Source organism: Alphaproteobacteria bacterium (assembly GCA_039980135.1).
Taxonomy (GTDB): Bacteria; Pseudomonadota; Alphaproteobacteria; order UBA6615; family UBA6615; genus UBA8079.
Map to the genome: position 1 here is coordinate 1 of JBDXCV010000013.1, position 230,686 is coordinate 230,686.

At 61.7% G+C, this 230,686-nt stretch carries 216 protein-coding genes, 7 tRNA genes and 1 pseudogene (1 of these 224 cut by a window edge); 108 read left to right on the plus strand and 116 right to left on the minus strand.

Annotated elements, in window-relative coordinates:
* The 4 genes from ABJ363_15860 to ABJ363_15875 all read left to right on the plus strand — a co-directional run.
* Positions 1-5,011, plus strand: a 5,011-nt coding sequence (locus ABJ363_15860; GenBank protein MEP4380467.1) for a VCBS domain-containing protein, incomplete at its 5' end; no start/stop codon positions are given.
* Positions 5,008-6,063 carry a TIGR03032 family protein gene (locus tag ABJ363_15865; GenBank protein ID MEP4380468.1) on the plus strand — a complete coding sequence of 352 codons (1,056 nt, stop codon included), beginning with the start codon at positions 5,008-5,010 and terminating at the stop codon, positions 6,061-6,063. The genes ABJ363_15860 and ABJ363_15865, both read left to right, overlap by 4 nt.
* On the plus strand, positions 6,038-7,837 hold the full coding sequence (locus ABJ363_15870) for a type I secretion system permease/ATPase (GenBank protein MEP4380469.1): 1,800 nt from the start codon (positions 6,038-6,040) through the stop codon (positions 7,835-7,837). Before ABJ363_15865 ends, ABJ363_15870 begins: the two co-directional genes overlap by 26 nt.
* Positions 7,834-9,252: an HlyD family type I secretion periplasmic adaptor subunit gene (locus ABJ363_15875; protein ID MEP4380470.1), complete on the plus strand. Its 1,419-nt coding sequence runs from the start codon at positions 7,834-7,836 to the stop codon at positions 9,250-9,252. The genes ABJ363_15870 and ABJ363_15875 overlap by 4 nt, the downstream gene beginning before the upstream one ends.
* 7 nt (positions 9,253-9,259) lie before the next feature.
* On the opposite strand, the gene ABJ363_15880 is transcribed toward ABJ363_15875, so the two are convergent.
* Together ABJ363_15880 and ABJ363_15885 are read right to left on the minus strand one after the other, a co-directional pair.
* Positions 9,260-11,452: a TRAP transporter fused permease subunit gene (locus tag ABJ363_15880; GenBank protein MEP4380471.1), complete on the minus strand. Its 2,193-nt coding sequence runs from the start codon at positions 11,450-11,452 to the stop codon at positions 9,260-9,262.
* 93 nt (positions 11,453-11,545) lie between these two features.
* Complete coding sequence (locus ABJ363_15885) at positions 11,546-12,559, minus strand: TAXI family TRAP transporter solute-binding subunit (GenBank protein MEP4380472.1); 1,014 nt, start codon at positions 12,557-12,559, stop codon at positions 11,546-11,548.
* A 230-nt stretch (positions 12,560-12,789) separates the two neighbouring features.
* On the opposite strand from ABJ363_15885, the gene ABJ363_15890 reads away from it, so the two are divergent.
* The 5 genes from ABJ363_15890 (at position 12,790) to ABJ363_15910 (ending at position 15,768) form a co-directional block, all read left to right on the plus strand.
* Positions 12,790-12,866 (plus strand) — tRNA-Pro (locus ABJ363_15890).
* Positions 12,867-12,890: 24 nt separating this feature from the next.
* Positions 12,891-13,196 (plus strand): ETC complex I subunit, encoded by a 306-nt coding sequence (locus tag ABJ363_15895; protein MEP4380473.1) that lies wholly within the window; start codon positions 12,891-12,893, stop codon positions 13,194-13,196.
* Positions 13,197-13,293: 97 nt separating this feature from the next.
* A tRNA-Arg gene (locus tag ABJ363_15900) sits at positions 13,294-13,370 on the plus strand.
* A gap of 150 nt (positions 13,371-13,520) precedes the next feature.
* Positions 13,521-14,786, plus strand: a complete 1,266-nt coding sequence (locus ABJ363_15905) for a SulP family inorganic anion transporter (protein ID MEP4380474.1) — start codon at positions 13,521-13,523, stop codon at positions 14,784-14,786.
* Between the two features lie 85 nt (positions 14,787-14,871).
* Entirely contained in the window at positions 14,872-15,768 is an 897-nt protein-coding gene (locus ABJ363_15910) for an amidohydrolase family protein (GenBank protein MEP4380475.1), read from the plus strand.
* Positions 15,769-15,870: 102 nt separating this feature from the next.
* Here ABJ363_15910 and ABJ363_15915 read toward each other — a convergent pair whose 3' ends face one another.
* From ABJ363_15915 to ABJ363_15940, 6 genes are all read right to left on the minus strand, one after another.
* Positions 15,871-16,629, minus strand: coding sequence for an SDR family NAD(P)-dependent oxidoreductase (locus tag ABJ363_15915; GenBank protein MEP4380476.1), 759 nt, complete (start codon positions 16,627-16,629; stop codon positions 15,871-15,873).
* A gap of 19 nt (positions 16,630-16,648) precedes the next feature.
* Entirely contained in the window at positions 16,649-17,326 is a 678-nt protein-coding gene (locus ABJ363_15920) for a 3-oxoacid CoA-transferase subunit B (GenBank protein ID MEP4380477.1), read from the minus strand.
* Positions 17,323-18,018 (minus strand): 3-oxoacid CoA-transferase subunit A, encoded by a 696-nt coding sequence (locus tag ABJ363_15925; protein ID MEP4380478.1) that lies wholly within the window; start codon positions 18,016-18,018, stop codon positions 17,323-17,325. The genes ABJ363_15920 and ABJ363_15925 overlap by 4 nt, the downstream gene beginning before the upstream one ends.
* A gap of 8 nt (positions 18,019-18,026) precedes the next feature.
* Positions 18,027-18,416: a Zn-ribbon domain-containing OB-fold protein gene (locus ABJ363_15930; protein MEP4380479.1), complete on the minus strand. Its 390-nt coding sequence runs from the start codon at positions 18,414-18,416 to the stop codon at positions 18,027-18,029.
* Positions 18,417-18,420: 4 nt separating this feature from the next.
* The gene (locus ABJ363_15935) at positions 18,421-19,566 is read right to left on the minus strand and encodes an acetyl-CoA acetyltransferase (protein ID MEP4380480.1); all 1,146 of its coding nucleotides are present in this window, start codon (positions 19,564-19,566) and stop codon (positions 18,421-18,423) included.
* 141 nt (positions 19,567-19,707) lie between these two features.
* Positions 19,708-20,778 carry a hypothetical protein gene (locus ABJ363_15940; protein ID MEP4380481.1) on the minus strand — a complete coding sequence of 357 codons (1,071 nt, stop codon included), beginning with the start codon at positions 20,776-20,778 and terminating at the stop codon, positions 19,708-19,710.
* 71 nt (positions 20,779-20,849) lie between these two features.
* On the opposite strand from ABJ363_15940, the gene ABJ363_15945 reads away from it, so the two are divergent.
* On the plus strand, positions 20,850-22,271 hold the full coding sequence (locus ABJ363_15945; GenBank protein MEP4380482.1) for an MBOAT family O-acyltransferase: 1,422 nt from the start codon (positions 20,850-20,852) through the stop codon (positions 22,269-22,271).
* Positions 22,272-22,296: 25 nt separating this feature from the next.
* On the opposite strand, the gene ABJ363_15950 is transcribed toward ABJ363_15945, so the two are convergent.
* Both ABJ363_15950 and ABJ363_15955 read right to left on the minus strand, forming a co-directional pair.
* On the minus strand, positions 22,297-23,256 hold the full coding sequence (locus tag ABJ363_15950; protein MEP4380483.1) for a hypothetical protein: 960 nt from the start codon (positions 23,254-23,256) through the stop codon (positions 22,297-22,299).
* A complete protein-coding gene (locus ABJ363_15955) occupies positions 23,257-24,735 on the minus strand; it encodes an MBOAT family protein (GenBank protein ID MEP4380484.1) in 1,479 nt (492 codons plus the stop codon).
* A 155-nt stretch (positions 24,736-24,890) separates the two neighbouring features.
* On the opposite strand from ABJ363_15955, the gene ABJ363_15960 reads away from it, so the two are divergent.
* Together ABJ363_15960 and ABJ363_15965 are read left to right on the plus strand one after the other, a co-directional pair.
* Positions 24,891-25,859, plus strand: coding sequence for a glutathione S-transferase family protein (locus tag ABJ363_15960; protein ID MEP4380485.1), 969 nt, complete (start codon positions 24,891-24,893; stop codon positions 25,857-25,859).
* A gap of 48 nt (positions 25,860-25,907) precedes the next feature.
* Positions 25,908-27,161 carry a cation:proton antiporter gene (locus ABJ363_15965; GenBank protein ID MEP4380486.1) on the plus strand — a complete coding sequence of 418 codons (1,254 nt, stop codon included), beginning with the start codon at positions 25,908-25,910 and terminating at the stop codon, positions 27,159-27,161.
* Positions 27,162-27,167: 6 nt separating this feature from the next.
* On the opposite strand, the gene ABJ363_15970 is transcribed toward ABJ363_15965, so the two are convergent.
* The 5 genes from ABJ363_15970 to ABJ363_15990 are packed head-to-tail and all read right to left on the minus strand — an operon-like array spanning position 27,168 to position 33,873.
* Positions 27,168-30,071: a phosphoenolpyruvate carboxylase gene (locus tag ABJ363_15970; GenBank protein ID MEP4380487.1), complete on the minus strand. Its 2,904-nt coding sequence runs from the start codon at positions 30,069-30,071 to the stop codon at positions 27,168-27,170.
* Entirely contained in the window at positions 30,068-31,246 is a 1,179-nt protein-coding gene (gene metC / locus ABJ363_15975) for a cystathionine beta-lyase (GenBank protein ID MEP4380488.1), read from the minus strand. The genes ABJ363_15970 and metC overlap by 4 nt, the downstream gene beginning before the upstream one ends.
* Positions 31,243-32,106 carry a 3-mercaptopyruvate sulfurtransferase gene (gene sseA / locus ABJ363_15980; GenBank protein MEP4380489.1) on the minus strand — a complete coding sequence of 288 codons (864 nt, stop codon included), beginning with the start codon at positions 32,104-32,106 and terminating at the stop codon, positions 31,243-31,245. The genes metC and sseA overlap by 4 nt, the downstream gene beginning before the upstream one ends.
* 25 nt (positions 32,107-32,131) lie before the next feature.
* A complete protein-coding gene (locus ABJ363_15985) occupies positions 32,132-32,872 on the minus strand; it encodes an alanyl-tRNA editing protein (protein MEP4380490.1) in 741 nt (246 codons plus the stop codon).
* Positions 32,869-33,873 (minus strand): cysteine synthase A, encoded by a 1,005-nt coding sequence (locus ABJ363_15990; protein ID MEP4380491.1) that lies wholly within the window; start codon positions 33,871-33,873, stop codon positions 32,869-32,871. The genes ABJ363_15985 and ABJ363_15990 overlap by 4 nt, the downstream gene beginning before the upstream one ends.
* A gap of 215 nt (positions 33,874-34,088) precedes the next feature.
* Here ABJ363_15990 and ABJ363_15995 point away from each other — a divergent pair, with 215 nt between their 5' ends.
* Positions 34,089-34,886, plus strand: coding sequence for an SDR family oxidoreductase (locus ABJ363_15995; GenBank protein ID MEP4380492.1), 798 nt, complete (start codon positions 34,089-34,091; stop codon positions 34,884-34,886).
* Positions 34,887-34,894: 8 nt separating this feature from the next.
* Here ABJ363_15995 and ABJ363_16000 read toward each other — a convergent pair whose 3' ends face one another.
* The 3 genes from ABJ363_16000 to ABJ363_16010 form a co-directional block, all read right to left on the minus strand.
* Positions 34,895-36,235 carry a mechanosensitive ion channel domain-containing protein gene (locus tag ABJ363_16000; GenBank protein ID MEP4380493.1) on the minus strand — a complete coding sequence of 447 codons (1,341 nt, stop codon included), beginning with the start codon at positions 36,233-36,235 and terminating at the stop codon, positions 34,895-34,897.
* A gap of 26 nt (positions 36,236-36,261) precedes the next feature.
* Entirely contained in the window at positions 36,262-37,269 is a 1,008-nt protein-coding gene (locus tag ABJ363_16005; protein MEP4380494.1) for a zinc transporter ZntB, read from the minus strand.
* Between the two features lie 108 nt (positions 37,270-37,377).
* The gene (locus ABJ363_16010; GenBank protein MEP4380495.1) at positions 37,378-38,721 is read right to left on the minus strand and encodes a dicarboxylate/amino acid:cation symporter; all 1,344 of its coding nucleotides are present in this window, start codon (positions 38,719-38,721) and stop codon (positions 37,378-37,380) included.
* A gap of 103 nt (positions 38,722-38,824) precedes the next feature.
* Here ABJ363_16010 and ABJ363_16015 point away from each other — a divergent pair, with 103 nt between their 5' ends.
* The gene (locus ABJ363_16015; protein MEP4380496.1) at positions 38,825-40,045 is read left to right on the plus strand and encodes an alpha/beta fold hydrolase; all 1,221 of its coding nucleotides are present in this window, start codon (positions 38,825-38,827) and stop codon (positions 40,043-40,045) included.
* 14 nt (positions 40,046-40,059) lie between these two features.
* On the opposite strand, the gene ABJ363_16020 is transcribed toward ABJ363_16015, so the two are convergent.
* Positions 40,060-40,521 (minus strand): CopD family protein, encoded by a 462-nt coding sequence (locus ABJ363_16020; GenBank protein MEP4380497.1) that lies wholly within the window; start codon positions 40,519-40,521, stop codon positions 40,060-40,062.
* Positions 40,522-40,680: 159 nt separating this feature from the next.
* Between ABJ363_16020 and ABJ363_16025 the strand changes: the two genes are divergently transcribed.
* From ABJ363_16025 to ABJ363_16045, 5 genes are all read left to right on the plus strand, one after another.
* Entirely contained in the window at positions 40,681-42,063 is a 1,383-nt protein-coding gene (locus tag ABJ363_16025; protein ID MEP4380498.1) for a circularly permuted type 2 ATP-grasp protein, read from the plus strand.
* A complete protein-coding gene (locus ABJ363_16030) occupies positions 42,056-42,997 on the plus strand; it encodes an alpha-E domain-containing protein (protein MEP4380499.1) in 942 nt (313 codons plus the stop codon). Before ABJ363_16025 ends, ABJ363_16030 begins: the two co-directional genes overlap by 8 nt.
* Positions 42,998-43,035: 38 nt before the next feature.
* Positions 43,036-43,950, plus strand: coding sequence for a glutaminase (locus ABJ363_16035; protein MEP4380500.1), 915 nt, complete (start codon positions 43,036-43,038; stop codon positions 43,948-43,950).
* Between the two features lie 73 nt (positions 43,951-44,023).
* On the plus strand, positions 44,024-44,923 hold the full coding sequence (locus ABJ363_16040) for a transglutaminase family protein (protein MEP4380501.1): 900 nt from the start codon (positions 44,024-44,026) through the stop codon (positions 44,921-44,923).
* A gap of 74 nt (positions 44,924-44,997) precedes the next feature.
* A complete protein-coding gene (locus ABJ363_16045; GenBank protein ID MEP4380502.1) occupies positions 44,998-45,747 on the plus strand; it encodes a proteasome-type protease in 750 nt (249 codons plus the stop codon).
* Between the two features lie 23 nt (positions 45,748-45,770).
* Here the strand turns inward: ABJ363_16045 and ABJ363_16050 are convergent, their stop codons facing one another.
* The 4 genes from ABJ363_16050 to ABJ363_16065 all read right to left on the minus strand — a co-directional run bounded on the left by ABJ363_16050 (position 45,771) and on the right by ABJ363_16065 (position 52,573).
* Positions 45,771-49,232, minus strand: a complete 3,462-nt coding sequence (locus ABJ363_16050; GenBank protein ID MEP4380503.1) for an error-prone DNA polymerase — start codon at positions 49,230-49,232, stop codon at positions 45,771-45,773.
* 100 nt (positions 49,233-49,332) lie between these two features.
* Positions 49,333-50,976, minus strand: coding sequence for a DNA polymerase Y family protein (locus tag ABJ363_16055; GenBank protein MEP4380504.1), 1,644 nt, complete (start codon positions 50,974-50,976; stop codon positions 49,333-49,335).
* On the minus strand, positions 50,879-51,745 hold the full coding sequence (locus tag ABJ363_16060) for a hypothetical protein (GenBank protein ID MEP4380505.1): 867 nt from the start codon (positions 51,743-51,745) through the stop codon (positions 50,879-50,881). The genes ABJ363_16055 and ABJ363_16060 overlap by 98 nt, the downstream gene beginning before the upstream one ends.
* A 123-nt stretch (positions 51,746-51,868) precedes the next feature.
* A complete protein-coding gene (locus tag ABJ363_16065; protein ID MEP4380506.1) occupies positions 51,869-52,573 on the minus strand; it encodes a hypothetical protein in 705 nt (234 codons plus the stop codon).
* A gap of 123 nt (positions 52,574-52,696) precedes the next feature.
* On the opposite strand from ABJ363_16065, the gene ABJ363_16070 reads away from it, so the two are divergent.
* Complete coding sequence (locus ABJ363_16070) at positions 52,697-53,524, plus strand: hypothetical protein (protein MEP4380507.1); 828 nt, start codon at positions 52,697-52,699, stop codon at positions 53,522-53,524.
* A 107-nt stretch (positions 53,525-53,631) separates the two neighbouring features.
* Positions 53,632-54,810, plus strand: coding sequence for a cobalamin-independent methionine synthase II family protein (locus ABJ363_16075; GenBank protein MEP4380508.1), 1,179 nt, complete (start codon positions 53,632-53,634; stop codon positions 54,808-54,810).
* An 83-nt stretch (positions 54,811-54,893) separates the two neighbouring features.
* On the opposite strand, the gene ABJ363_16080 is transcribed toward ABJ363_16075, so the two are convergent.
* Positions 54,894-55,586 carry a hypothetical protein gene (locus ABJ363_16080; GenBank protein ID MEP4380509.1) on the minus strand — a complete coding sequence of 231 codons (693 nt, stop codon included), beginning with the start codon at positions 55,584-55,586 and terminating at the stop codon, positions 54,894-54,896.
* 260 nt (positions 55,587-55,846) lie between these two features.
* Here ABJ363_16080 and ABJ363_16085 point away from each other — a divergent pair, with 260 nt between their 5' ends.
* A complete protein-coding gene (locus tag ABJ363_16085) occupies positions 55,847-56,758 on the plus strand; it encodes a TauD/TfdA family dioxygenase (GenBank protein MEP4380510.1) in 912 nt (303 codons plus the stop codon).
* A gap of 101 nt (positions 56,759-56,859) precedes the next feature.
* Here the strand turns inward: ABJ363_16085 and ABJ363_16090 are convergent, their stop codons facing one another.
* Together ABJ363_16090 and ABJ363_16095 are read right to left on the minus strand one after the other, a co-directional pair.
* The gene (locus ABJ363_16090; protein ID MEP4380511.1) at positions 56,860-57,603 is read right to left on the minus strand and encodes a dienelactone hydrolase family protein; all 744 of its coding nucleotides are present in this window, start codon (positions 57,601-57,603) and stop codon (positions 56,860-56,862) included.
* 26 nt (positions 57,604-57,629) lie between these two features.
* Positions 57,630-59,063, minus strand: coding sequence for a malonyl-CoA decarboxylase (locus tag ABJ363_16095; GenBank protein ID MEP4380512.1), 1,434 nt, complete (start codon positions 59,061-59,063; stop codon positions 57,630-57,632).
* Between the two features lie 147 nt (positions 59,064-59,210).
* Here ABJ363_16095 and ABJ363_16100 point away from each other — a divergent pair, with 147 nt between their 5' ends.
* Both ABJ363_16100 and ABJ363_16105 read left to right on the plus strand, forming a co-directional pair.
* A complete protein-coding gene (locus ABJ363_16100) occupies positions 59,211-59,915 on the plus strand; it encodes an SDR family NAD(P)-dependent oxidoreductase (GenBank protein MEP4380513.1) in 705 nt (234 codons plus the stop codon).
* Positions 59,916-59,920: 5 nt separating this feature from the next.
* Entirely contained in the window at positions 59,921-60,217 is a 297-nt protein-coding gene (locus ABJ363_16105) for a hypothetical protein (GenBank protein ID MEP4380514.1), read from the plus strand.
* Here the strand turns inward: ABJ363_16105 and ABJ363_16110 are convergent.
* The 4 genes from ABJ363_16110 to ABJ363_16125 form a co-directional block, all read right to left on the minus strand.
* The gene (locus tag ABJ363_16110) at positions 60,214-60,621 is read right to left on the minus strand and encodes a DM13 domain-containing protein (GenBank protein ID MEP4380515.1); all 408 of its coding nucleotides are present in this window, start codon (positions 60,619-60,621) and stop codon (positions 60,214-60,216) included. The genes ABJ363_16105 and ABJ363_16110 overlap by 4 nt on opposite strands.
* A 20-nt stretch (positions 60,622-60,641) precedes the next feature.
* Positions 60,642-61,640 (minus strand): zinc-dependent alcohol dehydrogenase family protein, encoded by a 999-nt coding sequence (locus ABJ363_16115; protein MEP4380516.1) that lies wholly within the window; start codon positions 61,638-61,640, stop codon positions 60,642-60,644.
* 121 nt (positions 61,641-61,761) lie between these two features.
* Entirely contained in the window at positions 61,762-62,082 is a 321-nt protein-coding gene (locus ABJ363_16120; protein ID MEP4380517.1) for a monooxygenase, read from the minus strand.
* A gap of 29 nt (positions 62,083-62,111) precedes the next feature.
* A complete protein-coding gene (locus tag ABJ363_16125) occupies positions 62,112-62,432 on the minus strand; it encodes a YdhR family protein (protein ID MEP4380518.1) in 321 nt (106 codons plus the stop codon).
* Between the two features lie 150 nt (positions 62,433-62,582).
* Here ABJ363_16125 and ABJ363_16130 point away from each other — a divergent pair, with 150 nt between their 5' ends.
* The 3 genes from ABJ363_16130 to ABJ363_16140 are packed head-to-tail and all read left to right on the plus strand — an operon-like array spanning position 62,583 to position 64,971.
* A complete protein-coding gene (locus tag ABJ363_16130; GenBank protein ID MEP4380519.1) occupies positions 62,583-63,431 on the plus strand; it encodes a DMT family transporter in 849 nt (282 codons plus the stop codon).
* Positions 63,431-64,477: a 3-oxoacyl-[acyl-carrier-protein] synthase III C-terminal domain-containing protein gene (locus tag ABJ363_16135; protein MEP4380520.1), complete on the plus strand. Its 1,047-nt coding sequence runs from the start codon at positions 63,431-63,433 to the stop codon at positions 64,475-64,477. Before ABJ363_16130 ends, ABJ363_16135 begins: the two co-directional genes overlap by 1 nt.
* On the plus strand, positions 64,474-64,971 hold the full coding sequence (locus ABJ363_16140; GenBank protein MEP4380521.1) for an isoprenylcysteine carboxylmethyltransferase family protein: 498 nt from the start codon (positions 64,474-64,476) through the stop codon (positions 64,969-64,971). Before ABJ363_16135 ends, ABJ363_16140 begins: the two co-directional genes overlap by 4 nt.
* Before the next feature lie 5 nt (positions 64,972-64,976).
* Here the strand turns inward: ABJ363_16140 and ABJ363_16145 are convergent, their stop codons facing one another.
* On the minus strand, positions 64,977-66,005 hold the full coding sequence (locus ABJ363_16145) for an NADP-dependent oxidoreductase (GenBank protein ID MEP4380522.1): 1,029 nt from the start codon (positions 66,003-66,005) through the stop codon (positions 64,977-64,979).
* A gap of 128 nt (positions 66,006-66,133) precedes the next feature.
* Here ABJ363_16145 and ABJ363_16150 point away from each other — a divergent pair, with 128 nt between their 5' ends.
* Positions 66,134-66,637 carry a paraquat-inducible protein A gene (locus tag ABJ363_16150; protein ID MEP4380523.1) on the plus strand — a complete coding sequence of 168 codons (504 nt, stop codon included), beginning with the start codon at positions 66,134-66,136 and terminating at the stop codon, positions 66,635-66,637.
* Here the strand turns inward: ABJ363_16150 and ABJ363_16155 are convergent, their stop codons facing one another.
* Positions 66,638-67,138, minus strand: a complete 501-nt coding sequence (locus ABJ363_16155) for a hypothetical protein (protein ID MEP4380524.1) — start codon at positions 67,136-67,138, stop codon at positions 66,638-66,640. It lies immediately after the preceding gene.
* Positions 67,139-67,207: 69 nt separating this feature from the next.
* The gene (locus ABJ363_16160; GenBank protein MEP4380525.1) at positions 67,208-67,558 is read right to left on the minus strand and encodes a carboxymuconolactone decarboxylase family protein; all 351 of its coding nucleotides are present in this window, start codon (positions 67,556-67,558) and stop codon (positions 67,208-67,210) included.
* 109 nt (positions 67,559-67,667) lie between these two features.
* On the opposite strand from ABJ363_16160, the gene ABJ363_16165 reads away from it, so the two are divergent.
* Complete coding sequence (locus tag ABJ363_16165) at positions 67,668-68,552, plus strand: DMT family transporter (GenBank protein ID MEP4380526.1); 885 nt, start codon at positions 67,668-67,670, stop codon at positions 68,550-68,552.
* Positions 68,553-68,565: 13 nt separating this feature from the next.
* Here ABJ363_16165 and ABJ363_16170 read toward each other — a convergent pair whose 3' ends face one another.
* The 7 genes from ABJ363_16170 to ABJ363_16200 all read right to left on the minus strand — a co-directional run bounded on the left by ABJ363_16170 (position 68,566) and on the right by ABJ363_16200 (position 75,032).
* Entirely contained in the window at positions 68,566-69,021 is a 456-nt protein-coding gene (locus ABJ363_16170) for a PAS domain-containing protein (protein MEP4380527.1), read from the minus strand.
* 317 nt (positions 69,022-69,338) lie between these two features.
* Positions 69,339-69,414: transfer RNA gene (locus ABJ363_16175), tRNA-Asn, on the minus strand.
* A gap of 55 nt (positions 69,415-69,469) precedes the next feature.
* Positions 69,470-70,426, minus strand: coding sequence for a carbamate kinase (gene arcC / locus ABJ363_16180; GenBank protein MEP4380528.1), 957 nt, complete (start codon positions 70,424-70,426; stop codon positions 69,470-69,472).
* Positions 70,427-70,454: 28 nt separating this feature from the next.
* Positions 70,455-71,858 (minus strand): DUF1116 domain-containing protein, encoded by a 1,404-nt coding sequence (locus ABJ363_16185; protein MEP4380529.1) that lies wholly within the window; start codon positions 71,856-71,858, stop codon positions 70,455-70,457.
* On the minus strand, positions 71,855-73,378 hold the full coding sequence (gene fdrA, locus ABJ363_16190) for an acyl-CoA synthetase FdrA (protein ID MEP4380530.1): 1,524 nt from the start codon (positions 73,376-73,378) through the stop codon (positions 71,855-71,857). Before fdrA ends, ABJ363_16185 begins: the two co-directional genes overlap by 4 nt.
* Complete coding sequence (locus tag ABJ363_16195) at positions 73,375-74,349, minus strand: DUF2877 domain-containing protein (protein ID MEP4380531.1); 975 nt, start codon at positions 74,347-74,349, stop codon at positions 73,375-73,377. The genes fdrA and ABJ363_16195 overlap by 4 nt, the downstream gene beginning before the upstream one ends.
* Positions 74,350-74,351: 2 nt before the next feature.
* Positions 74,352-75,032 carry a cysteine hydrolase gene (locus ABJ363_16200; protein ID MEP4380532.1) on the minus strand — a complete coding sequence of 227 codons (681 nt, stop codon included), beginning with the start codon at positions 75,030-75,032 and terminating at the stop codon, positions 74,352-74,354.
* 214 nt (positions 75,033-75,246) lie between these two features.
* Between ABJ363_16200 and atzF the strand changes: the two genes are divergently transcribed.
* On the plus strand, positions 75,247-77,034 hold the full coding sequence (atzF, locus tag ABJ363_16205; GenBank protein ID MEP4380533.1) for an allophanate hydrolase: 1,788 nt from the start codon (positions 75,247-75,249) through the stop codon (positions 77,032-77,034).
* Positions 77,035-77,047: 13 nt separating this feature from the next.
* Here atzF and ABJ363_16210 read toward each other — a convergent pair whose 3' ends face one another.
* The 7 genes from ABJ363_16210 to ABJ363_16240 form a co-directional block, all read right to left on the minus strand.
* Positions 77,048-78,010, minus strand: coding sequence for a 2-oxoglutarate and iron-dependent oxygenase domain-containing protein (locus ABJ363_16210; GenBank protein ID MEP4380534.1), 963 nt, complete (start codon positions 78,008-78,010; stop codon positions 77,048-77,050).
* Positions 78,007-78,795, minus strand: coding sequence for an aldolase/citrate lyase family protein (locus ABJ363_16215; GenBank protein ID MEP4380535.1), 789 nt, complete (start codon positions 78,793-78,795; stop codon positions 78,007-78,009). The genes ABJ363_16210 and ABJ363_16215 overlap by 4 nt, the downstream gene beginning before the upstream one ends.
* 37 nt (positions 78,796-78,832) lie before the next feature.
* Entirely contained in the window at positions 78,833-79,702 is an 870-nt protein-coding gene (locus ABJ363_16220) for a hypothetical protein (protein ID MEP4380536.1), read from the minus strand.
* Positions 79,703-79,706: 4 nt separating this feature from the next.
* Positions 79,707-80,399 (minus strand): cyclase family protein, encoded by a 693-nt coding sequence (locus tag ABJ363_16225; protein ID MEP4380537.1) that lies wholly within the window; start codon positions 80,397-80,399, stop codon positions 79,707-79,709.
* 80 nt (positions 80,400-80,479) lie between these two features.
* On the minus strand, positions 80,480-82,102 hold the full coding sequence (locus ABJ363_16230) for a GMC family oxidoreductase N-terminal domain-containing protein (GenBank protein ID MEP4380538.1): 1,623 nt from the start codon (positions 82,100-82,102) through the stop codon (positions 80,480-80,482).
* A gap of 34 nt (positions 82,103-82,136) precedes the next feature.
* Positions 82,137-83,297 (minus strand): alpha/beta fold hydrolase, encoded by a 1,161-nt coding sequence (locus tag ABJ363_16235; GenBank protein ID MEP4380539.1) that lies wholly within the window; start codon positions 83,295-83,297, stop codon positions 82,137-82,139.
* A gap of 224 nt (positions 83,298-83,521) precedes the next feature.
* Positions 83,522-83,595, minus strand: a tRNA-Cys gene (locus ABJ363_16240).
* 167 nt (positions 83,596-83,762) lie between these two features.
* Between ABJ363_16240 and ABJ363_16245 the strand changes: the two genes are divergently transcribed.
* The 8 genes from ABJ363_16245 to ABJ363_16280 all read left to right on the plus strand — a co-directional run bounded on the left by ABJ363_16245 (position 83,763) and on the right by ABJ363_16280 (position 93,076).
* Positions 83,763-84,425: a protein-L-isoaspartate O-methyltransferase gene (locus tag ABJ363_16245; protein MEP4380540.1), complete on the plus strand. Its 663-nt coding sequence runs from the start codon at positions 83,763-83,765 to the stop codon at positions 84,423-84,425.
* 105 nt (positions 84,426-84,530) lie between these two features.
* Complete coding sequence (locus tag ABJ363_16250; protein ID MEP4380541.1) at positions 84,531-85,907, plus strand: TolC family outer membrane protein; 1,377 nt, start codon at positions 84,531-84,533, stop codon at positions 85,905-85,907.
* 119 nt (positions 85,908-86,026) lie between these two features.
* The gene (locus ABJ363_16255; GenBank protein ID MEP4380542.1) at positions 86,027-86,596 is read left to right on the plus strand and encodes a DUF2497 domain-containing protein; all 570 of its coding nucleotides are present in this window, start codon (positions 86,027-86,029) and stop codon (positions 86,594-86,596) included.
* A 158-nt stretch (positions 86,597-86,754) separates the two neighbouring features.
* Positions 86,755-89,493, plus strand: a complete 2,739-nt coding sequence (locus ABJ363_16260) for a valine--tRNA ligase (protein MEP4380543.1) — start codon at positions 86,755-86,757, stop codon at positions 89,491-89,493.
* 38 nt (positions 89,494-89,531) lie between these two features.
* On the plus strand, positions 89,532-90,134 hold the full coding sequence (locus tag ABJ363_16265) for a carboxymuconolactone decarboxylase family protein (protein MEP4380544.1): 603 nt from the start codon (positions 89,532-89,534) through the stop codon (positions 90,132-90,134).
* Between the two features lie 99 nt (positions 90,135-90,233).
* On the plus strand, positions 90,234-91,970 hold the full coding sequence (ilvD, locus tag ABJ363_16270) for a dihydroxy-acid dehydratase (protein MEP4380545.1): 1,737 nt from the start codon (positions 90,234-90,236) through the stop codon (positions 91,968-91,970).
* 36 nt (positions 91,971-92,006) lie between these two features.
* The gene (locus tag ABJ363_16275; protein ID MEP4380546.1) at positions 92,007-92,438 is read left to right on the plus strand and encodes a hypothetical protein; all 432 of its coding nucleotides are present in this window, start codon (positions 92,007-92,009) and stop codon (positions 92,436-92,438) included.
* Between the two features lie 101 nt (positions 92,439-92,539).
* A complete protein-coding gene (locus tag ABJ363_16280; protein MEP4380547.1) occupies positions 92,540-93,076 on the plus strand; it encodes a TPM domain-containing protein in 537 nt (178 codons plus the stop codon).
* Between the two features lie 162 nt (positions 93,077-93,238).
* Here ABJ363_16280 and ABJ363_16285 read toward each other — a convergent pair whose 3' ends face one another.
* The 7 genes from ABJ363_16285 to erpA form a co-directional block, all read right to left on the minus strand.
* Positions 93,239-93,562, minus strand: coding sequence for an NIPSNAP family protein (locus tag ABJ363_16285; protein MEP4380548.1), 324 nt, complete (start codon positions 93,560-93,562; stop codon positions 93,239-93,241).
* 101 nt (positions 93,563-93,663) lie between these two features.
* The gene (locus tag ABJ363_16290; protein ID MEP4380549.1) at positions 93,664-94,068 is read right to left on the minus strand and encodes a hypothetical protein; all 405 of its coding nucleotides are present in this window, start codon (positions 94,066-94,068) and stop codon (positions 93,664-93,666) included.
* A gap of 32 nt (positions 94,069-94,100) precedes the next feature.
* Positions 94,101-95,165, minus strand: a complete 1,065-nt coding sequence (locus tag ABJ363_16295; protein ID MEP4380550.1) for a 2-oxoglutarate and iron-dependent oxygenase domain-containing protein — start codon at positions 95,163-95,165, stop codon at positions 94,101-94,103.
* Between the two features lie 88 nt (positions 95,166-95,253).
* Positions 95,254-96,300: a 2-oxoglutarate and iron-dependent oxygenase domain-containing protein gene (locus tag ABJ363_16300; GenBank protein ID MEP4380551.1), complete on the minus strand. Its 1,047-nt coding sequence runs from the start codon at positions 96,298-96,300 to the stop codon at positions 95,254-95,256.
* Positions 96,301-96,331: 31 nt separating this feature from the next.
* Positions 96,332-97,120: an exodeoxyribonuclease III gene (gene xth / locus ABJ363_16305; protein ID MEP4380552.1), complete on the minus strand. Its 789-nt coding sequence runs from the start codon at positions 97,118-97,120 to the stop codon at positions 96,332-96,334.
* 59 nt (positions 97,121-97,179) lie between these two features.
* Positions 97,180-98,028, minus strand: coding sequence for a hypothetical protein (locus ABJ363_16310; GenBank protein MEP4380553.1), 849 nt, complete (start codon positions 98,026-98,028; stop codon positions 97,180-97,182).
* A 73-nt stretch (positions 98,029-98,101) separates the two neighbouring features.
* Positions 98,102-98,470: an iron-sulfur cluster insertion protein ErpA gene (gene erpA / locus ABJ363_16315; GenBank protein ID MEP4380554.1), complete on the minus strand. Its 369-nt coding sequence runs from the start codon at positions 98,468-98,470 to the stop codon at positions 98,102-98,104.
* Positions 98,471-98,569: 99 nt separating this feature from the next.
* Here erpA and ABJ363_16320 point away from each other — a divergent pair, with 99 nt between their 5' ends.
* The 15 genes from ABJ363_16320 to ABJ363_16390 all read left to right on the plus strand — a co-directional run bounded on the left by ABJ363_16320 (position 98,570) and on the right by ABJ363_16390 (position 112,515).
* The gene (locus ABJ363_16320; protein MEP4380555.1) at positions 98,570-99,796 is read left to right on the plus strand and encodes a deoxyguanosinetriphosphate triphosphohydrolase; all 1,227 of its coding nucleotides are present in this window, start codon (positions 98,570-98,572) and stop codon (positions 99,794-99,796) included.
* Complete coding sequence (argS, locus tag ABJ363_16325; GenBank protein MEP4380556.1) at positions 99,796-101,553, plus strand: arginine--tRNA ligase; 1,758 nt, start codon at positions 99,796-99,798, stop codon at positions 101,551-101,553. The genes ABJ363_16320 and argS overlap by 1 nt, the downstream gene beginning before the upstream one ends.
* A 7-nt stretch (positions 101,554-101,560) precedes the next feature.
* Positions 101,561-102,487 carry an SPOR domain-containing protein gene (locus ABJ363_16330; GenBank protein ID MEP4380557.1) on the plus strand — a complete coding sequence of 309 codons (927 nt, stop codon included), beginning with the start codon at positions 101,561-101,563 and terminating at the stop codon, positions 102,485-102,487.
* Between the two features lie 15 nt (positions 102,488-102,502).
* The gene (gene nagZ, locus ABJ363_16335) at positions 102,503-103,522 is read left to right on the plus strand and encodes a beta-N-acetylhexosaminidase (GenBank protein MEP4380558.1); all 1,020 of its coding nucleotides are present in this window, start codon (positions 102,503-102,505) and stop codon (positions 103,520-103,522) included.
* Positions 103,523-103,526: 4 nt separating this feature from the next.
* Positions 103,527-104,210 carry a site-2 protease family protein gene (locus ABJ363_16340; protein ID MEP4380559.1) on the plus strand — a complete coding sequence of 228 codons (684 nt, stop codon included), beginning with the start codon at positions 103,527-103,529 and terminating at the stop codon, positions 104,208-104,210.
* Positions 104,207-105,082 carry a ScpA family protein gene (locus tag ABJ363_16345; protein MEP4380560.1) on the plus strand — a complete coding sequence of 292 codons (876 nt, stop codon included), beginning with the start codon at positions 104,207-104,209 and terminating at the stop codon, positions 105,080-105,082. Before ABJ363_16340 ends, ABJ363_16345 begins: the two co-directional genes overlap by 4 nt.
* Positions 105,066-105,770, plus strand: coding sequence for an SMC-Scp complex subunit ScpB (scpB, locus tag ABJ363_16350; protein MEP4380561.1), 705 nt, complete (start codon positions 105,066-105,068; stop codon positions 105,768-105,770). Before ABJ363_16345 ends, scpB begins: the two co-directional genes overlap by 17 nt.
* 129 nt (positions 105,771-105,899) lie before the next feature.
* Complete coding sequence (locus tag ABJ363_16355) at positions 105,900-106,976, plus strand: ABC transporter ATP-binding protein (protein MEP4380562.1); 1,077 nt, start codon at positions 105,900-105,902, stop codon at positions 106,974-106,976.
* 132 nt (positions 106,977-107,108) lie between these two features.
* On the plus strand, positions 107,109-107,342 hold the full coding sequence (locus ABJ363_16360) for a twin-arginine translocase TatA/TatE family subunit (GenBank protein ID MEP4380563.1): 234 nt from the start codon (positions 107,109-107,111) through the stop codon (positions 107,340-107,342).
* Between the two features lie 56 nt (positions 107,343-107,398).
* A complete protein-coding gene (gene tatB / locus ABJ363_16365) occupies positions 107,399-107,932 on the plus strand; it encodes a Sec-independent protein translocase protein TatB (GenBank protein MEP4380564.1) in 534 nt (177 codons plus the stop codon).
* On the plus strand, positions 107,929-108,765 hold the full coding sequence (tatC, locus tag ABJ363_16370; GenBank protein ID MEP4380565.1) for a twin-arginine translocase subunit TatC: 837 nt from the start codon (positions 107,929-107,931) through the stop codon (positions 108,763-108,765). The genes tatB and tatC overlap by 4 nt, the downstream gene beginning before the upstream one ends.
* Before the next feature lie 70 nt (positions 108,766-108,835).
* On the plus strand, positions 108,836-110,122 hold the full coding sequence (serS, locus tag ABJ363_16375) for a serine--tRNA ligase (GenBank protein ID MEP4380566.1): 1,287 nt from the start codon (positions 108,836-108,838) through the stop codon (positions 110,120-110,122).
* Positions 110,115-110,915: a 5'/3'-nucleotidase SurE gene (gene surE, locus ABJ363_16380; protein MEP4380567.1), complete on the plus strand. Its 801-nt coding sequence runs from the start codon at positions 110,115-110,117 to the stop codon at positions 110,913-110,915. The genes serS and surE overlap by 8 nt, the downstream gene beginning before the upstream one ends.
* Positions 110,912-111,559 (plus strand): protein-L-isoaspartate(D-aspartate) O-methyltransferase, encoded by a 648-nt coding sequence (locus ABJ363_16385; protein MEP4380568.1) that lies wholly within the window; start codon positions 110,912-110,914, stop codon positions 111,557-111,559. The genes surE and ABJ363_16385 overlap by 4 nt, the downstream gene beginning before the upstream one ends.
* A gap of 2 nt (positions 111,560-111,561) precedes the next feature.
* Positions 111,562-112,515, plus strand: coding sequence for a M23 family metallopeptidase (locus ABJ363_16390; GenBank protein ID MEP4380569.1), 954 nt, complete (start codon positions 111,562-111,564; stop codon positions 112,513-112,515).
* 6 nt (positions 112,516-112,521) lie between these two features.
* Here ABJ363_16390 and ABJ363_16395 read toward each other — a convergent pair whose 3' ends face one another.
* Positions 112,522-113,397 carry an ATP-binding protein gene (locus ABJ363_16395; protein ID MEP4380570.1) on the minus strand — a complete coding sequence of 292 codons (876 nt, stop codon included), beginning with the start codon at positions 113,395-113,397 and terminating at the stop codon, positions 112,522-112,524.
* Positions 113,398-113,621: 224 nt separating this feature from the next.
* Between ABJ363_16395 and yajC the strand changes: the two genes are divergently transcribed.
* Genes yajC through ABJ363_16415 form a run of 4 tightly spaced genes read left to right on the plus strand, consistent with a single transcriptional unit; the run spans position 113,622 to position 117,028 of the window.
* The gene (yajC, locus tag ABJ363_16400) at positions 113,622-114,047 is read left to right on the plus strand and encodes a preprotein translocase subunit YajC (protein MEP4380571.1); all 426 of its coding nucleotides are present in this window, start codon (positions 113,622-113,624) and stop codon (positions 114,045-114,047) included.
* A gap of 36 nt (positions 114,048-114,083) precedes the next feature.
* Entirely contained in the window at positions 114,084-115,658 is a 1,575-nt protein-coding gene (secD, locus tag ABJ363_16405) for a protein translocase subunit SecD (protein MEP4380572.1), read from the plus strand.
* A gap of 10 nt (positions 115,659-115,668) precedes the next feature.
* Complete coding sequence (gene secF, locus ABJ363_16410) at positions 115,669-116,637, plus strand: protein translocase subunit SecF (GenBank protein MEP4380573.1); 969 nt, start codon at positions 115,669-115,671, stop codon at positions 116,635-116,637.
* A gap of 1 nt (position 116,638) precedes the next feature.
* Positions 116,639-117,028: an Mth938-like domain-containing protein gene (locus tag ABJ363_16415; protein ID MEP4380574.1), complete on the plus strand. Its 390-nt coding sequence runs from the start codon at positions 116,639-116,641 to the stop codon at positions 117,026-117,028.
* Between the two features lie 100 nt (positions 117,029-117,128).
* Here the strand turns inward: ABJ363_16415 and ABJ363_16420 are convergent.
* Positions 117,129-117,752 (minus strand): annotated as a pseudogene (locus ABJ363_16420) (urate hydroxylase PuuD).
* A 101-nt stretch (positions 117,753-117,853) separates the two neighbouring features.
* Between ABJ363_16420 and ABJ363_16425 the strand changes: the two are divergent.
* Entirely contained in the window at positions 117,854-118,696 is an 843-nt protein-coding gene (locus ABJ363_16425) for a phytoene/squalene synthase family protein (protein ID MEP4380575.1), read from the plus strand.
* A 6-nt stretch (positions 118,697-118,702) separates the two neighbouring features.
* Here the strand turns inward: ABJ363_16425 and ABJ363_16430 are convergent, their stop codons facing one another.
* The 3 genes from ABJ363_16430 to trmFO are packed head-to-tail and all read right to left on the minus strand — an operon-like array spanning position 118,703 to position 121,157.
* Positions 118,703-119,128, minus strand: coding sequence for a VOC family protein (locus tag ABJ363_16430; protein ID MEP4380576.1), 426 nt, complete (start codon positions 119,126-119,128; stop codon positions 118,703-118,705).
* Positions 119,125-119,769, minus strand: coding sequence for a class I SAM-dependent methyltransferase (locus ABJ363_16435; GenBank protein MEP4380577.1), 645 nt, complete (start codon positions 119,767-119,769; stop codon positions 119,125-119,127). The genes ABJ363_16430 and ABJ363_16435 overlap by 4 nt, the downstream gene beginning before the upstream one ends.
* 2 nt (positions 119,770-119,771) lie before the next feature.
* A complete protein-coding gene (gene trmFO, locus ABJ363_16440) occupies positions 119,772-121,157 on the minus strand; it encodes a methylenetetrahydrofolate--tRNA-(uracil(54)-C(5))-methyltransferase (FADH(2)-oxidizing) TrmFO (protein MEP4380578.1) in 1,386 nt (461 codons plus the stop codon).
* A gap of 129 nt (positions 121,158-121,286) precedes the next feature.
* Between trmFO and ABJ363_16445 the strand changes: the two genes are divergently transcribed.
* Both ABJ363_16445 and ABJ363_16450 read left to right on the plus strand, forming a co-directional pair.
* Positions 121,287-122,096 (plus strand): hypothetical protein, encoded by an 810-nt coding sequence (locus tag ABJ363_16445; GenBank protein ID MEP4380579.1) that lies wholly within the window; start codon positions 121,287-121,289, stop codon positions 122,094-122,096.
* A 177-nt stretch (positions 122,097-122,273) separates the two neighbouring features.
* On the plus strand, positions 122,274-123,338 hold the full coding sequence (locus ABJ363_16450; protein ID MEP4380580.1) for an LLM class flavin-dependent oxidoreductase: 1,065 nt from the start codon (positions 122,274-122,276) through the stop codon (positions 123,336-123,338).
* Positions 123,339-123,344: 6 nt separating this feature from the next.
* On the opposite strand, the gene ABJ363_16455 is transcribed toward ABJ363_16450, so the two are convergent.
* A complete protein-coding gene (locus ABJ363_16455; protein ID MEP4380581.1) occupies positions 123,345-123,632 on the minus strand; it encodes a DUF1330 domain-containing protein in 288 nt (95 codons plus the stop codon).
* Positions 123,633-123,758: 126 nt separating this feature from the next.
* Positions 123,759-124,046 carry a DUF1330 domain-containing protein gene (locus ABJ363_16460; protein ID MEP4380582.1) on the minus strand — a complete coding sequence of 96 codons (288 nt, stop codon included), beginning with the start codon at positions 124,044-124,046 and terminating at the stop codon, positions 123,759-123,761.
* A 113-nt stretch (positions 124,047-124,159) separates the two neighbouring features.
* Here ABJ363_16460 and ABJ363_16465 point away from each other — a divergent pair, with 113 nt between their 5' ends.
* Positions 124,160-125,080, plus strand: coding sequence for an amidohydrolase family protein (locus tag ABJ363_16465; GenBank protein MEP4380583.1), 921 nt, complete (start codon positions 124,160-124,162; stop codon positions 125,078-125,080).
* On the opposite strand, the gene uvrA is transcribed toward ABJ363_16465, so the two are convergent.
* Positions 125,077-127,935 (minus strand): excinuclease ABC subunit UvrA, encoded by a 2,859-nt coding sequence (uvrA, locus tag ABJ363_16470; GenBank protein MEP4380584.1) that lies wholly within the window; start codon positions 127,933-127,935, stop codon positions 125,077-125,079. The two genes, ABJ363_16465 and uvrA, sit on opposite strands and share 4 nt — an antisense overlap.
* Before the next feature lie 174 nt (positions 127,936-128,109).
* Positions 128,110-129,096: an amidohydrolase family protein gene (locus ABJ363_16475; protein ID MEP4380585.1), complete on the minus strand. Its 987-nt coding sequence runs from the start codon at positions 129,094-129,096 to the stop codon at positions 128,110-128,112.
* 277 nt (positions 129,097-129,373) lie between these two features.
* Between ABJ363_16475 and ssb the strand changes: the two genes are divergently transcribed.
* The 5 genes from ssb to ABJ363_16500 all read left to right on the plus strand — a co-directional run bounded on the left by ssb (position 129,374) and on the right by ABJ363_16500 (position 134,434).
* Positions 129,374-129,850 (plus strand): single-stranded DNA-binding protein, encoded by a 477-nt coding sequence (ssb, locus tag ABJ363_16480; protein ID MEP4380586.1) that lies wholly within the window; start codon positions 129,374-129,376, stop codon positions 129,848-129,850.
* A gap of 14 nt (positions 129,851-129,864) precedes the next feature.
* The gene (locus ABJ363_16485) at positions 129,865-130,281 is read left to right on the plus strand and encodes a VOC family protein (GenBank protein ID MEP4380587.1); all 417 of its coding nucleotides are present in this window, start codon (positions 129,865-129,867) and stop codon (positions 130,279-130,281) included.
* Positions 130,282-130,446: 165 nt separating this feature from the next.
* Complete coding sequence (gene gyrA, locus ABJ363_16490) at positions 130,447-133,320, plus strand: DNA gyrase subunit A (protein MEP4380588.1); 2,874 nt, start codon at positions 130,447-130,449, stop codon at positions 133,318-133,320.
* Complete coding sequence (coaD, locus tag ABJ363_16495; GenBank protein ID MEP4380589.1) at positions 133,307-133,837, plus strand: pantetheine-phosphate adenylyltransferase; 531 nt, start codon at positions 133,307-133,309, stop codon at positions 133,835-133,837. Before gyrA ends, coaD begins: the two co-directional genes overlap by 14 nt.
* A 9-nt stretch (positions 133,838-133,846) precedes the next feature.
* Positions 133,847-134,434: a peptidylprolyl isomerase gene (locus ABJ363_16500; GenBank protein MEP4380590.1), complete on the plus strand. Its 588-nt coding sequence runs from the start codon at positions 133,847-133,849 to the stop codon at positions 134,432-134,434.
* A 100-nt stretch (positions 134,435-134,534) separates the two neighbouring features.
* Here ABJ363_16500 and ABJ363_16505 read toward each other — a convergent pair whose 3' ends face one another.
* Positions 134,535-134,801: a cupin domain-containing protein gene (locus tag ABJ363_16505; protein MEP4380591.1), complete on the minus strand. Its 267-nt coding sequence runs from the start codon at positions 134,799-134,801 to the stop codon at positions 134,535-134,537.
* A gap of 334 nt (positions 134,802-135,135) precedes the next feature.
* Between ABJ363_16505 and ABJ363_16510 the strand changes: the two genes are divergently transcribed.
* Together ABJ363_16510 and ABJ363_16515 are read left to right on the plus strand one after the other, a co-directional pair.
* Positions 135,136-135,211, plus strand: a tRNA-Lys gene (locus ABJ363_16510).
* Between the two features lie 203 nt (positions 135,212-135,414).
* Positions 135,415-136,659, plus strand: coding sequence for a class I SAM-dependent methyltransferase (locus tag ABJ363_16515; GenBank protein ID MEP4380592.1), 1,245 nt, complete (start codon positions 135,415-135,417; stop codon positions 136,657-136,659).
* Positions 136,660-136,786: 127 nt separating this feature from the next.
* Here the strand turns inward: ABJ363_16515 and ABJ363_16520 are convergent, their stop codons facing one another.
* Positions 136,787-137,818 carry an aminoglycoside phosphotransferase family protein gene (locus ABJ363_16520; GenBank protein MEP4380593.1) on the minus strand — a complete coding sequence of 344 codons (1,032 nt, stop codon included), beginning with the start codon at positions 137,816-137,818 and terminating at the stop codon, positions 136,787-136,789.
* A gap of 304 nt (positions 137,819-138,122) precedes the next feature.
* Here ABJ363_16520 and ABJ363_16525 point away from each other — a divergent pair, with 304 nt between their 5' ends.
* From ABJ363_16525 to ABJ363_16540, 4 genes are all read left to right on the plus strand, one after another.
* Positions 138,123-139,394 carry a DEAD/DEAH box helicase gene (locus tag ABJ363_16525; protein MEP4380594.1) on the plus strand — a complete coding sequence of 424 codons (1,272 nt, stop codon included), beginning with the start codon at positions 138,123-138,125 and terminating at the stop codon, positions 139,392-139,394.
* Between the two features lie 53 nt (positions 139,395-139,447).
* Positions 139,448-139,648: a hypothetical protein gene (locus ABJ363_16530; GenBank protein MEP4380595.1), complete on the plus strand. Its 201-nt coding sequence runs from the start codon at positions 139,448-139,450 to the stop codon at positions 139,646-139,648.
* Positions 139,649-139,777: 129 nt separating this feature from the next.
* The gene (locus ABJ363_16535) at positions 139,778-141,040 is read left to right on the plus strand and encodes an MFS transporter (GenBank protein MEP4380596.1); all 1,263 of its coding nucleotides are present in this window, start codon (positions 139,778-139,780) and stop codon (positions 141,038-141,040) included.
* Positions 141,041-141,128: 88 nt separating this feature from the next.
* Positions 141,129-142,382, plus strand: a complete 1,254-nt coding sequence (locus tag ABJ363_16540; protein MEP4380597.1) for a GAF domain-containing sensor histidine kinase — start codon at positions 141,129-141,131, stop codon at positions 142,380-142,382.
* A gap of 28 nt (positions 142,383-142,410) precedes the next feature.
* Here ABJ363_16540 and ABJ363_16545 read toward each other — a convergent pair whose 3' ends face one another.
* Both ABJ363_16545 and ABJ363_16550 read right to left on the minus strand, forming a co-directional pair.
* Entirely contained in the window at positions 142,411-142,788 is a 378-nt protein-coding gene (locus tag ABJ363_16545; protein ID MEP4380598.1) for a hypothetical protein, read from the minus strand.
* Entirely contained in the window at positions 142,785-143,192 is a 408-nt protein-coding gene (locus ABJ363_16550) for a hypothetical protein (GenBank protein MEP4380599.1), read from the minus strand. The genes ABJ363_16545 and ABJ363_16550 overlap by 4 nt, the downstream gene beginning before the upstream one ends.
* A gap of 89 nt (positions 143,193-143,281) precedes the next feature.
* Between ABJ363_16550 and ABJ363_16555 the strand changes: the two genes are divergently transcribed.
* The gene (locus tag ABJ363_16555; GenBank protein ID MEP4380600.1) at positions 143,282-143,950 is read left to right on the plus strand and encodes a NeuD/PglB/VioB family sugar acetyltransferase; all 669 of its coding nucleotides are present in this window, start codon (positions 143,282-143,284) and stop codon (positions 143,948-143,950) included.
* A gap of 14 nt (positions 143,951-143,964) precedes the next feature.
* Here the strand turns inward: ABJ363_16555 and ABJ363_16560 are convergent, their stop codons facing one another.
* Positions 143,965-144,660, minus strand: a complete 696-nt coding sequence (locus tag ABJ363_16560) for a DUF4126 domain-containing protein (GenBank protein ID MEP4380601.1) — start codon at positions 144,658-144,660, stop codon at positions 143,965-143,967.
* A 113-nt stretch (positions 144,661-144,773) separates the two neighbouring features.
* A complete protein-coding gene (locus ABJ363_16565) occupies positions 144,774-145,544 on the minus strand; it encodes a hypothetical protein (protein ID MEP4380602.1) in 771 nt (256 codons plus the stop codon).
* A gap of 104 nt (positions 145,545-145,648) precedes the next feature.
* Between ABJ363_16565 and ABJ363_16570 the strand changes: the two genes are divergently transcribed.
* Both ABJ363_16570 and ABJ363_16575 read left to right on the plus strand, forming a co-directional pair.
* Positions 145,649-146,500 carry an alpha/beta hydrolase gene (locus ABJ363_16570; GenBank protein MEP4380603.1) on the plus strand — a complete coding sequence of 284 codons (852 nt, stop codon included), beginning with the start codon at positions 145,649-145,651 and terminating at the stop codon, positions 146,498-146,500.
* Between the two features lie 31 nt (positions 146,501-146,531).
* The gene (locus ABJ363_16575; protein ID MEP4380604.1) at positions 146,532-146,903 is read left to right on the plus strand and encodes a hypothetical protein; all 372 of its coding nucleotides are present in this window, start codon (positions 146,532-146,534) and stop codon (positions 146,901-146,903) included.
* Between the two features lie 10 nt (positions 146,904-146,913).
* On the opposite strand, the gene ABJ363_16580 is transcribed toward ABJ363_16575, so the two are convergent.
* Positions 146,914-147,777 carry a universal stress protein gene (locus tag ABJ363_16580; GenBank protein ID MEP4380605.1) on the minus strand — a complete coding sequence of 288 codons (864 nt, stop codon included), beginning with the start codon at positions 147,775-147,777 and terminating at the stop codon, positions 146,914-146,916.
* A 136-nt stretch (positions 147,778-147,913) separates the two neighbouring features.
* Here ABJ363_16580 and ABJ363_16585 point away from each other — a divergent pair.
* Both ABJ363_16585 and ABJ363_16590 read left to right on the plus strand, forming a co-directional pair.
* A tRNA-Leu gene (locus ABJ363_16585) sits at positions 147,914-148,000 on the plus strand.
* Between the two features lie 98 nt (positions 148,001-148,098).
* Positions 148,099-148,911 (plus strand): DUF502 domain-containing protein, encoded by an 813-nt coding sequence (locus ABJ363_16590; GenBank protein ID MEP4380606.1) that lies wholly within the window; start codon positions 148,099-148,101, stop codon positions 148,909-148,911.
* A 27-nt stretch (positions 148,912-148,938) separates the two neighbouring features.
* Here ABJ363_16590 and recG read toward each other — a convergent pair whose 3' ends face one another.
* Positions 148,939-151,047 carry an ATP-dependent DNA helicase RecG gene (gene recG, locus ABJ363_16595; protein MEP4380607.1) on the minus strand — a complete coding sequence of 703 codons (2,109 nt, stop codon included), beginning with the start codon at positions 151,045-151,047 and terminating at the stop codon, positions 148,939-148,941.
* A gap of 107 nt (positions 151,048-151,154) precedes the next feature.
* Here recG and ABJ363_16600 point away from each other — a divergent pair, with 107 nt between their 5' ends.
* Both ABJ363_16600 and mfd read left to right on the plus strand, forming a co-directional pair.
* Complete coding sequence (locus ABJ363_16600) at positions 151,155-151,433, plus strand: succinate dehydrogenase assembly factor 2 (protein MEP4380608.1); 279 nt, start codon at positions 151,155-151,157, stop codon at positions 151,431-151,433.
* 1 nt (position 151,434) lies between these two features.
* On the plus strand, positions 151,435-154,947 hold the full coding sequence (mfd, locus tag ABJ363_16605) for a transcription-repair coupling factor (GenBank protein ID MEP4380609.1): 3,513 nt from the start codon (positions 151,435-151,437) through the stop codon (positions 154,945-154,947).
* 7 nt (positions 154,948-154,954) lie between these two features.
* On the opposite strand, the gene ABJ363_16610 is transcribed toward mfd, so the two are convergent.
* A complete protein-coding gene (locus ABJ363_16610; GenBank protein ID MEP4380610.1) occupies positions 154,955-155,596 on the minus strand; it encodes a DsbA family oxidoreductase in 642 nt (213 codons plus the stop codon).
* 124 nt (positions 155,597-155,720) lie between these two features.
* Here ABJ363_16610 and ABJ363_16615 point away from each other — a divergent pair, with 124 nt between their 5' ends.
* Together ABJ363_16615 and ABJ363_16620 are read left to right on the plus strand one after the other, a co-directional pair.
* Complete coding sequence (locus ABJ363_16615; protein ID MEP4380611.1) at positions 155,721-156,437, plus strand: NIPSNAP family protein; 717 nt, start codon at positions 155,721-155,723, stop codon at positions 156,435-156,437.
* A gap of 84 nt (positions 156,438-156,521) precedes the next feature.
* Entirely contained in the window at positions 156,522-157,022 is a 501-nt protein-coding gene (locus ABJ363_16620) for an arsenate reductase ArsC (protein MEP4380612.1), read from the plus strand.
* Between the two features lie 26 nt (positions 157,023-157,048).
* Here ABJ363_16620 and arsB read toward each other — a convergent pair whose 3' ends face one another.
* Positions 157,049-158,116: an ACR3 family arsenite efflux transporter gene (gene arsB / locus ABJ363_16625; GenBank protein MEP4380613.1), complete on the minus strand. Its 1,068-nt coding sequence runs from the start codon at positions 158,114-158,116 to the stop codon at positions 157,049-157,051.
* Between the two features lie 109 nt (positions 158,117-158,225).
* Entirely contained in the window at positions 158,226-159,197 is a 972-nt protein-coding gene (locus ABJ363_16630; GenBank protein ID MEP4380614.1) for a glucosaminidase domain-containing protein, read from the minus strand.
* 148 nt (positions 159,198-159,345) lie between these two features.
* Between ABJ363_16630 and ABJ363_16635 the strand changes: the two genes are divergently transcribed.
* The 6 genes from ABJ363_16635 (at position 159,346) to ABJ363_16660 (ending at position 169,591) form a co-directional block, all read left to right on the plus strand.
* Positions 159,346-159,738, plus strand: coding sequence for a YciI family protein (locus ABJ363_16635; protein ID MEP4380615.1), 393 nt, complete (start codon positions 159,346-159,348; stop codon positions 159,736-159,738).
* Between the two features lie 169 nt (positions 159,739-159,907).
* Entirely contained in the window at positions 159,908-160,699 is a 792-nt protein-coding gene (locus tag ABJ363_16640) for a hypothetical protein (protein ID MEP4380616.1), read from the plus strand.
* 147 nt (positions 160,700-160,846) lie between these two features.
* Positions 160,847-162,118, plus strand: a complete 1,272-nt coding sequence (locus ABJ363_16645; GenBank protein MEP4380617.1) for a VOC family protein — start codon at positions 160,847-160,849, stop codon at positions 162,116-162,118.
* A 21-nt stretch (positions 162,119-162,139) separates the two neighbouring features.
* Positions 162,140-163,303, plus strand: a complete 1,164-nt coding sequence (locus ABJ363_16650; GenBank protein MEP4380618.1) for a prolyl oligopeptidase family serine peptidase — start codon at positions 162,140-162,142, stop codon at positions 163,301-163,303.
* 45 nt (positions 163,304-163,348) lie between these two features.
* Positions 163,349-165,148, plus strand: coding sequence for a DNA helicase RecQ (recQ, locus tag ABJ363_16655; GenBank protein MEP4380619.1), 1,800 nt, complete (start codon positions 163,349-163,351; stop codon positions 165,146-165,148).
* Positions 165,149-165,280: 132 nt separating this feature from the next.
* Positions 165,281-169,591, plus strand: a complete 4,311-nt coding sequence (locus ABJ363_16660; GenBank protein MEP4380620.1) for an ATP-binding protein — start codon at positions 165,281-165,283, stop codon at positions 169,589-169,591.
* 34 nt (positions 169,592-169,625) lie between these two features.
* Here the strand turns inward: ABJ363_16660 and ABJ363_16665 are convergent.
* The 3 genes from ABJ363_16665 to ABJ363_16675 all read right to left on the minus strand — a co-directional run bounded on the left by ABJ363_16665 (position 169,626) and on the right by ABJ363_16675 (position 171,775).
* Positions 169,626-169,715 (minus strand) — tRNA-Ser (locus ABJ363_16665).
* A gap of 54 nt (positions 169,716-169,769) precedes the next feature.
* Complete coding sequence (locus tag ABJ363_16670) at positions 169,770-170,882, minus strand: HAMP domain-containing protein (GenBank protein ID MEP4380621.1); 1,113 nt, start codon at positions 170,880-170,882, stop codon at positions 169,770-169,772.
* A gap of 8 nt (positions 170,883-170,890) precedes the next feature.
* A complete protein-coding gene (locus tag ABJ363_16675; protein MEP4380622.1) occupies positions 170,891-171,775 on the minus strand; it encodes a phosphate/phosphite/phosphonate ABC transporter substrate-binding protein in 885 nt (294 codons plus the stop codon).
* Between the two features lie 242 nt (positions 171,776-172,017).
* Between ABJ363_16675 and ABJ363_16680 the strand changes: the two genes are divergently transcribed.
* Entirely contained in the window at positions 172,018-172,854 is an 837-nt protein-coding gene (locus ABJ363_16680; GenBank protein MEP4380623.1) for a CmcJ/NvfI family oxidoreductase, read from the plus strand.
* A 37-nt stretch (positions 172,855-172,891) separates the two neighbouring features.
* Here the strand turns inward: ABJ363_16680 and ABJ363_16685 are convergent, their stop codons facing one another.
* Positions 172,892-173,254, minus strand: coding sequence for a hypothetical protein (locus tag ABJ363_16685; GenBank protein ID MEP4380624.1), 363 nt, complete (start codon positions 173,252-173,254; stop codon positions 172,892-172,894).
* Positions 173,255-173,408: 154 nt separating this feature from the next.
* On the opposite strand from ABJ363_16685, the gene ABJ363_16690 reads away from it, so the two are divergent.
* Positions 173,409-174,650, plus strand: coding sequence for an LLM class flavin-dependent oxidoreductase (locus ABJ363_16690; protein MEP4380625.1), 1,242 nt, complete (start codon positions 173,409-173,411; stop codon positions 174,648-174,650).
* 4 nt (positions 174,651-174,654) lie between these two features.
* Here ABJ363_16690 and ABJ363_16695 read toward each other — a convergent pair whose 3' ends face one another.
* Together ABJ363_16695 and ABJ363_16700 are read right to left on the minus strand one after the other, a co-directional pair.
* Positions 174,655-175,626: an acetamidase/formamidase family protein gene (locus tag ABJ363_16695; protein MEP4380626.1), complete on the minus strand. Its 972-nt coding sequence runs from the start codon at positions 175,624-175,626 to the stop codon at positions 174,655-174,657.
* A 65-nt stretch (positions 175,627-175,691) separates the two neighbouring features.
* Positions 175,692-176,450, minus strand: coding sequence for an SDR family oxidoreductase (locus ABJ363_16700; GenBank protein ID MEP4380627.1), 759 nt, complete (start codon positions 176,448-176,450; stop codon positions 175,692-175,694).
* Between the two features lie 51 nt (positions 176,451-176,501).
* On the opposite strand from ABJ363_16700, the gene ABJ363_16705 reads away from it, so the two are divergent.
* Positions 176,502-177,008: a GNAT family N-acetyltransferase gene (locus ABJ363_16705; GenBank protein MEP4380628.1), complete on the plus strand. Its 507-nt coding sequence runs from the start codon at positions 176,502-176,504 to the stop codon at positions 177,006-177,008.
* A gap of 16 nt (positions 177,009-177,024) precedes the next feature.
* On the opposite strand, the gene ABJ363_16710 is transcribed toward ABJ363_16705, so the two are convergent.
* From ABJ363_16710 to ABJ363_16720, 3 genes are all read right to left on the minus strand, one after another.
* Positions 177,025-178,059 carry an MBL fold metallo-hydrolase gene (locus tag ABJ363_16710; protein ID MEP4380629.1) on the minus strand — a complete coding sequence of 345 codons (1,035 nt, stop codon included), beginning with the start codon at positions 178,057-178,059 and terminating at the stop codon, positions 177,025-177,027.
* Positions 178,060-178,148: 89 nt separating this feature from the next.
* Positions 178,149-179,057 (minus strand): amidohydrolase family protein, encoded by a 909-nt coding sequence (locus ABJ363_16715; GenBank protein ID MEP4380630.1) that lies wholly within the window; start codon positions 179,055-179,057, stop codon positions 178,149-178,151.
* A 25-nt stretch (positions 179,058-179,082) separates the two neighbouring features.
* A complete protein-coding gene (locus tag ABJ363_16720) occupies positions 179,083-180,180 on the minus strand; it encodes an LLM class flavin-dependent oxidoreductase (GenBank protein ID MEP4380631.1) in 1,098 nt (365 codons plus the stop codon).
* A 188-nt stretch (positions 180,181-180,368) separates the two neighbouring features.
* On the opposite strand from ABJ363_16720, the gene ABJ363_16725 reads away from it, so the two are divergent.
* From ABJ363_16725 to ABJ363_16775, 11 genes are all read left to right on the plus strand, one after another.
* Positions 180,369-181,280, plus strand: a complete 912-nt coding sequence (locus ABJ363_16725; protein MEP4380632.1) for a LysR family transcriptional regulator — start codon at positions 180,369-180,371, stop codon at positions 181,278-181,280.
* An 84-nt stretch (positions 181,281-181,364) separates the two neighbouring features.
* Positions 181,365-182,351 carry a lytic murein transglycosylase gene (locus ABJ363_16730; protein MEP4380633.1) on the plus strand — a complete coding sequence of 329 codons (987 nt, stop codon included), beginning with the start codon at positions 181,365-181,367 and terminating at the stop codon, positions 182,349-182,351.
* A 53-nt stretch (positions 182,352-182,404) separates the two neighbouring features.
* Positions 182,405-183,367 carry a septal ring lytic transglycosylase RlpA family protein gene (locus ABJ363_16735; GenBank protein MEP4380634.1) on the plus strand — a complete coding sequence of 321 codons (963 nt, stop codon included), beginning with the start codon at positions 182,405-182,407 and terminating at the stop codon, positions 183,365-183,367.
* A 76-nt stretch (positions 183,368-183,443) separates the two neighbouring features.
* Complete coding sequence (locus ABJ363_16740; protein ID MEP4380635.1) at positions 183,444-184,622, plus strand: D-alanyl-D-alanine carboxypeptidase family protein; 1,179 nt, start codon at positions 183,444-183,446, stop codon at positions 184,620-184,622.
* Between the two features lie 32 nt (positions 184,623-184,654).
* Complete coding sequence (gene tmk, locus ABJ363_16745; protein MEP4380636.1) at positions 184,655-185,329, plus strand: dTMP kinase; 675 nt, start codon at positions 184,655-184,657, stop codon at positions 185,327-185,329.
* Complete coding sequence (locus tag ABJ363_16750) at positions 185,326-186,369, plus strand: DNA polymerase III subunit delta' (protein MEP4380637.1); 1,044 nt, start codon at positions 185,326-185,328, stop codon at positions 186,367-186,369. The genes tmk and ABJ363_16750 overlap by 4 nt, the downstream gene beginning before the upstream one ends.
* A gap of 23 nt (positions 186,370-186,392) precedes the next feature.
* Entirely contained in the window at positions 186,393-186,641 is a 249-nt protein-coding gene (locus ABJ363_16755) for a hypothetical protein (GenBank protein ID MEP4380638.1), read from the plus strand.
* A 42-nt stretch (positions 186,642-186,683) separates the two neighbouring features.
* The gene (gene metG / locus ABJ363_16760) at positions 186,684-188,237 is read left to right on the plus strand and encodes a methionine--tRNA ligase (protein MEP4380639.1); all 1,554 of its coding nucleotides are present in this window, start codon (positions 186,684-186,686) and stop codon (positions 188,235-188,237) included.
* 5 nt (positions 188,238-188,242) lie between these two features.
* A complete protein-coding gene (locus ABJ363_16765) occupies positions 188,243-189,043 on the plus strand; it encodes a TatD family hydrolase (GenBank protein MEP4380640.1) in 801 nt (266 codons plus the stop codon).
* Positions 189,040-189,816, plus strand: a complete 777-nt coding sequence (locus tag ABJ363_16770) for an MBL fold metallo-hydrolase (GenBank protein MEP4380641.1) — start codon at positions 189,040-189,042, stop codon at positions 189,814-189,816. Before ABJ363_16765 ends, ABJ363_16770 begins: the two co-directional genes overlap by 4 nt.
* Positions 189,817-189,907: 91 nt before the next feature.
* Positions 189,908-190,603 (plus strand): DsbA family protein, encoded by a 696-nt coding sequence (locus ABJ363_16775; GenBank protein MEP4380642.1) that lies wholly within the window; start codon positions 189,908-189,910, stop codon positions 190,601-190,603.
* An 87-nt stretch (positions 190,604-190,690) separates the two neighbouring features.
* On the opposite strand, the gene ABJ363_16780 is transcribed toward ABJ363_16775, so the two are convergent.
* The 7 genes from ABJ363_16780 to ABJ363_16810 all read right to left on the minus strand — a co-directional run bounded on the left by ABJ363_16780 (position 190,691) and on the right by ABJ363_16810 (position 194,989).
* Positions 190,691-191,158 carry a cytochrome b/b6 domain-containing protein gene (locus ABJ363_16780; protein ID MEP4380643.1) on the minus strand — a complete coding sequence of 156 codons (468 nt, stop codon included), beginning with the start codon at positions 191,156-191,158 and terminating at the stop codon, positions 190,691-190,693.
* A gap of 65 nt (positions 191,159-191,223) precedes the next feature.
* Positions 191,224-191,919 (minus strand): hypothetical protein, encoded by a 696-nt coding sequence (locus ABJ363_16785; protein ID MEP4380644.1) that lies wholly within the window; start codon positions 191,917-191,919, stop codon positions 191,224-191,226.
* 7 nt (positions 191,920-191,926) lie between these two features.
* A complete protein-coding gene (locus ABJ363_16790; protein ID MEP4380645.1) occupies positions 191,927-192,709 on the minus strand; it encodes an SDR family NAD(P)-dependent oxidoreductase in 783 nt (260 codons plus the stop codon).
* A 118-nt stretch (positions 192,710-192,827) separates the two neighbouring features.
* Positions 192,828-193,292: a winged helix DNA-binding protein gene (locus tag ABJ363_16795; GenBank protein MEP4380646.1), complete on the minus strand. Its 465-nt coding sequence runs from the start codon at positions 193,290-193,292 to the stop codon at positions 192,828-192,830.
* Positions 193,293-193,395: 103 nt separating this feature from the next.
* A complete protein-coding gene (locus ABJ363_16800; protein MEP4380647.1) occupies positions 193,396-193,605 on the minus strand; it encodes a hypothetical protein in 210 nt (69 codons plus the stop codon).
* 162 nt (positions 193,606-193,767) lie between these two features.
* Positions 193,768-194,364, minus strand: a complete 597-nt coding sequence (locus ABJ363_16805) for a TadE/TadG family type IV pilus assembly protein (GenBank protein MEP4380648.1) — start codon at positions 194,362-194,364, stop codon at positions 193,768-193,770.
* On the minus strand, positions 194,348-194,989 hold the full coding sequence (locus tag ABJ363_16810; protein MEP4380649.1) for a TadE/TadG family type IV pilus assembly protein: 642 nt from the start codon (positions 194,987-194,989) through the stop codon (positions 194,348-194,350). The genes ABJ363_16805 and ABJ363_16810 overlap by 17 nt, the downstream gene beginning before the upstream one ends.
* Positions 194,990-195,021: 32 nt before the next feature.
* On the opposite strand from ABJ363_16810, the gene ABJ363_16815 reads away from it, so the two are divergent.
* Positions 195,022-195,873 carry a hypothetical protein gene (locus tag ABJ363_16815; protein MEP4380650.1) on the plus strand — a complete coding sequence of 284 codons (852 nt, stop codon included), beginning with the start codon at positions 195,022-195,024 and terminating at the stop codon, positions 195,871-195,873.
* A gap of 32 nt (positions 195,874-195,905) precedes the next feature.
* Here the strand turns inward: ABJ363_16815 and ABJ363_16820 are convergent, their stop codons facing one another.
* The 9 genes from ABJ363_16820 to ABJ363_16860 form a co-directional block, all read right to left on the minus strand.
* Positions 195,906-196,877: a type II secretion system F family protein gene (locus ABJ363_16820; protein ID MEP4380651.1), complete on the minus strand. Its 972-nt coding sequence runs from the start codon at positions 196,875-196,877 to the stop codon at positions 195,906-195,908.
* Positions 196,874-197,881, minus strand: a complete 1,008-nt coding sequence (locus ABJ363_16825) for a type II secretion system F family protein (protein MEP4380652.1) — start codon at positions 197,879-197,881, stop codon at positions 196,874-196,876. The genes ABJ363_16820 and ABJ363_16825 overlap by 4 nt, the downstream gene beginning before the upstream one ends.
* Positions 197,882-197,894: 13 nt before the next feature.
* Positions 197,895-199,628 carry a CpaF family protein gene (locus ABJ363_16830; GenBank protein MEP4380653.1) on the minus strand — a complete coding sequence of 578 codons (1,734 nt, stop codon included), beginning with the start codon at positions 199,626-199,628 and terminating at the stop codon, positions 197,895-197,897.
* Positions 199,625-200,836, minus strand: a complete 1,212-nt coding sequence (locus ABJ363_16835; protein ID MEP4380654.1) for an AAA family ATPase — start codon at positions 200,834-200,836, stop codon at positions 199,625-199,627. Before ABJ363_16835 ends, ABJ363_16830 begins: the two co-directional genes overlap by 4 nt.
* A gap of 2 nt (positions 200,837-200,838) precedes the next feature.
* Complete coding sequence (locus tag ABJ363_16840) at positions 200,839-201,525, minus strand: CpaD family pilus assembly lipoprotein (GenBank protein MEP4380655.1); 687 nt, start codon at positions 201,523-201,525, stop codon at positions 200,839-200,841.
* A gap of 9 nt (positions 201,526-201,534) precedes the next feature.
* Entirely contained in the window at positions 201,535-202,953 is a 1,419-nt protein-coding gene (locus ABJ363_16845) for a type II and III secretion system protein family protein (protein ID MEP4380656.1), read from the minus strand.
* The gene (gene cpaB, locus ABJ363_16850) at positions 202,950-203,936 is read right to left on the minus strand and encodes a Flp pilus assembly protein CpaB (protein ID MEP4380657.1); all 987 of its coding nucleotides are present in this window, start codon (positions 203,934-203,936) and stop codon (positions 202,950-202,952) included. Before cpaB ends, ABJ363_16845 begins: the two co-directional genes overlap by 4 nt.
* The gene (locus ABJ363_16855) at positions 203,936-204,469 is read right to left on the minus strand and encodes a prepilin peptidase (GenBank protein ID MEP4380658.1); all 534 of its coding nucleotides are present in this window, start codon (positions 204,467-204,469) and stop codon (positions 203,936-203,938) included. Before ABJ363_16855 ends, cpaB begins: the two co-directional genes overlap by 1 nt.
* Before the next feature lie 94 nt (positions 204,470-204,563).
* Entirely contained in the window at positions 204,564-204,845 is a 282-nt protein-coding gene (locus ABJ363_16860; protein MEP4380659.1) for a Flp family type IVb pilin, read from the minus strand.
* A 362-nt stretch (positions 204,846-205,207) separates the two neighbouring features.
* Between ABJ363_16860 and ABJ363_16865 the strand changes: the two genes are divergently transcribed.
* The 3 genes from ABJ363_16865 to ABJ363_16875 all read left to right on the plus strand — a co-directional run bounded on the left by ABJ363_16865 (position 205,208) and on the right by ABJ363_16875 (position 209,926).
* Entirely contained in the window at positions 205,208-206,797 is a 1,590-nt protein-coding gene (locus ABJ363_16865) for a TadE/TadG family type IV pilus assembly protein (GenBank protein MEP4380660.1), read from the plus strand.
* 64 nt (positions 206,798-206,861) lie between these two features.
* The gene (gene mazG / locus ABJ363_16870) at positions 206,862-207,665 is read left to right on the plus strand and encodes a nucleoside triphosphate pyrophosphohydrolase (protein ID MEP4380661.1); all 804 of its coding nucleotides are present in this window, start codon (positions 206,862-206,864) and stop codon (positions 207,663-207,665) included.
* A gap of 158 nt (positions 207,666-207,823) precedes the next feature.
* Positions 207,824-209,926 (plus strand): sulfotransferase, encoded by a 2,103-nt coding sequence (locus ABJ363_16875; protein MEP4380662.1) that lies wholly within the window; start codon positions 207,824-207,826, stop codon positions 209,924-209,926.
* Here the strand turns inward: ABJ363_16875 and ABJ363_16880 are convergent.
* From ABJ363_16880 to ccsA, 12 genes are all read right to left on the minus strand, one after another.
* Complete coding sequence (locus ABJ363_16880) at positions 209,923-210,804, minus strand: NAD(P)-dependent oxidoreductase (GenBank protein MEP4380663.1); 882 nt, start codon at positions 210,802-210,804, stop codon at positions 209,923-209,925. The two genes, ABJ363_16875 and ABJ363_16880, sit on opposite strands and share 4 nt — an antisense overlap.
* A gap of 16 nt (positions 210,805-210,820) precedes the next feature.
* Positions 210,821-211,630: an inositol monophosphatase gene (locus ABJ363_16885; protein MEP4380664.1), complete on the minus strand. Its 810-nt coding sequence runs from the start codon at positions 211,628-211,630 to the stop codon at positions 210,821-210,823.
* Positions 211,627-212,970, minus strand: coding sequence for a GTPase HflX (gene hflX, locus ABJ363_16890; protein ID MEP4380665.1), 1,344 nt, complete (start codon positions 212,968-212,970; stop codon positions 211,627-211,629). The genes ABJ363_16885 and hflX overlap by 4 nt, the downstream gene beginning before the upstream one ends.
* 30 nt (positions 212,971-213,000) lie before the next feature.
* On the minus strand, positions 213,001-213,264 hold the full coding sequence (gene hfq, locus ABJ363_16895) for an RNA chaperone Hfq (GenBank protein ID MEP4380666.1): 264 nt from the start codon (positions 213,262-213,264) through the stop codon (positions 213,001-213,003).
* A 162-nt stretch (positions 213,265-213,426) separates the two neighbouring features.
* Positions 213,427-214,299 (minus strand): D-amino-acid transaminase, encoded by an 873-nt coding sequence (locus ABJ363_16900; protein MEP4380667.1) that lies wholly within the window; start codon positions 214,297-214,299, stop codon positions 213,427-213,429.
* 22 nt (positions 214,300-214,321) lie between these two features.
* Positions 214,322-215,698, minus strand: a complete 1,377-nt coding sequence (gene trkA, locus ABJ363_16905) for a Trk system potassium transporter TrkA (protein ID MEP4380668.1) — start codon at positions 215,696-215,698, stop codon at positions 214,322-214,324.
* Positions 215,699-215,758: 60 nt separating this feature from the next.
* Positions 215,759-217,159: a sigma-54 dependent transcriptional regulator gene (locus tag ABJ363_16910; protein MEP4380669.1), complete on the minus strand. Its 1,401-nt coding sequence runs from the start codon at positions 217,157-217,159 to the stop codon at positions 215,759-215,761.
* Between the two features lie 17 nt (positions 217,160-217,176).
* Positions 217,177-219,516, minus strand: coding sequence for a PAS domain-containing sensor histidine kinase (locus ABJ363_16915; GenBank protein ID MEP4380670.1), 2,340 nt, complete (start codon positions 219,514-219,516; stop codon positions 217,177-217,179).
* An 85-nt stretch (positions 219,517-219,601) separates the two neighbouring features.
* Positions 219,602-221,050, minus strand: coding sequence for a nitrogen regulation protein NR(I) (gene ntrC, locus ABJ363_16920; GenBank protein MEP4380671.1), 1,449 nt, complete (start codon positions 221,048-221,050; stop codon positions 219,602-219,604).
* On the minus strand, positions 221,047-222,177 hold the full coding sequence (locus ABJ363_16925) for an ATP-binding protein (protein ID MEP4380672.1): 1,131 nt from the start codon (positions 222,175-222,177) through the stop codon (positions 221,047-221,049). The genes ntrC and ABJ363_16925 overlap by 4 nt, the downstream gene beginning before the upstream one ends.
* Positions 222,177-223,184 carry a tRNA dihydrouridine synthase DusB gene (gene dusB / locus ABJ363_16930; protein ID MEP4380673.1) on the minus strand — a complete coding sequence of 336 codons (1,008 nt, stop codon included), beginning with the start codon at positions 223,182-223,184 and terminating at the stop codon, positions 222,177-222,179. The genes ABJ363_16925 and dusB overlap by 1 nt, the downstream gene beginning before the upstream one ends.
* Positions 223,185-223,266: 82 nt before the next feature.
* Positions 223,267-224,079 carry a cytochrome c biogenesis protein CcsA gene (gene ccsA / locus ABJ363_16935; GenBank protein MEP4380674.1) on the minus strand — a complete coding sequence of 271 codons (813 nt, stop codon included), beginning with the start codon at positions 224,077-224,079 and terminating at the stop codon, positions 223,267-223,269.
* A 182-nt stretch (positions 224,080-224,261) separates the two neighbouring features.
* On the opposite strand from ccsA, the gene ABJ363_16940 reads away from it, so the two are divergent.
* The 3 genes from ABJ363_16940 to ABJ363_16950 are packed head-to-tail and all read left to right on the plus strand — an operon-like array spanning position 224,262 to position 226,447.
* Positions 224,262-225,437: a bifunctional 2-C-methyl-D-erythritol 4-phosphate cytidylyltransferase/2-C-methyl-D-erythritol 2,4-cyclodiphosphate synthase gene (locus tag ABJ363_16940; protein MEP4380675.1), complete on the plus strand. Its 1,176-nt coding sequence runs from the start codon at positions 224,262-224,264 to the stop codon at positions 225,435-225,437.
* Positions 225,434-225,946 (plus strand): phosphatidylglycerophosphatase A, encoded by a 513-nt coding sequence (locus ABJ363_16945; protein MEP4380676.1) that lies wholly within the window; start codon positions 225,434-225,436, stop codon positions 225,944-225,946. The genes ABJ363_16940 and ABJ363_16945 overlap by 4 nt, the downstream gene beginning before the upstream one ends.
* Positions 225,947-225,949: 3 nt before the next feature.
* Complete coding sequence (locus tag ABJ363_16950; protein MEP4380677.1) at positions 225,950-226,447, plus strand: CinA family protein; 498 nt, start codon at positions 225,950-225,952, stop codon at positions 226,445-226,447.
* Between the two features lie 57 nt (positions 226,448-226,504).
* Here ABJ363_16950 and ABJ363_16955 read toward each other — a convergent pair whose 3' ends face one another.
* The 5 genes from ABJ363_16955 to ABJ363_16975 all read right to left on the minus strand — a co-directional run.
* Positions 226,505-226,903: a rhodanese-like domain-containing protein gene (locus ABJ363_16955; GenBank protein ID MEP4380678.1), complete on the minus strand. Its 399-nt coding sequence runs from the start codon at positions 226,901-226,903 to the stop codon at positions 226,505-226,507.
* 85 nt (positions 226,904-226,988) lie between these two features.
* Positions 226,989-227,453 (minus strand): type II toxin-antitoxin system RatA family toxin, encoded by a 465-nt coding sequence (locus ABJ363_16960; GenBank protein ID MEP4380679.1) that lies wholly within the window; start codon positions 227,451-227,453, stop codon positions 226,989-226,991.
* Positions 227,454-227,473: 20 nt separating this feature from the next.
* Positions 227,474-228,442 (minus strand): lipoyl synthase, encoded by a 969-nt coding sequence (gene lipA / locus ABJ363_16965; GenBank protein MEP4380680.1) that lies wholly within the window; start codon positions 228,440-228,442, stop codon positions 227,474-227,476.
* Between the two features lie 3 nt (positions 228,443-228,445).
* A complete protein-coding gene (gene lpdA / locus ABJ363_16970; protein ID MEP4380681.1) occupies positions 228,446-229,858 on the minus strand; it encodes a dihydrolipoyl dehydrogenase in 1,413 nt (470 codons plus the stop codon).
* Between the two features lie 55 nt (positions 229,859-229,913).
* Positions 229,914-230,686 carry the 3' portion of a pyruvate dehydrogenase complex dihydrolipoamide acetyltransferase gene (locus tag ABJ363_16975; GenBank protein MEP4380682.1) on the minus strand. 505 nt of this gene lie beyond the right edge of the window, so the window shows 773 of its 1,278 coding nt (coding positions 506-1,278); its start codon lies beyond the right edge, outside the window — the gene reads right to left on this strand; it ends in the stop codon at positions 229,914-229,916.

A 230,686-nucleotide genomic window follows, 5' to 3' on the forward strand; every position in this document is an offset into this window, starting at 1 on the left:
GGTGTCGAGCGTTGACAACGGTGCGGGCTACATCGGTTCGTTTGCCACGGTCATCAGCGATCCGGCGACGGGTGACGGCACGGGTTCGATCGACTGGACCTTTACCGTCAACGATAGCCTCGTTGATCACCTCGCAGTCGGCGAGACGATCGTTCAATCCTACGACGTGACCGTCGATGACGGGAATGGCGGGACGGATACCGAGACGGTGACCATCACCATCACGGGCACCAATGACGCCCCGATCATCGGCGCCGGCGACACGTCCGGTGCTGTGACCGAGTTGCCGGATGGCGACGCGGGCGAGAACACCGCGGACCTGACCGACACGGGATCGCTGGCCTTTACGGATGTGGACCTGACGGACAGCCACACAGTTTCCAGTGTCGACAATGGCGCGGGTTATCTCGGCACGTTCGGAGCGGTCATCAACGGCGGCGACATCGACTGGACCTTCACGGTTAACGACAGCCTGCTGGACGGCCTAGCCGCCGGCGAGACCGTTGTTCAAAGCTATGACGTGACCGTCGATGACGGAAACGGCGGCACGGACACCGAGACGGTGACGATCACCATCACGGGTACGAATGAAGCCCCGGTCATTACCGGCGGTGATTCGACCGGCGGTGTGACGGAGATCGTGGATCTCGCATCGGGCGAGAATATCGATGACCTGACGGACAGTGGTTCGCTGACCTTCACCGATGAAGACATCGCGGACACGCACACGGTGTCCAGCGTCGACAACGGTATCGGCTACATCGGCAGCTTCGGTGCTGTCGTTGGTGCTGGCTCGGTCGACTGGACCTTCACGGTCAACGACAGCCTGGTGGATTACCTCGCGGTTGGCGAGACCATTGTGCAGAGCTACGACGTGACCGTCGATGACGGTAACGGCGGCACGGACACGGAAACTGTCACCATCACCATCACGGGCACCAACGACGCCCCGGTTATCACCGGCGGCGACACCACGGGTGGCGTCACCGAGATCGCGGATGGCGCGACCGGTGAGAACACCGACAACCTGACGGACTCTGGTTCGCTGGCCTTCACGGATGTAGACCTGATCGACACTCATACGGTGAGCGACGTCGATAATGGCGCAGGTTACATCGGCAGCTTCGATACGGTCATCAATGGCAGCGACGTCGACTGGACCTTCACGGTCAACGACAGCCTGCTGGACGGCCTGGCGGCCGGCGAGACGATCGTTCAGTCCTACGACGTGACCGTTGATGACGGTAACGGCGGGACGGACACCGAAACGGTGACCATTACCATCACGGGCACGAACGACGCGCCGGTGATCGGTGCCGGCGATACAACCGGTTCGGTTACCGAGCTTCCCGACGGCGATGCCGGTGAGAACACGGCCGACCTGACCGATACGGGCACGCTGCCGTTCACGGATGTGGACATCACCGACACCCACACGGTCTCCAGCGTTGAAAATGGTGCTGGCTACCTCGGTTCCTTCGCCGCGGTGATCAACGGTTCGGACATCGACTGGACCTTCACGGTCAACGACAGCGTGCTGGACGGCCTGGCGGCCGGCGAGCAGTTGGTTCAGTCCTACGACGTGACCGTCGACGACGGCAACGGCGGGACGGACACCGAGACGGTGACCATCACCATCACGGGCACGAATGAAGCCCCGGTCATTACCGGTGGCGATGCCACGGGTGATGTGACCGAGATTGCCGACGGCGCCCCGGGCGAGAATGTCGATGATCTGACGGACTCGGGCTCCCTGAGCTTCTCCGACGGCGACGTGAGCGACACCCACACGGCTTCCAGCGTTGCCAACGGCATCGGCTATGTTGGCGCATTCAACGCGGTGATCAACGGCGGCAACATTGACTGGGATTTCTCGGTCAATGACAGCTTGGTAGACCATCTCGGCGATGGCGAGACCATCGTCCAGAGCTACGACGTGACCGTCGACGACGGTAACGGCGGCACGGACACCGAGACGGTGACCATCACCATCACGGGCACGAACGACGCGCCGGTGATCACCGGCGGCGATACGACGGGTGACGTGACCGAATTGCCGGACGGCGATGCGGGCGAGAACACCGATGATCTGACCGACAGCGGCACCCTGAATTTCGCGGATGTCGACCTGACGGACAGCCACACGGTGAGCCAGTCGGCGAACGGCGTGGGTTACCTCGGAACTTTTGCTGCGGTTCTCGGTGCGGGCAACACCATCGACTGGGACTTCTCGGTCAATGACAGCCTTCTCGACAGCCTCGGCGCCGGCGACACGCTGGTCCAGTCCTACGACGTGACCGTCGACGACGGCAACGGCGGTACGGACACAGAGACGGTGACGATCACCATCCAGGGCACGAATGACGGCCCGGTCGCGAACGGAGATAGCTTCGGCGGCATCGAGGACATTCCGGTGATCGGCAATGTTCTCGGCAACGACACCGATGTTGATGCCTCTGACATTCTGAACGTCGTCGAGCCGGTGATCATCTCCGCAAATGGCGGAACGGTGACCATGGCTCCGAACGGGGACTTCACTTACGTGCCGTTCGAGCACTTCTCGGGTGCGGACAGCTTCACCTACACGGTTTCCGACGGGAACGGCGGGACGGACACGGCGACAGTTGACCTGCTGGTCGTCGCGGTCGCCGATCAACCGATCATCGTGGCACTGAATGCCGTCGGTGCGACGGACACGGCGGTTCCTGTGCCGTTGACCATCGATTTCCCGGATGAAGACGGGTCGGAAGTGCACACGATTACGCTTTCGGACGTTCCGGCGAACGCGACGTTCAACAACGGTACCGACAACAATGACGGTACCTGGACCCTGACCAAGGCGGATCTCGTTGGCCTGACGATCAACGTGGCGCCTCCGGGACCGATCTTCGGTTCGACGTTCGACCTGTTCGATCTGACCACGGCCGGTGGCGGCGATGGATCGCTGGGCTTCGTGCTGGACGGTTCGACCGGCCAGGACAATAACGGCTTCGATGTGGCCACGGCGGGCGATGTGAACGGTGACGGCTTTGCCGACATCCTGACCAGCTCCGTTGGCGGCGATTCGTTCGGTCGGACCAACTCGGGCGAAGTCACCCTCTACTTCGGTGGCACGACCCATGCGGCGGAGACCATTATCAGCGCCACAACGCCGGCCCAGTCCTACACCTTCGCCGGCGCGAATGCCGGGGATCGGATGGGCACTTCGGTACGTTCGGCCGGTGATCTGAACAATGACGGCTATGACGACATCATCATCGGTTCGCCCCTGGCGAGCCCGGATGGAAACGTATCCGGCCGGTCCTATGTGGTGTTCGGTTCGGCGGGCAACGCCAACTTCGCGGCGATGGATGCGGACGACGGTACGGTCGATGGTCTTATCGATCTCGCCCAGTTGCAGGCGGCGGACGGCGGTGACGGCTCACGTGGCTTCATCCTGAACGGCTCGCCGGTCGCACCCGCGACGTCGAACGAATTCACCGGTTATTCCACGACCGGCGGTTTCGACTTCAACGGCGATGGCATCGACGACATGGCGATCGGCGCGACGGGCAACGACTTCGAGGATGGAGTGAACCCGGTGGCGCTGGATTATGGTGCTACTTATCTGGTGTTCGGCAAAACGACCGGATTTGCGGCCGAAATCGATGTGCAGGACTTCATGGACCCGTCCAACGGTGCGGCTTCGGCCGGTACGGGGGACGGTTCCGAGGGTGTCGTGATCCGCGGCTTCGGTGTCGGTGACGCCACAGGCCGCCAGATCTCGGGCATGCAGGACATGAACGGTGACGGCAAGGACGAGTTGCTGATCGGCGGCCGTCTTGCGGATCCGAATGGCGGCAGCTCCGGCCAGGCCTATATCGTGTACGGTACGGACACACTGGGAGCCGAGTTCTCCCTGGGTGATCTGGACGGGACCAACGGTTTCATCTTCAACGGCATGGCCTCCAATGACCGGATGGGCCGCTCGATCAACGAGGCTGGTGATATCAACGGTGACGGTATCAACGACATCATCATCGGTTCCTACCGGGCCGACGGGATTAATGGAACCGACTCCGGCGAGGCCTATGTGATCTTCGGTGGCCAGACGAACCTGGCGGCGCTCGATGCGCTCGACGGTACGAGCGATGGCGTCATCGAGACCAGCGAGTTGGCCACGGTCAACGGCGGCGATGGGACCCTCGGGTTCATCATCTCGGGTGCCGAGGCACAGGATCGTGTGGGCCATGTTGTCCGCAATGCCGGTGACCTCAACGGAGACGGGTTCGACGATGTGCTGGTTGGCGCACCGAAGGCCAACCCGGATGGTCAGAATGACGAAGGCGGCGTCTACGTTGTGTTCGGCACGAATACCGGGTTCGCAGCAGAGATCGATATGGGTGACTTCGCCGCGGGCGACGGCACGGTCGGTTTCGAAATCCAGGGCATTAACGGCGGTGACAATGCCGGCTGGTCTGCCGGTGCCGCGGGCGACGTCAACGGTGATGGCTTCGACGACATCGTCATCGGCGCACATTATGCCGATCCGAACGGTGCGAGTTCGGGCGCCACATATGTCATCTTCGGCAAGCAGGACCTGTCGGGCGACGACTTCGTGATCACCGTCGAGGCGACGGCGACCGAGACGTCCAACAGCGACACGGCCTCGTCGGGTACCGGCCTGTTCGTCGATGTCGACGGCTCGGACGAAGATACCATCGAGGGTACGTCTTACGGCGATACGCTGAACGGTGGCGCAGGCAACGACACACTGACCGGCAACGGCGGGGACGATCTGTTCGTCTTCACCGACGGTACGGGCGACGATGTCATCACCGACTTTACGGAAGGTGCGGGCAGCGAAGACGTGATCGACGTCTCCGACTTCGGGTTTACGGACTTCGCCGACCTGCTGACCGCGACCAATGACAGCGGTGCGGACACGGTTATCACCCTCGATGGGGATGACAGCCTGACCCTGATCGGTGTACAGGAGGCCAACCTCCACGAGGACGACTTCCTGATTTGACGGACACCGCAGAGTCCGAGCGTAAACTCGAGATCAACGTATCGCGCCATTTCACGACCTGGATGGCGGAGAACGGAGTTTCGCTCGCGTTCACCACGTACCAGGCCGGCAAGCTCTTTTTCCTGGGGCGGCGCGAAGATGGTCGTATGACCATCTTCGAACGAACCTTCAATCGCTGCATGGGCCTTGCCGCTGCGGGTGAAACGCTCTGGATGAGTTCGCTCTACCAGGTCTGGCGTTTTGAGAATGCGCTGGAGCCGGGCCAACTCCACAATGATCACGACCGGCTTTACGTGCCCCAGGTCGGCTACACGACGGGCGATATCGACACCCACGACATGGGTATCCGCACCGATGGCAGCATCGTCTTCGCCAATACGAAATTCTCCTGTCTGGCGACAACCGACGCGACCCGCAGTTTCCGGCCGGTCTGGGTGCCTGATTTCATTACCCGCCTGGCACCGGAAGACCGTTGTCACCTGAACGGCCTGGCGATGCGGGATGGCGCGCCGGCCTATGTCAGCGCCGTCTCAACCAGCGACGTGGCCGACGGCTGGCGCGACAAGCGTACCGATGGCGGCGTTATCATTGATGTCACCAACAACGAGATCGTGGCGGACGGGCTGTCGATGCCTCATTCACCGCGTTGGCACAACGACAAGCTCTGGATGCTGAATGCCGGCACCGGTGAGCTCGGCTTCATCAACTCGGATAGCGGGTCATTCGAGCCCATCGCGTTTTGCCCTGGTTTCCTGCGCGGGCTGGCCTTTGCCGGCAAATTTGCGATCGTTGGTCTGTCGCTGCCTCGCGAAGCGGGGACTTTTCAGGGCCTGCCGCTCGACGACAAACTCGGGAAAGCGGGGGCAGAGGCCCGCTGTGGCCTGCTTGTGATCGACACGGAAACCGGAGATACGCTGCATTGGCTGCGAATCGAGGGTATCGTCGAAGAGTTATACGACGTTGTCTCGCTTCCAGGAGTAGTGCGCCCCATGGCGATCGGGTTCCAGTCCGACGAAATCAACCGCATTGTCACCATTGGCGATGATGGGTAACGCGCCATCCGGCGCCGGCAATCCGCCGGTCACTGACCTGTTTGCGGACGCGATCTCGACGATCAAGCGCGGTTTTACACCCGTTATTGTTTTCAGCTTCTTCATCAACATGCTGATGCTGACCGTGCCGCTTTACATGCTGCAGGTCTTCGATCGGGTGCTCGGTAGCGGCAATATCGACACGCTGGTCGTCCTCACGACCATCGCGATCGTCAGTCTGCTGACATTGGCGGCCCTGGAGGGGGTGCGCACCTATGTGATGATCGGCCTGTCCAGCTGGATGAGCGGCAAGTTGGGCGGCACGATCCTCGGCAGCAGCGTCACAAGCGCCCTGAACCACACCAATGACCCGTCGGTTCGTGGCCTGCGCGATCTCGAGACCGTGCGGACCTTCCTGACCGGGCCCGGGGTGTTCGCCATACTCGATGCCCCATGGGTGCCGATTTTCCTGGCCGTCATATTCTTCGTGCATCCGAGCCTGGGCTGGATCGCCTCGATCGGCGCGGTCATTTTGTTCGGCCTTGCGCTCGCGAACGAGATGTACACCCGCGATCCGCTGGCGCAGGCAAGCGGCCAGTCCCAACGTGCGACGCATCAGGCTGAAACCGCGGTTCGCAATGCCGACATGATCGCGGCGATGGGCGTGTTGCCAAACCTGATCAGCCGCTGGAACCGCGACAATGGCCGGATGATCGCGTTGCAGGCGCTCGCCAGCCGGCGCGGCGGCATGATCACGGCAATCGCCAAATTCATGCGTTTTGTCATTCAGCTCGGCGTGCTGGGCACAGGTGCGTTCCTCGCAGTCCAGCAGGAAATCACGCCAGGCGCGATGATCGCATCCTCGATCATTATGGGACGCGCGCTGGCGCCGGTCGAACAGGCAATCGGGGCCTGGAAGGGTATGGTCGCCGCCCGCGGTTCCTATGCGCGCCTGAAGGAGCTGATCGGAATCAGCAGCGAACGCGACAGCATCGAGCTGCCGCCACCACAGGGCCGACTGACGGTCGATAGCGTGGTGCTCGGCGTGCCGGGGCGCACGGAGCCGATCATCAACGGTGTGAGCTTCTCTCTGGACCCGGGTGAAGCACTTGGCCTGATCGGGCCGTCGGCGGCCGGGAAGACCACGCTGGCGCGGCTGCTGGTCGGCAGTTGGGCCCCCACGTCAGGCCATGTCCGTCTCGACGGGGTGGAAATGACCAGCTGGAACGACGTCGACCGCCTGACTTACATGGGTTACCTGCCGCAGGATGTGGAATTGCTGGGCGGTACGGTGAAGGAGAATATCGCCCGCATGGGTGAATCCGAGGACGCACATGTGATTGCCGCGGCCAAGCTGGCCGATGTCCACGAGATGATACTTTCACTGCCCGACGGCTACGAGACCCAGATCGGCGAGGCAGGCGGCATTCTCTCCGGCGGACAACGCCAGCGTATCGCCCTGGCGCGCGCGTTGTTCGGTGCGCCGATGCTTCTGGTCCTGGACGAGCCCAATGCAAGCCTCGACCGTGTCGGTGAGCAGGCATTGCTCGATACGATCGATGAGATGCGCCGGCGCGGCGTGACGATTGTGGTCATCGCGCACCGACCGAGCATGCTGGAGCATGTCGACAAGATTCTGGTGCTGCGGGACGGCAAGACCGAAATCTATGGTTCGCGAGACGAGGTCATGGCCAAGCTGACCGGGCGTCCGGAACCGGCGACGGTCACACCGGAACAGGTCACCGGTCAAACCCAGGCGATCAGCGGTGAACAACCGCCGGCGAGTGAGGCATGAGCGACGCATCGCAAAGGCGAGAGCCGGGCGGGGAGAGCATGCAGGTTGCGCCACAGCAGGGCGCGCAGGCGCTCGCGCAGCTGGACCTGACGGCAGGTGGCACGCCGCCGCCCCCGCCGGGCGGGGGCGGCGAACAGTTGGGAACCCGCACACCGATCCTGATAGGTTCGGTGATCATTCTGATTTTCTTCGGTTTTTTCGGTTTCTGGGCTTTCTTAGCACCTCTCGACAGTGCGGCCATCGCCATCGGCACGGTCGGGGTCGAGGGAAATCGCCGGACGATCCAGCATCTCGAGGGCGGGATCGTGAAGGAGATCGTGGTCCGCAATGGCGACAAGGTCAAAGCGGGGCAGGTGCTGATCCGGCTCGACGAGACCCAACCGCGGGCCCAACTGCAGTTGATCACGGGGCAGCGCAATGCCGCGCTCGCCCTGGCAGCGCGCCTGCGGGCCGAACGCGACGGCAGCGAGACCGTCACGTTTCCCGAAATTCTGACGTCTCAGGGGAACGACCCGAGCGTACAGGAAACGATGCAGGGCCAGATCGGCATTTTCGAGGCCCGGCGCAACTCGATCGAGGGCCAGCGGCGAATTCTCAGGCAGCGTATCGGCCAGTTCCGCGAGGAAATCGAGGGTTTGCGCGCCCAGATCAGATCGGCCGATGAACAGCTGGTGTTGATCAACGGCGAAGTCGCCGACCTGCAGACGCTCTTCGACAAGGGCCTGACGCCGAAATCCCGACTGCTGTCTTTGCAGCGGCGGGCAGCCGAGATCGAGGGCGAACGCGGGCAGAACCGCGCGGCCATCGCACGGGCACGCCAGAGCATCGGCGAGTCTGAAATTCGCATCGTTGAACTGCGCACCGAACAGGTGAACGAGGTTGTTGCCGAGCTTCGCGAAGTCGAGAGCCAGCTGCTCGATCTGGCGGAACGTTTCCGTGCTGCGGACGACGTGCTGGACCGGGTCGAAATCGTCAGCCCGATCGACGGCTTTGCCGTTGATTTGCAGGTATTTACGAGCGGTGGTGTCATCCGGCCCGGCGACCGTCTGCTCGACGTGGTGCCCGATAGCGAGAAACTCGTGATCGAGGCCAGAGTGACCCCGACGGACATCGATATCGTGCGCGCGGGGCTCGATGCCCAAGTGCGCCTGTCGGCATTCAACCAGCGCGTGACGCCGACGGTGGATGGCACGGTCACCTGGGTATCGGCGGACCGCCTGACGGATTCGAATTCGGGCGAGGAATATTACACCGCGCGGATCGACCTGAAGGACCAGAATGATCCGCGCCTGAATGGCCTGACGCTGCAGCCGGGCATGCCGGCCGAAGTATTGATCCGCACCGGCGAACGCACCTTGATCCAGTATCTGGTGAGCCCGGTCGAGCAGTCGATTTCCCGCTCGCTGCGGGAATAACGCGCGCCTAGATTGCGTCGACGATCTCGGTCTCGCGCCGCCGCCGTGACGTGAACACGACAACACCCGCGACCAGCACCGCGCCGACGACATTCAACGGCAGATTCAACGGGATGAAGCAAAGCGCGCCGCCGGCGATCAGCACCGGATAGAGCCAGAGCGGCAAAGGCCCTTCGGAATAGCGCTGGATCATCGCGGTCAGTGAATAGATCCCGAACAGGGCGAAGCCGCCGATCTGGATGCTTTCCCAGAAACCTGCGCCGATCAGTGGCGTGAAGGCGAACAACAGCACGATGATGTAGAGCCCCTTGGCGATTTTCCAGGCCTCGACACCCGTTGCCATGGGGGGCGACTTCGCGATTCCGGCGGCGGTGAAGGCAGCGAGGCAGACGGGCGGCGTCACGTTTGAATCCTGGCTCAGCCAGAACACGATCAGATGCGCGGTCAACAGAAACACCGTCAGCGTTTCGGCGTCGATCAGGGCAGGACGGATGACCAATGCGAGTTCGAAGGGCATGCCGCTGACGAGCTCCTTTGCGGCCTCGAGACTCATCCCTTGGGTAACATTCGCTACATGTGGTGAATCGATCAGCGCGAACATGGCCGCCTGGGCCGGGTCGGAGATGCCGTTGACCAGCATGTCCACGAGGATTCCGTCGGCCAGAAGGCCGGCGAGCGCCGGCGCCGACAGGATTGACAGCACGATGTAGGCAGCGGTCACCGGCAGCCCCATGCCCAGAACCAGGGACACGATTGCGATCAGGATGACCGCGATCAGGACCGATCCCTGGGACCATTGGGCGATCATCAGCGCGAAGCCGTTGCCGAGACCCGAAGTGGTTACGGCGTTGTTGATCAGCCCGACCGTGACCAGCAGCACGGCGGTCATGATCGAGGTCTTGATACCGAGGACGAGCGCCCGGGAGATTCTGCGCGGGCCCATGCGGTTGGGCGTGATCCAGCTGACGACGATGAGCGTGCCGATCGCGAAACAGGCCGCGAAGCTGGGCGTTCGCCCGCTCACCAGCATGTAGGTCATAATGCCGAGCGGGAGCACGAAATTGAGCGCGCCACCCCAGAGTTTCGGCCAATCGACGGCGGCGATCTGCTCGGTGCCGATCCGGTGCTTCATGGATTCGACGCGGACCATGAAGCCGACGGACATGAAATACAGGATGGCGGGAATGATCGAAACAATCACGATGGTGCTGTAGGCGATGCCCGTGAACGACACCATGACGAAGGCGCCCGCGCCCATGATCGGCGGCATCATCTGGCCGCCCGTCGAAGCGGAAGCCTCGACCCCGGCGGCGAACTTGGCGCGAAAACCGTTCGCCTTCATCAGCGGGATCGTGATGATCCCCGTAGACGCGGTGTTGGCGACGGCCGATCCGGAGATGGTGCCGGTGAGTGCCGACGAAATGATCGCAACGAAGGCCGCGCCGCCGCGAAAACGTCCGGCGATGATCTTGGACAGCTCGATGACGAAGTCCGATGCGCCCGAAACGACCAGAAAGGCGCCGAAAATCATGAAAAGGGTAATGTTGGCCGACGAGATGGTCGCGATGATCCCGAGCATTCCCTCATCATTGTACAGCGAGCGGAACAGTACGTCGCTCAAGGGCAGGCTGGCGGCGCGGAATACGCCGGGCAGGACCTCTCCGAGGAACAGGATGTAACTCAGCGAGACGATCACCAGCACGGGGATGATCCAGCCGGTCATCCGGCGGGTCAATTCGATGGCCGCGACGATCATGATGATCCCTGCCGCCCAATCGATCGGTGTGAACTGCCATGGCAGGCCGGTTTCTGCCAGAGTGCGCGTATAGAGGCCCGTTTCGGCCCCCGCGATCCACGCCGCGGAGGCGGCGACCAGAATACCGAGGACGAGGTCCAGACCGATCGACCATGGTTTCTCGGCATGGCGTTTGAATGTTGCCGAGGTGACGAAACCGAGAAACCCGAACCCACCATAATGGATGGCGTTCTGCCAAAGGCCGGGCTCGTTCCAGAACAGATTTGTGCCGACATGCCAGAGACCGAATGCACAAATGGCGAGCAGGGTGATCCAGTAGCGGCCGAGATGTGCCAGGGAATAGTCGAGATCGACGACACCATCGCGAAATCCCCGGACCGGTTCTTCCGGCTCGATCTCGATGGCAGCGGCATCAACCATGCCTGGCAAGGGTGTCTGGCTCATGGCAATTTTCCCGGCAGATAGTTCGCGGTGATACGAAAAAAGGGTGGCCGCGACCTGCGACCACCCTCCATTTCGGTCCTGAGCGGGCGTCCGCTACTTCGCCATCAGGTGGGCCGGGATATCGACCCCGACCTCTTTGTAGTAACGCGCCGCACCCGGGTGGAGCGGCACGGGAAGACCGGCCGTCGCTGCCTTGACGTCCATGGCCTTGGTGGCCGGGTGGATCGCCTGCAGGAACGGCAGGTTTTCATAGATGGCCTTGGTCAGCAGGTAGACATGCTCTTCGGGCACATCGGCGTTGACCGCCAGGAAGTTCGGCTGCGCGATCGTCTGCACGTCCTTGTCCTGGCCCGGATAGGTGCCGGCCTTGATGGTGTAGGGGACCCAGAGATTGCGTCCGCTATCCATCTTCTTGGCCTCGTCCGGCGTCACGCTGAGCAGCGTGAACTTGCCCTGGTTGGAGGCAAGCAGCTTGGTGATCGCGCCGGTCGGCGGACCCGCCGGGGCGCCGATGCCTGCGACCTGGCCGTTGGCCAGCGCGTCAGCCGACGGACCATAGCCGCCATGCATCAGCTTGAAGTCTTTCTCCATGTCGAGGCCGAGACCCGCAAGCAGCACACGGTTCGAGCCGATGGTGCCGGAGTTCTGGCGGCCAAAACCCATGGTCATGCCCTTGAGGGGGATGATGTCGGCTACCGTACCGGATTTCACATACTTGTTGTCGAGGACGAACTGCTCGACATTCTGCCAGAGCATCGAGACCGAACGCATGTTCTCCTGCGGTGCGGTCACGGGACCGGTGCCGGTTGCCGCGTAGGAGCCGAACAGGCCCTGGACGATGGCGAACTGGGCGGTGTTGGCGCCGAGCGCCTGCACGTTCGCACCCGAACCGGCGGAGTTGACCGCGGTGAGGCTGAATTTCTGCTTCGGCAGGAGCTTGACCTTCGACAGGGTCGCGATGGCCGTGCCGACCGGATGATAGGTGCCGCCCGTGGAGGCGGTGTTGAGGATGTAATCCTTGTTCTGAGCGAGTGCCGGTGTGGCAGCCAGAACACCGACGGCGGTCACGCCGACGGCCAGAGACTTGAGCATGCGAATAGGTTTCATTGAACCCTCCCGTTTAAACCAGTTGAACTATTTGATATTGTTGATACTTGGCCTATCCATAACGAATTCCGCCGCGGAAGTCCGTCATGCTTTATGTCTATATTTTAGCATGCCTGAATGCCCAAACCCGAGCCTTTCGCGCTGGATGAGCCGCAAACCGGTAGAGTCTGGGCCGATTGGGACCGTTTTCACTTGACGGGTCGGTGGGTAAAGGCAGAGAAAACCGGGGTCGGGGCGTAGCTCAGCCTGGTAGAGCACCTGCTTTGGGAGCAGGGGGTCGCGTGTTCGAATCTCGTCGCCCCGACCAACATTCGAGGGAAATATTTGCATCATGAAGGCACGAATCTTTCAGCCCACGAAGACCGCCATGCAGTCCGGCCGCGCGAAGACCCAGAACTGGGTGCTCGAGTTCGAGCCGACGCGCCGCCAGCAGCTCGATCCGCTAATGGGCTGGCCCGGTGCGGGCGACACCATGCAGCAGGTCCGCATGAACTTCGAAAGCCGCGCCGACGCGGAAGCTCATGCCACGCGCCACGGGCTCGATTATGTGGTGCAGGAACCCAAGGAAAGACAAATCAAGCCAAAGGCTTACGCGGACAACTTCGCGGTCGGACGCAGGATTCCCTGGAGCCACTAACCCCGCCCGTTGGAACGGTCATGTGCGATTCGTGAAATTGAGGTTTCGCGATTACGGTGAATCCGGCGATGGTTAGACCATTCTGAAGCACAGCGCGGCGCCCGTAGCTCAGCTGGATAGAGCATCGGCCTTCTAAGCCGAATGTCGCAGGTTCGAATCCTGCCGGGCGCGCCATTGCTTCGTTCCACGCGGCAGTCGGGCAGTTAGTCGGCTATGGAGGCAATCGTGATCTCCACGCTGGCCCGCGTCCCGGGGCATGGTTTATACCGGCCGGTGACGATAAACGCCGGGCACCGTTTTCACCCAAGACTCCAGTTTCATCAGATGCGCCAACCCAAAATTCTCACGACGATCCAGACCTACAACTGGTCGCTGTTTGTCGCGGATCTGTTGGCCGGTGCCACCGTCGCTATGGTGGCCTTGCCGCTCAGTCTGGCCATCGCCATTGCGTCGGGTGCCGACCCGGCAAAGGGGCTGGTGACGGCAATTGTTGCAGGTTTCCTGATCTCGCTGCTCGGCGGAAGCCGGGTGCAGATCGGGGGGCCGACAGGCGCATTCATCGTCGTCGTTTTCGGTGTAATTGCGGAGCATGGATATGACGGTCTGGTCCTGGCCACGTTCATGGCCGGGTTCATCCTGCTGGTCGCGGGATATTTCCGGGCGGGCAATCTGATTGCATATGTCCCGGAAGCCGTGGTGAATGGCTTCACCATCGGCATCGGCGTGATCATCGCGACGAGCCAGTTGAAGGACTTTCTCGGGCTCGGGGTCGAGAATGTCCCCGCCGCGTTTCTGGAGAAACTGCCGGCGCTATGGGATGCGCGGGAAACCTTCAGTTTGCCGGCATTCGGCATCGCGATCGTGACATTGGTCCTGATCGTCGTCCTGCGCCGGGTGGCGCCACGATTTCCCGGCCTGATCGTGGCCGTCGGGATTGGTTCCGCGCTGGTTTTACTGATGCCGTCCGCTGTGGACACCCTCGGCTCGCGCTTTGGCGACCTGCCCAGCCAGTTGCCGTGGCCGGAGCTGCCGGACATTTCGCCGTCGCGACTGGTGGAGCTTCTGCCTTCGGCGTTCGTCATTGCGTTTCTGGCCGGGGTTGAATCTCTCCTGTCGGCCATGGTCGCGGACAAGATGATCGAGGGTCAGCATCGGCCCAATGCGGAACTGACGGCCCAGGGTGCTGCGAACATAGCCTCGGCGCTCTTCATGGGGCTGCCGGCCACCGGGGCCATCGCGCGCACGGCGACAAACATCAAGGCGGGCGGCAAGACACCCGTGGCGGGCATTATCCATGCCGCCGTCATTCTGCTGGTGATGCTGCTGGCCGCACCTCTGGCCGGATACCTGGCCATGCCGGCGCTGGCGGCGCTGCTCATCCTCACGGCCTGGCATATGACGGAGCCACACAAATGGCGCACCTATGCGCGCGGGCGAACGAGCGATTTGCTGCTGCTGTTGCTCACACTTGTACTGACGGTGCTGGTCGATCTGACCGTTGCCATCGGTGTCGGGGTGTCCGTCGGGCTGGCGCTACGTTTAAGCCGCCGGCGATGGATCAAGAGCGATTGGACACCGCCGGAGCGGTGATGCGTGGACGGTCGGAGCAGCCGGATTTATGTAGGCTGTTCGCATGTTTGCTCCGTTCAACCGAATGGAAGAGAGGAATCCCCGGATGTATTCAGGCCCTATCATCGACAGCCACCATCATCTCTGGCACTGGCAGAAATACCCGTGGCTGGCCGCGCCGATGACCCCCAAGATGTACAAAGTCGACTACAGCGACCTGCGGCAGGACTATATGGTCGAGGACATGCTGGAAGATTTCGGCGAAAACAATGTCGTCAAATCGGTGCATGTGCAGGCCAATTACGATCCGGCCAAACCCGTCGAGGAGACGGCCTGGCTGCAGTCGGAGGCCAACCGAACGGGCTTTCCCCACGCCATCGTCGGCCACGCCATCATGACCGACCCGAATATCGAGGAAGTGCTGGCGGGGCATGCCGAATACGCCAACACCCGCGGCGTGCGTCATCAGCTCCATTTCTGGGAAGGCGATCCGCTGCGCTGCCGCACCGATCGGCCCGACCTGTGCCTGACCGATGCATTCCAGAGTTCGATAGCGCTGCTCAAGAACCACGGCATGACCTTCGAACTTCAGGGCTTCTCTCACCAATTCGTGCATTTCGCCGAACTGGTGCGAAATCACCCGGAGACAAACTTCTGTCTGGTGCATGGCGGGATGCTGACGTCCGACGACGACGCGACCGTCAATGCGTGGAAGGAAGGGCTGGAGTATCTCGTGCCCATGTCAAATGTCTGGATCAAATGTTCGGGCCTGAACTTCTTCACCGCCAAATGCGATGTCGACCATATGCGGATCATGCTGGATCACGTGCTTGATCGTTTCGGGGCGGATCGCTGCTTCTACGGCAGCAACTTCCCGCTGGAGAAGTTGTGGGCGAAGTACGACGATCTGGTGGGCGCCTGTAAGCAGATCCTGGCGCCGCGAAGCGAGGCCGAGCAACGCGCCTTCTTCCACGACACGGCGGCGGGTTTCTTCCGGATATAGGCCATCTTCTTTTCACCGTCATGCGCGGACTTGATCCGCGTATCTCTGGCATCGTCGGGAAAGATACCCGGGTCAAGCCCGGGTATGACGGTTGCGGTTCGGCTAACCCATCCACGCGCCGCCGTTCACGTCGAGCACCGCGCCTGTCGTAAAGGCCGCGCCCGGTGTGCAGAAATACCAGATGGCGTGCGCCAGTTCCTCCGGTGTGCCGAGGCGGCCGGCCGGGGTCGCCTTGCCACGCGCTTCAAGAACCTCCGCCGGGTGGCGCTCGACCCGCGGGGTCCGCACCAGTCCCGGCGCGATCGCGTTCACGGTGATGCCATGGGGCGTGAGTTCCGTCGCCAGGCGGCGGGTCAGGCCGATGATCCCGGCTTCGGTCGTGGCGTACTCAATGGCACCGCCACGCGCCGTGCGACCCGCGAGCGAGGAGATGTTGACGATCCGGCCATACTTGTTGGCCTTCATGGCCGGCGCCAGTTCCCGGGTGATCAGAAATTTTGCGATCACGTTCCAGTCGAAACTGTGATGCATCGCATCCAGGGTGATTTCCTCGAGCGGCGGGACGTTGATGAACCCGCCCGCCGTGTTCACGAGGATATCCGCGCGGCCCCACGTGTCGAGGATTGTCTTGGCGGCGGCCTTGACCTCGCCCTCGTCGGCGCATTCGGCCTTGACGAACATGGCCTCGCCGCCGGCATGGGTGATTCGCTTGACGACGGCATGGCCTTTCTCGCGGGTGCGGCCGATCACGGCGACTTTCGCCCCCTCGGCGCCGAACCGCACGGCGGCGGCTTCGCCCATGCCTGCGGTGCCGCCGGTGACGACGGCGACCTGGCCGGTGATGTCTGTCAGTTCGTTCATGTGACTGCCCCCGTCCGCGCTAGGCGGCGATCGCGATGGTACCAACGGAATTCATGATCAGCGGCGCGTCGGTCACGGCCTGGACCTCGGCGGCGGTGAGCCCCGGTGCGACCTCGTCGAGCACCAGGCCCGCGTCGGTCACGGAAATCACCGCCATATCCGTGAATATCCGCGTCACTACGCTGCCGGCTGTGAGGGGATAGGTTCGCTCGGCGACGATCTTCGCCGCGCCGTCGCGCGCCGTGTGGGTCATCATGGCGAACACCCGCTTGGAACCCGCCGCGATGTCCATGGCACCGCCGACGCTGCCCGAGGTCTGGTTGGGCAGGCGCCAGTTGCAGAGATCGCCGTTCGCGGCCACCTGAAACGCGCCGAGAACCGCGCAATCGAGCCGCCCGCCGCGGGCAATCGCAAAACTATCGGCATGGTGTGTGAAGGCGCCGCCGGGGACCATGGTCACCAACTCCTTGCCGGCGCTGATCAGGTCCTGGTCCGCTTCGCCCTCGGCAGGGGGCGGCCCCATGCCGATCAGGCCGTTCTCGGAATGGAACATCACGTCGCGATCGCCGGGAATGAAAGCGGGGATCATGGTCGGCATGCCGATGCCGAGATTGACCAGCCAGCCGTCTTCCATGTCCTGGGCCGCGCGGGCGGCGATTTGTAGTCGGGTCAGCAGGTTTGTCTGTTCGTCGCTCATGATGCGTTCCGCTCCTTGCCGATCTCGTACCAGCCGGTGACATAGTAGGTATCCACGAAAACCCCGGGTGTCACGATGACCTCCGGGTCGAGATCGTCGATTTCGACATCTTCCTGGACTTCGACGATGGTGTGGGCGGCGGCCATGGCCATGATCGGGTTAAAGTTCCGGCCGGTCTTGCGGTAGATCAGGTTGCCGCGTGGATCGACCCTGTAGGCCTTGATCAACGCGAAATCGCCAACCAGCGGCTTTTCCAGCACGTAATCCTTGCCGTCGACATTCATGGTTTGCTTGCCGTCGGCCAGGTCGGTGCCGACGCCGGTCGGGGTCAGGAATCCGCCGAGACCGGCACCCGCCGTGCGCATGCGTTCGGCCAAAGTGCCCTGGGGTACGATCTCGAGTTCGATCTTGCCGGCGTCGTATAGTTCCTTGAAAACAAAGGACTCCTTGGCCCAGGGGAAGCTGCAGATCAGCTTTGCCACACAGCCTTCCTCGAACAACCGCGCGATGCCGCTGTGGCCGGTGCCGGCGTTGTTGGTGACGATGGTGAGGTCGCGGCGATTGAGGTCGCAGACCCCGTCGATCAGGATTTCGGGCACGCCCGGTTGACCGAAGCCGCCGATGAGCAGGGTCGCGCCGTCGGGTACCCGGCTGACCGCATCTTCGAGGGTTTCGGCTTTCTTGTTTTTCATGGTTCCGACTAGGCAGGAGTGAAATACGGAGCAGGGCGACCGTCGGGGCCTTCCCGGAAGGTTACGGTGACCCGGTCACCCACGGCAACATTTGCATCTCCGGCGAGCCCGCCCATCATCCGGAAACCTTCGTCCAGATCGACGAGCAGGACGGTGTAGGGCGCGTTATCTGCGAAGGCCGGCGGGGCGCGATGCACGGTCGTGCAGGCATAAATGCTACCCGCACCCTTGGACACTGCCCAGGCCGGGTCGGGTGCGCCGCATGCCGGGCAGATGGCGCGAGGATAAAAGATCGACGCCTCGCACGCCCCGCATTTGCGATAGCGGAGCTCACCTTCGGCGGCGCCTGCCCAATAGGGATCGCCGTCTGGATCGATGGGTTGGGTCTCGTTGGCCATATCGCTACTCCACACCCAGAATACAGGTCGAGTTCGAAGACAGGACACCGCCCGTACCGCTGATCAATGCGATCACCGCGTCGGCGACCTGGCGTGCGTCGCATTCGCCACGCAGTTGGCGGACGGCCTCGATAATCAGGAAGATGCCGTATTGCCCCGGATGGCAGTAGGAAAGCCCGCCGCCGTTGGTGTTCAGCGGAAATTCGCCGCCGGGGCCAGTCCGGCCGTTCGCCAGGAACGCGCCACCTTCGCCCGGCTTGCAGAAGCCCAGGGATTCAAGCGTCAGCAGCACCGTAATGGTGAAGCTGTCGTAGATCTCGGTGACGTCAATCTGGTCATGGGTCACGCCGGCCATGGCGAAGGCGCGTTTGCCCGATTTCGCCGCCGGGGTGACCGTGAGGTCCGGCATTTCCGAAATCTGCGCGTGGGACAGGGATTCACCCTGGCCGAGCAGCCAGACCGGCGGTTTGTCGAGAGTTCTGGCGACGTCGGGGCTAACTACCACCACCGCACCGCCGCCGTCGGTAAACAGGCAGCAATCCAGGCGGTGCAGGGGGCTGGCGATCATCCCGGAATCCAGCACCTCGTCACGGGTCAGAGGATCGCGCCGGTAGGCCTTGGGATTAAGACCGGCCCAGGCACGGGTGGAGACGGCGAGATCGGCGAGCTGTTCGGATGTCGTGCCGTACTCGGCGAAGTGCCGCGAGGCTGCCAGCGCGTAGGCACCAACCGGTGTCGGCAGGCCGTAGGGGGCCTCATACTGGTATCCGAGGTCGTTGCGGATCTGGAAGATGTACTTGTCCTGTTTGGAGCGCTGGGTGCTGCCGTAGAGGATCACCGCGACCTTGCAGAGCCCCGCCTGGATCGCCGCGGCGGCATGGCCCAGGTGAAACTCGAAAGAGGCGCCGCCGACCGAGGTGCTGTCGGCATAGCTGGGTTGTACGCCCAAATACTCCGCGATCTGGAGCTGGGGCAGGCGGCCCCACGCGCCCGAGACCAGAATCCCGTCCACATCGGACTTTTCCAGCCCGGCGTCGGCCAGCGCCGCGGCGAAGGCCTCGGCCTGCAGCGTGAGAACGGTGGAATCCGGGACGACGCCGAGGCGGGATTCCGCAACCCCGGCGATGGCGCAGGCTTTCTTCAGGCTCAAATCAAATCCCCCATCGCCGCAGCATATGTTTATTGGTTTTTATGCGTATGCGCTTTGCGACGAATTATGTCCAAGTGCCCGCAGGAGTCCATGCTGATGGGCGCATGGCGAGCACCCGATGGGGTGTGTGGGTGAGTGGTATTAGGCGCCGGCCAGCTTCTGGATGAGCTGTTCTGCGAGCCAGTCGGTGTAAATCTCGGCCCCGGTCCGCAAGACATGCCCGGGATCGTGCCAGTGCTCTTCGGTCAGTTGTTCCGGCAGGTTTGAATCCGAATATTCGATGCATCGGATGGCGGGCGTTCGTTCGCAAATGGCGGCTTGATGGGCGCGCCGGAAGGCGTCGAGGATCGGCGGCGTGAAATACAACGCGTGCTTGATGCCGAGTTTCGGGAGAGCTGCGGCCTGTCGTTCGCGCCAGCGCAGGGTCGCGTCAAGGACATCGGCCTTGGCCACGAGCACCGGGAAATCCTTGCGGGATATGCTTGGGACTTTTTCCGCATCGAATCCGCGGCTCGGCGTATCGAATGGTTGATAAGCGTTTCGCACCCGAAGGGAATCACGGTGTTTGGCGTGGCCGGCGAACCCGATATTGAATATCCGGTAGAAAACGTGGCGGGCATAGGTTTGTAAATCGTGGATCTTGTGGCGCGCGGGGCGGTTCGACTCCATCAAATGTTCGAAGGCCAGCCAGGCATGATCACCATTCATGAAGCGAATCCCGCTGGCCTTGTTTTCCTTGTTTGCACCGAACTCAATCTTGGCTTCTGTCGAAACCTCAAACAGGACGGCAATCGGGATGCGGTCGGTCTCTCGAAGATATTCCTTGAGGAACGCATCATGTTCGAACGCGAAGAAGCCGCCGGCCGCGATAAACCGCACATCGTAGGGGAAGCCGGCCTTTTCCAGTGCCGCTTCGAGCCGATCATCATCGATGGCGTTGGCCGAGCGACTCGAACCGATAATCAGGACGTCGAGCCGTTTCTCCGATGGGTTCCGTCGGAGTTCCGCCGTAACTTCGTCAACATGTGTGGCGCGCACGAGGCCCAGTCCCCAGGCTGTCACGTCCGTGAGGCCTACAAAGACAATGAACCCGACGACGCTCCCCGCCAGGAGCTGAAAGGATTGCGCCTTTGTCGGTAGCCGCGTGCGCAATACCTGAATCGCCACAAGAGTGATGGCGCCGAACAGCAGAATGATCTCTATATTGTTCACGAACTGAATCTCTTTGCGGGTGTGCCTTTAGTCTACCCGATTACACCAATGGATGGATTACGGCGCTCGCGATGCTGTTTACCGATGCCAGATTCGCCGTTTTCTTCATATTCTGTTTTGCAGTCTATTGGCTGTTAGGCCGGACGGACCATCGCCACCATTTCCTGCTGGTGATGAGTTATCTGTTCTATGCCGCGTGGGATTATCGGTTCCTGACGCTGATTATCTATGCGACGGCCGTTGCCTATGTCGCAGCCAAGCTTCTCGCAAAGTCCGAGGGCGCTCAAAGACGACGCAAGATTCTGTTGATAGCCGTCGGTCTCGAGCTCGCAAGCCTGTTCTTCTTCAAGTATTTCGGGTTCGTATTTGAGAGCCTGTCGGCGGTTATAGGGGTTCTGTTTGAAGGCCCGGATTTGCCGATCCCGGACATTCTGCTGCCGGTGGGGATCAGCTTCTTCACATTCCAGGCGATCAGCTACATCGTCGATGTCGGGCGCGGCGACACGCGTATGTCGTCCAACCCGCTCGATGTCGCGCTCTACATTGCATTCTTCCCGCAACTGGTCGCGGGCCCGATCGTCCGGTCCACGGACTTCATGCCTCAGCTTGCCGAAACCAAAACCCTGAATTGGGACGGTTTCATTCATGGTGCGGCGGTCTTCCTGCTGGGCTTTTGCTACAAGGCCGCAATCGCCGACAATCTGGCGCTCGTGGTGGACCCGGTCTATGCGGACCCGGCGGAATGGTCACGGCTTTCGCTTTGGGTCGCGGCATTGGCTTTCCACAGCCAGATCTACTTCGATTTTGCAGGCTATTCCTGGATGGCGATCGGGGTGGCGCTGATGCTGGGGTTCGAGCTACCACGCAACTTCAACTATCCCTACATCGCCCGGAATATCCGCGACTTCTGGCAGCGCTGGCATATTTCGCTCTCCACATGGCTGCGCGATTATCTCTATATCCCCCTCGGTGGGAGCCGGCGTGGCGCATGGCGCTTCGTGTATGCCGCCATGGTCACCATGATCCTCGGCGGCATCTGGCACGGTGCCTCGTGGAATTTCGTCCTGTGGGGTGTCCTCCACGGGGTCGCAATCGTGGGCTTTCGTTTCCGGAAACACATCCCTCTGCTGAGCGGAATAGCGTGGGGCTCGCCTGTTACGCGTCTGGTTCTTGGGCTCGCGATCACGCAGTTATGGGTGTTCTTTCTCTGGATCCCGTTCCGCGCCGATACATTGGCGGATACGACCTTCTTCGTTTCCAAGATGTTCGGATTTGGCATATCGGACGGCGAGCGTGGCTATCCGGTCTGGATGCTCGTCGTGGTCCTGCTGCCGGTGCTGGTCGACACGATGGCCGGCGCGAAGGTCGAAAGGCTGCGCAAGTTGCAGCCGGGGGCACCCTTCGTCTACGGCATGATCGCGGGTGCGGCGTTTGCCTTGATGCTCGTGTTACTGCCGCTTGATAGTTCGCCGTTCATCTACTTTCGGTTCTAGGTATTTCCGTTCGGCACGGTGGTGCCTAATTGCCGAGAACCAGTTCCTTCACCACATGCGCGGTGAATCGCTTGGACCCCAGATGGTTGAGGTGCGACGCATCGTAGAAGTCCTCATCCGTCCAGGTGTCATCGAACGCGTAGGATTTGTAGGTAACGCCGACCCGGGCCGCGATGGCGGCCATCGTGTCGTCGAATTCGCGGATGGCACGCGCGTCGGGGGCGTCCGAGGATTTCGCCGATTCCATGTAGGTGGCCGCGTACGGGCCATGGACCACAATCAGGCGCCCGACACGGTCGCGCAGTTCGGCAAGTGACTGCTCGACCACATCTTTTCGCGGCCCATCAATGCGCCAGTTGGTGTACCAGCGGCCGTCCAGCCTCGGGACCGCCCGGTTGAACTTCCGTTCGACGGCCTTGTAGCGGTCCTCGGTTATGGGCTCGCCGCTCAAGTCGCGCAGCTTGTGTGGCCGTGGCCGACCGGCAGCCTGCAGGCGTATCTGGTCGGCGACATAGTCGAACAGCATCGAAGGGTTGTCGGGTAAAAACTCGATCAGAAGCCGAACCGGGTTTGTCTCGGCCATCATCGCGTATGTGTAATACCCCCCTTGTTTGAGGCCGTTGTTCAGCATGAATGGGGACATGCTGATAATCACAGTGGCGTCGGCAAAATGGTCGGGGTAGGCGAGGACGGTCTGTAGCACTTCGGGCGGATCGCCCGCACCGACACCTATATTACTGGCCTTGCCGACGGGCCAGCCGAGAATTTTCTCGGCCGTCGCCGGGTCGAACCCGCGCTCACTTCGGCTGTCGCCGGCGAAAATGAGTTCCGGATTATGTGCCAGACGGCCCGAGCGTTTGCCCGCATTCGGGTCGAAGAAGGCGTCTCCCAATATGCTCAGCAGCAGCACCATCACCGGAAGAAACGCGACCAGCGGAAGCAGGACGTAAAGGGCCACCCATCGTTGGAAGATCGTAAGGCGCATCTAGAACTCGAAGTAGAGAAATTCAGTGGGTTCGGCGATCGCGAAAATCCCCAGTACCAGCGTGGCGACAAATGCCAAGCCCCACACTAGACTGGGCCGCCACCGCAGCGCGAGAAGCGCGGGTCCCGTTGCGTATCGATTGAAGTTTAGCGCGGGTCGGTATTTCGACATCAATTCTTGCGTGTTCGGCAGACCCAGCGCGATGACGGCGGCCACCCCCAGATAACCGGCCTGTTCCCAGCCGAAGGTAAGTCCGTCCGTCGCGAGCGATGTGGCGGTGTCGACAGCGATCATCGCCGTGACAATCGTAAATGCGCCATCGGTGGTATCGGCGCGGAAAAACACCCAGGCGAAGATCACCGCCAGGAAGCTCAAAGCCCAGCAGGCAAGTCGGCCATATGCCGTCTCCACCGACCGACCGCCACGCAGTTTCCGCCACGCGTGATTGACGATGAGAAAAATGCCGTGCAGGCCGCCCCAAAGAATGAATCCCCAGCCCGCCCCGTGCCAGAGACCGCCGAGCAACATCGTGATGAGCAGGTTGATGTAGCGTCGCGCCGGCCCACGCCGATTCCCGCCGAGCGGAAAATAGAGATAGTCCCGCAGAAATCGCGACAGGGTTATGTGCCAGGTCCGCCAGAATTCGATGATGCTGGTGGCTTTGTAGGGAGACGCGAAATTCAGGGGCAGGCGGACGCCGAACAAGCGGGCAAGTCCGATGGCCATGTCCGAATAACCGGAAAAATCGAAATAGAGCTGAAAAGTGAATGACAACGCGCCGGCCCATGCGGCGAGGAAGGAGATCGGCGCACCCGCATCCGCTGCGGCGAAAACGGGGCCCCCGAAGGAGCCCAGAGGGTCCGCGATAAGCACCTTCTTGCTCAGCCCGATCACAAAGATCGTGGCCCCGATGGCAATGTTCGCCGCGCGCGGTCCGGCCAGCCGCTTGAGTTGGCCCAGCATTTCGCTGTGGTGCACGATGGGGCCGGCGATCAGCTGCGGGAAAAAGGCAACGAACAGCGCATATTCAATGAACCGGTGAGGCTGGACCTGGCCGCGGCGGCTGTCCACGAGATAGGCGATCTGCTGAAACGTGAAAAACGAGATCGCGATCGGCAGTACGATCCGGGTCCATTCAAACGCCGATCCCGTGACCTGCGAGACGTTCTCCAGAAAGAAATTTGCGTATTTGAAATAGGCGATGGTGGCGAGGTTGCCGGCGATTCCAAGGAGCAGCAGTCGGCCGCCGACGCGGGTCGATCCGGCGGCGCGGATGCGCTGCGCCAGGACATAGTTGATGACGATCGATCCGATCAAAAGGATCAGGAAATTCGCGTTCCAATGGGCATAGAAGACGAAGGATGACAGCAGCAGCCACACCAGCAACGCATCGCGCCGCGCAATTCGCGACAGCAACACTGCGCCAGCCAGCACAATCGGCAGGAACACAAAGATGAATAGGTAGGAGTTGAACAGCATCGTTTTGTGTCTACCGCGTGTGCCGGTGTATCGTCATCGTCAATCACCCGCACCTTGCGGAGTACACCCGATTCCAGCGGATGAAATGCCATCATGGCTTGCTGTTCAGGGATTTTCACCTAGTTTACAGAAATACAGATAAAGGGAATTGCACAATGGCGATGCTGGTCGACGGTCAATGGGTTGAAGAGAACGAAACCAAAAACAAGACCGACAAGAGCGGCGCCTTCAAACGCACCGATTCCTCGTTCCGCAACTGGGTAACCGCCGACGGTGCGCCGGGACCGAGCGGCGAGGGCGGCTACGTACCGGAACGCGGTCGCTACCATCTCTACATTGCGATGAACTGTCCCTGGGCGCATCGCACCCTTCTGACGCGTACGTTCAAGGGCCTGGAAGACGTCATCACCCTCGACAAGACCGTCCCGCGCCGAAATGACCAGGGCTGGTACTTCGACGACGACCATGTCGATAACGTGCTCGGCATGTCGGCGCTGCATCAGGTCTATACGGCATCCGACCCGCAGGCCACGACCCGTGTCACGGTCCCGGTGTTGTGGGATCGGGAGAGCGAAAGCATCGTCAGCAATGAATCCGCTGAAATCATCCGGATGTTCAATGGTGCATTCGATGCATTCTCGAACAATGAACGCGACCTGTATCCCGACGCGTTGGCCGACCAGATCGAAGAATGGAACGAGCTGATTTATCAGACGATCAACAATGGCGTATATCGCGCCGGTTTTTCGATCGCCCAGGATGCCTACGAGGGCGCGGTTCGCGATGTTTTCGCGACCATGGACAAGCTCGATGCCCATTTGGCCCATAACCGTTACCTGTGCGGAGATCAGTTTACGGAGGCCGATGTCCGTCTGTTCCCGACGATGATCCGGTTCGACGTTGCCTATTACGGTGCGTTCAAGTGCAATTTGCGGCGCCTGATCGACTATCCGAACCTCTGGGCCTACACGCGCGAGATCTACCAGATGCCGGGGATCGCCGACACGGTCGACCTCGACGTCTACAAACGCGGTTATTACTCGAAGAGCCCGCAGCGCAACCCGAGCGGCGTCGTTCCGCTGGGCCCGGCAATCGACCCGTGCGTGCCGCACGGGCGGGGGTAGAGTCGCGCCGGCGCCGTCAATCATGCGCGGCAATGGAGCGTTGCTGGGGTGAACGGATCCATCGAGAATTTACCGCTGTTGATCCTTTTGATCGGCGCGACCGTGGTCGCGGCGATGATTCTGCGTGGTGTTTGCCGCCGGATCGGTGTGCCGGCGCTGGTCGCCTATATGCTGCTCGGCGTGGCGGTCCGGTTCCTGGATGTGAATGGCGATCTGCTGTCTGGCGAGGTGATCGCCGTCTACGAATTTCTTGGGGGCATCGGAGTCGTCACGTTGTTGTTTCGCGTGGGTCTGGAAGCGGATGCGCGCGACATGCTGCAGCAGTTTCGCCGGGCCGCCTGGGTCTGGATCGGGAATGTCGCCGCCAGCGGGCTGGCGGGGTTTGCCACGGCCTACTATCTGCTCGGGATTCCGCTAATTCCCAGTCTTTTTGCCGGCGTCGCCCTTACGGCCACCAGCCTCGGTATTTGCCTGGGTGTCTGGCGTGAGGCCGGACGCCTGCACACACCGTCGGGCGCATTGCTGACAGATGTCGCCGAGCTGGATGACGTCTCCGGTGTTGTCCTGATGATCCTGTTGATCTCGATCGCGCCGATCCTTTTTTTGGGGAACGGCGACGTCGTTGGTGCACTAGGTCAGGCGGGGTTCGGTGTGCTGGTCAAGATCGCCGGTTTCGCGGCGGTCTGTATCATTTTCGCCTACTATCTGGAGCGGCCGCTTACCGCCTTTTTCGAGCGCCTCGAGCCAAGCCCGAGCCCGATGCTCCCGATTGCGGGTATGGTGCTTGTCATTGCTGCCGTGGCGGGGTGGCTCGGGTTTTCGTTGGCCGTCGGGGCGCTGTTTGCCGGGCTGATCTTCAGCCGCGAGAAGGCCGCGCCACAGGTCGATGAGGCCTTCTCGCCGCTCTATGATTTCTTCTCGCCCTTCTTCTTCGTAAGCATCGGCCTCTTGTTCGAGCCCGGCCTTTTGATCGCCGGGCTGGCAATCGGCGCGCCGCTCCTCGTGGCGGGGGTCTTCGGCAAGGTTGCGGGAACCGTCATACCGGCGCTGTCGATGACGAGCCTGATGGGCGGGCTCATTCTCGGGGTGAGCATGGTGCCGCGCGCAGAAATCGCGTTGGTTATCGCCTTCGAAGGACGCCGATTGGGAGACTGGGCGATGCCGCCCGAATTGTTTGCGGGGATAGTGTTGGTCAGCCTGACGACATCGCTGGTCACGCCGATCGTCGTTGCCCGTCTGCTGTCGGGCTGGACGCCCCGCTTGAAGGGGGAATCCGCGCCCGGGGAGCCGCCGACTCCCTAGACGGGTCTAACCGATCGCACCGCAGGCATGCGTGATGCCCGTGCTGATATTCTGGATCAGCGCATAGGACTCGCGCAGCGGCTTGAAGATCGTGATGTGCTCGTCGATATAGCCTTCGCGGCTAAGCTGCGCGTAGGAGGATGGTTCCCCGTAGTCCTCTGCCGGTCGCTGCGTTGTGGGAATCGGAAAGGCGCGTTCGAGAATGACAAGCGCGTCCGGAATTCCGAGTTGCAGCAATTCGGCAACGATATCGTCGATCGTGACATTCGGTTCCCGGCTGAACCGCGGTACGCGGGTAACAAGACGGAACATGTGACCGATCAACGCCACGCGGATGGCGTGCAACAGATCCAGTGTCGCGTCGGAGTCCGGGGTTGTCGTGTTCGCCGCCCTGTCGCCCAGACCGAGTTCATCGAAGGCCGTCCGGCGCGCAATGCTGTCTTGCAGGAAAAGGCGGAGCATCCGGTTCAGCCGTTCGTGGCGCCGGTTGCGCTGGAGTGTCCCCGCCAGACTTTCCATCGGTTCGCGAAGGCTCGGGTCGCCGCTGGCCTGCGCGCGCAACAGCCATGCCACGGGGTCGAAGAGGCCGACATAGGCACGGAAGGCGTCGAGCGAACCATAGCTGTCGGCCCGGTGGGCGAGGTCCACGAGGCTCCGCAGACGAGATGACTGCTCGTAAACTGCGTGAAACCGTTCCGGATCGATATTGATCGCGCCCCCGAGGCCGCCGACGGAATTTGCGAGATAGCCGAGCTGCTGCAGGATTCCATTGTTGGGGATGGCCCGGATCTGCGAGGGATGTGCGGAATCGGCGGGCCGCTGGCCTTCATGGGCGCGTTTCGTCGGGCGGGATCCGGAGGTGGGGAGCAGATTGGTCGCGAAGGTGCCGAGGAGAGCGGCGTAGTCCGGATCCTCGACCAAACGGTCGTGGAAATTCTTCACCGCGAGGAAAAACTCGAGCGAAAAGTCTGTATCCGCATAGAAACGGTCTTCGGTCGCTTTTGCTGGCCCTCCGGTATCGAACCGCTGTTCAACCAGGCGGCTGAGTGTCGCGAAGGCGATATCCGGATTTACGAAGAAGACATATCCATCGCCGCCCTGAAAACTGAGTTCCTGCTTGGAGTTGAGGCCGGCGTTGGCGAAAACGGACCGGCTGAATGGGGTGTCGACATAGTCGAGGCGGTCGGCGAACGAGGCCGGGTGGGCGCCGCGACCGACGGACTCGCCATGGGTGTCGAAGATGACGACCTCGATATCCGTTAATCCGGCATGGGCGAGCGCGTCCGCGAGCTTGATGCGGAACCTTTCGATGGCCAGCGAGGCCGCGATCTGCCCCATGAAGCGGCCTGCGTCGGAGAATCCGGTCTGTACGCACAGGCGTTTTCGAGACTGGATATAGGTCCGATAATGTTTGTTCTCGACGAGCTCGGCGATCATGTCGTGACCGTGTTCGAGCGCGTGAGGTGTTTCAAACAGGGGGGAGATGTCGAGCCTGTCTTCGATGCCAAACAGGCGCGCGAAGTACAGCGCCGTAAGGACTTCGAACGGTGATTCACATTCGGCGATGAGCAACCGGATGGGGGTCTCGGAATCGATATGCTTGAGGATCTGCGAGGCGATCATGAACAGTCGCCGCGCCGACGCGGATTCCGAAACGACATCGCCGAAGTTGCTGGTGACGGGCGTTGTATCGGCGATCAGTTCGTTAAGTGCGCGCATGTGTGAGCGCCGCGTGGCCGAGACATTCGGTGAATGTTCGAGACCCACATCCCGCCGGATCGCGTTGACCAGCTGGGATGCGTTCAGGCGGAGATGTACGTGTGCGGCGCCGAGACCGCTGGTGGCAACGAGCGCGCGCAGAATGGCGACCGAACCGGACAATGCGTCGGGTGCGATGACCACGGCGCGGTCGAGGGGTGTGAGTAGAGATACCGCGCTCGTCTGGCGTGTTTCGCTCCGCGACGCGATATGGCGGTTGAAGCGCTGGACCGCGTCGCCGTCCATTGCATCCGCGTTGAGGATATCCAGATCGGCGATGATCAGATCGTGCAGTCCGCCAAGGCGTGCTGCCACCAGTTCGATCTGGGCGCGGAATTCGTCACCCGGATCGGCGGAATTCGAGATTTCGTGATTGATGGCGTTGGTCCGGTCGATCAGGAAATCCACCTGGTCGAGCTCGCTTCGAAGACGCGCGGACATGGTATCGGACCACCCGATGTCGGCGCGACCATCGAGGTCATAGCCTACCCAACTGGCGAGGGTCGCGATCTCGGGCACGAGTTCGCGCCATTCGTCGGGATAGGCTGTGCGGGCCACGTCGAGAATAATGGCGTGAATCCGGCCGCGGGCGTGACGGGCGTTCGCGATCGCTCGCGCGGCGAAATCTTCTTCGAGGCGCAAGTCGATGGGTTCGGGCGGGCCGAACAATCCGCCGTCGGACAGTTGCTGGACCGTGTGCTCTTGCGTGTCCCGGTTGCCGGCGAGATCGGCCAGCGCGGACATGGCCTCGCGCGACATGGAAAATGTCGGATGTGCGGTAAAGACGATGCCGAACGTGGCGCGCTCGACACGTTTTCTGAATTCGTCGAACGGGACGGTGCGACCCTCACGATCCCGGACCATCGCCTCGAACAGGGTGTGCAGGCGCGAAGTGTTTTCTTCCGGCTGTATCTCGCCGAGATAGTCACCCAGGCGATCGGCGCGAATTTGAAACGCATCGCGGGTCAGGCTATCGATCGCGGCTCCGATTTCCGAGAGCGTGATGTCGCCGCGGTCCAGCATCCGGGTGATTTCGTCGGAGATTGTCTGAACATGGTTTGCGAGAGGCTCGTCCTTTGCCGCGTGACGGTACGCTCCATAGAGGATGGAGAGTTGGGCGGAGAGATCCTGTGTCGAATGGCCGTCGTTCATCCGGCGGCCGCCGCCAGACGGTCGAGGCCGGCTTCCAGATCCGCAATCAGATCGTCGGGGTGTTCGAGGCCCACATGCAGCCGGAGCAAGGTCCCGGTCGATTCCCATTCGGTTGCAGTCCGGATCGGTTTCGAGGGGAGGATCAGTGACTCATAGCCACCCCAACTGGCGCCCATCGCGAAGAGTTCCATGCCGTCGAGCATGGCCGCCAGTGCCGCATCGTCGTGATGCTTGTCGAGGGTCAGGCCGAACAGGCCACATGCGCCCTCGAAATCCCGCTTCCAGAGTTCGTGGCCAGGGTCGTCGGGCAGGGCCGGGAACAGCACGCGGGTAACTTCCGGACGCGTTTGGAGCCAGTTGGCAACCTTGAGTGCACTCTCTTCATGCTGGCGCAGGCGCACCGCCATGGTGCGCAGGCCGCGCAGCCCGAGATAGCAATCGTCCGGCGCGGCGTGCTGACCCCAGTAGCGGAAGTTCATCAAGATTTTTTCGTAATGTTCCGCCGTCGTGACGATGATGCCGAGCATCGCGTCGGAATGGCCGACGATGTATTTGGTCGCGGCATGCACGGAGACATCGACGCCTTTCTCGAACGAGCGGAAGTTCAGCGGGGTGCCCCAGGTGTTGTCGTTGATGACGACCGCACCGCGTGCATGGGCGGCGGCGGAAATCGCCGGAATATCCTGGACCTCGAATGTCTGGGAGCCGGGGGCTTCGGTCAGCACGACCTTGGTGTTGTCCTGCAACAGGTCGGCGATGCCGGCACCGATGAGTGGATCGTAGTAGGTGGTCTCGACGCCAAATTTCGCCAGGATGTTGTTGCAAAAATTGCGGGTCGGGAAATACGCGCTGTCCGAGACAAGTACATGATCGCCCGCTTCGACAAATGCGGAGATCGCCGTGGTGATGGACGCGAGCCCGGAAGACACGGCAATCGCATGATCGCCACCCTCGACAAGTGCCACGGCCTGCTCGAGCGACTTCTGGGTCGGTGTGCCCATGCGCCCATAGGTGATGTGCTTGGTGAAATCGCGCGCACGCCACTCGGCCAGGGTCGGGCTGGTTACCGTGGAGGCGTGATAGACCGGCGGATTGACGATCCCGTAATTGTTCTCCGGGTCGCGCCCGCCGCTGGCAAGCAGCGTCTCCAGGTGAACATTGTCCTTCTTGGTCATGCGGAGCCCTTTTCCTTTACGGTGTCTTCATTGCTGCCCCATTCGGTCCAGGACCCGTCGTAGAGGGCCCAATTATCCCGGCCGATCAGATGCATGCCGAGGCCCAGGATGCAGGCGGTGACGCCGGACCCGCAGGTCGTCGCCACGGTGCGAGAGCCATCGACGCCAGCCCGGTCGAACGCGGCGCGCAGTGTGTCGGCATCGCGGAAGGTGCCGGCTTCAGCGTCGATAATTTCGGCGTAGGGCAGGTTGGTCGAACCCGGGATGTGGCCGGGTTCGACACCGGGCCGCGCCTCGGGCTGGCTTCCGTCGAACCGATTGGCGGCGCGGGCATCCAGCACGAGGTCTGTTTTGCTGTTGAGATTGGCTTGAATTTGTTCGATCGAGCGAAGGTTCGTTGCATCCAGTTCCGCATTGAAGCTGGCGGTGGCAAATGTCGGAATATCCGTCGTGACGGGGCGCCCATCGGCCTGCCAATTGCGGAATCCACCGGCCATCACGGCGACGTTCTCATGTCCGAAGACCCGGAACATCCACCACACACGCGGCGCACTAAACAGCCCGTCGGCATCGTAGATGATCACCCGCGTATCATTGGAAATGCCCATGGCTCCGACAGCCGCCGCAAAGTCCGCCGCGCTCGGAAACATATGAGGGGAAGGAGTCGGGTTGGGGTCGCATATCGTATCGATGTCGAAATGGAGGGTGCCCGGGATGTGCGCCTCGCGATACTCGGCCTTGCCGTCGCGGCCTGTCGCGGCGAGGTGATAGGAGCCGTCGAGAATTCGCACATTCGGGTCATCCATATGATCGGCGACCCAGGCCGTGTCGACCAATGAATCTGCATTTACATATGTCATAAGAAACTCTCCTTATGTCGCTCTGTTACGAGTCATTCAGTGCGATCGCAACGCGCCGGTTCTGGCGACCCTTGCTTTCGATTTTGGTGACCGTGACGGCACCGATCTCGGACGTGTTCGCGACATGGGTGCCACCGCAGGGTTGCAGGTCCTGGCCCGCAATACGGATCAATCGGACCCGACCCGCGCCGGTCGGTGGCTTGACGCTCATGGTCTTTACCAGATCGGGCTGGGCGGCGAGTTCATCGTCGCTGATCCAGTCCTGCTCAACGCCATGGTTGCCGGCGATCAGTTCATTCAGTTTTGCGGTAATTTCGGCCTTGTCGAGATTGCTCTCCGGAATTGCGAAATCGAGCCGGCCCTTGCCGTCATTCACCTGTCCGCCTGTGACCGGGTATTCGATGACGGCCGACAGCAGGTGCAGGCAAGTGTGCACCCGCATCATGCGATGACGCCGTTCCCAATCAATTTTCGCCGAGACGTGGGTACCCGGTTCCGGCGAGACCTGTCCTTCTGCGGGAACATGCACGATCGCATCCGGGCCGCCGTCCTCGTCGCGGCCTTTCACCGTGGTCGCAATTTTGACGCTCGCACCATTGGCAAGTTTCAAAACCCCGGAATCTCCAGGCTGGCCGCCGCCGGTCGGATAGAACACCGTTCTGTCGAGAATAATGCCGCCCAAATCATTCACGGCGACAATGGTGGCCTCGCATTCTTTGGTGTAGGCGTCGTCACGGAAGACCGTGCCCGTCGCGGTGGTGCTCACTTGTCCAGCCATTCCGGGAACGGCAGACCCTTTTCCTTGAGAAACGCCACGTTGAAGATTTTCGAAGCATAGCGATGGGCACCGTCGCACAGGATGGTGACAATGGTATGGCCGGGTCCGAGTTCCTTGGCCAGGCGGATCGCACCGGCGACATTGATGCCGCTCGAGGTGCCGACGCTAAGCCCTTCCTCGCGGATCAGGTTGTACATGACCGGCAGCGCTTCCTCGTCGGGGACCTGGAACGGGAAATCGACCGGCGCGCCTTCGAGATTGGCGGTAATCCGGCCCTGACCGATACCCTCGGTAATCGATGAACCCTCGGATTTCAGCTCACCATTTGCATAGAAGTTGTAGATCGCGGCCCCCATCGGGTCGGCAAGGCCGATCTTGACGTCTGCATTGCGGCTTTTCAGGTACATCCCGACGCCGGCAAGGGTGCCGCCGGTCCCCACCGCGCAGATGAAGCCGTCGAGCTTGCCTTCGGTCTGGTCCCAGATTTCGGGGCCCGTGGTGTCGAAATGGCCCTGTCGGTTCGCGACATTGTCGAACTGGTTGGCCCAGATCGCGCCGTTTTCTTCCTTGGCGGCGAGCTCGTCGGCCAGGCGTCCCGACTGCTTGATGTAGTTGTTGGGATCCTTGTACGGGACGGCAGGCACCTCGATGAGCTCGGCGCCGGCCTGGCGAAGCGCATCCTTCTTTTCCTGGGTCTGGGTCTCGGGAATGACGATCACTGTCCGGTAGCCGCGGGCGTTGGCGACATGTGCCAGCCCGATGCCGGTGTTGCCGGCCGTTCCTTCGACGATAACACCGCCCGGTTTCAGCAGACCCTTTGCCTCGGCATCCTTCACAATCGCGAGCGCGGCGCGGTCCTTGACGGAGCCAGCGGGGTTCAGAAATTCGGCCTTTCCCAGGATGGTGCAGCCGGTCTCTTCCGAGGCCCGACGCAACTTGATCAGCGGCGTATTGCCGACCGCTTCTATGAAACCGTCGCGAACGTTCATTTCACTGCCTTTTGTGTGTGATTCCAGGGAAAGTACGCTTGGCGGGAATGTAGCTGCCGGCCCTTGACCCTGCAAGCGCCCGGGCGAGAGATTGGCCGGATGTCCGACCAACATGCGGGCTTGATTGTTGGCGCGTGCGGGCGAATAACAGGGTGGGTTCAGGCGCCGGGATCGTCCCGGCGTGGTGCGGCCGCAGATTGTCGTTGGGGGATGAGATGGAGCTGGGACTTTCGGGTAAACGTGCGCTGGTGTCGGGCTCGACCCTGGGGATCGGCCGGGCCATTGCGGAATCGCTGGCAAAGGAAGGCGCGTCGGTGATTGTCAACGGCCGCGATGCGGGCCGTGTCGAGGCGGCAGTGGCCGAGATTTCCCGCCTCGGGTCGGCGGCGGGTTTCGCGGCCGATCTTTCGACGGCAAAGGGCGCGCAGGACCTCGCGACGTTTGCGACCGAGGGCGGCGCGATCGACATTTTGGTGAACAATGCGGGCATGTTCACCGTCAACGAGTTCTTCGATATCGAGGACGCCGACTGGCAGGCAATGTTCGACCTCAATGTGATGAGCGCTGTTCGTCTGTCGCGGGCGCTGATGCCCGCGATGCTGGAGCGCGGTTGGGGGCGGGTGTTGTTCATCGGGTCGGACCAGAGCTCGAAACCCAACCCGTCGATGGCCCATTATGCGATGACCAAGACCGCGCTCGTGTCTATTGCCCGCAGCCTGGCGGAGCGCACACGGGAGACCGGGGTCACGGTCAATACACTGCAGGTTGCCCCGACATGGACAGACGGTGTGGAGGCCTTCATGCAGCAGATGGCCGAGATCGAGGACACGACACCTGAAGAAATGAGCAAGGGTTATTTCGCCGAGGGGGAGGGGCAAACATCGCTACTCCAGCGCTGGGCGCGCCCGGAAGAGATTGCCGCCGTTGCGACGTTCCTGTGTTCACCTCAGGCGTCTGCCATCAACGGCAGTGCGCCCCGCGCCGACGGCGGGATGGTGCGTTCGCTTTTCTAGGGGCCAGATTACGAATTCTGGTCGTCTGCGGTGTCTGCACCCTCGATCAGGGATTTTGCATCCGGTGACACCGAGCGGAGATGCAGGTCGCGCTGCGGGAAGGGAATCTCGATCCCGTGCTCGTGAAACAGGTCCCAGACCCGGAGCAAGACCACGCTCTTGATATTTGATACGCCGGCTTCCGGGTCGCGAATCCAGAAACGTATTTCCAGATCGACGGAACTGTCCCCGAAGCCTTTCAGGAGGCATTTGGGCTCGGGATCGCCGACGATACGTTCCTGGTCTTTCGTCGCTTCGACACAAAGCTCGATCGCCTTGTGAACATCCGAGCCATACGCCACGCCGATGGGCACCCGCAGGCGGACGCGCTTGCCGCTGAATGACCAGTTTTCGACACGCGTGACGATCAGCTCTTCGTTCGGGATCAGGTGTTCGATCCCGTCGCGCGTGACGACCGAGACGTAACGCGCACCCAGGGACTGGATCCAGCCGTAGGTGCCCGCGACGCCGATCGTATCGCCCGGTTTGATGGAGCGGTCCATCAGCAAAATGATTCCACTGATGAAGTTGCTCACGATCTTCTGCAGGCCGAAGCCGATTCCAACGCCGAGCGCGCCGCCGAATACCGCCAATGCCGTGAGGTCGATCCCGACGCTGTTGACGGCAATGAAAATCGCGAAGATGACCAAGAGGATCTTTGCGAGTTTCGTGAACAGCACCTGCATCGACGGCGTGACGTTTGGCAGTTTCTTGATCCGGCGCTCGAGCAGGTTGGCGGCCAGATTTGCCAGCCACAACAGCATGACGAGGTAGAACAGGCCTTCGATCACACCGAGTGCGCTGATCCGGATCTTGCCGATGCTCAGAGAGATGCCGTCGAGCAGGTCGAGGGCGGGCTGGAGAAGGCCCAGGATGTTGAGCGCGGCGATCACCCACACCACAATTGCAATGAACCGCGCCCAGACTTCTTCGCGAACGAACTGGGTGATTAGCCGGATCACGATCCATGCGTTTACAAGACTGACTACGACCGACATCAGCTTGTCGCGGAATTCGAGCTGGTCCGCCACAGCGACCGCAAGCCAGAGAAGAACCACCCAGATAATGGGCGTTACCAGCGGCAGGAGTGTCCGCCAGATCAACGAAATCTTGGCGTCGAAACGGCTTTTCTCGATCTGCGGTTCGAGCCAGGTGCGGAAGGGAATCGCGATGATCCGCGCGGCAAGAAGCGTGACCGCAATCGCGCCGAGTTCCCAGATTGCGGCGAAGGTCAAAATCTCGGCCTCGATCCACATCCGTGCATCGGCGAGCAGTGACTTCAGAGTTTCGGGGTTTAGCAGCCGGTTCATTTTCTATCGGTCACTGAAGCAGGGGTTCATATCCATTTGAGCTTGCGCAACAGGACATATTCAAACACACCGAGCACGAGGATGGCAGCGGCGACGATCCAGAAGGCAGCCGGGCTTTCGACCCCGGGCAACCCACCGACATTGATACCGAGCAGTCCGGTCAGAAGGCTGGGGGGCAAGAGAATGGCGGCGACGACCGTCAGCACATACATCGTACGGTTCATCCGTTCCGACATCTGGTAGTTAAACTCATCCTGTACCGCAGCCGCGCGCTCGCGTGCGGCTTCCAGGTCTTCGACATACCGCGTCGTCCGGTCGGCAATCTCGCGCAGGAATGCGCGGTTGAGATCGGTGAGCCAGGTGAGCTTTTCAGCCTGGAGGCGTGACATGGCGTCGCGTTGGGGCGCCAGATAGCGACGCAGGCCAATCGCGCTCCGGCGGGTGCGGACGAGGCGTGCGCGCAGCCCCTGCGACGCATCTTCCTGAACGGTTTCCTCGATCTCGTCGAGAGTGTCGTCGATCTCCGAGATGACCGGGCCCATTCGATCGATCAGACGATCGGTTAATCGCACCAGAAACTCGCCCTGGTCGGCAGGGCCGTCGCCACGCGCGATCATCTCGCGAATGTCGTTCACCGCCATCAGTCGAACATGGCGCAAGGTGACAATTCGATCAGGTTCGATCCAGCAACGCACCGCCACCATATCCTCGGGGTCGGCGTCGGGATTGAGGTTTACCCCGCGGAGGATAACGAGGAGCCTGTCCTGTTCCACCAGGACACGCGGGCGGGCGTCTTCGGACAGAAGCGGTCGTTTGATGGCACTGGGAATGCCGCTGTGATTCTCGATCCACGTTGATGTGCCAGGATCCTTGCGGTCGAGATGGACCCAGAGCAACCCGTCTTCGGGTTTCCATGCGCGCACGCCGGTCCAGTCGAGCGGCGACCCGCCGCCCTCGCCATCCAGCAGGAAGGCGCAAATCAGGCCATCGACCTCACCCACGATATCGTCACTCTGTTCCACATCTGATTGCATGTGGTGAGTCTAGTCCAATGGCAGGTAGGTGCAAGGAATCGTCTGGCGATACCGAGGGACATGGTATGGCGCTTTTCAGTCGGCGGTTGCCGCCGCGCCGGCACCAGACTATGTGGTGCCGGTCCAGCGATCGATGACCACGCTGGCCGCCATGTCTCCCGCGACATTCACGACCGTCCGGCACATATCCAGCAGACGATCAACGCCGAGAATTATCGCGATGCCCGCAGCGGGGATTCCGACGCTTGTGAGGATCGAGGCGAGAATGACGATGCCCACGCCGGGGGTGCCGGGTGAACCGATGGCGGCACCGGTCGCCATGACCACAATCAGAACCATGCCCGCGATACCGATTTCAACACCGAAAACCTGAGCAAGAAAAAGTGCCGCGACGGCCTGATAAAGCGCGGTGCCCGCCATATTGATGGTCGTGCCAAGGGGAACGACGAAACGCGCGATACTTACGTCCACGCCCAGTTTTTCCTCCGTGGCCGTCAACGTCGCCGGCATGACGGCGGCAGAACTGGATGTCGAGAACGCCAACAGCAGAACGTCGCGCGTGGCGCGCAGAAACGCGATTGGCGATAGGCCTCCGAGAACCCGGACGGCCAGCAAGTAGGCCCGGAACAGGACAAAAAGCCCCGCCACCACCGCGATGACATACATCCCGGTGCCGATGAGAGCCGAGAGGCCGATGCGGGCGCTCAGTTGTGCGAGAAGACCAAAGACCGCAAGAGGTGCGAACCGAAGCACGAAGCCGACGATAACCATGCAGGCGGCCTGGACAGACGCGAGAAGCTCGAGCAGGGGTCGACGTTGGTCGGCGCCGGTCATGACGACGGCGACCCCGAGGATCATGGCGGCAATCACGATCTGCAGCATGTTGCCGCTGGTGAAGGTCGTCAGCGGGTCGGTGGGGAACAGGCCGGTAATAAGGTTCGGTATCTCCGACATGCCGGGCGCACCTGCGGGGCTCGCCACCGGTGCTGCGGTTGCTCCGTCCGGGCCGAGTGCGGCGTCGAGAACCGAGCGCTCGATAAAGCTGCCGGGCCTGAGCAGAAGTGCGCTGCCGATTCCGATCACGACGGCAACGATCGTCGAGATGACGAAGAACAGGCTGGTCTTCAGGCCGAGTGCGCCGAGACCCTGTGTGCCTTGACCGGCCGCGATCCCGCGGATGACCGAGGCGACAACGAGCGGGACGACCACGAACTGTATGGCGAGGAGGAATAGTTTTCCGGGCAGCGCCACCCAGGCGCCAATCACGTCGGCAATATCGGGGGCGATGAGCCCCGATGTCGGGCCGATCAGAATGCCGAACCCGACGCCGGCTGCCATGGCGATCAGGACCTGGAGCCAGAGGCGTTGGCGCACCAGAGGCAACAGCCGGTTGGCGAGATATGGGAGCGAGCGCGGCAATGCGACGGATTGGTGCCATTCATCTCTGTTCATGGTTATGTGTCCGCCTGGTTCAACTGGTATCACAAGGGCACAATCGTACCCGTGCGGCACAAGAAGTCGTTTGATGTGACGCAATCCCGTGGAGCACCGAAAAATGAATACGGAAAAATTCGAATTTCCCGGCCATTCAGGCGAGATGCTGGCCGCCCGAGTAGACGCGCCGGACCAGCCCCCCCGCGCCTATGCGCTGTTTGCCCATTGTTTCACATGCACCAAGGATATCTATGCGGCCTCACGGATCGCCCGCGCGCTGACCGAAACAGGTATTGCGGTCGTCCGGTTCGACTTTACCGGCCTCGGCCATTCCGAAGGCGAGTTCGCAAATACTAATTTTTCCTCCAATGTTGAGGACCTTGTGGCGGCGGCAGATCATATGCGCGACGTGCTGTCCGCACCGGACCTAATCATCGGGCACAGCCTGGGCGGGGCGGCAGTTCTCGCGGCGGCCGGAAAGATCGATGAGGTGAAGGCCGTGGTGACCATCGGTGCGCCTTCGGAACCCGCGCATCTGACACACATGTTTCAGGATTCGGCGGACGAGATCGAAACGGTCGGCGAGGCAAAAATGCTGTTGGCAGGCCGTGAGTTCACCATCAAGAAGCAGTTCCTCGACGATATCCGGGGGCAGTCCCTGACGGAATGTCTGGCAAATCTGGGCCGCGCCCTGCTGGTCATGCACAGCCCGGTCGATAACACCGTCGGGATCGAGAATGCCGCGGCGATCTTTGGGGCGGCGAAGCACCCGAAGAGTTTTGTCTCCCTGGATGACGCCGATCACCTGGTGTCGAGGAAAGCCGATGCGGAATATGCCGCGACCGTGCTGGCGAGCTGGGCCAGCCGCTACCTTCCCGCATACAAGGAATCCGATGACGCAGGGCCGTCTGCGAATGAAGGCGAACTCGTGGTCGCGGAGACCGGAGAAAACCCGTTCGCCCAGGCGATCAGCGCCGGTGTGCACAGTCTGCGCGCGGACGAGCCGCTGAAAATCGGCGGCGGGAACACCGGGCCCACGCCCTATGACTTGCTGCTGGCGGGGCTTGGTGCGTGCACGTCGATGACGATCCGGATGTATGCCGACCGTAAGAAATGGCCGCTTGAGCGCGCTGTCGTGCGTCTCAAGCACGACAAGATCCATGCCGACGATTGCGCCGCGTGTGAAACCACGGAGGGGCGCGTCGACAGGATTGAAAGAATTGTCGAACTCACAGGCGATCTCGGCGATGAACAACGCGCGCGATTGTTGGAGATCGCCGACAAATGCCCGGTTCACCGGACGCTTGAGAGTGAGGTAAAAGTGGAGACCCGGCTTGCGTAGTCAGGGGTCGATATTCACGTCCACCAGCGCCCGCCGGCGCCCATCACCACGACGATCAGGCCGAGCGGCAGGTTCACGGCGATGATCTTGCGAATGCGGTCCAGGTCCTTGCCGGCCTGCGGCCAGTTCTCATCGTCCACCGCCTCGCGAAAATCGGCCCAGGCGCCCCAATAAAGCCAGGCGAAGAGCAGGAACATGATCCAGGCAACACCCTGCATGATGTGTACGTGGGAGCCGGCGAAGGCGAAGCCGCCCTGGACCGTGAACAATACCCAGTACCCCGAGGCGAACAGCGCGATGATCGACAGCCAGACCCAGGGAAAGAACCTTCCAAATACTGTGTACATCAGCTGGAGTCGTTCGGCCGGCTGGGCGAGCGCGACCAGAGCCGGGCGCAGGCAGACATAGATCACAAACATGCCGCCGACCCAGATGACGGCGGCGAGGATGTGAATGGACAGAGCGAGCGTTGTCATGGTGACCTCACAAATAATGCTTCATCGTCACGGGTTTCCCTTTCACTGGATACCGCGCGTCGCTACCCTGTTGTCAGAATGGTCAACGCGCGAACAAGAAAACCCGTGACACCACTTGGTCCGCTCGATGCGTATGACCAGGGCGATTACTTTTGCGAGATGTTCGGTCGAAATGGGTTGTCGCACACCCGACGAATTCGTGAACACCTCGCCTCGATGGACAGCGCGACTCTTCGCCGCCGCTCCAAGGATGCCGAGCGCGAACTGTTCAATCTCGGCATCACCTTCACCGTCTATACCGACCGGGACGCGATCGATCGAATCCTGCCTTTCGACGTTATCCCGCGGGTGCTGTCGAATAAGGACTGGGAGACGATCGAAAGCGGTGTGAAGCAGCGTGTCGCCGCGCTGAACCTGTTCCTGCACGATATCTACCATGACGGAAAGATATTCAAGGACGGCATCATTCCCGAGGAACTTGTTCGTGGGAACAAGAACTATCGCCCCGAGATGGAAGGTGTCTCGCCGCCGCAGGGCACCTATGTGCATATTTGTGGAACGGACCTGGTGCGCGACGAGAAGGGCAAGTTCCGGGTGCTCGAGGACAATGCGCGTACCCCGTCTGGTGTGTCCTATGTGATCGAGAATCGCCACTTGATGATGCGCGCGTTTCCGGATCTCGCCGATGGCGTCCCGATCATGGATGTGGACGATTACGGGCGCCGCCTGATGCGCGCCCTCTCGGCTGTGGCGCCGAAGGGCGTGTCGGATCCGAATGTGGTAATTCTGTCGCCCGGCGTATTCAACTCGGCCTATTTCGAGCATGTATTTCTGGCACGCGAGATGGGCGGCCCCCTTGTGGAGGGGCGGGATCTGCTTGTCGAAAACGACAAGGTCTATATGCGGACAACGCGGGGCAACGAGCCGGTACATGTTATTTATCGCCGGATTGACGATGAGTTTCTCGACCCGCAGGCGTTCAATCCCGACAGCATGCTGGGCGTGCCGGGCCTGTTCGAGGCCTATCGGAAGGGCAATGTCACCCTGGCGAACGCGGTGGGTACCGGCGTGGCGGACGACAAGGCCGTCTATGCCTATATGCCGCGCATTATCCGCTACTATCTCGACGAAGACGCGATCATTCAGAACGTCCCGACGAACATCTGCCGCGAGGCGGACGGGCTGGCGCAGACCCTCGATAATCTCGATCAACTCGTCACCAAGCCGGTCGGTGAATCGGGTGGTTACGGGGTCGTGATCGGGCCGCGCGCGAGCAAGCGCGAACTCTCCCAGTTGCGCGCGAAGCTTGTTGCCGACCCGAATAATTTCATCAGTCAGCCGCTGGTCAGCCTGTCGGTGTCACCGACCCTGATCGGCCGAAATGTCGAGCCGCGTCATGTGGACCTGCGCCCGTTTGCGCTGACGGGTGATAGTACATGGGTACTGCCGGGCGGCCTAACGCGGGTGGCCATGAAACGCGGTTCGCTGATCGTAAACTCGTCGCAGGGCGGCGGATCGAAGGATACCTGGGTCCTTGGCTAGTCTCGTCGCACGCTTCGGCTGGAATGTTTTCTGGATGGGCCGCTATGTCGAGCGGGCAGAGGCGCTCGCGCGGATTCTCGACATCAACGAAACCTATGCGCGCGATAAGCCGGAAGGCCCCGATTGGCTCCGGGTGCTGGATCTCTACGCGGACACGAAACGTTTCACCGAGAGCAACGAGGTGGCGGACGCGGCGTCGGTATCCAATTTTTATATGCTCGATCGCAACAATCCGACGTCGATTGCGTCCTCCGTCGCCTCGGCGCGCGAGAATGCGCGTTCGGTGCGCCATCTGATCAGCACCGAGATGTGGACCCATCTCAATATGTTCCACAATCAGATCGGGGGCCTGACTCAACGCGACATCCGGCTGAACAATCTTTCGCGGGTTTGCGCCGATATCAGGCTCGATTGCCAGAGCTTCGAAGGGATTGCCGAGGGAACGTTCTTCCGTGGCGAGGCCTGGTGTTTCTATCAGATGGGCAAGTATCTCGAACGCGCCGATCAGACCACCCGCATCCTCGATATGGGTTATGACCGAATCACCGACATTGAAGCCGACGGGCGCGATTCGATTCACTGGAGCGTGCTGTTGCGTTCGGTCGCGGGTTATCACGCCTTTCGCAGTCTTTATCCCGCCGGCTCCAGTGCGCGCGATATTGCCGGGTTCCTTCTCTATGATCAGGAATTCCCGCGGGCCGTAGCTCTCTGTGTCGAGCGGGTGACCGCCCGGCTCCACGAGCTTGAAGATCGTCATGACCATCTTCGTCATGCGCGGGTCGAAGAGGCGCGGCGTTCTCTTGCCTTCACGCTCGAAACCGGCCTTGGCCAGCGCGTCACACCCAAACGATTGCACAAGTTCATCGACGATCTGCAGATCGCGCTCGGTGACGTTTCGGCCGAAATTGGCAACGCCTATCTGTTGTCGACTTAGTTTCGGTTCTGCGCAGCTGAACGAAAACTGAGGCGTTCATGAATTTTGGCGAAGTCCTCCAGGAGATCGCGGCTGAGGCGCCTCTGCTGGTTGGGCAGGGCAGGGTTGCAAGCTACATCCCCGCGCTGGCGGAGATATCGCCGCAGAAATTCGGCATGGCAGTCCACACAGTTGACGGGGTCAGGTTTTCCGTCGGTGATGCGACCGAGGCATTCTCGATCCAGAGCATATCCAAGGTGTTCTCGCTGATGCTGGCGATGCGGATCGTCGGCGATGATCTGTGGACGCGGGTCGGCCGTGAACCGTCCGGCAACGCCTTCAATTCCCTTGTGCAGCTTGAATATGAACAAGGAATTCCGCGAAATCCGTTCATCAATGCCGGCGCCCTGGTGGTTATCGACGCGCTTGTGACGAAACTGCATGAGGCAAAGAACTGCTTTCTGGAATTCGCGCGGGGCCTTGCGGACGATCCGGATATTGCCTTCGATGAGGCCGTCGCGCATTCCGAGGACACCCACGGCCATGTGAACAAGGCGCTGGTCAATTTTCTGAAGGCGTATGGCAACATCCACAACGATATCCATTTCGTTCTGGATGCCTATTTTCATCATTGTGCTCTGGCGATGAGCTGCACCCAGTTGGCGCATGCGTTTCTGCCGCTCGCCAACAACGGTATGTCCCAGAGTGCTGAAGATTCAGTGCTGACGGCGCGCCAGGCGCGCCAGGTGAACTCACTGATGCTGACCTGCGGGTTGTACGACGCGGTTGGAAAATTCGCGTATCGTGTTGGCCTGCCTGCAAAAAGCGGTGTCGGGGGCGGCATTGTCGCCGTGGTTCCGGGTGAGATGACCATTGCCGTGTGGGCGCCGGAACTGGATGAGACCGGAAACTCGGTGATGGGGACCCGTGCGCTGGAGCTATTTGCGCAGATCACCCAGAGGTCGATTTTTTAAGTCTTTGGTGAGTCGTGGGTCTATACAACCATCAGCCCAATAATTGGGCACTTGGCGCGGGGGACTTACACAAGTGCAACGACTTACGGTCAATCACGTAACGACCTACCGTTATCTACGCCCGGTGAAGTTTCACGACCATCGAATGATGTTCAGGCCGCGCGACAGTCATGATTTGCGACTGTTCGATGCCTCCCTGACCATTGCACCGGCGGCCGATATTCGCTGGTATCACGATGTCTTCGGCAATTCGGTTGCCGTGGCGGCGTTTACGGAGATGGCGGATACCCTGCATTTCGAGAGCCAGATCGTGCTCGACCGCTATCCGCTCGAAACGCCGGAATTCCCGATCGAGGACTATGCCCGCCAGATTCCATTCAGTTACCCCGCGAGCGAAGTGCCGGATCTTGGGCGCACGATCGAACGCCATTATCCCGATCCCGAACGCCGGGTGACCGAATGGACTCGACGTTTCCTGGGGAATGGGACCGGCGGCATTGATACGGAAGATTTTCTGATTTCGGTGACGCGGGCGATCCAGAGCGAATTCGGCTACGAGGCGCGCTATGAACCGGGTGTGCAGACCCCTGTCGAGACGCTGGAGCGCGGGTCCGGGACCTGCCGTGACTATGCGTTGTTCATGATGGAAGCGGTGCGCAGCGTTGGTCTGGCGGCGCGTTTCGTCAGCGGTTATCTCTACGATCCGAGTATCGATGGCGGAACCGGCGAGGTGACCGGCGCCGGCGCGACCCATGCCTGGGTGCAGGTTTACCTGCCGGGCGCGGGGTGGGTGGAGTTCGATCCGACCAACGGGTCGTATGGCGGCCACAATCTCGTGCCGATTGCCTTCGCCCGGGAACCGCAGCAGGCGATCCCCGTGTCGGGATCATTCGATGGGGCTTCCGAGGATTTTCTGAGCATGTATGTGGACGTGCAGGTGCACGCGCTTCAGGTTTTCGATCAGACGGCCTGATCCGCGACAATTTTCGCTTGCCGCCGAAGACGGACTGACCCAAATTTTCCGACCATGAATTTCAGGATATCGACATGACGTATTGCGTTGGGCTTCGCCTGCAGGATGGTCTGGTCATGCTGTCGGACACGCGCACCAATGCGGGCGTGGACAACATCTCGACCTTCAAGAAGATGCACCTGTTCGCGTCCCCGGGAGAGCGGGTAATCGTGATTATGACGGCCGGTAACCTGGCCATTGCCCAGTCTGTCATTAACCTGCTCGAAGAGGGAATCGAGGACGAGAAGACGGGCAACGTCGAGACCCTGTTGAATGTGCCGACGATGTTTCAGGCAGCCCAACTCGTCGGGACGGCGGTGCGTCAGGCCTATGAGGTGGATCACGAGGCGCTCGAGGCGCAGGACGTGAAGTTCGATGTGTCCCTGTTGCTGGGCGGCCAGATCGCGGATCGGAGTTTGCGGCTTTTTCAGATCTATAGCGCGGGGAACTTCGTCGAGGCGACCGAAGACACGGCGTTCCTGCAGATCGGGGAGCACAAATACGGCAAGCCGATCCTCGACCGCGCCGCGACCTATGATACCGGCCTGTCCGATGCGGCGAAACTGGGTCTGATCTCGATGGATTCCACCCTGCGCAGTAACCTGACCGTCGGCATGCCGGTTGACCTGTTGATCTATCGCAAGGATTCGCTCGAGGTAATGGTCGAGCGCCGGATCCATGAGGACGACGCGTATTTTCAGACGATCCGCAGCGGTTGGTCGACGGCATTGCGCGACGCCTATCAGACATTGCCGCCGCCGCCCTGGACCAACGGCCAGGGTTGACCCGTCTTCGTCGCGGTTTCCGTTTAGTGAAAATTCCGCGACTTGATCGCGATATGGGTATTGCGCGGGTGGCGCCATAGCGAGGGTTTGGCGAGTTTGCGACCGCTCTCCTGTGCCTGACGTGGATCCGGCCGGGTGCCGTACTTGATCTCGTCGGCGCGGGCCCACGCATTGTCGAATTCCCGCGGCTCGCTTGTGCTGCCGTCGCCGAGCGCGTCGAGCCGGTCCGACAGGTCGGTGATGTCTTCGGCAATCAGATGGGTGACGATGCCCTCGCGCTGCAGTTTGCCCCGGATCTTCACCAGCCGTGACGACAGCACCACCTTGCGAAAACGCTCGAAAACGTCCGGCCAGACGATGACGTTGGCCACGCCGGTCTCGTCCTCCAGGGTCAGGAAGATCACGCCCTTGGCGGTGCCGGGCCGCTGGCGGACAAGAATGAGTCCGACCGTGGTCAGGCGCTGATTGTTGGGGCGTTCGCGCAGTTCGCGGGCCGGTACGGCGTGCATGGATGCCAGTTCGTCACGCAAAAGCCCCACCGGGTGGTGCTTCAGGGACATGCGGATCGATGCATAGTCATTGGCGACGACCTCGCCGGCGGTCTCGTCGGGCAGCGTGATCGATGGCTCGGGAATCGCGTCACGTGCCTCGGCTGCGGCGAACAGGGGCAGGGCGGCGGCGGTCTCGCGGCCGTTGTGTCCGAGCGCCCGGATCGCCCACAGGGCCGCGCGCCGCGCCAGCCCGAGCGAGTCAAACCCGCCGGCCTCGGCGAGTGCGACCAGCGCGGCCGTGTTGATGTTGGTGCGGCGCCAGACATCCTCGACCGAGACGTAGCCTTCATCCGGGCGCGCGTCCGCCACTGCCTCGGCGGCCTCGCGGTTAAGGGATTTGATCTGCCGGTAACCGAGGCGGAGCGCGTGGCTGTCTGACTCAGGGCTAACTGGCCCCTCTCCCGTGGGGAGAGGGGTTTGGGGTGAGGGTGGCGACTGTTCCGGTGGCCGCTCGGCGGCATCGTAAACTCTCACCCGGCTCGCATTGCTCGCCACCCTCTCCCTCAGGGATAGGGTTTCTTCTGTCGGCTCCAGCCGGTTGTCCCACAGGGAATGGTTCACGTCGGGGCCGCGCACCTCGACGCCATGCTCGCGCGCGTCGCGCACGATCTGGGCGGGGGCGTAGAAGCCCATGGGCTGGCTGTTGAGCAGGGCGGCGGCGAAGACATCCGGGTAGTGGCATTTGAGCCAGGACGAGATGTAGACCAGCAGCGCGAAGGACGCCGCGTGGCTCTCGGGGAAGCCATACTCGCCGAAGCCCTCGATCTGGCGGAAGCAACGCTCGGCGAAGTCGCGGTCATAGCCCCGTTCGGCCATGCCATCGACCATCTTGGCGTGGAAGGTATGGATGGTGCCGGTCTTGCGGAAGGTCGCCATGGCGCGCCGCAGCTGGTCGGCCTCGCCGGGGGTGAACCCGGCGGCGGTGATGGCGATCTGCATTGCCTGTTCCTGAAACAAGGGAACACCAAGCGTCTTGCCGAGAACGTCTTCAAGTTCCTTGGAGGGGAATTCGACCGTCTCCAGCCCGTCGCGGCGGCGGATATAGGGATGCACCATGTCGCCCTGGATCGGGCCGGGGCGGATGATCGCCACCTCGATCACCAGATCGTAGAAGTTGCGCGGCTTCATGCGCGGCAGGAAGGCCATCTGGGCCCGGCTCTCGACCTGGAACACGCCGAGGGAATCCGCTTGACCCAGCATGTCGTAGACCGCCGGGTCCTCGGGCGGGACGTCCGCCAGCTCGAGCGGACGGTCATAGTGGTCGGCGAGCAGGGTGAAGGCCTTGCGGATGCAGGTCAGCATCCCGAGCGCCAGCACGTCGATCTTGAGGATGCCCAGTGCGTCGAGATCGTCCTTGTCCCATTCGATGACCGTGCGGTCGTCCATCGCCGCGTTCTCGATGGGCACCAGCGCGTCCAGCCGCTCGCGGGTGATGACGAACCCGCCGACATGCTGGGACAGGTGCCGTGGAAAGCCGATCAGCTCGCGGGTCAGGCGCAGCGCCATGCTCAGCCGGTTGTCGGCCGGGTCCAGCCCCAGCGAACGCACCACCTCGTCAGGCACGCCCTCGTTTGACCAGCCCCAGACATGGCCCGACAGGGCGGCGACCGTGTCCTCGGTCAGCCCCAGCGCCTTGCCGACCTCACGCAGGGCCGAGCGCGAACGGTAGCTGATCACCGTGGCGGCCAGCCCGGCGCGGTGACGGCCATATTTGGCGTAGATATACTGGATTACCTCTTCGCGGCGCTCATGCTCGAAATCGACATCGATATCGGGCGGCTCGTTGCGCTCGGCGGAGATGAACCGCTCGAACAGCAGGTCCAGCCGGTCCGGGTCGACCGCGGTGATGCCGAGGCAGAAGCACACGGCAGAATTCGCTGCCGATCCGCGGCCCTGGCACAAAATCTCCTGTGAGCGGGCAAACCGGACGATATCGTGCACCGTCAGGAAGTAGGCGGCGTAGCGCAGCTCGGCGATCAGGGTGAGCTCATGCTCAAGCTGGGCGCGGACTTTCGTGGAAATGCCGTTGGGATAGCGATCTGCGGCACCGCGCCAGGTCAGCCGCGCCAGTTCGGCATCCGGCGTGCGTCCGGCGGCGACCGGCTCGGCAGGGTATTCGTAGCGCAACTCATCGAGGGAAAAGCGGCATTTCGCGGCGATCTCGCCCGTCCGTGCGATGGCATCGGGATAATCGCGGAACAGGCGGGCTATCTCGGTAGCGGGTTTCAGGTGGCGCTCGGCGTTGACCGCCAGGCGGCGGCCCGCATTGTCGATGGTGCAATGTTCGCGGATGCAGGTGACGACGTCGGCGAGCGCGCGCCGTTCGACGGCGTGATAACGCACATCGTTGGTGGCCACGAGGGGTGTGGCGCAGGCGTGCGCGATGGCGGCCAGCCGGGCGAGCCGCCTTGTGTCGTCACCCCGATAAAGATGGCTGGCGGCGAGATAAGTTTCTGATTCAAGTTCGCCCGATAGACGATTCAAAAAGCTGGAAAAAACCTCTGTAGCGGATTCCGTCAGATCGTCGGGCGGGAGCGCGATCAGAATCTGCCCCGCGCCGCATATGAACACCCCGTCAGGGTTGGTCAGGTCGGCGATCGTCAGGTGGCACTGGGCCTTTTCGGCCCGGCGTTTGCCCAGGGTCAGAAGCTGCGAAAGGCGGCTGTAAGCCGCCTTGTCCGTCGGCAGGCAGAGCAGGGACGGGCTCGCGTCCATGAAATCCAGCCGGGTGCCGACGATTGCCCGAATTCGGGCCTGTTTGGCTCCCAGGTGCCCGCGCACCACGCCGGCCAGCGTGTTGCGGTCGGTGATGGCAACCGCAGGATGCCCCAGTTCGGCGGCCCGCGCGGCGAGTTCTTCCGGGTGGGCCGCCCCCTCCAGGAACGAAAAATTGCTCGTCACCTGAAGTTCGACATAGGTGGGAACGTCGGTCACTGGTTTGATTTCCGGGCGGGTTTAAAACCCGCCCCTACAGGCCCGTGATTCTGTGTAGGGGCGGGTCTGCGACCCGCCCGCATGGAAGTGACAGGTTTTCTCATCCGAACAGCCCGTGCAGGAACCAGCGGGGCGGTGTGTCGGCAGAAATCCGGTCATACAGCCCCTCGCGATAGAGCCAGAAACGGCGGCCGTCCGTGTCCTCGACCCGGTAATAGTCGCGGGTGTCCCGGTCGAGGACGTTTGTGTTGCCGCCTGTTTCGGGTTGGCGCCACCATTCGGGCTCGATCCGCTCCGGTCCTTCGGCGCGGGTGATCCGGTGGGTGTGCCCGCGCCAGCGAAACAGGACCGGCGGGTCGTCGGGCACGGGGGCCATGGCCTCGACCTCTTCGGGGCGGGCCAAAAGGCGCGGCGGCCGGGGCTGGGGTGTTTGCCAATTGCCATCCGCGGCGGCGGACGGCGAAGTCAATGCGGACGCACCTTCCTGCACCCGCTCGGGCAGATGGGTCTCGCGGGCCCGGAAGCGCATCACATTGTCGGGCCCGAGACGCCCGGCGAGCCTGTCCACCAGGCGTTCCAGGGCGGCGGGGTCGCTGTCGCGGCCGCCGACCAACCGGGTTTGGGCGGCGCGCAGCGGCTCGGTGACCACCGCAGCGAGGGTGAGGGTCTCGACCATGGCCTCGGCGGCTGCGCTGAGCGGGTCGGGGGCGGACGTCGGCGGTTCGGGCAGGCGTTCAAGCTGTTCGCCCAGGAGACGCATCAGGTGATCGGGGTCGTGGCTCGCCCGGCTGGTGCCGGCCATGATCGTGTCGACCCGCCCGCCGACCCGGTAGAGGCACAGCTCCAGCCGGCGCGCGCCGCGCTCGGCCCGGGCGAGGCGATTACACAGCGCCTCGAGCAGGTTGCGGGCGGCAGCCGCGATATGTTCCTCGCGGCCCAGCGCCTCGGCAAACGCGGTGCGCAGCCGCCAGACCGGGGCGGGTGCGCGGGGGGAAATGGGTTCATCGACCCGCCCCAGGGCCTGATCCAGACGGCGGGCGGGCAATTCCCCGAACCGGCGCGCGAGCCCGGCACGTGGGAGTGCTGCCAGATCACCCACATTGCGCAGCCCGAGGCGCTCCAGCCCGTCGAGGATGTCCGATGGCAGGCGGAGTGCGGCGTTGGGGAAGGGCGCGAGCCGGGCGGCATGTCCGCCTTCGGGAAAGATCACGCAGCGCGCCTTGCCGGGTTTACCGAAACGCGCCGCGGCCCAGGCGGCCCCCACCGTATCGGCGAGGCCGGCGCGCGCGGTGTAGCCGATGGTGGCCAGGCGTTTCGTCATATCCTCGAGCATCGCGGCCTCGCCGCCGAATAGATGCGCGCAGCCGGACACATCCAGCCAGATACCCGCCGCGCCGCCGGTCTCCAGCCCGGAAGGCGCGGTCCAGGGCGTGTAGCGGGTGCACCAGGCGGCGATCCGCTCGAGGGTCGCGCTGTCGCCGTCTGGGTCTGCGTCATGGACGGCGACATCGGGCAGCAGCGCACGGGCGTCGGCGAGGGTCTGGCCCGGAGACAGCCCGGCCTTCTGGGCTGCCAGGGTCACCGCGCTGAGACGAATGGCACCCCCCTCGGGCATCGTCATCACCAATACAGGCTCCGAAACCGGATCAGGCCGTGCGGCGTTGCGCGACTGGCCTTGCATCTGCTGTTTCAGGCTGCGCTGGCAGCGATCGGTCGCGAAGCGGGGGAACCAGAGCGAAACCACCCGACGTTTGGGGTTTATCCTGTCCGTCATCTCTCCATTCCAGTTGCCAGCTTCGGGGTCGTCCGCCCCGGGCGCGCAGCAGGTCCGCCTGCCAGCGCACAGCCCCGGGCAGGTTTGAATATTCAGGCGGGCCACCCGGTAACGCGGCGATCCGCCAGCGACTGACGCTGGCGGTCGGGGGCAGGGCTGCAAGGTCACGACGCAGCAGCAGGCCCATCCCGCCACCGGTTTCGGCGGCGAGCTGCAGGCGGCGGCTGGCGGTGAGGTCCATCGCCTCGATTTCCGCGCAGACCAGTCCGACCGTCGGCGCGCGCAGCGCTTCCTCCATGGCCCAGAGCGCCGTCGCGGCGAAATCACCGCCGGGCGGTACCCGCACCGCAATGAGGTCAGACGGGTCGAGGCCGAACCCGGCGAGCCCCGGCGCGTAGAGGCTCTCTCGCGGGCCGGTGCGAGGCGCGATCCAGACGATTGGCCGCGCGCGGGTATGCTGGGCCTTGCCGGCGAGCGCGGCGGCGAAGGCCGTGACCGCACCGTTCAGCGCGCCGCCGATCTTGGTGGTGCTGTTGGAGGTGGGCGGGTCGCCGTCGAGGAGTTCATGGACCGCCCCCGCCGCAAGCCCGCCCCAGGGCAGATGATCGTCGATCTCGGAGACTCCCAGGGGCAGGCAGTCGTCCGGGCATTCATCATCATGCGGACTCCCGCTGCCGCCGCGCTCGATGGCGGCGATGCGGCTGCGCAGCCGCTGGAGGAGTTGGGGATCCGCCGGCACCGTTGCTGTGCTCCGTTCTCGCAAAACGTTCTTATTTTGTTCTAATTTTCGAGGGCGGGAGAGTCAAAGCGGAGTGCAGGCGTGCACTGAGTCTTTTCAAATGTGCCTAATCCCCACGATTGCCTACGTTTCCGGCTGAGTGGCTATATCCCAAGCATATTGTTCAAACACTGGGTCAGGAATCGCTAAGACAGTCTCATGGGTCAGTATTTGTCGAACTATCGATATCGAGGCTTGAATGGATATCGCAACATGTCCCCAACCAGCGCAATGGACGGCTTCCCCGTCAACAAATTCGAATTCCACGTCGTTGACCGTAATTGTTGAGGAAGTGCCGTGATGAATACCGTTTGCATGCCTTGAGTTTCGAAGAATTGCTGGCAGATAGATGAGTGATTGGCAATCAGCCGGGTTCTCTAAATCGAGGTGCTCAATCAGCGTTTTTGTCGTGTTCCAGAATCCTCGAACCTCATCAAGGTTTAGCTCTGTACGTATTCTTCGGAGCATGTTTTCGACCTGAAACTGAAACTCAGTCAGTACAGCGTGGCGCTCATATTTTTCAATTATGTCGGCTGCATCTTGTGCAGAGCCGCCGGTAAAACCGGTAAGGTTCAAAAAATCGACTGCCGACATACGGTTTTCTTCGCCAGTACAAAGAATATTCAAAATCAGCCCCGACTTAATGAGAGCCACTTTAATATTCGAAAGCCCGACGCCTCTTGCATCTTCATTAGAGACCCCAATCTCGTCCTTTAGATTTTGAACTTCTTGGCCTAATGCGGCCAAAAACTCGGCACAATGTCGATAGGAGTTAGGCATCTGCGTCATGGTGTCCTGCTCGGTTATCTCCATTTTCTTAACTTGGCAAATGAGCGAGTCAACCTAACGGTGCAAGGAGCCCCCACACAAACGTGACTGTGGAGGGTGCGGTGCGCCGCGCATTATGGGGTGATGAGCAGACTTCAAAGATATGCCGGCGCGATGCTGACGGTCGCCTTGCTGCTGGCCGGCGAGGCGGTACACGCGCAAGCGTTCGAATGGGTGCGCATCGGCGACGCCGACGGATTTGGTTTCACCAACACAGCCGCACTTGGCCGCCCCATTCAGGGGGTCGGGCCCGGACCCGCCGACACCAACGCCAACGGAATCCTGGAGCCGGACGAGTTCCTGCCCGACCTGAACCGGGACGGCGGGGTCTGGTACCGGGGCGAGGATAATTTCGACAACCGTTCGGACGCCGAACGCGCCGACGCGGGCCATGCCTGCCGGGGTTGCCTCGCCATCGGCAACAAGACCCGGGGTTCCAACTGGACGGATTTATCCCTGTCACCCACGGCCCCGGCAGACGACTGGCCGGATCTGAACGGCCCGGACATCCCCAACAGCGCCGCGTTCGTGTTCGACTTCACGGTGCATGCCGAGGCCATCGTCCAGGGCACGCAGATGTTCTTCAATCTGGTGTTCGGCGACTACGACATCGACCCGGCGGTGGTGTTCGTGCGGTTCAGGAACGCGCCGCCTCGCGTGTTGCGTATTCCCAACCAGCGAATCCGCAACGTCGATGGGCTGATTCAGGCGCGCACGACGCGGCTGCCCTTCGACGACGTCTTTACCCGCGATGCCGACGACAACTGGCACGGTTTCCTGACGGTGGTCTTTGACGCGCCGATCGATCCGTTCACGGCCTTCGATTATGTGGAGCTGAGCCTGGATGCCGGTTTTTCGGCGCAGCTGAATGCGCCCCAAACAGGTCCGATCCGCCAGACCGATAACGGATAAACCCCAAAAGCGTCATGCCCGGACTTGATCCGGGCATCCATGTTCGGGACAGTGCATGAGATGCGCGGGTCGAGCCCGCGCATGACGATGACAATTCGGGGGAAACCATGTTCGTCGCCACCAAGGACAAGGTGCTGCAGACCACCACCACGGGGGCGCTGCCGCGCCCTTCCTGGTACACCGAAAACCTGCGCGGGGCGCCGCTGTCGACGGGGTTTGCCCATCGCGCGTATCGCGAACAGCATCTCGATTGCCTGGCCTGCCACACCGCGGCCCAGAACCGGGCGGGGATCGACATTCTCGTCGATGGCGACACGCGGCTGGACGACGACGTGGCCGGGCGCAGCTGGGTCAGCTACGCCTATGAGCGCATCGAGGGTTTCGGGCCGCCGGGGGTGGCCGTGCAGCCCTATGCCGCGATGGCCGACAAGGGGCCGGGGGATCTGATCTGGGAGGTCATCGAAACACGGCTCACACCCCATGTGACCGGGCCCGTCGGCAAGACCGACCTGCAGCTCGACCGGGCCTACAAGGCCATGGCGGGGATGACCGACAAGCCGGTGAAGATCGGCTCGATCTCGGCCCAGGTGATCAGCCATATGTGCATCAACGATCATTATGCCGACACCCGTGATCTGCTGATGGCGCTGTCGGATGCGTTCAATGCCGAGTATCACGCGCTGGCCGACGCGGGTGCGCCGCTGCTGCAGGTTGAGGAGCCCTCGATCCATCAGTCGATGCAGGTGCCGGGGCAAGAGGTTTCGGCCGAGCAGTATGTGGAAGCCTTCAACCGCGAGGTCGCGGGTCTGCGCGACAAGACCGAAGTCTGGTGCCACACCTGCTGGGGCTCACCCGCCGCTCAGAAGATGTTCGCCGAACACGCCTCCTACGAACACGCGCTGCCGTATCTCGACCAGCTCGACGTGGATGTGATCACCGTGGAAGGGGCCACCAACAACGGCATGGACCTGGAGCATTTCGGCAAGCTGATCTCGAAGGACAAGAAGATCGCGCTGGGTGTGATCAGCCACCGCACCCTGCAGGTCGAACGGCCCGAAGACGTCGCCGACCTGATCCGCCGCGCGCTCAAGCATATCGAGCCGGAGCGGCTGATCCTGTCGAGCGATTGCGGCTTCGGACGGGGGGCGGCGAGCCGGATGCACGCCTTCTACAAGATGGTCTCGCTTGTGCGCGGCGCCAACATGGTGCGCAAGGAGCTGGGCCTCGATGAGGTCTATGTGCCCGCGACCGACCCGCAGATTTCCATGGTGCCACTGGCGAATTGAACGAGATCGTCGCCTTCCGTTCGCCTACTGCTTGGGGACACAGTTCTCCGGGTTGGGACCCCGATCGTTCTCGGAACCCCTCTTTACTCGATTGCTGAGACAGCCGAGACCACCCGGTTCGCGAGAGAACCGTATTTCGCGCCATTTAAATCAGCGCAGTTGATCCCGCTGCTATTTGTTGCGAATGCTGCCATCAGCCATCCGGGAGAGGCGAAATACTGAACTCTCTCCGCTAATGTTACTTGGTTTGGTCGAAGAGAATAGAACGAGTGCAGTTTTCGAATGTTTATCCCAGCAAAGAAATCAGAACTCTCCTCAAAATTTATTGCAAGATGAGGAAATTCGGGCTGAGAGATCGGCCGTGTTGCTATGCAAAGGTCGTTGTCCTCAAACGATTCGATAATTTTGATTTCGGTAGCCCACGCATTCCCACTTTTGGTCCATTGGTCGTACAGATCGCATGAACCGGCTGGGGTACTCAGCCGTTCGACGACCGTAAATTGGTACAATCCGGCCTTATCATCCAAATAGAATGACATGATTATTCCAACATCAACCTCAAGCGCTCGATATCCTTCGGCAAACTGCGACAAACAGAAGGGGCGACATCGTTCGCCATACAGATATCGCCGTTCGAGTTCGACGGACTGAAATACTGTGTCGCCGGCATCAATCGAGCAAAATCGCCATAGCGCCGCATAAACAGGGCCTTCAGACAACAGCCAAAGAGCCGGCAAAAACCCAAGAGCAGAAAGTATAAAAGCGAACTTTTTCACTATCGACCTGTGGCAGCCAAAAAATCGAATTCACCTAACATTTCGATCATATCTTCTTTCGTGTCGAACGTTGCGACTAGTTCGATGGGCACGACATCGTCACGCGACACATGCACTTGCCTACATGAAGGGTGCTGTGTCGGACCGCGTGTGATCTAGGGAGCGGGCGGGTTTGAAGTCCGCGGGAGATAATACGTAAGATGGGGCGTCGTTATCGCGAACGGTTGAGCGGCGGCACAGGGCAACGTAGGCTTCTGGCTATGGCTAATGTCTATGCAAAGAGCCCGGGTACCCGGCCCGAGGGTAATGTGGGCACCAAGCGCGAGCGGGTGCGCGAACGGCGCAACTATCGCCACATCGAGGTGCGGCCCTATGCCCCCAATCTGGGCGCGGAAGTACGCGGGATCGATCTGGCCGACGGCCTGACCGAAGACCAGTTCGCGGAGGTGTTCCAGGCCCATCTCGACCATCAGGTGCTGTTCTTCAAGGAACAGTCGCCGATCGCGCCCGAGACCCAGATTGCCATCGGCGAAATGTTCGGGGAGCTCCACTACCACCCCGGGAACCCGGGCAAGGATGGCTTCCCCGCGATCATGGAAATCCATGCCCATGCGGGTTCGAAGACGGCCAACGGGGAGTACTGGCATTCCGACGTGTCGTGCGACGCCGAACCGCCGCTGGGCACAATGCTGCAGCTCCACATCCTGCCCGAGAGCGGTGGCGACACCATGTTCGCCGACAGCTATGCGGCGTGGGAGATGTTGTCGGATCCGCTGAAGGCCATGCTCGACGGGATGTGCGCGACCCATGCGGGGGAACATATCTATCGCGGGCGTTACGCGGATTTCGGCGTAGACGACACGGGCAAGGTCTATCCCTCGGCGGTCCATCCGATCGCGCGCACTCATCCGGGGACGGGGCGCAAGGCACTCTATGTCAATCGAGGCTTCACCACGGGGATCGTCGGGCTGGAACCGGACGAGAGCGAGGCAGTGCTCGATTTCCTGCTCGATCATGTCGAGAAGATCGACTTCCAGATCCGCTATCGCTGGGATGTGAACGACCTGGCCTTCTGGGACAATCGCTGCGTGATGCACCGGGCGCTGTGGGACTATTGGCCCGCCGAGCGCAAGGGCCACCGGGTGACGATCAAGGGCGACCGCCCGGTCTAAGTCTCCTCGTCATGCCCGGACTTGATCCGGGCATCCATCTTTCGGATCCGATGATTGTGTGCCGGAGATGCCCGGATCAAGTCCGGGCATGACGGAATACTCTAGGTCAGGTTCCGCCCGTACAGCGCGAACAGCCGTTCCCAATGGCGTTCGGCGGCGGGCTTGTCGTAGATGGGCCGTTGGGGGAACGCGAAGCCGTGATGTGCGCCGGGGTGAATCTCGATCTCGCCGCGCGTGCCCGCTGCGTCGAACAGTTCCTGCAGCTCCGCGACCATCGGCAGGGGTGCGAGATCGTCGATCTCCGCGCAGGAGATGTAGGCCTCGCCCTTGATCTTCGCGAGGTTGAGATGCGGGCTTTCCTCGGCATCGCTGACGATCCAGGTGCCGTAGAAAGAGGCGGCGGCCGCAATCCGGTCCGGGTAACGCGCGGCGGCGGCCAGCGCATACGGCCCGGCCATGCAGTAGCCGTGCACGCCGACGCTGCCCGGGCGCGCCATCCCGGGATGGGCGTCGAGGAAGGCGAACATCGCCGCGACGTCGTCCATCACCGGCGGGATGGTCATCTTGGTGCGGATCGCACGCATGCGGGTCCAGTCGGCGCTTTCCTTGACCAGCACATCGGGGCCGAACTTGGTGTCGCGGCCGGCGCGGTAATAGAGATTGGGCAGCAGCACGCAATAGCCGCTGGTCGCCAGGCGGCGTGCCATGTCGTGTAGTTCTTCGCGGATGCCCGGCGCATCCATCAGGAACAAAACCGGTGGGCAGGGATCACCGCGTTCGGGCCGGCAGATGAAGGTCTCCATCGCGCCGTCATCGGTGGCGATGTCGCGTGTTTCCTCGATCATGTGTGTTTCCCCGTTATGCCTTGCGGCTAGAGCAGATTGCGAACGCCGCTGGACGCCGGAATCTCGCTGCCCGTGACATAGGCCTCGTGGTTCGTCTCGATCCGCGCCTTGTCGTAGAGATAGTTGACCATCGCGCCGGCGGATTGCTGCATGCCGCGCGACGAGACATCGGCCAGCCAGTTGATCCGCTCGACCATGGCACCGTTGCTGAGATGGAAATGGGCGACGGAATCCAGGGCCGTGCCGGTGGATTCACGACGCTGGTAGAGCAGGTAGCCCGCCACCAGATGCATCAAAATCGGCTTGAGAGCCTCGGCGATGTCCTCGTTCCGGTGCCAGCCGGTCTGGTCCAGCAGGTATGGCAGCACGCCGGCGCCCTCGGGCAGGTCACGCGCGACCGCGTTGAGGGCGTCTTCCTGCTCATGATTGAGGAGTTCCGCGCCGTCATCCAGGCGTTTGTCGAGCCAGCGCCGGAATCCGGGAATGGGTGACAGGGTCGCGAACGTCTTGATATTCGGCAACTCGTGAGAGAGGTGATCGACCACCTGCTTGATCAGGAAATCCCCGAAGCTTACGCCCGACAGGCCGGGCTGGGCGTTCGAGATCGAGTAGAAGATCGCCGTATCGGCGTCTTGCGGGTCGGCGATCGGCTGGTTTTCGTCGAGCAGGGTCTGGACGCTGTCGGCGATGCCCTTGACCAGGGCAACTTCAACGAAAATCAGCGGTTCGTCATGCATGGACGGATGGAAGAACGCATAGAAACGACGGTCGGATTCGAGCCGGTTCTTGAGATCGGTCCAGGACTGGATCTCGTGGACGGCCTCATACGCGATCAGCTTCTCGAGCAGGTCTGCCGGCGCGCCCCAGGTGATCCGTCGCAATTCCAGGAAGCCGGCGTCGAACCAGCCCGACAGGAGATACTTCAGTTCGGCGTCCAGGGGGGCGAGCTGCGGATGCTCACGCAGCAGGGCGCGCAGATCCGAACGCATATCCACCAAAAATTTAACACCGTATTCCAAACCATTGAATTGACGCAGTAATTTCATGCGCGGCGAAGACAGTTCGTCACGCAATTTCGCTAGCGCCAGCGCGTAGGATTTCGGATCGTCTGCGGCATTGCGCACCGCATCCATGGCGTCGTTCAGACGCGAGGGCTCGATTCCGTACTCGTCCGTCAGGAGGGTCAGAAAGCGGAGGCGGCCGGCGTCGTTGAGTTCGAGATAGCAGTGGCCGAGGTCCGCGGCATTGCCGCGCGCTGATGCCTCCCCACCACGCCCTGACAGGCTGGCGTCGATCTGCTGTCGCAGTCGGGCGAGATCCTCATCGGGTAGATTGGGCTTCACGCTCAGGCCCGACCGCGCGGTCAGGCTGCTGGCGCTTTCGACGACGTCACGCAGGGCGCGGCGCAGAATGCCGCGGGTGCGGCCGAGAATTCCGGAGGAAACTATGGTATCGGACATGATATTCAGAACTTGGCGCTCGGATGAAGGTTAAGCAAGCCGCGTGATACGAAAAATTTGTGACGCTGGCGTGATTTAGCGGAATGGCAGACCATATTCGAAACGGTCTATGGATGACCTTCGATAAAGGTCAAATTGGGAGAGATTATGATGGCAGACAAGGAAGTAGCGCTGATCGTCGGCGCCGGCGAAGGATTGAGCGCGTCGCTCGCGCGGCTGTGCGCATCCCAGGGCATGGAGGTCGCGCTCGCGGCCCGAAATCCGGGAAAGCTCGACGATCTCTGCGCAGAGACCGGTGCGACGGCCTATGCATGCGACGTGATCGACGGTGCATCCGTGGACTCCCTGTTCGATGCTGTCGTGGCTGAAAAAGGTACTCCAAACCTCGTGGTCTACAACCCGAGTGCACGCGCGCGGGGACCGATCACGGAACTTGATCGGGAAGAGGTGAAAAACGCCGTCCTGATCACCTGTTATGGCGGGTTCGTGGTGGGTCAGAAGGCCGCCGAACTCATGCTCGAGCGCGGTAGCGGCTCGATCCTGTTTACGGGTGCCTCGGCCAGCGTGAAGGGCTATCCCAACTCCTCGTCCTTCGCCATCGGCAAGTTCGGCCTGCGCGGTCTGGCACAATCCATGGCCCGCGAGCTGCACCCCCAGAACATCCACATCGGCCATTTCGTGATCGACGGCGGGATCGTCAAGAAATCGGGCGATGACCGGGCTTCCGCGCGGGGCGACGACGGTATGCTCGATCCCGACGCTATCGCGGAAAGCTATCTCCAGTTCCATCGCCAGCATCGCAGCACATGGGCCTGGGAGCTCGAGGTGCGGCCCTGGGTCGAGAAATTCTAGGGGACATGCCGATCATACTGCTGCGTGGTGCGCGGGCCGTCGTCATGGCCGGTTTCGTCGTCTGCGCAGCTGCGTTCGTGGGGCTGAGCATCTATGCGGCGCTTCAGTTCGGCCTCTGGTGGCCCGGTCTGGTTGGCCTGGAGGGGAGCACCCGCCTGATCCTGGCTGCCGTCACCATGCTGCCGTTTCTGCTGCTGTTTACCAGGCTCAACTGGTCGCGACCGCTCGGATGGCTGTCCCAGCGCTTCAATCGGGTGGTTGAGCCTATCGACCGGGCGATAGCGAAAAGAAGTACGTCCTAGCGTTGCTTTAGTGTCGCGACAGCGAACGCGGTCTCGAAGGTCTCACACCAGACGACAACGCTGCCCCATTCGAAATCGTGTGCCTCGGGCGGAATGGGGTAAGTCTGCGATCCGGTGAGGCTCTTGAGTCTGCCGAGTGAGAAAAACGCCGCTGTTACGTCTTCCGGGAATAGAGGATCCGGCTCCTTGACCAGGTAGACGTGCAAATTGGGCCCGGGAACGACTTCCATCTCGTGCATGTGAAGGGCTGTCTGGATGTCCGGGTGAACGGGTTTTTGAATGACACACCATCCAGAGCCGCGATGGATGGGGTCGCCGTCTCGGAACACACCGATTAACGTATTGGCGAATGCGTAGGCTGCCCCGGGACGTATTGCAGCTGCGAGCGAAACCGCAGGCAGCAACAAAAAAGCCCGCCGGCGCATTATCCGTCCGCGTTCGGTGTGAGGACGACTTTGCCGTTGCGCCCGCCTTTCATGGCGTGGGAGACCGCGTCCTTGATCCGGTCGAGCGGATAGGTGGCCTCGATTTCCGCGTGCATGCGGCCTTCGGCGATATAGCCCGCCAATTCGTCATAGACGGCCTTGCGTTCGGGCAGGGTCGAGTATCTGCTCAGCCAAAGGGAGAGCCAGACCCCCTGTAGCTTGATTTCGCGGAAAATGATGTCGTCCGGCCAAAGCTGGCAGGGTTTCTTCGACAGCAGGCCGTAGTTGGCGATCGTGCCGCCGTCGGCGAGACAGTCGGCCAGATGCTGGGTCGAATCCCCCGCCACCGCGTCGATCGCCAATTTTATGGGCGCACTGCCGGTCGCGGCCTTGACCCGTTCGCCAAGGTCCGGTCCGTCGACGGCACAAACATCCCCCCCGGCGCGGGTAACGAAATGTTCAAGCCCCTCGCGGCGGACGACATTGACGGTCTTCAGCCCGTAAATCCCTGCGAGTTGCATAACATACTGGCCGACGGCGGAGTTGGCCGCGTTCTGGATTACCCAGTCGCCGGCTTCAAGGTCGACGACAGTCTTGAGCAGCAGCCAGGACGTTGGCGGATTGGCCATCAGCATGGCCAGCTGGATCGGATCGCCATGCGCCGGGAACGTCACCAGTATTTTCTCGGCCTTGATCACGACCTGTTGGCGCCAGGAGCCGGAGTAGGGCGGAATCATTACCCGGTCGCCGGGCTTCACGTTGGTGACGTCCGCTCCGACCTCGCGAATGACGCCGGCACCTTCGGCCCCGGGAATGGCCGGCAACTCCGGCTGAATGCCGTACCCGCCCGACAATGTGAGCAAATGGGAGGGGTTGATGGCCGCCGCCTCGACATCGACCAGCGCCTCGTCAGCGCCGACGTCGGCCGTCTGCAGGTCGATGATTTCGACCACGTCGGGAGGATTACCGGTCTCGGTGAACTGGACCGCCTTCTTCATATCACCCACACGAATTCTCCAAACGGGGCCTCGCCCTTCGACAGGCTCAAAACGTGGCCGAACAAGTGACCACCCGCATGCCGAGCGTGTCGAAACATGCGGAAGGAAATGTTTTACATGGTCAGGCGGCTGTCTTGATCTCGCCCGCCTCGTTGTCGACGATCACGGGTGTCTCGAAGATCGTGATATCCGGATCGGCGCCGCTCAGATCGCGGATCGCCTGGCGCCACGGGCCGCCCTCGGCATAGACTTTCTCGGCCGCCTCACGGCTTTCCCATGTGTACACACCGCCGCGAATGCCGCGCGCGCCATCGTACAGGAAGTTCTTGCGGATCAGCCCAGGCATGCCCTCGAACTTGCCCGCCGCAGCCCTTATATGTGCGACGACCTCATCGCGGGAGGCACCTTTCGTCACCTTGAACTGCACGAGTGCCGTAATCATCAGCGGCGTCTCCCGTCTTCCCGTCTTCGCTAGGCGGCCGTCTTGATCTCGCCGACCTCGTTGTCGACGATCACCGGGGTCTCGAAGATGGTGATGTCCGGATCGACGCCGTAGAGGTTACGAATCGCTTCGCGCCAGGGCCCGCCCTCGGCATAGACCTTTTCGGCGGCATCACGGCTTTCCCAAGTGTAGACACCGCCGCCGACGCCGCGGTCACCATCGAAAACAAAATTCTTGCGGATCAGGCCCGCCATGCCCTCGAACTTGGGTGCCACATTCTTCATGTTGGTAAAAACTTCGTCGCGTGTGGTGCCGTCTTTCACTTTGAACTGGACAAGTGCCGTGATCATGGGTGTTGTCTCCTCTGGTTCTCGATAACCGTTTCAAGTCATTTTGCGGCAATCGCCGCGGGCGTACAAGCCGCGCCCATGCCCGGAGCTCACATGTTGACTGGACCGAAACCCGGGAAGCCAATTTGGCTGACCGGAAACCTGCAAGGCATGGGTTGGATGCTGTGCACGGCCATCCTGATCGTGACCATGCACACGATGATCAGGCATCTGGCCGATGAAGGCATGCATCCGTTCGAGATCGGGTTTTTCCGGACGTTTTTCGGTGCCCCGGTTGTCGTGGTCCTGTTGTGGAAATACGGCTGGGGAATCCTGCGGACCGACCAGATCAAGGTGCACGGCATCCGCTCGGTCGGCCATGTGGTTGCGATGATGATGTTTTTCACCGGTCTGACCATGACGCCGTTGGCCACCGCTAACGCGCTGGCGTTTACAGCGCCGTTGTTTGCGGCGGTTCTTGCCGTGGTGATTCTGGGCGAGGTGTTTCGCTGGCAGCGCTGGGCGGCGCTGATGCTCGGGTTCGCGGGTACGCTCGCGATCATCCGGCCGGGGTTTGTCGACGTCGATACCGGCCCGATCATCATTCTGGCATCGTCGGGTATTTGGGGCACGATCCTGATTGTCATCAAGTCGCTCGGGAGGCGGGACGCGACCCCCACCATTGTCACCTACATGGTGTTGTTCATGTCGCCGCTGGCGCTGATTCCCGCATTGTTCGTGTGGGAATGGCCGACCTGGGGGCAGTTGGGCATATTGCTGGTCATGGGCACGATGGGCACCGTGGCACATCTGACCCTGACCCAGGCGTTGCGCGTAGGCGAGGCGGCGGTCGTAATGCCGATGGATTTCTTCAAACTTATCTGGGCCACATTGCTGGGTTTCCTGTTCTTCAGTGAATTGCCGGACATATACACCTGGATCGGCGGCCTGATGATTTTCATCAGTGCGACCTATCTGGCACTGCGTGAGCGCGCCGAAACGAAACCCCGGGGAACTTGATGAATCAGCGCGCCCATATTTCCGCGGTCGCCACGGCCGTGCCTGCGCATGTGCTTGACCAGAACGAGGTTGTTGAACGGTCGCGCGAGATATTCGCGCCGGATGTTCCCGGTTTTGAACGTTTCACGGACGCCTATCGGAACGCCGCAATCGAAACGCGCCATTCCTGTGTTCCGATCGAATGGTATGGGCAGGAACATCCGTTCTCGGAACGCAACGATCTTTACATCGAGCACGCGATCGAGCTCCTGAGCCGGGTCAGCCGGGATCTGTTCGCGCAGGCCGGAATAACCGCTGCCGATGTGGATGCGATCGTCGTCGCCTCGACGACCGGTGTCGCGACACCGAGCCTCGATGCGTTGTTGCTGGAGCGGTTGCCTTTTCGCCGTGACGTACAGCGCCTGCCGATATTCGGCCTCGGCTGTGCCGGCGGTGTCAGCGGGCTGGCCCGGGCTGCTCAGATGGCGATGAGTCGACCCGACAGCTGCGTTCTGTACCTTGTCGTGGAGTTGTGCGGCCTGACCTTCCGGGTCAACGACACGTCGAAGAGCAATATCATCGCCACCGCACTTTTCGGTGACGGCGCCGCGGGCGCGATTTTGGGTTGCAACCGGCCCGGTCCAGCCGTGACGGGCTGGGGTGAGCACAGCTGGAAAAACTCACTCGATGTCATGGGGTGGGAAGTGGGCGACGATGGCCTCGGGGTCCTGTTTTCACGCGACATTCCCCATCTGGTCCGCACGCGCCTGCGCGAACCCGCATATGCTTTCCTCGAAAGCCATGGTTTAGGTCCGCAGGACATCGAGCGACATGCGTGTCATCCCGGCGGCGCGAAAGTGCTCGATGCGCTCGAGGAGGTATACGGCCTGGCGCCGGGCAGCCTCGTTCTGGCCCGTGATGTTTTGCGCCGGTTCGGGAATATGTCTGCGGCGACGGCCATGTTCGTCCTGGCGGAAACCATGCGCGAGGGTGAGCCCGGCAACTGGCTGATGACGGCGATGGGCCCTGGCTTCACGGCGTCCTTCGCACTGCTGGAGGCGTCATGACTGTCTGGTATCTGCTGGTCGGGTTGATCGTCATTCAGCGCCTGATCGAGCTGGCCATTGCCGGGATCAACACACGCCGTTTGCTGGCCGAAGGTGGCGAGGAAGTCGGGGCAGGGCATTACCCGCTGATTGTCTTGTTGCATGCGGCCTGGTTTATCAGCCTGCTTGTTTTCGTCCCCGGTGACAGCTTCATCGACCCGATCCTACTGGGCGTGTTCGTACTGCTGCAACTCGGGCGGGTTTGGGTGCTGACGTCCCTCGGGCGATACTGGACCACCCGGATCATCACGGTGCCCAATGCGCCGTTGGTCCGGCGTGGGCCCTTTCGTTTCGTTCGTCACCCGAATTATCTGATCGTCGAGGCTGAAATCATCATCGTGCCGATGATCGCGGGAGCTTGGGAGATCGCACTCGTCTTCGGGATGGCCAACGCCGCGGTCCTGGCGTTGCGCATCCGTGTCGAAGAGCGCGCACTTGCCGCACGCCGCGCATAGAATTTCTACAGAAACGGATCCGGGCGAACACGGATTAGCTGGCGCCCCTTGTTGCGACCCTCGTAGAGCCCGGCCAGTGCCGCGCCCGCATTTTCCAGACCGTCGACGATATCTTCGCGGTACTTGATCTTCCCGTCACGCACCCATTCAAGCAAATCGACATAGGCATCCGCATACCGGTCGGCGAAGTCGAAACAGATGAACCCCTGCATGCGGATACGATTGACCAGGAGGTTGCGCTCCGGGCGCAGGCCCGTGGGTTGGGGAATCCATGCGTCCGTCGCTGCGGTACCGCAGATCACGACGCGCCCGTGCAGCTTGATTTGCCCGAGCGCGATATCAAGGGTCTCGCCGCCCACATTGTCGTAGTAGACATCTATGCCATCCGGACAGGCTTGCCGGATGGCTCCCTCCAGATCGTCGGTCGCCTTGTAGTCGATGGCCGTGTCGAAACCGAAGACCTCGGTGCACAGCGCGGTTTTCTCGGGGCCGCCGGCGATTCCTATCGTGCGACACCCCTTGATTTTGGCTATTTGTCCCACCGCACTGCCGACCGCACCCGCCGCCGTGGAAACCAGCACTGTTTCTCCCGATTGTGGCTGCCCGACGGCCAGCAGTCCGAAATACGCCGTGTAGCCGCTGAGCCCCAGAATACCCAATGTCGTCGATAGGGGGGAGTCGTTCGGGTCGACCTTTCGAAACATTGGATGTTTCGGGTCGGCGACCGCGTATTCCGCCCAGCCGGTATTGGCGGTCACGACGTCGCCTTCCTTGATGTCGGAATTGTTGGATTCGACCACGACGCCGACACTGAACGAATGCATCGTCGTGCCTGTCTCGACGCTGGCATAGTTCCGTGCCTTGCTGATCCAGCCTTTCATGCCAGGGTCGGCCGTGACGTAGATATTGTTGATCAGAACTTCGCCGTCACCAGGGACGGGCGCGTCTCCCTCAATCAGTTCGAACAGCTCGGGGGTAGGCAGGCCGTTTGCGCGTTCCTTGAGAATGACATGATTGTTGCGATGCTGGGACATTGTCATGCCTTCCTGTTGACGATCGGCGGGGAGCAATCTATGCGGTCGTTGCGTTGCCTATACTGACGATGCGATAGGCTACGGGGCAAACGGATAGTTTGCCGTTCGAACGAGGAAACGCAATCGACATGCGTGCAACGCAGCCAGGCCCACTTTCGAAACGTGCCCAGGGTTTCGATCGCGTATTGGGATTGATCCTGGTGGTCTCGCTCGGTGCGCTGGTCGCCGGCCTTTTGTTGCCGGCTATCACGGTCCGGTCTCTTTTCATCTCCCAGGATTTCTCGCTGGTCGAGAGTGTCCTGGCGTTTCTCGACGACGGCGACTGGTTCCTGTTCGTCATCACCTTCCTGTTCTCTGTCGTGTTTCCGGTGGTGAAAATCGTGACCGGTATCGCGTTGTGGTTCTTCCTCGACGCCACAAGAGGCTATGCCCGCCCGGTTCTCGGCTGGCTCGCGACATTCTCAAAATGGTCGATGCTCGACGTGTTCATCATTGCGCTGATCGTGCTCGTTGCCGACGGTCGTCTGCTGTCGAGCGCGGACATCCAGGTGGGCGCGATTGTCTTCTCGGTTGCGGTGCTGGTATCGACGTGGGCCACGCGGCGCCTGAGCGCGCTCGCCGGCAATACCTGATCAGCGTGCGGGCGTGACCTGAACCGGCGCGTTGCTACCGGCGCCGGGAGTGGCCCCGGACTGGCGCGGGGCAACGGTGATCGTCGCGATACTGCCGCCGAGGGTCCGGCCTTCGATCTGGACGGTTGCGGCGCGTTCGCCCCGCGTGAACGACAACACGCTGATTTCCGCCTGAACACTCATGATCGGCGACCAGCCGAAATTGGGCATTTGCGTTTGATAGAGCGCGAATGTCGGTGTCGCGCCCTGGCCCACATTCAGGACGATCCGCCCGGTCCACCGGTCGAGATCGCCGAGGATGAGAGAGCGCTCCACATTCAGCGACGAGTCCGGGGGGATGGGGATGTCCGTCAGCAGGGAGAAGTTCTTCTCGACGCCCGATGTTCCGTCACCACCCGAGGAGGTGGGCTGCAACCGGGTGCCCTGTGTGCACGCCGCCAAGGCAAACAGTGCCGCGAACACGAGTACATTCGATCTGAGACTTCGGCGCCTGGAAACCATGGGAAATCCGTATCAACGCGTCGTGAGTCGCGCCAATCGCTGCTTGGTGTGAACAGGATCGATTGCCGTTCAACCGCTGAATGCATCAAAGGCGGCAAGCGCGTCTGCGCCGTACACCGTTGCGGGGCCGCCGCCCATCTCGATAGCCACGGCAATCGTATCGCAGATCTCTTCGCGGCTGGCGCCGTGGGCGAGGGCTTGCTTGCTGTGGTAGACGACGCAACCTTCGCATCGCTGCACGATGGCAATGGCCAGCGCCATCATTTCCGTCGTCTTGATGGCCAGGGCGGCGGGGGACTGGGCGGCCTGGGTCACGCTGCGATGCCCCCGCATGATACCGGGTGCGGCGCGAAACAGTTCGGTGGCGCGCGCGTCCTGCGCGTCGGAGATGGCTTGATAATCCTTTGTCGTCGCGGTCATTGCAGGCTCCTGTCGTCTGGCTTACATGCGGGTCGGGTTTGTGCTTTCTGCACCGTGCGCTACTTTGCCGACCCACGTCCAATTTTGCTCCAGAATCGACTGACGACACATGTCCATGACGACCGACCGTCCTACCGACGCGCCGTTTCGCGGTGTCCTGATGATGTGCTTCGCGGTGTTCTGTTTCGCGACGATGAACGGGTTCGTCAAGGAATTGCGGGGCCAGGAACTGCCGCTGATAGAGATCATCTGGGGTCGCTATTTCTTCCACACATTGTTTGTACTGGCGATCTTTCCCCGCAGAATTCCCACGCTCCTGGCCGGCTCAGACAAGGGTCTGCAGGTGGTCCGCTCGATCCTCGTGTTGGCCGCCACCGCCTGCATGTTCACGGCGGTCGGATTGATGCCTTTGGCCGATGCCGTGGCGATCACATTCATTGCCCCGTTGCTGATCACCGCATTGTCCGTGCCGCTGCTCAAGGAGCGGGTGGGCCTGCGGCGCTGGATTGCCGTGTTCGTCGGGTTTCTCGGCATGATCGTGATCATACGGCCGGGCGGCGGGCTGTTTCAGCTTGCCGCGTTGCTGCCGATCACCGTCACGCTGTTCTATGCGATCTACCAGATCATCACGCGGATGATCAGCCACCGGACCGATCCGATCAATTCCGTGTTCTATACCGCGATCGTCGGCGGTGTGGTGATGAGCCTGATCGTGCCCTTTTTCTGGCAAACGCCAACGCTTGAGCAATGGGGCCTGCTTGTCGTTGCGGGCTTCCTTGGCGGACTTGGGCATTGGGCAATCATTCTCGCCTACCAGCGTGCCGAAGCCCCTCTGGTGGCACCGTTCGCCTACAGCGAATTGATTTGGGCGTCCCTGATGGGTATCGCGCTGTTCGGTGACTTTCCCGACGTCTGGACCCTGGTTGGTGCCGGGATCATCGCCATGAGCGGTATCTATATTCTGCGGCGAGAGAGAACGACCAAGGCGCGGTAGTCAGGCGGCGGGGCTAGGCCTTCAGGAAGTGCTCGACGAAGACCAGCAACATATCCGGCGTGGCACCATCGGTTGCCAGCGGCAGGATGACGTCTTCCGCGCGGATATAGTTGTGATGCGGGCCGACATAGGGCGTCTCGCTGCGCGACAGGACACCCGATGATGCGACTTCAACGCAGGAATTGAAGATTCGGCTCGGCGGCGCCATGTGCTCAATCTCGGACATCCAGCTTCCCGTCCAGTCTTCGGAGAGATGATGGACCACGTTGGTACCAATCAGCCGAAAGCGGAAATCCCAGGGATCATTGCGCACGTCCAGAAGAACGACCTGGGGCAGAAGAGAGGGAATGTCGAGGGGATCGATGTCTGATCGTGCAGGCAGACGACCGGCCACGCATTTTGATTTCCAGTAGTTCTCGCCCAGTTCGACGACGCGATTGCGCATCGACGGTGGCACATCCGCGCTCAATGCACTTTTTCTTGGTGCCGTATTCGAACTTGCAGCCATGCTTCCCCGTACGGGTTCTAATCCCGTTCTCGGGTGCAGTTTAACCACAGCTATTCAGCTCTGGAAATTTAACTTTCCCGAAATCGCACCTTTCTTAGCACACAATAAATTGAATGCAATAATACCTGTTGGCCAACGCGATATGTCCTCGCCGTGGCGGACGAAACTGCTGCCGCCAGTGCCACCACCGCGATACTCCCGTCAGCCAGACAGCAGGGATGCTTCGGGAGGCCTGGAAAGCAAAAAGGACCAACCCGGTTGGGGCTGGTCCTTGGAATTGGCTCCGGCGGTAGGACTCGAACCTACGACCTAGCGGTTAACAGCCGCTTGCTCTACCAACTGAGCTACACCGGATCAGAGGCGCGCGGTTATAGCAAACCCTTCGCGATACGCAAAAGGTGAATCGACATTAGTTGTCGCCAACAATCCAGGTGCCTGTCTCCCCGGCGATGGCGCGCCCGAGATTTTCCGGATTGGTGATGATGCCCGTGCTGCCGCCGGCTTCGATAAACTCCACGATGGCATCGATCTTCGGTCCCATGCTTCCCGCGGGAAACTGCCCGTCTGCCTTGTAGGCGCGGGCTTCTGATACGGTCATCCCGTCGAGCCAGTTTTCATCCGGCTTGCCGAAGTTGACCGCGACCTTTTCCACTTCCGTCGTGATCACCAGAAACTCCGCGTTGAGCTCGTGGGCCAGCAGGCTTGAGGCGAGGTCCTTGTCGATGACGGCCTCCAGTCCCTGCAAGTCACCTTTCTCATCGCGGTAAACCGGGATGCCACCGCCGCCGCACGCAATCACGATGTGATTCGCGTCTATCAGGGTCTCGATGGCACCGATATCCACGATCGACTGCGGGCGCGGGGAGGCCACCACCCGACGCCAGCCGCGTTCGCCTTCCTCGCGCACGTGCCAGCCATGCTCGAGGGCGTGGGTCCTGGCGAAATCCTCGCTCATGTGCGAGCCGATGGGCTTGGACGGATTCTTGAAGGCCAAGTCTGCCCGGTCGATCAGCACCTGCGTCACGACGGCGACGGCGTGGCGTTCAATGCCCCGGCGGCGCATCTCGTTCTGCATGGCGCGCTGAAACATCCAGCCGATCGCACCCTGGGTGTCGGCGCCGGCATAATCCATCGGGACCGGCGGCACTTCGGCAATTGCAATTTCGGACCGGCGCAGGATGAAACCGACCTGCGGGCCGTTCCCGTGGGTGAGGACCACATCCCAGCCCTGCTCGATCATGTCCGCGACATGGCCCACGGTGATAGCCGCGGCGGCGTATTGATCGGGGATCGACTTGTGATCGGCGTCGATGATCAGCGAATTTCCGCCGGCGGCGACGACGGCTGTCTTCTGGCGTGGCGGCATGATGCGCCTCCTTCCGAAGCCTCGGAGTTCAGTCTGCAATAGTCTCCGCGAGGGCGGTTACGGCGGCCGAGAAACATGCGAGCGGGGCATGGGTGATGCCGGCACCAACCTGTCCGATACCGGCCTCGCGGTGCGCGATGCCGGTATTGATCACCGGGGCAATCCCGGTATCGACGACCTTTCGGATATCGATACCGGCGGGGGTCGCCATGAAATCCAGTGCCGGCAAGGTGAAGGCGGTATTCCGACCGTAGGTGATGTGGGCCATGCGGCGCGAGTTGGCCAGCGCATCGGACGCGGTGCCACCGACGAATTGGACGATGGCCGGCGATGCCGCCATGGCGAATGCCCCGATCCCGCATGTTTCCGTGATGGAACTGTCCCCCAGGTCGGGGTTGGCATCGGCGGTGCTGTAGCCGGGGAAGAACAGCCCGTCGATGATCGACGCCGGTGCCTCGAACCAGCTGTCGCCCAAGCCGCTGACCCGGATACCGAAATTGACGCCGTTGCGGGCCATGGCCGTCACTAGGCTGGAGCCGGGCACGCCATGTGCGGCGTCGAGCATGGATTTGCAGGCCGCCATCGACAGATTGAGGAAGAAATGGTCGTTCGAGTTGATGAACGTAACCACATCTGAAAGGGTTTTCGGTTCCAGCCCGGCGTCCAGGGCTGCCGGAATCAGTCGCTTGATTAAAAGCGCGGAGGCGGCCCCGTTCCGGTTGTGCACCTCGTCGCCCATGTGAAGCGCCTGGGCCATGATCGGCTTGAGTTCGAGGTCGCCAAGACTTTCGAGTGTCGCGGCCAGCGCCGGGGCGAGCACATCGCGCATCCATTCCAGATGGGCGATGACGTCTGGCGAATTTGCGCCGAACCGCAAGACCTTGCCGAGGCCCTCGTTGAGGTTCGAGAAGGTCGTGTGATTATGTACCGGGTCCTCGATAACCCAGAGCGGCATCGACGGACTGATGATCCCCGCCATCGGTCCGACGGCGCCGAAATGGTGACAGGGCGCGAAAGAAATCTCGCCCGACCCGGCCAGGGTTTCGGCCTCGGCTGGTGTCTCGGCCCAGCCTTCATACACACAAGCGCCGGCGATCGCGCCGCGAACGGGGGCGCACATGTCATCCCAGGTGATCGGCGGCCCCGAATGCAGGATCGTCCGGTCGCCCAGCCCATCGAGTACGTCGCGTGCAAACCCCACGCCCCGGAGCGTCGGCTGGGCGGCGAGATAGCGGCCGAAGGCGGTCTGGTTTGCCGCCTCTATCTCGGGCCGGTTGATCAGGCGGGCGAGTGCGCGTGCGATTTCTTCATCATGCGCCGGCGGCGCCCATTCCACCTCGGCGACGTTTGCGCCGGCATTCCGTATCGGGTCGGCGAACTGGGCCAGCCCGACATTGATGACCGAAAGCGGTGCGCCAAAAAGATCGCTCATTTCGTACCCTCCAGGATCGCGGCGGCCGTACGGACCGCCTGGGCATTGTTATCGGCGAGGCGCACGCCGAGATCGACCATCGCATCGCGCTGACGGGCCAACCCCTGCGGATCGCTGTCGGTGCCGCACACGAACCCGAGCAGGACGGGCCCGCCGTCGTCATGCTTGGGGACGGCCGACAATGCCGGTGCCATAGCCGCGACGGGATCTTCATGGGCGCCGTGACCAAGCACGATATCGAACAGGATCACCCCGGTGCCCGGGTCTTCGCCCTCAGCCATGATCCGGTCATTGCGCAACCGATGGTCGATCATCGGGTGTGGTCGACCGCGGGTGAACAAATCGTCGCCCAGATCCAGGATCGTGTGGCCCGCGCTCGTCCAGGGATCGTTGAGAGTCTGGATGCCGACGCTGGATGTGTTCGAATGCACGCCGTCGAGTGTCGTACCGAGCATCGTCAGCGCCTCATAACAAAAGGTGCCACCGCTATAGAGCGCGCGGAGATAACGGCGATCGTCGTTCAAGCCGGGCAGGGTCGCATCGATCAATCCGCCTGGTGCGCGCGCGTTGGCGCCGGCGGCCGTAACGGCGAGATGCGCCGCTTCCTCAAGCGTATCAGCAAACGTAACGCCGGTTTTACCGGCTTTGTCTCGCAGAAGGCCCAACAGACACGCGATGACGGGTTTACCGGTCGCGACAGCATGCTCAAGGACGTCGTTCGCGACATCAGGCGCGGGCGGCTTCGAGATCAACACAATGACCTTCGTATCCGGGTCGGCCCCGAGCGCCGTGATTGCGCGTTTTGTGGTGATGCCGCCGATCCGGCTGTCCAGATCGCGCCCGCCTGTTCCAATGGCCTGGGACACACCGCACCCGTCGGCATCGATCAGGCAGGAGACCTGCTGCAATCCGGTACCCGAGGCGGCGACGATCCCGATTTCGCCGCGCCGCACCACATTGGCGAAGCCGAGAGGCGCGCCATCGATGATCGCGGTGCCGCAATCAGGCCCCATGACCATGAGTCCGGCCTGTTCTGCCTGGGTTTTGAGCGCAAGTTCGTCATCTATCGAGACGTTGTCGCTGAACATCATGACATTCAGCCCGAGCTGCACCGACTTCATGGCTTCCGCCGCCGCGAATGGGCCAGGCGTTGCAATCAGCGCGAAGTTCGCCTCCACATTCCCGTCGAGGGCCATCTCGATGCTACGCAATGGCTCGGATGTGACGCCGTTTTCGTCCGCGACAATCGGATCGGCCCGGAGTTCAGCCTCGGCGGCATCGAGCGCCGCGGCTAGTGCCGCTTCCGTTTCGGCCTCAACGGCGATGAGTACCTCATTGGGGCGGGCGCCCGGATCTTCGTGAATCAGGCCTGCCTCGCGCAGCAATTCGAGATTAGCCGCCGTCGCCATGATGCACGAGGCCTGCTTGACGCCGTCGAGAAGGGTGACGGACGACGAAATCTTCATCAGGGCCACGGAGTCCCTGTACATGTCGGCAATGATGCGTGTTCCCATATTCATCGGGGTATTTTCTCTTGCAAGTAAGGATTGTCGAGTTTGGTGACGACGTGCGCGCACAGTTCTGGCGCGCCGACGGCGAGTCCGCACAGAATTCCGAATGCGGCATCGCGACCCGAGCTGTGACCCAGCCGGAACACTCCCGCGAGCCGTGCCGGCAAATTGCCCGCGTGGGACATAATGGCTTCAACGAGGGCTGTCAGCGGAACCGAAAACCGACCCGCCCCTGCATGTTCGAGGTACGCGCGCGAGACATCAGTGCTGTTACGCGACCGATTGCGTGCGGCCTGCGTAAGGCCCTGAAGAAACTCGATACGGTCCGGTTTTCGTGAAACCTGCCCGAAGCCCAAAATATATCCGGTCGCGAAATCATCACCGGAAGGTGTCAACCCGGGGCCCATGCCAAGCAATTGCTGCAAACTTGCCCATGCAACTGGAAGGTCTGCGACAACGCTGGCGTGCATCAGTTCGGGGACGTGCGTGCGGACCCGGCGCACGAGTGCGCGATTGAAAGCGCTGCGCTCTTCATCCGCGACCAACGCTGCCGCAAAGCCCGCGGGTTCAGGGGTATAGACGAACGATGACCATGCATCGAACCAGCCGGTGGAGAAACGCTTCTGGTTGTATTGGGGCTTGTCCTGTCCGTCGTTCTGTCCGTCGCGCCACGGCATGGGGGCGGCACCGCGGAAGTCGAAAGTCAGGTCGGCATTTTGAATTCGCAGTATGCCTGCCCGAACAGCCACAGCGCTACCGGGCCGAATACGGCGTGAAAAATCCAGATCCGGCGGTGCGCTTGCCCGCGCCGTGCCCGGGGAAAGCGGTGCCCCGTCGCGTGCGTCGATGGTGGCGACCGAACGCATATCCCGGTCCGTCCCCAGCACCAGATTGATGACCCTGGGAAACACGCTCATCATTTGCCCCGTTGCGATTTGCGCGGGGAAACGCGCCGGCATATCGATGACATTGAGGCGCATCTTCAGGCCCCGGACTGCAGGGCCAGTATGGCGCGCGTTGAATCACTCACCCAACCGAAGATTCCCCCCTGCGCCTTGATCATTTCCAGCCCGAATTTTTGGAACTCGGGAAAATATGATCCCACGCAATCGGAAAGCACCACGCATTCGTAGCCGCGGTCGTTCGCCTCGCGCACCGTCGTGTGAACGCAAACCTCCGTGGTGACACCACATACGATCAACGTCGAGATGCCGCGATTCTTCAGGATCAGATCCAGGTCGGTTTCATAGAATGCACCCTTGCCAGGCTTGTCGATAACGGGTTCGTTTGCGGCGGGCGCCAGCTCGGGAATGATGTCGTGCCCCGGTTCGCCACGAACCAGAATGCGTCCCATAGGGCCCGGGTCGCCGATGCCCACTTCAAGTCCACCGCGCAAAAGTTTGCTTGGCGGTGCGTCCGCCAGGTCGGGCCGATGTCCCTCGCGCGTGTGGATGATCGTCAATCCGGCGATCCGCGCGGCTTCGAGGATTCGGCCGCAAGGTTCGATGGCGGTGCGTAGCAAGGACACATCATTGCCAAGCAACTCCCCGAACCCGCCCGGCTCAAGGAAATCGCGTTGCATGTCGATGATGATCAGGGCCGTCGCCGCCGGATCAAACGGCAGGGGGCAGGGCTCTGCATCGAAAATATGGCTTTTCGTCACCAATTCGGTCCCCTATGGCGTCCGGTCGCTTTATAACGTGTGCTGATGAGCGTGTGCTGAGTAAGCCGCGTCAGGCTGTTGACGATAAAACGCTACACCGCACCATTCCGTGTTGGAAAGGTCCGGGGGTGCCCAATTCGACGGCAGCCTGCCGCTGTCAGTGCAAACCGCTTTGTTCTTGAACGGAAAAACATCAGGCAATTAGTTGATAAACATGAATATTATTAAACTTCGTGAGCGATATCTGAGATCCCCCGGTGACGTGGATAAAGTGGTCGGCGAAACCCTCGCGCGACTGGACGCGGCCGATGACGGCAACATCTGGATCTCGCGTGTGCCCGACGCGCAAGTCCTGGCGGCAGCGAAACGATTGGCCCCTCTGGACCCGGCGGACTTGCCGCTCTTCGGAATTCCATTCGCGGTGAAAGACAATATCGATGTCGCGGGAATGCCGACGACCGCCGGCTGTCCGGAATTTGCCTATACACCCGACACATCTTCACCGGTCGTCGAGCGCCTGATCGCCGCCGGCGCGATCCTGATGGGCAAGACCAACCTGGATCAGTTCGCGGCGGGCCTCGTTGGCACGCGTTCGCCATACGGGGCATGCAGCAATGCCTTCGACCCAGCCTATGTTTCCGGCGGGTCCAGTTCGGGCTCGGCCGTCGCGGTGGCGCGGGGGCTCGTGAGTTTCTCGTTGGGTACGGACACTGCCGGCTCGGGCCGGGTGCCGGCAGCATTCAACAACATCGTCGGCCTCAAACCCTCACGCGGCCTGTTGAGCGCACGGGGGGTGGTGCCGGCATGCCGGACGCTCGATTGTATATCGATCTTCGCCAACTGCGCCGCGGATGCGCAGACGGTCCTCGATGTGGCCGCGGGATTTGACGATCAGGACCCTTATTCACGCGACGAGGCAGAGTTTTCACGAGGTGCGCCGGTCGTTGTCGATGGTGCCCGGGTCGGGGTCCCGAGGGCCGAGAGCCTTGCGTTCTTTGGCGACGATGCCGCCGAGGCGTTGTTTGCTGCGGCCGTGGAGCGCGCGAAAAACCTGGGTGCGGAGATCGTCGAGGTCGATCTGGCGCCGTTCCTTGAAGCTGCGCGCCTGCTGTACGAAGGCCCTTGGGTGGCCGAGCGCTATGTGGGTATCCGAGAATTCTTCGATGCGCATTCGGATGTGGTGCACCCGGTGACGCGCGAAATCGTCGGGGGCGGGGCCAAACCGAGCGCCGCGGACGCCTTCGCGGCGGAATACCGGATGCAGGCATTGCGCCGTGTCGTCGAACCCATCTGGAAAAATATCGACGTCATGATGACGCCGACAGCGGGGACCATCTACACGATCGCAGAGCTCGAGGCGGACCCAATTCAGCTCAACTCGAACCTCGGCTACTACACCAACTACATGAATTTACTGGATTTGTGTGGCACGGCGGTGCCGGCCGGATTCCTCGACAACGGCTTGCCGTTCGGCGTCACGCTTGTCGCGCCGGCCTTCCGCGACCGCGCGATCCTGCCGTTGGCCCATGCCATGCACCGGGCCGCCGATACGGGTATGGGGGCGGCGCGAACGGCGTTGCCTGCCGAAGGGCCGATCTCCACGGATGTCGGCGAAGATATGATGCTGCTCGTCGCGTGTGGTGCCCACATGTCGGGTCTGCCGCTGAACCACCAACTGACCGAGCGCGATGCGGTGCTGTTGCGCACGACAAAGTCGTCATCGAATTACCGGTTCTATGCGCTCGAAGCGTTTGAACCGCCGCGCCCGGGCATGATCCGAACGGAGTCCGGCGGTGTCGCCATCGATGTGGAAGTCTGGGCGATTCCACAGGCAAATTTCGGCAGTTTCATGGCCGGAATTCCCGCGCCGCTCGGCATCGGTACCGTCGAACTCGAAGACGGATCTCTCGTGAAGGGCTTCATCTGCGAGGCCTATGCGGCAGAAGGGGCCCTGGACATCTCCGACCTCGGCAGCTGGCGCCGGTATTTGTCCAGCCGCTAACAGGCGTGAATCCCTAGATATCCTGGCGGAATTCCTGGGTCGCATCGAGGCGCTGGCGCAGATAGTCCGCGCCGGTGGTCGGCGGATATTTCGCCGATTGCCCGTCAGCGACACAGGACGGCAGGACGGTGACATCGGCGTCATCGTTCGGATCGAGGAAAAACGCGATCGAATATCTTTCCTGCTCGGGGATCAGAACCCTGTGCGGGGTCGAGACATACACATCGTTCGTCCAGCGCATCAGGCAATCTCCGATATTGCAGACGAACGCATTCTCGATATACGGCGCATCGATCCAGCGACCATCGCGCGCCCGGACCTGGAGACCGGCGACCCTGTCAGGCATCAGCAAGGTGATATTGCCATAGTCAGTGTGGGCGCCGGCGCCGATCTGTTCGGCGGATTTCGGGATCGAGTTGCCCGGATAGCGCAGCACACGAAGTGTGGCGAGAGGACTGTCGAGCTTGTCGTCGAAGAAGTCGTCGGTCAAGCCGAGGTCCCGGCAAATCGGGCGGTGAAGCTGGCATCCGAGCGCCCACACGGCGTCGAAGTATGCCAGCATCGTCTCTCTGAATCCCGGCAATGCAGGCCACTGGTTCAGTCCGCGAAACGGTTTTCCCGCCAGGACATCCGGGTGGTCCGGTGCCAGTTCGAGACCGATATTGTAGGTCTCCTTGAGATCCCCGGGCTTGTTTTCGTCCAGCTTTTCCCCCTCGAACGGCACATATCCGCGATTGTGCGGCGACTTCGCCATCGAGACATCCATTTTATCGTCCAGCGGCAGGGCGAAGAATGCTTTCGCAATGTCGAAGGTATGCCCAATGAGCGCGGGCTCGATGCCGTGGCCCGTGACATAGAAAAATCCGATACCACGGCATGCGGCGCCCAGTTCCGTCGCCAATGCATCGATGGCATCGGAATCGTCTCCGGCGAGGGCCGATACATCGATGATCGGAATTTCAGTCGTATCGGTCATTTGACATCGTAACCGCGGACCCGATCGACCGTGCTCGCGGCGGCATTGATGAGGAAGCTCAGATCCTGACCCGACAGCACGAAGCGGACGCCCATCGAGATATATTTTTCCTGAAGTTCAGGAACCGGCACACCGCCCATGCCCATCCATTTGCCGTGTTTCTTGCAGGCCGCCGCGACGGTTTTGTAGTTCGCCTCGATTTTTTCGTGGCCGACCTGGCCCGGGATACCCGATGCCGCGGCCAGATCGTTGGTCCCGATCAGGACGATATCGACGCCTTCGACGGCTGCAATTTCGTCGGCCTGCGCGATTGCAGCGGGCGTCTCCAGCATGACGATGACGAGCATGGCTTCGTTCATCGCCTTCATCGCCGACGTCATGTCCTTGTTGGCAAAGCCGAACTGGGGCAAGCCACCCACGACGCCGCGTGAACCTTCGGGGGCGTAATGCAGATGTTCGACGATCTCGCGGGCCTCATCCGGGCTTTCGCATTGCGGCATGATGATGCCCAGCGCGCCGCCATCCAAAGCGCGTGCGGCCATCGCCAACTCGCCGCGCGGCACACGCACCAGCGGCGCGATACCCGCGCTCAGAGCAGCGCATGAAATCTGGGCGGTCTGGTCGAGGCTCAGGGGACCGTGCTCCAGGTCGATGAACAGCCAATCCATGCCGGCGGTTTTCATCATGCTGGCGATGTCGGCGCTGCGCGCCAGGCGAACTCCCATGCCGATCGAGATATCGCCGGCTTCGAGACGTTCGCGTGCAGAGTTGCGTAAATTAGGCATGTTGGGAACCTTTCAAGGAGTTAAGTAAAGAAAACCGTCAGCTGACGCGGAGCGTATCGGCGCCGGGCTGATAGGTTGTGTTTCGTTGCTCGGGATTGCGATTGACCAGAGGGCGCCGATACAGCGGATGACGCAGACTGCGAACCTCATGCTCAACTTCGAAAACGGGTTTGCCGTTGTCTGGATCGACGATGTCCACGAAACGGTATTCATGCTGGTCGGTTTCCATCGTGATCAGCCCGCGTTCGCGCAGGCGCTGATAGGGACCGGAAAAGTCGGCGAAATATACCTGGATATGATGGCCGTCGTACTTGGCCTGACGTCCAGGTTTCTCCCGGAAAACAAGTTCCTGATCCGGGCCGGAGCACACGAACGCGGCCGGCGCACCGTCGAACTTTCCGGTGCGCGCGGGCGCGCCGATAATCTCCGCATAGAATCTCTTGATCGGGTCCGCAGTGCCTTTCGGCACATCGAAACAGACATACGGAATGCCATGCCGCATTTTCCCGAAGCGTTTGCCGGCCGGATAACAGCGGAACTGGTTGCCCCACGGGCAGGTGGCATCAATCCGTCCCCGCTCGCGCTTGAATTTGAACTTGGTTCCCTTGAGAGCTTTGCGCTGGTTCTCAAGCCGGCCGGCGAGACGGTCGAAGTCGTTGATCACAAGGGCCGTGTGCCCGCGCAACACCTGCGTCCCGCGTGTGGGCAGGTGAAATTGTTCGCGCCCGATATTGACCCACATGAGATCGGTGCCGGTCATCAGGTAGGGGTCGCGGGTCAGGCCAAGGCCGCTCACGTAGAATGATGTCGCCAGCGTTTGATCGGGCACGAGCAGGTTGACATGTTCGAGGCTGGCAATATTGCCGACATCTTCTGTCGTGCGGTCGTACATCACTGTCTTGGTCAAGATTCTAATCCTCGAAAATGGCAACGGCGCGAATGGGGCTTGCCGTACCGCCCTTGATTTTTAACGGAAATCCCGCGAACCGGAAACGTCCTTTGCCGACCAGCTGATCCAGGTTCATCAGGCATTCCATATGGGTGATGCCGCGTTCGGCACAGGCCAGATGCGCCAGGTAGTTCGGCTCGCCTTCGGGGGCGGGGCTGACCGTCTCGACACCGAACATCTTGATCTTCCGGTCCGCGAGCCAATGCACCGCCGGAACCGACAGGCCGGGAAAATTATGGACATAGTCCGGCGACCCGAAAAGCCGGTTGTGGATGCCCATATGGATCATCACCGTGTCGCCGGGTTTGATCACTTCGCCCGATGCTGCCAGTGCGGCTTCCATGTCCTCGACGCTTGCCTCGTAATTGTTCGGAACATCACCAAAATCCAGGCAGATAGCTTCGGTATAGAAATCCTCCAGGGGGACTTCATCGATGGACGGTGCGCCGGGCGCCGGATTGAAATGCACCGGCGCGTCCACATGCGTGCAGGAATGGTCGCTCATGGTGATCGACAGGGATTTCGACGTGAATTCGGTGTTGCCGGCGCGTTTGATCTCCGAATGGTCATTCCAGACCGTGATGATCACCGGCGGATGATTTGGATGGGCCGGCGCGCGATGGTGAATCTCACGGCTCAGGTCGATGATGTGCATGGCTGGTTCCCCCTGACGTGACCGCCCGGCATCGAACGGTCATGCTTGTCACACGATTATGACACTTCCAACGCTCGTTCCTAAACAGAAGCGGCGGGCAGGGGCGTTTTCCCTAGAATCATATCGGCGGCCTTCTCCGCGATCATGATCGTCGCGGCATTCGTGTTGGCGGAGTGCGACGTCGGGATGACCGATGCGTCGATGACGCGCAGCCCGTCGATGCCGTGAACCTTGAGTTCGTCTGAGACCACAGCGGCGGGATCATGGGGCGGGCCCATTTTGCATGTTCCCATAAGGTGAAAGATCGTGGTGCCGCGCTGACGGGCGAAGTCGAGAAGCTCGTCATCGCTTTGTGCCGCGTCGCCGGGCGATGTCTCGTGCACATACCATTGCGCCAGTTCGGGGGTCCGGAGCATGCGGCGTGCCAAGCGCATGCCGTCGAGCAGGAGACGCCGGTCCGCCTCGGCATCCAGATAGTTCGGTTGGATCAGCGGCTTGTCGCGGGTGTCGGCACTTTGCGCGCGCACATGGCCGCGGCTTTCCGGGCGCATGGGCCACACCCCGGCTGTCATGCCGGGGAAATCATCGAGCTCATAGACCGCCGTTTCCTTGTAGCTGGCGGGTGCGAAGATGACCTGCAGATCGGGCTGATCCAGTGCCGGGCGGGATTTGCACAGCGCCAGCGCAATGCCGGGCGACTGGGCAAGAACCCCCTTGCGGAGCAGGCCGTATTTGATGGCTTCGACCGCGAGCGACAGGCCACGAGTACTTTCATTGATGGTTTTTACACCCTGCAACTGTGCGGCAATGCGGACGCCGAAGTGATCGGACAGGTTTTCGCCCACGCCCGCCAGCGCACGAACCGGGGCGACGCCGATACGCTGCAAAAGCTCTGCGGGACCCACGCCGGAGACCTGCAGAATCTGCGGCGACGCGATCGCACCTGCGGCCAGGAGTATTTCGCGGTTCGCGCGCATCTCATGATCTTGATCTGCCCGGCGGTACCGGACGGCGGAGGCTCTTCGGCCCTCGAAGAGTATTTCGCGGACTTGTGCATGCGTCACGACGGTCAGGTTTGCTCGGCTGCGTGCAGGTTTCAGAAATGCACGCGCGGCACTCACCCGGCGCCCGTTCAAAATCGTGCGCTGGAAGTATCCGACGCCCTCCTGAACCGCGCCGTTGTAATCGAGCCCACGCGGGATGCCGAGATTGACCACACCCTCGATGAACGCATCCGACACGGGGTCACGTCGGTCCACATCGGTGACTGCGAGTTCGCCGTCACGGCCACGGTATGTGTCGTCGCCTTCGCCGATGCGCCGTTCGCTGCGTTTGAAATAAGGCAGCACATCGGCAAAGCCCCAACCGCGATTACCCAACTGTGCCCAGGTATCGAAATCCATCCGCTGGCCACGGTTGTAGATATGGCCGTTGATTGAGCTGGAGCCGCCCAGGGCCTTGCCACGGGGGGTGACGATGGCGCGCCCGGCGGTACCCGTACTCGGTTCGGTTTCATACAACCAGTTCAGCCGCGGGTTCGAGAGCGTCTTGATAAACCCGGCAGGCATGTGAATGAAGGGATTGCGATCCGGCCCTCCCGCTTCGAGCAGGCAGATGCTGGCACCGGACGCCGACAGCCTGTTGGCCAGGACCGAGCCGGCGGAACCGGCACCAATGATGATGTAGTCGAAATCCTGACGCATTTCTCAATCCCTGTCGCGAGATGGGCGAAACAGCCTACCGGCCTCGCCCAAGATCTTCGATAATCTTGGAGGTGACCAGCCTGGAAATTCGATGGTCGGCATGCGTTTCGTCAATCAAGATGCGGAAATCGCCGCCCTTCGGTGTGTTCGACACGGCGTCGCGGACAATGTCCGCGTAGAGTTGGCTCCGCACACCGTTGAAGCAGCATCGATCATAGCGGTTGAATATTTGCGTCTGACGGCGACCGTCTCCCGACGCACCGAGGACGAACATTTCCAGATGGTTCGCGATCTCAAGGAGCGGCGCGTATGAAGGTGGGCCGTCGGGCATGATCTCTTGTCCCCGACGCATGTAGTTGGGGTAAACGCCCGAGATCACGTAACTGCGCTCGATATCCGAATCGAGCGCGGCCATCAGCATCGCGAAGAACCCGCCCATGGAAAAACCGACGACGTCGACGGATGCGTAACGCGCCCGACCTCGTGCATAGTTCAGGGCACCGAGTATGGGGCGAAGGTGATAGCGCAGTGGCCTGTCAAAATGGGACATCTCATGGAAGATGTTCGATTTCCGGTTCTGCCGGGCATGGGCCAGGATTCCATCCTGATCGGAATCGACGAATGCCAGCGTTCCCCCATGCCCCAGTGCATTCAACGCAATGACGTCAAAACCCGCATCGAGCATCCCGGAAAGAAAATGGGAGACATGATCGATCGGGTCCCCAAACCCGTGGTGATAGACCACCAGCCGCCCGTTGCCATTTGCCGCGCGGACAAAATAGGGGTTCGACGTCAGAGCCAGCCCTAGATCGAAATGCAGGCGGGTGACCGCCGTGCCCGCCGGCAGTTCGCCGAGCACACCGTCATCGCCGATTGTTACGTCGTCGGGCGCCTCGACAACCGGCGTGCCATTGCCACCCCAAATCATCCGCATCAATCGTGCGCGGGTGACATCCGGGGTGCCGACAGTTTCCGGATCGATCATGGCGGCCGCGTCGATCCGTTTCAGGGCGGGATCTATTCTTTCATAGAGGAAGGGATCGGGCGCCTTCAGACGACGATAGACAACACGGGTCGGGTCATAATGGTGGATCGCCACTTCGACCGCGCCGGCCAGCAAGCCGATGGCGAGGATGGTCAGGCCCAATCTGCGCCAGGTCTTTTTCGATCCGAATGCTTGTGGCACGAACGGCACGATATTCTTCTCGGGCAGTGACGCGCCTCGTTCGAATTATTCTCGGCTGTGGTGCAGGGTGCATCGCGAGAATGGAACGGGGCTCAACAGAATCTGCAGAGTCTCGATCTCGTCCGGCAGATACGAAGAACGTAGCATTCCGATTTTCGAAAATGAAACAGGCAGCCGCGACCGGACGAATAGGCTGCTCGGTGGAGGAATCAACGAACCCGAAGCGGGGAAAATGGAGGCCCGGGCCGGAATCGAACCGACGTACAAGGATTTGCAGTCCTCTGCATAACCACTCTGCCACCGGGCCGGTCCGAGAGCGCAATTCAGCGACGGCGCTTCATATCCCAGAATTGCGCATGGATTGGAAGGCCCCAACCGAATATCTGTGGTGGGGTTTGTACGATTGTTTTGCGGCGGACCGGTATTTATAAGTTTCAGGGCCTCAGATGAATGACGAGAACGGGTCTTCCGACGATGAGTGATTTCGAAACAGCACGCCGCAACATGGTGGATGGTCAGCTCCGTCCCACCAAGGTCACGGACATCCGCATTCTCGATGCGATGGGTGCGCTGCCGAGGGAGATGTTCGTGGACAAGTCGCATCAGGGCATTGCCTATGTCGATGAAGATATCGAGATCGCACCGGGCCGCCACATGATGGAACCGGTGGTCCTGGCGCGGCTCGTGCAGGCACTCGATATCCGCGCGACGGATTCGGTGCTCGTGATCGGTGCCGGGACGGGGTACGACACGGCACTGATCGGAATGCTGGCCGGACCCGTGGTCGCTGTGGAGTCCGATCCGGAGCTTGTCGAGACCGCCTCGATGCTGATCAACCATCTCGGGATCGATAATGTGGCCGTCGTCGAAGCGCCACTGGCCGAGGGCTATGCCGCGCAGGCGCCGTATGATCTGGTGTTTGTGGGCGGTTCAATACCGGAAGTGCCGGCGATGATCGCCGAGCAGGTCGCACCCGGCGGGCGTGTTGTCGCGGTTATCGGTGGGGCCGAAAATGGTCTTCTGGGGCGCGCCTGTGTCATGACCCGGATTGATCAGGGTCTTTCGGGGCGTCCTATTTTCGATGCCGGGACCCGTCCGCTCCCGGGCTTCGAGGCCGCTGCGGAATTTGTATTCTAAGTTTGCATTTGGGCGGGCGCTCGGGCACCTTGCCGTTGCATTTTACGCATGTGTGCCAACATGTTGGCGACACCGGACTCTAACATTCGAGAAGAGTTTTCAGGCATGAACCTAAGGTATGGATTGAGCGCCGTCGCGGTACTGGCCTTTCTGGGCGTCGGCGTAACCTCCGCCGACGCGGAAAACCTGCGTGAGGCGCTGGCACAGACCTACGAAACCAATCCCGACCTCGCCTCGGAGCGGGCGGGGCTGCGCGCGACCGACGAAAGTGTGCCACAGGCGCTGTCGAACTGGCGCCCGGAAGTCGAAATCGATTCCTCATACGGGCTGCGCAAGCGCGATCGCGATTTCAACAGCGCGGCGCCCGACCTCGAGAATACGGATCAGGTCCAGTCGATCTCCCTGGGCATTTCGCAAAATCTGTTTCGCGGGTTCCGGACCCTCGCCGAATCCGATTCGGCGCGAAATCGCGTGGCGGCCGGGCGCGCGGGGCTGATCGACACCGAGCAGACAATCCTGCTCGAGGCCGTCACCGCCTATATCAATGTCGTCCGGGACCGGGTGATACTGTCGTTGCGTGAAAACAACGTGCGCGTGCTCGAGCAGGAACGCCAGGCGACGGCAGACCGTTTCGAGGTGGGTGAGTTGACCCGCACGGATGTTGCGCAAGCGGACAGCCGGCTGGCGGATGCCGTCTCTCAGCGCACGCAGGCCCGTGGCGACCTGAACTCTTCGAACGCCGACTATGTCGAAGTCATCGGAACGGTGCCGGGAGATCTCGTGCGCCCGGCATTGCCCGCCGGCCTGCCGTCTTCCGAGGAAGACGCGGTTCAGCAGGCAAAGACGAACAATCCGGCGGTCGTCGCCCAGGACTTCAACGAACGTGCCGACAGGGACCGGGTTGACCTGGTGGCGGGCGAGCTGCTGCCGACACTGTCCCTGGATGGCGAACTCGAGAAGAACAAGGATGTGCTCGGGTCGGACACGGTTACGACTGAACAATCGGTGACCTTGAACCTGACCGTGCCGCTGTATCAGGCCGGGGATGTTTACTCGCGTGTTCGCGAGGCCAAGCAGTCTGCGAACCAATCGCTTCTGGCGCTGGCCGAGGAAGAACGACAGGCACAGGAAGCCGCGCGCCAGAGCTGGGCAGATCTGACCTCGGCATCGTCGCGAATCGTTTCCGGGGAGGCGGAAGTCGCGGCCCAGGAAATCGCCTTCGAGGGAGTTCAGCAGGAAGCCCAGGTCGGCTCCCGGACCGTTCTCGATGTGCTGGATGCGGAGCAGGAACTTCTCGATTCGCGCGTGGATCTCGTCGTCGCACAGCGTGATGAGATTGTCGCGGCGTATCGACTGCTTCAGGCGATAGGTCGGTTGACGGCCGAAGATCTGGATTTGCCCGTTGCGATTTACGACCCGAACCGGAATTTCCGGGATGTCGAGGACAGGCTCTTCGGGTCCGATATCGCGGACGAGGACTGATAATCCAGTCTCAACACGCAATAGCACCACGATGGCTGCGTTTTGACTGGCCCGGACTCGCCCGGGTTTCTAGTGTGCGTTTAGTTGTCATTAACCAATTTCTGCGGTCATAGGCGACCATGAGCGATACAAACGCCGATCAGCAAGAACCGTCGATGGAGGAAATCCTCGCGTCGATCCGTCGAATTATTTCGGAGGATGGCGAAGAGGAAGGTGATGGAGACGTCACCGTTGCCGATTCCGACGATGAAGCGCCGCCTGTCGAGGCGGTAAACGACGACTCCGACGAGGCCGAGGAAATGCCAGAGGACGATATCGATGACGACATCCTCGAGCTGACCGATGTGATCGACGACGGGGAGGCCGCGGAGCCCGAGCCTGAGCCGGAACCCGCGCCGGAGCCAGAACCGGAACCCGAGCCGGAACCCGAACCGGTTGAAGAAATCCTTGTCGCGGACGACAAAATTGTCTCCGACGAGGTCGAGGAGGTCAGCGCGGCGTCCATGTCCGGCCTGACCGCAGCGCTCGCCGCAAATGCGGCCATCGGCGACGGCAACCAAACGCTCGAGCAGCTGGTGAAGGATGTCTTGCGACCGGTCCTGAAGCAGTGGCTCGACGACAATTTGCCCGAGATCGTCGACCGTATCGTCCAGGAAGAAGTTGAGCGTATCGCCAAGCGCGCCAAGTAAGGCTGGCTCCGTTCAGATTTGATTTGTTGTCGTTGGCTGCCCGAAGGGTCTAGCCGCGACGCGTCGGCTTCGCTAAACACCCATCGCTGAACAACAGTGCGGATCGCGCCGTTGCGATCAGCTGCGATCATCCGCGACCGATGCAAAGCCAAGTGACCATGACGAATCTCGAGAAGACATACGCGCCCGCCGAAATTGAGTCGCGTCTCTATGATCAGTGGGAGGCCGCCGGTGCCTTCGCCTGCGGTCGCACGGAGAATGCGACCTACACGATCGTCATACCGCCGCCCAATGTGACGGGCAGCCTGCATATGGGCCATGCCCTCAACAACACGTTACAGGACTTGCTGGTCCGCTGGCGGCGCATGCAGGGCTACGACACGCTGTGGCAACCGGGAACGGACCATGCCGGCATCGCGACCCAGATGCTGGTCGAGCGCCAGCTCGCCGAAGATGGCATCCGGCTCGACCGGGGCCGCGCGCTGGAAGACGCAAACGAAGATCTGATCGGGCGCGAGGAATTCCTCGAAAAGGTCTGGGCGTGGAAGGAAGAGTCCGGCGGCACGATCATCAACCAGCTCATGCGGCTGGGCGCCTCATGCGATTGGTCGCGCGAGCGCTTCACCATGGACGAGGGCCTTTCGAAGGCCGTCCTCAAGGTCTTCGTTGAACTGCACAGCCAGGGGTTGATCTTCAAGGACAAGCGCCTTGTGAACTGGGACCCGAAGCTGCACACAGCCATCTCGGATCTCGAAGTCGTGCAGAAAGAGGTGGACAGCCATCTCTGGTATTTCCGTTATCCGATCGAGGGCGAACCCGACCGTTTCGTGACGGTTGCAACGACGCGTCCGGAAACCATGCTGGGCGATACAGGCGTTGCGGTGCATCCGGACGATGAGCGCTTCCAGGACATCATCGGCAAGAATGCGATCCTGCCGATCGCCGGTCGCAAGATCAAAATCGTCGCCGACAGCTATGCGGACCCGGAGCAGGGCTCGGGCGCAGTGAAAATCACGCCGGCCCATGACTTCAACGATTTCGAGGTCGGCCGCCGCTCCGGGTTGGGCATGATCAATGTGTTCGATGCCTCGGCCATGGTTGCCATCGACACCGACGAGTTCCGCACGGATACAGAAGACTCGGACTGGGGCGATCCGGATGCCGCAATTACCGCCTATAACGGGCTCGATCGGTTCGAGGCGCGCGAGAAGATCGTCGCCGAGATGGAAACACGCGGACTGGTCGCCGAGATCGAGGCGAACCGGCACATGGTGCCGTTTGGTGATCGCTCCGATGTGGTGATCGAGCCCTGGCTGACAGACCAATGGTATGTGGATGCGGAGACTCTCGCAAAGCCGGCCATCGCCGCGGTGGAGAAGGGCGACACGAAGTTTGTGCCGGAGAACTGGTCGAAGACCTATTTCGAGTGGTTGCGAAACATTCAGCCCTGGTGCATCTCGCGCCAGCTCTGGTGGGGCCACCAGATTCCCGCATGGTACGGCCCCGATGACGAAATCTTCGTTGCCGAAAGCGAGGAAGCCGCAATGGCTGCCGCCGAGGCCCATTACGGCAAGGCAGTTCTGCTCACCCGCGACCCGGACGTGCTCGATACCTGGTTCTCGTCGGCGCTCTGGCCGTTCTCCACCATGGGATGGCCCGATGAGACCCCCGAGGTTGCGCGTTATTATCCGACCAGCGTCCTGATCACGGGCTTCGACATCATCTTCTTCTGGGTCGCCCGGATGATGATGTTCGGTCTGCATTTCATGGATGAGGTTCCGTTCGCCGACGTCTATATCCACGCGCTTGTCCGCGACGAGAAGGGTGCGAAGATGTCCAAGTCCAAGGGCAACGTCATGGACCCGCTCGAGGTGATCGACGAGTTCGGGGCGGACGCGCTGCGCTTCACGCTCACGTCGATGGCGGCCATGGGCCGCGACATCAAGCTGGCCAACAACCGGGTTCAGGGCTACCGGAATTTCGGCACCAAGCTCTGGAACGCCGCGCGATTCTGTCAGATGAACGAGTGCGCCGCACCGGGCCCGGACTTCGACCCGGCCAATGTCGAACTGACGCTCAACAAATGGATCACCAGCGGGGTGGCAGAAACGACGGCCGCGGTAACCCAGGCACTCGAGGAGTATCGCTTCGATCAGGCAGCCGGCGCGATCTACCAGTTCACCTGGCACACCTTCTGCGACTGGTATGTCGAGTTCGCCAAGCCAGTCTTCCAGGGTGACGACGAAGCGGCGAAGGCCGAGACCCGTGCGGTGGCCGGATGGACACTGCAGCAGATCCTGCGAATTCTGCACCCGTTCATGCCGTTCATCACCGAGGAGTTGTGGCAGCATTTCGGCGATGATGAAGGCATGCTGATCCACGCCGCATGGCCAGCCAACGACATCGCGCCGGTGGACGCCGATGCCAAGGCCGAGCTCGACTGGGTGGTGCAATTCATCACCGAAGTACGCGCGGTGCGCAACGAAGTGAATGTGCCGGGCGGCGCGAAAATTCCGGCGATCCTGCGCGATGCTTCCGAAGAGACGCTGGCGCGCCTGGGGCGCAACCGCGATCAGATTCTGCGGCTCGCGCGTCTGGAGGATGTCGCGGTCGGCGCGGACCTGCCCGAGGGTGCGGTCCAGATCGTGCTCAACGAGGCGACGCTGGCGTTGCCGCTGGCCGACATCATCGATTTGGGGGCCGAGCGCGCCCGGCTGGCGAGGGAGATCGCCAAGCAGGACAAGGAGATTTCAGGCATCGACAAGAAGCTGGCGAACGAGAAGTTCCTCGCCAATGCACCGGAAGCGGTGGTCGCCGAACAGCATGAGCGCCGCGCCGATGCGGCCGACGCAAAATCCAAGCTCAAAGGCGCTCTCGAACGTTTGAGTGGTGCCTGATACGATCGGATTTTGGTCACTTCACCGGAGCCTGATCGATGCCGCATATACCCGCACTCAAGCGCGAAGACCTGCCGGAGCTTGAAGATTATTTCCTGCGTTCGGACGACCGCATGGGGTTCGTTACGAACGCGCAGCTGACGATGGCCCACCGGCCGCCGATCTTCAAAGCCTTCGTCGAACTGGCCGCTGCGACGTTCCAGGAATACGGCAATGTCACGCCCGGGTTGAAGGCGCTGGTCGGAAACATTGCCAGCAAGACCGCCGGCTGCAGCTACTGCATGTCCCATACGGCGTCGAACGCCATGCGCCCGGGCTACGACACCGACGAGGCCAAGGTTGCGGCGGTCTGGGAATATGAGACCAACCCGATGTTTTCGGACGCGGAGCGCGCCGCGCTGGAATTTGCTCAGTGTGCGGCTTCGGTGCCGAACCTCGTGACGGCGGATCACATTGCGCGGCTGCGCGAACATTTCACGGACGCGGAAATCGTAGAGATCAACGCGGTCGTTGCCTTCTACGGTTTCCTCAACCGCTGGAACGACAGCATGGCCACAGAGCTGGAAGGCGACATGCGCGACATCGGCGAGCGGTTGCTCGGCGACAAGGGCTGGACCGTCGGCAAGCACGCGGCCGAATAACACACCCGCGAATCTGGTCAGGTCCCACCGTCGCGGTTATGCTCCGCGGCGAACTCTCATTTATGGGCATCTGCCCGCATCAGACGAAGGAAACAGGTCATGGACGGCAACACACCCGGCGGCGAGTGGGACAAATCGAAACTGCCGAGCCGCCACGTCTCGGTCGGCAATACCAGCGCACCGCATCGCGCGTTTTATTACGCGATGGGCATGACCGATGAGGAGATCAGGCAGCCCTTCGTCGGCGTCGTGACCACCTGGAACGAAGCAGCACCTTGTAACATCGCCCTGTCGCGTCAGGCCCAGGCGGCCAAGGAAGGCGTGCGCAAGGCGGGCGGCACGCCGCGCGAGTTCACGACCATCACCGTGACCGACGGCATCGCCATGGGCCATGACGGCATGCGCTCGTCGCTGGTCAGCCGCGAGGTGATCGCGGATTCGACCGAGCTGACCGTGCGCGGCCATTCCTATGATGCGCTCGTCGGGCTCGCGGGCTGCGACAAGTCGCTGCCCGGCCTGATGATGGCGATGATCCGGCTCAATGTGCCGTCGGTGTTCATGTATGGCGGCTCCATCCTGCCGGGCAAGTTCAAGGGCAAGGACGTCACCATCATCGACGTGTTCGAGGGTGTTGGGGCGAATGCCGCCGGCGCCATGTCCGACGAAGACCTGCTCGAGCTCGAATGCGCGGCCTGCCCGTCGGCGGGTGCGTGCGGCGGCCAGTTCACGGCCAACACCATGGCCTGCGTATCCGAGGCGATTGGTCTGGCACTGCCCCACTCGGCAGGAGCGCCGGCGGTCTACGAGACGCGCGACGACTATGCGGTCGCCAGCGGCAAGGCCGTGATGGAGTTGATCAAGAACCAGCTTCGCCCGCGCGATATCGTGACGCGCAAGGCGTTCGAGAACGCGGCGGCCATCGTGGCCGCGACCGGCGGATCGACAAATGCCGGCCTGCATTTGCCGGCAATGGCGGCCGAGGCGGGGATCGACTTCGATCTCATGGATGTCTGCGAAATCTTCCGCAAGACGCCCTACATCGCCGACCTCAAGCCGGGCGGGAAGTATGTCGCCAAGGACATGTATGACATCGGCGGCGTTGGCCAGGTCATCAAGCAGCTGCTCGACGGCGGCTACATGCATGGCGACTGCATCACGGTCACGGGCAAGACCCTGGCCGAAAACTACGCCGACGTGGAACTGCCGGAGGGCCAGGACGTCGTGCGGCCGATCACCAACCCGATCTCGACCACCGGCGGTGTTGTCGGCCTGATGGGCAATCTCGCCCCGCAGGGCGCCATCGTGAAGATCGCCGGACTGGAGAAAATCCAGTTCACCGGTCCGGCCCGCGTGTTCGAGCGGGAGGAAGACTGCCTGCAGGCAGTGCTCAACCGTGAATATGAGGAAGGCGACGTGCTGGTCATCCGCAACGAGGGGCCGAAGGGCGGCCCGGGCATGCGCGAGATGCTGTCCACGACGGGCGCGCTCTACGGCCAGGGCATGGGCGACAAGGTGGCACTGATCACCGACGGGCGCTTCTCCGGCGGCACGCGCGGCTTCTGCATCGGCCATGTGGGACCCGAGGCCGCGGTCGGCGGCCCGATCGGGCTGCTCAAGGACGGCGACACGATCATCATCGATGCCGAGGCGGGTACCTTGTTGGTCGATCTGTCGGACGATGAACTGGATTCACGCCGCAAGGACTGGAAGCCCCACGAGAACAACTACCAGGCGGGCACCTTGTGGAAATACGCCCAGACGGTGGGCGATGCGCGATACGGCGCGATCACACATCCGGGAGCGAAGGCCGAAACCCACGTCTATGCCGACCTTTAGGTGTTAGGGTCGCATCGCTAACAGCGGGAGACCGATATGCTGCGCCGTTTGTTCGAAGGCTTGATCATGCTGGTGGTCGTCTGGGCGTTCCTGAACAGAATCGATTCCGGCATCGTTTCGGTCGTGATCTTGGTCGGTGCGGTGATCGCGCTCACTGCGTGGCGTATCCGCAACGTCTGGCAGCGTTACCAGATGCATCTGTTCGTGCAATCGCGCGCCCGTTCGGGCGAAAAACCGGCCGCGAACGCCGCCGTCGAGAACGAGATGCTGGCATTGCGCGGCCAGCAGCACGGCCGCGGTGTCGAACTGACCTTCTGGACCGGTTTCGTCATGGGCGGCGCCATGACCCTCGACGCCCCGAACCCGGCCCATGCGGGTGACATGTACGATCTGGACAGCGTCGGCGGGGCCGACAGCGGCGGTGATATCGGCGGCAGTATCGGCGGCGGCCTCGGCGGAGACATGTAGCCAGCACGGACGTGTTCAAACGAATACGAAATATTGCAGTTGCCGTCGCGCTCATTGGCGTGTGCGCAAATGCGAGTTTCGCACAATCGTCGTTTCCTGAAATGTCCGGTGCGGTCGTGGATGCTGCCGGGTTGCTTTCACCGCGAGACGAAGCAAATCTGACGGCACTTCTGGAACATCATGAAACCGTCACGGGCGGACGGGTGATTGTTACCACGGTGCCCGACCTCGGTGGCCGGTCGATTGAGGCCTATGGCGCCGATCTCGCCCATCACTGGAACATCTCGAAATATCCAAACAGCGCGATCTTGCTTGTCGCTGAAGCGGAGAGGCGTGTGCGACTGGAGTTCGGCCCCCCGGTGCGCGGCACCATGATCGACGTGCGCTCGAGCCAGATGGTCCAGCGGGTGATCCTGCCGGCCTTCCGCGCCGGGCGGTTCGACATCGGGCTGGAGACCGGCCTGGGTGAATTGTTTGTCATGCTGGAGGAGGGGGTCGAGCAGGCGTCCGACGAGGCCCGCCATCTGTCCGAGCTCATTGTCGACAAGCGGATGCTGTTGCCTGCGGGGATGTTGGCGCTGTTGCTGGTCCTATGCGTGCTTGGACGCAGGCCGTGCGGGCGATTGCGTTCACGATAATTACTAGTTACCAACACCGTCATGCCCGCACTTGTTGCGTGCGGGCATCCACGTCTCTAAGCCACGTAAAGCGACCACGTGGATGGCCGGATCGAGTCCGACCATGACGAATTATAAGAGATGTAGGGGCGGGTCTGTGACCCGCCCGCAACCGTTGTGAAACTACTGAACGGAAGATTTCTTGTTCGGCACGATCCGCTGGACCTGGATCTTCTCCCGGTCGATCAGCTTGCCCACGCGCGGCGAGATTTCATTCACCCAGTGAGGGTCTTCGTACACGGCCTTGTAGAGCCGCACGCGTTCCTTCTCGGAGTTGAACCGGCGCATCCAGACGAAAACGGAATCGTCGGTCTCGCCGTGCCATGAGCCGCAGATCACCATGCCCTTGCCGATCTGGAAGGGGGCGATCTCCTCGTCGAAGATCTTCAGCCAGTCCTTCATCTTGTTGCGGCGGATCTTGTATTGCCGGAGTTCGAAAAACGCCATTTGATAGGTCTCCTCGGAGTTGGATTATTCTGTTTATCGTTGCCCGAAACTATAAGCCGAACATGCCGGTGGTCACCACCGCTGCGGCGCGGATCACACCGTCAATTGAACCCGAGTAGCACCGGCCCGGCAAAGGCCTGAATGAAGCTCGCGACCAGCAGCATCACGTAGAACGGCGCCAGCGCGCCGACGATCGTCGGCTCCAGGATCCTGCGGAACTGAGACTTCGGGCGGGTGTCGTCCGTAGTCTGGAAGGCACAATAAATCACCGGATAGGTCATCAGAACCAGGACGAACAATCCGCCGTTGATCAGGACCGCACGCGTGACCTGGAGCGCCATCGACGGGCTGTCGGGCCAGGTCAGGAACAGGAACATGCCGATCGCGAAAACCCAGAAGGCGATCCCGTAGGCGATCAGAGAGGTGCGGTAGCCCCGCCTGCCGAGATACAGGTCGAGAATGAACCGGAGATAGCGATTTGAGGGGTTGATGGGAGTCCGTCTCATGCAGGCAGCGCGTCGTCGAGCATGACGTGCACTCAGGCCGAGACGTTGTTGTCGTCGGAGACCTTGAGCTTGCCGTAATGGGTGTAGGACCGCTTCATGTACCAGTCGAAATATTCCCAATAGGTCATGGGTTCGTATTGCGGCGGGTTGTCGGCGCTCACGCAGGTCGGCAGGCAATCGCCCGGCGTGTCGAAGCCGGGATTGACGAAACAGGCAAACGAATAGCGATCATTCTCCGTCGGTGGCACCACCCGGTGGGGCGTTGCGCGGAACCGGTTGTTGGTCCAGCGTTCGAAGAAGTAGCCCATGTTCACCATCACCGCGTCGTCGGGCAGGTCGGGCCAGAACCAGGTCTCGCCGTCGGCATCGAGAATCTGGATGCCTTCCTCCTTCGCCGGGGGCAGGTAAGTATTGAAACCTGTGTCGCAATGGGCGTTCGAGCCCATTTCGCCGTCGTCCAGATCGTTCTTGGGGCCGTATTTTGCCACCCGGAAATACGTGTAGCTCTGCTCGAAGAACGGGTTGAAGAAGTCGGCCTCCAGCTCCAGCGAACGCGCCCAGACCGGCAGCATGGATTTTCCCAATTCGGTAATCCGCGCCATGTAGTTCTGCGCCGTCGCCTTGAAGCCGGGCACCACGTCTTCCGGCAGCCACGGGCAGGCGCCGTAGAATTTCTTGCCGGCGATCACGTCGGGATGGTCGGCAGGATAATCCGTGGCGAGCACCAGGCACTCGACCGTGTTCAGCTTCTTCGACTGGTGAAACTTCGAATGGGTCGTCAGGCCGCCGCGCGCCGGGACATATCCCTTCTGATCCTGGGTGACCTTTACCTGCATTTTGGTCTCGAGCGGCAGATCGTGGAATTGCCTGGCGGCGTCGTGCATGCCGCCGATCAACTCGGGCTCGAGGCCGTGATTGACGATACACAGGAAGCCCAGGCTCTCCCAGACGTCGCGCCACTGGCCGGCGACTTCCTCGATCGCGGTGGCGTCACCCAAACGCGCCTTGCCCACATCGATGACGGGCAGTGCCTTGCGCGGCACATCGCGCACAGAGCGCGCAAACTCGGATTCGTTGGTGTCTTGGGCGAGTGACATGCGGATCTCCCTTTGGCGGTCAGTATAACGCCGGGCGCCTAAGACGCACCAGACGCCGTCCGTCAGGCCGTGACGATATGGTCGCTGGTCAACTCGAACTTTCCGCAGGTGGAATTAGATACCTGTTTTTTTGGTAGTAGCTGTCGAAGTATTCCCAATGGTTCAACGGCTCATGTCGCGGCGGATTGTCGGGCCCGACGCAGGTCGGCAGCGTCTCGCCAATCGTGTCGAAGCTCGGGCTGACGAAGCAGGCAAGGGAATATCGGTCGTTCTCCGTCGGCGGCACCACCCGGTGCGGTGTGGCGCGGAAGCGTTTGTTGGTCCAGCGCTCGAAGAAGTAGCCCATATTCACGATCACGGCGTCTTCGGGTACTTCGGGCCAGAACCAGGTCTTGTTGTCCGCATCGAGAATCTGGAGTCCCGGTTCCCGGGCCGGCGGCAAGTAGGTGCTGAAGCCCGTGTCGCAATGCGCGTTGGCGCCGAGTTCGCCATCGTCGAGATCAGGTTTGCGCGCATATTTGGCCACGCGGAAGTAGGTGTAGCTGTTTACGAAATAGGGCGCAAAGAAGTCTGCCTCCAGTTCGAGCGATCGCGCCCAGACGGGCAGCATCGATTTGCCGAGTTCCGTGATCCGCGCCATGTAGTTCGTCGCCGTGGCCCGGAATCCGGGGAGCACGTCTTCCGGCAGCCAGGGGTTCGGCCCATAGAACCGCTTGCCTGCGCGTACGTCGGGATGATCGGCGGGATAGTCTGTGGCAAGGACGAGGCACTCGACCGTGGTCGGCGTCTTCGATTTGTGAAATTTCGAAGCGGGCGAGATTGTCGTTTTCGCAGGATTGTAGCCTTTCTGGTCATCGGTGATTCGGACCTGCATCTTGGTCTCGAGCGGCAGGTCGTGGAACCGTTTCGCCGCCTCGGTCATGCCGTCAATCAGTTCCGGCTCGAGGCCGTGATTGACGATCGCGAGGAAACCGAGATTCTCCCAGACATCGCGCCACTGGCCCGCCACGGCCTCGACGGCGTCCAGGTCACTCAGACGCGCCTTGCCCACATCGATGACGGGAATGGGCCTGCGCGGCACGTCGCGGACGGATTTGGCGAATTCAGTTTTGTTGGTGTCTTGGGCGAGTGACATGGTTATCCCCTTGTCGTTTTTGACTATAGCTTCAGGCCGTCAACTCGCACCATACGGGCGTGTGATCCGACGCCTTGGTCTTGCCGCGTGGTCCCTTGTCGATCTCGCAGGCGACCAGCCGGTCGGCGGCCTGGGGCGACAGTAAGAGATGGTCGATGCGAATGCCGTTATCCTTCTGCCAGGCGCCGGCCTGATAATCCCAGAACGAGTAAACATGCTGCTCGTTGTGCAAGGTGCGCCAGGCTTCCGTATATCCGAGATTCAGTAAGGTGCGGAACTTGGCGCGGGTTTCGGGCTTGAACAGCGCGTCTTCGGCCCAGGCGGCGGGGTCGTAGCAATCGCCGTCGGCGGGGATGACGTTGTAGTCGCCACCGAGCACCACGGGCGCCTCATTGTGCAGCAGGGATGCGGCCCGTTGTGCGAGGCGGTCCATCCATTGGAGTTTGTAGGGATACTTGTCCGTGTCGACCGGGTTGCCGTTGGGCAGGTAGATCGACGCGACACGTACGCTGTCGTCGCCAGCCTCGACCCAGGCCTCCACGTAGCGCGCCTGTTCGTCGGCGTCGTCACTGGGCAGGCCGGTTGTCACGTCACTCAGCGGATGTTTCGAGAGGATGGCCACGCCGTTGTAGCTCTTCTGGCCGTGGATGGCGCAATTGTAGCCGCGCTCCTCAATCTCCATGACCGGGAAGTTCTCATCGACGGTCTTGATCTCCTGCAGCAGCGCCACGTCGGGCTTTGCCTCCTCAAGCCAGTCGAGGACGTTGGGCAGGCGCGCCTTGATCGAATTGACGTTCCAGGTGGCAATTTTGAGAGACATGGTGAAGACCGGTTTGGGGAGTGTCGGGCCAGTCTAATGCGTGCCGCCCATGTTGCACATCACCGCTGTGCCGCTTTGCCGATGAATTCGGTGATCAACTCAATGACCAACTCATCCTGACCGCCGAAACCGTGGGGATACTTCCCGATGCAGGCCTTGAGGCCTTTGACGCCGCTGTTTGCGGCCGGACCGCCCGCGACCATGACAAGCTCTTCCAGTGCGCCATTCGTACGGGACAGAATGTCACGCGCCTTTTCCGGCGGTGTGCGGATACACGCATCGCTTTCATGGGCGACGACGAGGAGGGGCCGATGGATGTTGCCGAGGGCCATGTCGAAAACGGTCTGCGCGGCCCAGGCCTTCCGTCCACCCACGAACCCCGACGTGATCGGCGAGAACAGGATGACGCCATCCGGCGCGAATATGCCCGCGAGGTTCGCCGCGGCATTGACGGCGGAGATCGTGCCGCGGCTCGATCCAATGATGAAAACCGGCAGGGCCGTTCGGCCGCGGACGTCCGCGACGATTGCACCCAGGTCGTCGGCGTGATCTTCGGTTGTGCGAAATCCACCCAGACCGTCGCCGGTCAGATGGTCCGACGGCGTATCGACCAGGGCTGTAACAAACCCCGCCTTCCGGAGAGCGGCGACGTTGCGAGTGAGGGTGTTGCCCTCGAGGTATCGCGCACAGCCATTTTCATCGAGATCGAGCGCGCCGCCACCACCGGGCAGGAGCACGAGTGCGGCAATCGGCGTCGCCCCGTTTTCGACGACGCCGTAGCTGTAAGACTGGGCTTTGCCGTCGCGAATATCGACCGTATAGCGCAGGCCACAGGTATCATCGGCCGTTGCCGGTACTGACAAGGACGCCGCAAAGGCGATCGCAAGCGATGCGAAAATAGTTCTCATGAGAACACTATTTCACGATCGCGGCTCGGCGGAAAAGCCGGACCGGACCAATGGAGAAAATCGGAAGAGGGGCCTAGTAGACCGAGAAGGACGAGCCGCAGCCACAGGACGACGTGGCATTCGGGTTCTCCAGGGTGAAGTGGTTGCCGCCCAGGGATTCGACAAAATTGAGCACGCTGCCGTCGATGAACTCGAGCGAGGCATCGTCGACCACGACTTTCACGCCCTCGGTCTCGAAGGTCTTGTCGTCGTCCTTGATCTCGTCGTCAAAATCGAACCCGTAGGTGAACCCGGAGCAACCGCCGCCATTGACGACGATGCGCAGCATCAGCCCGTCGCGCGCCTCGGCCTCGAACAGGCCGGTCAGCTGCGCAATCGCGCTTTCGCTCAGGCCAACGCCTTTCGGCGCGGAGTCGGAGGGTGCTGTTGTCGTGTCGCTCATGTCTGACATTTCATCCTAACGATATCAGCTATTTAGTCATGTCACGGGGTTTGTCAATTTTCCGTTGCAATAAGGGTGCGCACACGTACCTTGCCGAACATGCCCGCAACACCCGCAGACCTGAGGCTCTCGCCCGCCGGACCCGAACATTTCGGCGCCGTGCTGGCGCCCTATGCCTGCGACCCGCTGGCCACGCGCGGGCGCCTGCACGACGAAGCTGAAAGCGGTTATCGCAGCTGCTACCAGCGCGACCGCGACCGGATCATCCATTCGTCAGCCTTCCGACGCCTGAAGCACAAGACCCAAGTCTTCGTCTATCACGAGGGAGACTATTACCGGACCCGGCTGACCCATTCGCTGGAAGTGGCGCAGATTGCGCGCACGGTGGCGCGCGCGCTGGGGCTGAACGAGGATATCGCCGAGGCGCTGGCGCTGGCCCATGATTTCGGCCACACGCCGTTCGGTCATGCCGGCGAAGATGCGCTCGACGCGGCGATGGCGCCGTTCGGCGGGTTCGACCACAACGCCCAGACACTGCGTATCCTGACCAAGCTTGAGGAGCGCTATCCCACCTTCGACGGGCTCAACCTGACCTGGGAGACGCTCGAAGGCGTGGTCAAGCATAACGGACCGCTGACCGGCCACCATGCCGACAGCGACCGGGCGTTGCCGGCCGCCATCCAGGAATACGTTGCCGACCATGATCTCGAACTCGACACCTACGCGGGGGCAGAAGCCCAGGTGGCCGCGATTTCCGACGATATTGCCTACAACAGCCACGATATCGACGACGGGTTGCGGGCCGGGCTGTTCGATCTGGAAGAATTGGCGGATGTTCCTCTGGTCGGGCCGGCGTTCAAGGCGGTGATGGACGAACATGGCGATCTCGACCGGCCACGCCTCATTCATGCGGGCATCAGTCAGATCATCGGCACCATGGTCTCGGATGTGCTGGCCGAGACCCGCCGGCGCATCGGCGATGCCGATCCGGGCTCTCCGGAGGAAGTTAGGGCGCTGGATCACCCGGTGGTCGCGTTTTCCCCGGAAATCCAGGAATCCGATCGCGCGGTGAAATCCTACCTCTACGAGAACATGTACCGGCATCACCGGGTAAACCGCATGACCTCCAAGGCGCGGCGGGTTGTGTCCGAGATGTTCGAGCTGCTGTTCCACGAACCGGAGTTGTTGCCCACCGAATGGCGCGCCCGGGCCGAGGCCAGGGACGAGGCGGGGCGTGCCCGGATGATCGCCGACTACATCGCCGGCATGACCGATCGCTACGCGCTTGAGTTGCACCGAAAATTGTTTGATCCGGAAGTTCTTTGATGAATGTTTTCAGTGCCTTCAAGGCAATTGTTGAATCGGAAATTGATTCTCTCGTGGCCGACGGCACCCTGCCCGAGGGGACCGACGTCGCGCGGGTGAGTGTCGACCCGCCGCGCGATGCAAGCCATGGCGATCTGGCGACCAACGCCGCGATGGTGCTGGCCAAGCCGGCGGGGTTGAAACCGCGCGATCTCGCCGAGACCCTGGCCGAACGGTTGCGGGCCCGGGATTCCATCGAATCCGTCGATGTCGCCGGGCCTGGCTTCATCAATTTGCGGCTGCATGACGAATACTGGCGCGACCTGCTGCGCGATATCCTCGCGGCGGGGGAGGCCTACGGTGCGAGCGAAATGGGGCAGGGGGGCCCGGTCAACATCGAATATGTCTCCGCAAACCCGACCGGCCCGCTGCATGTGGGCCATGCCCGGGGTGCCGTGGTGGGCGACGTGCTGGCGTCCTTGCTCGCCAAGGCCGGATACGCGGTGACCCGTGAATATTACATCAACGATGCGGGCTCCCAGGTCGATGTGCTCGCGCGGTCCGCTTACCTGCGCTATCGCGAGGCGCTCGGCGACGCCATTGGTGAGATACCCGAAGGCCTCTATCCCGGCGACTATCTTGTGCCGGTGGGGCAGGCGATCGCCGAACGCGACGGTGACAAGTGGCACGGCCGTGATGAAAGCGACTGGCTCCCGGAGTTCCGGGCATTTTCCGTTGCGGCGATGATGGACCTGATCCGCGATGACCTGGAGGTTCTGAACATCCGGCACGATGAATTCTCGTCCGAACGCGCGCTCGTCGAGGCGGGCGGCGTGGATGCCGTCATGCAGACGCTCGAAGGCGAGGGGTTGATCTATGAGGGCACGCTCGAGCCCCCCAAGGGCAAGCTGCCGGACGATTGGGAAGAGCGACCCCAGACGCTGTTCCGCGCCAGTGATTTCGGGGACGACACGGACAGGCCGCTGAAGAAGTCAGACGGTTCCTGGACCTATTTTGCCAGTGACCTGGCCTATCATCAGGATAAGTACCGGCGCGGCTTTTCGAACCTGATCGATGTCTGGGGCGCGGACCATGGCGGTTACGTCAAGCGGGTCGGCGCCGGGGTGAAGGCGCTGACCGGCGGTGCGGCCGAAATCGATGTGAAGCTCTGCCAGATGGTTCGGCTGCTCGAAGACGGTGAGCCGGCCAAGATGTCCAAGCGCTCGGGCAATTTCGTCACCCTGCGTGATCTCGCGGACGCCGTAGGCAAGGATGTCATCCGCTTCATCATGCTGACCCGCAAGAATGATGCGCCGCTGGATTTCGACCTGGTCAAGGTACGCGAACAGAGCCGCGACAATCCGGTTTTCTATGTTCAGTACGCCCACGCCCGCACCCATTCCGTCGCGCGAATGGCGGCAGAAGCTTTTCCGGGCGTCGATTTCAGCGTGGAAGCGCTGCGGGACGCCGATCTCGGTCGCTTGACCGACTCAGACGAGCTTGCGTTGATCCGGCTACTGGCGGCATGGCCCCGCACCGTGGAAGGCGCGGCCGAGGCCCATGAGCCACATCGCTTGGCGTTTTACCTCTACGACCTTGCCGCGGCGTTCCACGCACTCTGGAGCAAGGCCCGCGGAGAGCCGGGTCTGCGGTTTGTCGTTGCCGACGATGTGGACGTAACGCGTGCCCGCATGGCGCTGGTTCTGGCTGTCCGGGCCGTGGTCGCGTCGGGACTGGCCGTGATGGGGGTGACCCCGGTCGACGAATTGCGCGAATGAGGCATTGATGAGCGATCCAGAGATTATCGGCCCGGGCGATATTTACATGGAACCGCGGCGTGGCATGGGGCCGCTCGCCAAGATATTCGCCGTCACCGCCATTGCGATCGGTGTGGTCGCGCTCGCGGGCGTCGTCTGGTTTGCCTACAAGCAGGGAATTCGTTCGGGCGCGGAGGACGCAGCACCGGTTATCTCGGCCAGCGAAGACCCCATCAAGCGGGCACCCAAGGACCCTGGCGGCCTCGATATTCCCGATCAGGATAAACTGGTCTTCGGGCGATTGGCCCCTGGCCAAATTCAGGAGCCGGTCGAGCGGCTGTTGCCCCCGCCGGAGGAACCCGCCGAACGCCCGCCGGCGCCTGTCGTTGAAACACCAGTTGTTGAAACACCAGTTGTTGAAACACCGGTTGTCGAAACGCCGGTCGTCGAAACACCGACGGCTGAAACGCAGCCCGGTGAAGCTCCGTCCGCCGAAGCACCGGTCGCAGAAGCGCCGGCCGAAGCACCCGATGTGACGGTTTCGGCAGAACCGGCACCACCTGCGCCGGCGCCACCCGCACCCGCAGCGACGGTCGCACCGCCGCCGCCACCGCCGGTCGTTGCCGCCAACCCGCCCGCGACGCCGCCCGCACCTGCTCCGGAGGCCGCGCCAAAGCCCGCACCCAAGGTCGCGACGACGCCATCCAGTGGCGGTTGGCGCATTCAATTGGCCGCCGTTTCGAGTCAGGATCGCGCGCACACGGAATGGGATCGGATAAAGAACCGCAATACCGACCTGCTCGGTTCGCTCGACCTCAACGTCCAGAGCGTGAAACTCGACCGGGGCACGTTTTTCCGCATTCAGGCGGGACCGCTGTCCGATCGGGCCGCCGCCAGCGGCCTCTGCGGACAGTTGAAGAGCCGCAATCAGGATTGCCTCATCGTTGCGCCCTGAACGGCGTTTGCCCGCATGACGACAGCCAACGCGGTCATCTTCGGCATCTCCGGCACCAGTCTGACGACCGACGAGCGCGCCTTCCTGCGTGATGCCGATCCGCTCGGGTTTATCCTGTTTGCCCGCAATTGCACGGATGCAGCCGAAATCCGCGCGCTGACCGCGGAACTGCGCGAGACAGTTGGACGCGACGATGCGCCGGTCCTGATCGATCAGGAAGGGGGACGGGTCATGCGGCTGCGCCCGCCCGACTGGCCATTCGCACCGGCGGCGCGAGACATCGCGGACCTCTACGAGCGCGATCTGGCGCAGGGCACCATGGCGGCGGAGAATGTCGGGCGGATGTTCGGCGCCGTGCTGGTCGATCTCGGGATCGATGTCGATTGCGCGCCGGTCCTCGACCTCGGTCTGCCCGAGACAACGGCGGCGATCGGAAACCGCGCCTACGCGGCCGTCCCCGAAACGGTCGCCATGCTGGGCGGGGCAATGGCGCGGGGGCTGATGCGCGAAGGCTGTCTGCCGGTGATCAAGCATCTGCCGGGCCACGGCCGGGGCGCGGTCGACAGTCACAAGGAACTGCCGCGGGTCGACGCCGACCTCGCGACGCTGCGCCAGGAGGATTTCGCGGCCTTCCGGTCCCTCAACCATTTACCGCTCGGGATGTCGGCGCATGTTGTGTATTCCGCGATCGACCCCGAACGGGCCGGCACGGTCTCTCCGACGGTGATCGAGACCCTCATACGTGGCGAGATCGGTTTCGACGGGTTTCTGTTTACCGATGATATCTCGATGGAAGCGCTGAGCGGGACCGTGGCAACGCGCGCTGAAGCGGCACTCAGCGCCGGATGTGATGCGGTTCTGCATTGCTCCGGCGTACTTCCCGAGATGATCGAGGTGGCCGGGGCTGTGGACAGCCTGTCACGATCGGCTGATCGGCGCTGGACACGGGCACGGGCCGCGCGTCAGAAAGCCGAAGGTGCGGACGTCCTGGATCTCGCCGAGACCCTCGCCGCGCAATTCGAGAACGGGACCTGATCACGTGAACATCGACGATATCCTGTTCCTGGCGTCCATCTGGGTGATTCCGGTGCTGCTCGCCATCACGCTGCACGAGGCCGCGCACGGCTGGGCCGCATCGAAGCTCGGCGACGACACCGCGCTGCGCATGGGCCGGGTGACCTTCAACCCGCTGGCCCATATCGATCCCTTCGGAACCATCATCCTGCCGGGTATGCTGATCGCCGCCGGCGGCATCCTGTTCGGCTGGGCAAAGCCGGTTCCGGTCAATTTTGGCCGACTCGGCCACCCGCGACGCGACATGGTGCTGGTCGCGGCCGCCGGTCCGGCAATCAATATTGGGCTCGCAATCGCTTCTGCCATCGCACTGCATCTGCTGCCATTCATGGGTCCGACCTTCGGCGAATGGCTTGGGCGGAATCTTATTAATTCCATCAATATCAATCTGTTACTGGCAATATTTAACATGATGCCATTGCCGCCACTCGATGGGGGCCGGGTTGCCGTCGGCATCCTGCCGCGGCCGCTTGCCATCCAGCTCGCGCGTTTGGAACGCTACGGTTTGTTTATTCTCATCGGGCTGATCTTTATCCTGCCGATACTGGGACGGCAGCTCGGGACCGACCTCAACATATTCCGTTGGCTCGTTCTCGGACCGCTTGAGTTCCTGCGTGGGGTGTTACTGCATGGCGTCGGCCTGATATGAGCGAAACCAGCGAATCCAGCGAGAGCTTCGAGCAACCTGTTCCCGACCATATGGCCGCGCGGGCGGTGCAGGATGGTGATGCGTCCGACTATGCGCTCGTGGTCAATCTCGAGGGTTTTGAAGGTCCGCTCGATCTTTTGCTGGCGCTCGCGCGGGACCAAAAGGTCGATCTGACGAAGATTTCGGTTCTGGCGCTCGCCGAGCAGTATCTCGAATTCATCCATTCGGCCCGCAAGTTGCGGCTTGAGATCGCCGCCGACTATCTTGTGATGGCGGCATGGCTCGCTTATCTGAAATCCAGACTGCTGCTGCCCGCCGAAGAGACCGACGAGAACGAGCCGACCGCTGCAGAGATGGCGGCCGCTCTGCAGTATCAACTGCAGCGGATCGAGGCGATGCGCAACGCGGCCGAGACCCTGTTTGCCCGGCCATTACTTGGCCGCGATGTTTTCGACCGCGGTGCTCCGGAAGGCATCCGGGTGATCACACACCCGGTCTATGAGGCGTCTCTGTTCGAGATGCTGGACGCGTATGGCGCGATTAGCCGCCGTGGCAAGGCCGAAACGCTCACGATCCAGCAGTTTGAACTGTTCTCCATGGACGATGCGCTGGGCCGCCTGCGCGGCGTGCTGGGCCACGCGCCGGAATGGGCGACCCTGTTGAGTTTTCTGCCCGAAGGCCTGCACGAAGGATTGCCCAAACGGGCAGCAATCGCCGCAACCTTTGCCGCGAGCCTCGAACTGGTGCGTGATGGACATGCGCAGATCCGCCAGGACAGCCGTTTCGGCCCGATTTTCTTCCGACGCCGGCCCGAGGACGACCACTCCACCCCAGCGAACGAAGGGGACGAATCCCGTGACGATCAATCCTGAACTGGAACCGGACGAACACACCGAGTTGTTGCGTCTGGCCGAAGCCGTTCTCTTCGCGGCGGTCGAGCCTCTCGACGAAGCGTCGATTGCGGCACAGATGCCGAAGGGGACCGATATCCCGGCATTGCTGGATGAATTGCGCCGACTTTATGCCGGCCGTGGTGTAAACCTGATCAGTGTGGCGGGAAAATGGGTGCTCCGCACTGCGCCGGACCTTGCCGACAAGCTCAAAATCGAGCGCGAGTCCCAGCGGCGCCTGTCACGCGCCGCCCATGAAACCCTCGCCGTGATTGCCTATCACCAACCGGTGACCCGGCCCGAAATCGAGGAAATTCGTGGTGTTAGCCTGAGCAAGGGCACAATGGATGCGCTGTTCGAGGCGAACTGGATCAAACCGGGGCGGCGCCGGAATTCACCTGGTCAACCGCTGACATGGGGGACAACAGAGGCATTCCTGTCCCATTTCGGGCTCGAAAGCGTCAAGGACCTGCCGGGTATCCAGGAGCTTAAATCGGCCGGATTGATCGATTCCCGTCCCGCGGTCAGCATCTATGCGTCCTCGGCGCAAAGCGACGAGCTTCCCTTCGATTCCATGACGGGTCAGGACGAAGGCGAGACCGAGATGGACGAACCGCTCGAGGTCGAGAACGAGAGCGATGGCAGGATCGGCGACGAAACCGGCACCTGAAGACATTGGGCGCGAGCACTCGGTTGCGACTGAGAACCGTTTTCAATAGGCTCCTCCGACTTTCGCGAAACCGGTCAATCCGGCCGACACCGGACGCGATCCCTGAAAGCTGGCCCTTGAAATCGGAAAATGGCGCGCGAACTTAACGACCTGGCCCTCGAACATGTAACGCACCGGTTCGACAGCATAATCGCCGTCGATGACGTCGGCCTGACGGTTGGCGCGGGTGAAGTGGTTTGCCTTGTCGGCCCATCGGGTTGCGGCAAGACAACCCTGTTGCGCGTGGCCGCCGGGCTGGAGCCTTTGCAGCAGGGCCGGGTCCTGATCGGTGGTGAGGTCATGGCGGACGGGCGCGTTTCGGTGCCGCCCGAAGACCGCAATGTCGGCCTCGTATTCCAGGACTATGCGTTGTTTCCCCATCTGACGGTTCGCGGAAATATCGCCTTCGGCCTCAAACATCTCTCATCGGCACGCCGCGACGAACAGGTCGCACGCGCCCTTGAGCGGACGGGAATGTCAGGCTATGCCTCGATCTATCCGCATCAACTGTCAGGGGGCCAGCAGCAACGCGTGGCGCTGGCGCGGGCATTGGCACCACGTCCGCGCATCGTCCTGCTCGATGAACCGTTTTCGGGCCTTGATGTGTCGTTGCGGCACCGGGTCCGCGATCAGGCGGCGGAAATCCTGCGGGACGCCGGTATCGCGACGCTGATGGTGACCCATGATCCCGAAGAGGCGATGTACCTGGCGGACAGGATCGCCGTCATGGACCAGGGCAAGCTCCGGCAGGTCGGAACGCCGGACGAAATCTATCTCGAACCGGCAAACGCCTTCGTTGCCGCATTCTTTGGCGATGTGAACCGCTTTGGCGGGCAGGTAACGACGGGACAGGTCCATATTCCGCTCGGGCCGGTGCCCACAAACGGACATGCGGAGGGGCAGGATGTCGAGGTCCTGATCCGGCCAGAGGCCCTGAGCATTTCCATGAACGGAACAAACGAAGCGCCTCAAAGCGTTGCGGGATCGGTCGTTGCGTCCCGTTTTCTGGGCCGCAGCAGCCTGATCGACGTCCGTCTTGGGGATGGCGCAGCGACGACAGTGCGTATTCATATGGCAGGCAGAGTGCTGCCGGAAACGGGTGCCGCCGTGTCCGTGGTGCGCGATGATGCGCAGACCTATGTCTTTGCAACGCCCGAACGCGAATAACACTGCGAACGCAACGCTGTAGGGCGCAAAACCCTGTGACTGCCCATTGCAGGCGGAATCCCTTTCTGCGATAGTCCCGCCAAATGGCCCCGGACGCCCGGGGCTTGGAAATATTCACTGGAGCACATGTATATGGGCACGTTTTCAATCTGGCACTGGCTCATTGTCCTCGTTGTTGTGCTGGTCCTTTTCGGCGGACGCGGCAAGATCCCCAGCCTTATGGGCGACGTCGCCAAAGGCATTAAATCCTTCAAAAGCAATATGAAGGACGAGGGTGCGAATGCTGAATCGAGCAAACTCGAGGATGACTCCACGTCAACGACGACCACAACTGCTGCGCGCGAAGACGAAACGGCCAAGAGCTAGTTCGACGCGTACGCGAATGCCAGACTCAAGTCTGGCTCTGAACGGACCCCGCGATCATGTTTGATATCGGCTGGCCAGAGCTGTTGCTGGTGATGGTCATCGCCTTGATAGTGATCGGCCCCAAGGAACTGCCCAACGCGATACGCACGGTCATGATGGTCGTGCGCAAATTGCGCGGCGCGGCGCGCGAGTTCCAAAGCGGTCTCGACGATATCGCGAGGGAATCCGGCCTCGACGATGTCAAACGGCAGATCGGCGACATCGACTTCCAAGACCCGAATGAAACGCTGAAGAACATCGCGGAATCGGACGAGGATTTGCTTGGTCTGAATGACGACCCCGACTTGCCGGCGGGCCGTCGTGCCGGCAACAGCATTCTCGATAGCGATTCGACCTACACGCCGCCGGAAGACAACGAACCGCCCCATGGTGATGCGGCCGGTCCGTTTGACACGACGTCGGCCACCGCAACAGCCGAAACGAAAGCCGATACGCCGGAACCGGCACCGGCGGAGCAAACATCTGATGTGAGCGCCGATAAGGGTTCGGGCGATGCGGCGAAACCGGCGAAGACCGGCGACACGACATGACGTCAGATGCCCAGGAGCCCCAGGATACCGAGACAGGCGAACACGCGGAAACCGGTCTCGACGACCAGAAGATGTCGCTCATCGAACATCTGACCGAGCTTCGTCGCCGCCTGATGTATGCGGCGATCGCGTTTGTTGCCGTGTTTCTGATCTGCTTCTATTTTTCCGACACCTTCTTCAATTTCCTGGTCGAGCCGCTGGCCTCGGTCTGGAGCGGAAACGACCGGCGGCTGATCTTCACGGCCTTGCACGAGAAGTTCTTCACCAACATCAAGGTCGCGTTCTTCATGGCGGCATTTCTGTCGTTCCCGATTTTCGCTGTGCAGATCTGGATGTTCGTCGCACCCGGTCTCTACAAGAACGAGAAGGGCGCGTTCCTGCCGTTCCTGATCGCGACGCCGTTCCTGTTCTTCGGCGGCGGCGCCTTCGTCTACTACATCGTGATGCCCGTTGCCTGGCAGTTCTTCACGAGTTTCGAACAGTTGGCCACCGGTTCGGGCGGGCTGCCGATCGAGTTGGAACCCAAGGTCAACGAATACCTCTCCCTCGTTATGCGCCTGATCTTCGCATTCGGGTTAAGCTTCGAATTGCCGGTCGTGTTGTCGCTTCTGGCCAAGGTCGGGATCGTCACGGCGGATGGGCTGAAGAAGAAACGCCGCTATGCGATTGTCGTCGCTTTCGTCGCCGCTGCGGTCTTGACGCCGCCGGACCCGCTTAGTCAGCTGGCGCTCGCGATCCCGATCATCGTTCTCTACGAAATTTCGATCTACTGCGCGATCCTGATCGGTCGGCGGAAAGATCGCGATGCGGCAGAAGCCGAAGCCGACGGCTAAGCCCGCAAAACTGGACGCGATTCGCCCGGAGTCCCTATAAGTGCGCGACCTTTAGTTCGGCGGATTTTCCATGTTCGACCTCAGATGGATTCGTGAGCATCCCGATGCCTTCGACGGCAGCCTGATCCGGCGTGGCGATCTGCCATTGTCGGCACAGGTTCTCGATCTCGACGCGCAACGTCGCGACGCGCAAACACGCCTGCAGGAGATGCAGGAGCGGCGCAACGCGGCCTCGAAGTCGATCGGCGCTGCGATGCAGAATGGTCGGAAGGACGAGGCCGAAACGCTCAAGGCCGAGGTCGGGGACATCAAGGGCCGGATGGAGGATGTCGAGGCTGAAGAGAAAGCGGCCGCCGACGCGCTGAACGCGTTGTTGTCGGGAATCCCCAATGTCCTGGACGACGATGTGCCCGAAGGCGCCGACGAAGACGATAACCGGGAAATCCGGACCGTCGGTGAGATTCCGGATCTGGGATTTGAGGCCAGGGAGCATTTCGACATCGGTGAGGCGCTTGGCCTGATGGATTTCGAGACCGCGGCGGAATTGTCGGGGTCGCGGTTTGTCATTCTCAAGGGCGCGCTCGCGCGCATGGAGCGCGCGCTGGCGGATTTCATGCTCGATATCCACACCGACGAATATGGCTACACCGAGATCAGTCCGCCGCTGCTCGTGCGTAATGATGTCCTCTTTGGCACGGGCCAGTTGCCGAAATTTGCCGACGATCTTTTCCGGACCGAAGACGGTCGCTGGCTGATCCCGACGGCGGAGGTACCGCTCACCAACATGGTGGCCGGCAAGATTCTCGAAGAATCGGAATTGCCCGTTCGCGTCACGGCGCACACGTCATGCTTCCGGGCCGAAGCCGGTGCCGCCGGCCGGGACACGCGCGGCATGCTGCGGCAGCACCAGTTCTACAAGGTCGAACTCGTGTCCGTCGTGGCCCCCGGCGAGTCAGAAGCCGAACTCGACCGGATGACCGGTTGCGCGGAGGAAGTCCTGAATCGTCTCGGCCTGCCGTACCGCCTCGTGGTCCTGTGCAGCGGCGACACCGGTTTCGGCGCTGCCAAGACCCATGACATCGAGGTCTGGATGCCGGGGCAGGCGACCTTTCGCGAGATTTCAAGCTGCTCCAACACCCGTGCCTTCCAGGCACGCCGGATGAATGCGCGTTACAGGCCGGCCGGCGAGGGGCAGGGACCTGAACATGTCCACACCCTCAACGGCTCCGGCGTCGCCGTGGGGCGCGCGCTGATCGCCATCCTTGAAAATTACCAGAATGAGGACGGCTCGGTGACGGTGCCCGACGCGCTCCGTCCCTACATGGCCGGACTCGAAGTGATCCGCGCCGATGTTTGAATTCCCCAGGCGGACGGGCAAGCTGCGCATCCTGATTTCGAATGACGACGGGGTTCGTGCACCGGGCATCAAGGTGTTGCACCGTATCGCGCGTGAACTCAGTGACGATGTCTGGATTTGTGCCCCCGCCGAGGAACAGAGCGGCGCGGGACATTCCCTGACCCTGCGCTACCCGATCTGGCTGCGGCGATTGTCGGCCCGGCGCTATGCGGTCGATGGCACGCCGACAGACAGTGTGCTCGTCGGCATTCACCAGACCCTGAAGGACCACAAGCCCGACCTCGTCCTGTCGGGGGTCAATCGCGGTAGCAACATGGGTGAGTTCATCACCTATTCGGGGACCTGTGCAGCGGCCATGGAAGCGACGATTCTCGGTGTACCGGCCATCGCGCTCAGCCAGCAGACCGATTTCGATCGCAGCTTCACCCACTGGTCGACGGCCGAGCAGCATGCGCCGGGCGTGATCCGCAAGCTGTTGCGCACCGGCTGGCCCGAACGAACATTCATCAACATCAACTTCCCCGATTGCCTGCCCGAAGATGTGGCCGGTGTCGAAATCACCGAGCAGGGGACCCGCCCGATGGGGGATTCTCTGGTCGAGAGTCGGCATCCACGCGGCGGGCGATACTTCTGGGTTGGCGCGCTACCCACACATGCAAAGGGCAAGAAGGGTACCGACCTTGCGGCCGTGGAGGCGAAATGCATCTCGGTCACGCCGGTCGATCTGAACTTTACGAACAAACGCGCCATGAAGCCGCTCGCCGAAGCCTTCAAGGGATACCGCAAGCGATGAGTACGCCGGCGCATCGCGCACGCCTCGTTCTGGCACTCCGCAGCGCGGGTATCACCGACACGAAGGCGTTGTCCGCGATCGAGAATGTGCCGCGCGAAATGTTCGTACCCGACGCGTTTCAGGACCGCGCCTACGAGGACACCGCGTTACCCATCGGGTACGGTCAGACCCTGAGCCAGCCGCTCGTGGTGGCGACGATGATCCAGGGGTTGGCACTCGGGGGGCGCGAGAAGTTGCTCGAGGTGGGCACGGGTTCGGGCTACCACGCCGCAATTTTGTCCCATTTGTGTCGCCGGGTGTACACGATCGAGCGCCACAGACCGCTCCTGGCCGAAGCGCAGGCGCGGTTCGAGGCGCTCGGCCTGAGCAACGTGGTAAGCATGGCAGGGGACGGCATGAAGGGATGGCCCGAACAGGCTCCGTTCGATCGGATCAGCGTAACGGCGGCGGGTGATGCGCCGCCACCGCAGCTCCTCGATCAGCTGAAGATCGGCGGCATCATGATCATGCCGGTTGGCGGTCAAAACCGAGTCCAGCACCTTGTCCGTTACCGCCGCACCGAGACAGCCGTCGAAAGCGAAACATTAATGGAGGTGCGGTTCGTACCGCTGTTGCCGGGGGTTGCCGAGGCTGCGGGAGCCTGACCATGTCGCTGGCGAAATCCCGCAACACCAGTTTGCACACGCCCATATGGCTCGTTCTCGCCGCCGCGATACTTGCGGCCTGTGCGGGCCCCGGCGGCAGAGCCGAAATCATCGACCGGAGCTACCAGAACGACAACCGCGGCGCGGCCCCGGCCGGTGCCTATGTCGTGCGGCGCGGGGACACGGTCTACGGGGTCGCTCAACGCAACGGCGTGTCGACCCGGGCCCTGATCGACTGGAACCGGCTGCGTCCGCCCTATCTGCTTGTGCCTGGCCAGGCGCTTCAACTCCCCCAGAGCCGCAACTACACGGTACAGCGCGGCGATTCCGTCTACGCCATCTCCCGTCGTTTCGGGATCGATATGACGACCATCGTCCGGCTCAACAACATCCCGTCGCCCTACACGATTCATGTGGGCCAGCGCCTGCAACTTCCCGCGAACGCGGGCCCGGGAACGCAGGCCGCAAGCGCGCCCGCTGCCGCGTCCGCACCTGCGAATCCATCCGGCGCGAGTCCGTCAGCCAAACCCTTGCCGCCGGCTCAGGTCACAACGGTGCCGCGACCGCCGGCACGCGCCGGCGACGGTTTCGTCTGGCCGGTCGAGGGGCGGGTGATCTCGTCATTCGGGTCCAAAACCGGGGGGCGGCACAATGACGGGGTCAACATAGCCGCACCGTCCGGGGCCCCGGTGCGCGCCGCCGAGAATGGTGTGGTTGCCTATGCGGGCAAGGAAATTCGCGGATTTGGCAATCTGTTGCTGATCAAGCATGACGGCGGATTGATCACCGCCTACGCCCATGCGGATTCGCTGCTGGTCGGGCGCGGCGATGTCGTCACCCGCGGCCAGGTCATTGCCAAGGTCGGCAAGACCGGCGGCGTGGACAATCCGCAGCTTCATTTCGAAGTTCGGCGGGGTACGAAAGCTGTCGACCCCGGACAGTTCCTGCCGAGTTAGGACCGGTCAGTCGCGCAAGTCGATCGGCTTGCCCAGCCGGCCCGCGACTTCCTGCACAAACTGCCATGCGACACGGCCCGAACGCGATCCGCGCGTGACCGACCATTCCTTGGCGTCGGCCCGCAGCTGATCCGGCGCGATGTCGAGGTCGAAATGCTCGCAGTAGGCCAGCACCATTGCGAAGAATGTGTCCTGGTTTATGTTGTGGAAACCCAGCCAGAGCCCGAACCGGTCTGACAGGGAGACTTTCTCCTCGACGGCTTCGGACGGGTTGATGGCGGTCGAACGCTCATTTTCCATCATGTCGCGCGGCAAGAGGTGACGCCGGTTGGACGTCGCATAGAATACGACATTCTCGGGCCGGCCCTCGATACCGCCTTCCAGCACGGCCTTGAGGGATTTGTAGCTGCTGTCGGAATTGTCGAAACTCAGATCGTCGCAGAACAGGATCGCCTGGCGGCCACTCTCGCGCAGTATCGACAACAACGCGGGCAGGGACTGGATGTCTTCGCGATGGATTTCCACCAGCAGCAGGCCGTTTTCGGCCTCGGCATTGATTTCGGCATGGGCCGCCTTCACCAGACTGGACTTGCCGGTACCGCGCGCGCCCCAGAGCAGCGCATTGTTCGCGGGCAGGCCGTTGGCGAAACGCCGGGTGTTCTCGATCAGCGTGTCCGCCTGGTCGTCGATGCCCTTCAAGAGACCCAGCGGCACCCGGTTGACGGCCGGGACCGGCTCCAGATGCCCGCTGTCGGGACCGTCCGCGTGCCAGACATAGGCGTCGGCATCCGACAGGTCGGTCGTCGCTGCCGGGACAGGGGCAATACGGTCCAGCGCGTCGGCTATGCGCGTCAGCAACGGGCCTAAATTCTGTTCTTCCATGGGAATTCGTTCCGTAGTTTTGGGCTCAAACGGTTGGCCACGAAAAGCGGGCGGAACCTAAGCCCCGGCACGATGCCGGTCAACGGCGTTCACATTTTTGGGTTTCATGGGACCGGAGCGGCATTGTGCCGTGATTTCAATGCATTTTGCTGTAAGCCTTCATTGCAATTCGATCCCGCGTCGCTATCATCCGGCGACTTCGAGACAAGCGCCCTGGAGGGGACATGTTCATTACGCCAGCCTATGCACAGGGGCTTGGTGGAGGCGATGCCTTCACATCGTTCCTGCCGATCATCCTGATATTTGTGGTTTTCTATTTTCTGCTCATTCGCCCCCAACAGCGCAAGATGAAGCAACACCGGGCGATGCTCGGCCAGGTCAAACGCGGGGACCGCGTACTGACCGGCGGCGGCATCATTGGTACCGTAACCAAGGTCAAGGACGAGACCGACGAGGTGACGGTCGAAATCTCGGACGGTGTGAAGGTGGAAATCCTTCGCGGCACGATCTCCGACGTCTTCACTTCGACGCCGAACACAGGTGGTGGGCAGACGCCGGGCAAGGGTGGTCCGACGGTCGTCGGTCCTGCGGCCAATGACCAGAAATCCGGTGGCGGCCTTCTCGGCGGCCTCTTCGGCGGTCGCAAGTAAATCACCGCAAGCACCTAACCGGAAGGACCCGCCAGGATGGTCAATTATCCCCGTTGGGCGATTGTCGTGACAATCGTGATCGCGCTGCTCGGCCTCATCTACGCTTCGCCGAACTTCTTTCCGCAAGCGGATGAGGCTGTCGAGGCGTCCGGGGTTCTGCCTTCCCAGCGCATGAATTTGGGGCTCGACCTCCAGGGCGGCTCATCATTGCTGTTGTCGGTGGGCGTGGACACGGCCATTCGCGAAACCCTCGAATCTGTTGAGTCGACGGTCCGCCGTGAACTACGGCAACGGGGGTCGCGCATCGGGTATTCCGGCTTGCGTGTCGAGGGGAAGGCCATCGCGTTTACCTTGCGCGATGCCGCGGACGCCGAGGCAGCCCGTGACCGGCTTCGCAATCTCGAAGACGGATTCGAACTCGAGGTTACCGACGATGTGAACTTTCGTCTCGTGATGTCGGAAGATGCCGAAGCGGCAAGACGTCAAAGCGCGGTCGAACAATCCATCGAGATCGTGCGCCGCCGCGTGGACGAAACCGGTGTGGCGGAACCCGTCATCCAACAACAGGGCCAGGACAGGATTTTGGTTCAGTTGCCGGGTATCAAGGATCCGGAGCGGATCAAGCGTTTGCTTGGCCAAACGGCGAAGCTGAATTTCCATATGCTGGATGAATCCGTTTCCATCCAGGAAGCCGAAAACGGCAATCTGCCGGCGGGGTCGATGCTGCTCTTCAGCCCGGAAGAAGAAGGCCGCATTCCCTATGTCGTCCGGCGAACGGTCGAGGTGGCCGGCGATCGTCTGGTCGACGCGCAACCGACCTTCCAGGACGGGCAACCCATCGTATCCTTCCGGTTCGACGCCGCCGGCGGTCGGCGCTTCGGGGAGTTGACGGCCGAGAATGTCGGCCGGCGTCTCGCCATCGTGCTCGACCGTGAGGTCGTCAGCGCGCCGCGCATTCAGACGGCCATTCTCGGCGGCAGCGGTATCATCACGGGCCGTTTCACGGTGCAGGAGGTCAACGACCTGTCGCTCGTCCTCCGGGCTGGTGCCTTGCCAGCACCGCTCACGGTGCTCGAGGAACGCACGGTCGGGCCGGGCCTCGGTGCGGATTCCATTGAAGCCGGAAAGATCGCCAGCATCATCGGACTGGCCGCCGTGGTGGTCTTCATCATCGTCAGCTACGGGCTGTTCGGCCTGATGGCGGCGATCGCGCTGTTGTTCAACCTGTCGCTGATCGTCGCGTTGCTCTCGGTCCTCCAGGCGACACTCACCTTGCCGGGCATCGCGGGGATCGTGTTGACCATCGGCATGGCGGTCGATGCGAACGTGCTCATACTCGAGCGGATCAAGGAAGAGGTACGCAACGGGCGGACGCCGATCTCGGCAATCGATGCCGGTTACAGGCGCGCGCTGACGACGATCATCGATTCGAACCTCACGACCCTAATCGCGGCGATCTTGCTGTTTCAGTTCGGCACGGGGCCGATCAAGGGGTTTGCGGTGACACTGTCCATCGGGATCATCACGTCCATGTTCACGGCCATGATGCTGACCCGCCTTTTCATTGTCGTCTGGCTTCGTCGCCGGCGACCGCAAACCCTGCCGATCTAGGGGAAGTATCGTGCGTCTAAGTATCGTTCCCGCAAATACCAATTTTGATTTCGTCGGCCGGCGCCGGCTGGCCTACCCGTTGTCGGCCTTGCTGATCATCCTCTCGATCGGGGCGTTTCTGGTCCAGGGCCTGAATTTCGGGATCGATTTCCGCGGCGGCATCCTGGTCGAGATCAAGACCGAAGGTCCGGCCAACGTCGCCGAATTGCGGGCCACGGTCGGTGGTCTCGGGTTGGGAGAGGTGCAGGTTCAGGAATTTGGTGCACCCGACGACGTGCTGATCCGTATTCAGCAGCAGGACGGCGAAGAATCGGAACAACTTCAGGCAATCAATATTCTCAAGGACGCGCTTGGAGAACAGGTCTCGGAATATCGCCGGACCGAATTCGTCGGGCCGACGGTCGGGGCCGAACTCATCAGTTCGGCCATCTGGGCGGTCGTCCTCGCGATCGGCGCTATCCTGATCTACATCTGGTTTCGTTTCGAATGGCAGTTCGGCGTGGGGGCTGTGGTCGCGCTGACCCATGACGTGCTCACCACGATCGGCCTGTTCGCGTTCACCCAACTGGAGTTCAACCTGGCGACCGTGGCCGCGATTCTGACCATCGCCGGTTATTCGATCAACGACACGGTCGTTATCTATGACCGGGTGCGCGAAGAACTGCGCCGCTACAAGAAACTGGACATGCCGGCGGTGCTCAATCTGGCGGTCAACCGCACCCTGTCGCGTACCTTCATGACGAGTATCACGACGCTGATTGCGCTGGTGGCGCTGGCCATTTTCGGCGGATCGATCATCCGAGATTTCGCCTACGCGATGATCTGGGGCGTGATTATCGGCACCTATTCGTCGGTGTTCATCGCGGTACCGGTTCTGCTCGCGCTCAACCTGAGCCGCGAAAGCCTGTCGGCGGGCCTGGACGAGAGCGAAGAGGCGGAACAGGACGCGTCAGCGGAAGACACGCCTGCCGACAAGTAGGATGCCGGCCGAACCGACACCGCCGCCGAGCGCCTATCAGGTCGTCGAACGCTATGGCGCCGGCAAGTTCCGGATTTCGGGACAGGCATACCAAAGCTCGGTTCTGGTATTCCCCGAACGGACGATCGCATGGCCGGTCGCCGATTTTTCTGACATCGACGCCGCCGCGTTGGCGCCGGTCCTGGCCGAATCCCAGGCCTCGGACGGCATCGAATTGCTGCTGCTGGGGTGCGGGCCGCGCATGGCACTGGTGAACCAGGCGTTGCGGGCACCGCTGCGCGCGGCAGGGATTGTCATCGAACCGATGGACACCGGGGCCGCCGCGCGCACGTTCAACCTGCTTTTGTCGGAAGACAGGCGGGTTGCCGCCGCGTTGATCGTGCTGCCGTAGAGCGGGCCTCGCAGGCGTCAGACAGCAGAATCATCATGCGTGAACGCCAACGAAAACGGGGCCCCGAAGGGCCCCGTAAACTTTGACTGTAGTCTATCGATCAGAACGGCGGATTTTGTGCCGCAATCATGCCGTAGAGCATGGGGATCGAAAGCAGTGTGTTGGTGCGTGAGAACAGCATCGCCTTGCGGGCCGACTTCGGCTTCGCTTCGGCCGGTGCATCCACGATGCCCAGCGCGATCTTCTGATTTGGCCAGATCACGAACCAGACATTGAAGGCCATGATGAGGCCGAACCACATCGCAATGCCGATCATCGCGCTGACAAAGCTGCCGTCGGTCAGACCGATGGCGAGCCAGCTGCCCAGCGTGCCCTGCATCCATGCGAGGATGAGGCCAAACAGGACCGTCGATGCCGCGCCCCAGCGAAACCAGAACAGGACCGCCGGCGCAATATGCTTGCCGATGGCCGGTTTCATCTCGTCGGGAATTTTCGGCATGGTCGGCACCTGGACAAAGTTCAGGTACCAGAGAAGCCCGATCCACATGACGCCGCTAATGACGTGCAGCACACGAATCAGATGTAACAGGAAAGGATCGAATTCCATTTTTGTATCTCCCTTCCGCGCCTAACTGGCGATCGCTTGAGCAACGAGCACCATGATGACGGTCAGCACGACCCCCAGCACGACAGTCATATGCAGTGATTCCAATGGGTTTTTCATAGTATCCCCCTCTGCAAGAACCCGAATCGGACTATAGCAAATTCATTGCGCCGATCCTACGCGAGACACGAAATACCCGATCAGCGCGGGTGAGGGTGCCCATGAGCCACACGGCGAGCGAACGATATTGTCTGGATGAGGTGCGCCGGCACGACCATGACCGGTACCTGACGGCGCTGTTTCTGCCGGCGGATCGTCGCGCGGCGGCCCTGGCACTCTATGCGTTCAATCTGGAAATTGCCCGCACCCGGGAGATCGTCAGCGAACCCCTGCTGGGTCAGATCCGGCTGCAATGGTGGCGCGAGACGATCGAGGGAATATTCGAAGGTACGCCGCGCGAGCACCCGGTCGTGGACGCACTGGATGTCGCCATCCGCCTGCATGATCTGCCCCGTGACCGGATCGAGGCGATGATCGACGCCCGCGAGGCCGATCTCGACGATGCGCCGCCAGGCGATCTCCACACACTCGAAACCTATGCCCGGGAAACATCCGGGGCGTTGTCGGCACTCGTCATGCGTTGTCTTGCGGGCAGCAATGATACCGCTCTTGACGCCGCGCGGCTCGCCGGCACCGCGTGGGCGATCATCGGGCTGGCGCGCGCGGTGGGCTTTCATGCCCAGACCCAACGTCTCTACATTCCCGAAGATTTACTCAGCGAATACGAAGTCGAGCGACGGCGGCTGTTCGATCTCAAACCATCGGCGGGGCTGAACCGGGCCATCGAAGTCATGATCATGCGCGCGGATGAACTGTTGCATGAGGCACGTTCATGTTCGGGAGATATTCCGAAAACCGCACGTCGCGGGCTGTTGCTGGGCGTCCTCGGGGACCGGCACATCGCTGCCATTCGAAAGGCCGGGTTTGATCCCTTTGCCATTCCGGCCGCGCACCCCCCGCCGGCGATTCGGCTCGCCTGGGCCGCGTGGCGCGGCAGATACTAGCAATCGCTATGCCGGATCAGGCGGCCCCTTGAGTTCGACGATGTTGCCCTCGGGGTCTTTCAGATAAACGCTCGGCCCGGTGCCTTCGGCACCATAGCGTGGACCTTCCTCGACGATCTCGATGCCATGTTCCGCAATATAGGCGTGCAGTGCGGCATCGTCGAAATGATCGATCTGAATGGCGAAGTGATCGAGATTGCGGCCCTCCACACCCGGCGCCGCGCCGCCTTTCAGGCCCAGTACGCCATCAACGGTGATCAGATCGATCAGATGGCGGCCTGCGCGCAGTTGCAGCAGGTCGGCTTCCTTGTTGTGCCGGTCGACGGTGCAGCCGAGCAGATCGCAATAGAAATGGGTCATGGCATCCAGATCGACACACCGTATAACCAGATGATCGAGACCTATCATCGAGAAGGGGGCGTTCGAGGTCATATGTCACCCTTTCTTCGTGCCCTAAGACGAATAACGACGGCCGGGCCGCCATGGCGTTCACTCGCCGGCAGCTCGGTCTTGAATGTCTCAAGATACTCGATGTCGAGAAGATCATCGAAATCGGCGCGTAGCCCGTCTTCCGTGAACATCATGCGTGTGTCTTTCGGTCCGCCCTTGCCGTAGCCCAGATGATCGGGTGTGAAACCTTCCAGCAACATGAGGCCACCCGGCTTGAGTGTCTGCGCCAACTTGCGATGCACCGCTGTGCTGTCGCCGGGACCGACATGCAGGAATGCGAGCACGACGACGTCGAACTTCTCTGCCGGTACTTCCCAATCACGCAGATCGGCTACTTCCGATTTTATCGTGACACCGCGCGACGCTGCGAGATTCTGTGCTTTCTCGACTCCCACCGGTGAGGCGTCCACACTCGTGACACGGAGGCCGCGTTCGGCCAGCCAGACGCCGTTGCGCCCTTCGCCGTCGCCTGGCAGAAATGCCGCCATCCCCGGTTTCAGGAGTTTGCTGTTTTCTGCAAGCCACTGGTTCGGCTCCTTCCCGAAGACAAGGTCATCGCTGACATAACGCTCGTCCCAGAAATCTCCGGGTCTGTCTCGAGGGTGGGACGGGTCGCGCGCCAAGACTATTCCGCTGCCACGGGTGTGTCGCTGAACCATACTGCGATATCGGATAACGCACGACGCGACATCAGTCGCCGGCGTTCCTTCTTGCGTTCCTTGCGTTTGATATCTGCCAGCGCGCCGTCTTCCAGCGGCGGGATCAATCCGAAGTTCACGTTCATCGGCTGGAACGTTTCGTCATCCGCACCGCCGGTCACATGGGCCAGCAGCGCACCATGGGCGGTCGTGTCCGGCGGCGGTGTGACCGGTTCACCCTGGCGCTCGGCGGCGGCGAAGCGTCCGGCGAGCAGCCCCATGGCCGCGCTCTCCACATAGCCCTCGACGCCGGTGACCTGACCGGCGAAACGCATTCGGGGTTGCGCCTTGAGCCGCAGGGTCCCGTCGAGCAGGCGCGGCGAGTTCATGAAGGTGTTGCGGTGAATGCCGCCAAGCCGCGCGAACTCCGCGTTCTCCAGGCCCGGGATCGTCTTGAATATCTCCTGCTGGGGGCCGTAGCGCAGCTTGGTCTGGAAACCGACCATGTTGAAAAGCGTGCCCAGCGCGTTGTCCTGGCGCAACTGGACCACCGCATGGGCGCGGCCGCCGGTACGCGGGTCGGTGAGCCCGACCGGTTTCATGGGGCCGAAGCGCAATGTGTCGCGCCCGCGCGACGCCATCACCTCGATCGGCAGACAACCCTCGAAATACGGTGTGTTTTTCTCCCATTCATGGAAATCGACCTTGTCGGCGACCAGCAGGGCATCGATGAAGCCCTCGAACTGGGTCTCGTCCATGGGGCAATTGATGTAGTCCTTTCCGGTGCCGCCCGGGCCCGGCTTGTCGTAGCGCGACTGAAACCAGGCGATATCCATATCGATACTGTCGGCATGAACGATCGGCGCGATCGCGTCGAAGAAGGCGAGGTTTTCCTCGCCCGTCAGGTCGATGATCGCCGTACTCAGATCCGGCGAAGTGAGGGGCCCCGTCGCGACGATGACATTGTCCCAATCGGCCGGTGGCAGGCCGGCGACCTCGCCACGTTCCACTTCAATCAACGGATGATCGGCGATGGCCGCGCTGACCTGTGCGGCGAAGGCTTCGCGATCAACGGCAAGCGCGCTGCCGGCGGGTACCCGGTTCGCATCCGCGGCCGCAATGATAAGCGAGCCCATGATACGCATCTCGGCATGCAGGATACCGACCGCGTTTCCTTCGGCATCGTCGGACCGGAACGAGTTGGAGCAGACCAGCTCCGCCAACTGGTCGGTCTGATGGGCATCCGTCGACCGGTCGGGTCGCATTTCATGCAGGATCACGGGCACCTGCGCCCGCGCCAATTGCCATGCGGCCTCGCTGCCCGCGAGGCCGCCGCCCACCACATGTACCGGCGATATGTTCGTATTGCTCATGGGTCAGGACATAGCGATCCGGGCGGGCGAAGGCAATTGCGCCCTGCACACGGCAACCGCATCGTGATTTGACGCCGTGCCCGACCGGTGCAACGGTTTCGGCTCCAACGCACATGCGGGAGACATCCGATGCGTAAACTCGGACTCATGGCAATTTTCGCGGTTCCCTTTCTTGCAGGCGCACTGGCAACGTCACCGTTGCACGCAGACCCGCAAATGCTCGGCGTCATCCAGACGGCGTCGGCCGTCCCGCTGCACTGCGCGGATGGCAAATGCACCGCTGAACTGTCCTCGATCTGCCTCCACGAAGAGCGTGCGACACCGACTTCCGGCCACCCCTATACCGCCTTGAACGCGGAAGCAATCACGGTCACGGGGACCCGCGCCGACGGGAGCCAGATCTCGCTTGACGCGGCCGATGTGCTCAAATTCGCCGCGTCTCGGGGGTTTCACACCGTGCGTGTCGATGTACCCGATAAGGTCCGCCATGCTCATGGGCTCGTCGCGCTCGCGGTGAAGGTCGACGCGCCCCTGACCCTCGTTCCGGAAAAAACCGGTGCCGACAGCGGCGATCCCCTGACTGCAGCCGACATCCAGCTCGGTGCCGGGCCCATGCGCGCGACAGCGGCCGCCATTGTCGACCGGAACGGCGACGCGATGCATGCGGGGCAGATTCTTGCGCGATTGGTCGATGCCCTGCCGCGTCACGGACGCGCCGGGACCGACGCCCGTGCGACCCTCTGGGACACCGCGGCCGTCAACCATATCCCCAGCCATTCCCGGACCGGCGTCCATACGGCGCGCACGGCCTACAACCGTTGTTATCGCCAGACCCGGATTGGTGATAAGAACTTGCGCGGCTGCCTCGCCGAGGCCCATGACGGGATGGTCCTCGACCTGAACGAGAAGTACTGGGACGCGGTGAAGGCCGGCAGTTGATCAAGCCGAGCCGCTTCGAGACGCGCATCTTCAATGCACGCCTCAGCATTATGTTTATGAATGCAGGCACCTGCTCCTGAAATCGGCGATTCTCACCCTGAGGAGCGGGCGAAGCCTGCGTCCCGAAGGAGCCTGGCAACGCTGTCCCGTGCTTCTGTACTTCGCTAGGTTGTTTCCATGAAATTCGGATTATTCATGCTGCCCTGTTACCGCGAGGGCGTCGCTCCGTCTTTGGCTGACTTCTACGACGAGATGTCTGAACTCGTCGCGGTCGCGGATAGCACAGGCTGGGCGCGGCTCTGGATCTCGGAACATCACTTCCATTATTACGGCGGTGCGGCACCAAATCCGGCGGTCCAGCTCGCGGCATGGGCGCGCGAGACCAGCAAAATCCGGCTCGGGCCGGCGATCTCGCTGACCCCGCTGCGCAACCCGTTACATATCGCCGAAGACTACGCTGTCGTCGATCAGCTCTCGGGCGGCCGGCTGGATTTCGGAATCGGGCGTGGCTATCTGCTCCATGAATTCGCGGGGCACAATCTCGACCCCGATGAAGTCAGCGCGATGCGCGAAGAGGGGTTTGAGATCATTCGGCGTGCGTGGTCCGGAGAGACGTTCGAGCATCACGGCGCGCATTACAGTTTTCCCAGACTGAAGGTCCACCCGGTGCCCCTGCAGGAGAATGTGCCGGTCTGGGTGGCCGCGTCGCGTACCCGCGACAGTTTCGAGTGGGCCGGTCGCAACGGCTTCAACGTGATGATGAACCAGTATCCGATCTCGCCCGAGGACGCGCGGGAGCGCTTCGGCTGGTATCTGGATGCCTGGAAAGGCGCCGGACACCCCAAAGGCGGCCACGAAGCGATGATGTCGGTGTTCCTGCACATCGCCGACAGCGAAGAAGAGGCCGTCACGGAGGCCAAACGCGCGGTGCAGGAACACGCCAACCTGTTCCGGCTGCTGTTCTCGGGCGATCAGTGGAACGAAGACTATGCGGGCGACGAGAGCGTCTTCGAATTCCTCGCGCCCGACGGGGATATTAACAAGATGTTCCGCGAACGCACCTGCATCGGCACGCCCGATCAGATCATTGAGCGCATCGAGCGCTACCGCGACTGGGGTTTCACTGAGATGTCGTTCATCGTGCGCACGGGCGAACTCAGTCAGGACAAGGCGCTGCGGACCATGGAACGCTTCAACAACGAGGTGGCGCCGGCGTTTCGCGGAAAGCAGGCTGCGGAGTAGGGCGCCTTACATGCCCTCGACGAAGATCACGCGGTCGTTCGCCGCCTTGAGGCGCAGCGGCAACACAGCCTGATATTCCGGCGAATTGTACCAGGTGCGCGCGGCATCCATGTTCTCGAATTCGAGAATCACGATCCGCTTTGACGCCCAGCCGCCCTCGACGGTGTCGATGGTCGAGGTGGCGGCCAGAAGCTTCGCACCATACTGCTCAAGCGTCGCCGGCACCTTTTCCAGATAATCGTCCATCAGGGACGTGTCGTGGATATCGGCATCGAAGATCGCATAAGCAGACATGGCCCGGTCCTCCATTCCCTTCCGGCTCGTCATGCGCGGACTTGATCCGCGCATCTCTGTTGTTCACCCGCGGCGAAAGAGATGCCCGGGTCGAGCCCGGGCATGACTATACTTTGCTATTGCGGCCTAAAGCCCCGGCACCAGGACGAGGCTGTCGGTCGCGGCGACCTGCCGCAGGGGAATGATCTCCTGATACTCCGGCGAATTGTACCAGCCCTTGGCGGCATCCGCGTCGGGGAACTCGAGAAGCACGACACGTGCGGGATCCCAGGTGCCTTCAAGGCTCTCGGTGTCGGTGCTCGACGCGATAGGTTTGCCGCCATGGGCCTTGAGGGTCGCGCCGACTTTCTCGGCATAGGCCTTGAAGGCCTCGGGGTCATGAACGTTTGCGTCGACGACGATGTATGCAGGCATGTTTCTCTCCAGTTTTGTTATGATTCCCGCGCACCTTAGATGCGCATGGTGAAATCCGCGAATCTTCCCGGAAAGAAATGTTGCGCCAAATGGTCATGACCGAAGGAGCATCCATGATGCAGCACCTCCGTTTCTTTCTGGCTTCGGTCGCCTGCCTCTGGTTCGCAGGCACTGCAGCAGCCGACGACATCCCGATGATCGACGCCCACAGTCAGATTGAATTGGATGTCGATATCGACTTCGTCATCGCGCAAATGGACAAGGCCGGTGTGGCACGAACCATCCTTTCGACCCGCGGACGTTTCCCGCCCAACGTGCTGGCGACGTATGCGCGACGATTCCCCGACCGCATCACGGCCGCCGTCCGCACCAAGGGCAACATATTCACGAATAACTCACCCAAGTTCCGCAAGTTCTTCAACGCGCAAGTTTCCATGCCGGAATACACCGCGATGGCCGAAGTGATCCTCTGGCACGCGAAGAAAGGCCACATGGCGCCCGAGCAGATCACTTCCATAAACACTCCTCAGGCGCAGATGGCACTCCGGACCGCAGTGGAACGCGGCTGGCCGTTCATCTTTCACTATGAGTTCGCAGCGGCGGGCGACGCGCGAGGCACGATCGTCGCGGAGATGGAGGAGACATTACGGGCCCATCCCGATCATCCGTTCGCGCTTATCCATATGGGACAGTTGGACGCCGCGGCCGCCGCGCGCCTGTTGGCCGCCCACGGGAACCTGCATTTCATGGTGTCCCACGCGAACCCCATTGCCTCGGCGGTATCGGGACAACCCTGGACGGAGATGTTCGACGGCGATTCCTTGTCGAAAGAGTGGCGTGAAGTGATCGAGAATCATCCCGACCGTTTCGTCCTCAACTTCGACAACGTCTTTCCCGACCATTGGGGGAATTTCTATCTGAAGCAGGCGGCATTGTGGCAGGGAGTTCTCAACCAACTCCCACCGGAAATCGGTCACGCAATCGGTCACGGCAACGCGGAACGGCTCTGGAAGCTGCCGAAAGTGGGCAGTTAGGCGCGTTTCTTCGTCTTCTTCGCCAGTGACGGCAAGTAGGGGGCGAGGAAGTCGCCCGTGAAGCTGCGTTCGACCGCGCAGATATCTTCCGGCGTTCCGGTCGCGACAATCTCGCCGCCCTTGTCGCCGCCCTCGGGGCCGAGATCGATGATCCAGTCGGCGGTCTTGATGACTTCGAGATTATGCTCGATCACCACCACTGTGTTGCCGGTGTCGACCAGGGCCTGAAGAACCTCGAGCAGCTTGCGCACATCGTGATAGTGGAGGCCGGTGGTCGGCTCATCGAGAATATAGAGCGTCTTGCCCGTGGCCCGGCGTGACAGCTCCTTGGCGAGCTTCACCCGCTGGGCTTCACCGCCCGACAGAGTGGTGGCGGCCTGACCGACCTTGATGTAGCTGAGGCCGACCCGTTCCAGCGTTTCCAGCTTGTCCCTGATCGATGGCACCGCCTTGAAGAATTCGCGGCCTTCCTCGACCGTCATGTCGAGCACGTCGGCGATGGATTTGTCCCGATAGAGGATTTCCAGGGTTTCGCGGTTGTAGCGTTTGCCGTGACACACATCGCACTCGACATACACATCGGGCAGGAAATGCATCTCGATCTTGATGACGCCGTCGCCCTGACACGCCTCGCAGCGCCCGCCCTTCACATTGAACGAGAAGCGACCCGGCTTGTAGCCGCGGGCCTTGGATTCCGGCAGGCCGGTGAACCAGTCCCGGATCGGCGTGAAAGCCCCGGTGTAGGTCGCCGGGTTGGAGCGCGGGGTGCGGCCGATGGGCGACTGGTCGATGTCGATGACCTTGTCGAGAAAATCCAGGCCCTCGATGGCCTTATGGGCACCGGGGGCGGGGCGTGAGCCGTAGATGTGCCGGGCGGCGGCGTTGTACAGCGTGTCGAGTACCAGGGTGGACTTGCCCGAACCCGATACGCCGGTCACGCAAGTGAACGTGCCCAGCGGGATCTCGGCGGTCACATTCTGCAGGTTGTTCGATGTCGCGCCGATAACCTTCAGGAACTGGCCCTTCTTGCCCGGGCGGCGTTCGTTCGGGATGGGGACCTGCTCGATGCCGGTCAGGTACTTGGCTGTCAGGCTCTTGTTGACCTGCTGCATCACCTTTTTCGGTGTACCCTGAGCCACGACCTCGCCGCCATGTACGCCCGCACCGGGGCCCATATCCACCAGATAGTCGGCAGTACGGATCGCATCCTCATCATGCTCGACCACGATGACGGTGTTACCAAGGTCACGCAGGCGCTTGAGGGTCTCGAGCAGGCGGGCATTGTCACGCTGGTGCAGGCCGATGGACGGCTCGTCCAGGACGTAGAGCACGCCCGTCAGCCCCGATCCGATCTGGGAGGCCAGGCGAATCCGCTGGCTCTCGCCCCCCGACAATGTGCCCGATTTGCGGTCGAGGGTCAGATATTCGAGGCCCACATCGTTGAGGAACCCAAGGCGCTCGTTGATCTCACGCAGGATACGGTCGGCGATCTCGCGCTGTTTGGGTGTGAGATGGTTCTCCAGGTCGAGGAACCATGCGCCCGCCGCAGCGATCGACATCTCGGTCGTCTGGCTGACATGCTTGCCGTTGATCCGTACGGCGAGGGCTTCAGGCTTGAGCCGCGCCCCATCGCAGGTCTCGCAGACGGAAGTGATCTGGTATTTGCCGATTTCCTCGCGCGCCCAGCTGCTTTCGGTCTCCCGGTAGCGGCGCTCGAGGTTCATCACCACGCCCTCGAAGGGCTTCTTGGTCTCGTAGGTGCGCAGCCCGTCGTCATATTTCATGGTTATCGACGTCTTGCCGGACCCGAACAGGACCGCGCTCTGCATCTTGTCGGGCAGTTCCGACCACGCATCCGCCGTCGAGACCTTGAAGTGCCGCGCGATCGCATCCAGCGTCTGGGCGTAATAGGGACTCGACGAGTTCGCCCAGGGCGCCACCGCGCCATCGCGCAGGCTCCTGGTCTTGTCGGGGATCACCAGATCGGGGTCGACCACCACCTTGGTGCCCAGCCCATCGCAGGCCGGACACGCGCCGAACGGGTTGTTGAACGAGAACAGCCGGGGCTCGATCTCCTCGATCGTGAACCCGGAGACGGGACAGGCGAACTTGGACGAGAAGATCGTCTGCTCGCCGCCGTCGGCATTCTCCGCGAAGGCCAGCCCGTCGGCCAGTTCCAGCGCCGTCTCTATGGAATCCGCCAGCCGGGTCTCGATTCCGGGGCGCACCACGATCCGGTCCACCACCACGGCGATGTCGTGCTTGAAGTTCTTGTCGAGCGCCGGTGCGTCGGCGATCTCGTACATCTCGCCGTCGATCTTCACCCGCTGGAACCCGCGTTTCTGCAGGCCTGCCAGTTCCTTGCGATACTCACCCTTGCGCCCGCGCACGATGGGAGCCAGCAGGTACAGCCGTGTGCCTTCTTCCATCTCCAGGGTGCGGTCGACCATCTGGCTGACCGACTGCGCCTCGATGGGAAGCCCGGTCTCTGGCGAGTAGGGGATGCCGACCCGGGCGAAAAGCAAGCGCAGGTAGTCGTAGATCTCTGTCACGGTGCCCACGGTCGAGCGCGGGTTGCGGCTGGTCGTTTTCTGCTCGATGGAGATCGCCGGTGACAGGCCCTCGATCGAGTCCACATCCGGCTTCTGCATCAATTCGAGAAACTGGCGCGCATAGGCCGACAGGCTCTCCACATATCGGCGCTGCCCCTCGGCGTAGATCGTGTCGAAGGCCAGCGACGACTTGCCCGAGCCCGACAGTCCGGTGATCACCACAAGGGAATCCCGGGGGAGGGAGACATCGACATTGCGCAAATTATGTTCGCGGGCGCCGCGGACGACGATTTTCTTCTGCATCAGAGCCTTGTACGCGAGGGTTTCAGGCGGTTTTCAGCCGTCGCTGGTGTGATCCAGTACCTGATTGGAATATGGCGCGGTGAGGATCGAAAGGCCAGTGGACAGAGCCGAAGTATGGGTACAACAGTGCCGTTTGTTGTGGGGTCAGGCGATGGGTGTCTCGGATGCAGTTTATCAAAGTCCGAACAGCCTCCGCGCGGTGCCGGCCTTGATGGCCTTCACCTGATCGGCGGGCAGGCGGTCGACGACGGCATAGAGCTTCTCGACGTCGGCGGACATGGGGAGATCGGTACCGAACATCACGTTGCCGGGCCCGGATGTCTCAATGCACAGATCGAGGGCGCCGGGATTGTAGACGACCGAATCAAACCAGATGTCTTCAAGATAGCGGCTCGGCGGACGATCTATGTTTCCCTCGATCAGGGTCTCCCGGTCGAAGAGCATGTCGATGCGGCCCGCGACATAGGGCAGGAAGCCGCCACCATGGGCGGCAATGAGTTTCAGCCGCGTATGGCGATCCAGAAAACCGTCGAGGATCATGCGGGCGATACACAAGGTGGTATCGAACATGAATCCGACACCCGGCATCAGAATTCGCTCGCGCGAAAACTCGGCCTCCTTCGCACCGAACGGTGCCGTCGGATGGACCAGGACCGGCAACGCATGGCGGTCAATCGCATTCCAGACCGGCTCGAAAAGCGGGTCCACCAGATGGCGCCCGCCGATCGTGGCCATCACCATCACGCCGACCGCACCCTGTTTGACGGCGCGGTCGAGTTCGGCGACGGCCAGATCAGGATACTCCCATGGGAGGGTGGCGAGCCAGCGTATCCGGTCCGGGTAGGCCGTCTGGGCGGCGGCCTGGCTGTCATTGACCAGCACCGCGGCCTTGCTGCTGATGGCCTCCCCGCCCCAGAAAACCCCCGGGGAGCTCAGCGAGATAATCGCGAGGTCGATGCCGAATTGATCCATCTGGTGGATTTTGGCCTCGTAGTCGAACGCCTCGGGCCGCAGCGCGACGGCGGGGACGCCTTTTTCGACCAGATATTCCCGACCGTCCGGCATCCGCCGGGTGCCATAGTCGGGCGCACCGCTTTCGCCGAGCAAATCCAGATAGGCTTGGCCGAAGGCATGGGTATGAATGTCGATGACGGTCGCCACGTACTATTCCGCTCTTCCGCTGATTGAGCTTTCGTCGACTTTGCCTCCAATGGGGACTTTTGACGACAATTATTCCCGTTCCCAGGCGCAGTTCAGCGTGAAATACACGGCCTGATGGACATGAGAACAAAACATGAATATCATGGGGATAACTCCCCGTCCAGACCGCTTGTGGGGCAGTTGGCCCCATGCCAGTGTGAGCGTGGATTTGCGCCCCGAGTCGCAGCCTTTTCAGGGCGCATGATGATCGATTCCCAAGTCTCAGGAGACACAACCCATGTCAGGCAGCGTCAACAAAGTCATTCTCGTCGGAAATCTGGGCCGCGACCCGGAAATTCGCTCCATGCAGTCCGGCGACAAGGTGTGCAACCTGTCCGTCGCCACGTCGGAACGCTGGAAGGACCGCAATTCCGGTGAGATGCAGGAAAAGACCGAGTGGCATCGGGTGGTGGTCTTCGATCAGAAGCTGGTCGAGGTGGCCGAGAAGTATCTCCAGAAGGGCGCCAAGGTGTTCCTCGAAGGCCAGCTCCAGACCCGGAAATGGACCGACCAGTCGGGCCAGGACAAGTACACGACCGAGGTGGTGCTGCAGCGCTTTCGCGGCGAGATGGTCATGCTCGACAGCCGTGGTGGTGGCGGTGGTGGTGGCGGATACGATGCCCCGCCACCCCATGAGCAGCAGCCAGCGATGGCCGGCGGCGGCGGTGGCGGCATGGGCGGCGGCGACGACCTGGACGACGAAATCCCGTTCTAGGCCGAGCACACGCCGTGACTGACGACATGCCGAGCATCCTTTCGCACGTTTCGATCGGCACCAACGATTTTGACCGTGCGGTGACATTCTACGATCAGGTCCTGACGACGCTGGGTTGCCGCCGTGTGCTTGAACATGACGGCATGGTTGCCTGGGGCAGGGCGTTCCCGGAGTTTTTCGTGCAGGCGCCCCACGACGGCGCATCCGCGAGTGTCGGCAATGGGACCCATATCGGCTTCATCGCCCCCGACAAGGCGTCGGTGGATGAATTTCATGCGACGGCAATCGCCGCCGGCGCGCAGGACGACGGCACTCCGGGGCCGCGCCCCGCGTATGGAGCGCCTTACTACGGGTGCTTTATCCGCGATCCCGATGGCCACAAGATCGAGGCAACGTTCTGGGACTTGAGCCTCGAATCAGCGGCAGAATAAAGCGGATTCTGTGCGGCGACTCGTCCCGGAAACACGACGTTCAGGAACCCCCGCATTCCTTGCCCGAATCCCCTGTTTCAGGTAGTCTCTGATGATGAAAATGCACCCGATTCGGCTTGCTCGAAATTACATTAATTTCGCGCCGTACAGCGTTGATAAAACATCATGAGTGATCAATCGGCAGAGCTTCCGCCGGACGGTTTCGATATCGCGCCGGTGACCATCGAGGACGAGATGAAGTCCTCGTATCTCGATTATGCCATGAGCGTCATCGTATCCCGTGCGCTGCCCGATGTGCGAGACGGGCTGAAACCGGTTCACAGGCGCATCCTGTATTCGATGAAGGAGTCCGGTTTCGAGTACAACCGGCCCTATCGTAAGTCCGCCCGCATCGTCGGCGAGGTCATGGGTAAATATCACCCCCATGGCGACAGCGCGATCTACGACGCCATGGTGCGCATGGCCCAGGATTTCTCCATGCGCCTGGAACTGATCGACGGCCAGGGCAATTTCGGTTCCATGGACGGCGACCGTGCCGCAGCCATGCGTTACACCGAGGCACGCATGTCGAAGGCGGCGCACTCGCTGATCGAGGATATCGACCGGGAAACCGTCGATTTCCAGCCGAACTACGACGAGACCGTCAACGAACCCGTCGTCCTGCCGGCCCAGTATCCCAATCTGCTGGTCAACGGCGCCGGCGGCATCGCCGTGGGCATGGCAACCAACATCCCGCCCCACAATCTGGGCGAGGTCATCGACGCCTGCTGCATGTATATCGACAACCCGGCGACGACGATCGACGAAATGCTCGAGGTCATGCACGGGCCGGATTTCCCGACCGGCGGCATCATTCTGGGGACCAGCGGCATTCGTGCGGCCTTCAATACCGGGCGTGGATCGGTGGTGATCCGCGCCAGGACGGCGTTTGAAGAGGTCCGCGCCGGGCGGAACGCCATCATCGTCACGGAAATTCCCTATCAGGTGAACAAGTCGCGGATGATCGAGCGGATCGCGGAGGTCGCCCACGAGAAGATCATCGAGGGCATCGCCGACTTGCGCGACGAGAGCGACCGTGACGGGGTTCGGGTCGTGATCGAACTGAAACGCGACGCTGAGCCCGAAGTCGTGCTCAACCAGCTGTTCCGCTACACCCAGCTGCAGACCTCGTTCGGGGTGAACATGCTGGCGCTGAATGGCGGCCGGCCGGAACTCCTCAACGTCAAGGAGATCATCGCCGCCTTCGTTGCCTTCCGCGAAGAGGTCATTACCCGGCGCACGATCTACGAGCTCGGCCGGGCACGGGACAGAGCTCATACGCTGGTCGGCCTGGCCGTCGCGGTGGCCAATCTGGACCCGGTGATCGAGCTGATCCGTGCCGCCAAGGATGCCGCGGATGCCCGCGAACAACTTTGCGCCAGGATGTGGCCGGCCAAAGAAGTCGCACCGCTGATTGCGCTGATCGACGAACCGGGCCGGGAAGTGGACGAGAAGGGCAATTATCAGCTCTCCGAGGAGCAAGCCAAGGCGATCCTCGAACTGCGCCTGCACCGCCTGACGGGACTGGAACGCGACAAGATCGCCAACGACCTGAAGGAGCTGGTCGAACGGATCAAGGAGTATCTCTCGATCCTCGACGACCGCCAGAAACTTTACGGCATCCTGCGTGATGAGCTGATGGCCATGCGCGAGGAATTTGCCGATCCGCGTCGCTCCGAAATCATCGAGGGCGAGTTCGAGCAGGATCTGGAAGCCCTTATTCAGCGCGAGGACATGGTCGTCACCGTGACCCACAACGGCTACATCCAGCGGGTGCCGCTCTCGACTTACCGGGAGCAGAAGCGCGGCGGCAAAGGCCGGGCGGGGATGAAGGCCCGCGATGAGGATTTCGTGGATTCCGTCTTCGTGCTCAACACCCACACGCCGGTGCTGTTCTTCTCGTCCCGCGGCATGGTCTACAAGACCAAGGTCTACAATCTGCCGGTCGGAACGCCCCAGGGCCGCGGCAAGGCGCTGGTCAATGTGCTGCCGCTCGAGGAAGACGAGACCATCACCACTCTGATGCCGCTGCCCGAGGACGAGTCCGAGGCCGAGAACCTGTTCGTGATGTTCGCGACCGTGTCGGGCAACGTGCGGCGCAACCGGCTGTCGGATTTCGTGCAGGTCAAATCCAACGGCAAGATCGCCATGAAGCTCGATGAGGGTGACCAACTCGTCGGCGTACAGCCTTGCGAGGACACCGATCATGTCCTGCTGGCAACGTCCAAAGCGAAGTCGATCCGATTCGAGGCGACCGACGTGCGCGTATTTGCCGGGCGGAACTCGACAGGCGTGCGCGGCATCCGGCTGGGCGAGGGGGACGAAGTGATCTCCATGTCGATCCTGTCCCACGCCGAGTTCTCCGTCGAGGAACGCGAGGCGTATCTCAAGCGCAGCCGCGCGGAACGGGCCGAGGCGGATAGCGACGAGGCCGAGACGGCATCCGGCCCGGCGGCAGCAGCGCAAACGAACGAAGCCGAAACCGCCACCGAAACAGGCGATGCCATCGAATTGTCCGATGAACGCTACGCCGAACTGGCCGAACAGGAGCAGTTTATCCTCTCGGTCACGGCCAATGGCTTCGGCAAGCGCACATCGGCCTATGAATACCGGATCACCAACCGGGGCGGGCAGGGCGTGGTCAATATCACGCTGTCCGACGTCAAGGATAATGCCGTCGTGGCGTCATTCCCGGTCGAGGAGGATACCCAGCTCGTCATGGTTACGGACGGCGGCCAGCTCATCCGCACGGGCGTCGGCGATGTGCGAATCGCCGGGCGCTCGACCCGCGGAGTCACCCTGTTCCGGGTCGCCGACGACGAACGGGTTGTGACCGTCGCCCATTTGCGCGACGATGATGAGGATGAAGACGCCGAAAACGGCGCGGAAACGGGGAGCGGGACGCCAGAGGACGAGAATGTTGCGGAAACGGGCGAAGACAGCCCCGATGCCGACAGCAGCGAAGAGACGGCGCTCGAGGACGAAAATGGCGAAGACTGAACGTGTCGGAGTCTATCCCGGCACATTTGACCCGGCGACCAACGGGCATATGGACATAATCCGACGCGGTGCGCGTGTGCTCGACCGGCTGGTGATCGGCGTGGCCGTGAATGCGGGCAAGGGGCCGCTCTTCTCGCTCGACGAGCGGGTGGAGATGGTGCGCGACGAGGTGGCCGCGCTCGAAGACCCGAAAGTTGGCGTGATCGAGGTCAAACCCTTCGATTCCCTGCTCATGCAATTTGCCGAGGCGGAAAAAGCCGACTGTATTCTGCGCGGCCTGCGTGCGGTCTCGGACTTTGACTATGAGTTCCAGATGGCCGGCATGAATGCCCGCCTTAATGCCGACATAGAAATATTGTTTCTGATGGCTTCGGAGCGACACCAGTTCATCGCCTCGCGTCTCGTCAAGGAAATCGCGGCGCTCGGCGGGGACATCACGAGCTTCGTTTCATCCAACGTTGCCCGGCGCGTGAATGAACGCTTTGGGCGGCTCGACCTGCAGGCCGTCAACGAGTAAACACCCATGATCAAACGACGATTTTTTCTGGCCGCGCTCATTGCAGCGTTCGGCTTCTTCACAATTGACGGGTTCGCGGTGCACGACGGCACCGCTCAGGCCCAAACCCGTGCACAGGAGCGCGACTTGGAAAACACTCTATACATCGACCTCGAAGGCGGCCGCGTGACGATCCAGCTATTGCCGGAAATAGCCCCCAATCATGTCGCACGCATCAAGGAGCTGGCCCGCGAGGGTTTCTATGACGGTATCGTCTTCCATCGTGTCATCGACGGATTCATGGCCCAGACCGGAGACCCGACCGGCACAGGGTCCGGCGGGTCAAAGCTGCCCGATCTGGAGGCCGAATTCTCCGACACAAACCATGGCCGCGGCGCGGTTTCCATGGCCCGTGCCCAGAGCCCGAACAGTGCCAACAGCCAGTTCTTCATCGTCTTCGACGACGCATCCTTCCTCGACGGCCAGTACACCGTCTGGGGCCAGGTGACCGACGGCATGGAACTGGTCGACGCGATCAAGCGGGGCGAGGGCTCCAGCGGCGCCGTCCAGGACCCGGACCGGATGATCAAGGTTCAGGTCGCGGCCGACGCCGAATAGGCGACCGCCTCACGGCCATTCCGGCTTGGCACCGGCGGTCTGCTGAACGTACGCCGCAGGGCCGTGCCGCAACCCGCTGTTTCGTTACGAAACGCGTTCCCTAGGAAGTCTCGGCCAGGCGCCGCTGCAACTCGGCGGCATTCGGCACCTCGGTATAGTCCTCGCTCAACTGTCCGGTCCCGGACGGGCTCTTGCAGGTGAAGAAACGGTAGGGGCTTTCAAGCACCCGCATGCCGTGGACGGTATGCCGTGGAATGTGAACGATGTCCCCGGGACCGACGGAGGTGATCTCGTCGCCGAGCAGCTGGGCCGCCCGGCCTGCGAGCACATACACATACTGCTCGTCATTGGGATGGGAATGGGGCAGCGGCCCTTCCTCGTCCTCTTAGGTGACGATCCCGACCTTGATCATCTCGCCGCCCAACTGGACCATGTTGATTTTCGGGTTCTTGACGTCGGGGGTCATCTGCAGGTCTTGCGTTTTGTAAACGGCCATCGAAATTGCTCCTCTTCCACATCCGGGATTGATCCCTGTTTCCGGTTGCCCGCCAGATTTCGGCACGGACACGGCGTGCCCAAACCCGTCGACCAACCGAAAACGAAACTATGGACGCTTGTACCATTGACCCGAGGCGTGCGCGTTCCTAAAACCACGTTACGCCGAACCGCACGCCCGTTTCCGATGGCCGCGCGTGCCGTGGGGGCACTTAGCTCAGTTGGTAGAGCATTCGACTTTTAATCGAACGGTCGTAGGTTCGAATCCTACAGTGCCCACCACTTTTCCGGACATCCCGCAACCTGATACCGGACCTGTTCGCATTGTCGGGTCGATGCGCGCTGCGCAGGTGGGTTGCAGCCGTGTGCGGCGGCAACATCTTTTGCGACCCTATTGGCAAAGTGCTTGAATAGGACTCCCGAACCAAATGTACCGGTCGCACCCGTTCGGCTTCGGAAAAGCACGAAGAATAGGCTTTGTCTCCATGATAGATGACCATGTTCAGGCACAGTATGAGGCCTATCCCTATCCGGCCCGGAATCCGCAAGACGAAACGAAACGCTTGCGCGTTGTCTCACCAAGTCAGCTGTTTCAGGTCAACCATTTCGCGTTCGGTGGCCGACGCGATTTGAAGCACTCTCTGCGCGTTCTCGTAGCCGGTGGCGGCACCGGAGACGCCGCGATCATGCTGGGTCAGCAAATGACCGACGCCGGTGTCCCGGGAACAGTCGTTCATCTCGATCTCAGTGCCGAAAGCCAGAACATCACACGCCAGCGTACAGAGGTTCGCGGGCTGAAAAATATCGAGTTTGTGCAGGGTTCACTACTCGACGTCGGCGAACTGGGCCTCGACACATTCGACTACATTGATTGCTGCGGCGTACTCCATCACCTCGAAGACCCGTTGGCAGGGCTGCACGCCCTCATGTCGGTGCTGGCCCCGGATGGCGGTCTCGGCATCATGGTGTATGGCGAGCTTGGTCGAACCGGCGTCTACCATCTGCAGGACATGTTGCGGACACTTGCGCCGGTCGATGAAGACCCCTCTGATCGAGTTGATACTGCCAAGCGATTGCTCCAGGCGCTGCCGCCGACCAACTGGTTCGTGCGCAACGGTCAATTGACCGATCACAAAGGGGGCGGCGACGCGGGCATCTTCGATTTGCTGCTGCATTCCCAGGACCGCGCCTATCGTGTGCCCGAACTGGCGGAATTGACGAATGCCGCCGGGTTGCGCATCACGGGATTGCTGCCACTGGCCGACTACGACCCGGCGCGTTTATTGAAATCGCCGGCTCTGCTTGAGAGCGTGCGGAATATGGAACAGATGGAACGTGCGGCGTTCGGCGAATTGCTGGCGGGCAACATAAAAAAACACATTTTCTACGCCGTACGCGCCGACAACCCTGTCGTTCTCCCCACGCCCGACGACCCGGCGGTCATTCCTGTTTTGCTCGATATGACGCCGGAAGACGGCGCCAGCCAGATACCTCCCGGCGGCACGGTCACCCGGTCAAGAAACGGTCTGCAATATTCGCTTTCGGTGCCGCCCCTGGCGCGGGCGATTGTACAACGGTGTGACGGTCAAAAGAGTTTGTCGGATATCTATGACGATATTCTGCGGGTGCGCAGCGACCTCGAATGGTCAAACTTCAAGAACCAGTTCGATGATTTCTACGACACAATGAACGCCATCAACCGCATGGTCTTGCAGGTGCCGACCCCGTAAAGCTGTCAGCTCTGCGTCCACCGCCGCGCCGATGGCAAAATGCAGGATGAAGACGTCCTCAGTCTCGCCCGAGCGTACCGAGAGGTTGGCCCCATACACCCGTCACCCTTAACGTCAGAAATTCCGGCTATGTCTTCAGTTCCGCTTCCCAGGCTGCGCGAACCTCGGCGAGGCGTGAGGGCTGGGCCTGGAGCAGGGCGCGGCCCACGCGGCGCACCCGGTCGCGTTGTGCGTCTTCCGTGACGTATTCGACCGGCGACTTGCCGTCGACACGCGCCAGGAACAGCCCCGGTAGCAGGCTCGCCGTGCGGGCTTCCATCTCGTCGGGTGTCTCCCAGGTCACGCCGGCCAGATAGGCGTCGGTCATCGCCTGAAAACAATCGAGGAAGTCGGGCTTGGCGGACGGGGTCCAGAGGCATTTCAGCAGGAAATGGTTGAGGCAGAAGGCCAGGTCGAACGCCGGATCGCCGATGCAGGCGCATTCCGCATCCAGGAACACCGGGCCATCGGGTCCGATGAGGATGTTCTTGGGGCTGACATCGCCATGAATCATTGCCAGGCGGGTGGCGTGGGTACGCGCGCTCAGCCCGAACAACGCGTCGCGCAGGTCCGGGTGCGGGCCCGCCGTGGCTTCGAGATAGGGTTCGAGCCGGATCGCGTGAAAGATATCGTTGCGTGGAAAAGTCTCCTTCAACGCGTCCCGCCCGGCGGTACCGGCGTGAATGCGGGCAAGCCGGCGCCCGACTTCGGCGGCGACCTCCGGATCGGCGTGACCGTCACGAAGTTCGTCCTTGTAGAGTTTGAAATCGGACGGATCGAGAAACGCCATGGCAAATAACATCGCGTCCGGGTCATGTGTCAGCACCGTCGGCGCAGCGCCGGGCACGAGTTCCGCCGAGATCCGATACCAGTCCACCTCGAAGCGATTTCGCTCGACCGGGACCTGCCACTCAACCTCCACCGCAAGTTGCGGCAGCGCGCGTTTCACGCAGAAGCTGCGTTCAGGGGTGGTGACTTTCCAGATGTCCGACGAGATTCCGCCCGTGAGGCGCACATAGCTGGCCGTGTCCTCGACAAGCCCCGCGGCACGTAATGACGCGATGAGTTCGGCGTCCGGCTGTGGAGACGCGGGTGCAATGACGCTCGCTTCTTCCCCCATGGGTCTCTTCCTTCAGCTCAAGAAAACGCGCGTGTGCGCCCGCCAAATATAACCGAAGCTTCGATATGGTTAAGCATCCGGTAACCTATAAATTTCTGATTTCCTTGACAAATCACCGGCATGCGCCCACATAGCGGCCATCAGTTGTCTCGCGATTGCGCGAAGCGCCGTATCAAACCGGCGCATATCTTGAGAATGACAATCAAGAAATAGAGCCGATCCGGCCGCGCCCGGAAGCGGCAGAACGCCAAGGCGAAACCGAGTCGATCAATCGACCGGGCCTGTGGCGATTAAGGACTTTCAAGTGAACGAAACCAGTTTTACGGATCTCGGCCTCGCCGATCCGATCCTGCGGGCGTTGTCTGACCGCAATCATGACACCCCCACACCGATCCAGGCCCAGGCCATTCCGCGGCTTCTCGAGGACGTGGATCTTCTCGGTGTCGCGCAGACCGGCACCGGCAAGACCGGCGCCTTCGCGCTGCCGATCCTGCACGTGCTCTCGCGCGGCCACGGCGACGGCAAGCGCAGCCACCCGCGCGCGCTCATCCTGGCACCGACCCGCGAACTCGCCATCCAGATCGGCGACGAATTCCATGCCTACGGCAAATATCTGCATCTGCGCCATGTCGTCATCTTCGGCGGTGTTTCGCAGCATGCCCAGGTCACCAAGCTGCGCCGCGGCGTCGACGTGGTCGTCGCCACCCCGGGCCGGCTCCTTGACCTGATGGAACAGGGCCATGTGAACCTGAACCATGTGGAACATCTCGTCCTCGACGAGGCCGACCGCATGCTGGATATGGGATTCATCCGCGATGTGCGAAAGATCCTCGCCAAGTTGCCCGAGGATCGCCAGTCGCTGCTGTTCTCGGCGACCATGCCGGCGGAAGTGGTCAAGCTGTCACACGACATGCTCTATGAGCCCGAACGGATCGACATCGCGCCGAAGACGGTTGCTGTCGAGGCGATCCGCCAGGCGGTGCATTTCGTGAACGCCAAGGAAAAGCAGGCCCTCCTGCGTGAACTTCTGGCCGACAAGGATATGAAGCGGGTGATCGTATTTACCCGCACGAAGCACCGGGCTAACCGGGTCGCCGACAATCTGGTGAAAGCCGGAATCGAGGCCGCCGCCATTCACGGCAACAAGTCCCAGGCCGCCCGGCAGAAGGCGCTCGACGCCTTCCGCAAGGGCAGGGTACGGGTTCTCGTCGCCACTGACATCGCGGCGCGCGGCATCGACGTGAAGGACATCACCCATGTGATCAACTTCGAACTGCCGAATGAAGCCGAGAGCTATGTCCACCGGATCGGCCGCACCGCGCGCGCCGGTTCCGAGGGTGTGGCCCTGTCGTTCTGCGACGATACCGAGTACGGTGAACTCAAGGATATTGAGAAACTGATCGGTCGACCTGTGGATACCGCCAGCGGCGAACGTCCGCTGCATGCCGCCGCGAAGGCGCCCAGAGGCGGTCGCCAAGGCAAGTGGGCCGGCAACAAGGGCGGGCAACAGGGACGTTCGGGAGGTCAGAAACGACGCTCCGGACGCCAGCGCAGGCCGTCACGCCGCGCTGCCTGAACCTAACGAACATTGCCCAACGGGCCATTTCAGGCTCTGGAAGTGAGGTAAGCATGGCACGCAAGACGAATTACAGTTTCGAGAAACGCCAACGCGAACTCCAGAAGAAGGAGAAGAAGGCCGCGAAGGCCGAGGCCAAGCGGGCGGCGGCGGACGAACGACGCGGTGAAGTGGAGCCTGGCGCGCAAGCCTCCGACGCCCTTCCCACCGACATCGGCGGGGACGCGCCGGTTCGGGACGACAAGGCGGAGTAACGCGACATATCGCCGAACCGCGAAACCGCGGTGCCGGTTGAGTTTGGAAGGGCGTCCCCGCTTGGGGGCGCCCTTCGTCCGTTTAACGCCGGATTTCCTGTGGCCGGGTTTTGCTGTACCAGCATGCACATGTCTCGTACCCGCTACATCCTCGCCATGGCGCCCGGACTCGGCCTCGCATTCATCCTGAGCCAGTTTCTGCGCTCGATCCCGGCGGTCATCGCGCCCGATCTGCGCGCCGAGCTCGAATTGACCGCGGGCCAGCTCAGCGCATTGCCTGCGGCACTGTTCTTCGGGTCGGCCGTCATGCAGTTGCCCGCGGGTGTGCTGCTCGACCGGTTCGGTGCGCGCATCACGGTCGCCGCATTTCTGTTCATTACGGCATGCGGGGTTCTCGGCTTTTCGCTCGCAACAACCACCACCGGACTGACGGCGTGGTTGCTCGTTACCGGATGGGGCATCGCGCCGATCTTCATGGGGACGATCGTCCTGTTGTCGCGCTGGGTGCGCCGGGACAGGCTGGCGACCATGACCGCGCTGACCGTCGGCGTGGGCGGGACCGGCATGCTCCTGTCCGCAACCCCTTTCGCCGCCGCCACGGCGGCCTTCGGATGGCGTGACACGCTGACCTCGGTCAGCGCCTTCGCCATCGTGCTGATCGGCGTCATCCTCCTGACAGTGCGGGATCGACCGCCGGACAGCCCGGCCCCGTCAGGTCCCGGCGAAAGCCTGATTCAGGTCATTCGGGGCCTCTCGATCGTGTTTCGCGAACCGAAGCTCTACGCCATCGGCTGCGTCGGCGGCATGGCGGTCGGTTCTTTCCTTACATTCCGGGCGTTGTGGGTCGGTCCGTATCTCAACGACGTGTTCGGCTCCGACCTGATCGCGCGCGGCAATATCATCTTTGCGATCTCGCTTGCCTGGTTGATCAGCGCCATCGTAATCGGCCCCCTCGACCGGGTATTCGACACGCGGCGCATGGTCGTTGCCGCCGGCGCGATACTCATGGCGTTCTGGTTTGCTCTGCTTGCCGTCGCCGACGGGAGTTCGCTGATATTTGCCGTCGGCGCGATGGTCGCGCTGGGACTATGTTCGGGCCTGTCCTCTCCGATATTTGCGCATGCGCGCGCACTGTTTCCCGATCGCTATGTCGGCCGCCTGGTGACGGCGATCAATCTGTTCATCTGGGGCGGCGTTTTTCTCGTCCAGGTTGCGACGGGCCTTTTCATCGATTTATTCCCCACCGACAGTCTCGGCCGGACCCCCGCCGATGCCTATCGCTGGACGTTCGCGATACTCGCGGCGCTGCTGTTCACCACCGTCCTGTTCTACCTGCGCGTCGACGACGTCCCCCCCTCCAAGGACGAAGTCGACCCGCGCAACAAAAACTAGAAAACAGCGGCTTGTTGCGCGCGGTAGTGATCCGTCGTGGATATCTCACGTATCAAGTAAGAGCCCACGAACAAGAGCACATGCCTTGATGTCCACATCGACGAGACAATATCCGGTTCCGTTGCAGGAAGAGGCCCGCCTTCGAGAGTTGCACTCCCTCAGGATACTGGATTCCGAACCAGAGCCGGAATTCGACCGCGTCACTCGGCTCCTTGCGTTGGTCATGAAGACCCCGATTGCCCTCGTCACACTGGTGGATGACGACCGGCAATGGTTTAAATCATGTATCGGCGTGGATATTCAGGAAACGGCGCGCGACAACGCGATCTGCGCTCACGCCATCATGTCCGACGACATCCTCGTCTGCACGAACCTCAGCCAGGACAGCCGATTCTTCGATAACCCCCTGGTTTCCGGCGAGACCCATGTGAGGTTCTATGCCGGCATGCCGCTCGTCACGCGCAACGGTTTTCGGATCGGTACAATCTGCGCGGTCGATACGGAACCGCGGGAATATCCATCCAGCACGACCCTCGACGCCATGCGCGATCTCGCCCAGCTCGCGACCGATGCAATAGAAAGAAGGGCGGACCGGCTGTCCACGGAAGAATCCCGTTCGATCCAGCTCAAGAATGCGGACGACGCGAAGGAAGCCTTTCTGGCGATGCTCAACCATGAAATGCGGACGCCGTTGAACGCGATCATCGGGTTTTCGAGTTTGATCACCATGAATGCCGCCAACGATATATCGGCATCCCGCACTGCGGAATACGCAAAATTGATCGAGCAGGGCGGTTACACGCTGCTGCACCGCATCGAGACGATGCTCAACTGGACACAGGTGCAACGCGGCGAGATCGTTCTGGAGGAGGAATCCGTGCCCGTCGCCGAACTGATCGAACGCGGCACCAGTTCCGTGCCCGAGATTGGCGGCATGAACGACAATCGCCCGGTCGAAATCGTTATTCAGGACGATTGCCCGGAGCTGAAATGCGATCCGGATCAGATGGGATTTGCGCTAGAGAATATCGTTCGCAATGCCCTGCAGGCGACGGCCGGTACCGATCCGGTTCGCATCGATGTGCAGTTCAGCGGGAACCTGGAAATCAGCGTCGTGGATCATGGCCCTGGCATACCGACGGAAGCGATCGAACATGCCATGGCGCCTTTTGGCCATGTCGAGAACAGTCCGGCTCAACCCTGTCGAGGGCTCGGTCTTGGCCTGCCCCTGAGCCGGAAAATTATCGAGATGCATGGTGGTCACCTCGACATCGTGAGCTCGGCCGGATCGGGTACGCGCGTGACATTTCGCTTTCCGGCATATCGAACGGCCGCGAACTAGCCACCCGGAACGGGCTCCGGGCATCTTGTCAGCGGGTGTGCTGGACCGGGAACAGGTGCGCCCACAGACGCAACACCACATAGGCCACGGCGAGCCCCAGAAAGACCCCTGCCGAATTTGAAAGGGCATCGCCCACGCTGGCATTGCGACCGACCCAACTGCCCTGTGCGAACTCCAGAAGTATGCCGACCCCGATCGCAGTGGTGCCGGAAATGATCCGAATGTCCCAGTTGGAGAAACCCAACCCGCCGCAGCCTGCAATCACCCCGTAGGCCAGCAGGTGCAGCGCCTTGTCGGTGCCTTCGGGCACGTCCAGCTCAGGCTGGGGGATCAGCGACAAAATGGTCACGGCCGTGAGGGCGATGACGTATCCCAGAATGAACACCCGATGGGGCAGTGCGATCAAAGCTTTGCACGCGCCGATGCGGACGCGCCGGTGCCTTCGAGGTGCAGGTCGTCGAGATGGCGAAATTCACAGCCGCCCTGGTTGATGATCGTGTCGGCGCCGACCCTGACCGTCTCGACATAACGCGAACCGTCCAGGCGGGCCTCCAGCACCCCCACACCCCCAAACGCGATTCGGACATGGTCACCCGACTGCGTGAGCGGCGAGAGGTCGTAAATCGAGCAGATATGCTGATCGCACCGGCGATAGGCATCCTCGATGAAATCGATCTGGATTTGCGGCTGACGCGGATCGTCGGGCAGGCAATACCATTGCCCTGTCGCGTCGGTGATTGCCGGATCGGCGGCGGCGGTGGCCACCAGCCGGGCCGTTATCAGTACCGAGAGGGCAATCATCGTGCGCATGGACCATTCCTAACACATCCCGGCCTCGTGTTCTGCAAGGCCGGGACAGGGTTAACCGTTTGATAACCGGGCGCGGCGACACTGTGCCGATGTCCGTAAATTCAGCAAACAGGCCGTTGATTATCGCCGGCGCGGGGGGCCATGGCCGCGCATGCGCCGACGTGGCGCGGCGTAGCGGCTGGTCCGTGATCGGCTTTTGCGATCCTGCGTTCGCGGGTGTCTCCGATATTCTCGGTGTTCCGCTGCTGGACCGCCATGAAACCGACCTGTTTGCGAACTGGCCCCGGGACACCGCCCTTTTCATTGCCATCGGCGACAATACAAGGCGTCTGGCACTCGCCGAGGACGCCGGGCGACATGCCATACCCCTGGCGGTGCTGATCGACCCGTCCGCCGTGGTCTCTCCGAGCGCGGCCATCGGCCCCGGCGCGCTGGTCATGCCGAATGCAGCCATCAACGCCGAGGCCGCAATCGGACGCCTGGCCGTGATCAACACCGCTTCCGTGGTGGAACATGGTGCGCGCGTCGACGAAGGCGCCCATGTGGCACCGGGCGCCTGCATGACAGGCGAGGCGGTTCTCGGCGCTCGGGCTCTGCTCGGGGCCCACGCAACACTCCTGCCCGGGGTTCTTGTCGGGCGCGACGCGACGGTTGGTGCGGGCGCGGTCGTGACGTCCGATGTTCCCGCGAGCCACACGGTCGTTGGCATCCCGGCGCGCCCGATACGGAATCTGGAACTGGTCCACGACGCCGGCTGAACCCGGGTGACAGCCTAATCCTTGGCTTTCTCGTCGTTCAGACTGAGCGAGAAACCGGTTTCCGCCGCCGCTGTTCCCGTGGCGCCGGCAGCCGCTTCGGCCGCGGGATCCGGAGGTGCCCCGCCGAACATGGACCGCAGCTTGCGGTACACCGCCCGAATGGCCCGGAAAATCTTCGGCAACAGCCAGATCATCAGCAAGATGAAGAGGCCCAGCAGGATCAGGAACACGATGGGATGATTGAGTGCCGCCCAGAGGCCCGCGATGACCGCGATATCCTCAAGGATTGATGCCGTCCAGTTGGAGACAGGTTCGGGGGAGGTGTTGATGGCGAGCCGGGTCCCGGCCTTTGTGAAATGGGTCGCGCCGGCCAGCGTTCCGCCCGCGATAACAGCGGCGAGTTCCGCTCCCGCACCGACATCACCGACCGCACCGGCCGCCAGAATTGCACCGGCAGGAATCCGGATGAAGGTCTGCAGCGTGTCCCAGCCGGAATCGACGCCGGGGACCTTGTCGGCGAAGAATTCGATGAAAAACATGAACCCGGCCGCCCCGATAACAAGCGGGTTGGACAGGATTTCGAGATCCGGGGGCAAGTCGATGTTGCCGGTGGTACTCATCAGCCCGAGCGTCGCGATGGCGGCGTAGAGATTGACCCCGCTGGCCCAGGCGACTCCCATGGTGAGGGCTATGGTTTCGACAACGCCCATCGGTCACTCCCGCATTCGTGAATACCGTACCCTGCACGTTGGGGTGCGCGCGGTATCTGTCAATGGCCGCGCCTAACGCGCCCCACAAACACCATAATCACAAAATGCCTGATTCAGGCGGGTTTCGGAAGCTTTCGAAGGCCGTTTGCCAGCCAGACCAGCAGCGGCTTGAAGGCGAACTCTGCGCGCGCCTGGGCGCCCATGGTGATCAGACTTTCTTCCATGACCCGGCCGGGAACACGCTCATTGAGTCCGACATCGCACAACCGGTCGAACAGGCCGACGGCAACGTCCCAGTACCGGTTTTCTTCCAGCGGCACGTCGGAAAGCCGCGCACAATCCACCATCGTCACGGCGGCGGCGCTTGCCACGAATTCCGTGCTGCCACGCCCACAGGCGCGCAGCAGGTAACGGAAGTCCGCAAGTCGGCTCCGCTCCATGCCATACTGCCGCCCTATTAGTTGAAGTTCGTTCGACAAATTCTTGAAATCAAAAGAACTATCAATCTCGAGAGGCATCCGGGGAAGGGCCGTAATAACCGATGCAGGCGCGCCGATATCTTCCATCAGATAGGCGAACACCTCGTTCACGCATACCCGTGCGAGAAGCCATGCGCGTTCCGCGTGCCGCCCGTCATTCGTGCCCATGATGCGTGTGGCCAGCAGCTTGAGTGCCTGGCGGGAGTCGCAATCGAGGGTGTCGTTGATCTTGATGGCGTAGGATGCGATCACGGGGCAGGCCGTGACGGGACGGTCCGTGTGGCGTTCGCCGGCCAGAAGCGCCACCAGCGACATCACGCATAACTCACTTTCGCGACGTTCGCCGACCCGCGGCACCAGATCCAGCTGGCGAAAGAGGGTTTCAACTTGTTTATGACCCGGCATAATGCAAACCGTACCCCAAGAATCGAAAACCGTCCATCCTGGCCGGATCACGAGTTCTTGCACCCTGTTCCCGCTTGGCGGGACGACGGCAGAGGAACCATGAAATGACGGCGATCAAGCGAGACACCGTAAAGGCGAACGGCGTGACGCTGCACTACAGGTCGTGCGGCGAGGGGCCGCCCATGGTTTTGCTGCATGGTTGGCCCCAAACATCCTATTCCTGGCGCAAGATGCTGCCGCTTCTGGCGCCGCATTATCGCTGTATCGCGCCGGATTTACGGGGTTTTGCCGATTCCGACAAACCGGTCCACGGCTATGACATGCGGACGGTGGCAAACGACATCCACGCCATGTGCGAGGCGCTCGGACTGGAGAATGTCTATCTCGTCGGCGCCGACTGGGGTGGGCTCGTGGCCCGGCGCTACGCCCTCGACCGGCCGGGCGTGCTCGACCGGCTCTGCGTCGTCGATATCGTGCCGCATGACCAGATATTCGCGAATTTCACGCCCGCCTACGCCCGCGGCGCCTGGCATTACTTCTTCAACGCCATCCCGGACATGCCCGAACAACTCGTCGCCCACGACATCAAACTGTTCCTTCAGGCGATGTTTCGGCCGAAATACCATAATCCCGCGCATATGGATGAATCGATCGACGAATATGTCCGCGCCTATTCCAAGCCGGGCGCGCTGCGTGGCGGGTTCGCCTACTACAAGGCCATGTTCGACGAAAACCCCGCGCTCGATGCGGAGAATCCGGACGCGCGGATTTCTGAACCCGTGCATTGCGTTTGGGGCAACAGCGGCGGCATGGGTGGGCCGTTCGATGTGCTGAAAATGTGGGAGAGTGTGGCGCCGAAGCTGACGGGCAGGGGACTCGACGCGTGTGGGCATTATGTCCACGAAGAACAGCCGGACGCCCTTGCCGAGGAGATTATCGCTTTCGGAAGGGTTTGACCGGTCGTCGAGCAAGGGAGCTCAGGCCAATATGAGCGAGAACGCCATCGAGGATTTGTCCCCCGGCGAACTGGCGACTGTCGTGGAGCTGCAACGGGTAGAATTGAACCGCCTGCTGTCCGACCAGAAACGCCTCAACGCGCGCATCGATTCGCTGCTGCAGTTTCAGGAGCGCGAACAGGTGTTGCGCCAGCAGATGCAGGCGTCGCTCGACCGGTTGGTGGAACAGCGCGGCGCCGCGGACCCGGTAACGAAACCGATGTCGACGCTCGCAATGTCGGAGGACGTGCCGCGGCTCAGTAGTCGCCTGAACAGGGCGGAACGGAGATTCCAGGCGCTGCGCACCGCCGTGGGCCAGCTGGTGCTCGCACTCGAGCGGCAGGGAACGGGGCAGGGCGCCTGAACCCAGCGCCCTAATGGGCCATCAGCACCGGTATTTCAGCATTCGCGAGGATCTGGCTGGTCGCGCCACCGAAGATCATCTGGCGCAAACGACTCTGGGTATAACCGCCCTTGATCAGCAAATCGCCGCCCGCATCCATGGTTTCGGACAGGATGATATTGCCGGCTTCCGCCCCGGAGCGCCGCCCGGACACTTCGCGCACATCGACCGCCACGTCGTCGCGCTGCAGGTTGACCTTCACGTCTTCGGCGCTCGGTCCCGGCACCATGCCGCCCTCGACGGCCAACACGGTGATCCGGTCGGCTTCACGCAGAACGGGTTTCGCGAATGCGATGGCGCGGGCCGTCTCGGTCCCGCCATTCCAGGCAATAACCACATGGCGGCCCATATCCTGCGGGATCGTCGGCGGTGCAATGAGAACCGGCCGGCCTGATTCAAACAGCACCGTCTCCAATGTGTTCATGGCCGGCGTCATCGCGCCGGGCATGGGCCGCCCGACAACCGTCAGGTCGAACACCCGGGCGCGCTGCCCGAATATACCGATCCCCGATGCCTCGTCTTCCACCCAACTGGCACACAGCTTGGTGTAATCGTCCCTCGCCTCGGGAATGTTGTTTTGGGCGACGAACTCCCGGAACTGGGTCTGCAGGCGATCTGCGCGGGTGCGCTGTTCCTGTTCGAACTGTTCCTCCGTGCCCGACAGTGCGGCAGCGCCGCCCTCGAACCCGACCGCGACGGCCCCGGCAAGGGTGGGGCGAATACACAGCCCTTCGATATAACTGTCGTAGCGCTTGGCGAAGACCAGAGCGGTCGCCAGGACGGATGTTAAAATCTCGCTCTCTTCGAGCGGTACCAAAATCGAGCTAAACGCCACAAGTGCCTCCCAACGCGTATGGCTTTTCTTTGATAATGCGCCCAGTCGGTGCGTTCGGGCAAGCCGCTAAGAATTCGAGCCTGCAATGGTTGCCACGCCGGTGGCGTTCGGGTAAGAAATCGCGCTTCCGAACGGAGCGGCAGTGGCGGAATTGGTAGACGCGCAACGTTGAGGGCGTTGTGGGCGCAAGCCCGTGGAGGTTCAAGTCCTCTCTGCCGCACCACCCGATGGCTTAACGGACAAAACGTCCCGTGTTTTCGCCATATTGCATTGGTACCCGCCGTTCACACGACTATATGTGTTGTGCAATGCGGAGCATCCATGGCGAACAAAGACAGAAAACCTGACAGACGCAGGGACCGAGTCGGACTCGGAGGCCGGAAACGGCACGGGATTGTCGCCCGGCTGCGCGGTTATTTCTTCGCCGGCCTGCTGACGGTCGCGCCGATCGGGCTGACCCTCTGGTTATTCTGGGTGCTGCTGAAATTTGTCGATGCGCGCATAACGCCGCTCATCCCGCAGAACTACAATCCAAACACTTATCTGCACGCACTGGTGCCCTTCGAAGTTCCCGGTGTGGGCCTGATTGTGCTGATTGTCGTGCTGATTATCATCGGCGCACTGACCCGCATGTTGCTGGGCCGCACCCTGGTCCGCATGAGCGAGAGCATCGTCAATCGCATGCCCGTGGTCCGCAGCGTCTATGGCGCAACCAAGCAGATCGTCGAGACCGTGCTGAAAAGTCAATCCGACGCCTTTCGCCAAGTCGTGTTGTTCGAATACCCGCGCCGCGGCAGTTGGGCGATCGGGTTCGTCACGGGCGCGACCAAGGGGGAGGTCCAGGCCCTGACGGATGACGAAGTCGTCAACGTCTTCCTGCCGACGACGCCGAACCCGACATCGGGCTATCTGCTGTTCCTGCCGCGTCGCGAACTGATGCCCCTGTCGATGTCCGTGGAGGAGGGAATCAAGATGATTATTTCCGGCGGCATTGTGACACCGATGGACCGGCGGCCCCTGGAAGAACAGAAAATCAAACGAATCGGTGCCGCCAATGGCGACAAGCCGACAATCGTTCCCGGCGACGGTATGGGCGCACTTCGCGACACGTCGAAAACGAACTCTGCGGAGTAAAAAACCCGTCGGCGAAAACGACTGACGTCAACCTGAGCGCGCGTAGCGCACGGCCGCGTCCCTCTCGAACAGGTACAAAAGCGTTCGCAGCGCGTCACCACGCGCGGATTCGAGGCCGGGGTCCCGGTCCATGATCAAACGCGCGTCATCGCGGGCCATCGCCAGCAACTCGCCGTGCGCCTCGAGGCTGACCATCCGGAACTCCGGCAATCCGGACTGTCGGGTTCCCAGGACATCGCCCGCGCCGCGCAACCGCAAATCCTGTTCCGCAATTTCAAACCCGTCGTCGGTATCGCGCAACACACGCAGGCGTTCGCGACCGGTCTGTCCAATTTCATGTCCGTACAGCAGCAGGCAGGCGGCGTCCCGTTCGCCGCGTCCGATCCGGCCCCGCAGCTGATGCAGCTGCGCCAGGCCGAACCGCTCGGCATGTTCGATCACCATCACCGTCGCCTCGGGAACGTCGACACCGACTTCGATCACGGTCGTGGCCACCAGGACATCGATTCCCGGCACGTCGCCACCGGCGAATCGCGCCATCACCACGTCCTTCTCCTTGCCGGGCATCTTGCCGTGAACGAGCCCGACCCGATCGCCGAAGCGTTCGCGCAAGGCCGCATGTCGTGCAGTCGCGGCGGCAACATCGATGGTCTCGGATTCCTCCACCAGCGGGCAGACCCAGAAGACCTTTCCCCCGGTATCGAGTTGACGCTGCACCCCGGCAACCGCATCGTCGAGCCGGTCGATCGAGGCCGTCGTGGTCTTGACCGGCTTGCGTCCCGCTGGCTTCTCGCGCAGCTGTGACTCATCCAGATCGCCATAGGCGGCCAGCATGAGAGTGCGCGGGATTGGCGTCGCGGTCATCAAAAGCACATCGACCGTCGCACCTTTCTCGGCCAGCAAGAGCCTCTGATGCACGCCGAATCGGTGCTGCTCGTCGACGACGGCCACCGCCAGATCATTGAACACAATGTCGCTCTGAAAGAGCGCATGGGTACCCACGACGAGCGGTGTATCGCCCGCGGCCAGTCCCTCCAGGATTTCCGTCCGGGCCTTGCCCTTGTCCCGCCCGGTCAGCAATACGCAAGGCACCCCGGCGGCCTCGGCGAGTGGGGCGATGGTCGCGTAGTGTTGCCGTGCGAGGATTTCCGTCGGCGCCATCAGCGCGGCCTGGCACCCCGCTTCGACGGCCGTCAGCATGGCCATCAGCGCCACCACGGTCTTGCCGCTGCCCACATCGCCCTGCAGTAGCCGGAGCATGCGGTGCGCCGAAGCCATATCCTGTTCGATATCGACGATCGCCGTTTTCTGGCTACCGGTCAGCTCGAAGGGCAGCGCATCGAGAACCCGAGATCGCAACCGCCCGTTGCCCGCGATCGGGCGCCCAGCCTGTTTTCGGACATGGGAGCGCACCAGCATGATCGCCAGCTGGCTCGCCAAGAGTTCGTCATAGGCCAGGCGCATGCGGGCCGGCGCGGCGGGGTCGAGATCGCTCAGTTCGCCCGGCGTATGGGCTGCCGTCAACGCGTCGTGCCAGCACGACCATTCGCGCAGGGCAACGAGGGCCGGGTCGAGCCACTCGACCAAGTCTGGAGCGCGATCCAGTGCGCCGGTGATCGCCTTGCCCAGCACATTCTGGGACAGGCCTTCGGTCAGCGCGTAGACCGGCTGCACCCGCATGACGTTGGCGCGCTCCGATACCTTGGCGACGATGTCCGGGTGGGTCATCTGGAGTTTGCCGTCATAGAACTCGGCCGAGCCGCTGACGAGACGGGTCTCGCCCTCCGGCAATGCGGAAGCAAGGTAGTCCGCCCGACCGTGGAAATAGACCAGGGTGATTTCACCCGTGTCATCCCGGCAATCGATACGGTAAGGAATCCGCCGGTTGGATACCGGCGGGGCGTGATGCCTGGTGATTGTCAGTTCGAGCGTGGCGATGCGGCCCGCTTCCAGATCCACCAGATTGGGGCTGTAACGGCGGTCCACGATCCCGCCCGGCAGGTGCCAGATCAGATCGACGATCTGCGGGCCGACCAGGCGCTCGATATGGGTGCCGATGCGCGGACCGACACCCTTCAAGGCCGTGACCGGCGCGAAAAGCGGGAACAATATTTCTGGGCGGACGCGTTGGGGCACGGCAGGACCGATTATGGGGTTCGCGCGGCTGACAGCAGTTCGCAGGAAGGCTATATCCTAGGGAGCATGGACGCCCGAGTCAGCATCGGGCAGACAGGACCGGCGAGATGACCGCAGAAACGACCAGGCAAACACGCGAGAATCGGATCAAACGCTTGATCTATCGCAGCATCTATACCGGCACCAGGGAGACCGATCTGATCCTCGGCAACTTCGCCAGGCGGAACCTCGACGGTTTTAGCGAACAGCTGCTCGACGAATATGAAGCGCTGATCGAGAACAGCGACCCGGACCTCTACATGTGGATCAGCCGGCGCAAACCCGTACCCGAGGCCTGGAACGGCGAGATCATGCGACGTCTGCAAGACTTCAAGCTCGAAGACTAACTTGTTGCTAAATCATAACTTTAGCTGGGGTGCACCGGGCTCCACGACACGGTTTACCGGTGTGCCGGACGGCTGCGATGCGTTGTTGCTTGCCGAATTGTTGGCGCAGGCCACGCAGCCGTTGTTGCATGTGTCGAGCGACGATCTCGGGATGAATCGGCTCGCCGAATCGATTGCCTTTTTTGCCCCGGACACCCGCATCCTGAAATTCCCGGCCTGGGACTGCCTGCCCTATGACCGGGTGCCGCCTCGCGCCGAACTCGTCGCCGAAAGGATGGCGACCCTCGGCGCACTCGCACAGGAGCCCGCGGCCGCCGCCGAATCAGGCACACAGACCCTGATTCTCACCACCGTCGCCGCGGCCCTTCAGCGGGTGCCGCCGCGCGCGCGCATTCGTGAGACGCATATCGAACTGGTGCCCGGCCGCACGGTGGATTTCGGTGTCGTCACGGCGTTTCTCGCGGCCAACGGCTTCCATCGCACGGAAACGGTCCGCGAACCGGGTGAATTTGCCAGTCGCGGCGACATCATCGATCTGTTCCCCCCCGGCTACCCGGAACCCGTCCGCATCGATTTGTTCGGCGACGAGATCGAGGGTCTGCGACGCTTCGATCCCCTGAGCCAGTTGACCACCCATCCGCTCGATCGGCTGACGCTCCTGCCCGCCAGCGAGATTCTGCTGGACGAAGCCTCAATTGCGCGTTTTCGCTCCTCTTATCGCGCCCGCTTCGGCGCCGTACGCGGGGACGACCCCCTCTATGAGGCGGTCAGCGAAGGGGTCCGCCACCCCGGGATGGAGCATTGGCTGCCGCTGTTCTACGCGGCCCCGGAAACGCTGTTCGACTATATCGACGGACCGGTAATCCTCGGTGCCCAGACCCCCGATGCCATGACCGACCGGTTCGATCAGATCACCGACTATTTCTCGGCCCGGGCGAACGCCCCCGACCGCGCAGAAGGCGAGGCGCCCTACAACCCGCTCCCGCCCGATGCGCTTTATCTCGGCCCCGACGAGTGGGAGGATCTGCGCGAGAGCAGGGCGGCGATTGATTTCGACGTCTTCGAAGCCCCGGTGAGCGGGAGCCAGTCCATCTCCATCGGCGGCCGGCGCACGATCGATTTCGCCGAGGCCCGAAGCCATGCGGATACCAACCTGCTCGATGCCGTGCGCACCCGCATCCTCAATGAGCAGGGCGAAGGTCAGGCGATCGCGATTGCCTGTTACTCCAACGGCTCACGAGACCGGCTGACCCAACTCCTTGTCGATCACGACGTCGACAAGGCAACGCCCGTGTCGAACTGGCGGGGGGTCCTGTCGGCCGGCGGGGATCAAGTGCCGGTTTGCGTGCTGCCCGTGGACAATGGATTTTCGGTACCGGGCCGGACGATCTACAGCGAGCAGGATATTCTCGGAGACCGGCTGGTCCGCCGGCGGCGGGCCGCGAAACCGAGCGAGCATCTCATCTCGGAGATGTCGAGCCTGTCGGTACACGACATCGTGGTACACGCCGACCATGGGATCGGGCGCTATGACGGGCTGGAAACACTCGAGATCGGCGGCGCGCCCCATGATTGTCTGCGGCTGGTCTACGCCGGTGACGATAAGCTGTTCCTGCCCGTGGAGAATCTCGACCTGCTGTCGCGCTACGGGTCCGAAGAAGCGGGCGTACAGCTCGACAAGCTTGGGAATGCCGGCTGGCAGGCACGCCGCGCCCAGGTCAAGAACCGCATCACGGAGATGGCCGACAAGTTAATGGCACTCGCCGCCGAACGCGAGTTGCGCCACGCGCCGAAACTCACGCCGCCGGCCGGGCTTTATGAAGAATTTTGCGCCCGTTTCCCGTTCGCCGAAACCGAAGACCAGAACCGTGCGATCGACGACACGGTCGAAAGCCTGGGTGCGGGCAAGCCGATGGACAGGCTGGTCTGCGGCGATGTCGGCTTCGGCAAGACGGAAGTGGCACTGCGCGCGGCATTTGTAACGGCCCTGAACGGGCGCCAGGTCGCCGTCGTCGTCCCGACGACGTTGCTGGCCCGTCAGCACTACCAGACCTTCAAGGAACGTTTTGCGGGACTGCCGGTCAAGATCGCGCAACTGTCGCGCCTGACGGCGGGCAAGGAGGCGGAGGATGTGCGTACCGGGCTGGAGGCGGGGCAGGTCGATATCGTCATCGGCACGCACGCCCTGTTGTCCCAATCGGTCACATTCCGCGATCTGGGCCTTCTCGTCGTCGATGAAGAACAGCATTTCGGCGTCGCCCAAAAGGAACGCCTCAAGGGTCTCGGCAGCGATGTGCATGTCCTGACTCTGACGGCCACGCCGATCCCGCGAACATTGCAACTGGCCCTGACCGGTGTGCGCGAACTCAGCCTGATCGCCACTCCGCCGGTGGACCGCCTCGCCGTGCGCACGTTCATCCTGCCCTATGACGGCGTGACCATCCGCGAAGCCATCATGCGCGAACATTTCCGCGGCGGGCAGAGTTTCTATGTCTGCCCCCGGCTGGCCGATATCGAGCGGCTGCAGGAGCGTCTGAAGGATCTGGTGCCCGAAGTCACCGTCGGGGTCGCCCACGGCCAGATGCCGGCACGTGCGCTCGAAGACGTGATGACAGCGTTCTACGATCGCAAGTACGAGGTGCTGTTGTGCACCAACATCGTCGAATCCGGGCTCGATGTCCCATCGGCGAACACCATCATCGTTCACCGGTCGGACATGTTCGGCCTGTCCCAGCTCTATCAGCTGCGTGGCCGTGTCGGCCGCTCCAAGGCCCGGGCCTATGCCTACCTGACCTTGCCCACCGACCGTACATTGTCGGAGACAGCCCGGCGACGGCTCGATGTCATGCAGACCCTGGATACGCTCGGGGCCGGATTCAGCCTCGCGAGCCACGACCTCGATATTCGCGGCGCGGGCAACCTGCTCGGCGAGGAACAGTCCGGTCATATCCGGGAAGTCGGTGTCGAGCTGTATCAGCAGATGCTGGAAGACGCGGTCGCGACCGCGCGCGAAGCCGGGTCGGGTGTGTTGCCGACCGACGAGTGGACGCCGGTCATCTCCATTGGCGCGCCGATTCTGATCCCCGACAATTACGTGGCTGACCTCGGGGTCCGGCTGGGCCTTTACCGCCGGATCGCATCATTGGTGAACCCGGAAGAGATCGAGGGATTTGCCGCCGAGTTGATTGACCGGTTCGGACCGATCCCGAATGAAGTCGAGAACCTGCTCGAAGCTATCACCCTGAAAGGGCTATGCCGGGACGCCGGCGTCGAGAAACTCGATGCCGGCCCGAAAGGCGCCGTGGTCACGTTCCGGGACAACAAATTCTCGAATCCCGTGGGACTCGTGGCCTTCATCACCAAGGAATCCGGCACCGTCAAACTGCGCCCGGACCATAAACTGGTTTATCGACGCGACTGGACCGACCCGAACAAGCGTTCCGTGGGCGTGCGCCGCTTCATGCGCAACCTGTCCGCCATCGCGGCCGCCCCGGATGGCAGTGCCGACGGGTAGTCGATGCCTATTCTGCCGCCAGCCCGACGCCGGCGAGGTCGAACAACGGGAAGAAGGCCTCGGGCTCCTGCGCCCCGGATATGGCGTAGTCGCCATTCACCACGTAGTAGGGCACCGCGTTGATACCCATGCGCCGGGCACGCAGGTCCTGGGCAAGCACCGTGTCACGCTCTTCATCGCCGGCGAGAAATGCCGACGTGGCGTCCCGGTCAAGGCCGGCCATGTGGGCGACCCTTAGTAGAGCCAGATCATCGCCGATATCTTCGCCGTCGAAGAAGAACGCCCGGAACAGGGCTTCGACAACGGCGCCCTGCAGCCCGAACCGGTCCGCGTAGCACAACAACCGGTGCGACTGGATGGTGTTCGGCATGCGGGAGATAGCCTCGAAATCGAACGGTATGCGCTCCGCATGGCCTGCGCGCGCGATCGTCGCGTAAACGCCCGCCGCGCGGTCGGGGCCACCGAACTTCGCCGCCAGGTAGCGCTCCCGTTCCATGCCGGAGACCGGCATGTCCGGGTTCAATTGAAATGCATGCCACTTGATGGTCGCCGTGATGTCATCCCGTACCGCCAGCGCACGTTCGAGGCGTCGCTTTCCGATGAAACACCAGGGGCAAACCGTGTCCGAGTAGATGTCGATCTGAACCATCCGCGAAACCTGCGACGCGCACCTTTTCGGGTCAAGCCCCGACGCGAAGGCAGCCTTGCGCAAACGGCCCTTCTCCGGCCGGGGTCGCTTGCGCCATAATCGGACCGAGAGAAGGGGACCCGACATGATTCTGGAACATCGCGCCTACACCATGAAACCGGGCCTGCGGGAGCGATTCTACGAAACCCAGGTTGAGCGGGGATTCGACGCCGTCCGCCCCGTCATCGACCGCGTCATCGGGTATTTTTCAACGGTGAGCGGACCCGCGGACCAGGTCGTCCATATCTACGCGTTCGATTCCCTGGAAGATTGGCGGACCCGTCTGCACGGTCTCTATGATGTGCCCGAGCTGGAGCCGTATTTCCACAAGGTGCGCCCGCTAATGCTGGCCCAGGAGAACCGGCTACTCATGCCCGCCCCGGTTGCCGCGCTGACCCCGCATTTCTCTGCCGAATCCTACTGGACGCCGGGCGACCCGCCGCTGGCGGACCCGGCGACGAACCGAGACCTTCTCGTGGAAGAACAGATCGTCAGCCTGACGCCGGGGTCGTTGGGCAAGTATTGGGAACTCATCGAGCAGTACGCCGTGCCGGCCATGTCGCCGCTCGAGACCAATACGATCGGCAGTTTCCACATGATCGCCGGGCCGTTGCATCAGGTTTACAACTACTGGTTTTTCGATGGGTTCGACGACAGGACGCGCCGCCACAATGCCGTGCGCGTAAACCCGGACTGGATACGGTTTCAGGACGAGATACGCCCCCATGTCGTGAAACAGGAAAGCAAGCTCATGGTCCCCGCACCGGTCCCGGAAATGGTGCCGTTGTTTCGTTCGGTTTAGGTGCCCGGAACTGTCATGCCCGTGAAACAATCCTCGGGTAACCAACTCGCGATGTCCTGACAGGACGCCCAATCGAGCGAGACCATGAATTCAAAAACCTACAACGTGATGTTCATTTGCACCGGCAACTCGGCGCGCAGCATTCTGGCCGAAGCGATCATGAACCGCGTCGGCGCCGGGAAATTCAAGGCGTACAGCGCCGGAAGCCACCCGACGGGCAATGTGAACCCGCATGCCGTGACACTTCTGAAAAGCCTCAATCATTCGACAGACTCGTTCCGGTCAAAAGACTGGCTTGAATTTTCCGGGCCCGATGCGCCTGAGTTCGACTTCGTCTTCACGGTTTGCGATCAGGCCGCCGGCGAAGTCTGTCCGATCTGGCCGGGCCAGCCCATGTCCGCCCATTGGGGCCTGCCGGACCCGGCCGCCGTGAAGGGCACCCAGGCGGAGATCGCCGCCGCCTTCGCGGAGACCTACCGGATGCTGAATAACCGGATCGAGTTCTTCGTCAACCTGCCTCTGGGGTCTCTCGATGCGCTGTCATTGCAGGCCCACCTCAACGCAATCGGCGAAGAACTGGCCTGAGCACGGTCCACATCGGGTCGCGCCCGCTAGGACGCAAATTTCGATCTGCTCCGGTTTGCAAATGCAACGAGTGACAGCATCACCGGCACCTCAACCAATACACCGACAACCGTTGCAAGAGCGGCGCCGCTGCCGATGCCAAACAACCCGATTGCGACCGCGACGGCCAATTCGAAGAAATTGGACGTGCCGATGAGTGCACAGGGTGCCGCCACGTTGAAGGGCAGCTTCCACATATAAGCCGCGCCGTAGGTCACAAAGAATATTGCGTAGCTCTGGATGATGATCGGCACCGCGATAAGCAGGATCAGAACCGGCTGAGAGATGATTGTCTGGGCCTGGAACCCGAACAGGAGGACAACTGTCAAAAGCAGGCCAAGGACGGATATGGGTTTCAACTTCGCCGTGAAATGATCGATCCCGGCTTGTGCACTTCCATGTTTTCTCACCAGGGTGCGACGTGTGATGGCCCCTGCAATCAAGGGTACAACGACATAGAGAAGCACGGAAAGAAGCAGGGTCTCCCATGGCACGTTGATGCTTGTTACGCCCAGCAGGAGCGCCACGATCGGAGCGAAGGCAAAGATCATGATGACGTCGTTCAGCGACACCTGCACGAGCGTGTAGGCGGGATCACCCTTGGTCATCTGCGACCAGACGAACACCATGGCGGTGCACGGGGCGGCCCCCAGCAGGATCAATCCGGCGATATATTGCTCGGCATCATCCGCGGGAATGAAGGGCGCAAAGACAAATTCGAAAAACAGAACCGCCAACGCCGCCATGGTAAACGGCTTCACGAGCCAATTGACCACAACCGTAAGAAAAAGCCCCTTGGGACGGCTTCCGATGGACTTGAGGCTACCGAAATCGACGGAGACCATCATCGGATAGATCATCGCCCATATCAGGACGGCCATGATCAGATTGACCGACGCATATTCAATCTCGGCAATCCCGGCGAAGACGCGCGGCGCAATGTTCCCGAGCGCCAGTCCCACCAGGATGGAAATTCCGACCCAGACAGACAGCCATTTCTCGAATATGCCGAGCCCGGCAGCCGTTGCGTCATTCGTCCCGGAGGTTGCTGTCATGAATATTCTCCGCTGGCGGGGATAATCCGGCGCCAATCCTGGGTGTTTGGGTATGCCAATAAACGACTTCGGTGACAGTTTTACTGCATGCGGCAGCGATCCGCCCGGATCAAAACAGCCCGGCCCGCAATTCGATCGGCGCCGCGTCGGTCAAACGGGCGGTGTCGGTAGGCCCCAGCTTGTTGAAATCGATCAGGCCGCGCACTTCTTCGACATAGGCCTCACGGCGTTCGGAATAGGAAACCAGGCCCTGTACCAGGGCCGGGCCACGAGGTGTTTTTCCGGCCTTGCGCGCGTCCGAACGCAACTTCCGGAACGCCCTGTATGCCGGGTTGGAATTCAGGTTCTGCGCATAACCATGCACGGATTCGAATGGGGTCTTGAAGCTGGCGATCCGGTAATCGCCCAGCGCCTTGCGTTGTTGTTCCGGTTTCAGCCCCTCGCCATAGCGCCATTGCCCGAAAAGTGCATTCCCCTCCACCGCGAAACGCGACAAGGCGTAAGCGCTCTCGATGGCGCCCTGGGCCAATGCGAGCGAAGGCGGGATCACATCGACCCGGACGCTCAAGGTTGCGATCTGCTGGGCTGAAAGCGGCGTCTTGGAATCGACCTTTTCCCGGTCGACCACCCCGTAGCTGGCGGCAAGGTCAAACAGCCATCTGCGATCGGCAGACGGCAGGGCTTCGCCGCCGCCGAGAACCTTGCGAAGTTCCGCAAGGCGTGTCCGATCGGCCCCGATTTCGCGGTTAACCTGCAGGACCAGCGGCAGCAGCGTGCGAAAGAACAGGCTCTTCTTGCGTTCCACGTCCAGTCCGTCCGCCCAGTCTTCCGGCACGGTCGTGATGAAAACCGGTGGTACGCGGGCATTGCCCGCCCGAAGGGCCGCCATGGTGTAGCCCTGCTCGACATAATACTCGTGTAACTGCGCCGGCGACTTGAGCCGAACCGACGCACCGCCCGCAGGGCCGACGGTGAACCACAGCACGGCCGCGATCGTCAGCCCGAGGGCGCCAACGATGACGCGCCGTTGCCATGCGAGCGCGGGAATACAGGCGCCGATTTTTGTGAGTATGCGGCTCACTGGAGGGTCCTTTTCAGGGTACGCAATTCGCCCGGTTGAATGGATTCGGTTTGGCGTTTTCACGCCCGATTGCCTACAGTTCGAACCTCTTTAGTCCGGCGGCTTCTCGTCGTCAAACAACCAGAATTGTCCAATGGGAGGACCCAAAATGGCAGACGGCCCACCAACACGCACACAAATTCTCGAAGCCTGCGGCGACATGCTCAAGTGGCAGGTCTATGTGGTTCATACATTCCCGACCGACGGTCTCGGTCCGGTAATGGAGAATATCGGCCCGCATCTCGCCCATCAGGCGAAGATGGAAGAAGAGGGCATCTACGTCGCAGCCGGGCCGCATTGGGCCGATGACGAAGAAACATGGGAAGGCGAGGGGATGTTCGTCGTTCGCGCGCGGGATCTCGCCCATGCAAATGAGATCGCAGCCTCCGACCCGATGCATTCAAGCGGTGCGCGTTCCTATCGTGTGCGCCCCTGGCTGATCAACGAGGGCACCATTACGGTGAAAGTCGGCTTCGCCTCGGGTGTACGCGAAGTTTTCTAGCGATAACAAAAACTTATGACGTCGAACGACCGCTTTGGAATGTGCTGGTGTTCGTATTTTCACCGCAAAGAGCGGGAAACATGTTCGGATACGCCAACTGGCAGGCTTATTGCGTAGTACGGGGTGAACTTTCCATTCATCACGCAAAACGAGACAAGGCAGGCACATGATGAAGAAAATTTTGATCGGGCTGGGCGTACTGGTGGTCATTGCGGCAGTCGGGATATTCGTATTCCTCGGCAACCTCAACGACATCGTTCGCGCCGCCGTAGAAAAAGTCGGCTCGGACATGACCCAGACCAACGTGGTCCTGAACGAAGTCGACATCGAACTGACGTCGGGCAAGGGCGCGCTGCGCGGGTTCCGGGTAACCAATCCCAGCGGCTTCAGCGATGACGACGCGTTCAAGTTCGACGAAGTCAGCGTTGCAATCGATCTTACCTCGGTACGCAGCGACCCCGTCGTCATCAAGGAAGTCATCATTTCCGGGCCGGAGGTCGTCTATGAATTCGGCGACGATGGAGACAGCAACCTCGACAAACTCAACAAGGCGGTTCAGTCGAAAGCCGGCAGCGGAAAAAAGAGCTCCGGCGGCGGGGATGCCCCGAATATCGTGATCGAAAGCCTGGTGTTGCAGAACGGTAAGGTCGCCGTCGTCGCACCGCTTCTGAACGAGAAGCTTTCGGTCCCGCTGCCAACCATTCGCCTCAAGGACATCGGCAAGGACGGCAAGGGTGCCACGCCTGAGGAGATCGCATCACAGATCATGGACGCAGTCCTGCAGGGCGCACAAAACGCCGTCGCCAATGCGAAGATCGATGTCGACAAACTGACGGGCGCCGCCATGGAGCAGGTCGAGAAGGCCACGGGCGATGCAATGAAACAGATCGAAGACGCCACGGGCGGCGCCGGCGGTGCCGGTGATGCCGTGAAAGGCCTTATCAAGGGCTTCGGCAAATAGCCGCGGATTCCTTCCGACAAAACGAACCCTATGAGGGCGGCCTTCGGGCCGCCCTTTTCGTTTCGGTCGCCCCAAACATGCAATAGCCGATGGACAAACCCGCCAAACGGTTCACTATTCTGATCATGGGAAAAGGGGGCTCGGGCCATGACCACACAATCCGACACCATAAAGTTGGGGCCGCCGGCGCTGATGTTCAGCCATTTCGGCGTGAATTGCGACGACGCCGACAAGCTTGAGGATTTCTATGCCCGCGTCCTCGGGTTCTGCGTCAGCGACCACGGCCTGATTCGTGGCGACAAGGACCGGATCATCTTCATGACCCGCCGCCCGCGCGAACATCACCAGTTCGTCCTCGCCGGCGGACGACCGGCCAGATTTGCACCAACTGTCGGCGAGACGGGCTTCAAGGCGCCTGACCTCGCTGCCTTGCGGCATATGAGAACGCTTCTGGACGCCGAGGACGATGTCGGCGACATCGTTGCCGTCGATCACGGCATCACCTGGACTCTGTATTTCCGCGATCCGGAACTGAACCGTTGTGCGGTTTCGGTGGAGACCGGCCACTATGTCCCCCAGCCGGCGGCCTGGTCACTGGATCTATCCATGGCCGACGCCGAGATCATCGCGCAAACCGAGAGGCGCTGCCAGGGTGCGGCAGGCTATATGCGCCGGGAAGACTGGCAACGCGAGAAAGCGCAGGCCTTTGAAGCCGAAGGGCGGTTGACGGACGAGGGCCCCGAAACCGGCAATGAGAACCCCGCGTTCGAACGTCCGAACGATCCGGATCGAATTCTGCTGCACCCGAAAGCCAACGCCGCGCCGCCGCCGCCGGCAATCGCGCATGCCCATTGTGCCTTCAAGGTCGACGACATGAACGCAATGGTCGCCTTCTATGACGACGTGCTCGGCTATGCCGTGACCGACCGGGGCATCATGCCGCCCATCGGATCCGAGCCGGAACGGGAATACACCTATCTCAGCCGCGACCCGAGCGAGCACCATCAGGTCATCCTGATCTCCGGTCGGGACCTCGATGCACCGACGAGCGTGAACCAGTTGAGTCTGCGCATCATGTCACTGGATGAATTGCGGCGGATGGAACGCGAACTCGAGGCACATCCGGACGTGGGGCCGTTGCGCAAGACATGCCACGGCAACTCGTTCTCGATCTATTTTCCCGACCCCGAGGGAAATATCGTCGAACTCGCGGTCGAATCCGTCTGGTACGTGCCGGCACCACATGGCGCGCCGCTGGACCTTTCATTGGACGACGCCGAATTGATTGGCTGGGCCGAGAATCATTGCCGGCAAACAGAAGGCTTCATGATGCGCGCCGACTGGAAAAGCAGGGCGCGCGAAGAACTCATCGCCAACGGCCACCTCGAGGCCGAGGGGCTCGTCAACGACGTCGCGTGAAGGAATCAAGGAGAGTGGATCATGTTCGAGTATTTTCCGGATAACTATGCATGGAGCCTGACGACGGCGACCCTGTTCGACGAGGTCGGGACCGTCAGCGAGGCCGAGGAGGCGCTGCGTTCGGTCAAGCACCTGGCCGGCGGCGACCCGGCAACGGCCAACGAGGCCTGGTATGAAGCCTTCACGCGTTTGGCGGAGCGCCTCCAGCGCCTGGGGGATACGGACATGGAGGAAGGCCACCCGCTGACCGCGTCCCGCAAATATCACCGTGCCGGGCTCTACCATTTGCGCGCCGAGCGGTTCCTGCACCACAGCGACCCGCGCGAACTCATGGCCTACCAGCGCGGGGTCGATTATTTCCGCAAGGCCCGCGAGGTCGGCCGTGAACCGGTGGAATATGTCGACATCCCGTTCGAGGACGGGTTCATGCCCTGCATGTTCGTGAAGGCCGATGTCGAGGGGCCGGCCCCCTGCATGATCCATATCCAGGGCTTCGATTCCCTGAAGGAACTCCATTACCCGGTCATCAGTGAGGCATACCGCAAACGCGGCATGCACATGCTGATTGTCGATCAGCCCGGAGCAGGGGGCGCACTGCGCCTGCACGGCCTGACCGCCGGCCATGAGACCGAACATTACGTCGCCAAGCTCGTTGATTATGTGGAAGCGCGTGACGATGTCGATGCCGCGCGGATCGGCCTGTCCGGCAACAGTCTCGGCGGTTACTACGCGCCCCGCGCGGCGGCCTTTGAGAAACGCCTGAAATGCTGCATCGCCTGGGGCGCGCTGTGGGATTTCAGCGTCTATTTCGAGCGCGCCTACGCCAAGATCGAGTCTGCGCCGTCCGTGCCGGACATGGTAAGCCACGGCATGTGGGTGATGGGCCAGAAAACACCCGAGGATGCGCTCGAAGTGTCTCGCAAGATGACCCTCGAAGGTGTCATCGACAAAATCACCTGCCCGCTGCTGGTCTGCCACGGCGAGAACGACCGCCAGGTGCCACTGTGGATGGCGGAAAAGACCTACGAAGAGGCCGTCAACAGCCCGAACCGCAAGCTCAAGGTCTTCCGTCTGGACGAGGGCGGGGCCGAGCATTGCCAGATCGACAACCGGCAGCTGATCGGCGACGTCATGTCGGACTGGGCGGCGGAAATATTCGGCCTCGATCCGGCGGGAATCACCTGACCCTGCTGTATTGATCCAGAAATCCGCTCCAACAGTCACGGCGAAATGACCGCTGCCCCTGAACAACTTCTGAATTCGGTCTTCGGGTTCCCCGATTTTCGACCCGGCCAGAAGGAGATCGTCGACCGTCTGCTCGGCGGCACCCACACCCTGTCCGTCATGCCGACGGGAGCGGGGAAATCACTCTGCTATCAGATCCCCGCGCTCATCGCGGAGCAGTTGACCGTGGTGGTCTCGCCGCTGGTCGCCCTGATGGACGATCAGGTCGCGGGCCTGCGCGCCAACGGCGTGGCGGCGGCCTGTATCCATTCCAACCGGTCCCGCGAGGACAACGTGGCAGACTGGCGGCGCGTTCAGGACGGGTCGATCAGGCTTTTGTACCTGTCGCCCGAGCGGCTGATGACCGACCGCATGCTGACGGCACTGCGGGCGCTCGATCCGGCGATGTTCGTCGTCGACGAGGCCCATTGCATCTCTAAATGGGGCTTCAGCTTCCGTCCGGAATATGAAGCGCTTTCCAGCCTGCGTGAGAAATTTCCCGCGGCCACCCTCAGCGCATTTACCGCGACGGCCGACACGGCAACGCAAAAGGACATCGCAACCAAGCTGTTCGGCGGGAAGGGCGACATCGTCGTGCGGGGGTTCGACCGCCCCAATCTGCGGCTGGCGGTTGCGCCCAAGACAGACCGGAACAGCCAACTGCTGGATTTCGTGGAGCCCCGGCGCGACGGGTCGGGGATCGTCTACTGCCTGTCGCGCAGGCTGACGGAGGAGACCGCCAAACTGCTGTGCGAGAAGGGGTACAAGGCGCTGCCCTATCACGCCGGGCTGGCGCAGGAGGTCCGCCGGGAAAACCAGGAAATTTTCATGGCCGAGGACGCGGTGATCATGGTGGCGACGATCGCCTTCGGCATGGGCATCGACAAGCCCGACATCCGCTACGTCTTCCACATGAACCTGCCCGGCAGCATGGAGGCCTACTACCAGGAAATCGGCCGCGCCGGCCGCGACGGGGAACCCGCCGATGTCCACATGCTCTACGGGCTCGACGATATCCGCCTGCGCCGCCAGTTCATCGCCCAGGATGACGGCGACGAGGATCACAAGCGCCGCGAGCACAAGCGGCTGGATTCCCTGCTGGCCTACGGCGAGGCGATCAGTTGCCGACGGGTCGCGCTGCTCAGCTATTTCGGGGAAACCACGCAAGCCTGCGGCAATTGCGATATCTGCCTCGACCCGCCGACGCTGATCGACGGCGCGAAGGAAGCGCACATGCTGCTGGCCGCCGTGGCGCGCACCGGGCAGGCTTTCGGCGCCGCGCATATCGTGGATGTGCTGCGGGGCAGCGGGTCGGAGAAAATCCTCGCCCGCGGTCATGACCGGCTGCCGGTCTACGGGGCCGGAAAGGAACGCCCGAAGAATTTCTGGACGGCCTTCATCCGCCAGGTCGTGGCCTCGGGCTATCTGTCGATCGACGTCGAAGGTTATGGCGGGCTCAAGCTGACCGGGAAAGCCGAGCCGATTCTGAACGGCGAGCAGGGGTATGAGTATCGGGACATCCCGAAGACAAGGGCCACCGGTTCACGCAAGGCCCGCGCGGCCGCAGCCGCCCTCGACGACGCGGACACAGAGATCCTCGCCCGCCTGAAGGCGCTGCGGCGCGACCTGGCCCAGGCGCGCAAGGTGCCCGCCTATGTGATCTTCTCCGACGCGACGCTACACGACATGTGCGTGATGAAGCCGAACGATCTCGACACCCTGGCGCTGGTGAACGGCGTCGGCCCGAAGAAGCTCAAGGATTTCGGCGAGACGTTTTTGGCGGCGCTGCGGGATTTTGACGTCTAGTCTGCGAGCATGAGATGCGAACCTGCCGCCGTTCGAAACGGACCGAGCATGACGGGAATCGAACCTCACCAAGATCAAGCATCTTTGTATATTGCTACTGTAACGTGCGGCTAATGAGGCACCATCGAACATATGATTGAAAGAACTTTTCAACATATTTCCAAAGAAAGTCTCGACGAGGCAGATCAGCAGTCCTTTTTGGAAAGCCTAGGATGGTCAAAATCCACGACTTGGCAAGAGCTACTGCAGTCACGGCGGATTCTGATGATTTCAGAGGCCGGAGCAGGAAAGACATACGAATGCCGAGAACAGGCGCGTCTGCTGTCTGAGTCAGGACAACCCGCATTTTTCGTCGAACTGGCTACCTTAGCTAGAGATAGCATGCGGGACTCGCTTACGACGGAAGAAGAGCAACAGCTTGATACTTGGCTCTTTTCACAATCTGAAACAGCAACGTTTTTCCTCGATTCCGTCGACGAACTAAACCTGAGTTTGGGTTCCTTCGAACATGCCCTAAAGCGATTCAGAAAGACTATCTGTGACCAACTTCATCGAGCTCGGATCGTGATAACTACGCGCCCGATTCCGCTCGACGAACAGTTAGTCCGCCGTGTTCTTCCGGTCCCTCCAACTGTTGCCTCGAAAGCCAACGGGGAAACATTCGCGAAAATCGCGATGCAAAATATTGGCGGGAAGCATGGTGCGGAAGACAAGGCCGCCACGGCGTCCGACTGGCAAATTGTCGGATTGATGCCGCTTTCCGACGAGCAAATTATTGAATTTTCGAGGCTTCAGGGAGTGGACGAGCCAGCTCAACTCTTGATCGACCTAGAGCAACGAAATGCTCAAGAGTTTGCACGTCGACCACAGGATCTAATTGAGCTTTGCGCCGACTGGAGAGATCAAAGGCGAATTCGCACGCATTCTGATCAGGTCGCAACAAACATCCGCATCAAACTCAAACCAAGTGAGGATAGACCAGAACCAGCTGAGCTATCAGTTGAAAAAGCAGAACAAGGTGCCCGCCGAATCGCACTCGCCATGCAGCTGACACGTCTCACGAATATTAAACATAACGCCGCGTCAGATCACCTTACTGACGATTCCGCACTTGACCCCTCGACCATACTGGCGGACTGGAATCAAAATGAAAGAAGGGCTCTGTTAGAGCGTCCTCTGTTCGGGTTTGCGTCCTATGGTCGCGTGCGTTTTCACCACCGTTCTGTCGCTGAGTATCTGGCAGCGGAACGGCTTCTGGAACTTTTTCTCTCGGGACAAATGCCCCTAAGCTCGCTGAAGCGGCTACTTTTCGCAGAAACCAAGGGTGTGACAATAGTCCGCCCTTCGAAAAGACCTATTGCAGCTTGGGTGGCGTTGAGGGCAAAGGAGATATTTGAGCTTTTGCGCGACCATGAACCCACCATTCTACTGAATGAGGGTGACCCTGAATCTCTAACTCCAATACAGCGAAGCCAAGCCCTAGAGGCCTATGCAACTCGATATGGATCAGGAGGGTGGCGTGGGCTGACCGTACCCGACATCCAAATTCATCGCTTTGCTTCTCCCGACCTAGCAAAGACAATCACCGGCATCTGGGGCAGTGACGTCGAGAATCCAGAAGTACGAAAGGTCCTCCTTGATATTATTGGAGCAGGATCCATCACCGAGTGCTCTGATATTCTCTACCACGTCGCATGTGATCCAGAATCGTCGCCGATGGAACGAATGGTTGCGCTCGATGGATTGTTGACGAGTGACCACGCAAGAACACTCGATATCGCTTCCGACATAGCCAATGCTGATCCCAATTGGAGCGAACGAGTCTCCAGAAGCGCAGTCATACGTCTGTTTCCAGAGCACATGTCGATAGAGCAACTGTGCCAAGCGCTGGGACGACTAAAATTTGGGAAGCGGAGTGTTGATGGCCTGACTTGGGAACTACCCCGCAAGATTGCGGCTTCAGAATTTGATTTACCCAAACTAGAAGCACTGCGTGACGGATTGACAGGAGTGATTTCGCCTAGTCTGGCGTGGTCAAAAGAATGGCCGCATTTCGAGAGTGAGCATCAAAGTTTGTGCCATGCATTGGCTGCAACTTGTGTGCTTGGACTGAAAATAAGCAGGAAACTCGAATGGCTCCAGGCCAGCGTTTTGGCTTTGCGTTTGCACACTTCCGACCAACGCTCCGAAGGGGAAATAAAGACACTTCGAGAATTGGTGCTTTCGCTGCCTGCCGAAGATAACTCGCGCCTGTTTTGGGCTGCAGATGCCCTAGTTAGGTCTCTCCACGAAATAGACGACCCATGGATGCGTCTTGCGGAAGTCACGATGCATGACAGCGCTACTGAGTTAAAAGCTGACCGCGACATCGAGTGGATCAAAGCGGCACTGAGCGATCCAAGCCTCGACCAAAGTGATCGAGCGCTGCTCCTGGAAGCTGCGCTACGCATGCCTAGCGACCGGGACGCTTGGAAGCGGAAGCAACATGCGAAGGAATTGGAGTCTTTAGTAGCAGACGTCCCCGATTTGGTTGTGAGGATTAAGGAGTGGATAAAGCCAACACCCGACATGCAAAAAATCCAAGAAATGGAAAGAAAGCATGCCGAACGTAAGGAACAACAGGAACGGGAAAAGGAGAACGACTACGCAAGTTGGAGAAAATTTTGGCAGGAAGTCGTCGATCATCCAGAAAATGTCTTCTCTACCCGAAGAAGAGAGGCGACGGCGTGGAATCTCTGGCGCGCCATGAGCCCCGAGGGTGACAACAGCCGAAAATCTGGCTGGAATCGAACATTCATCGAAGAACAATTCAGCCGAAAAATTGCTGATCAGCTACGTCACACGCTTATGAGCATTTGGCGCAATGACCATCCTACGCTTGCTAGCGAACGTCCTGAGCAAGAGCGCAACGTTTATCAAGTCCGCTGGCAATTGGGGCTAGCCGCAATATATGCCGAAACGGAGGATCCCGAGTGGGCAATCAAACTTGATGAGCATGAAGCGAAATTGGCCATACGATTTGCACTGGTTGAACCCGGCAGCCTTCCTTCTTGGATGGAGGCACTTGTCGAACAACATCCAAACGCAGTTGAAGAAATTTTAGGAAAAGAACTGTCTTGGGAGCTCAATCAGGCACCTGGCCCACACGGAATTTCGAATGTACTCCAAGCGATTGAACATTCCCCACAATCGGTGGCACGAGTTTTTCTGACACGCCTTCAATTATGGCTCGATGCGAAGAATGATTACTTGGAAAAAAGGGGCGACATAGCGGCTTTTGCCCAGCGAGTTCAGCGTGTCTGCAGAATGATCCTTACTCACGGCAATGAGGAAGAACTATCGAGATTGCTTGAAACAACTCAAGCACATCTCGAGATCAAATTGCCGACTGAGTTGCGACAAGTGTGGTTGCCAATTCTGATGAACCTAGACCCCGGCTTGGGTGTGGCTGCTCTAGAAAGACAATTCGAATCGATAGAGCCAGGAGAATGGACAGAAGCTGTTGAATGGCTAGCCAATTTATTTGGGGATCATCACAACACGATTGACTTGAATAACGGTCACTTCACACCCGATCTGCTGCTGAAGTTGGTCCGATTAGCCTACAAGCATGTGCGAACCAAGGACGATGTCTCCCATGACGGCGGGTATACACCCGATATGAGAGATCACGCAGAGCTTGCTCGGTCGAACATTGTAAGAGCGCTACTCAACGTGACAGGTGAAACAGGTTTGGCAGCAAAGCTTGAGATGGCTGACGACCCTCTTTGCGCACACTTTCGAGATCGAATTCTCGCGGTGGCTGACGAAAGTTGGGCGCAAGAGATTGACTCAGATGTACTCAATGAAACGCAGGCAGCGGCTCTTGATCGTAGAGGAGAAACGCCAGTTACGACAAATGAATCGATGTTTGTCGTCATGAAAGATCGGCTATCTGATCTTAGCGAACTTCTTTTGCATGACGATTCACCGAGGGAAGCTTGGGCAGCAGTTTCAAATGAAAAGGTCATGCGCAGGCAGATTTCTCGAGAACTAAAAAATTCAGCCAAAGGCATTTATAGAGTCGATCAGGAGGCGGTTACAGCTGACGAAAAAGAAACGGACATTCGTCTCCGCTCGACCGAGTCTCAATATGAAGCGGTAATCGAACTAAAGCTGGCTGACGAACGATCTGCACGCGATCTCCGAGACACCATTAAAATCCAGCTGGTCAATAAATACATGGCATCAAACGATTGCAGATCAGGTGCTCTTCTTGTGACACTCGCTAAGGACCGTAGGTGGAAACATCCAGAAACGGGCAAGCGAATCGGCCCAGACAAACTCATCGCCCTATTGCAGACCGAAGCTGAACGAGTTGAGCGTTATTTGAGTGGAGCCGTCTCGCTACATGTGGAGTTTCTTGATTTGCGACCGCGACTGCCGCTTGAAAAGAACTCATAGGAACCAATAGCTTCCCCAATAGGTTAGGGAAAAGTGGCGGAGGGGGTGGGATTCGAACCCACGAGACGCTTGCACGCCTGCCAGTTTTCAAGACTGGTGCCTTCAACCACTCGGCCACCCCTCCGTGCGGCATCCGGATAGCACCCGGCAGCCGAGTTTGGAACGCCGTTCTTGCGTTCTAGTCCGACGACCGGCCGAGCCGGCGCGGCTGTTCCGAACGCGCGGCGAAGCGCAGGTCATCAACGAGCCGCCGCACGTCGCGAATCTGGAACAGCACGCGGCTCATGGAGTGGCGCAGTTCGAGCGCCGAATCCTGGTTCCGCAGGGCGACCGTGATATCGCTCTCGATCTCGGTAATCGGCGCGCGTAAATCATCACCGATCTCGTCGAGCACATGGCGACGTCTGGATTCGAGCTCTATCAACGCCCCGTGAGTCTGACGCAATTCACGCGTCTGTTCCGCGACAGTGACCTCGAGTTGCGAGCGTGTCACCATCGTGTCGCGGAGATTTTCTGCCATTTCGTCAAATGCCTGCGCCAACTCACCCAGTTCATCGGAGCGGCGCGATGCAAGCTCGACCTCAAAATTACCGGTACTGATGGATTGAGCCACACGTGCGAGGTCACGTACCGGGCGGCTCATGCGCCCCGCCAGAATTGCGGCAGCGATACCGGCCAGCACCAGTGCGACCAGCCCGATCAAGGCGAGGATCAGCGCCAGTTCCTGCAGTGCCGCGTCGGATACCTTTGTCAGTTCGGTGCGCATCGCGGATATTTCGGCACCGATATAGCGGGCATCGAAATTGACGGCGATCACACCAAACACATAGCCGTCGGCGACGATCGGTTCGACGACCCGGAAGTCGAACGCATCGATATCGAGCAGCATGTGTCCACTGTTCAACGTGGCAAGAACATCCGCCGGCGCGGCATCGCCGAAACTCGGCAATTTCTGGGACCCGTCGTGAAAGACCGTGCCGTCACGCCCGAAGACCATGACCGCGCGCACATCCTCGCGTTCCACGAGCGGCCGAATGATATTCCCGACACTCTGGATATCCTCGGCGAATAGCGGCTCGAGCAGTCGGTCAGCCGTTGTTCTGGCCGATAAAACAGCCTGATTGCGCGCATTCTCGGAGAGAACGGTGTCGAGCCGTTCCAGGTTTTCAAGCTCGAACGCAGCCACAATCCGATCAATCGCGGTCCGCTGTGCCACCAGCGTGGCAACAGTTACCGCGGCCACAAGCGTGACCAGGGTCAGTACGTATTTGGTGCGAAGCCTGAATTGCATAATCCCCATCAGCCTCCATGCCGGGATTGAACGGCTTTGCGAATATGTTCGAGACGATTCCGGGATTCAGCATCGACCACGGCATATCGGCCGACTTCGAAGTATCGGTCCAGCACCACTTTCCCCGCCTCATCCTCATGCATTTCGAGCAGAACCTCCATCAGTTTCGATTTGAGGGCCGGGTCCATGGAGCGACGCAGCAGCAGGACGGAGCGGGGGACCCATTGGGTGAGATGGAACACCCGGAGCTGTGGCTTGAAGCGCGCCGTCATTACTTCCGGGTCATCGAGATCCGTCTCACTGATGGCCCCAACATCTGCGCGGCCCCGAATAACCGAACCAACGACATTCACTTCCGATTTCGCGAATGCGTAGCGAACCGCACCGGGGGCCGGACTGCTCTGTTCAACCGGAGCCAGGTCGAGGCCGGCATCCATGATTTCGAGATAGGGCAGGAAAAATCCTGATGTCGAACCAGCGTCTTCGAACGCCAGCGTCCGCCCCCGCAAGTCCGCCAGGCTATGAATATCGCTATCGACACGAACAATAAGGGCTGTGCGATATCGCTGAATATTGCGCTTCCATTCCAGCAGGGCGATTTCCATCGCACCGGTATTTACCAGCCGCGACGCCGTAAAAACCGTTTCCGAAATCACATCGATTTCACCACGTCCCGCCTTGGCAATAAGGCTCTGCGGATTGGCATCGAGAACGACATTAGTGCCGGTCGGTCCATACGCCGCCAGCCGTTGCGCCAGATACCCTCCAAACGCCGCCAGGCGACCGGCATGTTTTCGCGGGTTCCCCGAAACACGGCCAATCGTCAGCGTCGTCCGTTCCGGTGTTGTGATCTCCTCGCGGTCGGCGGCCCACGAATCCGAAGGCGCTGACATTGCGACGCCAAGCACCAGAACCGGCGCAAGGAAAGCCAATATCAGGAACGGTCGCCTCGGGAGGGCAGGACATCTGTGAATCATTCAATGCCACCGTGACGTTACAGCAACCACCTTGTGGTCACGACGAAATCTCAACACAGAATATTTCGCATGAATGCAGACTGAATCGCCATTCATGTTGCCAACGGGGCAATGGCTGCCGATATTGCCTTTGACCGCCACCACACAGGCTGAAAACGATGCCAGACGAAGCACCCAAGGAAATCATGAGTGTCCGGGCTGACGTGAAGTACATGATCGATACCGGAGAGAAGCGGTTGATCTATATCCCGTCCGAAGCGGGGCAGGACAATTCGAAATGGGCCGGACGTTATGAAGACCGGCAGGTCGAGATACGCAACGCGCGCGTCGATCCTTCGACATTCAGCCTCGATACGGCCGGCTTCGCGGTCGCGCCGCAGACGAGCGCCGTGACCGATTTCTACGACGACGCGCAGATCGCCGGCGTGTACGAGCCCGAGGTTGAGGCGTTTCTGCGGCAACTGACCGGCGCCGCACGCGTGCATATTTTCGATCACACGCGCCGCGCCGATTCGGAATCCATGCGCACGGAGAAAATTGTGCGCGAACCGGCGGGCGTCATTCACAACGACTACACCCAGGCGTCGGCCGAGAAGCGGGTCCGGGACCTGTTCCCCGAGGACGAGGCCGAGGACCTGTTGTCGCGCCGGTTCGCGATCGTCAATCTGTGGCGCAGTTCCAACAATGCGCCGATCGAAACGGCACCGCTGGCCCTGTGCGATGCACGCAGCGTCGTTGAAGGCGACCTCGTCACGGTCGAACGCCATTCCAAGGACCGGATCGGGGAAGTCCAGCAGGTGGTTTTCAATCCCGATCACCAATGGTTCTACTACCCGCAGCTTCGGCCTGACGAGACTTTGCTCATCAAGACCTATGATTCCGTGACGGACGGACGTGCGCGATTCTCCGTCCACACCGCCTTCGAAGACCCGTCGGCACGGCCTGATGCACCGCCACGCGAAAGCATCGAGACGCGGGCGTTCCTGTTTTTCTAATCAGTACGATCAGATACGACGGTCGAACGTCCGGAGATTATTCAGCTGCCACGTGACGCAGGTCACGCTTCAACACCAGGTCCTGCAGCACGTCGAATGCGTTGCCCGGGAGTTCGGTGAACTCGCCGCTGAACCGGGCGTCCTCGATCTCGACACTGGTGATGTTGACCAGAATCAACACGTCACGACCCCGGTAGTCGGTAAAACGCAACTCGGCCAACTGGTCTAATTCGGGCCAGATGGTGTCTTTTGTCACCTGCCTGGCGCCGTCGGCACCGAAGCCCGACAATCCGATGTCCAGAATCCGAACGGGCTCATCATTGAGAGTGGCCTCAATGAGAATCTCCCGGCGCCGGTCGCGGCGGCGTTCATTGGTGTATCCGACAATTCGCGTGGACATTTTTTACCCATATTCTCTAACGCAGTACGCCACGTTCGCCGATTTACCTTAACCAAAGCTGAACGGACCGCCGCCGCGACAAAGCCGGCGTGACAACCCGACGGGCCTCGGCCATAAACGTACGATCACCCCGCAGGCGTTCGAGGCATTCACGTTGGTCAAAGTCATCGTCCAGATGTATCCGGTCATGCCGACCGCATCCGAGGCCGAACGGATGGCGCTGCGCCCCATCGGGCGGGACGCGGAGCTGTTCCAGAAGACCCTGCGCGGCTGGTGCGACATCGTGGAGGCGGCTGACAAACTCGGCCTCTGGGGTGTCACCGCCATCGAGCATCACTTTCATTCCGAGGGGTACGAGGTCAGTCCCAACCCGGGCGTGATGAACGCGTTCTGGGGTGCGCGGACGGAGAATATCCGCGTGGGCCAGCTCGGCTATGTGATGAGCGCGCAGAACCCGATCCGGGTGGCCGAGGAAACCGCGATGCTCGACCATTTGACCGAGGGGCGCTGCTTTGTGGGTTTCTCGCGGGGGTTTCAGTCCCGCTGGACCGACGTTCTCGGCCAACATCTGGGCACCCGCGCGACCCTGTCCGACGGCGGTGAGAATGACCAAATGAACCGCGAGATCTTCGAAGATGCCGTCGACATTGTGCTCAAGGCCTGGACGCAGGAAAGCATCGAGCATCATTCCGCACGCTGGCAAATTCCGTTTCCGCACGATACGGGGGTCGAGGACTGGCCCATGGCATCCTGGACGGAGAAGCTCGGCGCCGAGGGCGAAATCGGCCCGGACGGCGAGGTGCGCCGGGTCAGTGTCGTTCCAGCGCCTTTAACCAAGCCCCACCCGCCGGTCTTCGTCGCCTCGAATGCGAGCCGGGAAACGGTGGAGTATGCCGGCAAGCATGGTTTTATCCCGGCGTATTTTTCGCATATGGACAAGGTGGCGGATTTCGGCCCGGCGTATGTCGAGACCGCCCGACAGGCCGGGCATGACTTCGCGCTCGGCCAGAACCAGGCCATCGTGCGCATGCCGCGTATCGCCGACACCATGGCCGACGCACGCCAGGCGGTCGCCGACTACGACGGCATGATCTACAAGCATTTCTACGAGAACTTCCTGCCCGCCGGGATGCGCGCGAAGGCCAACGTCCAGCCGGATACGCCATTGGCAGACCTCGTCGATCCCATGATCGACACGGGGCTTTTCGTGCCGGGGACCGCGAGCCAGGTGCGCGACCATTTCGTTGAACAGTGGAAGCACCTGCCGGCGGAATACGTGATCCTGATCTATCACTACGCCCAGCAACCCAGGGACAGCGTGATCGAAAACCTCAAGCTGTTCATGGAAGAGGTGAAGCCCGCGCTGGACGAACTCACACCCTATATAGACGATTGACCGCCTAGAGCCGCTTGCCCGCCGCGTCCGCGGCCCCGTGCAGCGCCGCCTTGGGCAGCATCACATGGCAGCCCTTGTTGATGTTCACCAGCTGCGAGACGCGCACGTCGGCCGCGAGGCTGCACAGCGAGTAGGCGTCCTCCGCCGACAGGTTGGTACGCTCCCGGATCAGGACGATCATGTCCCGCAGGCCCTGCTTGGCCGCATCATCGAGGTCCTGGTCGATTCCGATGGTGATGTAGTGGGTGTCGGTCTCGGCCCGCGGCATCTTCCAGGAGATGTCCTTGCGGACATGAAACTCGAAGGTCCCGATCAGCGCGGTCTCCGCCGCCGACAGGCAGCTCTCGCCATCGCCCTGAAGCGCGTGGCCGTCGCCGGTCTGGAAGTTCGCGCCGGGCACATGGACCGGCAGGTACAAGGTCGCACCGGCTCCGAGTTCCTTGATGTCGAGGTTGCCGCCATGGGGCTGGGGGACGATGGAGGTTATCGTGCCCCATTCCGGCGGCGGCGAGACGCCCATCACGCCGAAGAAGGCGTTGCACGGCAGGTCCACACCCCAGGGCAGTTTCGCGACATGAGCCTCGCGGTCGAGGGGGATGTTGAGCACGCGTTTTTTATGGAAATCCTCCGGCAACGAACCTTTGAGCGGCATGATCATGTTCCACGCCCAGTCCTGGCGCAGCGCGACGTCGATGATCCGCACTTCGAGCACATCGCCAGGTTCCGCGCCCCGCACCGCGACCGGGCCGGTCATGATGTGGCCGGGCAGGATCGGCTTGTTGTCGGCGATGAAGGCCGCATGGTCAGGCAACAGACTGTCGGCGACTTCGGGCGGAACCTGATCCGGCCCGCCGGAGATCGTCTCAATGATGACCCGGTCGCCGGGATCAACTTCGAGGACGGCCTCGAAATCTGCTGAAAACGCGCCCCAGCGGAGATTCTCCGGCTTCGATTCCAGTCGATGTTCTTTGCCCATGATATTTCCCCCGGTTACTTGTGAACCTGCATTGTGTCGGTGTGCCGGGGCAGGGGCAAGCTCTGCTACATGGCGGAGATGCCGCCGTCGAGCACCAGTTCCGAGCCCGTCATGAAACGGCTTTCGTCCGATGCCAGATAAACCACCGCGTAGGCGACATCGTCGGCGTCCGCAACAATCCCGAGCGGAATCTGGCGGGCCAGCCGGTCGAGGCCTTCCTCGCGGGTCCCGCGTTTGAGGATATTGTCGAGGATGGGCGTATCCACGAAGGCAGGATGCACCGAGTTGCAGCGCACCTGATTGCCCTCACGCGCGCAATGCAGCGCCACGGATTTGGTGAGATGGCGGACTCCGGCCTTCGCCGAGTTGTAGGCGGCGAGGTTGTGCCCGGCGATGATCCCGGAAATCGACGAGATATTGACGATCGAACCGCCGCCCGACGCGGCGATGTGCCGGATCGCGTATTTGCAGCCGAGGAACACGCTGTCGAGATCCAGTGAATGGAGCCATTTCCAGTCCTCGAAGGACGTCTCCTCCACCGTACCGCCGATCGCCGTTCCGGCGCAGTTGACCAGCACATGCAGGCCGCCAAACGCCGCGACGACCGTATCCAACGCCATCGTCCAGGCGATTTCATCCGTGACGTCATGGGCAATCGCGATGGCGTTCTCGCCGATCTCGTCGGCGACGTCGCGTGCGCCGTCCAGATTGATATCCGATACGGCGACCCGCGCGCCCTGGTTCGCCAGCATGATGGCCGATGCGCGCCCGATCCCGGATGCGCCACCCGTTACCAGCGCGATTTTCCCGCCGACCCGTTCCAAATCCAAAACCCTCCGCTAGACTGAACGCATGAAGGCGCATGGACCCGATCAATGCAACCGCTGACCACGGATCGGCTCGAATTGCGGCCGTTTCAAATCGAAGACACGGCAGCGGCGTTCGGGTTCTTTGCCGACCCCGAGGTGATGCGTTTCAGCCTCAATGGCCCCCACAGCTCACGCAAGACGACCGAAGATTTCATCGTCGCGAACATCAACCGGCAGGACCGGCTGGGTTTCTCCATCTGGGCCGTCATCGAATCTTCGAGCAACGATCTCATCGGCATGTGCGGGTTGGCCGAATTCGGACACGGCGTCCCCGGCATCGAACTCGCCTATCGCCTGCGCCGCGACCGCTGGGGCCGGGGTTACGCGACCGAGGCCGGGCGGGCCACGGTCGACCACGCATTCGGCCCGCTCGGGCTGGACCGCCTGATCGCCGCCGTCGAGCGCGCGAACGCGCCGTCGATCCATGTGCTGATGAAGTGCGGGTTCACGTTCGTCGAAGACCGGGACATCGCCGGCAAGGACGCACTGGTGTACGCGCAGACACGGGATTGAAACCAGGCCAGGGGCCCTAGGCGATGGGGCCACCGGCAGATTTCCAGGCATCGATCCCGCCCGCCAGGTGACAGGGGTTCTCGATTCCCGCGCTCAATGCTGCCTCCACCGCCATCGCCGACCGTTCGCCATAGGCGCAGTAGAAAACAATCCGCTTGCCCGAGGATCGCGCCAGTTCGAACAGCATGCCGCCCGGGTTCACATTCTCGTCGAGATCGGGGTAGGGGGCGTGGACCGACCCGGGGATGACACCGTTCTTGTCTCGCTCGGGGTCGTCGCGCAGATCGACGAGGATGATGCTCGGGTCCTCGACCCGGGCGATGCCCTGTCCGCAATTCAGGGAGAGCCCCATGCGTTCGAGATCGTCCTGCTTGAGGCCGATCTTGAGATTGGCCGGCACGGCCACGTCCATCATTTTCGGATTGGCGAGATTCAGATTCTCCATGATCTCGACATACTGGGCCTCGGTTTCGACCTGCAGGCGCGGGTTGTAGGCCTTCTCCTCACCGATCGTGCTGACCGTGTCGCCCTTATAGTCATGGGCCGGATAGACAAGCGTATCGTCGGGCAACGTCAGCAGCTTGTTGAAGATCGAATCATACTGCGCGCGCGCATCGCCGTGCTGGAAGTCTGTGCGGCCGGTCCCGCGGATCAGCAGCGTATCGCCGGTGAAAACCCGGTCGTCCATCCGGAAACTGTAGGAATCATCCGTGTGTCCCGGGGTGTACACCACGTCGAGACGCACCCCTTCGATATCGATGCTGTCGCCCTCCGCCACCCGCATCGACACGACATCCACGCCGCTCTGCTCACCCATAACGGTGATGCAGCGTGTGCGATCACGCAGCGCGCCGAGGCCGGTGATGTGGTCGGCATGGACATGGGTATCGACCGCCTTGATCAGGCGCAGGTCGAGTTCTTCGAGGAGCTGGAGATACCGATCCACCTTCTCGAGCACCGGGTCGATGATCAGGGCCTCGCCGCCCCGGCGGCTCGCCATCAGGTAGGTGTAGGTGCTCGATTCACTGTCGAACAATTGCCGGAAGATCATCAGCATGTGTCTCCATGGGAGAAATCACACACAGAATACGTGAAATGGACCCCGTTTAGGAAACACTTTTCGTGCGACGGGCCGGCCGATCAGAGGCTGTAGAACCTGCGCGCGGTGTCGTGGAAGAACTTCTCCTGCTCTGCCTCGGAGCGTTCCGCCAGAACATCCTTCTGGGTCGACACGTAATCTCCGAAAGACGTCCACATACGCTCGACGGGATAGTTGCTGCCGAAGAAGCAGCGATCCGTGCCGAACATGTCCAGCGCGGTGTTCGCGGCTATTCCCATGATCTCCGCATCGACGACCCGGGTAAAAGTGTTCAGTCCCGAGACCTTGATGAAGACATTCTCGCACGGCTTCAAAACCGCCAGCGCCTCACGCCATTCCTCGACGGTCGAACTGTCTGTCGAGGTCAGCATGCCGGCATGCACCAGACAGATGTTCAGATTGGCACATTCGCGTGCCAGCATCGCCAGATCGCCGAACTGGGATGCGAAACCCTGGAAATCGAATGTCAGCCCCTTGTCGGACAGGACGGAGAGACCGCGCCGGAAACTCGTCGACAGGCAGAAATCCGCCCGGTCCACGAAACGCCAATATTCATTCTCGGGATGCCAATAGACCTGTTGGCGAATGCCGCGCGTGTTGGCGTGGGCCAGATGTCCGTCGATCACGGTCTCGATATCGGGGTCGGTCAGATCCGCATAGGCAACGATGCCGGTGGGGAACCCGGTGTCATCGGCCATCGCCTGCAGGCCCGAGGTCTCGTCCACGGGCCGCGCGATATCGAAGTTCGCCTGAACATGGACCGACTTGACCACGTTGTGGGGTTCGAAATCGGCCATCAGATCGCCGACGGAGTAGGGCTGCTTCAGGGCCGACCAGTCGTCACCGAAAATCATCGGCCGCATCGGCTGGGTCATCCACGGGTAATTGGCCTCGAGGTCCCAGAAAATATGATGGTGGGAATCGATAATCGGACCGTCGTAGCGCGGCATTGCAAAGCTCCTTCAGAAGTAGCGTCTATTCGCCGAGCGCCTTGTTGACGCGCGGCATGACCTCATGGGCCATGAGTTCCATGGAACGACGTGACAGGGGCACATCGGCCCAGTCATGCCCGGTGTACATCAATTGTCCGAACGGGCCGATGATCTCGCGCAGTTCCAGAATCTGCTCGACCACGTCCTCGACCGACCCGGCGATCACCTGGGTATCGAGCGAATGACGCACGGAAACTTCCGCGTCGGGCTGATCGGGATGTGACTTGAAGAGGCCCATGCCCGTGGCACCGCGGCCCTTCAGAAGTTTCTTCTGGATGTTCGAGAAGTAAAAGCCGTAGGGACCGTCTTCGCTGCGCGCGTATTTGATCGCCGTGTCCGCATCGTCGCCGACGAATATGCTCTTGGCCACGGACCATTGGGACGGGTCTTCGGGCAGGCCCGCATTCTTCTGACCCTCGACGAATTTCGGCAAATGGGTCGCCACCCAATGGGCCTGCACATAGTTCGACGAGATGCCGCGCCAGCCGCGTTCGGCGGCATGGGTGATACCCTTGGAATAGGGGGCGAGCGCCGTAAAGACGATGGGCGGGTGGGGTTTCTGCAGCGGCTTGGGAACAATCCCCTGGCCGATTTCCGGATAAAGCGTGCGCTCGGTCGAGGTCCTGAAGAACTTGCCCTCGAGATTGTACGGCGCTTCGCCGCCCCAGATCGCCAGCACCTGGTCGATCGCCTCGACCATCTTCTCGTTCTTGTCGAGGTCCAGATTACCAAACACCTCGATGTCAGACGGCAGGCCTCCCGGGCCGATGCCCAACACGAAACGGCCATCGAGCAGATGGTCCATCATCGCGACCTGGGCGGCGACATGTACCGGATGATAGCTCGGCATGTTGATCACACCGGTACCGAGTTTGATCTGGCTGGTGCGCTCGATCAGCGTCGCCAGGAACACCAGGCAACTGGTGATCGGCTCGGCCAGATCGGTCATATGCTCGCCGACGAAGGCCTCGGTGTAGCCGAGTTCGTCCGCCAGGATTATCGCCGCCTGATCTTCGCGCAGAACCTCGCGGTAATCGCGGGTGATGGGGTGTACGGGCTGGGTGAAAAAGCCGAGTTGCATGATTTTTGTTCCGCTGGATAATTTTTCAAACACAAACTGTTCAGCGATGTGTCCCAAATATCAGGTTGGCGTCGGAAGAGCGAATACGGAAATGCACTCTTTCAATATTGTGGTAAATTACCCGGATATAGCCTCAACCGTTTCGTATTTGAAAATACAGGAATCCCCGTATGGACAGGATCGACGCCATGGCACTGTTTGTCGCAACTGTCGACGCCGGCAGCCTTTCGGGCGCTTCTCGCGATATTGGACTGTCTCTTTCAACTGTCAGCCGGCACCTGACATCCCTCGAAGAACGGGTCGGTATGAAACTGCTCGTTCGCACAACGAGAGCCTTGGCGCTGACGGAGGCCGGGCAGAAATACCACGAACGGGCCAAGCAGTTGCTCTCGGAGATCGATGATCTGGAGCTTAGCCTGACAGAACAAACAGCATCACCTTCCGGGCAGTTGACCATCAGCGGGCCGACATTATTCGGGCGGGTATACCTGTTGCCGATCCTTTCGGATTTTATGATTCGCTATCCCGACATCACCCTGGACATGGTCTTGCTTGATCGCGCCGTGAATCTCGTCGAGGAGGGAATTGATCTGGCGGTTCGAATCTACGACCTCGATGACTCGAGCCTGATCGTACGACGGCTGGGCAACCTCCGCTGGGTGTTCAGCGCCGCGCCCGAATATCTCAAGGCGATGGGAACGCCGGAAAAACCCGAAAATCTGGAAGATCACGATTGTCTGCTGTTTTATGAAGAAAGCAGAACGCCGCGTTGGCCGGTGCTGGTAAACGGCAAGCCCGGCCACATAAAGATTCCCGTCAAGGCCAGTTCGAACACCCTGGACGGCGTCATCGCGGCGGCGGTCGCCGGTGCTGGTGTCACCTTTACACCGGCATGGGCCGTTGCCGATCACGTCGGACATGGCCGTCTCAAGGTGGTTTTGAGTGAGTACGAATTACCTCCCCGCCCGATTAACGCAGTTTTCACTCACAGCCGGTTGTTGTCGGGCAAGGTTCGGGCGCTTCTGGATTGTCTGGTCGAAGAAATATCGACGCATGAATTGGACACCCTGCCGGCGTTCGGTGCGTTCAAACATCGCTAGCGCCGGCGCGGTGCGCGCGCGATCGTGATTGCCCGACGCGAAGCGGGTATGGCACCCCTCGGTTGGCAAAACTTATGAGGCGTCATGCGACTGAACCGAATTCTTCTGGGAGGGTTGCTCGCTCTCCCGCTCTGGCTTGCGGCGGGTGCCGCCGTGGCGCAAAGCGATGATGCGCGTTTCCTCAGTTGGCTCAACGAATTGCGCGCCGATGCGCTGGCCAACGGCATCAGTCAGGCGACGCTGGACCGCAGCCTTGTCGATGTGGCGCCGATCCCGCGGATCATCGAACTCGACCGGCACCAGCCCGAATCTACGGTCACCTTCGAGAAGTATCAGGCCCGGATCGTCAATTCGACCCGCATCAGGATCGGACGCGAGCGCCTGGCCAAACATCGTGCATTGCTGGACGAGGTCGGCCGGCAGTTCGGTGTGCAACCGCGATTCATCGTCGCCTTGTGGGGAATCGAGACAAACTTCGGCCAGTTCACCGGCGGGTTTCCGGTGATCCATGCGCTCGCGACGCTCGCCTATGACGGGCGGCGCAGCCAGTATTTTCGCGGCGAGTTGCTGAAGGCGCTGCAGATCGTGGAGGAGGGACATATCGATCCCGCCGAAATGAAGGGCAGTTGGGCCGGTGCCATGGGCCAGTCCCAGTTCATGCCGTCGAGTTTTCTCAACTTTGCCCACGACCATGACGGCGACGGCGCGAAGGATATCTGGAACACCCAGGCCGATGTCTTCGCATCGGCGGCAAACTATCTGAAAGGCGTCGGCTGGAATGACAGCATCACCTGGGGCAGGAAGGTGCGCCTGCCCGACAGTTTCGACGGGTCGCTGATATCACTCGATGTCGTCAAGCCGATCGGCGCCTGGCAGGAACTGGGTGTGCGGCGAACGGACGGGAGGGACCTTCCGACACGCGATATTCCGGCATCGATCCTCCGGCCGGGCGGCGCGAACGGTCAGGCCTACATGATCTACGACAATTATCGCGCAATCCTGCGCTGGAACCGCTCCCACTATTTCGCCATGGCGGTTGGCCAACTGTCCGACCGAATCGCGGGCCGCTAGGGTAGAAACATCGGATGGGTGAAGCGGGCGCGAGATTCAAAGGGAAACCCGGCATGGGTCGTCGACTCCGGCCGGTTGCACTGGCGGCCCTGTGCTGCTTCGGGCTTGCCGCCTGTGCGGAAACCGAATTCCTCATCCACACCGCAAAGCAGGTCAACGGCCCGGGCGATTCGAGTGGCAAACTCGGGCGCTACAAGGTCGGCTCGCCGTATCAGATCAAGGATGTCTGGTACTACCCGGCCGAGGATTACGAATACACCGAGACCGGCATCGCGTCCTGGTACGGCCCGAACTTCCACGGCAAGGACACGGCCAATGGCGAAACCTACAACCAGAACGACCTGACTGCCGCGCACCGGACCCTGCCACTGCCCAGCGCCGTTCGGGTAACCAATCTGGAAAACGGCCGCTCGATCGTCCTGCGGATCAACGACCGTGGCCCGTTTGCGCACGGCCGGATCATCGATGTGTCGCGCCGCGGTGCCCAGCTTCTGGACTTCGAACGGAACGGCACGGCCAAGGTCCGTGTCGATATCCTGCCGGACGAGAGCCGCCAACTGAAAGTCGCCGCGATCAACGGCAGCGAACAACAGCTGCAGGTTGCGGCGTCCCCGCGCGAGGCCGTGGTGTCGAAACCGCTGCCGGCGAATGGCGCGAGTGCCGGCTCGGCCCAGGTACCGACGGCCAGCCAGACGCCTGTGCAGACGGCTCCACTGGACACAGCACCCGTGCAAACAGCGCGCGCACCGATCCTGCCCGACGAAGTCGAGGTACTGCCGGTGTCTCCCACGGGCATCTACGTTCAGGCGGGCGCATTCTCCCGGCTGGAGAACGCGCTGCGCATGCGCGACCGGGTCTATGACCTGGGGCCCACCCAGATCAGCCGGTTTGCCGTTTCCGGGACCGAGATATACCGGGTTCGGATCGGCCCGCTTGGCACCGTCGATGTCGCGGATGTGACCCTTTCCGAAGTTATGAATGCCGGCGTGCCCGAGGCCCGGCTTATCGTCGAGTGATCGCGTGACATCATTCCGTCGTATTCACTCGTATAGTTGCGCCATACGCCCCACCCGTACATGTGAATTCAACGCCATGACCCGTATCACGCGACACCTCCGCAACGCCCTCCTGGCCCTCACGGTCTTCGCTGTTGTCAGCCCGGCCCAGGCCGCGCCGCCGACCTTTCAGACGACGGCGCGCCAGGCCATCCTGATCGATTTCGACACCGGTGCGGTGCTCTACGAAAAGAATGCCGAAACCCCGATGTTCCCTGCGTCGATGAGCAAGATCATGACGTCGCTTCTGGTGTTCGATGAATTGCGTGCCGGACGCCTCGAATTCGACAGCACGTTTCGTGTGTCGGAAAAGGCCTGGCGCATGGGCGGGTCGAAGATGTTCGTCGGCGTGAAGGACGAGATCACGATCGAGGACCTGCTGCGTGGAGTTATCGTGCAGTCCGGCAATGATGCCTCGATCGTCATCGCCGAAGGGATCGCCGGCAGCGAGGAGGCGTTCGCCGAACGGATGACCGAACGGGCCATCGAGATCGGCCTGAAGAACACCCAGTTCCGTAACGCCACGGGCTGGCCGGACCCCGATCATGTCACCACGGCGCACGATCTTGCCCGGCTGGCCCTGTTCCTGATCCGCGAGTATCCGGAGTTTTATGGCCTGTATTCGGAACGCGAGTTCACCTACGGCAAGAGCCTCGACGGGAAACCGATCACCCAGGGAAACCGCAATCCGTTGCTCTACAAGGCCGTGGGGGCGGACGGCCTCAAGACCGGCCACACGGAGGCATCGGGATTCGGCCTCACCGCATCGGCGGTGCGTGGCGAACGCCGGCTGGTCATGGTGATCAACGGCCTCGACAGCGTGCGCGCACGCAGTTCCGAATCCGAGCGCCTGCTCAACTGGGGCTTCCGGGTCTTCGACAATTATCAATTGTTCGAGGCCGGAGAGACGGTCGAGGAAGCAAAGGTCTGGCTCGGCGATGCCGGAACGGTGCCGCTCGTTATCGACGAGGCGCTGGCCGTGACAATCCCGAAATCCTCACGCCGGGGCATGCGCGTCAAGGTCCTGTATGACAGCCCGCTGCCCGCACCGATCAGCGCCGGCGTCGAGGTTGCGCGGATCGAGGTCACGGCGCCGGATATGGAGCCGATCAGCCGTCCGCTGAAAACCGCGCGCGATGTCGGCCAGCTCGACTTTTTCGGGCGCATCACGAGCGCCATCAATTTCATCATCTTCGGCTCGTCCTCGGGCGGTTGACGCCACCGGCAGCGCATGTGACATCTGCCGATATGATTGCAAACCCGCCGCGCGGCAAATTCATCACATTCGAAGGTGGGGAAGGGGCCGGCAAGACGACCCAGATCACCCGCCTCGCGGACCGTCTGCATTCCCGTGGCATCACCAGCATCACGACACGTGAACCCGGCGGGGCACCCGGCGCGGATTCCATCCGCTCGCTGCTCGTATCCGGGGCGACCGACAAGTGGGACCCGGTCAGCGAAGTCTTGCTGCTTTATGCCGCACGGCGCGAACATCTCAAGCAAACCATTCTCCCGGCACTCGATCAGGGCGTCTGGGTGCTGTGCGACCGGTTCGCCGATTCAACCATGGCCTATCAGGGCTATGGGCACGGCATATCGAAAGAATTTATCCGGGGCCTGCACGCCGAGGTGGTCGGAGACGCCGATCCGGACCTCACGTTGATTCTCGATATTCCGGTCGAGATCGGAATCGGACGTGCGGTTTCGCGCAACACGAGTGCACGAAGCGGCGAAGACCGTTTCGAGCGGATGGACACGTCCTTTCATGAACGCCTGCGCGCCGGTTTTCTGGACATCGCGGCGGGTTCTCCGGAACGGGTCCGGGTGATCGACGCGGATTCCACGCCCGAGGCCGTCACCGAGGCCGTTTGGCAAACGGTCACCGACAACTTCGACCTCAACCCACCGGCGGCGCCCGCATGAGCGACGAACTGATCGAACGCATCGAGCGCCCGCGGCTCGAGACCGGTTCGCTGATCGGGCACGAAACCGCGCGCCGAACCATTGTCCAGGCGCGAAGCACCGGGCGCATGGCCCATGCCTGGCTGATCACCGGACCGGCGGGGATCGGCAAGGCGACCCTGGCCTGGCGGTTCGCGCGCCTCGTGCTAGCCGCGCCGGACGCAGCGCTTTCCGACGACGATATCGAAACCGACCCCGGGCATCCCGACGTGCGCAAGATCATCGCGGGCGCGCATCCCGACTGCCGCCTGATCCGCCGCAGCATGACCAAACGTTCTCCTTATCGCTTCCGAACCGAGATTTCGGTCGAGGATATCCGCGATTCCGCGACGTTTCTGCACCATACGGCGGCCATGAGCGACTGGCGCTGCCTGATCGTCGATGCCGCCGACGACATGAACCTCAATGCCCAGAATGCTCTGCTCAAGGTCTTGGAAGAACCGCCGCCGCGTACATTGATCCTGCTGGTGGCCCACACACCGTCGCGATTGTTGCCCACGATCCGTTCGCGCTGCCGGGGGTTGCCGCTACATCCGCTCGGCGCCGAACAGGTCGCCGAGGTCATGGCGCGCACCGGAAGCGGTCTCGCACCCGATGAGATGCAGATCATTGCCGATATTTCCGGCGGCTCGCCCGGCAAGGCCATTGATCTGGCCCGGGCCGGCGGGCTCGAACTTTATCAGGATCTCTCCCAACTGGTCGAAAACCTGCCGAAACTAGACACCGAGCAGTTGCACATGACATCGGACAAGTTCGCCGGGGCCGCAGGAGAGGCGGGCTACCGCACTTTTCTGGAAATCCTGAACTGGTGGATGTTGCGCCGGATTCGCAGCGATGCCACGTCGGGTGGGACCGTCGGCGGCCGCGGGCTTGAGCGTTGGCTCAAAGCATGGGAGAACGTCAACGAATTGACCACCCGCGCAGACAGCGTGAACCTCGACCGCAAACAAGTTGTTCTGAATACGTTTTTTGAACTTTCCGCCGCTGCGAAAACAGCGTAACGAACGGAGCCCGGTAACGCGCCATGAAGGCACTGCTTCTGCGATATCTGACGCCGCTGACCTACATGATGTGGGTGGTCATCATCATCGGCATGGTTGATCATTTTTTTCTCGAGCCGCGCGGCCAGGCATTTCTGCCGCCGGCCGTGTTCGACTGGCTCCTGATCCTGATGTGGCCGTTGCTCGCCGCGGTCTGGTTTGGCAATAAGGAAAACGAGAAACGAAAAGCCCAGGCGCGGGCCGAAGCGCCGGAACCGCCGGCGGAAAATTGAAGCGGAAATACGCGTAACCCTGGCTTTCGAAAGACCAACACCGTGGCATCAAGCCCGTACTACCTGACGACGCCGATCTATTATGTGAATGACCGGCCCCATATCGGCCACGCCTACACCACGTTGGCGTGCGATGTGCTGGCGCGTTTCAAGCGCCTCGACGGCCATGACGTGCATTTCCTTACCGGGACCGACGAACACGGGCAGAAAGTCGAGAAATCCGCCCAGGCTGCGGGCGTCGACCCGCAGGCGTTCACCGACAAGGTAAGCCAGAATTTCCGTCGTCTCGCGGAAGACATGAACTATTCGAACGATGACTTCATTCGCACCACCGAGGAACGCCATGTCCGCGCGGCACAGGCGATCTGGCAGGCGATCAAGGACAACGGCCATATCTATCTCGGCAGTTATTCCGGCTGGTACGCGGTCCGCGACGAAGCGTTCTATGGGGAAGCCGAGCTCGAGGAGAATGCCGACGGCCAGAAGATCGCGCCCACCGGAGCCGAGGTCGAATGGGTCGAGGAGCCGAGCTACTTCTTCGATCTGTCGAAATGGCAGCAGCCGTTGCTCGATTTCTACGCGGCAAACCCCGATTTCATCGGTCCCGATACCCGGCGCAATGAGGTGGTTAGCTTTGTCGAAGGCGGGCTCAAGGATCTGTCGATCAGCCGCACCAGCTTCAAATGGGGCATCCCGGTGCCCGACGATCCCGAACACATCATGTATGTGTGGCTCGATGCGCTGACCAACTACATCACCGCTGTGGGATATCCAGACGAAGAAAATTCAGATTTTTCAAAGTTCTGGCCCGCAGACCTTCACATGGTGGGCAAGGACATCGTGCGGTTCCACGCGGTCTACTGGCCGGCGTTCCTCATGGCGGCCGGGCTGGCGCCGCCGAAACGGGTCTACGCCCATGGCTGGCTGCTCAACAAGGGCGAGAAAATGTCCAAGTCCCTGGGCAACGTGGTGTTGCCCGAGGATCTGGTCGAACAATACGGCCTCGATCCCGTGCGCTATTACCTGCTGCGCGAGGTGCCGTTCGGCAATGACGGCTATATCAGCCACGAAACCATGGTCTCGCGGATCAACGGTGATCTCGCCAACGATATCGGCAACCTGGCCCAGCGATCCCTGTCCATGGTCGCCAAGAATTGCGACGGCGCCGTCCCGCAGCCCGGCGCCTTCACCGCCGAGGATGACGAGCTCCTCGCCGCGGCCCACGGAGCACTGGAGAAAGTCCGCACGGAATTCGACCGGCAGGCCTTCCACCGGGGGCTCGAGGCAATCTGGCAGGTCGTCAGTGACGCCAACCGCTATGTCGACGCCCAGGCGCCGTGGGCGTTGCGAAAAACCGATCCGCCACGCATGGGAACGGTACTGTATGTGCTGGCAGAGACAATCCGCCATCTGGGGATTCTGATACAGCCGGTGATGCCGGAGGCCGCCGCCAACATGCTGGATCAGCTCGATATTTCGCCTGAAACCCGCAGCTATTCCCATCTCGGGCCAGACCACGCCCTAGTTTCCGGCACGGCGCTGCCCAAGCCGAACCCGGTCTTCCCGCGTTACGTGGACGAAGAGGCCGCGGACTGAACCCCATGCTGGTCGACAGCCATTGCCATCTGGATTTCGAGGATTTCGGCACCGAAGTCGATGCGGTCGTCGCGCGCGCCCGGGAAGCGGGTGTCGCAACGATGGTCTCTATCTCGACCCATCTGAGCCGGTTTGACGGCGTCAAAGCGGTCGCCGAGCGCTTCGACGATGTCTGGTGCAGCGTCGGCGTCCACCCGCACCATGCCGGCGAGGAGGGCCAGGACACCCCCGACCGTCTGATCGAGCTCGCCGCTCATCCACGCGTGGTCGGTATCGGCGAGTCCGGCCTCGACTACTACTATGACTGCAGCCCCCGCGACCGGCAGCAGATCAGCTTTCGGGCCCACATAGCCGCCGCACGCGCTACCGGACTTCCGCTGATCGTGCATGCCCGCGATGCCGACGAAGAAACCGCCGACATCTTGCGCGATGAAATGGGCAAGGGCGCCTTCACCGGCGTCATGCACTGTTTCTCGAGCGGCCGCGGTCTGGCCGAAGCGGCGCTCGATCTGGGCATGTATGTGAGTTTCTCCGGCATCCTGACCTTCAAGAACGCCGAAGAACTGCGTGATATAGCCCGCGACGTGCCCGAAGATCGGTTGCTGGTCGAGACCGACGCGCCTTTTCTTGCACCCGTGCCCAACCGGGGACAGCGCAACGAACCCGCCTTCGTCGTCCACACGGCAGATACCCTGGCGAAGGTGAAGGGACTCGATGCCACGGATTTGCGTGCCACGACGACCGAGAATTTCTTCCGCCTTTTCTCCCGCGCCGTTCCACCGGCGACACGGCCCACAGGCCAATGAAAGTCACGCTTCTGGGATGTGGCAGCTCGGGAGGGACGCCCTTGCTGGGGCCGAACGGATGGGCCGATATCGACCGTGATGACCCGCGCAACCGGCGCCGCCGGCCGTCGATCATCGTCGAGAGCGAAAACACGCGAATTCTGGTCGATACGTCCCCGGACATGCGTGAACAGCTCCTCGATGCAGAGGTCTGGCAGGTGGACGCGATCCTGTTCACCCACGCGCATGCGGATCATGTGAACGGCATCGACGATATTCGCACCCTCAACCATTATCATGGCGGTGCGATCGATGCCTTCGGCAGCGTCGAGACCCTCGACATTCTGCAGCAACGTTTTGGCTATATTTTCGAGCCATACCGGGATGTTAACCCGCAATTCTGGCGGCCTTGTTTAACCCCGCATGTGATCGACGGCCCGTTCACGATCGGTGACATCGAGATCCAGCCCTTTGCACAGGAACATGGGCGGATGCCGTCACTGGGGTTTCGCTTCGGGCCGTTCGGCTACTCGACCGACGTCAAGATGTTGTCCGAAGACGCATTCGCCATGCTCGCCGGGATCGAGGTCTGGATCGTCGACGCGCTGGGAGAGACGCCCCATCCGACTCACAGCCATGTGGATCAGACCCTCGACTGGATCGACCGGATAGGCCCGAAACGCGCCATTCTGACCCATCTCAGCAACCGGACCGACTATGCACGGCTCGCCGCACGGCTACCGGCGGGCGTGGAACCCGGAATCGACGGAATGGTGATCGAAATTCCCGAATGAAGTGCCGGGCAGGGGTTCACCGCGGCGCGGACAACGCTTTACTGTGTGCCAAAGCGTGACAATCGAGAGACGCCCCGGGAGGGCGACAAGCATGGACCGAGAAATTATCTATGTCGGCGACCCGATGTGCTCCTGGTGCTGGGGGTTTTCACCCGTACTCCAGAAGATCGTGGAGAAGTATGACAATACCGCGCCGATGCGGCTGGTTGTCGGGGGCCTGCATGCCTTCGACACCGATCCGATGAACGACGAATACAAGGCCCGGATCAAGCATCACTGGGAACAGGTTGCCGAAGCGACCGGACAGCCGTTCAACTATGCGTTCTTCGAACGCGACGGCTTCGTCCTCGACACCGAACCGGCCTGCCGCGCTTCGGTCGTCGTCCGCAACATGAAGCCGGATGCGCTGTTGTCATTCTATGAGCGGATTCACAAGGGCTACTACGTGGAAGACACGGACACGACGAAACTCGAAACCTTCGTCGGCTACGCCGACAAGGAAGGAATCGACATGAACGCGTTCGCCGAAGCGTTTGATTCCGATGAGGCCAAGCAGGAAACCATCAATGACTTCACCTGGTGCCAGCAGTCCGGGGTCACGGGTTTTCCCACGGTGGTCTTGCGCGAAGAGGACACACTGGCGGCACTGAGTGTCGGTTATCAGCCGTTCGACAGCCTGGAGCCAATTCTGGATGCCTGGGTTACGGGCGAGATGAGTGTGAAAAAGCAGGTCGAGGCGGCACAGGCAGCCGAGGCAGACGGGAACCCGTCGCCGACCACGCATTAATATCCTGGAGCTAAACGCGCGCTAAGGCATTGATCCTGTATGACTTATATTATTTAACATAATATATATTATGCGTATTACTGAAATCTATAGCTGGATATCTTTCTTCCCCGGATTATCCCGGTAAAGCATAAACCGCGCGAGCGGCCGCTTGATCAGATACAGATACGCACCGTGCAAGACCACGACCCAGATGACGGTCTCCGATACCCCTTCATGTAAATCCTCGAACACATGCCCGCCATCCGTCAGCGTGAGCAATCCGGTCACGGTCGCCAGGACGACCGACACGGCCACGGCGAGAATAAGGGCCTTGCTGATTGCCGGATGGGTGACCGCATTCGTCCATTCGATGCCGTCAAACACGGGATAAAAACGGTTGAGTCCCAGTTGTCGCGGGTTGAACACCGCCCAGCCCAAACGCACGACAATGATGGCGCCGACCCCGTAACCCAGAAAGTCGTGAATGAACCCGAAATCACCGGTGAAATACGCCAGCAATGTGAGGATCGCGAGGACTGCGTGATACCAGCGGATTTTATGCATCAGACTCATGGCAAGCACTCAAACGAAAACATCATGAAATCACCCCGGCCGGAACCACCCTGCTCAAAAACCGGCTAACGGGCCAAACTACTCGGTACGATCTCGATAATCTCCGTCATCCGTCGCACCATTTCCTGCAATTCCGCCTCGGTCACGGGCCAGTCGTCACGATCATCGATCCCGAATGCCCCGCCCCGCCAGCGCTGGTAAACCTTCACATACGTATCCTCGTAGATCAGAAACCGCCAGACACTCACTTCGCCCACGTCCGGCCCGTAGCCCACATTCGTCGGCCCCCCTGCCGTTGATCCGCAGACCATGGCCAGCATGGAATCGGTCTCCGTGAGATTGAGGGTCTGCACCCCGAATTCACCTTCCGCGCAGGCCAGCCCATTCTGTTCAGCGGCGAGGTCGATGAAATCGCCCATCGAGGCCTTCTGCCGGACCCCGAATTCCTCTGCCGTGACCGCATAGAGGCTCATCCAACTTTCAAACGCCTGACCGACGGGAATCTGTTCCAGGACGAATTGGCTGCCCGCGTGGTTGCGGTAGAACTCGCTCCGGTCCAACAACTTTTCCGGGTCAATATCGCCCGTAATCCAGGCAGGTTGCGGGTAGGTCAGAACCACGTCGTACAGTTCGATCTGCTGCGGAAAACTGCTCGCGTCGGCGCCATGGACGGGCGATTCAATTATGCCCAGCAGCGCGAAGACCGCGAGCGTTGCGCCGAGCATCGTATATTTCTTCATCTTCACGCGCTTTCCGGTCATCGCGATCTCAAAAACTCTTCACATCGCCCGCGCCGCCATAGGCCATCCAGCCGCCGTCGACAAACAGGGTCTCGCCGGTGATATAGGACGCAAAATCCGACGCGAGAAAGGCAATCGCCTGCCCCACTTCCGCCGGTGTGCCCAGCCGCCCCATCGGCGTGCGGCTGTATATCCGTTCCGTATCGACCTTGTCGGCCTCAATCAGGCCCTGAATCATCGGGGTGGCGATATATCCCGGCCCCACCGCGTTGATCCGCACCCCGTGCGGCCCCCACTCGCAGGCCAGTTCCTTGGTAAGGGCGATGATCGCGGCCTTCGACGGGCCGTAGGCGGTGCGCCGGGGCCAGCCGCCGGGGCCATTGACCGAGGCAATGTTGACGATTGAACCGGCGGATTGCGGCACCATCACACGGGCCGCCGCGCGGCAGATCTGATAGGTGCCCTTGAAATTGACGTCCATGATCCGTTGCCACGGTCCCATATCCCGCTCGAGTGCGTATTTGACTTCATCGACGACTCCCGCCGCGTTGACGGCGATATCGAGCCCGCCCAGGGCCTCTGCGGCCGCGGCCACGGTCGATTCTGCCTGCGCTTCATCGGCCACATCGCAGACGAAGGTGGGACAATCGCCGAGTTCGGCGCTGACGGCTGCCAGTCCTGCGTCGTTGATGTCCGAAATGGCGACCGTCGCCCCGAAGTCGCGCAAAATTCCGGCGGTTACGGCGCCGATGCCGCTGGCACCGCCGGTCACGAGGGCGCGCTTGCCCACGAGAGAAATACCGTTGGTCATGAGTTTTCCGCTTCCCGATAACCGAAGACACCCCGATTGGAGCATCGACCGCAAGGCGCAGCAAGGCCCGACGCCGGATCAGCAGCGATAATCGCCAAATTCAGAAAAATCGGAGGCGTTAGCCGAACTGGATATCGTCGGACCAGACACGTTCCAGCCCGCGCAGGAGCGCCCAGGCGGCGTCCACATTCTCAGCCTCGGCATTCAGCGCGCCGGCGTGCCGCGATTCCATCTCGACGAGTGACGCACACAGTGTCGTGCCCTTCTCGGTCGCACGGATCCGGACCGAACGGCGATCGCGTTCCGAACGCTCCTGATCGAGATACCCGGTCTCGACCAGATGGCGCACGTTATAGGTCACGTTGGAACCGATGTAGTAGCCCCGATCCACCAGCTCGCGGATCGAGACTTCGGCGCTCTGCACATTCATGAGCAGCAACGCCTGGACGGCATTGATGTCATCGATGCCGAGCTGGCTCAGTTCATAGCGGATCACATCCAGGTAGCGACGGTGCAAACGCTCGATCAAGCGGGTGATGTCGCCGTAGGAGGCCGCGGTGGTATTTCCAGATGCGTCAGGCATACCCGCATCTTGCGCGCGGGCTTATTAACGACGGGTGAACAATAGATTGGACCCGAGATATTCCCGGGTCCAATCCATTGTCGCGCTTCTTGGGACGCGGCAGCTAGACGAGAATTGTCCCCTGCTCGCCGTCATCGTAATAGGTCGCGGTATCGCGCTGGGCCCAATCGCCGGCGCGGCGCTGGGCGGTGTCCTGGCCCGGCGTCGTCGGGGTGGCGCAGATCAGGATTGTGCCGGGGTTGCCGTCGTCATACTCGCGACGTTCGGTTTCGAGCTGGGTGGTGAAGCGGTTTGGGGCGGTGAGCTGGTTCATCGGATTGCTGCCTTTTGACTGGGTGTGCCGAAGCGTTGACAAACCCTATCCGCACAAGTCGATGAACCGCCATTAAATTCAACATATTCAGTTGTTTACGTGTAAAGCTCTTTGCAAGATCGGCGCGAGATCCGTCAACGTTGTAAAGATTCGCGGATGCCTTTACTGGGCCTGCATGGCCAGAATGGCCGTCGTGCGGGGGCGGTAGATCGCCTGGTAGTAAAGGCGTTGCGGCGGAATCATGAGGGGCAACAGGAACGGCTCATAGTCGAAATAGACCTCCGTGATGACCAGCCCCTCACCCTCGTCCACATTGAAATCCTCAGGCAGGACGGCCGGATCGCCAGGCATACCGATCTGGCTCGGATCGGTCACATTGCCGGCGCCGATCTGCTGCCACAGCACCTCCGGGCCGGTATCCTCGCCTGTCACCGAGGTGACGATGATGTTGCCGCCGTCGAACAGATCGAAGGGCCGGCCGATCTGGTCGGCGGCGGCGAAATAATCATCGAAATCCGTCTCGTCCAGCGCTTCGGCCCGGGCCACGAAGTCTCCGACGAAACTCGTCACCCGCTCCATCTTCTGATTCACCAGCGCGAAACGCGCAAACTCGACGCCGCCCATCAGCAGGCCGACGAGAATCGGCATGGCGAATGCGAATTCGAGCATCACGCCGCCGCGCAGGTCTTGTAGAAATCGTCTGAAACCCGTTCCTGCTAAGGGTTTTCGGGTCAGTTCGCCCTTATTGAATAATGCCATCGCCATCCTCCAGGTCATACGGCTCGTTGCGCACGGCGATGCTGGCGACGAGCTGGATCACGTTGTCGTCGCCGCCGATCAGGTGGCTGAGGAAACCCGTCAGGGACGGCGCGTCGTAGGTTACCCGGTAGAGCACCACCTCACCCGACTGGCCCGCGCTGGCCAGGCCCTGATCCGGGTCCCACTGGCTGTTTCCGTTGATATCGGTGTAGGTCTCGCCGACGTCATACACCCCGTTGAACGGCGGGCCGTCGACGAAAGGCTCCGGTGCACCGATGACGTCGAAGCTGCCATAGGTCAGGACATCTACCTGCGCCTCGTCCGTGTCCACCAGGCCGATGGTCCGGTCGGCGATGATGTCCTGGATGATACTCAGCCGTTCGGCCTCGTCCTGGCCGGTGACGCCGTACCGGGCCGCATCGCGCACCGCACCCTCCATCAGGGCCTCCGTCGACAGGATCATGCCGATCTCCATGGTGCCCAGAATGGTGAGAATGAAGAGTGGCCCGGTGAGCGCGAATTCGACCCCCGCAACACCCGACTGATCTCGTCCGAATTTATCGAAAATTCTATTTAATACAGATAGTTGAGGTTTACTTCCTGATAACCTGGTTGAATTTATCATGATGTCATCCTTTCACTTCCAGAGGCATCCAGATGACCCTCGTTGAACGACTGAAACAGCACCCTGCCCGCCTCACCCTCGCGGCCGGCCTTCTGCTTTCCGCCTGTGCCCCGGCCGCCCATACCGACGGCGTGTCCGGCGGCGGCAGCGACACCATGCTGCGGATCGGTGACACGGCCCGCGATGCCGGTGATATCTCCGCCGCGATTCCGATTTACCGCCGCGCCCACATGCTGGCCCCGCTGGAACTCGAACCGTTGCTGCGCCTGGCCAACACCCTGAGTGGTGTCGGCGCCCATCGCGAGGCCGGGAACGCCTGGAAACGCGCACTCCTGATCGAACCGCGCAGCTTCGATGCCCGACTCGGCTACGGCGAGACCCTGGCCGCGCTCGATCAGCCCATTCTGGCGCTGGAGCAGTTCCGGCTGGCTGCCGAACTCGGCCAGAGCGCCGACATGTTCAACGGCATGGGCGTGGCCCACGATCTGCTGGGCGATGCCCCGGCGGCGCAGCTTGCCTACCGCAAGGGCCTGGGCGACGAACGCAGCCTTAAGCTGCTCAACAATCTGGGGCTTTCCCTGGCGCTTTCGGGCGAATATGACGAGGCAATCGCGATCCTGGAGGAGGCCAGCGGCTTCCCGGCTGCGGGTTCCCGCCACCGTACCAACCTGGCGCTTGCATATGCCCTTTCGGGCGAGGCCGGACGTGCCCGCGCGATCATGGCCATGGATACCGACGAGGTGTCGGCCCAGCGCGCGCAGGCCTTCTACACGATGCTCGCCAGCCTTCCCGACCACGAATCCCGGGTTGCAGCGGTCGGCACCTACAGCGCGGTCCGTGACAACGGAACGCGCAGCATCGAAAACCCGCGCCGCGTGCGGTAGCGCAACGACATCCGAACAGGCTGCGGGGTGGCTCACAACACGCCCCGCAGCGCATCGATCGTCTGTAGCGCGCCCGGGCCGATCAACACCACGAACAGGGCCGGCATGATGAAGAGGATCATCGGGACGGTGAGCACCGCGGGAAGCCGCGCCGCCTTCTCTTCCGCCTTCAGCAGGCGATTGGTCCGCATTTCCGACGACAGGACCCGCAACGCCTGGGACAGCGGTGTGCCGTAGCGCTCGGTCTGGGCGAGCGTGTTGACCAGGCCGCGCATGCCCGACACCCGGACCCGGCGGGCCAGGTTCTGCAGGGCCTGACTGCGATCGGGCAGGAAACCCAGTTCGATCGACGTCAGGCTGATCTCATCGGCGAATTCCGGCCAGGACTGGCGCAATTCTCGTCCCACCCGCTCCAGTGCGGCGTCAAGGCTCAGACCCGCCTCCGCGCAGATCACCATCAGGTCGAGCCCGTCGGGCATCGCCTTGGTGATCTTCTGCTTGCGTTTCGAGATCGTGTTGGCCGTGAACAGATCCGGCGCATACGCGCCCAGAATTACCGCCAGCAGCGCGCAAAAAAGCTTGCCCATGGGCCCCATATCGAAGACCGGGAGCAGATACAGGAAAATGACCGCGACCAGCCCGAAGGCGAGCGGTAATGCGAATTTGAGAAACAGGTAGACGACCATCGCGTCCTTGCCGCGCCAGCCGGCCTGCAGGAGTTTCTCGCTGATGCGCCGGGCTTGCGTCGATTGCAGCAACCGCAGCCGCTCGACGACGCCGGTGGCCATATTGAGGCCACGGATGCGCATGGGATGGGCCCGCGGTTGCAAACGCGCCCGGTGCAGGGCCACGCGCCGGTCGGACAGCGAACGCATCCGGGCCCTGATGGGCCGCGGCGCGATCAGGCCCGCCCAGACGGCCAACACGGCCGCGATCGCCGCCAAGCCGGCGAGCCAGACGACCAACTCCTCCATCGGGATCGGAATCAGCTCTCCGGGGGTCATATTTCGAACCTCACCATTTTCCACATGATCGCCACGCCGATGAACTGACTGGTGAGCCCAAAGGCGATCAGGGTCGTCCCGCGCGGATCTGTGAACAGGGTCATCACGTAGCCGGTGTTCACGAAGAAGATGATCGCGAACATGATGAAAGGCAGGCTGCCGAGGATCCAGGCACTCGCCTTCGGTTCGGACGCCATCGCCTTCACACGTTTCTTCATCTGGCGCCGCTTGCGCAGCACATCAGCGAGATTTTCGAGGGTCTCGCCCAGATTACCGCCGGTCTCTCGCTGGACCGCGATGGATACGACGAAGAATTTGAACTCCGGCGTGTCGATCCGCGGCACCGCGTCCCACAAGGCGTCTTCCAAGGTTTGTCCGAAACGCACGGCGTCCGTGATGGCCCGAAATTCCTGCCCGACGGGTTTCGGCATTTCCCGGGCCACGGTCATGATCGATTCCACGACCGGCAGGCCGGAGCGGATACCGCGAACGATCAGGTCGATCGATTCCGGGAACTGCCCCGTGAAGGCCCGCTGGCGCCGCCCGGCGAGATAGCCGATGAACATGTGGGGCAGGAGCAACCCGCCGGCGCAGCCGCCGAGAATCGAGACGGGCGTGGAGAACCCGAACAGGAAAGACATCGTGGTTCCGGTCGAGGCACCGACGATAAGGCAGGCAACAAGGTATTGCCCGACGCTGATCGAGCGCCCCGTGCGTTTCAGCCGGCGGCGCAGCATCTCGCGGCGTGGCACCAGGCGCTTGAGGATACGGTCGACCGACGGCAGCGAACTGTCATGCTGGGCCAGCCGCAAGGTCGGCGTGCCGTCCGCCGCCACATTCGGCTGCCAGCGGCGCATGACGCCGGACAATCGCTTGTTGGTCTGGCGCTGTTCGCCGAACACCAGAATCCCGCCGACCACCGACAGACACACCGTCGCCAGCACCACATTCGCGATCATGACCGCAACCGATATATCCACCGAGCCGAACATCGTTCCGTTCATCAGCAGCCCCCCATCAGCGCAACGCCTCTGTCAGTGCCCGACCGAGACCGAAATACTCTGCTTTGGTGGTCAGGTGCGGCCGCACTCCGGAATATTCATAGGTGCCCATAATCCGCCCGGAAGGGTCATCCCCCTCATACTTGAAGACGAACAAATCCTGGGTGGTGACCACATCCCCTTCCATGCCGACCACCTCCATGACATGGGTGATCCGGCGCACCCCGTCTCGCATGCGGCTGACTTGCACGATGATGTCGAGCGCGGCGGCGATCTGGGTCCGCACGGCCTTGGCGGGCAGATTTATGCCGGCCATCCCGACCATGTTCTCCAACCGGGTCAGGGCCTCGCGGGGGCGGTTCGCATGGACCGTACACATCGAGCCCTCATGGCCGGTATTCATCGCCTGGAGCATGTCGACGGCCTCCGAGCCGCGCACCTCGCCCAGGATGATGCGATCCGGGCGCATCCGCAGCGCGTTCTTGACCAGATCGCGCATGGTGATCGCCCCGTGGCCCTCGAGATTCGCCGGGCGGGTCTCCAGGCGCACGACGTGCGGCTGCTGGAGCTGCAACTCGGCGGCATCCTCGATTGTCACCACCCTTTCGCCATGGTCGATCATCTGGGACAGCGCGTTGAGCAGCGTCGTCTTGCCCGAGCCCGTGCCCCCGGAAATCAGGATGTTCAGCTGGGCGCGGCCGGCGATCCGCATCACTTTCGCCATGGCCGTCGACAGGTTGTTCTGCGCCTCCATCACGTCCAGCGTGATCTTCTTCTTGGCGAATTTACGGATCGATATCGACGGGCCGTCAATCGCCAGCGGCGGGATGATGATGTTCACCCGGCTGCCGTCGGCCAGCCGCGCATCGACCAGCGGGTTCGTCTCGTCGATCCGCCGCCCGATATGGGACACGATGCGGGTCGCGATATTCATCACATGCTTGTTGTCGCGGAATGCGATGTCGGTCAGCTCGAGCTTGCCGAACCGCTCGATGTAGATCTGGTCATACCCGTTGACCATGATGTCGGTGATGTCCTCGTCGGCGAGCAGCGGCTCAAGGGGACCCAGCCCGAGCATCTCGTCGAGCAGCACCTTGACCAGATCCTGCTGTTCGAACTGATTGAGCTGCAGTTTCTCCTCATGCAGGATTTCCGTGACGATGTCCGCGATCTGCGCTTCGAGCTCCTCGCGGGGCAACGTCACGGCCGTGCCCACGTCGATTCGTTCCACCAGTTCGGGCTGCACCTTCCGGCGTGCATCCTCCACGACCTTCGAAACCTGGCGTTTCTCCGTCTTCAGACCATCGAGAGAATATTCGTGCGCCGGGTCCTCATTCCCGGTGTTGACGTCTTCGACCTTGAGGCTCGCCGCCGGTTCCGCCGCCGCGGGTTCGTCACGCACGGGCGCGGTATAAACCTGATTCAGGACCTGTGTGATCAGGTTGCGCTGTTCAATCTGGTTGAGTTTGCGATAGCCACGACCCAGCGTTTTCTCGGCCGTTCGGGTCACCAGGGCCGCCACCTCACCGCGCGGCAGATCCTGAATCGCGTCTCCTTCGCGCACCGCCGCGACGACCATGTCGACAAACTGCGCGGGCTCCAGTCCCGGGTCGGCGCCGTCCCCGGGATCGACATGCCCCGCTTCGGCAAATGACACTATGTTCTCGCGCGCGCGTGGCGTGGCTCCGCGCGACGAATTCTCCCGGCCAGAGACGACTGGCGTCCCGTCGGATCGCCGGCCGAAACTCATGCCCCTGCCTCCGTGCCGGATTTGCGCAACGACAGCAGGCTGCGCCGTTTCTTCGGCAATGGGGCAATGTCCTGAACGATCTTGCGCAGGCCGACGGCAAACTTTCCACGCCCCGCGATCTGGGCGACCGGTTTGCCCGTGGTCGCCGCGCCACCCGCCTTGGAGTCTTCGGGCAACCGCGCGATCACCGGCTTGGGCACCCCCTTGGCAAACTGCGCCACGGGAATTCCCTTCGCCCTCCCGATCCGGTTCACAATCACGCCGATGTCCGCGTCGCGGTTGAGTCCGTCGCAGTAGTTGGCGACACGCATCGTATCGCGCATGCCCGCCAGCGACAGGTCGGACACCACATGAATAAACGAAGCGTCCGAGATCACGTTCGAATTCACGTGACAGAGCGTGCGCGGGATGTCGATCCAGACCCAATCGAAACTGCGGCGCAGTTCTTCGATCAGGCGTTCGATCCCCGCGGCGCTGTAACTCGCATCGCGCGCGAGATCCTCCTCCGCGGCGAGGACAGAGAAATTCGCGGTCTTGGGCACCAGCGCACTCGCCAGAAACAGCCCGTCGACGCGGTCGGGATTGCGCAACGTCTCAATCATGCCGCCGGCCGGCACGAGGTCGAGTGACAGGGCGGTGGAACCGAACTGCAGATCGAGATCGACCAGCACCACCTTCTGCTTTTGCTCCTCGGCCAGCATCCAGGCACCGTTCGTGGCGGTTGTGGTCGCGCCCACGCCACCGCGCGCGCCGATTGTCACGACAATCTTGCCGAGTGGCACATCCACGGCTTCGATCACCTGCTGTTCGCGGAACGCGGCGGCCAGCAATGCCGTTTCCAGATCTTCGGGGCTAAGCGGCTTGACCAGATAGTCGGCCACACCCGCCGCGACGAACTGCTTGTAGAGGCCCAGATCATTGACCGTGCCCAGCGCCACGACCTGGGTTGAGGCCTCGCAGGAATCCGCCAGTGTCAGAAGTTCTTCGAGCGGGTTCTCGCTGTTCCCGAGATCGACCACCAGCAAATCGGGCGCGCGCGTGCAGTCGAGATAGGTGGCCGCGGCACTCAGCCCCCCCTCCACCACGGTCGCACCGGGCCAGTGATAGCTGGCGACCTGTTCGATCATCGTCGCGGTCACCACATCAGCGGCGAAGGCCGCCAGGACCACGCCGCTCTCCCGCCTCGTATCGATCGCTGCAACTGTCATCGCTATTCGTTCGTCTCGACAGCGACCGGGTTTCTGACTTTCCCGGCGCGGTATCGCTGGATTCCCAGCGACAGCGCCTGCCCGTCTCCCGGCGCCAGGCTTCGCCCGCGCACAAGGTCAGCCGGATCAGCGATCATCAGGCTGAGATTTGTCGCCTGGGCACATCCGAAATTCGCATCCGTGAGGTTGCCCGGGTTGGCGCCCGACGGGCGCGACCAGTTCGGGCAGTTCGGCGGCACGGCCACATACCGGCCGACCACCAGTCGCGCGCCGCCGGCGGGTGCGGCGCCACCGGAGAACATCAGCGCATCCACACCGGGGAGATGGCGCCGCAGGCGTTGCGAAATGGAAGTGGCGCGGGCCTGGGCCAACGGGTCGAGCCCGCCGGTATCGCCCGTATCGACCAGAAAACGATCGCCGCGGCGCAGGGTCAGCCCCGCCAGGAACGCATCGAGATGAAACCGTTCCGACGTCGAGAGCACACTGGTGCCCGGTTCGAACAAGACCGCATGATCAAGCGAGACCCATCGCACCTGAATATCGCGCGGCGACTGCGCGGGGCTAAAATCCGCCAGGGACTGTGCGCACCCGGTGACGATCACCGCCGCGACAGCCAGCAATGGCCACCACCGCGAGGGGCGTTTGGTAAAAATACGCCGGTTCCTGATCACCTTCTGTCGTCGCATCATGGTCAACCTCTACTCAATCTGAAAACCGCCGGGCCCGGACGCCCCATCAAATTCCGGCACACGCACTTCCCGTTCGCTCGGGCCTGCCTTCCGGCGTTGGGTCTCGCCATGGACAATCCGGTCGAAGTCGTCGGGAATTTCGAAACCATCCGTCGGTGCCAGCAGCGCATTGCTCGATACCGGCCGCACCAGATAAGGCGTGACGATAATCACCAGCTCCGTCTCCTGCCGGTTGAACTCGGTCGAGCGGAAGAGCGCGCCGAGGATCGGCAAATCCGCAAGGCCGGGGAACTCATTGACGTTCTGATTGCTGTCGGCCTGCAGCAGGCCCGCGATGGCAAAGCTCTGGCCACTCCCGAGCTCGACGGTTGTGTTTGCGCGCCGGGTCGTGAGTGCCGGGATATTCAATCCGTTCACGTTGACGGCCCCCGAGGACGACAAGGCGCTCACCTCCGGCAGGACCTTCAGGCTGATCCGGTTGGCGCTAAGGATCGTCGGCGTGAAGGCCAGCGACACGCCAAATGGCTTGAAGCTCACCGTCACTTCACCATCATTGTCCACGACCGGTACCGGGAACTCGCCGCCGGCCAGGAAACTCGCTGTCTCGCCCGTCAGCGCCGTGAGGTTCGGTTCGGCGAGAAGCGAAATCAGGCCCTCCGTCTCCAGCGCGTCGACGACCCCGGCAACATCCACCGAGCTTGAAATATAGTTGGCCTGGGCCAGCCCCGTGTCCGGCAACCCGCTGATCAGCGTCCGCGCCGGGTTCAGAAAGCCGCGTCCCGATGCCAATCCGAAAGAGAAAGTTCCCACATCGATCAACGCATCGAAGTTGAACCCCAGCCGCTTGAGGACATTGCGTGACACTTCGGCAATCCGCACCTGCAGGTTGACCTGGTTCGGCCCCACCACCTGGATCTGGTTCACCACGACTTCGTTCTCGGCCAGGAACCGGGCCGCGATCCGGCGTGCCTCCTCGGATTCCGTCGCGGAATTGACAAGCCCCGCCAGCATCAGGCCGCCGGGTACCGAGCGCGCCTCGATCGCCGTGTCGGGCAGGACAGAGCGCAGCGACGCGCTCAACGCGGACACATTGTGGGTGACCATCAGGTTGATATTCGCCAGCACCGCATCGCGGCCATCCAGCGCAAACAGGGACGTCTCCCCCGTCCGCTTCGCCATGACATAGACGAGGGTCGGGGATTTCATCGAAATATCGGCATAGGCGGGGTTGGCCACGAACACCGCCGAGGCCGGCGCGGGCAGACGCACGAGCGCGCCCTTGTTGACTTCGATGTCGATGGTCTCGACGCCGGAGCCGACCGTTCGCACCGGGGCTTGCGCCTGTGCGCCGCCAACCCCGATCAACAGCATCGAAAGCGCCGTGAGCAGACCCAGTGCGGGGGCGAGACGCGAAACAAGCCTGATCATTTTCGGCCTCGCTTGAACTCGACGACGGCTGAATTCTCGCCGCGCACGACACGAACCTGGTGCAAATTTCCCTTCGAGGCCGGTGCGATCAGCAATCGGCTGACTTCGCTATCCCAGGTGTGTCCCCGGCCGCGCGCGGGTTCTTCGCCACTGACCAGGCGCGCCAGGATCGGGTTGATATCGAGCGGATCGGTGGATCCGGTGTCCGGAGCGGCCCCAGGGACACTACCCGGCGTGCCAGCCGCACCGGCGACGTCCGGCCCGCCGATCGCACCCTCATCGCGCTGCAAACTGCGCAGACTCAGGGACAGGCGGCCGATGTCGGTCACCAGGGAAACGATTTCGACCTGTTTGGGGGTGACCTCGAGCGTGACGTTCTTCGACGGGTTGGGTTTCTCGGCCTGATCGTTCGTCGACTGGTCGATGGCCAGCACGCGGACATCGGTCAACACCGTCTCGGAAGCGCGTCGCACGCGCCCGTTCTGGCCTTCACGTCCCACGGAGTGGGAGAGAATCAGATCGATCCGGTCACCCGGGAACACGAACCCGGCCACGCCACTGGTCGTGTTAACCCCCACCGTGATGGCGCGGAACCCGGGACGCAGGACTGCCGCCATGAATCCATGCTGGCCCGGCCGCACGACGCGGGTCTCTGTTATCGGTTCGCCCGCGGCGATGCCCAGCCGCACAACCGTGCCGACAAGGCTTTCGAGATTGGTCTTGCCGTCGACAAGATAGGCGTCCGCGACACCGGCGTCGGGCCAAGCCTGCCAACGTAGGTGGGTCTTCTTGATGAGCGTTCCGGCGGGTAGCCCCCGTTTGGCGACAATGATGCGGGTATGGTCCTTCTTGACCTGCACCTGATTTCGGTTGGCGGCCTCAAGCGCGGCACGCTGGCCCGCAAGCCAGCTGTTCGCGCCGAAGATGGCGCCACCGGCCGCGATCAACGCGACCAGGACGAGACCAATCAGTCGTACGTTCATCAGAATGCCTCCAGAGAGCCGAAGAGAATGACCGCACGCGAAACGGCCACATAAAGCGCACCGGCGAGGATCGCCGCTGCATAGGGCACGACGGCCCGCTCACGGGCGGCCGGCACGGCGATCGCGCCGTCCATCGTCGGAATATGTCGGGCCAGCAGCCGGTTGAAACCGCCGATGCGGAACCATTCGGCGAAACTCATGATCCCGCCGGTGAGCGTAATGATGACGACCATCGGCAGGACGAGCTCCGTTCCGGCCCACAGGCTGAGCGCGGCAAGAAGCTTCACGTCGCCCCCGCCCATCCAGCCGCGTGAGTAGAGAAAGACACCGACCGCGAAGACCAGGCCGCCCGCGAAGAGCCCGCCCCGAAAATCCGCGCCGCCGGCCAGTACAAAAATCGGAAAGCTGGCGGCAATCGCCAGGCTGATGCTGTTGGGAATGCGGTAGCTCCGCAGATCCGTGACCGCGGCGGTGACCGCCAGACCCAGAAGGCCGAGCAGAAGAATGATCTGGAGCGAGAAAAATGACGTCATGTTGATCAGTTCCGAAATCCGTCGGGTGTGTTCTGGAGCGTGAGTGGCGGACGGCACCTGCCTGGCGCCGCCCGCCGTTTCACTTGTGTGGTGTTTACGGGCTACCCGTACCGCCACCCGTGCCGCCGCCGGTACCTCCACCGGTGCCGCCACCCGTACCGCCACCGGTACCGCCGCCGGTGCCAGCACCAGCCGGCATGTTCGCGACTGCAGTGTCGAGACGTCCCGACACAGCCGTGAACATCGTATCCAGCGAGCCCCCCATCAGGGTCAGGGCACCGATCGAGGCAACCGACACAAGTGCGGCGATCAGGCCGTACTCGATGGCGGTGGCACCCGACTCATCGCGGGAAAGATTTTTAAGAGTTTGGTACATCGCTTATCTCCTTGTGGACGCAGTAGTGACGCGGCGAAGCATCGCGCTGCAGGCCTTAAGGAAGTGTTAAAAACGATGTACAGTTATTGTATTCGTAAGGCATTTTACATGTTGCGAAATGCCGTTGTTACGGTTATTTATTTAATACGATGATATATTATTACTATTTTATTTTTAGCAGAAAATTGATTGAAATTTCATCGATATATCTGGCAATCGTCGAGGGAAAGTAAAAACGTTTTAACACGTTGATATTATTTTATTTATCACATATCCGGATATCGACATCTTTATCCGATAGAAATTGATGGGAGGGTCACAACACATAAGTATTGACGCACCGAAACAACGCCGCGGTGCCCATGAAACGTCTCTCCATATTCATGTCCGACATCCTGAGCAGCCTTGCTCTCGGCGCGTTGAGATTGTGGCCCGACCGGCGCGGTGCAGTCGCGGCCTTCGTGGCGGTGGGAATCGTGCCGACAGTGGGATTCGTGGGCCTGGCGACCGATGCCGCACGCGGCTACATGGTCAAGACGAAGCTGCACCAGGCACTGGATGCAGCCGGCCTGGCCGGCGGCCGCGCGATGCTGGAGCCGGACCGGGATGCGGACATACTTCAATTTTTCAACGCAAATTTCCCCGACGGGTATCTCGGGGCGACGGTCAACGGCCCGAATATCGATGCCGATGAAACAGAAGGACTGCTGACCCTTTCGGCATCAGCCGATATCCCGACCTCCTTCATGCAGGTGCTCGGTTTCCAGGATATCACCGTGAGTGCGCAAACAGTCGTCCATCGCGCGGTTCGCGGGATGGAGCTTGCGCTGATCATGGACAACACCGGATCCATGCGTGGCGGCGGCAAGATGGACGCCATGAAACTGGCGGCCCACGACCTCATCGATATTCTCTACGGGGAAGAGGAAACCGTGAACGACTTCTGGGTCTCGCTGATACCCTATGCCGCCACGGTGAATGTCGGCGCCGGCCGCACGGGCTGGCTGGCCGCCTATGATCCGGCGGAATACCTGCCGCCTGTCTGGGAAGCGGCAACGAACTACGCGGCCGATGAATTCGCCAGCTTCAACAATCTTCCCTTCCAGGCTCTGCAGGCAAATGTCGGTGCCCAGCCGGACATCAACCCAGCCGACTGGCAGGCGTTGACCGCGATCCAGTGGAAAGGCTGCATCGAAGCGCGGAACGCGCCGTTCGATCAGACCGACGATCTGCCCGGCACCCAGCCCTTTGTACATCAGTACTGGTCGTCGACCAGCGGCGTTTATACGCCGCAAACCGGCGACAATGACTGGGACTGGGCCAACATCGACGAAGCCAACGGCGCCCAGAATGACGGGCTCGGCCCGAATCTCGGTTGCGGACCGTCAATCACACCGCTCGTGGCCGAAAAGACCAGCGTGCATGATTCGATCGACGACATGCAGCCATGGCACCGCGGCGGCACCATGGCAAATCTCGGTCTGGCCTGGGGTTGGCGCGTTCTGTCCCCAACATGGCAAGGCCTCTGGGGTGGCGCAACACCGTCGGAGTTGCCGTTGGATTACGACACGCCGCTGATGGACAAGGTTGCGATCATGCTCACCGACGGTGTGAACCAGTGGTACGACTGGCCCACCGGTCTGCCCAACAATCCCGACGCCGACTACACGGCCTACGGGCGGGTCAGCGAGGGACGGCTCGGCACCACGAATGGCGGCGCGGCGACGGCGGAGATCAACACCCGGATGCTCGCGGTCTGCAACGCAATGAAGAGCGAGGGCATCATCATCTTTGCGATCACGTTCCAGCTCAACAACAACGCGACCCAGGATTTGTATCGGAACTGCGCCACGTCGCCGGCGCATTACTTCGACTCCCCCTCGAACGATGAGTTGCAGGACGTGTTCCACGAGATCGGCAATGAGCTGACAAATCTGCGCCTCGCCCAGTAGGTCTGCCGTTCCTCCGACTCCCCACACCCTCTAGGCTGCGCCTCCTGTTCGACCGGAGGCTGGAATGACGACGCGGAACATCGATCGGCTCAATGAAATCATGGCGCAGTTGCGTCATCCGACCGACGGCTGCCCCTGGGATATTGCCCAGGACTTCAAATCGATTGCGCCCTATACGATCGAGGAAGCCTATGAGGTTGCCGACGCCATCGCACGCGACGACCGCGACAGTCTGCGCGAAGAACTCGGGGATCTCCTGCTCCAGGTGGTATTCCACGCGCGCATGGCGGAAGAAGAGAAATCTTTCGATTTCGAAGACATCGCCGGCGCCATCGCCGACAAGCTGGTCCGCCGTCACCCCCATGTCTTCGACACCGAAAATCACGATCCGAACTCGAGCCTGCGCGACAATTGGGAGGCACAGAAAGCGGCCGAACGTATGCGCAAATCCCACGCCAAAGGTGAAAAGCCCAGCCTGCTGGACGATGTGCCGATCGGCCTGCCCGCTCTCACGCGCGCAGAGAAACTGCAAAAGCGCGCGGCGCGTGGCGGGTTCGACTGGGCGGAAATCGGTCCCGTCATCGAGAAGATCGACGAAGAACTCGGCGAGCTGAAAGCCGAAATCACCGGCGGCGGCAGCCCTGAAAGACTGGCCGACGAAATGGGTGACCTGCTGTTCTCCTGCGTCAATCTCGCCCGGCACCTGAAGCTCGATCCCGAAGAATCGCTGCGCGGCACCAACGGCAAATTCGAACGCCGTTTTCGCTATGTCGAGACATCGATCCGGGACGATGGCCTGGACCGGGAAAAGGTTGAATTGGATGATTATGAGGAACGCTGGCAGGTGGCGAAAAAACAGGGGCTTTGAGCCAGCACGTCAGCTAATCCCTTAAAATCCAACGAAAAATCAAACGTGCATTAATCTCGTTTTCCTACATTCGTCCCGCGATGCAAACACATGCGCGCATTGTGCGTGCGGCATGAATGACCATTGTGCGTGCGGCATGAATGACGGGGAGAATGGCGATGGATATGAGTGTTCTCGACGGGCATAGCGACGGCCCTCTGCTGAACGATCTGCTCGAAAATGCCCGCGAGGCCGTGCGCGGCGGGCGCCTGAGCGAGGCGCGCGAGACCTGCCGGTCGCTCATCGAAATTCACCCCGATCAGCCCGACGCCTGGTTCCTCTCGGGCATGACCGCATTGCGCAACGAGGACTTCGACACGGCACACACCCATTTGTCGCGCGCCGTCGACATGCGGCGCGGTTTCGCGCCGTACCGGATCGCACTCGGCCAAACCCTGCGGCGAACGGGGGACATCGAAGGGGCCACACGACAGTTTCGCGATGCCTGGATTCTCGACCCGCGCGCCCATGAGGCTGCGTTCGGGCTCGCCGGCGCAATCGCGGCCCGGGGCAACCGCGCCGAGGCCACCCGTGTCCAGCGGTTCGCGTTTCGATTGCTGCGGCGGAACTTGTTCCGCCAACTCGGCCGGCACCTGCTTGGCCGCGCCGCGGCCCTCGGTGCGCTTGTGCTGACCCTCCCCGGTAGCGGCGTTTCCCGGGAGTATCGATCTGCGATGACTTGCGCACGCTGGCTGACAAACCGTGGCGACCCGAATGCGGCGTTCGCGGCGCTCGAGCGTGCGCGACGAGCGGTGCCGGACGATGCGCGGCCACTCATCGCGTTGGGGCGTCACGCCTTCGATGCCGAGAATTTCCTTCTGGCCCAGGATTTCCTGGCGCGTGCGCACGAGATCGCCCCGCAGAGCCTCGACGTGCGTTGCGAATATGGCCGTCTGTTGAGCCGGCTCGCGCGGCATGACGACGCGCTTGCGATGCTCGAAGACGCCCATCTCCAGAATCCCGACGCGATCCGGCCGCTTCTGCTCCTCGGTTGGGCGCGCTACCGTGCCGGGCAGAGCCAGCGCGCGATTGCAGATTTCGATGCCGTTCTGGAACAGGTCCCGACCTCGATCGAGGCGCATTACGGGCGCGCGCGCGCCCTCATCGATGCCGGCGCGTTAAGCGACGCCAAGCGCTGGCTTCATCGAACCATCGCGCAATCACCCGGCCATGCCGGCGCCCTGCGCGAACTGGCCAATTTGAAAGAACTCGCACCGGGCGACAAACAGTTTACCGGCCTCATTTCCGCCATCGAGGACGAGGCCACGACATCATCGCGGCGCGCGGTCCTGCACATGGCAGCCGGCGCGAGCTGTCACAATGTAGGGGCCTGTGCCGATGCGTTCGAGCACTACAGGAACGGCAACCTGCTCAAGGATGTGGTCTTCGATATCCGGGGCTATGCCCGGCATATCGACGGTTTGATCGACAGTTTCGACCGGCAGCATTTCGAACGCACAAAGGGTTGGGGCAACCCCTCCGAAGTACCCGTTTTCATCCTCGGCATGCCCCGGTCGGGCACGTCGCTGGTCGAGCAAATTCTAGCCAGCCACTCGCGTGTGCGTGGTGCGGGAGAACGCGAAGAGATGCTGCAGCTTGCCGATCGGCTGTCCGAGGCGTTGAACGACAGCCGACCCTATCCGGCCTGCGTCGAAGGCCTCACGGCAGATTCCGGAAAGGTTATCGCCGAGCAATTTCTCGCTGGTCTGAAAAGGGCAGACCCCCATGCCACGCGCATCACCGACAAGATGCCCGGGAACTTTCATCATGTGGGGCTGATCACGACCCTGTTTCCCAATGCCCAGATTATTCATTGCCGACGGGACCCGCGCGACACCTGTCTGTCCATCTTCTTCGGCGACTTCGTCGGCAGCCACCCCTACTCCTACGACCTCACCAACCTGGGCCGCTACTATCGCCAGTATGAGCGGCTGATGGCCCACTGGCACGCGGTGCTGCCGGGCCGCATCCTCGATGTGAAATATGAGGACCTGGTCGACGCGCAGGAGGACTGGTCGCGCCGAATGGTTTCATTCTGCGGCCTCGACTGGGAGCCCCAATGCCTCGATTTCCATAAAACGACACGCAACGTGAAGACCCGCAGCAACGCCCAGGTCCGTCAGCCGATCTATCGCTCATCGATCGAACGCTGGCGGCACTATGAGGCGCATCTCGAGCCTCTGTTCGCGGCACTGGGGGCGCCGGCCGAGACCTGGCGCTAGTCGTCGTCCGTCAAAAGCTGAAGCAGGCTTGACGTATCCCACCTGCCGCCACCACGCGCCTGGACCTGAGCATAAAACTGGTCCACCAGCGCTGTCATCGGCAGGCGCGCCTCGTTGCGCGCCGTCTCGGCCAGGCAAATTCCCAGATCCTTGCGCATCCAGTCGACGGCGAACCCGAATTCGTACTGACCGTCCACCATGGTCGACCAGCGATTTTCCATCTGCCAGGACTGCGCCGCGCCCTTCGAAATGGTACCGATGACCTTTTCCATATCGAGCCCGGACTTCATGCCGAAATTCATCGCCTCGGACAGGCCCTGGACCACACCCGCGATGCAGATCTGGTTGACCATCTTGGCAAGCTGGCCCGATCCGCTCGGGCCGATCAGGGTACACGCCTGGGCATAGGCATCGATCACCGGGTTCGCGCGGTTGAATATTTCCGGCGCACCGCCGACCATTACGGTCAGCGAGCCGTTTTCCGCACCGGCCTGCCCGCCCGACACTGGCGCATCAAGGAACCCGATATCAAGGCCGGCGCAGGTCTCGGCCAGTTCACGCGCCAGATCCGCCGACGCCGTAGTGTGATCCACGAGGATCGCCCCCGCCGTCATGCCGGCCAGCGCACCGTCGTCTCCCAGGACGACACTGCGGACATCGTCATCATTGCCGACGCAGACAAACACGATATCACTGCCCTCGGCTGCTTCACGCGGGGTCGGGTAAGCTGTACCGCCGCCTTCGGCGACCCATGCGTCGGCCTTGCTGCCGGTCCTGTTATAGACGGACACGGCATGTCCCGCCGTTCGCAAATGGCCGGCCATCGGGTAACCCATGACCCCCAGGCCGATAAAAGTTGCTTTCACCTGATCGGACATCCGTCCCCTCCTTAATTTATCGTTCGTCGCTTTCGCTCGATGCGATCACCGCATGTATTTTTTGCCACACGTCCTGGCTGCGCGCTGTCAGCATATCGCCCTTCGGCTTGGTCAGATCGTAGCGCCCGCCATTCAGCAGGGCATTATGGCCGCCCGCCTCGCGAACCAGGAACGTACCGGCTGCATGATCCCACGGCAGCAGTTTCGTATACGCCGAAAATGCCCGCTCGCCCGACAATATCTGGACATATTCATGACCTGCACAGCGGGGCCGGAAGACTTCCCGGACTGTCTCCGGCGCCCGTTCGGCGCGTTCACGCAGGTATCGGGCCGCCGTGCCGACGAAGTCGGTTTCCGTTTCCGCGTTCCCGAGCGCGACATCGCGCCCATTCAGACGCACCCCGTCGCCGCGCGCGCCCAAGGCAAGCGTTTCGGAAACCGGTTCGTAGATCCAGCCCACCTGCACCTCGCCGTGGATAACGTAGGCCACGATGACCGCAAACGTCGCACGCCCATTCGCAAAGTTCGAGGTGCCGTCCACCGGATCGATGACCCAGACCGGGTCGTCTCCGGCCAGCCTGTCGAAGACCGACTTGTCCGCAAACACCGCCTCTTCGCCCACCACGGTGCTGCCCGGCACCAGTTCGGGCAGCCGCTGGGTGAGCCATGTCTCTGTCTCGATATCCGCGATCGTGACCAGTTCGCCGCCATCTTTTTCATCGATTTCGCCGTCTTTCAGACGACGAAAACGCGGCAATATTATCTCCGCTGCCGCGGTCGCGATCAGTTCCGCGACCCGATCCATGTCCGGTCGTTCCCGGCTCATGGCGCCATCGCCCCTTCATCCAGGCGACGGCGGAACCGCGCCACATCTCGCGGTGCCAGCCGCACGGTAATCCGCGTGTTCGCGCCGCTGTCGTCCCGCTTGAGCACCTCGCCCTTCTCGTAGAGCCAGGCAAGCGCCGCGCCATCGGCAAACGAAACATCGAACGTCTCGACGGTTTCCCCGGCTGCAAGAATGGCGTCGATCCGGGCCAGCAACGCGGCGCAGCCTTCACCGGTGACGGCCGATAGCATCACCACATCGTCGCTGTTCCGCGCCCGGTCGGCGAGGAACGCGCGCTCGTCGGCATCGATCAGGTCGATCTTGTTCAGGACCTCCAACTGCGCCGGCGGCCCCTTCTTTTCGCTGTCGTCATCGGGGCCGCGTTCGGCGCCCGCGAGCAGGTTTTCGAGGATCGCCTCGACATCCTGGTTCTGGGCCTCCGTGTCGGGATCCGCACAATCGCGCACGTGAACAATCACGTCGGCCGCCGTCACCTCTTCGAGCGTGGCGCGAAACGCAGCGACGAGGTCCGTCGGCAGATCGGAGATAAACCCGACCGTATCGGACAGTATCGCCGTTCTGCCCGATGGCAGTTCGAGCTGGCGCATTGTCGGATCGAGTGTCGCGAAAAGCATGTCTTCGGCATGCACCTGGGCATCCGTGACCCGGTTGAACAGCGTCGATTTTCCGGCGTTGGTATAGCCCGCGAGCGCAATTAACGGGTACGGCACACGCGCGCGGGCACGCCGGTGCAGTCCTCGTGTACGCCGCACCTGCTCAAGTTCCCGCTTGAGCCGGGCGATCCTGTCATCGATCAGACGCCGGTCGATCTCGATCTGGCTCTCACCGGGGCCGCCAACGAACCCGAACCCGCCGCGCTGGCGTTCGAGATGGGTCCAGGAGCGCACCAGGCGGCTGCGCTGGTAACTCAGGGCCGCGAGTTCAACCTGTAATTGTCCTTCGCGCGTCCGCGCCCGGGCACCGAAAATTTCGAGGATCAGACCGGTACGGTCGATCACCTTGCATTTCCACGCACGCTCCAGGTTGCGCTGCTGAACGGGCGTCAACGGGCCGCCGACAATGACCAGGCCGATCTCGTCGGCATCCAGCCGATCATGGACCTCCTCCACCACGCCGCCGCCGAACAGGGTCGAGGGCCGCGGGCGATTCAAAGGCACGGCCCGCATGCTGACAATGTCCAGCGCAATAGCGCGCGCGAGACCCGCCGTCTCTTCGAGAAGCGTGTCCGCGCTGCGCCCGCCGTTGGAATCGACGCCGCCACGGATGACGGGCTGAAGCACCAGCGTCCGCGTTGGCACGGCGCCGAATTCGTCCGTCACGGAGTAGTCATTGGTTCCCAAGACGCGCGGTTACTCAGCCGCTTCGGCTTCAGCCTCGTCTGTTTCCGGCTCGAAGAGCTGGATCGGCATCGACGGCATCACCGTCGAGATCGCGTGTTTGTAGACAAGTTGCGAGTGCGCATCACGACGCAGCAAGACGCAAAAATTGTCGAACCAGGTCACGACTCCCTGCAGTTTTACGCCATTGACGAGAAAAATCGTGACCGGAGTTTTGTTTTTTCGAATGTTATTCAGGAACACGTCCTGGACATTCTGTGACCGTTCTGCAGCCATCTTGTTACCTCAGCTTTGTTCTTGTGTTGGTTGTTATATTCGCTGTACGAAACTCAACTTAGCATGTGTTTCCGACCGCATCGCGGCTTCCCAGACACACACTTATATAAGATATGCCTCGCGGACCGGATTTCCAGTCCTTCATGCACCGATTTCGCGGATTCATCCCCGACCGAGCGCCAGCGGCACGGATTCCATGAATTCCATGTATCGCTCGTGTAGCGCCGCGCTCAGCGATCCGGGCTTCCCGTTCGCGATGACCGTGTCATCGATTGCCGTCACCGGGGTCACAAAGTGCGAGGAATTGCTTAAAAACGCCTCGCGCGCCGCCAGCGCCTCGTCGCAGGAGAACTTTCGTTCCTCGAACGCTATTCCCATATCCCCCGCAAGCCGAATAATGGCCTGGCGCGTGATGCCGCGCAGGATGTCCGGGCCTGCTGGGCGGGTCACGAGCGTCCCGTCCGCGGTCACAATCCACGCATTCGATGATGTGCCCTCGGTCACGAAACCGTCCGTGTCACACATCCACGCCTCATATGCACCGGCTTCCGCCGCCGCTTGCTTGCCGAGCACGTTGGGCAGCAATGCAACCGTCTTGATGTCACAGCGGGCCCAGCGCAGGTCATCAATCGTGATGACCTTGACGCCTTCCTCGCGCATATCGGCGGGAAACTCGGTAATCGGGCGGACGGTCATGACCAGGGCCGAACGCGTTTCTTCGGGAAACTTGTGATCGCGTGGCGCCACCCCGCGGGTGACCTGGATGTAGAGCAGGCCCGTGGCATAGCGGTTGCGCCTGACCAGTTCCCGCATGGCTACAACAAGCGCCGCTCGCGACAACGGCCAGGGGATGCTCAGCTCCCCGAGGGACCGGTCCAGTCGGTCGAGATGCGGCGCCTCATCGATCAGGCGTCCGCGGAACAGGTGGATGACCTCATACACACCGTCGGCAAACTGATACCCGCGATCCTCGACATGCACGGCAGCACGACGGTGCTCGATATATCGACCGTTTACATAGGCAATACGCGGCACGAACGGCTCCCGTCGACGTGATCTAGAAAAACTCGAGACGAACGGCGAACATTTTCTCGACCTTGCGCACGGCATCCTTCGTCGCGAACAGGATGATCCTGTCCCCGACATTGATCACCGTATCCTTGGTGACCATCAGCACCTCGTCATCGCGCAGGATCGACGCCACGATGACGCCCGTCGGCAATTTGGCATCGTTGATCGCCTTGCCGATGAGGCTCGACGTCTCCAGCGCCTCGGCCTCAATGACCTCCCCGAAGTTTTCTCCGATCGAATGGACCGAGCGAATGCGGCCGCGGCGCACGATCTGCAGGATCGTCGAGACGGTAATAACCCGGGGATTGACCACGACATCGATGCCCAGGGGCGCCAGCAACGGGTTGTAGGTGTTGCTGTTCACGAGCGTGACCGCGCGTTCGGCCCCGTAGCGCTTGGCCAACAACGACGCGAGGATGTTGACCTCGTCATCGTTGGTTATCGCCACCACCGTGCTCGCCTTGCTGACGCCGGCCTCCGCCAGGATATCCGGATCGAGCGCATCGCCATGGATGACACTGGTCTTGGCCAACGCGTTGGCCGCTTCTTCGGCACGCTCCTTGTTCAGTTCGATGACCCGGGCAGTAATTCCCGAGAACCGTTCCTCGATATCCGCGGCAAGGCTCTGGCCGATGTTGCCGCCGCCGATGATGATGACCCGGCGCGCCTCCTGCTCCTGATGACCGAAAGCGGCCATGGCGCGCGGCACATGCTCGGCATCGATGACGATATAGACCTCGTCGCCCGGCTCCAGATGATCGTCGCCGGTCGGCACCATCGGCTTGCCTTCGCGGATGATGCCGACGATCGACAACCGCAGATCCGGAAACAGCGTCGTCAGCTGGCGCAACGGCGTATTCAGGATCGGGCAGTCCACTTCACACCGGACGCCGATCAACCGCAACCGGTCGTTCGCCAGCGGAATCATCTCGAAGGAGCCGGGCACGGTGAAGCGCCGGCTGATCGCTTTCGCGACTTCGATTTCCGGCGAGATGATCACGTCGATCGGCATATTGTCGCGTGAGAAAAGGTCGGCCCAGATCGGATTGCGGTAGGCCTGCGACCGAATGCGCGCAATTTTCATCGGCACGTCGAACAGCGAGTGCGCGATCTGGCATGCGATCATGTTCACCTCGTCGGCAAACGTCACGGCCACGATCATGTCGGCATCGCGCGCACCCGCCGCCTCGAGCACATCGGGATGCGAGGCGAACCCGATCATTGTGGTCACATCCAGCGTATCGCGTATGCGTCGGATCAGTTCCGGGCTTTGATCGATAACAGTGACATCCACGCGCTCCGAAGCCAGCTCGCGCGCAATACTCGATCCGACCTGACCGCCACCACAGATAATCGCTTTCATGGGAATCCCCTGAAACCAGCCGCGCCGCCGGGCGCCGCATTCAACAGTTCGGCCGCCCGCCTACTCCATACCTCGAACGGTGGGCCCTTTTACGCCAAGCGACTTCAATTTGCGATGCAGCGCCGAACGCTCCATTCCGACAAAGGTTGCTGTCTTGGAAATATTGCCGCCGAAACGGTTGACCTGCGCCTCAAGATACTGCCGCTCGAATTCTTCGCGCGCATCGCGCAGCGACAACCCCAGGAACTCCGTATTCGCACTGCTCTGAAACGCCCTTGGCGTTTTATCCATGATTTCCGGGGGCAGCATCTCGGGGCGAATCGAAGCACTCGAATCGCTCGATGACATGATCAACAGCCATTCGATCACATTGCGCAACTGACGCACATTGCCGGGCCAGTTATGGGCCTGCAAGGCCGTCATCGCGTCGGGGCCGATCCGGCGCGGCGGCATGCCGGCCTGCTCGGACGCGCGGCGCATGAAGTGTTCGGCAAGCTTCGGTATGTCTTCGCGCCGGTCGGTCAGGTTCGGAATTTCGAACGGCACCACGTTCAGCCGGTAATAGAAGTCCTCGCGGAACTCGCCTGATCGAATTTCCTCGAGCAGGTCGCGGGTGGTGGTGGCAACAACACGCACGTCGACCTTGATTCGTTGACCTCCGCCGACCCGCTCGAAGGTCTGGTCCTGCAAAACCCGAACGATCTTCCCCTGTGTCTCGATCGGCATGTCACCGACTTCATCGAGCAACAATGTCCCGTTATGAGCCTGTTCGAACAGACCGATCTTGCGACCTTCCGCCTCGCTGGTACGCCCGGACTCGACCCCAAAAAGTTCGATTTCCATGCGATCCGGCGCCATGGACGCACAGTTCACCACGACGAACGGCTGGTCGGCGCGGCGCGAGCTGGCATGCAGCATGCGCGCCGCCACCTCCTTGCCCGAACCCGCAGGGCCGGTGATCAGAACCCGGCTGCCGGTGGGCGCAACCTTCTCGATTCCCTGGCGCAGCAGCACGATGCCGGGTGAATCGCCTACCATCTCGGTCTCGGGGCCCGCGCGCAGCCGCAACTCGCGATTTTCACGCCGCAGACGCGCCGCCTCGATCGCGCGGCTGACGATCGTGATGAGCCGGTCGGTCTTGAACGGCTTCTCGATATAGTCATAGGCCCCGACCTTGATCGCCTGAACCGCCGTCTCGACCGAACCATGCCCGCTGATCATCACGACGGGGACGTTCGGATGCTCACGGCGGATCAGATGCAGAAGCTCCATGCCGTCAAGGCGGCTGTCCTCGAGCCAGATATCGAGCACAACGAGGCTCGGCCGCCGCGCCGCGATCTGCTCGATCGCCTGCTCGGCATTCGCCGCATCGCGGGTCTCGTACCCCTCATCCTCGAGTACACCGGCGATCAGAAGACGAATATCGTCTTCATCGTCGACTATGAGAATATCTTCAGCCATGCCCTGACGTATCGCCCCTATCTCGCCGTCGACTGTTCATCGTCTTCGGTATTGCCGGATTGCGGCAGATCGACCTGCAGGGTCAATACAATGCGTGCGCCCGGAAGGCCGACACCCCGGTCCTCCAGGATCAAGGTTCCACCATGTTGTTCGACGATTCGCGACACAATCGCCAACCCGAGCCCGGTTCCCTTGGAGCGAGTGGTGACGTAAGGCTCGGTCAGGCGATCGCGCTCCTCGACCGGCAGGCCGCGACCGTTATCCTCGACGATGATCGACGCCGTGTTCCCGGTCTCGGTTAGCTGCATGCGCACCCACCCCGGCTCGCGCGCCGCGCCATCCGCCCCGTCGGGGCGGCCGACAATCGCATCGACGGCGTTCTGCAACAGATTGGTAAGCGCCTGGCTGACCAGGCCCGAATCGCAATTCGCGAGCACCGGGATGCCCGGAAATTCGGTCTCGAACCGAATATCCGCGTGCGCCTGATCCTGCAGGAAAATCGCCTCGCGACAGATCTTCGCCAGGTCGACCGGCCGCATAACGGGATTGGGCATCCGTGCAAACGCCGAGAACTCATCGACCATTCGGCCGATGTCCCCGACCTGCCGGACGATGGTGTCCGTACATTGGGCAAACACATCCGGGTCGCTCTGGACCTCTTTCAGATATTTTCGCTTCAGGCGCTCCGCCGACAATTGAATGGGGGTCAGCGGGTTCTTGATTTCATGCGCGATACGCCGCGCCACATCCGCCCACGCTGCCTTGCGCTGCGCCGATTGAAGCTCCGTGACATCATCGAATGTCACCACAAACCCGATCACTGTTTGCTGGGCATCATGCTCCGCCGCGATCCGGACATGCAGGGTCTTGCGGTCGGTGCCGGTTTCAACCGAGACCTCATCCTCGACAAGCCGCTCGGGGTCGCCGACCGCGCGCGCAATCAGATCGGCCAGTTCCGGCACACACTCGCCGAGCTGGCGACCCATGAGTTCGTCCAGCCGAATACCAAGCAACGCGGTCGCGGACCGGTTCGGCAGGCTGACACGCCCGGTATTGTCGAGGCCGACAACCCCCGCCGACACACCGCCGAGAACCGCTTCGGTGAACCGCCGCCTATCCTCGAGCTGCCGGTTCGCTTCCGTCAGTTCGCGGCGTTGCTCATCGAGCTGGCGCGTCATGCGATTGAAGGCGCGGGTCAACATGCCGATCTCGTCGTCGGACCGGCTCGCCTCGGCAAGACGCACACCAAGATTACCCGAGCGCACCATTTCCGCGGCATGGACGAGGCTGGCGATCGGGCGGGTTAAACGGTTGGCAAAAACGAAGGCGAGCCCGACTGCCGTCATGAGCAACAGCAGCGTGACGATGACAAAAATTGCTGCGAGTTCGATCTGCAAGTCGGTCAGTTCCGACTCGACCAGCGCATAGTCGTTCGCCGCGCGACGGGTCGTCTCGCGCAACTCCAGTACGTTCGGGTCGATGAACCGGCCGACATAGAGAAATACCTTGGGGCGCACATCGAGCCCGATCAGGGCCCGCACACGGTCGCGCCCCTCCGCCACCAGGACCACGGGTTCGCCGTTGCTCGAATCGACATAGGCCCAGGCGGGCGGCAGATCGAAGGTCAGGGACGAGGTGAAGCCAGCCTGGGTCAGGATTCGCCCCGTCGGGTCGAGCAGAAGCGCGCCATGCACGGAATGGCGTTCGGCCAGAACATCCAGGCTGCGCTGGGTTCGTCGGGTATCGGTCGCGATCTGCGGCCAGATTCGGTTCAGTTCCTCGGTCATCGCGAACGCGTCCGACCGGAAGATCTGTTCATGCTCGCTCAGATAGGCTTCCGAGACCCGCACCGAACTCTCGACGGCCTGGCGCACCCGGTCGCTGAACCAGTTCTGAATCGTGACATTGAAGAACAAGGCCGCCAGAACAACGGCCAGGATCGCCGGGACGATCGCAACGATCGAAAACAGACCGACGAGCCGGACATGCAAGCGGGCTGCTGCCAGACCGGCGCGGCGCTGACCCCATAGGCGCACCAGACCCTGGACGACAACCGCACCGAGCGCCAGAACGAGCACGAGATCGACGGCAACCAGCACATCGAGCGCGGAATCGCCCATGCCGAAATCACTGTTGCCCGTCAGGGTCAGGAGTGTCGCGATACCGGCGGTGACGCCGACCGCCATAAGCATGAAGGCAAGGCGTCTACCGATGTTGGCACGCCCGGCCCACATGGCCACGCGCCGCATGGCGGCTGCGTCCCGGCGCCCGGAACCTCCCGCATATTCCGGCGTCGGTTCAGACGTCACATGCAAGGCCTGTCCGTGCGCCTTCCCGGGGCTTACTTCATCGGTCATTCGATGCTCGATAGTGCACGTGCTTCCGTTGCCCCATCAGGGGTAGACCCAATATGGGGTCAATTCGGTGAAAACGCACGATTTCCTATTTTACGCCTCGTACAACATCAATGTCTAACTCACGGATTTTCTTACGTAATGTGTTCCGGTTCAGCCCCAGCATTTCGGCGGCGCGAAGCTGATTACCGCGCGTGGCCTCAAGCGCCAGCGCGATGAGTGGGCGCTCCAGTTCATGCAACATCCGACCGTAGAGTCCGGGGGCCGGCAATCCGTCCCGGTGGGCCGAGAAATATGTCCGCAAGTGGCGTTCGACGGCGCCGGAAAGCGATTCGTCCTCGCCCCCCGCTTCGCCTGCCGAGCCCGGTGCGGACTGCGCCAGTTCCGCCTCGATCATTTCGACGCTGATGACTTCCTGGCTGTAGAGTGCGGTCAGCCGCTGCACGAGGTTTTCCAACTCCCGGACATTGCCCGGCCAGCGATAGTCCTGCAGGCGCAGCATCGCCTCCGGGACAAAGGTCTTGGGAGCCATACCGCCGGTTTCGGTATTCGAAAGGAAATGCCGGACCAGCTCCGGGATATCCTCGGATCGCTCGCGCAAGGGCGGAATGCGCAGCGGCACCACGTTCAGACGGTAGTAGAGATCTTCCCGGAACAGGCCCTGACGGACGGCGAGGCGCAGATCACGATGGGTCGCGGCGATGATGCGTACGTTCGTGGAGATCGGGGTGCGGCCGCCAACCGTCGAATACTCACCTTCCTGTAACACCCGGAGCAAACGTGTCTGGGCCTCAACCGGCATGTCGCCGATCTCATCGAGGAACAGCGTGCCGCCCTCCGCCTGTTCGAAACGTCCCGAGTACCGACTGGTGGCGCCGGTGAAGGCCCCCTTCTCATGGCCGAAGAGCTCGCTTTCAATGAGTTCGCGCGGGATTGCGGCCATGTTGATCGCCACGAAGGGGCCGAACTTGCGTTTGCCATAGTCGTGCAGTGCGCGCGCGACCAGTTCCTTGCCAGTGCCCGATTCTCCGGTCACCATGACCGTCAGATCGGTATTCATCAGTCGGGCCAGCACCCGGTAGATGTCCTGCATCGCCGAGGAACGCCCGATCAGCGGCAGATCCTCTTCCTCGCCCGGCAGACCGTGATCCGGTGCCGCGGCGGGCGCCGGGCTCTCGGACAATGCGCGCTGGACGACCTCGACCACCTCCTTGAGGTCAAAGGGCTTGGGCAGATATTCGAACGCGCCGCGTTCGGTCGCCCGAACGGCGGTCAGCAGTGTGTTCTGGGCACTCATCACGATGATGCGCAGGTCGGGGCGAATCTTCCGAATTCGGGGGATCAGGTCGAGGCCATTCTCGTCGGGCATGACCACATCCGTGATCACCAGATCGCCTTCGCCGTCGGCAATCCAGCGCCAGAGGTTGGCCGCCGTCCCGGTCGAGCGCACCTCATGGCCAAGGCGTCCCAGCGCCTGGCCCAGAACGGTGCGGATACTCCGGTCGTCATCGGCAACGAGAATCGTCGCGGCGCTCATGTCGTATCTCCCGCCGCCGTGTCATCCACCGGCAGCATCACCTTGAACGCGGTGCCCGTATTATCGCTCTCCAGATCGATGACGCCGCCATGGTCGCCAACCAGCTTGGCCACAAGAGCCAGCCCCAACCCGCTTCCGTTTTTCTTGGATGTCACGAAGGGATCAAACAGGTAGGGCTGGATATCGGCGGGCACCCCTGATCCATTGTCACGAATGGTGATTTCGATCGGCAGGTCGACCCGCTCGCCGGTCCCGGGCAGGGCCAGGCGCAGCCCGTGTCGGTAACGGGTTTCGATGCGTATTTCGCCGCCTTGGTCGTCGACGGCCTCGGCCGCATTCTTCACCAGATTGAGGAACACCTGAATCAGCTGGTCCCGGTTTCCGAATACCATCGGGAGGGAAGGATCGAACAACGGTACGAACCGGACATTGCGGGCAAAGCCGCTCTCCGCAGAACGTTGTGCCCGATCGAGGACTTCGTGAATGTTTACCGCGGATCGTTCTGGAAGCCGCTCATCGGAGAACGCCTCCATGCGATTTACCAGGGAGACGATCCGGTCGGCCTCTTCGCAGATCAACTGCGTCAGTTCACGCCCGTTCTCGTCCGTATCGTCTTCCAGCAGCTGTGCTGCACCGCGAATACCGGAAAGCGGGTTCTTGACCTCGTGGGCCAGCATCGACGCCATCGCCGTCACCGATCGAGCCGCACCGCGATGCACCAGCTGCCGGTCGATATGCCGTGCCAACGTCTGCTCATGCAGGCTGATGATCACCACGCCGCCGTCTTCGGGAGAGGGCTGCACCTGAACGGACATCTCACGCTCGTTCAACCGCGGCCCCTCGATACGCACATCGCGTTCGGCATAACTCGCGCCGGCCCGCCTGGCTTTTTCTATGATGAAGAACAACGGGTTGTCGGATGCAATGAAGCCATCCAGGGAGGTGCCGACAAGACCATGTGCCGCGACGCCGAACATCTGCTCGGCCGCGTAGTTCACAAAGCGAATCGTGTTGTCCTCACCGACCGCGATCACGGCGTCGCTGAGGGCGTTGAGAATCGAGACGGGGTCAACACCGGCAAACATGCCAACGGCGGAATGGCGCGAAAGATCATCGGCGATCGTCATCACGCGGCCTCCAGCGACAAGTCATGGAAACGGTGCATCTCGTCAAAAATCACCCGCTCGTCGAGCGTGTTGTTGACCACATTGCGGAACTCGGCGGCACCGGGAATTCCCGTGATGTACCAGCCGATATGCTTGCGGGCGTTGCGAATGCCGGTGCTCACGCCATACAGACTGAGCATCCCGTCGAGATGCTCGCGCAGGATGCGCCAGCGCGCGGCGATATCGGGTTCGGGCCGGACCTGCCCGGTCGCGAAATGATGTGCCACATCGCCGGGGAACCAGGGGCGCCCCTGGGCCGCGCGACCAATCATCACCGCGTCCGCGCCAGACCGGTCGAGACAGGCATACGCGTCTTCGATCGTGCGAATATCGCCGTTCGCGATCAGCGGTATGGACACGCTGTCTTTTACGTTTGCGATAAAGTCCCAGTCGGCCGTGCCGGTATAGAACTGGCAACGGGTACGGCCATGAACTGTCAGCATCTGCACCCCGATATCCTCGGCGATGCGTGCAAGTTCGGGGGCATTCCGGCTGTCATCGTCCCAACCGGTGCGCATTTTCACGCTCACGGGCACGTCAACCACATCGACCACGGCCCGCATGATCGCTGTCGCCAGGGGGACATCGCGCATCATCGCCGAACCGGACGCCTTGCGGACAATCTTCTTGGCCGGGCAACCGAAGTTGATGTCGATCAGATCGGCGCCCCGTTCGACGGCCAGCACGGCCGCGTCGGCCATGATCTGGGGTTCGGTGCCCGCCAGTTGGATTGCCACAGGGCCGGTGCCCTCGTCAAACAGCATCCGCTGGGAAGACTGGCGCGTGTTCAGAAGCATCTGGCGGCTGGCCACCATCTCGGATACCACCAGACCGGCACCGAATCGCGACGCCAAACGCCGGAACGGGCGATCACTGACACCCGACATGGGCGCAAGCACGACCCTGTTGGGGAAGCTGACGGCCCCGATTTTGAGGGGCTCTGACGGATTCTGGAATATATTGCTCATTTATTGCGCACATGCACCAAGTGACTATGGTTTGTGCATAATAGACGCTATGTTGCAGTGCAACAAGAACTATTTATGGCCTTTAGCCCACAAGCACATCGGTCACGAATTTGACCCCGGGGAAGGCCAGCGTGATGAGCAGATAGGCGAACAGCACGATGCGTGCGGCACGCCGGCCACGCAGGCCACTCCCGCGGTTGAGCAGCAGCAATCCCCCGATTATCACGAACGTTGCCACCGACAGGATGGTCTTGTGATCCAGTTCAAAAACCGCGCCGGTCGCGGACAATTGGGTCGCCACCCCCGTCAGCAAACCGGCCCCGAGCACGATTTCCGCCGCCACCAGAAGCCTGATCTGCAAATGCTCGGCATCGGCGACCGCCGGCAATATCTCTGTCCGGCCAGACACCTTATGGGCACGCAATGCCCGTTCCTTGAGCCAGATCGCCAGCGCGGCGACGGCGGCGATACTGATCAGCCCGTAGGTGACCAGTGACACGCCGATATGTACCCGCAGCCACGTCGTCAACAAGCTGCCCGACAAGGGCTGCTCGGGAACGGACGACCATGCCAGCGCGATGAGCGCCAGCAACACCAGATAGGGCAGCAGCAAGCCGCTCAGGCGGCGCGCGGCCGGCGACAGAACACAGACGCCCAGGTAGATGACCATCGTCGCGGCAATGATCGTCCACAATGTGGCGCTGAACCCCGTACGCCAGATGCCGCCGGCAACGGAAATATCTAGCGCGAGCGGGCCGACCGTCGCCACCAGTAACAAAATCCAGAACATGGACCCGCCGCCCGGCACGATCGCATCACGTCGGCCAAATGGCAGCGCCGCCGCCGGCAACAGCGTCAACAGCGCCGCGAGACCCAATGTGATCGATCCACCCATGACCCCATCATACGAGGCGCGCGCGCGCCGGTCACTGGCCGGTGATCGTGCAGGCAACATCGCCCGTCACGCCTGCGTCTGGGTATCTTCCACATTTGCCGTGCCGGATTTCGGCGCCACGCCTTGGCAAGGCACAGGCGGGCGACTAACGTGCGCCCAGATTTCCACTGGAGTGGCCGAACGTGCCCGAGAACGCGCCCGAAACCGTTGCCCTGATCGTCGCCGCCGGCCGCGGCGCGCGCATGTCCGGCGACCTGCCGAAACAGTACCAGCATCTGCATGGTCGCCCCATCCTGCGCCATGTGCTCGAGGCGTTCGCTGCACACCCTGCCATCGACAGGGTACACACGGTCATTCACCGCGACGACGATGCGCGGTTCGCCGACGCCAGCCGGGGTCTGGATCTGGGGTCGTCGGTCGTCGGCGGCGAGACCCGGCAGGAATCCGTCCGCAACGGCCTGCAAAGCCTGGCTGGGGGAACGCCGCCGGCGCGGGTGCTGATCCACGATGGCGCGCGCCCCCTCACCTCCCATGCCCTGATCGAACGCGTGATCGGAGCACTGGAAAACGCGGACGGCGCGGTGCCGGCCCTGCCACTGACGGATACGATCAAACGGGTGGAAGATGACACGATCATCGATACCGTCGATCGCAGCGGCCTGTTTCGCGCGCAAACACCCCAGGGGTTCGGATTCCAGGCGCTGCTCACGGCACATGAGCGCGCAGCCGGTGACACCAGCTTCACCGACGACGCGGCGATCGCCGAGGCCGCGGGCCTGCGCGTCGCCGTCGTCGCGGGCGAGGAATGCAACATCAAGATCACCCACGACGACGACCTGGCCCGCGCGGCCGCCTGGCTCCAGGGCACGCGCGAAACCCGCGTCGGATCGGGTTTCGACGTTCACGCCTTCGGCCCCGGCGAAAATGTGCGTCTGGGTGGGGTCGATATTCCCCACGACCGCGCGCTGGCCGGGCATTCCGACGCCGACGTCGCGCTCCACGCCCTGACCGACGCCATCCTCGGCGCCATCGGCGACGGGGATATCGGCTCCCATTTTCCGCCATCGGACCCCCAATGGCGCGGCGCGGACTCGAGCCGGTTCCTCGCCCACGCGGCGGGCCTGCTGCAACAACGACGCGGCGCGCTGGTCCATATCGACATGACGATAATCTGCGAGGCGCCGCGCATCGGCCCGCACCGCGATGCGATGCGCGCGCGCATCGCCGAGATTCTCGAGGTCGATGTCGGCCGCATTTCGGTCAAGGCGACCACCACCGAAGGCCTCGGTTTTACCGGGCGTGGCGAAGGCATCGCCGCGCAGGCGAGCGTGACCGCTACCGTCGAGACAAGCCCATGACACCCGAAAAACAATCCGACGCCGCCGAACCAAAGGTCGCGCGCATGCTCGCCACATGGTTCGGCGCCGGTGACCTGCCGGGTGCGCCCGGCACATGGGGCTCGCTCGCTGCGCTTCCTTTCGCTGTCATCGCGGTCATGATCGGCGGGCAGTTCCTGCTGATGGCCCTGATTTTCATCGGGTTCGTTGTGGGCGTGTGGGCCAGCGGAAAGCTGGCGTCGTTCCACCGCCTGCAGGATCCCCAGCGGGTGGTCATCGACGAGGTGATCGGCCAGTGGCTGGCGATTCTGCCCGTGGCGCTCGACTGGCGCTTCTACGTGGTGGCATTCGTCCTGTTCCGTTTCGCCGACATCACCAAGCCATGGCCGCTGAAAGACCTCGAGAAACTGCATGGCGGGGTCGGCATTATGGCCGACGATATCGGTGCGGGAGTCTATGCCGGCGTCCTGACCTGGCTCATCGCCGTCTGGCTCGGAACGGCCGGCACCCTTCCTACCCTGTTTGGATAACAAATGTTCGATGCCCAACTCCTCCACGACGCCGCCGAACTGCTGGAACTGTGCCGGCGGGCCAAGATGAAGGTCGCGACGGCGGAATCATGCACCGGCGGCCTGATCGCCGGTTGCCTGACCGAAATTGCGGGCTCGTCGGACGTGGTTGAGCGCGGTTTCGTGACCTATTCGAACGAGGCCAAGATGGAAATGCTCGGCGTCCCGAAGATGCTGATCACGCTGCATGGTGCGGTCAGCGAACAGGTCGCCCGCGCCATGGCCGAGGGCGCACTCGCCAAATCCCTGGCGGATATCACGGTCTCCGTCACCGGCGTCGCAGGCCCGGGCGGCGGCACGAAGGACAAGCCCGTCGGCCTCGTGCATTTCGCCTGCGCCGGACGCGGCCGACCCACCATCGTCCATCATGAAGTCTTTCCCGGCGACCGCGCCGACGTGCGCGATTCAACCGTCCAGACGGCTTTCACGATCCTGCGCCGCACCGTGCAGGGAGAAAGCTGACCCGGCCACGGCGTCGGGGGACGAGAAAAGCGTACCCTCGAACCGGGCCCCTGTCCGTCAGGCAGATTTTATCAGGCTGAAGCCTTCGTCGAGCCAGCCGGTAATGCCACCGATCATCATTTTCACCGGCATGCCAAGCCGTGCGAGACGGACAGCAGCTTTGTTCGCACCATTGCAGTGTGGACCCGCGCAATACACCACGAACAACTTGTCTGCCGGAAACTCGGACATCCGTTCAGGCGTTATTTCCCGATGTGGCAGATCGACAGCACCTTCAATATGTCCTTTGGCAAAAGCACTGGCACCCCTGACATCGAGCAGAACAAAATCTGCATCTCCGGTCCCGAGACTCTCGTGAACATCCCAACAGTCCGTCTCGAATTCAAGCATGGCTTGGAAATGGCGGAGTGCGACATCCGAGGGTGCAGCCTCGGTCTCGGTAACATAAGTGCTCATATTGTCCTGCTCCTGATGGTTCCAACCAGAACTCTAACGCGGAAAAGGAAATATCGCGGCTTCGGGCCGGGTCAGTAGTGAATTGTCATACCGGCCGATAGAGTTCGGCCGCGCGTTTCTCGAACGCGCCGACCATGCGGCTGATCGCCTCGTGGAACAGCGCGCCTATCATTTTCTCGAGGATGCGGCTGCGGAACTCGAACTCCACATAGAAATCGATCTCGCAGGCACCGTCCTCGCGTGGCACAAAGACCCAATGGTTGCGCAGGAATTTGAGCGGCCCGTCCACATACTCGACATCGATCCGGGCGTCCTGCGTGTCGTGCCGCGGGGTCAGCGTAACTTTCGACGTAAACCGTTCGCGGATCAGCTTGAACCCGACCACCAGATCGGACCAGACGATCTCGCCATCCGGTGTGTCTTCACGCTTGCGATTGCGCGCCGCGATACACCAGGGCAGAAACTCGGGATAGCTTTCGATGTCACCGACCAGCGCATAGAGCTGATCGGGGGTATAGGGAAGAACGCGTATTTCCTTGTGGGACGGCACGCTGAAGCGGGTCTTGCCGGTCAGCCCGCCGCCGCGAGCTTCGCCTCGCGGGCATCCCGCAGCTTGGCGAAGTCATCCCCCGCGTGATAGCTCGACCGGGTCAGCGGCGTCGCCGACACGAGCAAAAACCCCTTGCCGCGCGCCATCTTGGCGTAACCCTCGAACTCGTCCGGCGTGACGAACTTGTCGATCCGGGCGTGCTTCGGGGTCGGCTGCAGATACTGGCCGATGGTCAGGAAATCGACGTTGGCGGCGCGCAGATCATCCATCACCTGCCCGACTTCTTCACGGGTCTCGCCGAGCCCGACCATCAGGCCGGACTTGGTGAAGATGCTTGGCACCTTGTCCTTGATCCGGTGCAGCAGATCGAGGCTGGTGAAATAACGCGAGCCGGGGCGGATCGTCGGGTAGAGCCGCGGCACGGTCTCCAGATTGTGGTTGAACACGTCCGGCGGGTCCTGTGCCAGCACGTCGATCGCGCCCGGCTTGTCCTTGAAGTCCGGCGTCAGAATCTCAATGGTCGTGGTCGGGGCCGATGCGCGCAGCGCGCGCACGACCTGGCCGAAATGGTCCGCGCCACCATCGTCCAGATCGTCCCGGTCGACCGACGTCAGCACCACATGCTCGAGCGCCATGCCGCCAACCGCCACCGCGACATTTGCCGGCTCGTTCGGGTCCAGCGGCTTCGGCACGCCGGTTGCCACGTTGCAGAACGCACAAGCGCGCGTGCAGGTGTCGCCCATGATCATGATCGTCGCGTGCTTCTTGGCCCAGCATTCACCGATATTCGGGCAGGCTGCCTCTTCGCAGACCGTGGCCAGGTTGAGGTCGCGCATCATCTTGCGGGTCTCGTGATAGGCCTTGCTGGTCGGCGCCTTCACACGAATCCAGTCCGGCTTGCGCTGGATGGGGTTGTCCGGCCGGTTGCGCTTCTCCGGATGCCGGAGCGCGGGGTCGGTGCTCTTGTCGCGAACGGGTGTAGAAGTCATGAACTAGAAATGGATCGTGCGCCCGTAAGCGTCAAGCACGGACTCGTGCATCATTTCGCTCAGGGTCGGATGCGGGAAGACGGATTCCATGAGTTCATGCTCGGTCGTCTCGAGGGTCTTGGCGATGCCGTAACCCTGGATCAGCTCGGTCACCTCGGCCCCGATCATGTGGGCACCCAGGAACTCGCCCGTATCGGCATCGAAGATCGTCTTGATCAGACCTTCGGGTTCACCAAGCGCGATCGCCTTGCCGTTGCCCTGGAACGGGAAGCGCCCGACCTTGATCTTGCGACCGGCCTTCTTCGCGGCGGCTTCGGTCATGCCGATCGACGCCACCTGGGGGCTGCAATAGGTACAACCCGGGATGCGGCTGGTGTCGAGGGGGTGAAGGTTTTTCTCGCCGGCCATCTTCTCGACCGCGATGATCCCCTCATGAGACGCCTTGTGGGCCAACCATGGCGGGCCGGCGACATCGCCGATGGCCCAGATACCCGGCTCGGCCGTCTGGCCCCACTCGTCGATCACGATGTGCGACTTCTCGACCACCACCTTGGTGTCTTCGAGGCCGATATCCTCCACATTGCCCACGATCCCCACGGCCATGATGACGCGCTCGGTCTCGATATTCTGGAACTTGCCGTCTTTCTCGATCGTCGCGGTGACCTTGTCCGGCTGCTTGTAGAGCGATTTCACCGATGCCCCGGTGATCAGCTTCATGCCCTGCTTCTCGAACGCCTTGGCAGCGAGGTCGGAAATCTCCTCATCCTCGACCGGGAGAATACGGTCGAGAACCTCGACCACGGTCACCTCCGCCCCAAGCGTTCTGTAGAACGAAGCGAACTCGATGCCGATCGCGCCGGACCCGACAACCAGCAATGACTTCGGGAATTCCTCGGGCACCATCGCCTCGCGATAGCTCCAGATCTGCTCGCCGTCAGCTTCCATGCCCGGAATATTCCTGGCGCGGGCGCCGGTCGCCAGCAGGACATTCTTCGCCGTGACGTCGGCGATTTTCTTGCCGTCCTTCTCCACGACGACCTTGTGCGCCCCGGGTTTGCCGCCAGCGAGCTTGCCCCAGCCGTCGATCACCTCGACCTTGTTCTTCTTCAAAAGGAAGCCGACGCCCTGGTTGAGCTGGTTCGCGACCCCGCGCGAGCGCTCGACGACCTTCTTGAGATCGAACGAGACATTATCCGCCTTCAACCCATAGGCTTCGGCGTTCTGCATGTAGTGATAGATTTCCGAGGTGCGCAGGAGCGCCTTGGTCGGTATGCAACCCCAGTTCAGGCAGATGCCGCCGAGATGGTTGGCCTCGATCACGGCCGCCTTCATGCCCAGTTGGGCGGCACGGATCGCCGCGACATAGCCGCCGGGCCCGCCGCCGACTACCACCAGATCGAATTGCTTGTCCGCCATAGGTTCAACCTCGAAGGTTTCGGCGCACGCAATATCGGCGCCGGGTCAATTTTGATTACAGGAGAAGCCCGAGCGGCTCTTCGATGAGACCCTTGAGCGCCGCCAGATACTCGGCCCCGATCGCGCCATCGAGCGCGCGATGGTCTACCGACAAGGTCAGGGACATGACCGTCGCCACAGCCAACTCGCCGTCATGCACCACCGGGCGCTGTTCGCCCGCACCCACGGCCAGAATTGCGCCCTGGGGCTGATTGATGACGGCATCAAACTGTTTCAGCCCGTACATGCCAAGGTTCGAGATGGAGAAGGTGCCGCCCTGGAACTCTTCCGGTGCCAGCTTGTTTTCCTTCGCGCGCGCGGCAAGATCCGCCATCTCCGACGAAATCGCCTTGAGACCCTTGCTCTCGGCCCCGCGCACGATCGGCGTGATCAACCCATCGTCGATTGCCACGGCGACGGAAATGTCCGCCCGCTTGAACAGCCGGACCCCCTCGTCCGACCAGGCCGCATTGGCGCGCGGCACCTCGATCAGCGCCGCGGCGGCGGACTTGATAATCATGTCGTTTACGGAAATCTTGAATTCGCCGTCCTTGGCCCGGGCATTGAGATTCTTGCGCGCCTCCAGCAGCCGGTCGATCTCGCAATCCACCGTCAGGTAGAAATGCGGAACCTGCTGCTTGGAGTCCGTCATCCGCTTGGCGATGACCTTGCGCATATTCGACAGCGGCAGCACCTCATACGGCGCATCGCCCTCGACCGAGGCGGCCGGCGCCGGCGCTGTCGCTCCCGATGCCGCGGACGCGCCCGAGAAGTTCTCGATGTCGTCTT

What these genes read in the sequence shown, in the direction of transcription:
- ABJ363_15875 (MEP4380470.1), top strand. Translation starts at nt 7,834, where the DNA reads ATGAGCGACGCATCGCAAAGGCGAGAGCCGGGCGGGGAGAGCATGCAG.
- ABJ363_15880 (MEP4380471.1), bottom strand. Translation starts at nt 11,452, where the DNA reads ATGAGCCAGACACCCTTGCCAGGCATGGTTGATGCCGCTGCCATCGAG.
- ABJ363_15885 (MEP4380472.1), bottom strand. Translation starts at nt 12,559, where the DNA reads ATGAAACCTATTCGCATGCTCAAGTCTCTGGCCGTCGGCGTGACCGCC.
- ABJ363_15895 (MEP4380473.1), top strand. Translation starts at nt 12,891, where the DNA reads ATGAAGGCACGAATCTTTCAGCCCACGAAGACCGCCATGCAGTCCGGC.
- ABJ363_15905 (MEP4380474.1), top strand. Translation starts at nt 13,521, where the DNA reads ATGCGCCAACCCAAAATTCTCACGACGATCCAGACCTACAACTGGTCG.
- ABJ363_15910 (MEP4380475.1), top strand. Translation starts at nt 14,872, where the DNA reads ATGTATTCAGGCCCTATCATCGACAGCCACCATCATCTCTGGCACTGG.
- ABJ363_15915 (MEP4380476.1), bottom strand. Translation starts at nt 16,629, where the DNA reads ATGAACGAACTGACAGACATCACCGGCCAGGTCGCCGTCGTCACCGGC.
- ABJ363_15920 (MEP4380477.1), bottom strand. Translation starts at nt 17,326, where the DNA reads ATGAGCGACGAACAGACAAACCTGCTGACCCGACTACAAATCGCCGCC.
- ABJ363_15925 (MEP4380478.1), bottom strand. Translation starts at nt 18,018, where the DNA reads ATGAAAAACAAGAAAGCCGAAACCCTCGAAGATGCGGTCAGCCGGGTA.
- ABJ363_15930 (MEP4380479.1), bottom strand. Translation starts at nt 18,416, where the DNA reads ATGGCCAACGAGACCCAACCCATCGATCCAGACGGCGATCCCTATTGG.
- ABJ363_15945 (MEP4380482.1), top strand. Translation starts at nt 20,850, where the DNA reads ATGCTGTTTACCGATGCCAGATTCGCCGTTTTCTTCATATTCTGTTTT.
- ABJ363_15950 (MEP4380483.1), bottom strand. Translation starts at nt 23,256, where the DNA reads ATGCGCCTTACGATCTTCCAACGATGGGTGGCCCTTTACGTCCTGCTT.
- ABJ363_15955 (MEP4380484.1), bottom strand. Translation starts at nt 24,735, where the DNA reads ATGCTGTTCAACTCCTACCTATTCATCTTTGTGTTCCTGCCGATTGTG.
- ABJ363_15960 (MEP4380485.1), top strand. Translation starts at nt 24,891, where the DNA reads ATGGCGATGCTGGTCGACGGTCAATGGGTTGAAGAGAACGAAACCAAA.
- ABJ363_15970 (MEP4380487.1), bottom strand. Translation starts at nt 30,071, where the DNA reads ATGAACGACGGCCATTCGACACAGGATCTCTCCGCCCAACTCTCCATC.
- metC (MEP4380488.1), bottom strand. Translation starts at nt 31,246, where the DNA reads ATGACCAAGAAGGACAATGTTCACCTGGAGACGCTGCTTGCCAGCGGC.
- sseA (MEP4380489.1), bottom strand. Translation starts at nt 32,106, where the DNA reads ATGACATATGTAAATGCAGATTCATTGGTCGACACGGCCTGGGTCGCC.
- ABJ363_15990 (MEP4380491.1), bottom strand. Translation starts at nt 33,873, where the DNA reads ATGAACGTTCGCGACGGTTTCATAGAAGCGGTCGGCAATACGCCGCTG.
- ABJ363_15995 (MEP4380492.1), top strand. Translation starts at nt 34,089, where the DNA reads ATGGAGCTGGGACTTTCGGGTAAACGTGCGCTGGTGTCGGGCTCGACC.
- ABJ363_16000 (MEP4380493.1), bottom strand. Translation starts at nt 36,235, where the DNA reads ATGAACCGGCTGCTAAACCCCGAAACTCTGAAGTCACTGCTCGCCGAT.
- ABJ363_16005 (MEP4380494.1), bottom strand. Translation starts at nt 37,269, where the DNA reads ATGCAATCAGATGTGGAACAGAGTGACGATATCGTGGGTGAGGTCGAT.
- ABJ363_16010 (MEP4380495.1), bottom strand. Translation starts at nt 38,721, where the DNA reads ATGAACAGAGATGAATGGCACCAATCCGTCGCATTGCCGCGCTCGCTC.
- ABJ363_16015 (MEP4380496.1), top strand. Translation starts at nt 38,825, where the DNA reads ATGAATACGGAAAAATTCGAATTTCCCGGCCATTCAGGCGAGATGCTG.
- ABJ363_16020 (MEP4380497.1), bottom strand. Translation starts at nt 40,521, where the DNA reads ATGACAACGCTCGCTCTGTCCATTCACATCCTCGCCGCCGTCATCTGG.
- ABJ363_16025 (MEP4380498.1), top strand. Translation starts at nt 40,681, where the DNA reads ATGTTCGGTCGAAATGGGTTGTCGCACACCCGACGAATTCGTGAACAC.
- ABJ363_16035 (MEP4380500.1), top strand. Translation starts at nt 43,036, where the DNA reads ATGAATTTTGGCGAAGTCCTCCAGGAGATCGCGGCTGAGGCGCCTCTG.
- ABJ363_16045 (MEP4380502.1), top strand. Translation starts at nt 44,998, where the DNA reads ATGACGTATTGCGTTGGGCTTCGCCTGCAGGATGGTCTGGTCATGCTG.
- ABJ363_16065 (MEP4380506.1), bottom strand. Translation starts at nt 52,573, where the DNA reads ATGACGCAGATGCCTAACTCCTATCGACATTGTGCCGAGTTTTTGGCC.
- ABJ363_16070 (MEP4380507.1), top strand. Translation starts at nt 52,697, where the DNA reads ATGAGCAGACTTCAAAGATATGCCGGCGCGATGCTGACGGTCGCCTTG.
- ABJ363_16075 (MEP4380508.1), top strand. Translation starts at nt 53,632, where the DNA reads ATGTTCGTCGCCACCAAGGACAAGGTGCTGCAGACCACCACCACGGGG.
- ABJ363_16085 (MEP4380510.1), top strand. Translation starts at nt 55,847, where the DNA reads ATGGCTAATGTCTATGCAAAGAGCCCGGGTACCCGGCCCGAGGGTAAT.
- ABJ363_16090 (MEP4380511.1), bottom strand. Translation starts at nt 57,603, where the DNA reads ATGATCGAGGAAACACGCGACATCGCCACCGATGACGGCGCGATGGAG.
- ABJ363_16095 (MEP4380512.1), bottom strand. Translation starts at nt 59,063, where the DNA reads ATGTCCGATACCATAGTTTCCTCCGGAATTCTCGGCCGCACCCGCGGC.
- ABJ363_16100 (MEP4380513.1), top strand. Translation starts at nt 59,211, where the DNA reads ATGATGGCAGACAAGGAAGTAGCGCTGATCGTCGGCGCCGGCGAAGGA.
- ABJ363_16105 (MEP4380514.1), top strand. Translation starts at nt 59,921, where the DNA reads ATGCCGATCATACTGCTGCGTGGTGCGCGGGCCGTCGTCATGGCCGGT.
- ABJ363_16115 (MEP4380516.1), bottom strand. Translation starts at nt 61,640, where the DNA reads ATGAAGAAGGCGGTCCAGTTCACCGAGACCGGTAATCCTCCCGACGTG.
- ABJ363_16120 (MEP4380517.1), bottom strand. Translation starts at nt 62,082, where the DNA reads ATGATTACGGCACTCGTGCAGTTCAAGGTGACGAAAGGTGCCTCCCGC.
- ABJ363_16125 (MEP4380518.1), bottom strand. Translation starts at nt 62,432, where the DNA reads ATGATCACGGCACTTGTCCAGTTCAAAGTGAAAGACGGCACCACACGC.
- ABJ363_16130 (MEP4380519.1), top strand. Translation starts at nt 62,583, where the DNA reads ATGGGTTGGATGCTGTGCACGGCCATCCTGATCGTGACCATGCACACG.
- ABJ363_16135 (MEP4380520.1), top strand. Translation starts at nt 63,431, where the DNA reads ATGAATCAGCGCGCCCATATTTCCGCGGTCGCCACGGCCGTGCCTGCG.
- ABJ363_16140 (MEP4380521.1), top strand. Translation starts at nt 64,474, where the DNA reads ATGACTGTCTGGTATCTGCTGGTCGGGTTGATCGTCATTCAGCGCCTG.
- ABJ363_16145 (MEP4380522.1), bottom strand. Translation starts at nt 66,005, where the DNA reads ATGTCCCAGCATCGCAACAATCATGTCATTCTCAAGGAACGCGCAAAC.
- ABJ363_16150 (MEP4380523.1), top strand. Translation starts at nt 66,134, where the DNA reads ATGCGTGCAACGCAGCCAGGCCCACTTTCGAAACGTGCCCAGGGTTTC.
- ABJ363_16155 (MEP4380524.1), bottom strand. Translation starts at nt 67,138, where the DNA reads ATGGTTTCCAGGCGCCGAAGTCTCAGATCGAATGTACTCGTGTTCGCG.
- ABJ363_16160 (MEP4380525.1), bottom strand. Translation starts at nt 67,558, where the DNA reads ATGACCGCGACGACAAAGGATTATCAAGCCATCTCCGACGCGCAGGAC.
- ABJ363_16165 (MEP4380526.1), top strand. Translation starts at nt 67,668, where the DNA reads ATGTCCATGACGACCGACCGTCCTACCGACGCGCCGTTTCGCGGTGTC.
- arcC (MEP4380528.1), bottom strand. Translation starts at nt 70,426, where the DNA reads ATGCCGCCACGCCAGAAGACAGCCGTCGTCGCCGCCGGCGGAAATTCG.
- ABJ363_16185 (MEP4380529.1), bottom strand. Translation starts at nt 71,858, where the DNA reads ATGAGCGATCTTTTTGGCGCACCGCTTTCGGTCATCAATGTCGGGCTG.
- fdrA (MEP4380530.1), bottom strand. Translation starts at nt 73,378, where the DNA reads ATGAATATGGGAACACGCATCATTGCCGACATGTACAGGGACTCCGTG.
- ABJ363_16195 (MEP4380531.1), bottom strand. Translation starts at nt 74,349, where the DNA reads ATGCGCCTCAATGTCATCGATATGCCGGCGCGTTTCCCCGCGCAAATC.
- atzF (MEP4380533.1), top strand. Translation starts at nt 75,247, where the DNA reads ATGAATATTATTAAACTTCGTGAGCGATATCTGAGATCCCCCGGTGAC.
- ABJ363_16210 (MEP4380534.1), bottom strand. Translation starts at nt 78,010, where the DNA reads ATGACCGATACGACTGAAATTCCGATCATCGATGTATCGGCCCTCGCC.
- ABJ363_16215 (MEP4380535.1), bottom strand. Translation starts at nt 78,795, where the DNA reads ATGCCTAATTTACGCAACTCTGCACGCGAACGTCTCGAAGCCGGCGAT.
- ABJ363_16225 (MEP4380537.1), bottom strand. Translation starts at nt 80,399, where the DNA reads ATGCACATCATCGACCTGAGCCGTGAGATTCACCATCGCGCGCCGGCC.
- ABJ363_16230 (MEP4380538.1), bottom strand. Translation starts at nt 82,102, where the DNA reads ATGCGTCAGGATTTCGACTACATCATCATTGGTGCCGGTTCCGCCGGC.
- ABJ363_16245 (MEP4380540.1), top strand. Translation starts at nt 83,763, where the DNA reads ATGAGTGATTTCGAAACAGCACGCCGCAACATGGTGGATGGTCAGCTC.
- ABJ363_16250 (MEP4380541.1), top strand. Translation starts at nt 84,531, where the DNA reads ATGAACCTAAGGTATGGATTGAGCGCCGTCGCGGTACTGGCCTTTCTG.
- ABJ363_16255 (MEP4380542.1), top strand. Translation starts at nt 86,027, where the DNA reads ATGAGCGATACAAACGCCGATCAGCAAGAACCGTCGATGGAGGAAATC.
- ABJ363_16260 (MEP4380543.1), top strand. Translation starts at nt 86,755, where the DNA reads ATGACGAATCTCGAGAAGACATACGCGCCCGCCGAAATTGAGTCGCGT.
- ABJ363_16265 (MEP4380544.1), top strand. Translation starts at nt 89,532, where the DNA reads ATGCCGCATATACCCGCACTCAAGCGCGAAGACCTGCCGGAGCTTGAA.
- ilvD (MEP4380545.1), top strand. Translation starts at nt 90,234, where the DNA reads ATGGACGGCAACACACCCGGCGGCGAGTGGGACAAATCGAAACTGCCG.
- ABJ363_16275 (MEP4380546.1), top strand. Translation starts at nt 92,007, where the DNA reads ATGCTGCGCCGTTTGTTCGAAGGCTTGATCATGCTGGTGGTCGTCTGG.
- ABJ363_16280 (MEP4380547.1), top strand. Translation starts at nt 92,540, where the DNA reads ATGTCCGGTGCGGTCGTGGATGCTGCCGGGTTGCTTTCACCGCGAGAC.
- ABJ363_16285 (MEP4380548.1), bottom strand. Translation starts at nt 93,562, where the DNA reads ATGGCGTTTTTCGAACTCCGGCAATACAAGATCCGCCGCAACAAGATG.
- ABJ363_16290 (MEP4380549.1), bottom strand. Translation starts at nt 94,068, where the DNA reads ATGAGACGGACTCCCATCAACCCCTCAAATCGCTATCTCCGGTTCATT.
- ABJ363_16295 (MEP4380550.1), bottom strand. Translation starts at nt 95,165, where the DNA reads ATGTCACTCGCCCAAGACACCAACGAATCCGAGTTTGCGCGCTCTGTG.
- ABJ363_16300 (MEP4380551.1), bottom strand. Translation starts at nt 96,300, where the DNA reads ATGTCACTCGCCCAAGACACCAACAAAACTGAATTCGCCAAATCCGTC.
- xth (MEP4380552.1), bottom strand. Translation starts at nt 97,120, where the DNA reads ATGTCTCTCAAAATTGCCACCTGGAACGTCAATTCGATCAAGGCGCGC.
- ABJ363_16310 (MEP4380553.1), bottom strand. Translation starts at nt 98,028, where the DNA reads ATGAGAACTATTTTCGCATCGCTTGCGATCGCCTTTGCGGCGTCCTTG.
- erpA (MEP4380554.1), bottom strand. Translation starts at nt 98,470, where the DNA reads ATGAGCGACACGACAACAGCACCCTCCGACTCCGCGCCGAAAGGCGTT.
- ABJ363_16320 (MEP4380555.1), top strand. Translation starts at nt 98,570, where the DNA reads ATGCCCGCAACACCCGCAGACCTGAGGCTCTCGCCCGCCGGACCCGAA.
- argS (MEP4380556.1), top strand. Translation starts at nt 99,796, where the DNA reads ATGAATGTTTTCAGTGCCTTCAAGGCAATTGTTGAATCGGAAATTGAT.
- ABJ363_16330 (MEP4380557.1), top strand. Translation starts at nt 101,561, where the DNA reads ATGAGCGATCCAGAGATTATCGGCCCGGGCGATATTTACATGGAACCG.
- nagZ (MEP4380558.1), top strand. Translation starts at nt 102,503, where the DNA reads ATGACGACAGCCAACGCGGTCATCTTCGGCATCTCCGGCACCAGTCTG.
- ABJ363_16345 (MEP4380560.1), top strand. Translation starts at nt 104,207, where the DNA reads ATGAGCGAAACCAGCGAATCCAGCGAGAGCTTCGAGCAACCTGTTCCC.
- ABJ363_16355 (MEP4380562.1), top strand. Translation starts at nt 105,900, where the DNA reads ATGGCGCGCGAACTTAACGACCTGGCCCTCGAACATGTAACGCACCGG.
- ABJ363_16360 (MEP4380563.1), top strand. Translation starts at nt 107,109, where the DNA reads ATGGGCACGTTTTCAATCTGGCACTGGCTCATTGTCCTCGTTGTTGTG.
- tatB (MEP4380564.1), top strand. Translation starts at nt 107,399, where the DNA reads ATGTTTGATATCGGCTGGCCAGAGCTGTTGCTGGTGATGGTCATCGCC.
- tatC (MEP4380565.1), top strand. Translation starts at nt 107,929, where the DNA reads ATGACGTCAGATGCCCAGGAGCCCCAGGATACCGAGACAGGCGAACAC.
- serS (MEP4380566.1), top strand. Translation starts at nt 108,836, where the DNA reads ATGTTCGACCTCAGATGGATTCGTGAGCATCCCGATGCCTTCGACGGC.
- surE (MEP4380567.1), top strand. Translation starts at nt 110,115, where the DNA reads ATGTTTGAATTCCCCAGGCGGACGGGCAAGCTGCGCATCCTGATTTCG.
- ABJ363_16385 (MEP4380568.1), top strand. Translation starts at nt 110,912, where the DNA reads ATGAGTACGCCGGCGCATCGCGCACGCCTCGTTCTGGCACTCCGCAGC.
- ABJ363_16390 (MEP4380569.1), top strand. Translation starts at nt 111,562, where the DNA reads ATGTCGCTGGCGAAATCCCGCAACACCAGTTTGCACACGCCCATATGG.
- ABJ363_16395 (MEP4380570.1), bottom strand. Translation starts at nt 113,397, where the DNA reads ATGGAAGAACAGAATTTAGGCCCGTTGCTGACGCGCATAGCCGACGCG.
- yajC (MEP4380571.1), top strand. Translation starts at nt 113,622, where the DNA reads ATGTTCATTACGCCAGCCTATGCACAGGGGCTTGGTGGAGGCGATGCC.
- secD (MEP4380572.1), top strand. Translation starts at nt 114,084, where the DNA reads ATGGTCAATTATCCCCGTTGGGCGATTGTCGTGACAATCGTGATCGCG.
- ABJ363_16415 (MEP4380574.1), top strand. Translation starts at nt 116,639, where the DNA reads ATGCCGGCCGAACCGACACCGCCGCCGAGCGCCTATCAGGTCGTCGAA.
- ABJ363_16425 (MEP4380575.1), top strand. Translation starts at nt 117,854, where the DNA reads ATGAGCCACACGGCGAGCGAACGATATTGTCTGGATGAGGTGCGCCGG.
- ABJ363_16430 (MEP4380576.1), bottom strand. Translation starts at nt 119,128, where the DNA reads ATGACCTCGAACGCCCCCTTCTCGATGATAGGTCTCGATCATCTGGTT.
- trmFO (MEP4380578.1), bottom strand. Translation starts at nt 121,157, where the DNA reads ATGAGCAATACGAACATATCGCCGGTACATGTGGTGGGCGGCGGCCTC.
- ABJ363_16445 (MEP4380579.1), top strand. Translation starts at nt 121,287, where the DNA reads ATGCGTAAACTCGGACTCATGGCAATTTTCGCGGTTCCCTTTCTTGCA.
- ABJ363_16450 (MEP4380580.1), top strand. Translation starts at nt 122,274, where the DNA reads ATGAAATTCGGATTATTCATGCTGCCCTGTTACCGCGAGGGCGTCGCT.
- ABJ363_16455 (MEP4380581.1), bottom strand. Translation starts at nt 123,632, where the DNA reads ATGTCTGCTTATGCGATCTTCGATGCCGATATCCACGACACGTCCCTG.
- ABJ363_16460 (MEP4380582.1), bottom strand. Translation starts at nt 124,046, where the DNA reads ATGCCTGCATACATCGTCGTCGACGCAAACGTTCATGACCCCGAGGCC.
- ABJ363_16465 (MEP4380583.1), top strand. Translation starts at nt 124,160, where the DNA reads ATGATGCAGCACCTCCGTTTCTTTCTGGCTTCGGTCGCCTGCCTCTGG.
- uvrA (MEP4380584.1), bottom strand. Translation starts at nt 127,935, where the DNA reads ATGCAGAAGAAAATCGTCGTCCGCGGCGCCCGCGAACATAATTTGCGC.
- ssb (MEP4380586.1), top strand. Translation starts at nt 129,374, where the DNA reads ATGTCAGGCAGCGTCAACAAAGTCATTCTCGTCGGAAATCTGGGCCGC.
- gyrA (MEP4380588.1), top strand. Translation starts at nt 130,447, where the DNA reads ATGAGTGATCAATCGGCAGAGCTTCCGCCGGACGGTTTCGATATCGCG.
- coaD (MEP4380589.1), top strand. Translation starts at nt 133,307, where the DNA reads ATGGCGAAGACTGAACGTGTCGGAGTCTATCCCGGCACATTTGACCCG.
- ABJ363_16515 (MEP4380592.1), top strand. Translation starts at nt 135,415, where the DNA reads ATGATAGATGACCATGTTCAGGCACAGTATGAGGCCTATCCCTATCCG.
- ABJ363_16520 (MEP4380593.1), bottom strand. Translation starts at nt 137,818, where the DNA reads ATGGGGGAAGAAGCGAGCGTCATTGCACCCGCGTCTCCACAGCCGGAC.
- ABJ363_16530 (MEP4380595.1), top strand. Translation starts at nt 139,448, where the DNA reads ATGGCACGCAAGACGAATTACAGTTTCGAGAAACGCCAACGCGAACTC.
- ABJ363_16535 (MEP4380596.1), top strand. Translation starts at nt 139,778, where the DNA reads ATGTCTCGTACCCGCTACATCCTCGCCATGGCGCCCGGACTCGGCCTC.
- ABJ363_16540 (MEP4380597.1), top strand. Translation starts at nt 141,129, where the DNA reads ATGTCCACATCGACGAGACAATATCCGGTTCCGTTGCAGGAAGAGGCC.
- ABJ363_16550 (MEP4380599.1), bottom strand. Translation starts at nt 143,192, where the DNA reads ATGCGCACGATGATTGCCCTCTCGGTACTGATAACGGCCCGGCTGGTG.
- ABJ363_16555 (MEP4380600.1), top strand. Translation starts at nt 143,282, where the DNA reads ATGTCCGTAAATTCAGCAAACAGGCCGTTGATTATCGCCGGCGCGGGG.
- ABJ363_16560 (MEP4380601.1), bottom strand. Translation starts at nt 144,660, where the DNA reads ATGGGCGTTGTCGAAACCATAGCCCTCACCATGGGAGTCGCCTGGGCC.
- ABJ363_16565 (MEP4380602.1), bottom strand. Translation starts at nt 145,544, where the DNA reads ATGCCGGGTCATAAACAAGTTGAAACCCTCTTTCGCCAGCTGGATCTG.
- ABJ363_16570 (MEP4380603.1), top strand. Translation starts at nt 145,649, where the DNA reads ATGACGGCGATCAAGCGAGACACCGTAAAGGCGAACGGCGTGACGCTG.
- ABJ363_16575 (MEP4380604.1), top strand. Translation starts at nt 146,532, where the DNA reads ATGAGCGAGAACGCCATCGAGGATTTGTCCCCCGGCGAACTGGCGACT.
- ABJ363_16590 (MEP4380606.1), top strand. Translation starts at nt 148,099, where the DNA reads ATGGCGAACAAAGACAGAAAACCTGACAGACGCAGGGACCGAGTCGGA.
- ABJ363_16600 (MEP4380608.1), top strand. Translation starts at nt 151,155, where the DNA reads ATGACCGCAGAAACGACCAGGCAAACACGCGAGAATCGGATCAAACGC.
- ABJ363_16610 (MEP4380610.1), bottom strand. Translation starts at nt 155,596, where the DNA reads ATGGTTCAGATCGACATCTACTCGGACACGGTTTGCCCCTGGTGTTTC.
- ABJ363_16615 (MEP4380611.1), top strand. Translation starts at nt 155,721, where the DNA reads ATGATTCTGGAACATCGCGCCTACACCATGAAACCGGGCCTGCGGGAG.
- ABJ363_16620 (MEP4380612.1), top strand. Translation starts at nt 156,522, where the DNA reads ATGAATTCAAAAACCTACAACGTGATGTTCATTTGCACCGGCAACTCG.
- arsB (MEP4380613.1), bottom strand. Translation starts at nt 158,116, where the DNA reads ATGACAGCAACCTCCGGGACGAATGACGCAACGGCTGCCGGGCTCGGC.
- ABJ363_16635 (MEP4380615.1), top strand. Translation starts at nt 159,346, where the DNA reads ATGGCAGACGGCCCACCAACACGCACACAAATTCTCGAAGCCTGCGGC.
- ABJ363_16640 (MEP4380616.1), top strand. Translation starts at nt 159,908, where the DNA reads ATGAAGAAAATTTTGATCGGGCTGGGCGTACTGGTGGTCATTGCGGCA.
- ABJ363_16645 (MEP4380617.1), top strand. Translation starts at nt 160,847, where the DNA reads ATGACCACACAATCCGACACCATAAAGTTGGGGCCGCCGGCGCTGATG.
- ABJ363_16650 (MEP4380618.1), top strand. Translation starts at nt 162,140, where the DNA reads ATGTTCGAGTATTTTCCGGATAACTATGCATGGAGCCTGACGACGGCG.
- recQ (MEP4380619.1), top strand. Translation starts at nt 163,349, where the DNA reads ATGACCGCTGCCCCTGAACAACTTCTGAATTCGGTCTTCGGGTTCCCC.
- ABJ363_16660 (MEP4380620.1), top strand. Translation starts at nt 165,281, where the DNA reads ATGATTGAAAGAACTTTTCAACATATTTCCAAAGAAAGTCTCGACGAG.
- ABJ363_16670 (MEP4380621.1), bottom strand. Translation starts at nt 170,882, where the DNA reads ATGCAATTCAGGCTTCGCACCAAATACGTACTGACCCTGGTCACGCTT.
- ABJ363_16675 (MEP4380622.1), bottom strand. Translation starts at nt 171,775, where the DNA reads ATGTCAGCGCCTTCGGATTCGTGGGCCGCCGACCGCGAGGAGATCACA.
- ABJ363_16680 (MEP4380623.1), top strand. Translation starts at nt 172,018, where the DNA reads ATGCCAGACGAAGCACCCAAGGAAATCATGAGTGTCCGGGCTGACGTG.
- ABJ363_16685 (MEP4380624.1), bottom strand. Translation starts at nt 173,254, where the DNA reads ATGTCCACGCGAATTGTCGGATACACCAATGAACGCCGCCGCGACCGG.
- ABJ363_16695 (MEP4380626.1), bottom strand. Translation starts at nt 175,626, where the DNA reads ATGGGCAAAGAACATCGACTGGAATCGAAGCCGGAGAATCTCCGCTGG.
- ABJ363_16705 (MEP4380628.1), top strand. Translation starts at nt 176,502, where the DNA reads ATGCAACCGCTGACCACGGATCGGCTCGAATTGCGGCCGTTTCAAATC.
- ABJ363_16710 (MEP4380629.1), bottom strand. Translation starts at nt 178,059, where the DNA reads ATGATCTTCCGGCAATTGTTCGACAGTGAATCGAGCACCTACACCTAC.
- ABJ363_16715 (MEP4380630.1), bottom strand. Translation starts at nt 179,057, where the DNA reads ATGCCGCGCTACGACGGTCCGATTATCGATTCCCACCATCATATTTTC.
- ABJ363_16720 (MEP4380631.1), bottom strand. Translation starts at nt 180,180, where the DNA reads ATGCAACTCGGCTTTTTCACCCAGCCCGTACACCCCATCACCCGCGAT.
- ABJ363_16725 (MEP4380632.1), top strand. Translation starts at nt 180,369, where the DNA reads ATGGCACTGTTTGTCGCAACTGTCGACGCCGGCAGCCTTTCGGGCGCT.
- ABJ363_16730 (MEP4380633.1), top strand. Translation starts at nt 181,365, where the DNA reads ATGCGACTGAACCGAATTCTTCTGGGAGGGTTGCTCGCTCTCCCGCTC.
- ABJ363_16735 (MEP4380634.1), top strand. Translation starts at nt 182,405, where the DNA reads ATGGGTCGTCGACTCCGGCCGGTTGCACTGGCGGCCCTGTGCTGCTTC.
- ABJ363_16740 (MEP4380635.1), top strand. Translation starts at nt 183,444, where the DNA reads ATGACCCGTATCACGCGACACCTCCGCAACGCCCTCCTGGCCCTCACG.
- tmk (MEP4380636.1), top strand. Translation starts at nt 184,655, where the DNA reads ATGATTGCAAACCCGCCGCGCGGCAAATTCATCACATTCGAAGGTGGG.
- ABJ363_16750 (MEP4380637.1), top strand. Translation starts at nt 185,326, where the DNA reads ATGAGCGACGAACTGATCGAACGCATCGAGCGCCCGCGGCTCGAGACC.
- ABJ363_16755 (MEP4380638.1), top strand. Translation starts at nt 186,393, where the DNA reads ATGAAGGCACTGCTTCTGCGATATCTGACGCCGCTGACCTACATGATG.
- ABJ363_16765 (MEP4380640.1), top strand. Translation starts at nt 188,243, where the DNA reads ATGCTGGTCGACAGCCATTGCCATCTGGATTTCGAGGATTTCGGCACC.
- ABJ363_16770 (MEP4380641.1), top strand. Translation starts at nt 189,040, where the DNA reads ATGAAAGTCACGCTTCTGGGATGTGGCAGCTCGGGAGGGACGCCCTTG.
- ABJ363_16775 (MEP4380642.1), top strand. Translation starts at nt 189,908, where the DNA reads ATGGACCGAGAAATTATCTATGTCGGCGACCCGATGTGCTCCTGGTGC.
- ABJ363_16780 (MEP4380643.1), bottom strand. Translation starts at nt 191,158, where the DNA reads ATGAGTCTGATGCATAAAATCCGCTGGTATCACGCAGTCCTCGCGATC.
- ABJ363_16785 (MEP4380644.1), bottom strand. Translation starts at nt 191,919, where the DNA reads ATGACCGGAAAGCGCGTGAAGATGAAGAAATATACGATGCTCGGCGCA.
- ABJ363_16790 (MEP4380645.1), bottom strand. Translation starts at nt 192,709, where the DNA reads ATGACCAACGGTATTTCTCTCGTGGGCAAGCGCGCCCTCGTGACCGGC.
- ABJ363_16795 (MEP4380646.1), bottom strand. Translation starts at nt 193,292, where the DNA reads ATGCCTGACGCATCTGGAAATACCACCGCGGCCTCCTACGGCGACATC.
- ABJ363_16800 (MEP4380647.1), bottom strand. Translation starts at nt 193,605, where the DNA reads ATGAACCAGCTCACCGCCCCAAACCGCTTCACCACCCAGCTCGAAACC.
- ABJ363_16805 (MEP4380648.1), bottom strand. Translation starts at nt 194,364, where the DNA reads ATGGCATTATTCAATAAGGGCGAACTGACCCGAAAACCCTTAGCAGGA.
- ABJ363_16810 (MEP4380649.1), bottom strand. Translation starts at nt 194,989, where the DNA reads ATGATAAATTCAACCAGGTTATCAGGAAGTAAACCTCAACTATCTGTA.
- ABJ363_16815 (MEP4380650.1), top strand. Translation starts at nt 195,022, where the DNA reads ATGACCCTCGTTGAACGACTGAAACAGCACCCTGCCCGCCTCACCCTC.
- ABJ363_16820 (MEP4380651.1), bottom strand. Translation starts at nt 196,877, where the DNA reads ATGACCCCCGGAGAGCTGATTCCGATCCCGATGGAGGAGTTGGTCGTC.
- ABJ363_16825 (MEP4380652.1), bottom strand. Translation starts at nt 197,881, where the DNA reads ATGAACGGAACGATGTTCGGCTCGGTGGATATATCGGTTGCGGTCATG.
- ABJ363_16830 (MEP4380653.1), bottom strand. Translation starts at nt 199,628, where the DNA reads ATGAGTTTCGGCCGGCGATCCGACGGGACGCCAGTCGTCTCTGGCCGG.
- ABJ363_16835 (MEP4380654.1), bottom strand. Translation starts at nt 200,836, where the DNA reads ATGACAGTTGCAGCGATCGATACGAGGCGGGAGAGCGGCGTGGTCCTG.
- ABJ363_16840 (MEP4380655.1), bottom strand. Translation starts at nt 201,525, where the DNA reads ATGATGCGACGACAGAAGGTGATCAGGAACCGGCGTATTTTTACCAAA.
- ABJ363_16845 (MEP4380656.1), bottom strand. Translation starts at nt 202,953, where the DNA reads ATGATCAGGCTTGTTTCGCGTCTCGCCCCCGCACTGGGTCTGCTCACG.
- cpaB (MEP4380657.1), bottom strand. Translation starts at nt 203,936, where the DNA reads ATGAACGTACGACTGATTGGTCTCGTCCTGGTCGCGTTGATCGCGGCC.
- ABJ363_16855 (MEP4380658.1), bottom strand. Translation starts at nt 204,469, where the DNA reads ATGACGTCATTTTTCTCGCTCCAGATCATTCTTCTGCTCGGCCTTCTG.
- ABJ363_16860 (MEP4380659.1), bottom strand. Translation starts at nt 204,845, where the DNA reads ATGTACCAAACTCTTAAAAATCTTTCCCGCGATGAGTCGGGTGCCACC.
- ABJ363_16865 (MEP4380660.1), top strand. Translation starts at nt 205,208, where the DNA reads ATGAAACGTCTCTCCATATTCATGTCCGACATCCTGAGCAGCCTTGCT.
- mazG (MEP4380661.1), top strand. Translation starts at nt 206,862, where the DNA reads ATGACGACGCGGAACATCGATCGGCTCAATGAAATCATGGCGCAGTTG.
- ABJ363_16875 (MEP4380662.1), top strand. Translation starts at nt 207,824, where the DNA reads ATGGATATGAGTGTTCTCGACGGGCATAGCGACGGCCCTCTGCTGAAC.
- ABJ363_16880 (MEP4380663.1), bottom strand. Translation starts at nt 210,804, where the DNA reads ATGTCCGATCAGGTGAAAGCAACTTTTATCGGCCTGGGGGTCATGGGT.
- ABJ363_16885 (MEP4380664.1), bottom strand. Translation starts at nt 211,630, where the DNA reads ATGAGCCGGGAACGACCGGACATGGATCGGGTCGCGGAACTGATCGCG.
- hfq (MEP4380666.1), bottom strand. Translation starts at nt 213,264, where the DNA reads ATGGCTGCAGAACGGTCACAGAATGTCCAGGACGTGTTCCTGAATAAC.
- trkA (MEP4380668.1), bottom strand. Translation starts at nt 215,698, where the DNA reads ATGAAAGCGATTATCTGTGGTGGCGGTCAGGTCGGATCGAGTATTGCG.
- ABJ363_16910 (MEP4380669.1), bottom strand. Translation starts at nt 217,159, where the DNA reads ATGGCTGAAGATATTCTCATAGTCGACGATGAAGACGATATTCGTCTT.
- ABJ363_16915 (MEP4380670.1), bottom strand. Translation starts at nt 219,516, where the DNA reads ATGACCGATGAAGTAAGCCCCGGGAAGGCGCACGGACAGGCCTTGCAT.
- ntrC (MEP4380671.1), bottom strand. Translation starts at nt 221,050, where the DNA reads ATGAGCGCCGCGACGATTCTCGTTGCCGATGACGACCGGAGTATCCGC.
- ABJ363_16925 (MEP4380672.1), bottom strand. Translation starts at nt 222,177, where the DNA reads ATGACGATCGCCGATGATCTTTCGCGCCATTCCGCCGTTGGCATGTTT.
- dusB (MEP4380673.1), bottom strand. Translation starts at nt 223,184, where the DNA reads ATGAGCAATATATTCCAGAATCCGTCAGAGCCCCTCAAAATCGGGGCC.
- ccsA (MEP4380674.1), bottom strand. Translation starts at nt 224,079, where the DNA reads ATGGGTGGATCGATCACATTGGGTCTCGCGGCGCTGTTGACGCTGTTG.
- ABJ363_16945 (MEP4380676.1), top strand. Translation starts at nt 225,434, where the DNA reads ATGACACCCGAAAAACAATCCGACGCCGCCGAACCAAAGGTCGCGCGC.
- ABJ363_16950 (MEP4380677.1), top strand. Translation starts at nt 225,950, where the DNA reads ATGTTCGATGCCCAACTCCTCCACGACGCCGCCGAACTGCTGGAACTG.
- ABJ363_16955 (MEP4380678.1), bottom strand. Translation starts at nt 226,903, where the DNA reads ATGAGCACTTATGTTACCGAGACCGAGGCTGCACCCTCGGATGTCGCA.
- lipA (MEP4380680.1), bottom strand. Translation starts at nt 228,442, where the DNA reads ATGACTTCTACACCCGTTCGCGACAAGAGCACCGACCCCGCGCTCCGG.
- lpdA (MEP4380681.1), bottom strand. Translation starts at nt 229,858, where the DNA reads ATGGCGGACAAGCAATTCGATCTGGTGGTAGTCGGCGGCGGGCCCGGC.